Below are 230686 nucleotides of genomic sequence, written 5' to 3'. Positions count from 1 at the left end.
GGAAATATTCAGGATACAGACCTGCCGACCGCCTATGCTCGTTGGAAAGAGACGTCGATTGCCAAAGAGCTTGATTGTCATTGCCCTGCTGTCGCGTGTCTTGGGCCGAATATTTTAGTGAAAAACGCCTATTATCCTCAAGTAGATTTTTCTTTGCGGGAAACGAAAATAACAAAATAAAAGATGCCTGGGGAAACATGCTCCTCAGGCATCTTTTTTACAAGGAAGGCATTTTCGATTTGAGCTGCCTTCCTTTGATTATATAGTACGAACTAAAGCAAAGAAGCACACTGCCAATCAGACTTAACCCTAGCACCACTACCCCATCAAGCCCAAGCGAGCCTCCGGCGAATTTCCATACTTGGTAGGGGATAAAGAGAATGAGAAACAATATGCCAATCCCCCATAGCAAAATGACGGCATTATGCTTCGCTTCATTGCCAATGTCAGTTGGCGTTCCCTTCATTTCTACCTTCACCATTTTTCTCACAATAATCACCAAACAAATCAAGCCTGTTAGGAGTAATATTAGGTGCATCATGCTGCTGATGACCTCCTTTGTTTTCTTAATTATTCAGACGTTTGAGTGTGGAAAAAGTTTCAGGAAAGCCAAGCGAATTTTGAAGTATTTTTAAAAGGCTGTGTTCCAAACTTCCCCTAGTTCGTCTGCCAACCCCATAAATTAAAGAAAATAACACCAACCTTAAGGCTGATGCTATCTCTCTTTTATCTCGGACGATCAGATGCTGCAAAAATAAAACTTACATGATCCTGCACAGGAATCCATGCACCAATTCCTTGCGAGGTCACATTCTTCACCACAATCTTCATCTCTTTGCCCTTAAGGACTAAGTATACTTCCCCATAAGTGACCTTCCCTTTTTCATTTACCGCAGGAGAGTATGCGTAAAGGTAGCCTAGTTTTTTGACCGGAATGTTATAAACCTGATCCTTTTTCGTCCCTGCACCTACTATAGTTTGAAACGACAATGGCAGCTTCGTTTTATCCATTGCTTTAAGCATCATCATTTCTTTTACATCTTCAGCATCTGCAACCTTAGAGGTTAGTCCACCCTTCACACTTTTTTGCTGCTCTTGGCGGTAATGTAATTGCTGAGGAGCTTTTCCTCCACGGTTGTCCGTATAGTTGGTGTTTATTTTTTGATATTCCCAGTTCACGCTCGTTTCAGTGGACTCGTAGGATAGAGGCCATTGACCAAGATAGATAGTCGCTCGGTACCCAATTGCAACCGGGGACGGAGAGATGTTCGATTCATTCAATATTTTAATCAGCTTTGGGTTTTCAATTTTTACATTAGAAGAGTCGATTAGTTCTTGAGATAGTTCACTTGGCTGCAAATAAGGGACATCCTGTGATGGATTCGGGTACGTATTGTCCTTTGAAATATCCAAAACAGAGTTTGGCACCTCAAGCTTTTTCTTATTATCGTTCACCTTTGTTTCTTCTGCGTGAACACCGCCAAATGTGAATCCTAAGGAAACAAAGAAGACCACTAGCATTTGTAGAAGACGCATGTAAAAAAGACTCCTTTCAGTTAGCTTAAGTTTTATGTACTGTTATCTTTTTCGAAGGCTTGTAAGATTATCCATTGAAAGTGAAACTTTTTTTGTGGGAATAACGTAAGAAAGAACGGAGGGGAAATACATGAACACACCTACATGCATGCAATGTAAGAGACAGTGGAATTGGAAGATGGCGTGGAGAAAGATGTTTACGTTCAAACAAGAAATCATTTGCCCGCTTTGTGGAGGAACTCAATACTTAACGAAGAAATCAAGGAAGAAGCTTGCTATATATCCATTCATCGTTCCATTTGTTAATATACCACTAATATACTATGACGTAGATATTATTGTCTCAGCAATGGTTTATCTGGCGGTATTCTTACTACTTATTTTTTGGATGCCAAACTTGTATGAGCTAAGCAACGAAAATGAACCGCTGTGGTAAAAGTATAAAAAAACACAAGAGCCAACTTTAGCTCTCGTGTCGTAATTTTTTATAGAGATTTTCTAAACGAGGGAAGAAAATCTGGATTAGTGGACCAATTCCAAAGGTAATGATAAAGGTTCCAATTCCAATAGGCCCTTTAAAGATTAGAGCGGCAATAAGCGCACAGACTTCCCCAATTGTTTTGGCAGTCATCATTTTGACCTTCAAACGGTTTTGGATTCCAAGCATTAGATTATCAATAGGAATCACAGGGAATTTTGACTGTAAATACGCAGAGATTCCAATAGCCATAATCGTCATCCCTGCAAGAAGGATTCCTAAGCGCATAATGAAATTTTCTGGCTCCCACTGTGGAAAGACCTGAATAAGCCAAAAATCAATGAAAGCTCCAACAAGAAATATGGTAATAATTGCAAGATAGTCTGGTCTGCTTTTATGCAACCAAGCATTCACTCCGATTAATATAATCCCTACAATGAAAACCCAGCTCCCAACGGTTAGCCCAAATGTCGTAGAAAGTCCCACATTTAGTGCATCCCAGGCACCAGCTCCCATGTTGGATTTAATGGTCAAACTAATCCCAAAGGATAAGACAAAAAGTCCAATCAAGTAAAATAAAGACCGAATAAGCACGCTAATTACTCCTCTACATAATACTTTTCACCTGTCCTACTTTACCATTCTAATCGGAAAACAACAAAATATGAAAAAATAAAAAATAAATCAGAATATTTACAACATTCCGCATATATACTATAATACTCTTATAACGAAGGAGGGATTTAAAGCTCGACAACCTAGAGTGAAGGAGTGATTTTCCGACACAAGCATATAAAAGCTTTTTATTCCTGAAGTTAAGTAAATTTACCTCCTATTGCGTACTTAAATTGTTTCTGTTTGTCCTACATGTTTGGGATCCTGTGCTGCCTACCGCACAGGGTCTTTTTTTGTCTAAAAACAGCAGCAGTTTTCTTAAGTCCTAGAGCCGATTTTTTCTTAAGTTTTTAGCAACAATCTTTTAGGAAAGAGCCTTTAGAAAAGAGCTTTATTTTTTCAGCGTTATTATACCCTGAATTTTTCCTTTCAACTGTAAAACCGTTCTTAATCCTGAGTAAAATTTCGATTAAATTCACACATTAATTGGGAGGCAAATTAATAGAAAGGCGTTGATACATGATGAGCACTGATTTAAAAAGTAAAATTACTGCCATGTTCTCCGATCACCACATTGGAACTTTGGCTACCATTCGACGAGATCGCCCTTATTCCCGTTTTATGCTTTTCTTCCATGAAGAGCTTACTTTATTTTGTGCGACAAACGAACATACGCACAAGATAGAGGACATAAAGACAAATCCTCACGTACATATTCTCCTAGGAATGGAAGGTGGCAGCTGGAGCAGTCCGTATGTGGAGATTGAAGCAGAAGCAAGCTTTGAAAATAATAACGATTATAAGCAAAAATTTTGGAATGAAAAGCTTTCCGAGTGGATCAAGAGCCCAGATGATCCTAATTACCTCCTGTTAAAACTTACCCCCACAACCATCCGTTATTTCGAAAAAGCAGGTGCAGCTGCTGAGGTTTGGGAAGGGTAACATGTTTGCTACTAAACATCTGACTTTGTCAGGTGTTTTTTTATTTTGCTTAAGAAAAACTTCACCCCTGAAAGCACAACTTCTTCCTCCAAACCCACGATTGAAATGTTATACTATTCAAAAAACAATCAAATTCTGAGAGTACCTACATTATGTGAGATGCACTCATTAACAATATAGGGAGGACTTCGTGTGATCACGAAAGAGATAAAACAGAAATTCATCGAAATCGTTGGTGCTGAAAACTACCGTGATAGCATGTCAGAAAAGCTTGTCTATTCCTATGACGCAACTCCTAACTATCAAAGCATGCCTGATGCCATCATTGTTCCTAGAAATACACAAGAAGTTTCCGAGATTGTAAAAGTATGCAACATAAATAAGATCCCTCTAGTACCTAGAGGGTCTGGTACTAACCTTTGTGCAGGGACCTGTCCAACAGAAGGTGGCATTGTTCTTCTTTTTACTCATATGAACAGAATACTAGAATTAGATGAAGAAAATTTGACCATTTCCGTTCAACCTGGTCTGATTACACTAGATTTGATCCATGCAGTAGAAGCCATAGGGTTGTTTTATCCGCCAGACCCAAGCTCCATGAAAATCTCCACCATTGGCGGCAATATCAATGAAAACTCAGGTGGACTTCGCGGCCTTAAATACGGAGTAACAAGAGATTATGTACTGGGCTTGGAAGCTGTGATGCCAAATGGAGACATCATTCGGACTGGAGGGAAGCTAGCCAAAGATGTTGCCGGCTATGACCTTACCCGGCTGTTGGTAGGCTCGGAAGGAACACTTGCCATTGTCACAGAAGCTACGCTAAAGCTTGTTCCAATGCCAGAAACAAAACAAACCATGCTCGCACTCTATCAGGATCTCGAGGCTGCAGCACAAACGGTATCTACCATCATCTCCAACAAAATTATTCCAGCAACTTTGGAGTTTTTGGACCAACCGACCCTTGAAGTGGTAGAAGATTTCGCTAGGATTGGATTACCAACAGATGTGAAAGCTGTTCTTTTAATTGAGCAGGACGGGCCGCAAGAGGTCGTTTTGCGTGATATGAAAAAAATTCAGGAACTCTGCATATCATCAGGGGCAGTTTCAGTAGAAATGGCGCAAACGGAACTAGAGGCAGAAGCACTCCGTACCGCACGCCGCTCCGCCCTTTCAGCGCTCGCTCGGCTAAAACCAACCACTATCTTAGAGGACGCAACCGTTCCTCGCTCTGAAATTGCAAAAATGGTCAAAGCCATCAACGAAATTGCCGTCAAGCATGATGTGAAAATATGTACCTTTGGTCATGCAGGTGATGGAAATCTTCATCCTACAGTGGCAACGGATGCAAGAGACCAAGAGGAGATGGAAAGAGTGGAAGCGGCATTTGAAGATATTTTCGCAAAAGCAATCGAACTTGGTGGCACCATCACAGGAGAGCACGGAGTCGGTATGATGAAGGCACCATACTTAGAGTGGAAGCTTGGCACAGAAGGAGTCTCCGCCATGAAAGCCATCAAGCTTGCTTTTGACCCAAATAATATTATGAACCCTGGTAAAGTCTTTGCGAAGGAAGCAAGAAAACGGGTGGTGGTTTCAGGATGACAACCTCATCAGAAAAAACCTCCATCCAACAAAAATTTAAAGAGCGTATGGATCAAGACGAACTCCTCAATTGTATGCGTTGCGGCTTTTGTCTTCCCTCCTGTCCTACCTATGTCGAGTCAGGCTTTCAAGAGTCACATTCTCCAAGGGGACGAATTGCCCTCATGAAGGCAGTGGTCGATGGGGTGATTGAGCCCGATGAAGATGTGGAACGAACACTTGACCTTTGTCTTGGATGTCGTGCCTGTGAGCCTGTGTGTCCATCTGGAGTCAAATATGGTCACCTGCTCGAGGAAGCTCGTGATATCATCAATCAAAATAAAATCCACTCCCTGCCTATACGGTTAGTAAGAAAGGCTGCATTTGACGGTTTGTTTCCTCACCAAAACCGACTAAGATGGATGACTGGGATGCTAGGAGTCTATCAACGTTCCGGTTTACAAGCGGCCGTGCATAAAGCTGGAATTTTGAACGTGTTGCCTGATAGTCTAGCAACAATGGAAAAAGTGTTACCAAAAGTACCCACTATGAAACAGATGAAAGATCGCCCCACTCAGCTTGCTCCGTTCGCACCAAAGCAAAAGCGCGTCGCCTTTTTCTCAGGCTGTTTAATGGACACTATGTTTCTTGAAACAAACAATGCAACCATGAACCTTTTGCAGCATGCAGGCTGTGAAATTATCATTCCACCCTCCCAAAATTGCTGTGGTGCTCTCCATGGCCATAGTGGTGAGAAAAGCAAAGCAAAGGAACTTGCAAAAAGAAACATTGAAGCCTTTGAAGAACTAGATGCAGATTACATCATTACTAATGCAGGAGGCTGCGGTGCGTTTCTTGTTGATTACGATCACCTCTTAAAAGATGACCCTGTATGGGCAAATAGGGCTGTAGCGTTCAAAGCAAAAATAAAAGACATTTCCGCAGTCTTGGTGGAGCTTGATTTTCACAGAAACCAAAAACTTACTGTTGAGAAGCAGCGCGTCACCTATCAGGATTCCTGTCACCTTCGTAACGTGCAAGGAACCTTTTTACAACCGAGGCTGCTATTACAAGCTGTGAATGGTGCGGAATTCATCGAAATGAAGGATGCCGATCGATGCTGTGGATCTGCAGGAATATATAATATAGTGGAATCTGAAATGTCGATGCAAATTCTTAATCATAAAATGGAAAAAGTAGCAGAAAGTGAAGCAACCACCATTGTTACCGCCAACCCAGGCTGTCTTTTACAAATGAAGCTTGGGATTGAGCGCGAAGGACTTAGTGGTATTTTTCGCGCTGTGCATATTGTGGATTTCCTTTGGGAAGCCTTGCAAAAAGAAAAGGAGAACTCAGCTTGAATGGGCTGATTTCTCCTTTTTTAGTAAAGCACTTTTCTAAAAGATTCATTCATTATTACAAGAAAAGTTGCCACATATTACTTCCTCCACGAAAAGAGCACGGCAGCAACGTTGACTACATGTTGCTTACCTATACGCAGTAGCAACAACCTTTAATTACCTTCCTCTGCATCTATGGCATCCTGCTGGGTTTTATGCACAGTACCAAACGGATGATGTGGAGGTGCATAAATGGAATACAGCTTGAGCGGCTGGTTCCCCATGTTGACAACATTATGCCATGTTCCTGCTGGAATCAGAATGGCATAATCGTCGTAGACCTGTTGCCGGAAGTCAAGATTATTAGGACTATCTCCCATCATTACCAATCCTTGCCCTGCTTCTAATCTTAAGAACTGATCGGTATCTGGATGTATTTCAAGTCCAATATCCCCTCCAACAGGGATGCTCATCAGGGTTACCTGAAGATGCTCTCCTGTCCAAAGGGCCGTTCGAAATGTGTCATTTTGTTTGGTTGCCTCATCGATGTTTAAAACATAAGGATAAGGACCAAAATCCTGAATTGTAATTCTTGGATAATACGGTGATTGGTAAGGCGAGTAATAATGATTTTGTAAACCTCGATAATAATTTGATGCAGGATAAGCGTAGGATGCATTCCAATATTGGTATGGATTGTACATGCTGCTCAATCCCCTTTCCCGGCATGATAATCATAATGTATGCGCTTTGGGAAGGGGAGGTGCCTATATCTTCATTCCTTACCTATCGAACTAGAAAACTTCCCTACTCATTTCCTCCAACACCTAAAAGATTCAACATATCGTCTGGAATGGCATTTTGTCCACCAAGCACATATACACGTCCTTGATGTTTCTGTAAATGCTTTTTGACTTGTTCATTTACCTTCGTTGGATGAACTAATAGTATTTGCGCACCAAATCTACTAGCCAAACTAGAAGCGACTACCGCATCAGGATAATCCGCCTTAGTTGAAGAGGTAGAATTCCCTCTAACAAGAATGACTTTTGGAATTGCTGCAGTTATTTTTTCTGCTGCTTTCACACTTGTTTCATATCTATTGGCACCTGAAACCCGATTTACTTTAATTCCTTGCTTTTCTAGTTTTTTTGTTACACTTTCTGAAATAACAGCAGTTCCTCCATAAACATCCACGGTTTTAATATTTTTTGGAAGGTCAATAGGCATTGTGTCTTTCTTTGCTAGATAAATAGGTGTTCCTGTCAATGCCGCACTTGCGGAAGCAGCTAAGGCATCTGCAATAGTAAGACCATTTGCAATGATAGCATTTGTAACTGATTTAGAAACGCTCATAGATATGTCATTGATTTTTGCAGCTGTTTCATAGCGTGTGTTTCCTGCAATCCGGTGGGTATCATACCCTAGAGTTTCTAGTTTTTTTTCAATTGAACTACTTATTGCCGAGTTTCCACCTAACATATAGATTTTCTTAGGATTTAATCTTTTTATTTCATTAAGCACGGATTGATCAATGCTAGATGATTTGGTTAATAAAATTGGAGCCATTTTCACTCCTGATAAACTAGACGCTGCAAGAGCATCCGCAGGGTTATCCGATCTAGCGAGAATAATAGATTTTTCTGGATGAGGCAATCCCTCCGCAAAAGCTTGCTTTGATACTGCAAGCGCAGTATCTAAACGTGTGCTACCAGAAAGCCGAATAGCTCCCTTCACTTCTTCACCCTTTGTATCTTCGAGATAGACTGTCAATATTTCATGAATATTAGGTGAAAATGGATTGGAAATGGTAAATTGCTGCCCACTATATTCAACTACACCACTATACGCTCCGCTCAAATGGAATTCTCCTGCGCCAAAATAACCCCAAATTACTTCCTCACAATGGTTGGTAGCATTTACACTATTTTCAAAACCGACGTTTGTCATCGGAATGGTCATTTCACAATGCCCGTATGTAATTTCATTGTTTCCGTAAACCTTACCCGTTGTGCTAAAAGAAGTGACCATTAATACTAAGCTTAGCACCATAATTAGTTTTGTTTTCAATTTGTTTCCCTCCTGTTCTCCCTATGTATCGACAGAAGAACAGAAAATTTAACATAATATACAAAATACCTAGTACAAAATCACTATTTTTTTCTTTCCAAATTCTCTATAAACTCACCTGTAATCTCTCTATCCGCGAATTTAAGTCCTCCATAAACAGTCCCAAGAACAGGTTCACCCGTTGCTAGGCTAAACTTGAACGGCAAGCTTTCTTCTGTAACTTTTTGTTGCAGATAGGATATCAATACAGATGAATGCTTAATTATTCCGCCTGTTAAAACAATAGGAAATTGACTCACCATCTCTTTTTTGCTATCAGTCAACCTGTGGAAAAGTAGTTTTATATCCTTCAACAACACCTCAGCAGCATTTTCCATAATACTTGTGCACACTTTATCCCCAGTATTTGCTTTATCCACCACGATTCTCGCTACGGAAGCCACACGATCACGAGTTTTCCCCAACTCATAAACAACAGGAATTAATTCTGTAACGGAGCCTACCTGAAAATGGGCTAATACTTCATCTGAAAGCTCACAGCTATCTTTTCCTTCGTCAAAGCTAGTAAACACATATTCTAATAATCGTTTTCCCACAGTAAATCCACTGTATCCATCGTTAATTAAATATCCCCAACCACCAACTCTTGCACGCTTTAACTCCTCATTTATCCCAAATGCAATAGAGCCGGTGCCGCTAATACAGACGATTCCTGCTTCTCCCTTGGTTTCTGAATAAAGGGCGGTTATGGCATCATTGTCAATCATAATCTTTGGAGCATTTCCCAAAAGCTCCTCTAGAATTTGTTGAAACCATTCCTTCTTTCCACCACTTTCCGCTCCAGATATACCAGCAAACACAATATCTTCTTTTCCTAGCTTACTAGTAGAAAGCAGCTCCGCAAACAGAGTTGAGAGCTCCTTTTTTATCGCTAATTCATCTGCACTGTTAGGATTGGTCGGCCCCACCGTTGCAAGCCCCAACACCTTTCCATAATCATCTACTGCGATCCCCGTTGTTTTTGTACCTCCACCATCAATTCCAATAATCATGACTTACTCCCCTTCGTTGTCTTTCATTCTTTAATTGTACAGTGAAAAAGACCAATCCACTATGAAAGATCGGTCTCCTAAACATCAATTCTCGTATCCAAATCCACTTCCAAGCACTCTAAATTAGGGTTAGATAACAAAGCGGTGATTAAATTCTTACTTCCGCCTACAAGGGAATATTCTAGATCATAACCTGTAAAGACACACCAACTTTTGTCCTCTGGCCACCAAGAAGTCGGAGACCCTAAACCACCCATTTCACCGATTCTAGAAAGAGGTAGTACATCATTCAATCTACCTGAATATAGATGCTCCCCGATATCTTCTGGCTGTGCATAAATAGTTTTTAGCACTTCATAGTAAAAATAACATTCCTGATCATTTGTAAAAGCACGTAACTCTGAAACAACCTCCTTTAACTCATCCGTGTCCAATTTTCCTTCATTACCATAAATAAGGTAGCGTGGATAACCTCCAAGCTTTTTCTTAATTGCTCTTGAATTGATTTCTTTTGTGTAAGGAATTTGATACTTATCCACAACTGCTTTCAAGGTTATTTTTTCACCAGATTCAACTTTATCAACATCAGGGTCACACTCGAAGTAAAAAACATTTTCATCTGTAAAATTTTTATCCCGAAACAACGGGTTAAAAATTTTACAATAGTGTGAATATCGCTGAGGTAATAAATGTGATACATAAATTCCTTTATCCCAATCTATTTCGAGCGTTTCGTCTTTTATCCATTGATATGGTGTTAATTTTTCTAATCTTTTTACCATCTCTTCCTCCTCTATTGCTCAGTCAAAATAATCGGGCCATCCTTCGTAATCGCAATCGTGTGCTCATACTGTGCGCAAAGCTTTCCATCCATAGTCCGAGCTGTCCAGCCGTTCTTATCAACCTTAGAATGCCACGTGCCTTCGTTTACCATCGGCTCAATCGTAATGACCATCCCTTCACGCAGTCTTACTCCTCTGCCCGGATTGCCAAAATGAAGAATTTGCGGCTCCTCGTGAATGGTTCGGCCGATTCCATGTCCAGTGTAATCTCTTACTACCGAATAGCCTTCTCCTTCTACAAACGTCTGAATGGCATGGCCAATATCACCTAATCTATTTCCTGCAACTGCCTGTTCAATGCCTTTATACAAAGATTCCTTTGTCACTTTCATCAAATTTTTTGCAGCCTCACTCACTTCTCCGACGGCATAGGTCCAGGCAGAGTCCGCTAGTGCACCTTTTAAGTTGACGACAAAATCAATCGTGACAATGTCTCCATTTTTAAGAGGAGTTTTACGCGGGAAGCCATGGCAAATCTCATCATTGATAGATGCACAGGTGGCGTATTGATAGCCACGGTAACCATCTTGTTCTGGTTTTGCTCCGTGTTTTTTCAAGTACTCTGCCACAAAATCATTTATTTCCATTGTTGTTATACCAGGCTGAATCAACTTCGCCAGCTTTTTATGACAATCAGCCAATAGCTTACCAGCTTCCGCCATCATCTTAATTTCTCGTTCCGATTTTAAAATAATCATACGCTCAATCATCCTTTTAGGAAGTATTTTTGCAGTATTTTAGTTTATGCCATTAGTAAGAAGTTGGTTATATGTATTCTTTAAACGGGTCATCATTTCCTTTTTTCGTACAAAAAAAGCCACCCAAAATCAGGTGACTCACACTAATTCAAACGTTTCTTCAATTTTGATGCTGTCTTTTACAGACTGTGCCATCGGGCAATTTTTACTTGCAAGCTCAATAGCAGAGGAAATTTTACTTTCATCAAGATCCTTGCCCTTAATCGTGTAATGGATATGTATTTCTTCAATTCGGTTTGCTTCTTTTTCATTGCGGGTTACGTTTGCCTTCATCGAGATGTCTTCAATTTCCATGCGTTTTTTACTTAGAATGGTTCGTAATACACCACCACTACAAACTGCAATGGATGAAACCATTAACTGAAATGGGCGAAATCCGTGTTGTTCATCGCCTGCAACTTGCAATTCACCAAATTCTAATTCTGTGCTAAATCCTACTTCCTTCATTTTAAATTCCATGTGACTGTCAGCTCCTTTCTTCCACAATAGCAAAATCTATCCGTTTTCTGCTAGTTTTTTTTTTGAATAGGCTCTTTTCTATTATCCAGGAAGAAGTCGGAATTAGGACCTTTTCCAATAACACAATCAAGAGATATTGCCACCCTTTTAAAACTACTACCCAAGAAAAGAGCACGACAGCAACGATAATTACGGAAATTCTCATAATACGCAGAGCAACAAAGTTTGCGAAAACAGCCTTTCAATATATTATCCATTCCAAAACCCTCACATTTTATGTAGAATTAGGAGTGGAAAAAATACCGATAGGCAGGTTGCAACTTATGAATCGTTTTCGTTTTTGGATCCTAGTATCCATCGTAGCAGTATCAGGCTTTAGCCAGGGCATGCTGCTTCCGTTAATCGCCGTTATTTTTGAAAACAGTGGTGTTTCCTCCACTTTGAATGGATTGAATGCTACTGCGTTGTATATTGGAATATTATTGGCTTCTCCCTTTATGGAACAGCCTTTACGGAAATATGGCTACCGTCCAGTTATATTGATTGGAGGCTTGTTAGTCGTCGTCTCGCTTGCGTTGTTTCCTTTATGGCAAAGCTTTTGGTTTTGGTTCTTCTTACGATTACTAATAGGAATTGGAGATCACGCATTGCATTTCGCAACCCAAACCTGGATTACTTCTTTTTCCGCAGAAAATGTGCGAGGACGCAATATTTCGTTGTATGGGGTGTTCTTTGGGATTGGCTTTGCCTCAGGACCCTTGATGACTCCGCTCGTGAATGTCAATCAAGCCTTGCCATTCATACTATCTTCACTTCTATGCTTTATTGGCTGGTTATTTTTATTCTTTTTGAAAAATGAACTTCCGGAGCAGGAGGTTGGGGTGAACTCGTTCTTTGACACTATCAGACGATTTCGCAAAGCATGGAAATATGGCTGGATCGCTTTCCTTCCACCTTTGGGGTACGGGTTTTTAGAAGCGTCATTAAATGGTAGCTTTCCGATTTATGCGCTGCGTTCAGGAATAGATGTTGGAGTCGTTTCCATTTTGCTCGCCTCCTTTGCAGTTGGTGGGATCGTTTTTCAAATTCCACTTGGAATGCTTAGCGATAAGTTTGGACGCCGAAATATTTTGTTGATCATTCTTTCTCTTGGCTGCTTGAGCTTTATTGTAGCAAGCTTTTTAGAGCAAACCATCGTTGGGCTTGCTGTATGTATTTTTATTGCCGGAATGTTAGTTGGTTCTACCTTTTCACTAGGAATTAGTTATATGACCGATTTGATGCCGAAAAACCTTCTCCCGACTGGTAATTTGATGTGCGGCATTGCCTTTAGTTTAGGAAGCCTTGGAGGGCCATTTTTTGGAGGATTATTCATACAGTTCTTCAGTGGCGTGAGCTTTTTCCATATCATTAGCTTTTTGCTGTTCGTAATCTTTCTACTGACTTATACTTATGGGCAGCGTGGATTAGTGGCGGTGAAGGGGTAGTTTTTATGAAGTGCGGGGTGGAATCTCGAGAGATTGATGTGGGTGAGCTAAGGAATTTTCAGGTAGCCGTTGGAATATCAGCCAAACTTGGCATTTATCAGCCGTTTTTGCGATTTATCAGCCAATACGGCTACTTTTTCAGCCACTTTTGCGATTTATCAGCCAAAACGGCTATTTTTTCAGCCACTTTTGCGATTTATCAGCCAATACGGCTACTTTTCAGCCACTTTTGCGATTTATCAGCCAATACGGCTACTTTTTCAGCCACTTTTGCGATTTATCAGCCAAAACGGCTATTTTTCGGTTCAACCCCCTAAGTTTGGACACATACTACTATTTACTAGGGTTATCTCATTATTTTAATCTTCTACCGCGCTTGCGCTTGGTTGCCCCGAGAAGAAAGGTTAAAGTGAATCGCTTTAACCTTTCTTCTCGGGGTAAACGTTACATCGTTAGCTCTACTGGATCCATGGATTTTGCCAACCATTTGGCATAATACTCACTTGGACTGTAGTCGTTTAAACTGCCGTGATACCTTCTATTATTATAAAATTCAATATAAGCATCCACAGTATTAAACGCATGATCAAAAGTTATAAATTCGTTTTTCTGATAACATTCTCTTTCAAGCACACTATGAAAAGACTCTATATAAGCGTTCATATTTGGTGATTTTGGTGGAATTCGTTCGTGTTCGAATTTATCCTCACTAAACTGTTGGAAATGGTTGCTGATAAACTGAGGGCCATTATCTGAACGAATAATGAGTCTACTTTCCCCTTGTCCAACTTCTTCAGCTGATGTCATTTTGACACCACGTTTCATCATAGCTTTCATCAACATCTTGGTAACTTTAGTCGCTTCACACGTCTTCCCAAGATAGTACCCCACAATCTTTCGATCAAACACATCTATTGCGCTCACAAGATAGAAAAAACGGCGAGAATTCATCACATATCCATATTTAATATCTACTTGCCACAACTGATTAGGACCTGTAATCTTACGATTCTTTGCGAGTCTGCGTAGGTGTTTCTGCTTCTTTTCCCTTTGAGGCATCAAGATATCAAGCTCTTTACATAGACGATACACTTTCTTTTTGTTGATAATGAGATGATGTTTTCTTCTTAAAGCTTTTGTTAACTTCCTATATCCGTATATCTCTTCTTCCCCTTCGATAAGCTGCATGAGATACACTTTGATTGACGTATCTTTTACTTTCTTTTTCGTCTTTCTGTTCAGGGAATAGCCAGGTATAGGTCTTCCCCCTGTAGGAACCTTAGCTTTTGGTGGATTGGCCAAACGGTAATAATAAGTAGAACGAGTAATGGAAGCATACTTTAATACACGGCTGGCAGGGAATCCCTCGTCAATCCACTCTTTAGCGAAAGTTATTTGTTCCGAAAGGTTGGTAAGTTTTTTTTTACCATTTGGCGAAGCATCGCTACCTCTAGTTCTTTTTCACCTAAAAGTTTCATGGCATGGTCATACTTCTTTTGAAGTTCTTGAGTAGAAGTAGACTCTGAAAGTGGCCTAACACCGTCTTTTTCCATCTCTGCTTCTATTTCATCGCGATACTGTCTTATCCAATTACCTAGAGTAGAACTGCTCACTCCAGTTTTCCTAGCGATAAAAGCAGTATTCCCAGATTCAAGTGCCATTCTCACATATTGCTTTTTTACATCTTCCATCGGTCCATTACGTTTACTCATTTGGACTCCTCCTTTGATACTTCTATGATAATATCTTTTGAAGTAGGTGTCCAAATCAGTTAGGGGGCTAAATAGTTTTCAGCCACTTTTGCGATTTATCAGCCAAAACGGCTACTTTTTCAGCCACTTTTGCGATTTATCAGCCAAATGTCATAAACCGACAAATTTCGCCACGCGCGACACGCCACTCCCTCCTCCTTCGCTCCTCCCAACTCTTTTACTTCACTGGAACAAACGCTCTTCTGTCTGCATACGTTTTACAAAGCGAACAACAGTGTATCTTTTTGCCCTTTTCCAAGTAGGTAAAATAGGGTCTTACCTTTCTTTTGCAAAAGTAACATTTCTTTTTGAAAAACACTGTTTTAGCTCCCCTCTAATATGCTCTTTATCTTTTTCAAATCTCTTTGATTGGCTTTCTTCATCATCGTAGCCATGAAAGGAGCAAAAACTTTCGAAAACCCCTTAGGTTCACCACGATTTTGCAGCGTCATCTTCGTACTATCCGAGGTGACTTCGAACCACTCATACGTCGTTTCCATTGGAAATGGTCCTTCAGCAGTCCTCATAACTAGCTTTTCTCTTGGTATAAACTCGACAATCTCATAGGTATACTCAAGCTTTTTTCCTAAAAACTGTGCACAAAACGCAACCTGAGAGCCTAATTTCAATGGCTTTTCTGTTTTCCATTCCACACGTTGAATATTGTCATACCATTTAGGTGCATGGTCTGGATTAGATGCATAGTCTGCCACCTTCGATTTAGGGCAGTTAATCACTACTTCTGTCTTAACATCGACCAACTTCCGTTCCTCCTCATTTTCTCCATATCACAATCCTATTTTCTATTCTACCCTAAATGAACGTAAGGACAAATTACCCATTTCAAAAAAAAATTTAAAAAACAGTTCCCTTTCCGAGATTACTGTTATATAATACTATTAATAATAATCAAACTGTATTAATACAAACGAAGCAGAGGGACGGTTCTCCTGCTTCTAACCAAACGAAGGAGGAAAAAGAAATGAGCAGACAGGAACGTAAAAACATGATTCAATTTATTGAAGTAATGAGAAAAGCAGATCGTGAGACACTTGCACTAATGACGGACGCGGACATTGAGCACATGTATAACAATGTTTATGAACAAATGATGATTCAGGATAGTTTATAATACGATTGAGACTGTCACCCTCCTATTTAATGGACGGTGGCAGTTTTTTTATTTTTTTGCCCATCTCCTTTGAACATATTCTGCCCCTTATACATAATGTAAGCTTACGGTGATAAATTACTGGCAATTCTCAATTAAATAATCTATAATAAACATTAAATAATAATAAATATAATTAATTGAAAATTACTCTCAATACAAAAAAACGTATAAGTAGTGCTGCTATCAATAATTGATGGCAGCATTCGTCTTTTAATCAAGGTATTGATGTTGATTATTTTTCTCAATTAGGGGGATAAGAAAATGAGCGAAACAACAGCTGTAGTAAAAAAAGGAAGCTTTTTCACCACACATATTGAACTAATATTTGCGATCACTTCTGGAGTTTTTATTTTTGCTGGATGGTTATTGCTGAAACTGGAGATTTCAGCTGTTGCTGTTCCTGTATTCATACTGGCCTACCTTATCGGTGGTTTTTTCAAAGCAAAGGAAGGTCTAGAGGATACCATTGCAGAAAGGGAACTCAATGTAGAAATGCTGATGATTATTGCAGCAATTGGTGCAGCTATCATTGGATACTGGATGGAAGGCGCAATTCTAATATTTATTTTTGCGTTAAGTGGTGCATTAGAAACGTATACATTAAACCGCAGCCATAAGGAGATTTCTGCGCTGATGGACATCCAACCAGAGGAAGCAGTACGTCTGGTTGAAGAAAAAGAAGAAACTGTTCATATCTCCGAGCTGAAAATTGGAGACCTTGTTCTAGTAAAGCCAGGGGAGCGTATCCCAACAGATGGTGAAATTACTAGTGGAGAGACTGCCATTGATGAGGCGGCCATCACAGGAGAATCCCTCCCTCTTGAAAAGCAACCCGGTGATAGTGTTTATGCAGGTACGATGAATACCAATGGATCTATTGTGGTTGAGGTGACTAAGTTATCCACAGAAACATTATTTCAAAAAATTATAAACCTTGTACAAAACGCACAAAGTGAAAAGTCTCCTTCACAGCAATATTTAGAACGTTTTGAAGGCCCATATGTAAAAATTGTGCTCGGTGTTGTGGCATTAATGATGTTTCTGCCGCACTTCTTGCTGGATTGGAGCTGGAATGAAACTTTCTATCGCGCCATGATTTTGCTTGTTGTTGCATCCCCATGTGCACTGGTGGCTTCCATCATGCCTGCGACCTTGTCAGCAATATCAAATGGTGCCCGTAAAGGAATTCTATTTAAAGGCGGAGTTCATTTAGAAAACTTGAGCCACTTACAAGCCATCGCTTTTGACAAAACCGGTACACTTACGAAAGGAAAGCCAGAAGTAACAGATGTACATGTGCGGGATGGCATGACGAAAGAGGAGTTTTTGTTTCTTGTTGGCTCGATTGAAAGCTATTCGAACCATCCTCTCGCACAGGCTATTACAACCTATGCCAAGAAAAATACTAATAGAGCGCTCGTGCGTCCAGAGCAGTTAGATGACAAGGCAGGGTGGGGTGTGAAAGGACGCCTGCAAAACACTGAGTATTTTATTGGCAAAGCTGATTTTGTAGGAAAAGAATTAGCAGCGGATTTTGCTAACGGACTTGCCACTGATTTCACCTCCTCAGGTAAAACTGTTGTCTATGTAAAGGACAAGAAAGGAATAGTTGGGATCCTTGCACTTAAAGATGTTATTCGAAAAGAAACAGTGCAAGCCATTAACCTGCTACACTCCCTAAATGTTAAATCGATTATGATAACAGGAGACAGCGCAGAAACAGCAGAAGCAGTTGCGAAGGAAGCTACCATCGAAAAATATGTGGCGGATTGCTTACCAGAAACAAAAGTAAACACCTTAAAAAATCTGAAAGAAGAATACAAAATAGTTGGGATGGTTGGTGACGGGATCAATGACGCACCTGCGCTTGCCACAGCAAATGTTGGGATTGCCATGGGAGAAGGAACGGACGTAGCGCTTGAAACGGCAGATGTTGTCTTGATGAAAAATGATTTAGAAAAAATTGCAGAAGCCATAAAGCTTTCCAAACGAATGAACAGAATTATCAAGCAAAATGTCATCTTTTCTATTGCGGTCATCATGCTCCTAATTTGTTCTAATTTCTTTCAAGTCATCGATTTACCTTTTGGAGTAATTGGGCATGAAGGTAGCACCATACTTGTTATTCTAAACGGATTGCGACTATTACGATAAAAAGCAGCAGGTTTGAGCCTGCTGCTTTTCTTTTAATGGTAGCCGTTTTGGCCGTTCGCACTGCCTGAAGTTTTATTCTTCGGCTTATGCTTTGCGTTTTGTTTTGTACCGCCATCTTTTTTTGACTGCTTTGCCATGAAAGTTCCCTCCAGATTTGTTAGAGTGTCTTTCATGACTAGAATTCCCTTTATCCCATAAACCGTTACGCGGAAATTGGTGGGACTTACGGTCTTTTATGGGTCATTAACAACGTTGCGTTTATTTCTCCTCCAATAATAATCATCAGCCCGGAGAGGTAAAACCAGATTAACAAAACAATGATACCACCAAGGCTCCCATACATTGCCGTATAATTACCAAAGTTGCTAACGTAGTATGAAAATAATACTGATACAGTCATCCATCCGATGGTTGCAAATAGAGATCCTGCCAGCACATCTCTTAGACGTAAGTGAATGTTAGGTGCTGCAAGATAGAGACAGATAAAGACAAAAAGTAAAATGAAAAAGCTAACTCCCCACCTAATAGTGTTCCAAATGGTGATAAACTCATGGGACAAACCATAAGAAGAGAAAATAAATAATCCTATTTCCCGTCCAAAAACAGGCAATAACAAAGCAACGATTATGACAAACACCATTGCCAGAGTCAACAAAACAGCGGTGCCCCTAACAATGAAAAAGTGCCTGTTTTCATTCACATCAAATGCTCTGTTAAAAGCCCGGACAATCGCATTAATACCGTTTGATGCAAACCAAATGGTAGCGATAATCCCGAAGGACAATAGATCGCCACGTTGCTCATTCAAAATTCTCGACACATTCGTTTCAATTAATCTCATCGATTCTCCAGGAGCATATTGACGAATAACACCAAGCACGTCCTCTTGAGTGATAGGAACATAGGCAATCAACGTGAGAACAAAGATAAGAAATGGAAAAAGTGATAATAAGAAAAAATACGCCAACTCTGCTGACATTCCTAACGCTTCATTGCGGTCAAGGCGCTGAAGCAGTTGCTTTCCAAAACGTAATATTCCCATCCACCTTCCTCCAACACGAATTTATTCTCTATTCTATGGTGAGCACGTCCCTTTTACGACAGATTTTTGTTTTTTGACTCACCTGGAGAATCTAAATGCTTTGCTATCACTTCTTTTGTTTCATTAACAATTTCCAGCACTTGCGGAGTTGTTTCTTTTAGTTGATTTACTTTTGAACGCAAATAATCAATATCTTTTGTCACGTCATCAACCGTTGTTTTTAAGGTTTGAATACGTTGTTTAACGTCATCCGCTATTTCCTGTGGGTGCTGGACGGCATACTTTATTTTTCCACCAACACATCTGCCATTATGTATGACAGTTTCTCTGGTGTTCTTATCTAGTAATGTGAAGGCACCTCCAACAAGCGCACCGATAAGCATTCCGTCCAATAATTTATTTCTATTCCCCATGAAAATCTCTCCCTTTCATTTTTTATTTTCAGCTAAAATCACTTACCCTTATTATAAACAACTTTCGATTTTTCCACGACTCTTGTAGTGGCATAAACCGGACTTATTGAAAGATTGTTACTTATTTCTTACGTTTCGTGTTAAAATAGGACAAACACGGTACGAAAGGACGTTTTTACTCATGAATCTAACTGAAAAATCAACTGAAAATGTAGAATATATGATTGAAGCCATTAAAGGAAAGTTAAAAGTGTTAAATTTAGGTGCCATTAAACCTAGTCACTTTGATGAAGAAATGTATGAAGACTTAAAGGATATTTACGATCTTGTGATGAGAAAGCCATCCTTCAGTCCAAATGAAATGCAAGCTATTGCAGAAGAGCTTGGAAATCTTCGAAAAAAATAATAACCTTTACTTATGGACAAGTTTAGTACTCAACCCCTCCAGTTGTGCATATAAGTGTACAAAGGAGGGGTTTTATTATGTTATTCTTATACGCAGCCACAATTGGCTTTGTTTTATTACTTTTTCTCTTGATGGGCGTATTTCTTTACAATGTCTCTCTTGGACTAAATCGCGAGGATGCGATTGAAATTGACCCACTTCCTCCAGAGCCATCAGAAGAAGAATCCAATATTATACACTCTTAAAGAAACAGCCAGTTATGGTTGTTTCTTTTTTGTTTCCTTTCCCTTCATAAGGTAAAATACGAATAAGATAGCGTGGTGAATTAGGAGGAAAACGGAAGATGGATACCATTACTCACACTTTATTTGGGATGACTATATATGGGGCCGTTGATAAGAGCCATGACGATAAAAAAACCAAAATGGCTATGTTTGTTACTGCTGTTGCGGCAAGTCAAATTCCAGATAGTGATGTTATTTCAAAGCTTTGGGATACAGAAGGACTTTATCAAATGTGGCACAGAGGTATCACGCACTCCTTGTTCATGGTACCTATATGGGCACTGCTCTTATATCTTCTAAGCATCGTATTCTTAAAACGAAAAGACAAGCGATTTTTTTGGGTCCCTCTTATCGCTGTATTCATTCATAATACATCTGATTTGTTCAATGCATGGGGTACCGGATATCTAGAGCCGTTTTCTGACATTCGCATCACCTTTGGAACGATTCCGATTGTCGATTTTGTCATTTGGACGATTATTGCGATTGCCTTTTTCGCAAGGAAGCTTTGGTCAAAGGAGCGTCATCAGCTGTATAGGCTTGTGTGGATCTTGATTTTTGCACATGTTACCATTCAAACGAGTCAAGGCTATATGCTTCATCATCAATACGAAGATAAGTATGAACAAATCGCTTTATCAGCAAGCTTCCTTCCATGGCACTTTACTGTTATAGGAAAGAACGAGAACAAAGTAGAAATCATAGATGATGCTTTATTTACAAAGCCCACACTTAAATACACATTAACTTCCGCTGAGGAGGCAGACCTAAATACGCTATTTGCACAAGTCCCAGAAGCAAAGACACTATATGATTGGTCTCCCTTTGTTGTCATCGTGGATGATGAAGAACGCCTTGGCATCTATGACCCAAGATTCTACAGAAACGGACAATCCTTTCTATTCGAATTCATGGAAAAAAACTAGCTCCACGATATTCCAGAAACAGCAATCTTCAGCGTTTTCTAAGTTTTTTTCTCAAAAAGGTATATTTTTGGACACTATTGGGAATAACAGAATAAATAACTAAAAACGAGGTGCTGTAGAATGCTAGTTTCGAAGAGATACTTTTTAACAGACATGGAACGTGAAAGTGTAGAGCAGACCCTGACAAACAAAGGCCACCTGAGTGAAGAAGTGTTAAGCATGGATGATGAGGAAATTATCCATGTATATCAAAAGTACATGGTACAAGAATTAATATCCAAATAACATAATCAGTCATTTCCCGAGAAATTATGACAAATTCTAAATACAGGTACATGTAAAAGGCGACCGGTAAATTAACCGGTCGCCTTTTTATATTTAAAATTAGGGGGGAGTGATCTATTGTGGGCTAAGCCCTTTAATTAAATCTAGCCTTGGTTTAACGACTTCCACTTTAATTCCTTTAGCTTTATATTTCGCAACAATCTTTTTTACGTCAATGCCTTTTTTATTTTTTTCAGGGGTCTTTTGCATGTTTTTCTCGCCTCTATTCCTTAGGATTTTAAGACATTCTCACATACATATTCCTAAAACATTTGCTTTACAAGTTTCATTTCCGTTTCTTTTAACTCTCCATCACGATAATAAGTAACTTTCATGGTGTCACCAATATTTTTTTCATTGTATAAGAATTTTCGTAAGCTTAGCGCATCTTTTATATCCTGATCATCCAATTTAACAATAACATCATATTGCTTGATTCCAGCTTTGTCAGCAGGGGAGGTTGGCTCCACTCCTGTGACTACAATGCCATTTTTAACATCCTCTGGTAGCTTTAGTGTGGACCTTTGTGCTTCTAAAGGGACCTCAGCTAAAGAGGCAAGTCCTACTCCCATAAATGGACGTTGAACTTCTTTATGCTTCTCTAAATCTTCAATGATTGGTGTCACTACAGAAGTTGGAATGGCAAAACCGATCCCTTCTACTCTTGATTGCGCGATTTTCATCGAGTTTATCCCAATTACTTCACCGCGCAAGTTAACAAGTGCGCCTCCACTGTTTCCTGGGTTAATGGCTGCATCTGTTTGGATGACATCCGCCTCCCAGTCTGGTTGACCATTTTGATCTATATCAACGGGAATGACCCGTTCTTTTCCACTAATAATACCTTGTGTAACACTACCGAAAAATTCAAGTCCAAGAGGGTTACCAATCGCAATGACTGGTTCTCCTAACGTAATGACATCTGAATTCCCAAAAGTTGCAACTTGAGTAATATTGGCATCATCCACCGTTAATACAGCCAAATCAGTAAGAGTGTCACTTCCCACTACCTCTGCTTCCACCCTTGTTCCATCTGCAAGACTGACTTCTACTTTGGAAGCACCGTCGATAACATGCGCATTGGTTACGATGTAAGCTTTGCCATTTTCCTTTTTATAAACAACACCTGAACCTGTTCCTGCTTCCTGGTCCCCTTGACTACCTCGGGGATCAAAAAGGGAATTTCCACCTCTTTGAATATTTACTACCCCTACAACTGCTTCAGAAACGTTTTCCACAGCACTTGTAATATTGGTTTGTATTTTTTCGTATTCTACTTGATCTGTCCTGACAGCAGAATTAGTTTCTACAGAGTTTGGAGATTCTAGAGAAGTACTGCTATCCTTATCAAGATAGACTCCCCAATCAAGTAAAACCGGGAGCATAGCAACAATTCCTAATGCACCTACGATACCACCTGTAACAGATGCAAGAACCATCTTACCAAACGATTTTTCTTTTCTGCGCCGTTTTTGAGTTACATGATCATCATAATAACCCATATCACTCACCTCATCATATGAATCTAATATCATCTACCTTTATTAAACCCTAACAGTATGAAAGAACGCTTAAAGAAAAATGAGAAATTGATGAGAATATTAATTTTCCTCTTTACTGAAATCTCCAGGAAGCGTAAAGGTTATTTCCGTCCACTCCCCTTCATTGCTTTTTGCAGAAATAGAACCATTGTAATTTTCGATCATTCGCCTTGCAATGGAAAGTCCGAGGCCTTGTCCACCCTTTTCTCTGCTCCGAGCTTTGTCCACTCGGTAGAAGCGGTTAAATATTTTTTCTAAATCATCCTCAGGAATACCGATTCCGTAATCTTTAATCGATAACACAAAAGCATCTTCCACTCTAGATGTAGCAATTTCTATTTTTGTAGAGCCTTTTGAATACTTTACGGCATTATCTAAAAGGATGATCAGGACTTGTTCTAAATGCCTTTGTGCCATGGAAACTTGAGCTTTTTCATAAAGGCTATTGTTCAATTGAAAGGAGTAATCCGGGTGCAAGATGGTGAATTTTTTCATCACATCTTCTATCACTTGTATAGGCTCTGTCATGTCTTCCACTACTTCAAAACGATCAGATTCGAGACGTGTCAGTTCAAGCAATTCATAGACAAGCATCTTTAATCTTTCAACTTCTTGTTGGGAGGCTTTTAACGACTCTTCCAGGACGGCTGGGTCGTTTTTGCCCCAACGATTTAAGAGCTTTAGATGGCCTTCTAAAATAGAGATTGGCGTTCGAAGCTCATGGGAGGCATCCTCCACAAACTGTTTCTGCTTCTGAAAGGACAGCTCCACATCATCCATCATTTCATTAAAAACATTTGATAGCTCGGCAATTTCGTCCTTCTGATTTTTATCTTGTTGCACTCTTTCTTTAAAGCCGCGCATCTTGATGCTTTTCATGGTATGAGTAAGAGCTGCAATAGGTGAGAGTAATTGTTTGGCGATGAGCATCCCACCTACCCCACTAAGCAATATAGCTCCAGCCCCAGCTGACCAGGTTACGAGGAAAATGAGTCCGCGAAGTCTCTCATAGTTCTTTAAGTCTCTGATAATTTCTATGTACCCAATAAATCCATTCGTGATAACAGGTTCTCGATGAATTAAATAATGTTTTCCATTCACCTTTACATGCTCAAGGTTCTCGCTTTCAACTGGAGTAATTAATAACTCTCTTGGCAGGTTGGTTGCTATCGCAACGATGAGTTGTCCTTTTCGGTCAATCACTCTTATTAACTCATTGGCCTCATTCGCTTTTTCTAAGAAACTGCTGCTATTGATAATTTCCGTTCTACCAATGAAAAATGGTTGCTCAGAATAATAGGCTTGAATTTCTTTCATTTTCTCCTGAATGTTGCGTTCTTCCTGTTCAATCATCCAGGTACGCATCACATAGTACTGAACAGAATTATATGCGACAAAAAGTATGAGGATGACAATAGATGACCAGATTGTTATCTTCCATCTAATTGGAAGCTGCGAAAAATAAGTATAGAGCTTTTTCATTTTCTCATCACATAACCAGTCCCACGTACAGTTTGAATATAGCTTTCTACATTTTCCTTATCGATTTTGTTGCGCAGGTATCGCACATACACATCCACAACATTTGTTTCTGCATATGACCCGAGCTCCCATACCTTATCCAGAAGGATTTCTCGTGTCAGTACCCTGTTTATATTTGTCATAAACACAACAAGCAAGTCAAACTCTCTCTTCGTTAATTCAATCTGTTGATCATCACGTGTCACCGTTCTCGCATCAAGGTCCACCTTTAAGTCCTCGAACGTAAGGATGTTTTGCTTTACTTCCTTTTTGCTATCCATCCGACGAAAAAGTGCTCGAATTCTTGCCAGCAGTTCTTCAATTGCAAAGGGCTTAGACATATAATCATCCGCCCCGCTGTCAAGCCCGGAAACCTTGTCCATCACACTATCTCTTGCTGTTAGCATGATAATGGGCGTTTCCTTCACAGCACGAATCCTGCGGCATACTTCCATCCCACTAAGCCCCGGAAGCATAAGATCGAGAAGAATAATGTCCCAGTCTTCCTTTAATGCGGTTTCAAGTCCTTCCCTGCCATCATAGGTAGATGCCACCTGAAAACCTTCATATTGTAATTCCAGCTCTATAAATCGGGCAAGGTTCTTTTCATCTTCAATTATCAAGACTTTACACATTTTATGTACACCTCCACTTTCAAAGTGGGACTCTATCTATTTTTGCACAAATCATTTCATTTTAAGCCTTACTATAATACTACCTAAAATTAGGCTTGTTTGGGATGAGAATTTAATGAGAATTGAAAGTGTAATACGTTTGTAATCCTGCTGTAAAAGAATAAATGGGGAATATCTATCTTAACAAGACGTATCTAGTTGTTGAATGGAACAAAAGGCGTAGACTCCCACGAGGATGAAGCATGAGGAGGCTTACAAATCGCACCAGTTTGCGGAAATCAACAATCTTGTTTAACTCCACCAAAAAAAGACCTTACTTAAGGTCTTTGATTAAAGTTCTGTTCGCAATATCTGTTGCTTCAGCGTATATGGAAGCTACACCTAATCAACGGCGCTGTCATGCTCTTTTCGTGGAGGGAGTTCAAACTTATACAATTTTTATCCGTTTAAAGAATGGAAAAATCCAAATGCCGGTTTTTCCTTGTTTACATAAAAGAGCTTAATCAAATCGCTTCATCATTTGATTTTGATAATCTTTTAGGGCGGCTGAATTGGTTTGTTTCTTTTTCTTTTGAATGATTTGCTGTAGTCGTAATTGTTTTTCATTTAATCGTTGGGTTAGTCTAGCTTCATCAGCATCACTATGGGCATTCTTTATCAAGTCTTCGATATAGTCAATTTCTGACCGTACCTGCTCTTCCTCCATCATGCCGGAATTTTTCATAATTTTGTATGCCATCCGCATCTCAGGTGGGACATTTGAAAGATCTTCAAGATCTAGTGGCTTACCGTAGCCTGGCAAACTCTCGAACTCTCCGTCTTCATACGCTTTTTTAATTTTTTCATCTGTTAGTCGAAAAAAATCCATCGCGTTCACCCCTCTTCGTTACTACTATTATACCCTTTTTTTCCAGGAAGGTTTGTGTCTGTTTTCTGAACATTCTTAATAATTGTCAATGATACTGCTCCACGTTATAATACTAGATTGTGGGTCCTGTGCGACCGGGTGGGAGAGGGAAACTGAATAAGGTGTTTTTTATGCTTCAATGGATGAAGAATTCATTTGATCTTGCTGGTCATGAAACGACGCTTAAGCGCGAAATGATGGCTGGTTTGATTTCTTTCTTTACCATTGTGTACATTATTGCTGTGAATGCAACGATTCTTGCAGAAGCTGGAATTCCGTTGGAAGCTGGTATTATCGCTACCATTATCACATGTGTAGTTGGGTGCTGGTTGATGGGATTTTGGGCAAACGCTCCAATTATCCTAGTTCCAGGTATGGGGATAAACGCGATGTTTACTTATACATTGGTACATTCCATGGGATTAACCTGGCAGGAAGCTCTCGGCGTTGTCGTGGTTTCCGGAGTTATTGTAACGATTGTTTCGTTTACAAAGCTTGCTCAGGTACTTCTTGAAGCCATTCCAAGCTCCTTAAAGCATGGAATAACAGTTGGATTAGGGTTGTTTTTAACGCTGATTGGGCTAGAAAAAGGCGGCCTCATTGTTAAAGGAGACAATTCTCTTTTATCTTTAGGGGATGTCACAAGTCCATTTGTGATTACTACGATTTTAACCATTATCCTAGCTGTTATTTTATTCATGCGCAATGTCCCAGCTAATTTCCTCATTAGCATCATCGCGGGTACGGTCATTGCAGCTGCTTTTGGAGTCGTTAGCTTTTCTGATGCAGGTGGGACTGCGATTCCTTTGGATAGCTATCTTTCCTTATTCGGTGCCGTTTCTTTTGCTAAGATTGGAGAGTTTACCTTTTTAGTAGCTGTCTTTTCTTTAACGATGGTGCTGCTTTTTGAGAACATCGGGCTAATTAACGGTCACCTTGGAATGATTAATCGTCCAGAGAAATTCAAGCGTTCCTTCCAGGCTCAAGGGTTGTCCATTTTAACTAGTGGATTCTTTGGCTCAAGCCCTACCGTTTCAACGGTGGAAACGGCTGCTGGAATTACTGCTGGCGGAAGAACTGGTGTTACAGCAATAACGACAGGAAGTCTCTTTTTACTTTCCATTTTTGCGATTCCTTTCATTAAAATCATACCTGGAAGTGCGATTGCACCAATTTTAATTATTATTGGTGTCCTCATGCTTCAAGCGGTGAAGCAAATTGATTTTCAAGATTTATCGGAAGGATTTCCAGCATTCTTAGTGATTGTCATTATTCCATTCTCTTATTCCATTGCAGATGGTATTGCGTTTGGTTTTATTGCCTACCCACTAATGAAGCTCGCTCTTGGAAAGGCAAAAGAAGTGTCTGCACCACTTTATGTGATTGCTGCGCTGTTTTTCCTAACGTTTTTAACAAATGTGCATTAATTGGTATATATACAAAACACCACTTTGGCTATTTTAGCTGAGGTGGTGTTTTTTTAGTTACTCAACGAACAAAGGCTTCTCTTCTATCGGAGAATGCATCAACTAACCAGCGTGGGTGCATAGGTAACAAATCATGAGGAAGCTTGTTCGGTGCAAAATATTCTAGTTCTATTAAAGATGGGTCCTTTTTTGATGTAGAGCCCCCCGTAATCTCCGCTTCAAAGTAGGAGGTCACAAATTGAACCAGCCTCCCATCTGGATACTCAAAGGTTTGGGATTCTGGATCAGAATAAACGCCTATTAATCTATGAGGATCGACAATTAGACCTGTATCTTGATAAACCTCACGGACCGCTGCTTCTTCTACCGTTTCCCCAGGCTCTACATGCCCGGCAGGAATCGTCCACAACCCAACATCCGCTCGTTTTTGTAAAAGAATTCTTTTTTGATCGTCAAAAATTATCACTGCTACGGCAGGATACATAATGACTGGTTTTTTCTTATTCATCATAGGAATACTCCTAACACTACTTTTTTCACTAGTCTAACGTGTGTCCCCCCTATTTTTCAACGAATAGCACGAACACCCATCAAAAATAGGACTTTCCTCCAGGAAAAAACATTCCAAAATGTTCTTATTAATGGTCAGAAGCTACCAATCTATCAATCTACCCCCACAAAAAAACCAGCAGATAGCTATACCCGCTGGTTCAAACCATTCATCGTTTTGATTTCTTCTTTTGTCTGTTCTGTTCCAAGCTCGTAAACGGCAACAAAGATTTTATCAATTAGTAGTTGTTGCTTATCTCGTTCTTTTTGAGTACTCTTTTCACTTAATGGATTCTTATAAGGACCTGGTCCATACTCTGACTTATGCAGCTCTTCCATCCACCGATTGATTTCGTGGATCTCTTCTTTTGTTGCTAGCACTTCATAATATTTCACTTGAGTATCATATGGTTCTTCATGCACTTGCATCGTGTCAAGGGTTACAAAATACGTGTATTTTTCCATGGTCTCCACCTCCTATTAGGATGTGCTTTCTGCCTTGGTTGATGTTCGCTTTCTTTCTTTATAATAGCGGAATCCTTCTTTAACTAAAATTGGCAAAATAGCTACAAATACTCTTTTAAATAGTTTTCCCATTTAAAACGCCTCCTCTTCTTTTCTTATAATTACCCCTCAATGAAAACTGTAAAACAAAAAGCTCTTTTATGAAGTCGGCTTTAAGATTTTTCCAATCATTATGCTAAGAAAAATGACACATATTTAATGCTCCTCCAAAAAAAGAGCACGACAGCAACGTTGATTGCGGTGTTTTACCTAAACGTAGTAGCAACAAAGTTTACGAAAACAGCCAGAAAAAAAAATTAAAAACACATTCATCGCACATTATTAGTTTAAATTCGAGATAATTGGTGGTATACATAACTTATACAGGTTTTAAACAATTCCTGTACATAATAAAAACCAAAGGAGAGGTTAGAATTTGAAAAAGCTAAGAATGTTAGTACTAAGTATCGTGAGTATTGTTGCATTTGCCACTTTAGGAGGAATCGCTAGCGCGGATGATCACGCGATGGTTCGTATTATTCACGCATCCCCAGATGCACCTGCAGTTGATGTATATGTAAATGATGAGGCAGTAGTAGAAGGAGCTGAGTTCAAAGCAGCAACTGATTATATGAATCTACCAGCTGGGACTCACAAAGTGGAAATTTATGCAGCTGGAACAATGGGGGAAGCAGATCCTGTCATTGCAACAGATTTAACAGTGGAGGCAGGAATGTCTTATACAGTGGCTGCAATCAACAAAGTGGAAAATCTTGAATTGTCTGTAACACAAGATGATAATGCAGTAGCAGAAGGTCAAGCAAAAGTGCGTGTTGGTCATTTTTCACCTGATGCACCTGCTGTAAATGTTGGTCTCATTGATGGAGATGATGTCTTTTCAGGAGCTGAGTTCAAAGCAGTTACAGATTATATGACGCTTGATGCTGGTACGTATGATCTTGAAATTAGAACAGCCGATGGCGGAGAACAGGTACTGGATTTATCTGGTACGATGCTAGAAGAGAACAAAGTATATTCCGTTTATGCCATCAACACAGCTGATAGTTTAGAAGTACTTTTACTTGAAGACAACACCATGATGCCAAATGAAATGCCTCAAACAGGTATGGGTGGAGCAAGCAATTCTTCTAGCATCAACAGCTGGATGTTAATTGCAGGATTAATGGTGATAGGTGCAGCCGTAATTGGAGCACGCCGTTTTGCTTCACAAAAATAAGATTAGTTTATTCACGATTCTCACGTTCATCCTGATTTTCTCATCATCTTGTACACCCCTTGTACAAGATGATGAAGAAGATCGCTTACTTCCCCAGGAGTCTGTAGCAGCTCCAGAGGAAAAAATCGCTAGTAAGGAAAACACTGCTGTAAATGAGGGAGACGAGAAACCGAAGTCACCTAACCCATCACCATCTGGAATAGTTCCAACACAAATAACCATCCCTTCGATAAATGTGGATGCTAAGGTTGAGCCATTTGGTTTAGACAGTTCCGGGGCAATGGAAGTTCCTGAGGACGGGGAAACCGTTGCTTGGTTTGAGCCTGGTACAAAACCTGGTTCAAATGGAAATGCAGTGTTCGCGGCACATGTAGATGATTATACAGGACCTGCTGTCTTTTTTGACTTAAAGGAATTGAATCCAGGAGACGAAGTTCACGTAAATGACGGGGAACGCACACTCACATTCGTCGTTACTCACAAGGAAGCTTATCCTTATAATGAAGCTCCTTTGCGCAAAATCTACGGCCCTTCAAACAAGCAGAGATTAAACCTTATTACCTGCACAGGTCTTTATGATCGCAAAACAAATAACCACGAACAAAGGCTTGTTGTTTATACAGAATTAAAAGAAACCTGAATTTCTATTACTGTAGAAATTCAGGTTTCTTTTAGTATGTCTTTACGGAAAAGCGAATGTTGCCATTTTCACTCTCTTCAAAGGGTATTTCGTAACGTTCTAATCCGTCTATGAGTGCTTCTTTTTCCACTTTTTCTAACTGGTCACTTTTTTCTTGCATTACCAAAAGCGCTTCCTCATTCCAAGATACTGCACCACTATTATATTGAGTAAACATTTCATACCTTTCAGCAAGAAGTGTTTCCACAGCTAATTTATGTTCGCCCCAATGCTTCGGAGCTTGTAAAGAAGATGCTTCCCTCACTAACGCTTTCAATAGCTCGGCATCCTCATTGGAGAATACAGGTAAATTGTTATTACTATATCCATCCATTATTTTATTTTCGTACAAACCACTACCCTGAATGATTCTGTCTGTAGCCTCAATATAAGTGGCAATTTTCTGCTGTTGCTTCACTTTATACCCATCTATAAAACTCAAACAAGTAATCACACCAACAATGATAGTTAACCCTATTAACATAAAATTTATTATTTGGGATGAAAACTTCCGCTGTTCATCATGCATTTCTTCCTCTTTTTCTCGTATCTCCATCGCGCCAACTTCCCTAATATTTTTCTAAAATATAGCATAATATGTAAAATAAATCTATCATTATTCAGCTTAAAATTACCAATATATTCATCTACTTTTACCCCCACAAACCGACAAAGTTCTTTGAAGATATATAAGAGACCTAAATTAACTATAACTTTTATGATTGGGTGAATTTGACTATGTTTTCAACTACAGAAATCGGGATCGACTTAGGTACAGCTAATACGCTGGTTTATAGTAAAAGTAAGGGAATTGTCTTCAATGAACCTTCCGTTGTGGCAATTGACCTTGAAACAAAAGCGGTACTTGCCGTGGGAACAGAAGCGAAAAATATGATTGGGAAAACACCAGGAAGAATTGTTGCTGTCCGTCCATTAAAAGATGGCGTTATCGCAGATTTCGACATTACGACAAGCATGCTAAAACAAATCATGAAACAAGCAAGCAAAACAATGGGCTTCTCTATCCGTAAGCCAAGTGTGGTCGTATGTACACCATCTGGCTCCACTTCCGTAGAGCGTCGTGCTATTCAGGATGCAGTAAAGAACTGTGGTGCAAAGCACGTACATTTAATTGAAGAGCCTGTTGCAGCAGCTATTGGTGCCGACTTACCTGTTGATGAACCTGTTGCAAATGTGGTTGTTGACATCGGAGGAGGCACAACAGAGGTGGCCATCATCTCCTACGGTGGTGTGGTTTCCTGCAACTCCATTCGTGTCGGCGGAGACCAATTTGACGAGGACATCGTGCACCACGTTCGCAAAAACTATAATCTACTAATTGGTGAACGCACAGCGGAGCAAATCAAAATGGAAATCGGCTATGCATTAGTAGAACATGAAGAAAAAACGATGGAAATCCGTGGCCGTGACCTTGTTACTGGTCTACCAAAAACCATTGAACTACAATCAACTGAAATCCAAAAAGCGATCAAAGAATCTCTGCTTCATATTTTAGAAGCAATCCGCGCAACCCTTGAAGACTGCCCACCAGAACTAAGCGGAGACATCGTGGACAGAGGGGTAATCATCACAGGTGGTGGAGCCCTATTAAACGGCATGCAAGAATGGTTAAGCGAAGAAATCGTGGTACCAGTCTATGTAGCTCCGAACCCTCTAGAATCTGTTGCCATTGGTACAGGTAAATCATTATCTGTTATTCATAAATTACAAAAAGCAGCAACATAATCTCAAAAAATACCGGCCCATTTTTTTAATGGGTCGGTTTTAATTTTAGAGAGTAGTATCCTACAAGTGGTGTTTGTTGAATTTTGCTGATTATTGTCGAATGGCATTTATCTTGCCCCAGTTGGACAAATAAATGAAAAAGTGGATTAAATACTATTTAGCCCCCTAACTGATTTGGACACCTACTTCAAAAGATATTATCATAGAAGTATCAAAGGAGGAGTCCAAATGAGTAAACGTAATGGACCGATGGAAGATGTAAAAAAGCAATATGTGAGAATGGCACTTGAATCTGGGAATACTGCTTTTATCGCTAGGAAAACTGGAGTGAGCAGTTCTACTCTAGGAAATTGGATAAGACAGTATCGCGATGAAATAGAAGCAGAGATGGAAAAAGACGGTGTTAGGCCACTTTCAGAGTCTACTTCTACTCAAGAACTTCAAAAGAAGTATGACCATGCCATGAAACTTTTAGGTGAAAAAGAACTAGAGGTAGCGATGCTTCGCCAAATGGTAAAAAAAAACTTACCAACCTTTCGGAACAAATAACTTTCGCTAAAGAGTGGATTGACGAGGGATTCCCTGCCAGCCGTGTATTAAAGTATGCTTCCATTACTCGTTCTACTTATTATTACCGTTTGGCCAATCCACCAAAAGCTAAGGTTCCTACAGGGGGAAGACCTATACCTGGCTATTCCCTGAACAGAAAGACGAAAAAGAAAGTAAAAGATACGTCAATCAAAGTGTATCTCATGCAGCTTATCGAAGGGGAAGAAGAGATATACGGATATAGGAAGTTAACAAAAGCTTTAAGAAGAAAACATCATCTCATTATCAACAAAAAGAAAGTGTATCGTCTATGTAAAGAGCTTGATATCTTGATGCCTCAAAGGGAAAAGAAGCAGAAACACCTACGCAGACTCGCAAAGAATCGTAAGATTACAGGTCCTAATCAGTTGTGGCAAGTAGATATTAAATATGGATATGTGATGAATTCTCGCCGTTTTTTCTATCTTGTGAGCGCAATAGATGTGTTTGATCGAAAGATTGTGGGGTACTATCTTGGGAAGACGTGTGAAGCGACTAAAGTTACCAAGATGTTGATGAAAGCTATGATGAAACGTGGTGTCAAAATGACATCAGCTGAAGAAGTTGGACAAGGGGAAAGTAGACTCATTATTCGTTCAGATAATGGCCCTCAGTTTATCAGCAACCATTTCCAACAGTTTAGTGAGGATAAATTCGAACACGAACGAATTCCACCAAAATCACCAAATATGAACGCTTATATAGAGTCTTTTCATAGTGTGCTTGAAAGAGAATGTTATCAGAAAAACGAATTTATAACTTTTGATCATGCGTTTAATACTGTGGATGCTTATATTGAATTTTATAATAATAGAAGGTATCACGGCAGTTTAAACGACTACAGTCCAAGTGAGTATTATGCCAAATGGTTGGCAAAATCCATGGATCCAGTAGAGCTAACGATGTAACGTTTACCCCGAGAAGAAAGGTTAAAGCGATTCACTTTAACCTTTCTTCTCGGGGCAACCAAGCGCAAGCGCGGTAGAAGATTAAAATAATGAGATAACCCTAGTAAATAGTAGTATGTGTCCAAACTTAGGGGGTTGAACCGAATAATCGCTAAAGTGGATCAATTATTGAAAAGTTGGATTAATTATACAAAAAGCGGATTAATTATCTCCCAAAAACAGCCCCTGCCCCCTTTTTCCACATCTACATAAAAAAAAGAGAGCCCCCAATCAGCTCTCCTCCATTTAAATTCATTTAATTATCCAAAAACCTGTAAATTAGTATCGTTTTTCTTGATAAAAATAATTCGGCAACACTATTTTATCCTCGTAGGAGTGGTGAAATATGTGCGTCGTTGCTGGAGAAACCGGTGGAATCAACCATGCCCATTCTCCTGTCACATGCCGGCAACTCGCTGCTTCCTTTTCCTCAAAGTGTTTAAATTGCATGGCAGCTGTATGATGGTCAACGATGCTAACACCTGCTTCTTTAAAGGAATGCATCACCGCCACATTTAACTCAATCAGCGCCTTATCCTTCCACATCGTTGCATTCGTGCTCATATCCAGCCCCATTAATGAAGCAACCTTTGGCAGCATATTGTATCGGTCCGTATCGGCAAAATTTCTTGCCCCAATTTCTGTTTCCATGTACCAGCCGTTAAATGGGGCGGCCGTATAATCAATTCCACCAATCTCTAAGCGCATATCGGAAATGAGCGGAATACCATACCATTTCAAACCGAGGTCACGGAACGCTTCCAATTCTGGGTGATGAATAGGGACTTCCAACACAATGTCCTTTGGTACAGGGAAAAGCATTGGTTCCTTTCCATCAACAGATAAGACGAGCGGGAGAATATCAAAATGAGTACGCGCCCCTTCCCATCCGAGCTCCTGACACGTTTTTGTGAAGGAAATGGATGCGGGATCCCCTATGATTCCGTACTCCGTTTCATATCCGGCATAGCGAAGCAGCTGATGATTCCAAATACGGATTTCCTCATTCTCTTTTTTCTGACGGAAAATCGTAATAGTTGGTCGTATCTTTCCACCATTTGTAGCAGTTTCGATATGGTCAAACAGCGAGCTTGCCATGTCTACCTCAGCATTCAAATGTCTCTTATCCACCACATGAAGCGCATTCCAAAAAAGCCGGCCTATACAGCGATTGCTGTTGCGCCACGCCATTTTCGCTCCATGCTCGAGCTCCTCGTATGTATGTTCATAATAACCATGAAGATTTATTTGATTTTCAATGTCTTTTAGTCTATCCCCAGTTACGTCATCTGGTATCCCAAGCTCTGCATAGCATTGCTCAATAAATTCTGTCGCTTTTGCTAGGAGTGTGATTTTATCTTTTAACAAAACGTCCACCTCAACTATCTAGTTCCTTTCCTTATTTTAAGCCTTTTGACACAGGAAATGAAACGTTTAGCCTACTGGTAAATTCTCCGTTTCCTACATTGTCACAGTTTCTTCAAAAAGCTCTTTTCTAAAGGATTGTTGCATTTTCCAATATTCAAGCTAATAAAAATTGCCACATGCTTAAAACTCCTCCACGAAAAAGCACGACAGCAACGATGATTGCTCGTTTGATCTCTATACGCAGCTGCCACAAAGTTTGCGAAAATATCCTTTCAAAAAAAAATAACCAAAGTCCCATTTGACCTTGGTTATTTTGATACTAATTGTTTGAAGTTTTGTCCTAGTATTTCCTTCATATTGTGAACAGTGATGAACGCTTGCTCGTCCGTGGTTCCGATAAATTTTTTCAAACGAGAAAAGTCCTTCTTGTTCAAGATCGTCGTAATTACTTCCTTTTCGTCAGATGTGAAGGCACCGCGCGCATAATGAAGGGTTGCCCCGCGTCCGAGTTGCCCAACGATGTAGGTGCGAATTTGCTCACTCTTGCTGCTTATAATGACAACTTCGCGCATTTGATTGACCTGCTGGAGCACATAATCAATAACAAGACCGTTCAAGATCACTCCAAACACCGCGTACATACCCACTTCTGCACCAAACACCAGAATGGAAGATAACGCGATAAAGATATCGGAGAAAAGTACCCCTCTTCCCATATCGATGGAAAAATATTTATTTAAAATTAATGCAAGTATATCTGTACCTCCGGTTGACGCACGCTCATTGAAAACTAGCGCCATCCCTAGTGCTGCAATGCATTGTCCAATGATGAGTTGAATGAGAATATCTTCGCTCAGTGGTGCATTTACCGGAAAGAATTTTTCAAGCGCCCAAACCATAACCGAAAGCATAAAGCTCGCATAAATTGTTTTTGCTCCAAAACCAAATCCAAGCACTAAAAATCCTATGATAAACAGGGCAATGTTAACAAGTAACATGAACATCCCTATGGAAACACCTGAGAAAACGTCATTCAGAATAATAGACAGCCCACTGACTCCTCCAGTAGCTAGACTATTTGGTGATAAGAAAAAGTGAACATGTATTGCAACAAAAAGAGGACCAATATGCAAGAATAGTAGAGTTTTAATTAGCTTGTTCAATCCACTCATCCTCCCCCTGGTATTTATTCATCCAGTAGGGATTATAAAGACCTTTCACACACATGTAAACACATAAGAAAGAAGTTGCACAATTGAAAGCGGATTTATTTGACTACCGTCTCTTTATGCTGCCTTATGTGAATGGGTATCCCTTAGCCAAAGGGTGACTTTGATTTGGTTGCAGACGGTAAAATAGTGCATCAGCGTTAGCAAAACCATTCCCGTGTTCATCCCTAAGATGACTCCATTCATTTGCAAGCTTGGTAAGGATCCAAGCAGAAACATAAGCAAAAATGAAATGCAGGTGGACCAAATAGAATGAAGAAAGGCATCCTTAATCAGCCCAAGTCCTATTAGATAAGCCTGCAATGGGGATACAAACAGGTGAAATAGAAAAAATGGCCATAGCAGCTGTACATAGGACGCTGCATGTGAATTCTCAAAAAAGACATTAGTAAGTGGTATAGCAAAATGATAAAACACCATGACCACGGGAATACCATATAAAAATGTTAATAACATAACCTGCTTCAACAGCCGCTGAAGCTTGGAAAATTCCTGGTTTTCATAGGCTGCTGACACGGTTGGAATTAACACAATCATGAGGGAATGTGCGATAAAGCCTGGGAAAAAGCCAATCGTTAGTGCTACTCCCGCTAGCAGTCCAAACTCCTCTAAAGCAATGGTATGAGACAGCCCAGCTTTCACAAGGGCTATTTTTATTAAAACTGGCTGAATGGCGTTTGTGACCGCGTGAAACAAGCGCATGCCAGTGGTTGGAATGGAAACCTCGAGCAGCTTTTTTCTAACTGTTCTGCCGTCCATTTTCGCTCCTGGCTTTGCCTTGAGCTGAACAAATTGAAGCCTGTACATATATAGGAGATAAAGACACACGATAGCCTCCGTTCCGATTAAAGTCATAATGGCAATGAGCAGCGAGACTTCTAAGGAAAAATGAAAAAAATGATACATGACAACAAGTAGTGTTAACTGTACTGCTTTTCTTAAAAAGTTAGAAATGGCGATTTTCCCCATGTGCTGGAGTCCCATAAAGTAGCCTCTGGCAATAGACGAAAAGGAAATGACAGGAATCATAATCAAAACCAGCCATTTTACGAGTGGATGGTAGTGTTGAAACACTGGCAGAAGAGGTAACAGGCATGCTCCTATCACCAAAACCATTATCGTAAAAATAATGGTGAGTCTCATTGCATGCTGCAGCATGCTTTGGTGATATTTTTCTTCTTTGGCTGCGACAAATTTGGAGATAGAAATCGGCAGTTCCAAGCTTGAAATAACAACCACGAGGAAAACGATAGGCAATACAGACATATAAAGCCCCATTCCTTCCTCTCCCAGGTTTTTGGCAAGCACCATATTTACAATAAACTCAATGCTTTCCCCTAAGAAAGCTGCAGTTGCTAGTAGCAATGTTCCTTTGAAAAATTTATTCATTCCCTGCCTTGTCCCCTCTCCGACTCTGTTCGAAATCCATTTCCTATTTTATGAGACAAGTGATGAAAATATGGCTATTTGTACATCGAAATGGTTATGTCCCTTCTTTTAAAGGAATAGTATGAAGTATAAGAAAGGGGTGTTGCTAGTGGCGAGACTTCTATTAAATATCTTGGCTTTTGTCTTGATGATTGTAGTGAACTACCTTGCGAACGCTTTACCTTTAAACGGCTTGACAACAGGGGACATCGCAAATCGAATTACCGTACTCTTTCAACCAGCTGGCTATGTTTTTTCTATTTGGAGCTTGATTTACCTTTTGCTTGGAATTTGGATTATCCGCCAAATACCGAAATCGCGTAGAAACCTCCCAATCTATGTGAATACAAGCAGCCTCTTTGTTTTAAGCTGTTTGTTAAACAGTGCCTGGGTCGTACTATGGCATTATGGATTTTGGGTGACCACCGTTGCAGTGATGGTTGGACTTTTGTGCACCCTCATTGCGCTTTATCTAAAAATGCGCGCTTCTAACCCTGGCAAGCTGGATCTTGCAACCTTTTCAATTTACCTCGGCTGGATTAGTGTCGCGACGATTGCAAACATTAGCTATGTATTAGTGGAGCTTGGCTGGGATGGCTTCGGATTGTCAGCTGTTACTTGGACGGTAATCATGCTGGTTGTGGCAACATTATTAGCTGTTTGGTTCCGAATGTCCAATGATGATTGGCTATATCCTCTCGTATTCGTCTGGGCTTTTATTGGAATTGGAGTAAAAAATATGGCGGAGTATAGCGAGGTTTCCTATGTGGCCTATGCTCTGGCGGCGGTGATTTTAGTGATGACAGTGCTTGGTGGGTTTATTAAAAAGAAAGGGTAAATGTTAGTAAGGAAAATGGACGTTTGTAAAGTAATTAACAAAAAGCCTTCAATTAACTACCTATAGAATGTATGGGGACACTAAGCCTTAGTTTTAGGTATGGTAGTCCCCATTCGTCTTCGATGGGGGACTACCTCGCTTACAATTCTCGGTGGGTTGTTTTACCTTCTATGAAGACTTCCACCCTTGGTTTTCTCGGTGGGTTCTCCTCATTCACCCTCTATGGAGACTTCCTCTCTCGGTTTTCCCGGTGGGTTGTCCTCATTCACCTTCTATGGAGACTTCCTCTCTTGGTTTTCTCGGTCGGTTGTCCTCATTCACCCTCTATGAAGACTTCCTCTCTTGGTTTTCCCGGTGGGTTGTCCTCATTCACCTTCTATGAAGACTTCCTCTCTTGGTTTTCTCGGTGGGTTGTCCTCATTCACCTTCTATGAAGACTTCCTCTCTTGGTTTTCTCGGTGGGTTGTCCTCATTCACCCTCTATGAAGACTTCCTCTCTTGCTTTTCCCAGTGGGTTGTCCTCATTCACCTTCTATGAAGACTTCCTCTCTTGGTTTTTCCGGTGGGTTGTCTTCATTCACCCTCTATGAAGACTTCCACCCTTGGTTTTCTCGGTGGGTTGTCTTCATTCACCCTCTATAAAGACTTCCTCTCTAGCTTTTCCCGGTGGGTTGTCCTCATTCACCTTCTATGAAGACTTCCTCTCTCGGTTTTCTCGGTGGGTTGTCCTCATTCACCTTCTATGAAGACTTCCTCTCTCGGTTTTCCCGGTGGGTTGTCCTCATTCACCTTCTATGAAGACTTCCAATCATGATTTTTCTGGTGGGTTGTCCTCATTCACCCTCTATGAAGACTTCCTCTCATGATTTTTCCGGTCGGTTGTCCTCATTCACCCTCTATGAAGACTTCCTCTCTTGGTTTTCTCTGTCGGTTGTCCTCATTCACCCTCTATGAAGACTTCCTCTCTTGGTTTTCTCTGTCGGTTGTCCTCATTCACCCTCTATGGAGACTTCCTCTCTTGGTTTTTCCGGTGGGGTGTCCTCATTCACCCTCTATGAAGACTTCCTCTCTTGGTTTTCTCGGTGGGTTGTCCTCATTCACCTTCTATGAAGACTTCCTCTCATGATTTTTCCGGTGGATTGTCCTCATTCACCTTCTATGAAGACCTCCACCCTCTTCTTTATTAATCCTGATCTTTTTTATTTCAGCGGCACGTTCAAATAATGTGTAGTCTGATTGGAATTTCTCCTCAATCCAAAACCGCAGTTCTTCAGGTGACAGCGCCTCTTCCTTGATAGCTTGATTCTTAAAACGGCGAATGGCACTATCTCTCAACTGAATCGGCTCCCCTTCTATATAACCAAACATACGTAAGGATTGAAACGCAAATCCGTCTGTCCAGTTATGGGATTCTAGCAAGGGCTTTTTCATTTCCTCCCAACTAACAGGGTGCAAGCTTAATGTTTTAGTTGGTCCTGGCTCCCGTTCTACCAAGACCTCCTTACCGTCTACCTGATAGCGGAAAATTTCCATTTCCGTTACCACAGTGAATGATTCACGAAGCGGATATGCTTTGTATAGCGGAGCACAATAGCCAACATCCACATAGTATGCTTGATCTAGAGTTACTTGAAGGCATAAGTGTCCAGGCTTCATGTACAGATACTCTACATCAAAACCAAGTTCTGACAACAAAAAATGAAAGCCACGGGCAAGCGTCCAACACGTGCCTCCGGTACCAGTTGAGACAACCCGCTCTACGTAGTCGTCGATACTTGGAAGATAGAAATCTTTTTCCTCAAGCTCTTCAAAGTCCAAGAATTTTGTCCATGTTTCCCACCTAACTTTAAACTGATGGGCATAAATTAATTCATTCAGATATGTAATACTTGGTGATTTTTCAGTAACCCCAAGATAGTGTAAAAATTTCTCCTTTGCCCCCATGTAAGCTTCCCCTCCAAAAAAAGTGTAAAAAGTCCAAGCATTTCAAAACCTACCGTCATCTACTAATATATCAAAACAATTTGAAAGGACCCTACCATGAATTCCTCCCTATCAAAAAAAATAATAGATACAGGAAGAAGCTTTATAGGAACACCATACACTTTTGGTGCTCCGAGTGGTCGATCAGATACGTTTGATTGCAGCTCCTTTGTACAATATGTATATGCCCAACATGGCATTCTTCTTCCTCGGACCTCCCGCCAGCAATATCTCACTGGAAAACCGATTCCGCTCGACTCTGTCCGCAAGGGGGACCTACTCTTTTTTACAACATCAAAAAGAAAGAATCTAAAAGGCAATGCCAAAATTGGTCATGTAGCTATTTTCATCGGAAACAACACGATGCTCCATACCTCACGTGTGGAAAAAAAGGTGTCTCTTGCTCCTCTAAGCAACCAATGGAAAAAACGAATAAGTGGTGTGCGTAGAGTGATAGCTTTATAGTTTTTGGTAAAAGACTGCTTGGTTGTCGCGATTCTTCCTTTTCCGGGACAACCACAACGGACCTACTACCTCCGTTGTCGCGATTCCCCCTTTTCCGCGACAACCACAACGAGCCAGCCACCTCCATTGTCGCCATCCTTTTTTCCGCAACAACCACCCGTTGGCATAGTCGTCCATGCATTCATAAATAATGAGAGCTCAAATACTCTTTTGTAAAAAAAGAACTGTCGGGAAAGCAACAACTTTCCCGACAGTTCTCTTCTTATTCCATCGGCTCTCGCTTTTCTGAGAGAATTTTCATTTGATCGTTTTCCAAACCTAGTTCAAACGTGACCTTAAATTGCTCGTAGGAAACGCCATTTTCAGAGCGCTCCTGAGCCGTGATGACCGTAATGACCTCGACATTTTGGCCTGCTTCTCGAGACAATAAATCATCCACTTCAATCGTTAGGAAATCGAGATAGCCTGAACGGAAATCCTCATAGGCTGTCTTGGATTGCCAGCTGCTACCGAGTAAGGAATAGGCAGTTACATAGTCGCGATAGTTAATGCTCTCATAAAAGTAGTTTACAAGATATTCTGCGATGTCTGCGTTTGTTGATGCTTCCTCGCCACCACTACCAGTATTATTAGCTCCAATACGAGGCAGTGTTTCCATTGGTGACTCTGACCAGTTTTCAATGAGAGAAAGGACATTTACTAACGGAATACTAAAACCAATAATTCCTTGGTCCATGGTAGCAGAATTGATTCCTACCACTTCCCCCGTTTTCGCATCAATTAAAGGTCCTCCACTGTTACCTGGTGCAATTGGTGCAGAAATTTGGAATAGGTCCTCATATTTAAAGGCGTCAATTTCAAACGCTCTGCCTGTTCCGCTAATGATTCCAGTTGTAACGGTATTTTGGAGACCAAGTGGGCTTCCGAGTGCAATCACATCATCACCAAGCTCTGCTTTTCTAGTTTTGGCAAGCTTAAACGGCTCCGTTTCTTCAAGCTCCGGCACACGCACCACGGCGATGTCTGTGTCATTGCTTATCCCGATTACTTGTCCCTGTAATTCCTTGGAGTCTGCGGTTGTGACCTTTACATCCTTTGCATTTGCAACAACATGGGCGTTTGTAACCACATCGCCTTTTTGATTATAGAGAAACCCTGAGCCAAACGAGCCATCAGGTAGCTCTATTTTTACGACAAGCTTTTGCGATTCAAAAATAATTTCCTTTAACGCCTGCGGGACTGCTTTTGCCTCCTCCACCTGTGACTCTAAATAAAGATTAGAAGAAGCCGTAAGCTGAGCTGGCAGGTTCTTTTTTATATAAAAATATCCGAAAGTTCCTGTTCCGAGTAAAACGATTGTTAAAAGGATACTCACAAACCATCTTATATTCATTTATTCACCTTCTTTAAAAACCACAGATTAATCTTCCACAACCCAAGTGATGTTCGCGATTTCTACTGTGACATCATCTTCAAAAACGCCATAGTAATAATCTTCAAACTTCCCCTTGCTTCCTGGTTCCAATTTGAATGGATACACTGTTGTGAAGCCTTTGTCGAGAACGTTTTTATCTTTGCTTAAAATATTGTAATAAACAGTGATGGAAGAGACATTGGCAGATACGACATTTTTCACTTCTCCTTTAATCGTCAACCCACCTACTTCATCTTCCTCAGTGTGGAGTTCAACAATTTCAAGAGCGGCTTCCTCTTTAGCAGCTGCCTCCATTGCTTTTTCAATGCGTTCAAATTCTGCTTGTTCAAATGCATGACGTGATTGGTCGATTTTTTCCTTCAATGCTAAAATGCGCTTATCGTTTATCGCATATTGAAGGGCCCGATCTGCAACCGTCATGGCATTGGTGAATTGGTTATCCTCTAAATATTCTTCGGCCTCATCGATAGTCAGCTGCACAATTCGGTTTATGATTTGTTCTTTCACCGTTTTACCCTCATCTGACGGAACAGAAGATATGACATTTAGTTTTCGAGACAGCTCCTCTACCGTTTTCAATTGGTCAAGCTCATCATTTACTTTCCCAACCTTTATCATGACATCTGTCTCGGAAACTGCATCTTTTAATGGTTTAATTATAGGGCCATCAAGCCTATTAATTTTCTCATGCAATCTAGTTAAGTTTTTTTCCGCTTCAGAGAATTGCTTGTCTTTAATTTGCGCTTTAATTTCCCCAAGCTCCACGTAGACTTCCTCGGTAATCTTCACTACCTCCAGATTGTTCCGTAAAACGTGATAATTGGGCCTAATCTCCATGGCATCCTTAAGTGTAACTTTTGCTTGATCAAAATCACCTTCTAGGGCATGCTCTTCTGCTTCATTTTTCATCGTTAGAACTTCGGCATTTACTTTTTGCTCATGATTATAATAGCCTCCTATTAGACCTACTACTAATATTAGGCTTATAACTGGAGGCAGCAATGGGAGATATGTATGCTTCTTTTTGCGGGAAGCTCCTCTGCCTTCTAATCTATTATCTTCGTTATTAGAAGCATCTTCCTTCAAGCTTGCACCACAGTGGGAGCAAAAATTCGCCTCGGATGATACCTTCATTCCACAATTGTGACAAAACATCCTATTTAAAAGCCTCCATTTTTCAAAGCTACTCTACTCAACTACTATTACACCATTTTACAATAGTTTTCGAAATAAGTGTCAAATGAGGTCATAAAATTTGGAGAAAAAAGGTAGAAACTTTTTCCTATTTCATAAGTTTGACACAGGAATTCATCGATTTTTGACGAATGACTTAGGATAGATTATGAAAAATTGTAAATTCAAAGGAGTTTTTCTATGATTGAAACAGATACTGCAAAATCGTTTATCGAGAACCCATTTCCTTATTTTAAAAAGATGCATGCTTACCAAGCAGTTCAATGGGTTCAACTTTTTAACGTGGAAGGCTGGTTGGTGACAGGATATAAAGAAGCAGAAGCGGTGTTGAAGGACACTAGATTTATAAAAGAAATTAGAAACATTGTCCCCCAAGAAGATATGCCACCCATTTCACCTTCGTTAATGCCCATTGTTAACCTGAACCGGAATATGATGCTTTTTCGAGATGCTCCCCATCACACGAGATTACGATCCCTTGTGACAAAAGCCTTTACTCCTAGAATGACGGAAAAGCTGCGGCCTGCGATTACAGACATGTGTCATTATTTATTGGATCAAATGAAAGGAAAGCTAGAACATGAGTTAATTTCTGACCTAGCATATACTTTGCCGGTCATGGTAATTGCAGAGCTAATAGGTGTGCCCAAAGATGACAGAAATCAATTTAAGGTTTGGTCAGAAGCCTTTGTGAAATTTATTGATATTAATACAACAGAGGAAGATTTGGTGGAGATCGCCCCTCCTTTAGAAGAAGCAGATCATTACATGAGGAAGTTGATAAAACAAAAGCGGAATGCTCCAGCAGAAGATTTGTTAAGCGGATTGATCGATGTTTCAGATTCTGGTGACAAACTTAATGAAGACGAGTTAGTAGCGACCTGTTTACTACTACTCATTGCTGGTCATGAAACAACGGTGAATCTAATTACCAATGGATATTATTTATTATTAAAGCACCCAGAAGAGATGGCAAAAATAAAGGAAAACCCTACACTTATTCGAAATGCCGTTGAGGAAATGCTGCGCTTTGATCCACCTGTTCTTTTGACTAGTAGATGGGTTGGGGAAGATATGGAGTTTTACGGACAGCATTTGAAAAAAGCACAGCCAATCTTTGTGGCCCTTGGTGCTGCAAATAGAGACCCAGAAATAATGGAGAATCCAGATGTTTTCTCTGTAACTCGTTCTCCTATCAAACATTTGTCGTTTGCTAGCGGCGCCCACTTTTGCTTAGGCGCACCTCTTGCTAGGCTTGAAGCAGAAATTGTAATAGAAATGCTTGTGCGAAGAGTAGAGCATGTGGAGTTGTTGAAAAAACCTGAAAGACGAAACAGTGTTGTAATACGTGGATTTGAAGCTCTACATTTTCGAGGAGAAATAAATTAATACAAGAAAGCCGTCCTAAAGGAGTGAATCTCCTGGACGGCTTTCTCTTATAATCAGCATCACTTATTTCTTTTTTCCAGTTCTAGCAGTACTATTTTTTCGGTTTTTAGGAGAAGGGTGCTTTTTCTTGCCCCCGTTTATCATCCTAGTTGATTTACTTTGTCTGACCTTTGGGGAAGTATTTCTATCTTCTTCCTTCACTAACTTTCCAGCAAATACCTCGCGCTTTTCTAATTCTACCCCTAGCTCGCGGGCAAATTGCTTGAGTTTACGCTCCTCACGCTCGTTCACAATAGAGATGACGGTTCCTTCCGCTCCCTGACGGCCTGTTCTCCCGGAACGGTGTACGTAGCTTTCAAGCTCCTCTGGCAGGTCGTAGTGAATCACGTGGGATAATTCTTTAATATCCAGCCCCCTTGCAGCGACATCTGTTGCTAAAAGAACAGGGTATTCATCCTTGCGGAAATTTTTCATTGCCGCCTCCCGCTCTTGCTTGGAGGATTCCGAATGGATAAATCCGACATTCAATTGTTTATAGATCAGCTTCTCGGTTAAAACTGCTAGATTGCCGATATCCCTTACAAAAGCCAACGCTTTGATGCCTGGTTCGCGCAGCAGGTTTCCTAATACGTTTGGTTTATCGCGTTGGTCCTTTACTACTGTGTAAAGATGTTGCACCTTCACTGGCGGAAGCTCTGATTTGGATATTTTCAATACTAGCGGATTATTTAGGAAGCTTAACGCTACATCTTCTGTTTCTTTTTTTAAGGTTGCAGAGAACAGGAGTACCTGTCTATCCTGCATCGTGGATTTGATGATGCTATCGACTGTTTTTTTATGCTCTGGCACAAACAGTTGATCAGCCTCGTCCATGACGATGGTTGCAACTTCATGCATTTTTATTTTTTTCATCTGTATTAATTCCAGCAAGCGTCCAGGGGTACCAACCAATATATGCGGACGTTTTTTCAGCTTGTCAATTTGCCTTTTGACATTCGCTCCTCCAATAAAGGATGCTCCAATTACCGCGCTGCCTTCCGTCCACTTTTGAATTTCAGACAGAATTTGCATAGCAAGTTCTTTTGAGGGAGCAACGATGACAGCCTGTGGATGCTGCTTGTTTAGGTCGATTCGTTCAATTATTGGCAAAAGGTATGCTAAGGTTTTCCCTGTTCCTGTCGGGGATTCTGCTAATAAATCTTTGCCATCTAGTATTTCAGGGATGGCTTGTTCTTGTATGGGAGTTGGAGTTTCAAACGTGCTTTTACTCCATAGATCCTGTAGAAATGGTTGGAATGTATCAACAAATGATTTTGACATTTTTTTCTCCTTTATGGCCCTCTTTAGAGGTATTACGTTACATTACATTCTACCTTTTTTTATGATTAGTTTCCAATAGCATTTAAAACGAATACATGAAATCCTCTAGATTGGAAAAATTATCAACAGAAACATAACTGGAGGTTATTAAGATGAGTACAAATCAATTTCATCCACTCCCAGAAGCTCCCAAGCCTTATTGGCGACAAGCCGCATCCCTTTCCTCTTTTCCAACGTTAAAAGAGGATAAGAAAGCAGATGTATGTGTGGTTGGTGGGGGAATTACTGGCATCACTACTGCCTATCAGCTTGTGCAAGAAGGAATGAGTGTTATCTTGCTGGAGGCAGATCAAGTGCTAAACGGAACAACAGGGCATACCACAGCAAAAGTTACCGCTCAGCACGGCATCATCTATGATGAACTCATTGGGCATGTTGGAAAGGAAAAAGCAACGCTCTATTATCAGGCAAATCAAGACGCACTCCACTTTATAAAAGACATGGTCAATCGAAAGAGAATCTCCTGTGATTATAACGAGCAAGACGCCATCATTTATGCTGCGAATGAGCAGGATGACCAAAAACTGATGAAGGAATGGGAGGCCTACCAAAAGCTTGGAATAGATAGTGATCTACTTACGGAAATTCCTTTAAACCTTCCAATTCAATCCGCCATTACGATGAAAAATCAAGGACAATTTCATCCTTTGCAATATTTGAGCGTGCTTGTGAATGAATTAGTGGAAAAGGGTGCAGAGATTTTTGAACACACAGTGGCAACAGATGTGGTGGAAAGCAATGGACTTCAGGTAGTAACAAAAAATGGGTCAAAGGTTTCCTGTGATCATCTTGTTATTGCTTCTCACTTCCCTTTTTACGATGGCATGGGGTTCTTTTTTACAAGAATGTATGCCGAGAGATCTTACGTTTTGGCAGCAAAAACAGAAAAACAACCACCAGAGGGAATGTACTATAGTGCTGGTGAGCCTACCAGATCCTTGCGTTATGTGACGATAGGCGGAGAAAAAATTGCTTTAATTGGTGGAGAGGGCCATAAAACAGGGCAAGGGAAGGATACCATCAAGCATTATGAAGCATTACGTAGCTTTGGCGAGGAAATCCTCGGCATAAAAGAGATCCTTTATCGCTGGTCTGCACAGGATTTGTATACGCTTGATAAAATCCCTTATATCGGCAGAATAACGTCAGGTCATCCAAATATTTACCTCGCCACTGGATACAGAAAGTGGGGAATGACCAATGGAACAGCTGCAGCGTTACTTATTCAAGACCTCATTTTGAATCGAGATAATCCATATGAGCATTTATTCACACCATCAAGATTCGTTGCAGACCCAAGTCTGAAAAAGTTTATTTCTACCAATATGGATGTAGCTGGGCACCTTATAGAAGGAAAGCTTGATCATCCTGCTACGACCACAGATGAGTTGGGACTGGATGAAGGAGCGATTGTCACCATCAATGGCCAGCGAGCTGGGGCTTATAAGGATAATAACGGTGAACTGTTCTGTGTGGACACCACCTGTACCCACCTTGGCTGTGAGGTGGAATGGAATCATGGAGACAGAAGCTGGGACTGTCCTTGTCACGGCTCCCGCTTCTCCGTTCACGGTGATGTACTAGAAGGCCCAGCAGATAAGCCATTAAAAAAACTTTAGTATAATGATAACGGGTTAGTTTTGAAGTACAAAAGTGTTAATAGCATAATGAATGTCAGGTGTTTTAGCAACAAATTCGGAGTACAAATAACCATAAAACAGCAATAAAAATGGACCATCATTTGGTGGTCCATTTTTTACGGTTAACCAGCTCATATTAGTTAGTGGAAAAGTCGTTCAATCTTTTCCTTGTCATATTCGCTAAGCCAATATTTGTATTGATTATATAATGGTCGAATGGTTTCTTTATTATTTGCAATGACTTCACAACCTCTATCATCATAAATAAAAAAAATGATATTTTTTGAAGCGTTTATGAAAAATACATCTGGATAATACGAGCCATTTCTTCCTCCAAATTTAGGTTTCAAGGGAAAATCTTCATTACAAGCTGCTTTAATCAACAAAAGGTATCGTATATCACTTTTATTACACTTTAAAAAAAACTGAGAAGTGTAATATTCATCCGTATCTTCTTCATCATCAAAAACAAATGGTAATGTCGTTTGCCGTATATTAAATTTCAAATTTTTATTTTTTATAGAACGTTGATAGACTTTTATTGGGTTTGTCCTATCTTTCAAACATTTAAGATGATATATATTCGTAACAAGAAAAATCTCATCTTGGTCCGAAAAAAGATAATGGAAAATAGCTAACGCTTGATTATATACACGATTAAACATATCAAGATTAAGGGTATTATCGTCATTAAACTGATACATCCCTTGTGCGAACTCGAAGTGCAGACCAATATCCCATTGATTATAAAGACTTGGCTTTAAGATTAGTCCTGGAAAAGTTGTATTTAAATAATCTCTTAATTCCATAATTCACGAACCTCGTTTATTTCTAATTTTTAATATCCACCCTTTTATCTAAGATAAATAATATCATTCCATTCAAATTTCTTTGTGCTTATGCCCAGTTTTCGGGCTGATTTGAACCAAAATTTGATATGCCAATTAAGTTTTTGTACTCCTAATCCGAACCCGTTAGTATAATGAGACACTGTCTTTTTTTCTTAAAAGGGCAGTGTTTTTTTACCCAGCGTTAGATTTTTCTACAGCTTTTACAGGTGGAAAAGAGATTTTCACCTCTGTTCCTTTCTCCATCTCACTATGATAAAGAACTTTTCCGTTCATGCTGTCAATTATACGCAAGGATACTGTTGTACCAAGTCCAGTCCCTTTGTCCTTTGTGGTATAAAAAAGAGTCCCAATTCGCGATACTTGTTCCTCGGACATTCCTACACCGGTATCCTTGACAACAATCTGGATGCCCCCTGCATTAGAAATTAACTTAACATAAACCCTTCCATCTTGAGGAGTTGCTTCTATAGCATTTTTAATAATATTGACGAGTGCTTGCTTTAGTTGGTTTTTGTCCGCATCCATATAGACATTTTTCTCCAAATAGCTTTCTATATGAACTCCATTTTTTATCGCTAGAGGATTCAAAAGCAGTTTCACTTCATTTAATAAATCACCCAAATTAACTTGCTCGATTTTTTTAAATTCCGGTTTAGCGAAATTAAGATAATCATTGATTATGGATTCAGCGCGTGCAAGCTCACTAAGCACCAGACTGATATACGAATGATTTTTCCCTTTCTCATCCTTTTGCATCAGCTGTAAAAAACCTTTCACTACTGTCAATGGATTTCTTACCTCATGTGCAATGGATGCCGCGAGCTCTCCTAGCATGTTTAGCTTTTCTGCACGCCTGATTTCCTGTTTCATGATTTCTCTTTCCAAAATAGCCTCGTGAATGACGGCAGCAAATCCAACACCTATCACTTGAATCAAACTAAAGAGAATAATGTAAAAAATCATATTGGTCGTTTCTCCCAAGGAATGCTGATCCGAAAAATAATTAACAAGTTTTGAGAGAAAGACTAGATTCGGCCAAAAGCCGATGAAAATTGCCAAGGCTATCCGTTTTTTCTTCGTCGTTATGTTCGTGAAATATCTCATTGCTAAAAAAGGGATAATTGCAGCTACTATTCCGCTAATCAACCCGAATAACAACAAATCTCCTCCTACGAAGAATCTTGTTATTAGGATGGAAAACAACACAATAATTCCCGCTCGCGGACCACCATATAAAAAGGCCATCACTAAAGGTATATAACGAAGGTCCCACATAAAACCTAAATCCATAAAGGAAAAGATAAGACAAAGGCTCGCTGCAATTCCTTGTACCAAGCCGATAAATAAAGGGGAATGACCTATTTTTCTATTTTCTGATACGACATATAAAATCAACACTGGTGCAATGATTATTAAGACATGCAAAAGTAGCTTTTCAGCCAACATTTCAGTCGCCCCTTATCTAATGAAAAATATCTATATAAAATACTGTTTCGACAATGGAGCAGAAAATCCTTGTATATTCTATCGATAAATGTGCTTTATTTGTTACTTTTGTAGGAGAAATAGAAAAGAGCTCATCTACACCACGGTAGATGAGCTCCTCTTTGATTCGAACATTTACGATGCTCGGTCATCGTCTTTTTCATATTCCTTTGTCCAGAACTCGGCATTTTTGATACCTAATTTATCAGGGTTAAAGGTTGGATCTACTCCACGTTTTCGCTGTTCGTCGTAGTCCTTCAATACGGCAAGCGCTGGCTTAATAAGCAGGAGAAGTGCAATTAGGTTTAACCAAACCATGATTCCAAGTCCGACATCTCCAAGACCCCAAGCAACTTTTGTTGGTCTTACTACTCCAAAGAACGTTGCAAACAACAGCACCACTTTTAGGATGAACATCGGTATTTTATTGCTACCACCACGAACAAGGTAAGCGATGTTCGTCTCGGCAATATAGTAATATGCCATAATGGTCGTAAATGCAAAGAATAAAAGCGATATCCCTACAAATCCAGCGCCAAATCCAGGAAGAACAGATTCTACGGCAGCCTGCGTATATTCAGCGCCCGCTTCTACACTTGCTCCAAGATTATTTACAAGGAACTGTCCTTCGTTATTTGGGTCTTCTACATTATAAGAACCAGTAAATAAAATCATAAATGCGGTTGCTGAACATACTAAAATCGTATCAATATAAACGGAAAACGCTTGAACAAGACCTTGCTTTGCAGGGTGAGATACCTCAGCAGCAGCGGCAGCATGTGGGCCTGTCCCTTGACCCGCTTCATTGGAGAATATTCCACGTTTTACTCCCCATGAAATGGCTGCTCCAAGGATTCCTCCAAATGCAGAGTCCATTCCAAAAGCACTACTAAAAATCAATCTGAAAACTCCCGGTAATTCTGTGATGTTCACAGCGATGATTCCTAATGCAACTAACATATAAGCAATAGCCATGAAGGGAACAACAAGTTGAGCAACATGTGCAATACGCTTTACTCCACCAAAAATAATAAGACCAATAACAATAACTAATCCGATTGCAACAGTGTATTTTCCAATACCAAATGCATTAGTCAAACCTGTTCCGATGGCATTTGCTTGCAGTCCTGGCATCAATAAGCTCATGGCCAATAGTGCTGCGAATGCAAAAATAATTCCGTACCATCTCCAGCCAATTCCTTTTTCAATGTAGTAAGCAGGTCCGCCTCGGTACTCACCGTCCTGCTTTGATTTGTATACTTGAGCAAGTGCGGATTCAACAAAAGCACTTGAAGCACCAATAAAGGCGATGGTCCACATCCAAAAAACTGCTCCAGGACCACCCATCGCAATCGCAGTGGCAGTTCCGGCAATATTACCTGTACCTACACGTCCCGATAAAGAAATCGATAAGGCCTGAAACGGGGAAACCCCAGCACTGGAAGCTTTTCCAGTGAATATTTGCTTAATCATATCCTTGAAAAGCCTTACTTGTACAAATCTTGTTAAAATGGTAAATAGTAATCCTACTCCTAGACAGAAGACAATCATCGGTGTACTCCATAGATATCCGACTAATGTCTCTATCGATTTTTCAAATGACTCCAAATCGTAATCCCCCTTTAACTTATTTGTAATATTTAGAATTTTCTTGCTGTACAGCATTATAAAGCATTCTACTCATTAATACAACTCGAGACTTTTTACCTGTGCTATATCACCTACTCCACAACCATAAAGGAGCCAACTTTTTCCAAGTTAATCAACATTCCTTCAGAAAAGAACTACAATAAAAAGCACCCTTCACGACGGAATACGAGTCGAGAAGGTGCTTTTGTAGTTAACCAACCTCTTTTTTCAACTGACTAGTGAATAGTTCATAGTAGAATCCTTGTTCAGTTAGCAGAGTATCATGCGAACCCTTTTCAATGATTTCCCCATCTTTTAACACCAAGATTTGATCTGCATTTTGAATCGTGTTCAGGCGGTGGGCGATGACAAAGCTTGTGCGCCCTTCCATTAAGCGTTGTAAGGCTTCTTGTATTTTCATTTCTGTAATAGTATCGATGCTACTTGTAGCTTCATCTAACACCAGTATGGAGGGATTGGAAAGGACTGCGCGCGCAATGGACAATAATTGCTTTTGTCCCTGACTGATGCCGCTGCCGTCCTGCTTCAGATGAAAATGATACCCACCAGGTAATTTCTTGATAAAAGAATGTGCATTGGCAAGCTTAGCTGCTTCCTCCACCTCTTCGTCAGTAGCATCGAGTCTTCCGTATCGGATATTTTCCAGTACCGTTCCTTCAAATAAAAAAGAATCCTGCAAAACAAATGCCATATGCTTTCTCAAACTTGAACGTTTTATCCTTTTTAACGGGTGACCATCTAATAAAATTGTACCGCTATCTACGTCATAAAAGCGGGAAATCAGATTGATAACTGTCGTTTTCCCAGCACCTGTTGGCCCAACAAACGCCACTGTTTCTCCTGCTTCCACATGAAAGCTTATCTGATTGATTGTATGGTCATCGTCTTCGTAGGAAAAAGATGCATCTCTAAATTCTACTTCACCTTTAACAGCATCAAGCTCGATTGCCTCCACTTCATCGCTCTCTTCCTCTACCTCATCCATTACATCAAACACCCGCTCTGCTCCAGCAACTGCTGATAGTAACGTATTGAACTGGTTTGCTAAATCATTTAAAGGACGGGTAAACTGCCGAGAATACTCCGCAAAAATGACAATAATACCAATGGTAATCCCAGATTGAGTATTTAAGGCAAGCAAACCTCCCACTCCGGCAATTATCGCAAAGCTTAAATTATTGAGCATGTTCATTAGCTTTGGAATAAAGCCTGAATAGGTTTGGGCCCAATAAGCCGATTTCTTTAGCTTGAGACTCTTCTCGGTAAACTCTTTCATCACCTTATCCTCTTGCGAAAAGGTTTTTACAATACGTTGGCCAGAGATAGTTTCTTCGATGTACCCGTTTAGTTCTCCAAGATTTTTTTGCGTTTCCTTAAACAATGGACCTGTTCGGTTCGTAATCCATTTTAAACCAAGAAACATGACAGGAATAATAATTAAAGTAATAAGGGTCAGTAATGGACTTAAATACAGCATCACAGAAACTGTCCCCACTAAAGTTAAAATGCTTGAAAAGATTTGGATTACTGAGCTATTTAACGTGGAACTGACATTTTCCATATCGTTTGTAACCCGACTCATTAGCTCCCCATGCTGCCTTTTATCGAAATAAGGAATAGGGAGCTTGTGCAAATGCTCAAAAAGCTGCATTCTCATCTTCAGTACCGTATTTTGTGCAATCCCAACCATCCAATAGTTCTGTAGCCACATGGAAAGAGAATAAAAAATATACACAAACACCAGTCCAACAATCACTTGAAGAAGACCTTCGGAGTTTTGGTCCACAACGTAATCATCAATTGCCATTCCTACAATAAATGGACCCAATAAACCCAGGGCAGAGCTTGCGACAACCATAATCAATACTAAGCTCAATAAACTCTTCTTCTCCCCAAGGTATCGCCAAACCCTGCTAATGGTTCCCCACCAATCCTTTGCTTTTGGTTTTGGATTGGCTTTACTTGCAGCTGCAGCGCTACTACTTATACGCCTCGACATGCTGTGTCACCTCCGTTCCAAACTGTGACTGATAAATCTTTTGATAAAGGGTGGAGGATTGTAGAAGCTCTTCATGACTTCCTTCCTCTAATAACCTGCCATCTTCTACTAACAAGATTTTATCTGCTTCCATAGCGGTGCTAACTTTTTGTGTCACGATAAACATGGTACAGTCGTACGGTTTGATGGCGGAAAGGAGCTTTGCTTCTGTTTTTAAATCCAATGCACTTGTGCTGTCATCAAGCATGAGGATTTTCGGCTTTCGAACAAGGGCTCTCGCAATCGATAGACGTTGCTTTTGACCTCCAGAGAGATTGACCCCTTTTTGACCGAGAATGGTATCATATTTTTTTGGCAGCCTTTCAATTGTGTCATGAATTTGAGCATCCTTTGCAACACTAATTATCTCTTTTAGGGTGGCATCCTCTTTTCCCCAGGCGATATTATCCTTTACAGATCCAGAGAAAAGGAGAGCTTCCTGTGGTACATAGCCAATTTGCTTGCGCAGACGTTTTAAAGAGAGCTCGGTGATGTCCTGACCATCCACTTTTATTACACCGCTCTGTACATCATAAAGTCGCGGAATTAATTGAAACAAAGAAGATTTTCCTGCTCCTGTTGCTCCCATGACAGCCACTGTGGAGCCAGCTTCTGCTGTAAACGTGATATTCTCAAGCACAGGTATGTCTGTATTTGGATATCGAAAAGAAACATCCTCAAATGTTACTTCCCCATGTAAAATAACTTTTTTATCATTAGCATTTGCTCGATCAACAAGATCTATCTCTTCCTCTAACACATCGGTAATTCTGTTTGCAGATGCTTTTGCACGGGCAAACGCCATGATGATAAAGGAGAAAATCGATAATGCTCCAGTAATTCTTGTGGCATAGTTAACAATAGCAACAACCTCTCCTACCTGAGCTCCGCCATTGGTTACTCCGATACTTCCAAACCAAAGCACAGCAAGAATACTTGCGTTCATTATTAGGAGAAGTATTGGCATCGTAACCTCCATGAGTCGAAGGGCAGTCACCGTTTCGTCCTTCAACCCTTCGCTTGCATGACGGAATCGTTTGATCTCATGCTTTTTGCGGAGAAACGCTTTAATATGCCTGATGCCTCCTAGATTCTCCCTCATCACGTTATTCACACCATCTAGCTTTTCTTGAACATTTTTGAAAAGCTTTCCTCCCTTTTTCATCACCCAAACAAGGAAGAAGAACAGCACCGGCACACCAACGACAAGGAATACTGCAAGCTGCCAGTTCACAATGACCGCCATCACCACACCGCCTATCACCAGTAAAGGGGCGCGTAACATAATCCGTAAACTCATAAACACCGTGTTTTGTATTTGTGTAACATCATTTGTCATTCTGGTAATGAGGGATGACGTCGGGAATAGGTTGAAGTTGGCAAAGGAAAAGGACTGAATTTTTCCAAACAACCCTTTTCTGATATCAAAACCGAAGCTTTGACTGACATGGGCTGCGAAAAAGGAGTTGGTAATTCCAGCTGCAAAGGCAATAAAAGAAAATAACACCATGATGCCGCCCCATTTTAAGACTGCGTTAAGATCTCCTGTTAAAATCCCCTCATCAATAACTTTGGCCATTAATAAAGGATGCATCAACTCGACAACCAGTTCCGTTAGCATTAACAGCAAAGCGATGATGACTGCGAGCTTATAAGGCTTTAAAAAAGAAAAAATTCTACCCATCTAACTTATCCTCCAAACCATTCACTCTGTTTAGTCTGCGTTGAAAGACACAAATCTATTTTTCACGCCGATGATATTTCGTTTAGCGAAACGAATATCTTGAATTTTAAATTTTCTTCTCTTATCATACCTTTTTTGCTATGTTTTTTAAATAGTTTGAATTATTATTATAAGTGAAAATATGTAATTATTCTTCGAAGGAGGCAATGTTCGATGTACCATCCAAAGCTCGCAAGTATAGTGGATACATGGTTACCTGAGGCTACCATTGAAATGCTACAGGAAGCAATGGAAACAGGTGCGCTTTCGTCAAAGGATTTGGTTCTGATGTACTTGCATCGCATAAGTCAGTATGACAAGAATGCATCCACAATTAATTCCGTCCTTGAGGTGAACCCTGATGCCGTTCACATCGCAGAAGCGCTTGACCTAGAAAGAAAGCAAAACGGGGCACGTGGACCTCTTCATGGCATCCCCATCCTCTTAAAGGACAATATTGACACAGCAGATATGTTACACACAAGTGCGGGCTCTCTTGCGTTGGAAAATAATATTGCACAAGAGGACGCGAGCATTGTGACGCAACTTCGAGAAGCGGGAGCAATTATCCTAGGAAAAACGAACCTAACAGAATGGGCTAATTTTATGACACAAAACATGCCCAATGGCTACAGTTCTAGAGGTGGACAGGTACTAAACCCTTATGGTCCAGGAATTTTCGATGTTGGTGGGTCAAGCAGTGGTTCTGGTGCTGCTATTGCGTGTGGATTTGCTGCAGCAGCAATCGGGACGGAAACATCTGGGTCCATTTTAAGTCCGGCAGCTTCCAACTCGATCGTTGGAATCAAGCCAACCGTAGGACTTCTAAGCCGGCGAGGTATCATTCCTATTTCCGTTAGTCAGGATACTGCTGGTCCCATGACCCGAACAGTACAAGATGCTGCCATCCTATTGAGCGCGCTCACGAGTACAGATCAAAACGATACCGCCACCCTCTCTAACCCGAACCCTGGCATCGATTATACCTCCTTTTTACGGAAGGATGGCTTAAAAGGGAAAAGAATTGGTGTCGCAAGAGATCCGTATTTTAACGAATTAAAAGAAGAAGAAATAGCGCTAATGGAACAAGCACTACTGACAATGAAAGAGCAAGGTGCGACCATCATTGACCCGATTGATTTACCTTATGCCAAAGATAAATGGGATTATAACACCTTATTTTTTGAGTTCAAACCGGCATTAAACGCCTATTTACAGAAAACAGGTCCAAACGTACCGATTAAAAGTCTGAAGGACCTTATTTCTTTTAACAATGATGATAAAAAACGCATGCTAAAACATGAGCAAACAGTGTTAGAGGAAAGCGAAAGGTACAGTGGAACCTTGACAGAATCAGCCTATATTCATAGCAGAGAAAAGGATATCTACCGAACAAGAGAGGATGGAATCGACCGGATTATGACAGAGCATCAACTTGATGCCATTTTGACTCCTCATTACTATGGCTGTGCCATCCCAGCAAAAGCTGGCTATCCATCTATCACCGTACCAGCTGGATATACAAAAGAAAACAAACCACTTGCTGTCACTTTTACAGCAAGGGCATTTGAAGAAAGCACACTTATACAAATCGCCTTTGGTTACGAGCAAGCAACACAGCACAGAAAACGACCTGTGTTTAAAGAGGAAGGGGTACATATATGACAACAGCGACTATTTCCACCTATTTAAAAGAGCATCGAGAAAAGCATTTGGAAGAACTAAAAAGTCTATTGACGATCCCAAGCATCAGCGCATTACCTGCCCATAAGAGTGACACAAGGCAGGCTGCAGAATGGATCGCAAATAGTCTTCGAACACTTGGCATGGAACAGGTCACCTTATTCGAAACAAAGGGCCATCCGATTGTTTATGGGGAATGGTTAAAAGCTCCGGATAAACCAACCGTATTAATCTATGGCCACTATGACGTACAACCAGTTGATCCTATGCATCTATGGGAGACACCTCCTTTTGAGCCAGAAGTACGTGCTGACAGCATCTATGCTCGCGGTGCAAGTGATGACAAAGGGCAAACCTTTATGCATATCAAAGCATTAGAAGCTGTACTGGCAACAACGGGCACCCTTCCGTTCAATTTTAAATTTTGTATTGAGGGAGAAGAAGAGGTCGGCAGTCCAAACCTGCCTGCATTTATCGCAGAAAAAAAAGAGATGCTGGCCGCAGATATCATTGTCGTTTCCGATACGTCTATGGTGGAAGAGGACAAACCAACCATCTGTTATGGGCTAAGGGGAATGTGCGGCTTTCAGCTTGATGTAAAAGGACCGAAGCGCGATCTCCACTCCGGTCTTTACGGGGGAGCAATAGCAAACCCCATCCATGCTGTTGTTGAAATTTTGCAATCCTTCCACAATGGAGATGGGGTTGTCACAGTCGACGGCTTCTATGATAAGGTCGTTCCTCTTTCAGATGATGAGAGAACCGCCTTTAAGAACCTTGGCTTTAATGAACCAGCAGTCAAGCAAGAGGTTGGGGTGGAAGAGTTTTACGGCGAAAAGGATTATACTTTTTTCGAGCGAGTTTGGGTTCGTCCGACGCTTGAAGTCAATGGAGTGTATGGCGGCTTTCAAGGAGAAGGCATAAAAACGGTTCTTCCTTCAGAAGCGCATGCAAAAATCACCTGCCGATTAGTGCCTGACCAAGACCCTGATGAAATGCTCGCACTGCTACAGGAGCATGTAAATAAACACACTCCAACCGGCGTAGAAGTAACTGTCTCGCTTTTTGATAAAGGAGCACCATTTGTCACACCGTTTCATCACCCTGCCATTCAAGCAGCTGGGCGTGCATTGGAAAAGGTGTGGCACGTACCGACCTCCTTTACAAGAGGAGGAGGCTCGCTACCAATCGTATCCACACTTGACCAAGAGCTTCAAGCACCAATTGTCCTGATGGGCTTTGGCCTCCCGTCAGACAATGTGCATGCACCAAACGAAAACTTCAAGTTGAAAAACTTCGACAAAGGACTTTTAGCACTTTGTACTTACTGGGACGAACTTGCAGCCGTATATGCTTCTGAATAAAATCAACAAGGTGCCACACGTTAGACTGTGGCACCTTGTTATTTATGTCCGCATGCCTCGCGCATCAACTCTCCATCTATTCACCACATCCTCCCCTTCAATAACAATATATTCATCAAACATATTTGCCACCGTACATGCATGGTTTGGAACAATCAAAAGCTTATCATTCAACTTGATATCAGGTTTGGAGGAAAATGTAATCACCCCATGCTCTTCTGACAGCCGTTCGATGATTAATTCAGGATGACCAACCACATGGCCATAGCCTTTTACAGAATCTAACCCATGTGCACCTTTATCAAGACACAACGTTTTACTACCGGCATCAATAACAACCCTGTCCTCATGTACACCAACTACGGATGTAAGTACACTCAAAGCACACTCCTCGATGCCCGCAACACCTAAGCCAACCTGGATCGCATCAAAAAAGACGGCATTTCCCGGACGAACCTCGGTGATACCAGAAATCTTGCCTGAAAGCCGATACGTTGGTGTAGAACCAACACTTCGAACAGGGATTGAAATTCCCGCTTTTTCACACGCCTCTGCACTTTGCAGAACTGCTTCTGCTTCTTGTAAAGCGATACGCTCTTGTTCCTCATGGTTTTTTGCTCCATAAGAATGTCCAGCATGAGTGAAGATTCCGCCTAGTGTTAAGGATGATAAAAATACTATTGCTTGCGCAAGCTCGGCAGCTGAACGTCCGGGCTTTACTCCACAACGATTTAATCCGGAATCCACTTTAATCCAAACCTCGAGACGATGACCACTTTTTTCTAAGCCCTTTTGAAGCAGTTTGATTTGCTCAAGACTGTCGACGGCAATTTTTAAGTCTACACCTTTGTTCAACAATCCAAGTACCCGCCCTATTTTTTGAGAACTGGAGATTGGGTAGGCAATTAACATATCACGAATACCTGCCTCTGCCATCACTTCTGCTTCTGCTATTTTTGCAGTGGTAATCCCTGTTGCTCCATAGGCAAGCTGTAGCTTTGCAATCTCTACCGATTTATGAGTTTTGATATGGGGACGAAGTTTAACGTTATGCTCGTTGGCAAACTGACTCATCTTCTCGATATTAGTCCATAGTTTTTTCTTATCTAATAATAATGATGGGGTGTCTAATTCTTTCACTTTTTGAATCATCCTGCACCTCCGACCTAGTTGTTCCTACTATATCATGCTTTTCTTTCCCTTCTCAATGAACCATGGGCATAGGTGTAAATCAGACAATCTCTCTTGCATACATTGTTACAAGTAATCTGGGCAAAGGGTGATAAAAGTGGCAATTATTACAGGCAAACAATACCTTGATAGAATTGATTCACTTAAAGCAAATGTATGGTATAACGGGGAGAGAATTAAGGGAAAAATTTCTGAACACCCTGCTTTCTCAGGAGTGATGAAAAGCCAGGCGGCCCTGTATGATATGCAAAACGAAGAGCGGCTACGAGATTTGATGACATTTGTTTCTAAAACAACTGGGGAACTTACGGGAACCTCTTTTATGACACCTAAAACAAAGGAGGACCTTGAAAAAAGACGCAAAATGGTGCAGCTATGGGCCAAATCTACCTTTGGGATGATGGGACGCACACCTGACTACAAAAACACCACTCTCATGGCACTCGCCTCTTCCGCTCACCTTCTTGCTGAACAAGGTCCAGAGTTTCCTAAACGTTTAAAAAACTTCTATGAATATGCACAGCAACACGATCTATCTTTTACTCATACATTCATTTCCCCACAGGTTAACCGCTCCTCCATGTATTATGAGGATGATGATGACATAATCACGGCACGTATTGTCGAAAAAAAATCAGAAGGGATTGTCATTAAAGGAGCTCGCCTTCTCGCTACACAGGGCGGTATCACGGATGAAATCATTGTATCTACCTCTGGACTAAAAATGTTTGAAGAGCCCTATGCATTTGCGTTTAGCATTCCCAGCAACACGGAAGGACTCAAATTCATTTGTAGGGAATCATTTTCTTACGATACCTCCTCCTTTAACCACCCATTGGGTTCTCGTTTTGAGGAAATGGATTCTATCGTTGTAATGGATCACGTCCTAGTCCCTTGGGAAAGAGTGTTTGTTGCCGAAAATATTGAAGTAGCAAACAAGCTGTTTTCCTTCAGTAATTTCAAACCACTTGTAACGCATCAGGTTGTCTCACGGCAGATTGTAAAGACGGAGTTCATTCTTGGGGTAGCTCAGCTAATCGTAGATTCCATCGCTATTGGTGAATATGGTCATGTCAAAGAAAAAATAAGTGAAATTATTGTAGCACTTGAAAACCATAAAGCACTTCTTCTTGCCTCAGAAGCGAATGCAAAGCCTGATAAGCACGGCACAATGGTACCAGATGTCACCCCTCTGTCGGTTGCCATAGTACAGTATCCAAAGATATACCCAAGGCTGATTGAAATCCTGCAGCTGCTTGGTGCCAGTGGCCTTGTCTCTATTCCAACTGAGGCGGATTTCTCCTCTCCCGTTCGGGAAGACATAAATCTGTACTTGCAATCCGCCACCATGGAAGCTCCCTCACGGGTAAAGCTATTCCGCTTGGCTTGGGACGTGAGCATGAGTGCATTTGGCTCGAGACAAACCTTATATGAGCGCTTTTTCTTCGGATGTCCAACACGCCTTTCCATGGGACTTTATCACGAATACAAACGACAAGATCTTGTAGAAGATATCGCCAACACATTTGGAATCAAAAAATAAATTAAGACACCATGCCCGAAGATTGCATGGTGTTTTTTCTCTTCCTATTGTTTTCTGAATATTTTATACTTATTCTAAAGGCTGTTTTCTTAAACTTTGTTGCTACTGCGTATTATGAAGACACCCGTAATCAACGCTGCGGTCGTGCTCTTTTCGTGGAAGAAGATTAGAACATGTGGCAAATTTTCTTCGTATAAAGATTGGTAAAAATCTAAATCAGACTTTACCCAGGTTTATAGCAACAACCTTTTAGAAAAGAGCCCTTTTAAAAGAGAAAAATAGGGGGATCAAGAAATGGCAGAAATTTCGATTCCATCGAGAAAGAAAACACACAAAAAACGAAGCGGCTTTGCAGCATTAGGATTCATCACTTGCGGACTTGGGTTAGTGGGGTTGCTACTCACCTTTATGCCCTTAAACAAAAATACAGTGAAGCCTTTTTTTGAAAACAATGGAAAACCATTGGTGATTGCCCATCAAGGTGGAGAACTCCTCGCGCCATCTAACACCATGGCCGCTTTTGAGCAAGCAGTCGAAATGGGAGTTGACGTGCTAGAAACAGATATTCATATAACAAAGGATGGACATCTGGTTGCCATTCATGATCCGACTGTGGACCGCACAACAGACGGAACTGGCAACGTCGCCGATTTGACCCTTGCAGAGATTAAAGAGCTTGATGCTGGCTATCATTTTGTCGATTTAGAGGGAGCTACCAGCTTTCGTGGAAAAGAGGTTACCATACCAACCGTAGAAGAAATGTTTGAAGCCTTTCCTAATACGCGAATAGAAATCGAAATAAAAGATACGAATCCTCCCGAAAAATATGAAGAAATCTCTCGTAAACTTTGGGAGCTCACGCAACAATACAATCGTCAGGACTCCTTGCTTGTTGCTTCTTTTGACCAGGACATTTTGTCTACCTTTCAATCCTATGCAAAAGGACAGGTTGCCTTAGTTGGCGGAAGACAAGAGATTACTAGCTTTGTAATATTCCACAAGCTTTTTGCTAGAAGTCTCTATGCGCCAAGTGTCGATGCCTTTCAGATGCCCTTGCAAGAAAGTATACTTGATTTGACCTATAAACGGCTCATTTGGGATGCACAACGAAGCGGGATACAGGTACACTATTGGACTATTGATGACAAGCCAACGATGCGCCTTCTCCTAGAAAAAGGGGCAGACGGTATCCTCACCAATCGACCTGACCTTTTGCTAGAGACGATGGAAGAAATGGAAAAGAATAAAGAATAACCCGCAGGCATCTATTATCAAAGCTGCGGGCTTGGTGTAGAAAGGGATGTCATCAGGGGCAGGTGAATGCTAACCTCTGTTCCCTTTCCTAAATCACTAGTAAAAGCAATTTTTCCTTTATGGTTTTCAATAATGCGAAAGCTTGTCATCAACCCTAAGCCTATTCCTTTTTCCTTTGTTGAATAAAAAGGCTCTCCTAGCATCGAAAGACGGTCTTTTTCAATGCCAGACCCATTATCCCTCACTTTAATGCAAACATTTTTCTCCTGACCCTTTTCCACAATTATAGTGATAAGACCAGTTTTTGCCGAAATGGCGTCTAAAGCATTTTGAATGACATTGACAAACACCTGTTTAACCGTAGTTAGGTCACCCTGAATGAAGAATTTCTCTTTTGAATCATATATAAATTGAATCGTTTTATTTTCCAACAATGCTTCTGTTTTTAATAGCCTGATGACCTTCTTTACAGTTCCTACGATGTCAACTTCACCCACCCTCTCATGGTGAGGCTTTGACAAGGTCAAAAATTCAGAAATGATGTTTTCTACCCTTTCTAACTCCGTTAAAATAATTTTCCCATACTCCTCGTTATACTCTTTCGTTGCTTGAAAAAGCTGAATAAAGCCTTTGATCGGCGTGAGGGGATTACGAACCTCATGGGCTAGTGCTGCTGACATTCTGCCAATGATAGCGAGTTTTTTTGATTTCTCAAGAAGTTCACTTGCCTTCATTCTGCTCTCGATATTCCGCGAAATTGAAATAATTTCTGAGACTTCCCCTGTTGTTTCATTCACAATTGGCTTCACAGCAGATTCCAACCAAACATAGGCGCCATCTTTTCTTTTTAAACGGTAGGTCATCATCACGGGTCCCTTTTTCTCCAATAGCTCCATATGTTTTTCAATACAATGGGTAACATCCTCTTCATGAATAAAATCATGTGGTAGCTTATCTATCATTTCATGAGGTTCATAGCCTATGACTTCCTTCACAGCTGGGGATGTATAAATGTAAGAGCCATCCAGTCGATGAAGGTTAATAACATCCTGAGAATGGTCCGCTATTAAGTGAATAATTCTTTCTCTATGTGCTTTTTCGGTTATATCTGTAAGTTGGAGATGAAAAATTTTCGGAGAAACACTCGGTGTTATCTCTTCCTTGTGAATCAAACAAACCTTGCTCTTTCCATTTTTCGTGGGAATGGTTGCTTGTGTTTGATTTTTTACATTTAATCCATGTAGAAGCTTTTGTAAATACTCCACAGTCAATTCTCCTTGTGAATAGCCTGTAAGTGTATAAAAAGCCTCATTCGCTATCTTTTCTTCATAATCTTCTGAAAATAAAAGTTGTGCAATGCTACTTTGGTAGAACAACTGTTCAAAAAAGTCCTTTTTCAACATACGTCCCCCTGCTAAATTTGAGATTAGCTAGAATTGCATAATAAATAGCTTCACATAAAAAAATACCTAAAAATACAGAATATATCAATAATAATTTTTCAAGTGAAAAAATTGGCACTTCAATGTAAAATTCAAGAACAAAAGCGCAATGCGCCCGTTTTGCGACGTACAAACTGGACTGAGCCGTATGAGATAAAGAAAACACGAAGAGCGTTAGCGTTTCGATGTTGCCTTATCGTAAGGAGGCGAGGGAAGTTTGCTAGTCGCTGGCGCATGGAGCTGGACGCTGCAACTTTTGTTCCAGATATCCACAGACATATTTTTTATAATTTCCTAAACAACCAAAAAAAAACGTTATTTCTGGCTATACCAGAAATAACGCGTCAAGGTTATGCTCCCTCTCTCATCTCTTCTAGGAGCTCTCGTTTTCTTCGCCTGCCTTCAACCCAAGCAAACACCATCGCTGCTAAGAGAAAGATACTTGAAATTTGAAAAAGCGTCGCTGTTTGTACAAATTGTGCGAGCAGACCAAAAACAACGCCACTAAGTCCAATTCCTAGATCAATGGAAGAGAAAAACATACCGTTGGCAACACCACGACGGTTTTCCGGCGTCATCGACAAAGTCCAGGACTGTAACGTTGGAATTAAAGAACCAAAACCAACTCCAAACAATGCCCCCGCTAAAATGATGAACAGGTTAGAGTGTGCAAAGGAAAGCACCCACATCCCAACAAAGGCCAACAGCATACAAAGAAGCACAAGCCCTCTAGGACCATGATTGTCAAACCACTTCCCAGCTATTGGACGTGACAAGGAAGCCATAATAGCATTCACTAAATAAAAAAGAAAAATTTGATCAATTCCTCTTTCCTCACCGAATATGACGATAAATGTCACGATGGAACCGTACCCAAACGTCGCAACAAGAGTGATGAATGCTGGGTACCATCCGTTCTTTTCGATAAGAGAACCAAAGTAGGAAAACTTCAAATCTTCCTTTTTCACCTTCTTCACCGATTCAGGAGTTTGGTAGTTTACAATTGCCAGCAAAAATAAAGCAATTACACCTAGGACACCAGATACGATGATTAGATTGGAAAAGGTCGTTACTTGATAAAGATAAATCCCAAGGCTTGGGGCAATGATCATCCCAATTGTAATCGACAATCCATAGTAGCCCATACCCTCACCTAGGCGGGAGCGCGGAATCACATCCACTGCTGCTGTCCCATTCACCGTTGTCGACCATCCCCATGCCAACCCATGAACAAAACGGAACAACAAGAAAATGACCACGATTTGCGACAACGGATAAATAATGGTTATTAAAAGGAGGGCCACTGCACCAATGAGTACTAGTGGCTTTCTTACCTTATATTCAAGCATATAACCGATAAATGGCCGGCTTAGTACCGCACCTATAGAAAATAACGCGGTCACCAGTCCAATCTCAAAACCTGTTGCTCCTAAAGATTTGATATAAGGCGGAAGGGTAGGAATTAACATTTGAAAGGACATAAAGACAAATAAATTCCCAATCATCAGCATTATAAATGATTTTGTCCATAATATTTCTTTTTTCTGTATTGGTACCATGCTCACACGCTCCTGCTATCATGCTGCTAAAAATAAAAATCAGTAAAAAATGGTTTCCATCTGTAGATTGGAGCAAATGGCGCAGACTCCATCGGGAATAAAGCGATCGACTGGAGACCTCACAGGCGAAAGCCAAGGAAGCTTACAAATCGCCCCGCAGGACACTGTGCCATTTTGCGGAAATCCACATCGGAAATAACACCTAAAAAAAGAAAAGAATCTCCAAAACTGAAGATCCATTTCCGCTAGTAAAACAGTCCGCAACCATGTTAATATTTCGTCTGTCTAAATATTAACACAGAAAACATAGAAAGAAAACGTGCAAGACTTACTATTTCACTATATATTTTTTCCTATTACTTCATTACTCTTTTTAGTAAATTAATGCTTTTATCCGAATAAGGAGGATAGAGAAAGCTCAAATTGATTTTGGTGCTTTTTTTCATCACGCTTTTTTGATGGGAAAATGTTTCAAAGCTTTTTTTGCCATGATATGCTCCCATTCCGGAAGTTCCCACTCCACCAAAAGGGAGATAAGGATTCGTGATATGAGTAACCGTATCATTTACACATCCACCACCAAAGCTAGTCCCATTTATCACCTTCTCCTCCACCTCACTATTTTCTGTGAACAAATACAACGCTAGAGGTTTTGGTTGATCATTAATTTGGCGAATAGCATCAGGAAGTTCCTTATACTCTAATACAGGTAGTATTGGACCGAAAATCTCCTCCTGCATGACCATATCCTCCCAGTCCACTCCGTCCATTACGGTCGGCTCGATGTAGCGTTCTTCTGGTAGCAAATTACCTCCAGAGGTGATTTTTTCTGAATTTAGGAGAGAAGCCAATCTGTCAAAATGTTTTCTATTTACTATTCTTCCATAATCCTTACTCTGCTCAGGATGTTCTCCATAAAATTCCTTGATGACTTTTTTCAATGCTTGAAGAAAGGCTTCCTTTATATCCTCATGCACAAATAGATAATCTGGTGCCACACAGGTTTGTCCTGCATTCATAAATTTACCCCAGGCAATTCGCTTAGCTGCAACCTCTAAATTGGCATCCTTATGAACGATACAAGGACTTTTCCCTCCAAGCTCCAGTGTCACAGGCACAAGTCTCTTTGCTGCTGCCTGCATGATAATTTTCCCGACCTCTACACTGCCTGTAAAAAAGATGTAATCAAATGGCGCTTGAATAAGCGCAGATGTTTCTTCCCTTGCTCCTTCCATCACACTAATATAGGCTTCATCAAAATGCTCTCCTATCATTTTTGCCATCACACCTGACACAGTGGGAGTGAACTCTGAAGGCTTCAAAACTGCACAGTTTCCAGCAGCAATGGCGCCAATTAAAGGCTCCATCACTAATTGAAATGGGTAGTTGAAAGGACCAACAATAAGAACGGTTCCATATGGTTCCTGGTAAATATGGCTTTTCGACCCAGCATGAACGAACGGGGTTTTCACTTTTTTCACTTTAGCCCAGCTTTTTAAATGCTTCATAAAATGACCAATACTGTCTAATACATAACCCACTTCTGATCCATATGCTTCAAAAATTGATTTTCCTAAATCCTTTTTTAGGGCATCCATTAGTGGCTCTTCGTATTCCTTTATGGCATTCTTTAAAATACTGAGCTGTTTTAAACGAAAATTAATATCCTTTGTTTTTCCTGCAGCAAAAAATTGCTTATGCTGCTGCAATCGAACTTCTACAGCCTGCTCTGCACTTGCAGTTTCTGTATGAACCATCGTTTTTCCTCCTTCAATCCTCATCTTTTATATCGATATCCTCTGGAAGGGGTTCGTTTTTCACCTCTTCCACTAGCCTCATATATTTTTCCATTTGCTTTAAATGTGTCTCAAACTGCTCTTTATTAATCATATAATCGCTACCATCATATAGCGCGCGAATTTTCTTTTCCTGAATCATTTTTTTGACAGCACCCTCTGAACAAGAGAGATATTCTGCAGTTTCTTTTACGGTAAGGTACACAATGCTGCTCCTTCCTAGATTAATCTGATTAATTGTATTCCATCCTCTAGGCATAATCAAACAAGTACACTCCTACCTTCAAACCTTCTTATATTACGACATGAAATCGTTTTATTTGGCTTTTTTCTAAAAAATTGTTGTTAGTAACAAGAAAAAAGTCGGTTTTTGAACTTTTTAGCAAAAAGGCATAAAACTTGAACAATCATTATTTGGTTTTTATGAAAAGAGCACGACAGACACGTTGATATCGCGATGCTCCAAAATACGCGAAAGTGACATAGTTTGCGAAAACACCCGTTTATTTTACAAAAGGTTTAAATTTTTCAGAACAATCTGTTGTTTTTTCACTTAAACGTGTTAAAATGTTTGAAATTATTACTTTTACCCCACATAAACAGGAGGAGAGCAGCATGATTACTTTTTTCGGCGCCATCATTTTTCTTATTTTAGGATATATCTTTTATGCCAAATTCGTGGAGCGGGTTTTTGGCATTAATGATCAGCAACCTACTCCTGCTTATACGCAACAAGATAATTTTGACTTTGTACCAATGCCTTGGTGGAAAGGCAACTTAATACAATTATTAAACATTGCAGGCCTAGGACCCATTTACGGGGCCATCATGGGCGCCTTATATGGTCCGGTAGCCTTTATCTGGATTGTTGTGGGCTGTATTTTTGCCGGTGCTGTTCACGATTATTTTTCCGGCATGCTATCCCTTCGCCATAAAGGGGCACAGTTTCCTGCCATTGTCGGAAAATATTTAGGAAACACAGTTAAAGCATGCATTTATGTTATCTCGTTAGTGTTGATGGTGCTTGTAGCCGCTGCTTTTACAGCCGGACCAGCCCAGCTGATTGCTCAGTTGACACCCTTAAGCTTTGTTGCCGCACTAGTTGTTATTTTTGGATACTTTGTTCTTGCCACCATCTTACCAGTCAATCGCGTGATTGGAAAAATCTATCCGTTGCTTGGTGGCATTCTATTATTTATGGCATTAGCCATCGCTGTCTCGCTTTTATTTACCGGCAAGCAAATTCCCAACTTGACCTTCGCTAATTTACATCCGCAAGAGCTGCCAATTTGGCCGTTATTGATGGTTACCATCTCTTGTGGAGCAATTTCTGGCTTTCATTGTACACAAAGTCCGATTGTTGCTTGTACGATGAAAAAAGAATCCGATGGCCGCAAAATCTTTTATGGAGCGATGGTAACAGAAGGAGTCATCGCATTAATTTGGGCAGCTGCTGGCATGACCTTCTTTAATGGAACCGGCGGTCTTGGGGAAGCACTGGCAACAGGTGGACCTTCCTTTGTTGTCAATGAAATCTCTATTTCCTTGCTTGGTACCTTTGGAGGCATTCTTGCAATCTTAGGAGTTATCATCCTACCAATTACAACCGGGGACACAGCGCTTCGTTCGTCTCGCATGATTTTAACGGAGGTTTTCTCGAAGTTCTTTAATATGAAAGGAAAAGGGAAGGTATTAATGGTCACGCTTCTTCTTGCTATACCAGCGTTCTACTTAGCGACCATTGATTATACCTTCCTATGGAGATATGTTGGCTGGACCAATCAACTTGTGGCAACAGTGATGCTGTGGACAGCGACGTCCTATCTGTTGAAGGAGCATAAATTCCATTGGATAGCAGGAGCACCCGCAATCTTTATGACAGGAGTGGTGACAACCTACCTCTTCTACGCACCAGAAGGGTTCGCATTAGACTATGGAATCTCCCTTATGATTGGATCGCTTCTGACACTCATTGTACTCTCATGGTATGTTAGCCAAATTGTAAAGTATCGTAACGTACCAAACCTAAAAGAGGATAAAAAAATAGCCTAAAGCAAGGGGACGGCTCTCCCACTTCCTTAATGGAAGCAGGAGGACCGTCCCTTTATTAGTACATCAAAATAGCGAAGCTTCTTGTTTTCTTTATCAATCCAAGTGTGAGATTCCTTCCAAGTAATTTGAAGATATAGCTCTGCTTTGGCTAACTCCCTCTCCGATCCAACAGCTGCCTCCTCCAACACTACAACACTTTCAAAAATCTTCACCATCAGTTCCGCTATTTTTTTCGAATAGACGCCTTGTACATCAGAACTTGTGCTTCTAGTAAAATCACAGATTTCTTGCAGACTGATAAGCGCCTCCTCCACTGGCCTCTTCCACTCGTTTTCTACTTGTACTGCTGCCAGCCTCTTTTTCATAGAATCTATAAAAATTCGGTCCACTTTAAATCTAGCCATTAACCTCCATACTTCCATCCCAAGGATATTAGCGGTCCCTTCCCATACCGTCAGAACCTGGGCATCGCGGAGCAATCTTGGTGTGACGAAATCTTCAATGTAACCATTTCCTCCATGAAGTTCAATCGCCTCATGCGAAAAATGAACCGCCTGTTCAGCTGTTTCTTTTTTCAATAAGGCAATCAAGAGCCTATGAAGGACACTCTCTTCCTCCGTTACCTTCTCTTCCTTCCTCATCACCTTATCGAAAAGCGCAACAAGCTCAAACAACGCGCTTGTTTCCACTTCCTTTTTTACCGCTAAATCAACGAGTGACTCCCGGATCATTGGAAAATTAATAAGCTGATCACCAAATGTCACCCTTTCTTCTGCATAACGGAAGGCCTCCGAATAGGCTCGCTGCATGATACCGATGGATGCAATTGCGTTACACACACGGGAAAGATTCAGCGCCTCCATCATATAATAGATTCCCTTAGAGGGCTCTCCAACAAGATAGGCTTTCGCATTTTGAAATAATACCTCTGCAGATGGCACAGCCCTTACCCCAAGTTTATCCTTCAGTCGTCTGATTTCAATCCCATTTAAACTACCGTCCTCATTCCGCCACGGCACAGCAAAAAGGCTCAATCCTTTTGTTCCTTTTGGTGCCCCTTCCATTCTCGCAAGGACCATCGCCACTCCACATTGACCGGCATTGGAAGCAAAATATTTTTCCCCAGTAAGTAAATACGTGCTTCCTTCTAAATCAGGCACAGCCGTTGTCTCATTTGCCCCAACATCCGAACCGCCCTGTCTTTCTGTTAAAAAAGTCGCTCCTTCAAAAAGCTCTACTTCTCCCGTGGAAATCACGTGCGGCAAGAACTTTTCTTTTACCTCTTCATTAGCATAATGGTCGAGTAAGTACGCGGTTGCCATCGTAAGGGTAACTGGACAATAAAAGCCTGGCTCTGTTTGGGAAAGCAGATAGCCTTGCGCATAGGAATAAAGATAGCTTCCTTTGCTTCCAAGCTCCGGAATATCCTTGTGCACATACCCAACAATCCCCCTGTTATATGTTTCCTCCACCGTTTTCTTATACCCTTCGTTTACCCAAACCTCAGAAATATCCTCACCCATTTTGTTATATTTGATAAGACGTGGTTGACCTTCTCGATCGGTATGTAGTGCCCGTTCGTCAATCTCATTTGCACAGCTTTCTCCAAATAGCGTTAATTCCTGTTCTGCCCATTGATAAAACGCGGGATCAAGATACTTTTTTAACAGTTCTTGAAGATGGCGGTCCTCTGTGAAAAAGTTACGTTTCATATGAATTCCCTCCCATTACATTGTCCTTCTTCTAGTATACATAAAATTTATTAGAAAATTTAGATAGTTTTTCAAAAGCACAAAAAAAGCATTGTGCGTAACAGCACAATGCTAATCAGTCTCTCGTTTATTTTTCCCACGAACCTTCACAAAACGGTAGGCAAGGTACGCGATATAGAGAGGAAGGGCAAGATAGATTAAATATGGATACTGCGCATAGGTTCCTTTATAAATCATAAACAAGGACGCCCCAATAAACAGTGTTACAATGGTTCCGTACTTCGGAAGAGGAACATCCTTAAAGCTTGGAATCTTAATTTTACTAATCATCAAGAAACAGAACGCGGTAAAAATGACCGTTGTCACAATCTGTGGAATAAAGTTTCCAAATAGCGTTAACAACGCCAAAATTCCACCTGCTGCTGTAATTGGTACACCGGTAAAATACTTACCAGTGGACTTTGTTGCATTAATATTAAATCTTGCAAGCCTGTATGCTCCAAACAAAGGAAACAAGGCCGCAATGGATAGGCCAAGAAAACCAAATTGGAAAAAATAAGTATAGTAAATAAGGAAAGATGGCGCCACTCCAAACGTCACCACATCCGCAAGAGAGTCCAGCTCTTTTCCAAGCTCCCCATCAGCATTGAGCATCCGCGCAAGCCGACCATCCATACTGTCAAGCATCATTCCTATTAAAATCAAAATCGCTGCATTGCTATACTCTCCACTTGCAGCGAATCCTATAGATAAAAATCCACAAAATAAATTCCCAAGCGTAAACATGTTTGGGATGCTTTTAATTAAACGCGTCCGCATTTGCATTTGATATCATCACTCCGTCATATATGTAAAGGCTATTCACGTAAAAAATCGTCTAGTGTATATTATACCATTCATGAGTGAAGGTAGTAAAAAATAATTTATTTGTTAGATTAAGAATTGCAATTTATATAATTCTATGATTGAATGGTAGTTATAAATCGTAATGATTACTATTTGTATTTTAGAAGGAGTGTGCATCTATGGCAAAGAAATCAAAAGTGGCAAAAGAAAAAAAGCGCCAACAGTTAGTGGAACAATACGCAGAAATTCGTAGAGAGTTAAAGGCTAAGGGAGACATGGAAGGATTGCGCAAGCTGCCACGCGACTCTTCCCCAACACGTTTAAAAAATCGTTGTGAAGTAACCGGAAGACCAAGAGGCTACATCCGCAAATTCAACATGTCCCGTATCGCCTTTCGCGAGTATGCACACAAAGGGCAAATTCCAGGCGTGAAAAAAGCAAGCTGGTAATGAATCGTAGTTTGTGAATGGAGTGGTAGTATGCAAGCAAGCCTATATAACTACTTAGTGAATTGCAGCCTGGCAACCTTACCGCCAGAAAAAAAATTATTCTATAACTTTGTTCGAGATATTGAGCATTCCTACGAGCAGCAAGCCCAATCTCCAGAACAGTATTATGAATTACTTTTGCACCAGCACCCATATCACCTAGCAGCAGAGCATTTTAACATTCCTGTCGAAGCTGCACGAAAGCTGATGCTTGAAATGGAACAGGAAGTAAATGAGAATGCTGAAAGGAAAGCGAAGAACGTCGTATGGGTGGATTGCACTGATAAAATCGAACCTTCGTATTATCCTAAGAAGCTGTTTTTTCTTTCGCTGACATAATACGGTTATAGTGAGCATTTTTGTATTCTAATTGAGACAACGGTTGGTGGTTTCTAGTCTGGTTGTCGGGATTGGAACGGTTGCGCGACAACCACTTGGTGATTGCTGCCTTGGTTGTCGCGATTGAACCACAAAAAAGCTGTCCAGAAATTTTCTGGACAGCCATTTTCCTTTTCATAGCTTCACTTTAATATTTAATTCTTCTCCAATTTCTTTGTTATTTTCATCCAAAGGTGCCTTCATGATGATTTGTACCCATTCTACTTCCTCTGCCTTTGATTTTTCTAAAAGAAAGAAAATCGATCCTTGCTTCATTTCTTCTGGGGCAAATTTCCCCTCTATTTGACTACTTAGCATCGGATTTGGAGTTTCAATCGTCTCTCCAGTGCTTGTCACAATTTTAGCTGAATAAGCGTCAAAATTAATGTTTGCATCTGATTTATTTGTCACTTCAATATCTAGTTGGATATATTCAATTTCATCTTCACCAAGATACTCTTTAAATCCACCGGCAAGCTCTCCACTGATGGCAGAAACCTTGTCAAAATCCACGGTGTAAGTTGCTGTCTCAATTGGCTTTAAGCGGTTGTTCCTTGCATGATAAGTAAAGCTACCACCCTCTGTATGTGCCGTTTCTCCGACAGGTACTTGGCTTTCTTCCGCTTCGCTTTCTGGAATTTCTTCTGCAAATTCATGGTCATTTGGTTTGTTGTCTTCTGTGTTTTCTTTTTCATCTGATGTACATGCAGTCATTACCACTACTAATAATGCCATGCATAAAAGTGTCAGGTATTTCTTCATTGCTTCTGTTCCCCCTCAAATGTCTGTTGAACAATTATCTGTATAAAGTAGATTATACTGTATATTTTCATAGAATTGCTAGTTTTCCGACAATAATCTCCAGAAAACTTGTTTCCATTTGTTGGTTTTCGAATTAGAAAAGGTCGTTTTTTGGCTAATCTCTAAGTTTTCTGGGCATGGAGCAGCTTGGTCTTGGTCATTCCATTAACCACCATCTTTGTTGGGTGCTATTCCCCTGCTTTTCCGACCAACCGAACCTTCTCCCCTCACGGTAGAGAATCAAACCCCACCTTAATAAAAAAGGAGGACCTACCACAAAGGTAAGTCCTCTTTCTCAAAAATCAACCTTCTAATAAAAGGTCTTCTGGATCTTCCAATAATTGCTTCACTTTTACAAGGAATTGAACTGCGTCTTTACCGTCGACGATACGGTGATCGTAGGAAAGAGCGATGTACATCATCGGTCTTACTTCTACTGTATCGTTGTCATCTACTACAACCGGGCGGCGTTGGATAGTGTGCATTCCAAGGATACCAACCTGAGGCGTGTTCAGGATAGGAGTGGAATACAGGGAGCCGAAGATTCCGCCGTTTGTGATGGTGAAGGAGCCACCTTGTAGGTCTTTTAAGCCTAGTTTGTTATCACGAGCCTTTTTCCCAAGGTCACCGATTTCTTTTTCGATGCCTGCAAAGCTTAGCTTGTCAGCGTCGCGAACAACAGGAACGACAAGGCCTTCTTCTGTTGATACAGCTACACCGATGTCATAAAACTTTTTCAATAAGATTTCGTCACCTTGGATTTCCGCATTTAGTAATGGGAAGGATTTAAGCGCGCCGATTACTGCTTTTGTGAAGAAGGACATGAAACCAAGCTTCACGCCGTTCTTTTTGAAGAAAGCATCCTTGCGGCGGTTACGAACGTCCATTACCGCAGTCATGTCCACTTCGTTGAAGGTTGTGAGCATCGCTGCTGTGTGCTGTGCTTCCACTAAGCGTTTCGCAATGGTTTGACGTCTTCTGGACATTTTCACGCGTTCAATACGATCGTCCTCTTGTACTGCAGGTTTCGCAGCTGGTGCCGCTGGTTTAGTCGTCTCTTCTTTTTTAGCAGGTGCGCTTTGTGCTTGCTTGTGCGCTTCTACATCCTCCACACGAACGCGGCCCATTGGGTCACGGAAGGAAATTTCGTCTAAGTCGATCCCTAGCTCTCTTGCTTTTTTACGTGCTGCTGGAGAAGCGACTGTTCTTGATTTTGATTTTTCAGCTGCAGGTGCTTCTTTTGCTGGCTCTGCTTTAGGAGCTTCCTCCGCTTTTGGAGTAGCCTCTTCTGCTTTAGATGCTTCTTCAGTTTTTGGTGCAGACGCAGGTGCAGCACCTTCTTCACCAAGCTTCGCGATAACCTGACCAACGACAACGTTATCACCAGGCTCAGCTAGAAGCTCTTGTAACACACCACTATGATCGCTTTTGATTTCAATGTTTACTTTATCTGTTTCAAGTTCTGCGATTGTTTCTCCCTTTTCAACTGTGTCGCCTGTTTTTACTAACCATTCGGCAATTGTGCCTTCTGTGATGGATTCTGCTAGTTCTGGTACTTTGATTTCAATCATTCGTTTTCCCCTCCATGACCTTTGTTAACGTTCAAAGAATCTTCAACAATCCAAGCTTGTTCTTGTTTATGAATATGAGGTTCACCTGTTGCCGGGCTCGAACGTTTCGGACGTCCAATATAGTCCACAGAGACGTTAGCTTGAGCAATTTCATGCAGATTTGCTTTTACAACTGGCCATGAACCCATGTTCTTTGGCTCTTCTTGCACCCACACCATTTCCTTTAAGTTCGGGAACTGTGCTGCAAGTGCTTCTACTTCTTGTTGTGGGAAAGGATAAAGCTGCTCTACACGCGCGATGTGGATGTTTTCAACAGACTCAGCACCCATTTCCTCCACCTTTGTTGCAAGATCTACAGCCACTTTTCCTGTACATAAAATTAGGCGTTTCACCTTTTCTTTATGTTGACCTGTACGCGGTTCTTCTACTAACAGCTTGAATTGCCCATCTGTTAACTCTGATAGATCAGAAACTGTCATGGAATTACGCAGTAAGCTCTTTGGTGTCATGACAATTAGTGGTCTTGCATCCTCTTTTGTCGTGAGCTTTGCTTGTCTTCTTAAAAGATGGAAATACTGCGCAGCACTTGTTACGTTTGCCACGATCCAGTTGTTTTCCGCAGCCGAATTCAAGAAGCGCTCTACTCTTCCACTTGAGTGCTCCGGTCCTTGTCCTTCATAGCCATGAGGCAGAAGCATGACAAGGCTTGATTTTTGGCCCCATTTTGCACGGCCAGATGCAATAAATTGATCAATAATAACTTGAGCTACGTTAACGAAATCACCAAATTGCGCTTCCCAAATCACTAGGGACTCAGGAGATTGAACGCTGTATCCATAATCAAAACCAAGAACGGCTGTTTCCGATAAGGCACTGTTGTAAAGCGACAAGGACGCCTTTGCTTCTGGAAGTTCATGAAGCGGAATGAAGCGGTTTCCTGTTTTGTTGTCATGCAGTACAAGATGACGGTGCGAGAAGGTTCCACGTTCACTATCCTGTCCTGTTAGACGGATTGGCGTTCCATCAGCAAGAATCGATGCGAAAGCTAGCGTTTCGCCAAGCGACCAATCTACTTTGTTGTCATTTGCAAGCAAGCTTTCACGTTTTTTCAAAATACGGCCAAGCTTTGGATAGACGGTAAAGCCTTCTGGGTATTTTACAAGATTGCTGTTGATGGATTTTAAAAGATCTGCAGGAACGGCTGTGTCTAAGTCAGGAACCTGGTCACTGATTGGCTTTGGTACCTGCTTAATCTTCACATTGTTCTCGTCTTCTTTACGAAGCTCATCAAAAATTTCTTGTAGCTTTTGCATGAACTCCGTTTTCTTTGCTGTTACTTGTTCATCCGTTAAAATGCTGCGTGACACCAGTTCTTGTCCATATTTTTCAGCGATGGTTGGATGATTATTAATTTTTTCATATAAAAGTGGTTGCGTGACATTGGCGTCATCCATTTCGTTGTGTCCGTAACGACGGTAACCAATGAGATCAATCACGATATCTTTTTTGAATTTTTTGCGGTATTCATATGCAAATACCATGACGGATAAACAAGCTTCCGGATCATCTGCGTTTACGTGAATGACAGGGATTTCATACCCCTTTGCCAGATCACTTGCATATTTTGTGGAACGGGAATCCGTGTAGTTTGTTGTAAAGCCAAGCATGTTGTTCGCAATAATATGGATTGTTCCACCTGTTGCATATCCTTTTAGCTTGGTTAGGTTAAGCGTTTCTGCTACCACCCCTTCACCAGGGAATGCTGCATCCCCATGCACTAGCACACTAAAGGAGGATTGTTTATTTTGCTTTGGATAGCCTTTTTCAGAACGATCCTCTTGAGATGCTCGGGCAACTCCTTGAACAACAGGGTTTACAAACTCTAAGTGACTTGGGTTGTGGGCAAGGTTAATGCGAACCATTTGCTCCTTTTCCCCTGTTACTTGACGATCTGCACCCATATGGTATTTCACGTCTCCAGACCAACCGAAGTTGATGCCGCGAGAGCCTTCAGATGGAACGAGTTCTTTGTTTGGTGAATGATGGAATTCAGAGAAAATTAACTCATATGGCTTGCCAAGAACATGAGCGAGCACGTTAAGGCGGCCACGGTGAGCCATACCGATGCTGATGTTCTTTGTTCCGTCCTCACAGCCAGATTGAATGAGCTTATCAAACATCGGAACGAGCATGTCTAAGCCTTCAATAGAAAATCGTTTTTGACCAACGAATGTTTTGTGCAGGAATTTTTCAAAGCCATCAACCGCTATTAATCTCTCTAATAGATCTACACGGTTTTCCTTAGTGAGCGGACGCTCAATTCTTGTCTTTTCAATATAAGAGTTGAGCCAGTTTTGTTCCTCTTCATCATGTATATGACCAAATTCATAGGCGATGGTCGCTGTATAAATACGTTTGAGGTGCTCGTATGCCTCCCATGCGTTAGAAATTGCTTCAGGAGCATCCTCCCAAACAAGATCAACTGGAATTTGCACTAAGTCTTCCTTGTTTAAACCGTACGTTTCAATATCAAGGAAACCAATGTCTGATTGGATTTCTTTTTCCATTGGGTTAATGTTTGCAGCCAAGTGACCTAGCGTACGAATATTGCGCAAAAGCTTATTTGCAGCAATGACCTTCTTAATTGCTGCTTGTGGTGCAGTTTGCTGAGAACTACCAGCAGCAGCTCCGACATCCGTACTGGAAATGGAATCCATTCCAGGAGGCGCTCCTAACTCCTCAAAAAGCGCACGAATAGACCCGTCCACTGCTTCAGGGTCAACTTGAAATTTTTCATACATGTCATACACATAACCCATATTTGGGCCATAAAAACGCTCCCAAATTTGTTCTAATTCAACCTTACTCATTACTGCATGCCTCCATCTTAGGCTGTGACGTTAAGAAATGCCTGTTGATTATTATATAAAGGATTGGGTAGAAATTTGTGATGTTGTCGCGCTTATACGAAGCTGACAAATCTTCGCTGCATTTCCAAATTATATACTATATACCCTCCCCTATTACTCTCACACCTAAATTATACAGAAAAAACTTTCTTTTCGCTATAAAAACGTTTTCATATTTTGGACAAATTTACAACAGTATTTGAAAATAGTGGTTTTGTCAGAATATTTAAAATTAAATTCAAAGTAATTTCGGGTTCTTGTGATATTGAAAATGTTATATTAGATAGGGGAAAAACGTTGACATTATGCTATTTTTATAGAAAAAAAGACCGTTCGAACGACGGTTTGCACCTTTCATTCGAACAGTCCAATATTTACATTAACTTGCTTTTTTTATCCCATCGCCTCTTTTTTTCAGTCCTTTAAGATCCTTGTTTAATTCTTTTACCAGTCCATAGCACATAACAAGAACAATAAAGGTGAGTGGGAGCGCGCTCACTATGATAGCAGTTTGCAGGCCAGCCAATCCACCGGAGGCCATTAGTACTAGCGTAGAAGCAACAAGGATAATTCCCCAAATAACTTTTACTTTATTAGGAGGGTTTAATTTTCCACCCGTCGTTTGCATGCCAAGTACAAAGGTTGCAGAATCTGCAGATGTGACAAAAAACGTTGTGATTAAACATACCGTTAGCACCGATAAAATGATACCAAATGGTAGCTGTTGGAACACATAAAAAATCGCTGTTTCTAAACTTTGTCCGGACACATCTAAGCCCTGGATGATTTCTAGGTAGATTCCTGTTCCACCGAACACGGTGAACCAAATTGCACAAACGAAAGTCGGAACAAGTAATACTGCGATGGTAAACTCTCGAATGGTACGCCCTTTAGAGACACGAGCAATGAACATTCCGACAAACGGTGTCCAAGAAATCCACCAAGCCCAGTAAAAAACGGTCCAGCCCTGTGTCCAGGCAGCTTCGGTTTCATCAAAAGGAGAAAGCCTCAGACCCATTAACCCGACATTTTGAATATAGCTTCCGAGCGTAGTAGTAAACATATTTAATAGAAACAAAGTGGGGCCAAGAATTAACATCGTAAAAAAGAGAATAACGGCAAGTGACATATTAATATTACTTAAATATTTTATTCCTTTAGAGATTCCTGTAGTTGCTGAAACAATGAAAAGAACGGTGATGATTGCCATAATAATAAATTGCACCGTGAAATTGTTGGGCATCCCAACAAGATATTCGAGTCCTGCATTAATTTGCTGTGCACCAAGCCCTAAAGACGCGGCCACACCAAACAACGTAGCGAAGACTGCAACGATATCAACCGTTTTACCGATTGGTCCTTTCACTTTTTCACCAAGCACAGGTCGAAGCGTGGCGCTCATAAGTCCTGGCGCATTGTTCTTAAATTTTTGATAAGCAAGTGCAAGCGCGACAATTGCATAAATCGCCCATGCATGAAGGCCCCAATGCAACCATGTATACCGCATTCCGGTAATGGCAGATTGCTCGGTACTACCTTCTCCAAGCGGTGGCGTTGCAAAATGTGAAACTGGTTCAGAAACACCATAAAATAACAATCCAATTCCCATCCCAGCAGAAAATAGCATCGCAAACCATGTTGGACGAGAGTATTCTGGCTTGTCATTTTCTTTTCCAAGCTTGATTTTTCCAAACTTACTGAAGATCATAAAAGCGGCAAATAAGAGGAAGAACGTGGCGACTAGCTGATAAAACCAGCCAAACTTTTCTAGTACAAATCCTTGGGCTACTGTCATTGCGCTGCCTAATTGTTCAGGAATTAAAACACCAATTACGACAAACACAAGGGCAATCCCTACAGATATCTTAAAAACTGAATTTCCCAAAATGCATCAACTTCTTTCTATAATATCTTTTATCAATACCCCCAATGTATTTTATTAAACCACAATTAGACAGTTTTCAAAAAAGGCAGGTACGCTGAAATTTGGAGATATTTGTTGATTTACGGCGATTAGGGAACTGTGGTCTCACATACTATACAATAACAAGGTGTTGGTGGCAGATGCTCTTGAATGCTTCTACATAAGCAGGGCCAGGGGAGGTTCTACGGGTCCTTTCTTGAGTCAAGACAGCAGAACCTTCTCCATGTTACCCTCTACTTTCTAAGTCCTTGGCGGTTTTACTTGTTGATACTTGCTTTTCGTCTTTAAGGGTGCCAAAGAGGACGTCGACGAAAGGGGTGGAGACGCCGTACCAGTAATTTTCGTTTTTGAAATGGTGCAGAATATGCGTCTTTTTGACCCAGCGACCGAATCTTGTTTTTGGTTTGATGGGACGATGAGCAACGTAGTGCTTCCATTCATAGAGAAGGAACATGGTAAGAAGTCCTGTTGCAAAAGCCAATGTGAGCCACAGGTTGCCCACGATTAAATAGAAAAGTAGTGTTATAATGGATAAATTTGGTAAACTGTACCATAGCGGCAGAAACAAGAGGTGAAGATCATTTGGATTAGTATGGTGATCATAATGCAGTCTTTTAATCAATTTTAATAGAAAAGGATTTTTTGGAGCTTTTATATGAAATAAAAATCGGTGAGTGAGGTACTCACTAAACATAAAAGTAAGCATACCAAACAAAAATACCCCTGTAATAATCCAACTTACTCCATGCAAGATTTGCGCAGTAACACCCGCTCCAATTAGCAATACCAGCACCGTTATATCTGGGAAAAAGAAAAACTCTTTATAGTGTCCCTTCATGCCTTTGCTCCCCTTTCATGTATTGTTTTTTCCACATTTCAATACTCTTTTCCATCATTTCTTCTACTAGCTCTTCCGCACGATTCCCGTCCTTCTTTAAGGCAACTTCTATCAATTCCGCATAGTAAGCTCTCGATGCATCTCGATATGTTTTTTGCTCAAAGTAATAGGTAGCCATCTTTAAGTAAAGTTCTTGGAAACTATTTAAAATTAGAAGATAAATAGGGTTTGGAGCGGCTGATGCCAATCCTTTCTGAAGGTTCCAATCATATTTGGCAAACGCGGATGGCTCATCAGGTACTTGTTCGCTTTCTTTTAACAGACCAATCACTTGGAGTGGTTGATGCTGCACTGCTCCTTTTACATAGGATGGGGAAAGACTTTTACGCAATTCTAAAAGATGAATGATAAAACTATCAGGGACGGTGTCCTCTTGACTTAGAATATGAACGATGGTCATCAGGTTGCCTTCTTTCCAATAGTCGTTCACAGTCGCCCGCTGATTCTGGCGGATCGTAAGCCAGCCATCGCGTTCGAGACGCTGCAAAACTTCACGAATGACTGGTCTGCCTACTACGAACGTTGTTGCAAGCTCTCTTTCCGATGGAATTTGTGAGCCAGGTTTGTAGTCTGCTTTTAAAATGTTTTTAATGAGTTGTTTTTCAATCTTATCTGTTGCACGCATAGTGGTGAATGGAGCCTCCTTTTTGGTGGTGGTGTGATAGTGGAACTTTCATCGCCTGTGGTATTACCAGATTCACGTGTGGTAATACCAGTTTAAACTGAGACGAGTGGTAATTTCAATAATTTTCTGATATCTTTGGTGGTTTTTTGTGGGAAGTTGGTAATCTAGTGTCGCTTTTTGAGTTTACAAGAAAAATAGAGGTTACTTTATGCTTTCGATGAGGAAAAAAACATGCTAACAGCGGTTTTGTGAGGATTTTACTAGGTAATTGCGTCGCTTTGTGAGGTTATTGCATCACTTTTCGAGATTATTGCATCACTTCCTCAGATTATTGCATCACTTTTCCAAGTTATTGCATCAAAACCCGTTTTTGACCAATTCCACCACCACCACCCCACCCGACCACACACACCATCCCCACAAAAAAAGCCTGCCAGACGCTAACGCGCCAAGCAAGCTCCACCAACCCTCTATTAGGCATACCACTTATGCCACATTTTTTTGTTGTTGCCACGGACAAACGTGTCGAGACGGTATGGTCCCCATGCGACAGCCGCTGGAGATGATTGAACACCTCCGCGTGGTGCTCCGAGGTTGCTCCAATTGCCCCAACGCAGGCCGTTCCAAGATTTTTGCCACATCCGGTCATCGTCGCCTTTGACAAAAACATCAATTCGGTTGTCTGACCAAGAGGCGGCGGACGGAGCACCGGAAAATCCTCCTCTTGGAGTACTAAGGTTTTCCCACTGACTCCAACGTGAGCCGTCCCACCATTTGTGCCACATGCGCTCGTTTAGGCCACGCACAAAGCAATCAATTCGGTTAGGTCCCCAAGATACGGCACCTGGTTCACTCGTTAAGCCACCTCGTGGCGAGCCAAGATTTTCCCATTGACTCCAGCGCGAGCCGTCCCACCATTTGTGCCACATATTGTTATCTAGGCCTTGAACAAAGCAGTCCAAGCGGTTCTCTGACCAGGAGGAAACCGTTGGTGCACCTTTGAACCCACCTCGTGGCGAGCCAAGGTCCTCCCACTGACTCCAGCGAGAACCATCCCACCATTTATGCCACATGCCATCATTGGCACCGCGCGCAAAGGTGTCAATTCGATTTGACCCCCAGGACACGGCAGCTGGGGAACTACGAAGCCCACCACGAGGCGCTCCTAAGTCATTCCAACGACTCCATCGTCTGCCGTTCCAAAACTTTTGCCACATCCGGTTATCTTCCCCACGAACAAAGGTATCCAGCCGATTTTCCGACCAAGAAGAGACAGCCGGAGCCCCTTTCATTCCTAACAACGGTGCTCCAAGATCCTCCCACTCTCGCCAGCTAGCACGCAAATCCGAATCTTCTGTTGAGGAAATCGGCAGCTGCTCTACCGTCCGGTAATATGGATACGGACGGGGCCTCGGGTAGTAATATGGATAATAATATGGAGCAGGATAATATGGGTAATAGTACGGGTAGTATGGTCGTGGGCGAGGATAAAAAAAGATCAGACGTTGATCTGCTTGTGTTTGCCGGAATGGCCCGGCGTTAGGATGTGCATACATCAAAAAACCTCCCCTATCTAGACTTCTGCCTAATAGCGTATGCAGAAGAAGGATGGGGAGGTGCATGTTTCTTAGAGAATATGTTTTGCTATTAAACGATCCAGCTTTCGAATGTCGACTTTTTTGTTAATGTTAAGCTTAAAGGTCCCTGCTCTTGTCCAAAGCTCTAGCTCGGCATTGGCATCAAGCATCCCTCCATTTTCAGAGGAGTACATGACAATAGATTTGAACGGGATCGTATAAACTTCTACTTTTTTGCCCGTTAAGCCTTGCTTGTCAGCTATGATGATTCGCTTGTTCGTCACCACTGCTACATCCCTAATGGTTTTGTAGGCAACCTCTGGAATTTCATCTTCAATTAAGATGTCCTTAATTTCCTTTGTTACCTCTGTTTCTTGTAAGAAAGTCCAAGTCATTAATGTGTTTACTGCCATACTTACCACCTCTTCTTTCCAATTTTCTTTTACAAAAGGCTGTTTTCGTAAACTTTGTTGCTACTGCGTATAGATAAGACAAACGTAATCAACGTTGCGGTCGTGCTCTTTTCGTGGAAGAAGATTTAAACATGTGGCAATTTTTCTTCGGAAAAAGATAGGAAAAAGCCTTAAAGCCGACTTTTTCCAAGTTAATAGCAACAATCTTTTAGAAAAGAGCCTTACAAAAAGGAACCAAAATTAATTTTTCTTAGAAGTTATTTTATAGGTATAGTTTAGTAATATTTCATAGATAAAGACAATGAAAACACCTAAAATGAATATTTGGATGGTGGTTAGAATTTCTTTTTCAAAAAGATATTCTCCTACTAGATTCACCAATAAAAGAAATAGCAATGTGATGTATCCTACTTGCATTGCCCTATCAGAATGATTTTTTTGTTTGGAAGTCATCTTCTTAAAAAACATCATTATCCCCCTTTTATTAAAGAGTTCAACCATTTCCATCTTTTTTCCTTCTTTTACAACATGGTAAAAGCCCCTCTTTTTTGTTTGAAGGGCTTTTGTTGATTAATTTTTCAGGTATGCTTTCGCATAAGAAACCGTTATACTTCAAAAACAACTAGTCTCACATATAGATGTGTACATGTAAAAAAGAGTGATGAATATCACCACTCTTCCTCGAGATTAATTCATTACCCATTTATCCTTCATAAACAGGATTCTTCCAGCGATAAGTGAGACAACAATGAACAAAAGATTGCTTCCAATCATGATGCCCAAGTGTTCGAAGTTCACAATTCCAAAGCTTAATTCTTTTAAAATAGTAAAAATATTCATCACCGGAATGACAAAATGGTGCAAAGCAAGCTCGTTTATGCCAATACCAGAGATAATCATCGTTGGAAAAACGGCAATTAGCATAATAGGCGTGCTATAGCTTTGTGATTCCTTGACTGTTTTACCAATAATGCTTGTGATCATCTGAAGGGCTGCTATAAACATGGCGTAGACGACCGAAACTACGATGGCAGCACCGATGACAAGTGCCGCACTATCTCCAAAGGTAACCCCAGCCTTCATGTTTTCGGTTAAAAAGTTGATTTCCAACGCCACCACGATTAATGTCACCAATCCAGAGAGTGCTCCGATTGTGGAAATCGTCAACCATTTTGCAAATAATAGCGTTATACGGCTGACTGGAGTCATCAAAAGGGCCTCCATTGTCTTCTTTTCCTTTTCACCTGCAAATAAATCGGATGCCGCTGGGCCAGCGCCAATTCCAATGGAAAGAGCCAAAATTAAAGGGATGAGCATTGCTAGCATGTTGATTCCAGCGGATTCTTCTGTGAGCTCTTTTTGCTCAATCATAAAAGGCTGAATGATATCCTGAGAGGTACCTTGAGCTTCCAGTCGCTCAGAAATGACCTTCTTTTCATAGTTTCCAAGCGCAGTGGTCACTTGTTGCATAAGAATAGAAGAGTTTTGACTATAGGAGTTTCCGATAAGGGAGACATTCGCCTGTTCGCCATTTTTTACTTTTTCAAAGAAACTATCATCAAGAATTAAAGCGGCCTGCGCGTTGCCATCCTCAACAATCTCTTCTGGGCTTTCCCCTTTTACGAACTCGATATTATCCATTCCGGCAAAAAGTACTTCTTCTTCAGCTCCAAAGCTTTCTGTGACGGCAAGCGAGAAGGTTTCCCCCTCCCCATCTGATAGCATGCTTTCATAAAACAGGACCAAACCTGTCATCATGACAATTGGTAGAAATACAGTTAAAAATAAGGTCCTACGATCACGGAAGGAATCTTTTAATTCTTTTAAATAGATTTTACGAAGCATAGGTTGTGTTCCCCCTTACTAATTTACTCATGAAAATATAGTTCAAATCTCTGCTGCCTTCTTCTTTATATAGAGCTTCAAGTGAGCCGTGATGAACAAGTTCACCCTTGTGCATCATCGCAACAGAGTCACAAAGCATGCTGACTTCCTCCATGATGTGACTGGAGAAAATAATCGTTTTGCCGTCCCGCTTTAGTTGATGAACAAGCTGACGGAAAACGTTGGATGACGTAATATCAAGACCTGTTGTTGGCTCATCGAACAAAATGATGTCGGGATTGTGAATCAAAGTCCGGGCAATGGCAACCTTTTGGCGCATGCCTTTTGAAAAGCCATTCACCTTACGATTCAAGTAATCTCTCATTCCAAACATTTTGGCAAGCTCGTCAATTCGCACCTTTGTTTCGTGCTTGCTTAATCCATACAATGTTGCAAAATATTCTAGGTTTTCACGGGCGGTTAATCGTTCATACAGGCCAGTTTCCCCACCAAAAAGAACGCCGATTTTTTGTTTGATGCTATCAGGTTTTTGAGCTGTATCAAAGCCCGCTACCGTGATGGTCCCTTCCGTTGGTGTCAGTAGGGTTGCAATAGATCGCAATAAGGTCGTTTTCCCTGCCCCATTTTCTCCGAGCAGTCCGACTACCTGCCCTTTATTTACCGTAAAACTCACATGCTTCAATGCTGTCACATGAACATTTTTGTCTTGAAATTTCTTGGTCACTTGATTAATCTCAATCATTTTGTCACCTCATTTAATTAATGTCTTGCTTTCATCATACAAATTAATTGATGATGAATCTTTAGTTATGTCGTGAATAATCCTTTTGATGTCGTGAAAATGACCAAATCGTTCTTATTAATGGTAAAATAAAGATAATTCCCCTTGAACTAGGAGACCATTTGTAACAAGCTAGGCGGGTGTTTTATATGAAGGTTGGTCTTGTTGATGACCGATTCATTGATCTAGAAAAACTACGTGGCATTGCTTCAGCCATCCCACAAATAGACGTGGTGTTTGCAACGCAATCGGCAGAAGAGGCATATGAACAAATAAAGAAAGAAACGATTGACTTACTAATTGCTGATATTGAAATGCCGAATCTATCAGGCTATGAACTGGCAGATATTATCCACTCTCACGCCTTGAACATCGCTGTCATCTTTGTGACAGGTAGTAGTGGATATGCTGTTCATGCCTTTGAATTAAACGTTCATGATTACATCATGAAGCCCTACTCAAAAGAACGCTTAATCAAAAGCATCGAGCGACTACTGGAAAAAACACAGTCCGCAGAAATCACAGGCAGGCTTTATTTAAAACAAAAGAATGATATCCACATTATCCAGAAGAAGGATATTGTTTTTATAGAAAGGTCCGGTCGTTCTACTACCATTTATACAAAAAGCGAATCTATCAAAACCTACTTAACATTAAATGAATTGGAAGGTGAGCTGCGTGAACGTGATTTCCTGCGTTCCCATCGCTCCTTCATTATCAACATCCATTACGTTAAAAGCTTTTCGCTCTATGCAAAAAATTCCTACATGGTTACATTTGAAGGAATCGAAGGAAAGGCCATAATTACGAAAGATAAAGTGGAATTTCTGCAGGAAAACTACTTCTAAAGGTGGATTATCGTGAAAACTTCCTCTATTTTTTGGACAGCTGCCGGCGCGCTTGGCTTTTTACATATCCACGCTATAGCCGGAGAGTGGCTCAACATTTACTTAAGTGTTATCTTAACGGCGGCAGTGGCATACCTACTATTCAAAATAACAATAGTAAAGATGGATAGTCTTAGTTGGCAGATAAACACTGCTTTTGCTATTGTTCAAGTTTTGCTAACGATTGCAACCTTATTTAGCAATCATCTTTTTATAGCTACTGTGTTATTTTTATCTTTTCTCCTTTTAAACTATCTTCACCTCCATATGGGTTGGCTAGTGGAGAGGATGAAAAAAGAATTACATCATAATGAAGAACAACGCTCTCATATTAATGAAACCTTTCGTGTCGTCCGTGCGGAGCGTCATGACTTTTTAAAACACGTTTCTGCCCTTCATTTCATGTTAGAGAAGAATAAGGGAATGGAAGCAAAGAGTTATTTGGATGAAATCGTGGAAAATTATGAAGAGACAAACTTCAGCATCAAAGGGGAACGCGGGGTGATTGCTGGGGTATTGCACCACCAGTATAAAAGAGCAAAAGCAGCCAATATTTCTATTATTTATAATTTAGATGTCCCTCTATCCACTATCCCCATACGGGATCAAAAACTAGTAGAGTTAATCGGCAACATATTAGAAAATGCTGTGGACGCAAGCATAGAATATAAACAAAAAACAGGAAATGACGCTTTGGTTTCGCTCCAATTATTTAAAAGAAGCGGGTTATTTATGCTCATTTCCAAAAACAGCACTACCTCCGTACCCGTTCACGTGTTAGATTCTCTATTTACTTCATATGGAAATACAACAAAACGAACAGAAGACGGTCACATGGGGCTTGGAACAAAAATAATAAAAGATATTGTTAAAGAACAACAAGGATACCTTGATTTCGTATGTAAGGATCACGAGTTTATGCTCAAAATCAAAATACCTGCAATAAAATAAAAAATTGGCCGTTCACTCCTTCGTGACGGCCAATTTTCCTTTTACTCTTCCCTACACTCTCTCAGCGTGCCTCCTCCAGCATCTCTCTCACAAGTCTCACAAGCGTCTGCCTGAAAACGGTTTGGTCCTCTGCTGGAGTGAGTGGAACAAAGCTAATGCTCCTGTCTTCAAGTTCTTCGATCGCCATGTCCCCGTGCTTTTCCGGATAGAGAACAAGCACTTGGTGAACAGGACGAAGCTTTTGCCAACGCAGTCCTCCGTAAATAAACGGGGAGCGGACATTATCGGCATAGCTTGTGAGCTGGCGCATCGAATCGGTGAGGGATTGCTTTTTACGGTATTTCATGTCAATCATGATGGTGCCGATAAACACGTCTGCCCTAAATAAATCAATCCGAACATCCGGGTTGTTGTTGGTTGCAGTTGTAAACACTGGTACCGTCCACTTCTCGACGGCATCCATGCTGCTTGGTATCGTGCCATCATAGGTAATATGCGCGCGGATATCTTCATACACATATTGCAGCATATTATCCTTTGCCACAGGTGGTAAACTTGTCCGAGAATCCATCCATGCAGGTGCACTCCCCCTCACAACAGCCTCCCGCATCACCTCCACCACCTGGAGCCAGCCCCAAATTTCATACAGTTGGTCTGTTCGCTTCCATTGCTGACTCAGTCCGGTGTGGACCGGTAGTTCATCCGCTCCCAAGGCTTGGTCAATTTGGTATAGCTTACGATACCTTGCATCAACAAACATTGCTTGGGGGATGGCTAGCGATTTTTTAAACGAGACCTCCTGATACCAGCGGCTTGATTTCACCATCGTGAGTGCCCCATTCATGCGCATTGCTTTGCCACGATACTCCTTTAATTCTTCTACTAGCCTTCTTTTACGGTCTAACGGGAGTGAAATAGAAAAGCTGTACTCCTTACTTACCGTTAACCCATTAATGGTTACATCCATCGATTCCACAAACTCATGAAGCAAACGCATCCATTTTTCTAAAATATTTTTAAGTACCTGATTTTCCGGTAGGTCGTAATCAATGCGTTTATGAACAGACTTTACCTGATGGATGGTGTCAGGTCGTTTAAGCTTATGCTGAATGCTCACTACATCCACATGTGCCAGCTTTTCCGCCGACTGCAGGATATACTCCTTCGCAACAGCGGACCGCACTTTCTTTTGCAAATCAGCAACGAGGGCGTAAATGTCGGCAAAATAATGATGCAGCACCTGGTATTGTCGAAAAAGACTGGGGTTAATTCGCAAGGCTTCCAGACTTTTCGGACTGTGCTGTTTTTGAATGACATGCAGCGCCGCTCCCTTAAGAAGCTCCTCTACCTCTTTTCGCATTTTGTCCAGCTGTGCTTCAAAAAGCCGGTTGGAAATGACTTTTACAAGGGAAAAATAGGATTTTCCTTCTCCTGTTTCCACCCGAAGACTATAGAGACCAGGGATATATGGATAATAATTTTCTGAAGGAGAATGGCGGTAGAGGGTGACCTTGCTATTGCAGGCAAGATACGTATCCTCATTTTCGTGATCAATCGTAAGTCCGCCTCCCTTTAACTCATCGAACCCGTCCATATAGCATTTAGCAGCAGAATCCTCACTGCTGAAGCTCAGCTCCAAATTGACATTTTCCCGAATTTCAATGGGGGAATGCATCGAATCATCCCATTCAGAAAGGTGTTCGACAAAGCTTGTGACTTCAAGCTCCTCTTTGGTGCCATTTTGAAAAATATGGGTAAAGAGCACTCGAAATGGGTGTACATTACATGGTGTATCCATTGTACTTCAGCTCTTTCGCTTTTTGTTTGATCGTGCTGCGGCTTTGGGTAAAATGAGAAACATGCGCATAATCGTTAAACAAGCGGATAAACAAGCTCCCTTCCACTGTATCCTTCTCGCGATTATACCGACCAAGCAGCTGACGAAGCTGATCCTCTGATCCTCTCACTTTTGTCAGAATACGTTGCACCACCTGTAAGTCAAAGGCATCCTCACGTAAGATAAACTCCTGTGTTGGGAGATTGCCAAGATATTGGTCAATCTGCTTGACAATCCGAGGCCCCACCCCAACCTGCTTGTTCACATTCTGCATATATTGATGGATATCCCAGAGGATAGCAAGCTCCTGTTCATCAAGATTTAAACTTTTGTTTTTATATTGAAAGGATTCAAAGGCGTCAAAATCCACTTCATCTGCTCGCACTACCATCCCCTTCTTCTTTTCAGGTAGGTTTTTCATTTCTGAAAAAGGCACCACCTCAAGTGAAAGCACATTGGCCCGATCGAGCACTTTATCGGAAAAATGATAGGTGGATTCGTCCATATTGACTGTACCAACAAATAGCACATTTTCCCTGATCACAATCGTTGGTGGGTACTGCGCAGAGTTATACAGCCTGCTTTCTAGGTCATCATTGTATAACCTGAGCACTCGTTTCCCTGGATCCATCTCCAAAATCGATAAGAATTGGGAAAAATAATGCTCCACCCGAGCCAGATTCATCTCGTCAAAGCAGATGACATAAAGCCGATCCTTATCGTCCTCAGCCTTACGTAGCGCATTGATGAGACCGGAATCACCAGGACGGTATACCATATTTAATGTGTCCGCATAACCAATTAAATCTGAATCCGAAGTCCAAGAAGGGCTAACAGGAATAAACGTTAGCTGTTCCCCTTTTAAACCGAGGGACTGACTATACAGCTCCACTAGTTTTGTTTTTCCTGTTCCACTCATTCCAGAAAGGATCACAAGCGAGGAGGATTTCATCGCTGTGTGAAAGTTTACGAGATTTTCTTTTTTATAAAGAAGGCCAGCATCCTTTGTATAGCTGAACAAGAGCTTCATAAAGTCTTGTTCCTTTTCGTTTTCCTCTCGAGCAAAGTAACTGCCTGCTGAGTGATCAAGCACGGAAACGGCAACCTTTTCCTGAACCTGCCCTTCCTCCTGGTGAACCTCTTTTGTTTTTTCAGAACCACTAGACCTTTCGGGTATCACCGACAGGGCTTCCTCTTCTTCAAGGAGCTCTAGCATTCTCTCATACAACGAAACTGGTACAAACGCTACATGCGGGCTTTCATCACTCAAATAGCATTCATCCAGCCACTCCTCTTGAAAAGATAGATTTCGCAGACGGTCACGAAGCTCAAAGTTAAAGCCACCATGTGCATACTGGTGTTTATCAAACAGCCCAAACACCTCGTACTCCTCATCGTCCGCTGTTTCCTCTCTCCAAAAAATTACAGCTGGGGTATCACTTTGTTCATGCGAAAGCTCCGAAATTCTTCCAACGAACTTTTTGTTCACCAGCCGGTAGCAGAATTCATCTCTTGTTCCTGCAAGAATATGTTTATCAAAAACAGGCACAGGCATCAGCTTTAAATCCCGCTCATAACTTGGCAGCTTTGGCATTACCCGCACATCATACATATTAAAGACCTCTTCGTGATTGTACTTTACACGCTTTTCCACTTTAAAAATAAGCAAGCGATTATCCAACCAATCACGAAGCTTTTCTTTTCGAATAAATTCTGGTTGCCCAAAGTCATCCTCAAATCCCCATTTTTCCAGGTCTGAATAAAAGCCAGTTACTGTCCTAGCATTCGGAAAGCTTTCCGCTGTTTGCGAAAGAATCCGCACTAAAAATTGAAGACTTTCTTGTTTGTTTATCATGATGGAGTCCTTGTAACTCCAATCGTCACTATGATCACTATCCGCTAAAACCCCGACTACATCATATTCCCACACCTTTTTCATTCGCACTCAACCTCTCTCTATATACTGTTTCATCGCTTGAAAGTCATGGAATTCCCGTATTTGTTTGGTGACCCCTCTTTTAATTTTTCTTCTCGTTTGCGGTGGCACAAGATACGTCATCATCCATATCTCGTCACACTCTCCCAGCTCTTCTGCCTCCAACGCTTGTTGTGCTTCCATCCATTCCAGAATACGAAAGGTGTATTCATCTGAATTTTCTGTCACTTTATTTTTTGGGTCACCCACTAATGCGACCTGCAGTTTTCCTGCTTGCACGTTCGTTTCTTCCGCTCGGTCCGGAACTTCCTGCGCTTTTTTCAACAGCAGAGCATTTAAATGGTTTATTTCCGCTTGAAGCTTGGCTAATTCTTCTTTAAGTTTTTCGTTTTCCGTATACGTTCTCTCATTTTTTTCAATGGTTTCTTTGTGCTGATTCCGCTCCGTGCCCAGTTCCTGCTGAAGCTTTTGCTTTTCTGCCAACAAGCCCTGCTTCTCTTCCTTAGCCTGATGCTTAAATTGCGAGTACTTTGCTTCCCACTCCCCTATTCTAGCGCGCAAATCTTTATTTTTCGCTTCCGACTTTTCGAATTTCTTTTCCCATTCCGAATTCTCCTGAAGCTGCTCATCATCGTCGTTTTTTTCCTCTATTAGGCTTGCAAGTTCCTTCACCTTATTTTCTTGTAAAAGATGCTGCTCAAACTCCGCTGCCAATCGATGAAATTTTTCATCCTCGCTTGCATAAAGCCTTCCTAAAATATAATGAAGCTCCATTTCTTTTTCTCTATAATTCTCTAAAAGAAATTCCAACGTAATTTCCTCGTCAGGCTCAGACCTATCCTCTATATCTTCGTCTGAAATTCGATAAAAAGCCTTAATCATGGTCAAATTTCTCGGCTTCAACGCTTCAGTGACCACCATTGCTCGCGCTTTTTGAATATTGTCCTGATTGATTTGTCTGAACCCCCTTACCTGTAGAGACCAGACCCCCACCAGTTCCACAAGCTCCTCATCAGGTATAGTACTAAATATCCTTTTCCATGTTTCTCTGCTCAATGTTGAGCCCCCCTCTTTTTTTCTTGTTCTTTTTTTGTATTCTTTGGTACTCTTTCCATAAAGGAATATCTTAATTTTACATGAATACTTGAATTTTTGTAAGGTTTCGAAAATTTTAACATAGAGTCTTTTTTCCTAGGAGGTGTATGATGAAGCTTGCTGATAAAATAAAACAACTGCCTTTAACACCAGGCGTATACCTAATGAAGGATACACACGGGGAGGTCATCTATGTCGGAAAATCTAAGTCACTTCGCCAGCGGGTGCAGTCCTACTTTAGGGGAGGTGCCACTCACACCTCCAAAGTACGAAAACTCGTCACACATATTCGTGACTTAGACATCATCGAAACCGACACCGAGTTTGAGGCGCTTTTGTTAGAATGGCAGCTTATTCAAGAAATTCGCCCCACCTTTAACCGGCAGATGAAAACCCCGGAAGCGTTTGTCTATTTAACCGTACGAAAAGTCGGCAAGCTTCTACGAATGCGGCTTTCTACCCACCCTTTACAAGGAGAGGACGGGTGGAGCTTTGGCCCATACAGCAGCAAAAAAGGCGTAAACTTTGCTTTGCTGGGACTGCGCGAGATGTACCGCCTACAATGCTCCAACCCCGCAATCAACGGCTCCCCCTGCCTCAATTACTCCCTCGGTCTTTGCCGCGGAATCTGTCTTGGCGGCAAAGCAGTCGATGAGCATAACGAGATTGTGAGGAGGTTTGTGGCAATGCTGCAAGGAGAAAGTAATGAGTTGCTGACGGAAGTAGAACAAAAAATGCAGAAGCTTGCAGAAGACCTTGCCTTTGAAAAAGCAGCCACCTACCGAAACTACTTCCACGCCTTCCTCTCTCTTTTACAAAAAGAAGAAGTAAAAGACTTCACAGAGGGAAATCAACAATTTCTCGTGGTGGAAAAACTGGCAGACGGGAAATGGAAGGTTTTTGTGATTTGGCGGACAGACGTGTTGTTTAGTCGGGTTTATGAGGATACATCAAAAGTAGTCGCAGATGTACGGCACACCTTAGAAACAGCGCCACCCATTCGCTCACACAAAGTGAACCGCTTTGAAATCGACAAAGCGCACATTATTTATCGCTATTTAAGAAGTGGAGAATGCAAATATGCTGTGTTGGGGAAGGATGAAGCGGAGGAACTTGACGCCGTTGTGGAGAAGCTCCTCCTTTAAAATGAAAGCTTATACACTAAAAACCGCTCATTCGGATCTTTCTCATAGCCCTCAAGCTGCACCTCGAGCTTTAATGAAAACATAGCGTGCTCTTCCATAAAATAAACAAAATCCGCTGCGGGGTAATAGAAAATAATCTCCATTGGCCGGTAAGTCCGCTCCAACGAATATAAAATATTGCTAAGGACATTCCGAAAAATATCAATCGTAAACGGATTGAAAAAATAAAAGCGATTCGCGGTGTGCGGAATCTCATACCGCTCTGCCTTGGCTTGCATTAACTCAATTCCTTGCTTATTCCTTCCGCGGTAGGTTGTTAAGTTGGCGTTCGCTTGGGTAATCAGCTCCTCGTTCATCTCGATGCCAGTTGTTTGTGCACCAAACCTGTCCGCAAGATAAAAGTTCAGCCGTCCCTTGCCGCACCCGAAATCGATGACATGATCGCTTTTGGTGGGGGGCTCATATTGTTCAAAAAGCGTATCAAGCGCTTCGTATGGAGTCGGCTCATAACGATGATAAGTGAAGGAACGGTGGATGCCCATTTGTATATCTGCCGTTTTTACGTTCAGAGTGTAGTCGTAGTTGGTCATGTGGGCTTCTCCTCCATTTTTAGCCTTTCAGGGCGCAATAAATCGCCAAGATTACAGTCAAATCTAGCAAACGGTGGGGATAAAGTAAAGAAATGGGGCGCGAAGGTGTGGAATGCTGGGGAAGTGAGGTGGATTCGCGGGAAATTAAGGGTTTTTTGGGGTGTCTGGGGGGGCGTATAGTGGGGCTGCGGCAAGCGCTCCTCATAATTAAGCCACTTTGCGGGTTTTTCTGTCCAACTTTTCATTAATTAAGCCGCTTTTCAAATAATTAAGCCACTTTTTCATTTTTCTGTCCAAGTCGACTAAGATAAATGCCATTCGACACCAACGAGTATATTTCGACACACGCAAACCTGAAAGAAAGTCCCCAAAAAACCGCACAGGACACCTCTCCCCTGTGCGGTCTTCATCCACTTATAACTTTCCTCTCCCTCTCACAAATCTATGTATCCCCATTCGCAAAACCTCAGCTTAAAAATCCTCATCTGAAAGTTCCCCTAGTAAATTATGACGTATCAGTTCGGTATGCCGTTCATCTACCTGAAAACCTGAAAGCTCCAAACTTGCTTTGGCAGACCTTAACGCTTTTTCTAGATTACTATTTTTCAATAGATTCCACTCACCCTCCAACTTCCACTTCTAAATCTAGCTCTTGTTTCTGTCCCTCATCCGTTTCCGAGCTTACCTTAAATTGAATAGTTGCCTTTGTTTTTTCTTCCGGAACTCTAATATAAACAGGGACCTCTACTGTTTCTCCCGCTTCCACCTCTATAAGATTATTTACCAGCACCACTTCTAAACTACTATCCGTACTAGCTTCTAATCGAAAAATATCTGTTGCCTCGCCCTCATTCGTCACTTTTACAAAGTGAGTGGCAATGCTAGATTTCTTCGGAGTCAGCATTTTTCCTTTTTCCAAAGAAAGACCTCTTTTGTATGGTCCTGCTCCCTCTAGGTTCCGAACGGCAACTCGATAGGAAAGGACACCATCCTCTGCCACTTTTTTCTCTAAAATGTAAAAATGAAGCTGATTGTGAGGATCCACATACTCATTCACAACACCTTCAGCAGTTCCCGCTTTAAAAAGAGCGTCTGCAAGCTGTTGATAGTCACCTAGCGAAACCATGACTTCCTCTCCATTTGCATCTACATAGTCCACTTCATTGATATCTTCCGGCTGAGAATCAATGACCCAAATATTAGGCCAAGCCTCATCCGTTTTCGTTTTTGCCAAAAGAACGCCTGCATCCATTAGGAACGAGTCAAAACCAACTCGATCGACCACCTCTAATGTATAATGATTGTACCAAAGAGAGCCATTTTGCATATCGGCACGATGGTCATCAATTAAATAGTTTCTTGGTGTTCTGTCCATAATCCCTATTTTCAGCCCATAAATTCCTTCTCTACCAAACTCCGGTCCTGCTGGAACAGAGCGTGTCAGCACATCAGTAAACAATGGGCCACTTTCTTTCAGGTCATTACTATAAGCAAAGATATATTGATCCTCTTTCAGGAAACCTTGTATGATTTTATTCCTTAGCATGTGGTGGGATGGGGAGGACGAGCCGAGTGTTGCCGGGACGTGCCAACGTGAATTCTGTCCACCTGGTCCATTGAAAGAACCAGTGTCCATTAATTCCCACGGACCCGAAAAGCTTCTGGACACAGGATCAGCATGTGGGAGGTTATAATTGTCTCCTAAATCCATAATATGCCCAAATTCATGTGCGAAAGTCGCTAGCCCGCTCGCTTCAGCTTGAACTGAAATTTTTTCATTTATATATGCTTTATCCCAAATACTTGCTGCTGCACGATACGATGTCCATGGCACATACCTCGAAATAGCCCAATTAGGTACATTTTCAAGCTCAGCAGGTGGTCCAAGTTCTGCTGGGATTTCCTCTGGAGCTGCAAATCGCTTCATCCCAAATTCCCTCCAAATCCCTGACTCACTATATCCAGCATAAACAATAAAGGTAAAATCAAACTCCTTGCCTGACTTTTTCAAATCCGCTTCAGCAGCGTCCATTACGTCTTCGATAAGCTCCCTCGGTTCATACCCCTCAGGCATAGATTCCAGTTGTTCAAATTCATTAAACCCATATTGAAACTCATGATGGTCCATCCTGTACACGCCAAAAGCTTCTAAATCAACCGCCCATTTTCCAAACGAGTTTTCTCTCCAGTACTCATTTATCGTCCTGAAATTATTCAGCTCCTGCGGCTTATTTAGGAAATTAACCCACCACTCTGGCAAGTCTTCTCTCTTTATCGCATCTACTCCAACTGGATTCCCTGCAAAATCAGTTCCCTCAGGCTGGGTCAAGATAAATTCCCTGTCCGGAAAATCCACAAGAATCAATGCTCCCTTTAATTCTCTTTCTGGTTTCACATCATCCATCTCATTCCAATTGACATTCGGTATGCCGCGGTAATCCTCCCATGTCATGTCCTTTGGAAGAGTCCAAGTACTTTGATCCGGATAAGGAAAATCAGATAAAGCTTCAGAATCCACTTTACCGGATAAATTCATCCCAAAATATACAATCGAACTAATGGATACTGCAAAAATAATGAAAAAAATTACCTTTCTATTCATTTAGGCCCCCTGGATTAGCTTTTATTTCTAATAATATCAAAATTTTACAAAAATAAGTGGGTTTTGCTGTGTGAATGTTGATTTTTGAGGGATTTCTTGCTCGTTGCTGACTCTTAGTTTAGCTGTTGCACAGATTTATTTGCGGAGATTTCTTTTTATTTGCGCTGATTCTGTTTTATTTGCGCTGATTCAATTTTATTTGCGCTGTTTCTGTTTTATTTGCGACTTTTACTAATATAAAGGCCATTCGACACACTCAGACAAACTTTGCACACCAATCCACCGTTGCCAATCCACCCCCTCATCCCCCACAAACTAAAAAAAGCCCGCCTCCACCATCACTGGCAGAAGCGGACTCCATAAATCCCAAAGCATTATTTAGTTATTCTCCGCCAACTTCCCTGTCACCTTTCGCTTACCGCCAGCACTAACACTAGAAAGCTCGCCCATCGGCGCTGGTTCCTCGCCAGCTAGCGGGTCCTCAGCCTGTTTGGCACGTTTAATGAAGAACGCCAACACCAAAGCAACAGCGGCAATAAAGGTCGAAACGAAAAACGCGAAGTTAATTCCCTCTAGCATTCCCTGCATTAACACCTGCTGCTCCATAGCCGCAATTTCCGCTGCAGAAGCATTCGGGCCAAGATCTGCCATTGCTCCACCAGAAAGCTCACGACCATAGCTTGCTGCGCGAGTCGACATTACTGTCACAAGCAGCGCCGTTCCAATCGCACCGGACACCTGTTGCAGCGTGTTGTTCATAGCCGTTCCGTGCGGATAAAAGCGAGCTGGCAGCTGATTCAACCCGTTCGTGGATACTGGCATAAACACCATCGACATTCCGAACATTCGCACCGTATATAAAATTAACAGCTGTGTATACGTTGTTTCGAATGTTAATTGACTGAAAAAGTACGTTGTCACCACAGTAATCGCCAGACCGACAATCGCCAAAGCACGTCCCCCGTACTTATCAAAAAGCTTACCGGTAATAGGTGACATCAATGCCATCACGATCGCACCTGGCAGCATCAGTAATCCTGCATCAAGTGGAGAGATTCCGCGTATATTTTGCACATAGATTGGCAGCAAGATCATCCCTGAAAACATTGCCATCGTTACCACCATCGAAATGGCAGAAGACAGGGCAAACATCGGATAACGATAGATCGTAAAGTTCAACATCGGACGCTTTTGACCAAGCTGTCGTAAAATAAACCACACTAACGACACCGCGCCAAGTGTAATTGTCCCATACACTAGTGGACTGTCCCACCCACGTGAACCGGCTGAACTGAATCCGTACAGCAGTCCACCAAATCCAAGACTAGAAAGCACAACAGAGAACATATCTAGACGAATATCCTGCTTCTCTTTTTTATCCTTCAATAAAAAGATTCCTATCAAGAAAACAACAATCGCAATTGGAGCAACAAAATAGAAAAGCATTCTCCAATCATAGTGCTCAATAAGCCAGCCAGAAAGTGTCGGTCCAATGGCTGGGGCTCCCATCATGATTAATCCGAAAAAGCCCATTGCGGTTCCGCGTTTTTCAATTGGAAAGCTCACTAACATAACATTCATTAATAAGGGCATCAAGATTGCTGTTCCGCTTGCCTGAAGCATCCGGCCAGTCAATAGCACTCCGAAAACTGGTGCTACCCCCGCCATCATTGTCCCTAATGCAAAAAGTCCCATTGCCACGATAAATAGGTTTCGCACTGAATATTTTTGAATTAAAAAAGCGGTCGTTGGAATCAAGATTCCGTTGACGAGCATAAATCCTGTGGTCAGCCACTGGACGGTGGATGGCCCCACCTTAAGCTCTGCCATAATCGAAGGCAGGGCAATATTTAATAATGTATTGTTTAAAAACGCAATAAACGCACCGATCATCAAAATGGCGATAATGCCATATGGTGGACGGCTCGTTGTTTTTTCTGCTTGTTGCATACTTACTCCCCCGTTTTATACTTGTAGTTCATTTTTTATACTACTATTTCACCTTTGTTTATTTTATACCATCAGTCTAATTTTAGCAATCTTGAAATCATTGCTAATTTACCATTTGTGTAAGATGACGATATCATGTACTATTAAATTTGTACCACTAGTCTATTTTAATTAGGTGATGAAATGAAGGATCGAAAACTACATGTCATAGCGTGTGCCCATAAGCTTTTTATTGAAAAAGGATTTCAAGCGACCTCCATTCAGGACATTCTGGACGAGAGTGGCATTGCGAAGGGTACATTATATAATTATTTTTCCTCTAAAAACGAGCTTTTAATTGAGCTTTTTAAAACCTTATATCAAAAAATGGAGAAAGAACGGGATGAGCTATTGCTTGGCGAAAATCCTGCTGATATTGATATATTCATGAGGCAGTTTGAGCTGCAGATGGAAACAAATCGGGACAACAAACTGATCTCTCTCTTTGAAGAAGTCATATTCATTAATGACCCGGAGTTAAAGGAGTTCATCCGTTTCAGTCAGCTTCGGATGCTTTCCTGGGTACATCAGCGGTTTGTGGAAATATTCGGCCAGGATAAAAGAGATTATCTCTGGGATTGCGCCATCATGTTCCTCGGAATTCTCAATCACAATATTAAATACTACACAATGACGCATGACAAAAAACTCGACATTCACCGGGTTGTGCAATTTAGTGTGAACCGTCTTGTGAATATGGTGGAGGATGTTTCGAAAACAAAGGAAGTCCTGCTTGAAGCAGACGTTATGGACAGGCTGTTTCCGGGAGAGCATCCTACAAACAAGGAGACGATTTGCCACATTATCCATCGTATAAAACAAAGCATTCAAGCGCACCCAGAGGCTCACAAATTAACAGAACTACTGAGCTTTCTACATGACGAGCTTGCACCAACGAATACAAATGAGCCTCGATGGTTTTTACTTGAGAGCACACTCCACTCGCTATCTAAGTTTGACTTGATTTGCCAACTGGAGGACTGGGACAAGCTTAAAGATGCTGTGAAACAAAAAGAAGCCACCACTACTTGAGGAGTAGAGGTGGATTTTTTGATGTGGAGGTCTCGTCTGGGGATTTTTTTTGCGGGAGTGCGGTTTTTATTTGCGGAGATTTTGATTTATTTGCGATGTTTCATTTTTATTTGCGCTATTTTGGTTTTATTTGCGCTAAATCTATTTTATTTGCGCTATCTCCGTTTTATTTGCGCTACAACAATCATCCCCAATTTCCACACAAAAAAAAAGGGCAAGCTCCCCGCCTGCCCGTAGTTCTTATCACTTCGCAGCCTTCCGAAACCCTTGATAAACATCCGCAGCCGAAGAGATGACAGTAATGACAATTGCTAGCCAGAGCATCTTATCGATCGCAAGCGTCACGCCTAATTTCTCGGTTACGAACACAAGGAATTCGGGGTTAAAAATCGAGTGATTGCTAAAGATTAGGATAAATACGCTGACTGAAACTAACTGTACAACTGTATTTGCGAAAGCAAGCTTTTTTGTCCACTGCCCTAGCTTCCATTTATACGCAAAAAATACGAGGCCGGTCAGGATAACGAGAATCACCAATGGCCAATACGAGAGCAGGACATCTTGATCAAAGATTGGCGTTTTCAGTACTAATCCATCTGGACTATTTTCATAGATTCCTATTATTCGGTTGGCGTTAAAATAAAACGCAGCCCAAATGACGGACCAGATGAAGCTTCCGAAGAACTCTAGCTTCGAAATGGCTTTTTCCTTTGGAATGTAGGGAACTTCCTTTAAATCATTAGGAGTCCATTCTTTCCAATTGGTTGTTAACGGATTGGTTTTACCTGAGTTGTCAACACGCTCTACTAGCGCAAAGGTAAGCGTAATCCAAAAGAATGTTTGCATTCCAGCACCAATGCTAACCCAAATTCCTTCCCCAATCATTCCAAGAACACCATTTATCGTTAATCCTCCTGTGTGTGAGAGGATACCACCTACCACTACTACTGCAAAGGAGATGACCATCGCTAGCGGAATGATAAGGTTTAATAGTTTTACGTACACATCAAAGTATCTTGGGCCAATCAAATACATCGGTTTGTCGTGGTAACCTGCAGCAAGCTTTGCTGGATGTCCAAGCTCTGCTAGCACGTCTTTTACATCTTCCTCCGTAAAATTTTCTGGCAGCATATCCTCAATGGTGGATCGCAGCTCAAGCCCGATGTCACTTCGCTGCTTTTCAGGAAGCCGTCTCACAACCTCCTGTACATATATTTCAATCAATTTCACGTTGCTCCTCCCCCTTTAATAATACCGATAATTCTTGGGACATTTTTTCCCATTCCTTTGTTAGTTTTTCTAGAGTTTTGATTCCGTCATCGCTCAGTACGTAGTACCGTCTTGGCCGGCTCTCTGTTTTGTCCCAGCTGCTTGTGACGAGTTCCTGTTTTTCTAGGCGGCGAAGCAAAGGATATAAGGTGCTCTGCTCCATCGTAATTCCACTCTTTTCTAGCAATTGCACAAGCGAATAGCCATATTGTGGCGTTCGCAATTGACTTAATACCGCGAGAGTCAGTGTTCCGCGCCTCAGCTCCACTGTCAAGGATTGTAGTAGTGAGTCATTCATCTTCTGTTCACCTCGTATCATACACTATGCGTCATACAGTATATCTTATACTATGTATCATACAGTATGATGGTGAAATATGTAAAGGTATATTTCACCAACTCAAAATGAACAAGATGCTGAAAACAATCCGTCTAAAAATAGACACAAATTACCCGGAACTTTTATTGAGCATAACTAGTAAATAGAAAGAGGCTGTATTTTCGAGGAGGACTATCATGAAGCAAGGGTCAAATATGAATAGATTTCTATCGCTTATTCTTTCAACAAAAATTCCTAAACTCGCGCTAACGCTAGGATTATTGGGAAGTTTAATTACGACTATGGTCGGACTGTCCATTCCATTATTAACACGTGAAATGGTAGACGGCTTTTCAATGGAAGCCATTAGTATCACACTAGTGATTATAATCGCAACGGTGTTTATCTTGCAGGCAGTAATTGACGGGCTATCCACCTATTCCCTTGCCTACGTTGGGCAGCGCATTGTCGCAGGACTTCGCGAGAAAATGTGGAACAAGCTACTTCGCTTACCGGTAAGTTATTATGATAAAAAAACAAGTGGGGAATCGGTCAGCCGCGTGGTTAATGACACCGGAATTGTAAAGGATTTAATCTCGCAGCATTTCCCTCAGTTCATTACGGGAATCATCACGATTATCGGTGCCATCATTATTTTACTGGTGATGGACTGGAAAATGACGCTGTTAATGCTCATTTCGGTGCCTATCACCACGTTAGTAATGATTCCACTTGGGACAAAAATGTCCAAAATTTCGCGGGGGATGCAGGATGAAACGGCCACTTTTACAGGCAGCATTCAGCAAACGATCAGTGAAATTCGACTGATGAAAGCTTCGAATGCCGAGGCCGCCGAAGAAGGCAAAGGACGCAAAGGTATTCGCACGCTTTTGACTTTCGGTCTAAAAGAAGCACGCATTTTCGCTGTCATCGGTCCACTAATGTACATGGTTGTCATGCTAGTGATTGTGATCATAATTGGGTACGGAGGCATCCGGGTTGCAGAAGGTACGATGACCACCGGCTCACTTGTAGCGTTCTTACTCTACTTGTTCCAAATCATTTTCCCGATTACTTCCTTTACGATGTTCTTTACGCAATTACAAAAAGCAAAGGGTGCAACAGAACGGATCATTGACATCTTGGATTTAGAAGAAGAGCCCGGCCAAGAGGGAAAGACATTGGATATCTCCAACAAACCAATTGCAGTAAGAGATGTGTCATTTGGGTATAACGAGGGCGAACCCATCATTCAAGGTGTTTCGTTTGATGTGGAGCCTGGTACGATGGTGGCTTTTGCCGGTCCAAGTGGCGGAGGAAAGTCGACGTTGTTTGGGTTGCTGGAGCGATTTTATGAGCCAAGCACTGGCGAGATATTGGTTGGCAGCGTCCCTATTTCGGTGTTATCCATGAAATCATGGCGTCAACAAATAGGCTATGTATCACAGGACAGCCCAATGATGGCCGGCACCATCCGTGATAATTTGTGTTATGGATTAGAAAATAAAGATAGCATTTCGGATGAACGTTTGTGGGAAGTTGCCCGCATGGCAAACGCCGATCAGTTTATTGCAGAGTTTGGGCGCGGACTAGATACCGAGGTTGGCGAGCGTGGCGTCATGCTTTCTGGCGGACAACGGCAACGAATTGCAATTGCCAGAGCCTTTTTACGCGACCCGAAAATGCTCATGATGGACGAAGCAACCGCGAGCTTGGACAGCCAGTCAGAGGGGATTGTCCAGCAAGCGCTGAGCCGCCTGATGGAAGGCCGCACCACCTTTGTAATTGCTCACCGACTGTCCACAATTGTCAATGCGGACAAAATTATTTTTATTGAAAAGGGGAAGATTACTGGTGAAGGTACCCATCAGGAGCTTGTGGCGTCGCATCAGTTGTATCGTGAGTTTGCGGAGCAACAATTGACGTGAGTCGGGTTGGAATTAGAGTACGGATGTATTATGGGAGAAATCGGATTACTTAACGGGTGTTCCGGATTTATTTTGATGAGCAAATCCGGATTTATTCCCCCAAAGTCCGCTTAATAATGAACCCTTTCTCCCCACTCCCCCACAACACACAAAAAATCCCGCGTTCCAAGGAAAATGGCGCGGGATTTTTCTATTTTTCATGTTTATGTTCCACAATATGTTCGGTAACCTAACGCTTCTGTGCCAGGTGCCACACAATAATCTTCCTGTTCAGTGGAATAGGCATAAGGGTTTTTCAATACCTTCACTAAGTTTTCCATTACTCGGTAGTTTCCATGTTCCACCGCTGCTTCAAGAGCTGCCTCTACCCGATGGTTGCGCGGGATGATGGCAGGATTGGATTGCTGCATGAGCGCTTGGACTTCAGCATCCGACTTAGCCTGTCTCTTTAATCGAGCACGCCAAGTTTCCAGCCATGCACCAAAACCAGGTTTGTCACGCAAGTCTGTCTCATCCAACTTACCCATCGACAGCGCTCTAAACGTATTCGTAAAATCTGCTTTATGCTCCTGCATAATTTGAAGGAGTTTCTTTACTAATTCCTCATCCTTCTCCTCTTCACCAAACAATCCTAGCTTTGCACGTATGCCGCTTAGCCAGTAACCCTTGTGCATAGCCTCAAATTGGTATAGCTCCTCCTGTACTAGCTCCACAGCTTGCTTTTGATCCTCGTGAAAAAGTGGTAACAGGCTTTCAGCAAAACGAGCGAGATTCCAACCACCGATTCGAGGTTGATTTTTATAAGCATAACGACCTTGAGCATCAATGGAACTAAAGACTGTTGACGGGTCGAACGTATCCATAAACGCACACGGCCCATAATCAATGCTTTCCCCGCTTATCGTCATGTTATCGGTGTTCATCACGCCATGAATAAACCCGACAAGCTGCCATTTAGCAATAAGTGCGGCATGACGCTCCATTACTTGTCGGAAAAAGCCAAGGTAATCCCCTTCCGCTAGCTCAGGGTAATGACGTTTCATGGCGTAATCTGCTAATGCACGCAATGTTTCGAGGTCTCCCCAGTTAGCAACATATTGAAAAGTACCAAAGCGCAAGTGGCTCGATGCAACTCGTGTCAGGATTGCACCAGGTAGCACCCGTTCACGGAGAATCTTCTCTCCTGTTGTCACCACGGCAAGGCTGCGGGTAGTGGGAATCCCAAGACCATGCATTGCCTCACTTATGATGTATTCCCGGAGCATTGGACCAAGCGCCGCGCGACCATCGCCACCACGAGAGTAGGGAGTACGTCCAGAGCCTTTTAACTGCAAATCAAAACGCTCACCATTCGGTGTGAGCTGCTCTCCAATTAATAAGGCACGTCCATCACCAAGCATCGTGAACCCACCAAACTGATGCCCTGCATAGGCTTGTGCAATACCAGAACCACCCTCTGGGAGTGTGTTACCCGCCAGCACTTCAACGCCTGATTGTTTTTGTAGTGCTTGTGCATCTAATCCTAGCTTTTTTGCAACCTCGTCGTTCAGCACGATCAATTCCGGTAACTCCACTTTATTTGGCTCTATTTTTGAAAAAAGCAACGAAGGAAGCTTCTCGTAACTATTATCGAAATTCCAACCGATTGCAGCATGTTTATTGTTATCCGTCATGGTATCTCCTTCTTCTAAGAGTATTTATTCCTTCTATTATACCCTTTCCCTTCTTCAATAAAAAAGAAGCAGGGGGACGGTTCTCCTGCTTCACTCGTTTTGCCAATCGAATGAAAGCTAAAACTGTTCCCTTGCCTCCCATTATTCAACATCATTAACAACGAGATGCTCTATTTGCAGTGCTTGTGAAAGTACATGGATAAAGGTTTCTTGGATAGAGGAGTGTTTAGAATGTTGGTTGAGGTGGTACTTGACTTGCCTTACGATATGCTCTCGGGCTTGATAGTCAAAGTGGTAGAAATCAATGATAGGAAAGTAGAGGCCGTCGCCAATAGGTAATAGTGTACCCATTACAATTTCCCCGTTTTTCGGGAGAGTGGCGGCAGGATCAAAAATCACAACATCATGGGTTTCTTCAGTTAACATATCAACAACAACAATGTTTCGGTCATTATATACATGGCCGACATAATAAAATTTAGAGGTAGCTTTTTCCCATTCTTTGAGCCAGGAAATGACCAATGGTTTATCCTTATAATAGGATAAGTTTTGAGCAATAAATTCGTCTACAAATACAATGTCCATTCGATTGGCTACCATATAAAGGGTTCTCCACCAGAACATATTGTGTAACAGTCCTTGCTGTTTCTCCTCTTGGAGATGATGTTCTTGTATAAATTCCTCTAACAATTCTTTTGCTTGTGCAAAGTGATGATGAAAGACCCAAGCAGAAAATTCAATGAACACTTTACTGAGCATGATTTCCTTTGCTTGATCCGAAATCGGTAAATCGTGTCGAAAGGTTTTGGTGGTTGATTCGGTCTGCTCAAAGGTAACGACTTTTTCAGTAGGCTCTTTGTTTAACATAAGCCCTCCTCCTTCTTTGGATAATTTTTCTAACACTACATCATTTCGACAACAACCTACAAATTCCCTCTACAAAATTCCAAACAAAACATGAAATGGAACAATGAGCGACTGAAGTGCGCTTCTAAGGTGTTCAAATGAAAAGCAGGGCGAATTTTTTTTCATTTCTTTCTCATCTTAAAAAACTCCCCTAACAAAGAGTTTAACTTTTTCAGATGTGGATTATAATGCTAAACTTTAGACATCAGCAATCATTATTTAAAGGAGATACCAATATGAAAATTACCTGCAATGACACTCGCGTGATTAGGACAAGCCGTGTATTCCCCAATGATATTAACAACCATCATACCTTGTTTGGAGGAAAGCTATTATCAGATGTTGATATGCTTGCATCAATTTCTGCGTCCCGTTTATGCCGTTGTGAATGTGTAACTGCTTCTATGGATTCCGTGGATTTTCTTTCTCCTATTCGGCAAACAGATGCAGTCATTTTTGAATCCTTTGTCACTTGGACAGGGAAATCATCAATGGAAATTTTCGTGAAAGTTATTGCAGAAGGGCTTACAACAGGTACCAGAACGATTGCCGCTACTGCATTTTTAACCTTCGTCGCTCTAGACGATCAAGGCAAACCAGCAACCGTTCCAGCCGTCCATCCAGAAACAGAAGAAGAAAAATTCCTGCACAGCAGCGCGGAAAAACGTGCAATTGCTCGTAAACAAAGAAGAACCGCGAGCAAAGAATTCGCGGAAAAATTAAAGGAAGCGGAAGGACGATTCTAGCGCTTTCTTCGCTCTGCGAAAGAAGAAACAAGACCGACCCCACGCTTCCTATCCTTGCCTTATTTTCTTGATGTGATTATCCCTCATAAAGGGAAGTGCAATGGCTGCCACGATGATTCCCCATGGGATGCCACCTTCGCCGATGAAAAATAACAGGGCAGACAATGGGAGAATCACCGCATAAATAACGATCATGATAATTTTGTAAAACAATCGCCACTTCTTTTCTTTCTTCCTCAAGTAGAATCTCTCCTTTTCATTTAGGCCAGCAGAATCATCCCCCTGCCTCAGCCTGCAAACATCTCCTTGTACCAACCGTTAAATTTAAGGGTTAGGATGATGACGCCGAGTGGGTAGACGACACTAGCGATGATGAGCTTGGATAGTAGGACACCGAAGTAGCTTTCGGTGAAGTTGGTAGCTAGCATGGTGACCGCGCCGCTAAGAGCGGTATCGACAATTCCAATTAACAAAAGAAGGAAAAGGATAGCAAAAAAGTGTTTTTTCGCTAGTTTAGCGGAACGAGAAAATCCTTTTTTCCAGCCAAACCCGCTTTTGGTCCAGACGTAAGGGACATAATAAAAGAAAACTAAAAGAATGATTCCAGGGAGGACAAATAGTGCGCTTCCTACTATCACCATCAAGGTAAATACTGCACCAAACAGAAAATAAAGTGCTGCATGGTTCAAAAACGTATGAAAGGATCTCCTTACTAGATGCTCCTCCCCTTCTTCTTCCAAAAGGACAAATTTGATGTAAGGCACCTGAATAATGGTTAAGACTAATAAACTCATAAATGCGTTGGCAAAGTCACCAACCAACATAGAGCCTTCCATGTTGGTTGTGGAATAAATATAATTAACAAAGAAGGTTTGAAGCAGCATTAAAGGGAGCATAATCGTAAATGCGAAAACAAGAAATTTATCAAAGTATTGAGTATAAATGCCTAAGCTATGCTTTATGGTGTTCATTTTTAATTCCTCATGGCAGGAATGATATATTGTTCGGTACTTTTGGCAACAATCTCGCGATAAACGGTTAAATATTTTTCTACTCCTTCGTCTCCAGATGGATACTCCACAACGTTTTTGTGGTAATCTTTTGTCTGTTCAGCAAAAGCTTTTCGTAAAATCGCTTGTGACTTTTCTGATAAGCTATCTTCTAAAAGCCCAATAAGCTTTTGATGGTTACCATTTTTGTGCTTTAACCACTCGATAGTCTGCTCAATTTCCTTTACACTTTCTAGCTGAACTTTTCCAATCGTGAACTGCCCTACATTAAAGCCTTCACAATTCTCTCTCATTACCGTCAGATCTTCTTCTGTAAAATAACCAACTTTATCGTAAACCATATTTTGAATATCTCTTATTTTGTAGATAATTTGATTTTGTTCTTCTCTGATATCCACGACCTTTTGAAAGCATTCAAAGGTAGTCTGTACATAGTCAGGAACCTCTGAATCTAGTAAAGGTCCAAGGAGAAAAACTACCTCCTCGTAGGGTTTAATAGATTTTCTAGTTTCAGGAATCATGGTATTAATGACGGCGTGGATATAATTATTAAAATGACTGTGAAGAATTGCAGGTTGAAGTGCTTGGTCCTTTGGAACAATTTCTCCTTGCTCATCTAATAAAAGGGTACCTTTACTTTTACCAAATTGCAGAAAGTCTACATTTAAGTAAAGTTCATTTTGATATTTTAGGGCATATTCATAAAGGTCTGCCTTTTCGAGAAATTTCTTCTTTTTACTAATCGATTTATTAATCTTTGGTGAAGGTTGAACTTTGAACATGATTTATTACTCCCTTCAATCTTCCACACTTTTAATCGTTTCACTTGATGTATCTTTCACTCTTTTTTTAAAAAAGCTCTTTTCTAAAAGATTGTTGCTATTAACCTGGAAAAAGTCGGTTTTAAGACTTTTTCCATCCATTACTCGAAGTTAAGTTGCCACATTTTTAAAACTTCCTCCACTAAAAAAGCACGACAGCAACGTTAGTTACGTGTTGCTTACGCAGTAGCAACAAAGTTTGCGAAAGCAGCCTTTTATAAAAGGGACTTTATGAGAACCAAGATTTTATCGTGCTTCCAATTTTCTTGACTCCTTCGCCTACACTTTTCACTGTGTCAACTGCTGTGTCTTTGATTTTCCTCCAGTTTCTTGCAGCCTTATAAACGACGCTTCCTAATGTTAAGACAGTACCGACCGCAAGCAAACCTGCAGCTGCTACCTGACCTACTACCGGAATGAAGGAAACAGGCGCTGCTAAACCAGCCATTACGCCTCCTGCACTACCAATCGTTTCGACAATAGCATCTGCACGGTCCCATCCAGAGGTTCCATCTATTTTCTGGTAGTTTTGATAGGTATCTGCAATGGAAAACGGTAAAAGGGCAGAAGCAACGATGGCATTTGTAGCAGAATACGTTTTAACTTGACCAGCCATTTGTAAAGCGTCATCGATTCGTCCAGCCCTTGAAAGGTCTCTCATTTCATTGATGAGCTTTAGGTTTTTGACAGCTTCAAATGATTTTTTAGATTCCTCGGCAATATCTGTCACCATAAACGTACTATCAAAAAAATTATTCCCTTTCGTAAACGTCTTTACACCAGACAGGAACATCCCTTTTTGAAAGTCGGAAAAATTCTTCATCGCTTCAGCGTCAGTTCCGCTAACCATCTTATCGGCAAAATTCACGGTCGAACCAACAACATCTTTGGAAATAAATTTTATGGCATCATATTGAGACGGCCCAGTTTTATCCTTAGAGTCAGAAGCTTTAGAATCTGTCTCTCCATCCCCTTTTGCGTCATCATCAGAGGTTCCCCCATCATTTGATGGATCCGAATTTTCCCCACCGTTCACATCTCCAGGTGGCAGAGGAATTGGTCCTTGCACGGGGGGTGAGTTTATCGAGGTGTTGCCATCCAAGCCGCCAGAAGGATTTCCTCCTTGCGCAAGCTCGAGACTCCACTGCTCTAACTCCCAAGCAATCATTTGATAGTTTCTTACTTCCCAAGGCGTTAAGTCGGGGTTGTTGTTAAGCTCCCAGGATACCATTTCATGTTGGACAAGTACCCATTGCTGGAGCTCCCATGTTTTCATTTCTGTAGAATTTGGTTTCCATTCTTTTAGCTCAGCTGGTGGCTCCGGCTTCCATTCTTTTAGTTCCCATGGTTTTGGAGTCCAGGGCCGTGGACTCCAAGCATCCGCTGTATGTACGAAGGGAACGACACTTGTCATGAAAAAGACGGTGACGGCAGCAAGGGCTATCAAGATTCTTTTCATTTTCTTTCCTCCCATTACTAATTGGGCACCCTAAAAGCAAAGGTGAATTTCTATCGTTGTAGCCCGTAGCAATCTATTAAAATTCTTTTTTCCAGTAGCGCCATTGACTGTCATTCATGTTTCTTAAAAAAACAAACGAGGGACTTTCGCTTTTTTGCTTCACATAACGGTTTCGTTCGGGGATGTAATCATCGAACAGGAGCGCTGTGAATCGCACCGAGGTGGTCACTTCTATTCGGAAGTCATTTGTGAACTCAATTTCGGTTCCGTCTAAGTGCCCATCGTTGTTAAGAATGGTCCGCTCCACTGCATCTGGAATTTCCGCCTTTGCATTATTTAATGCGCGATCCATGTAATCTTTTAGAAAAGGATTATTCGATTCTAGCTCTTCTTTGAGGACTTCGTTGATGGCTTTGAGTTCAAGCTCTAATTCTAGCCAATCCGAAGTGCCGCGAAGCTCTTGCTTTCGCCTCTCAATTTTGTCCTGCAGACTTTCAGCATCTACTAGTTCATCAATAAAGCCTGGCAGCGACCGATCATAATTTTCAATTTCCTCAACCAGCTTTTCGTGCAGGACAGACGCAGCTGCAAGACTCGCCTGATCAGAGTAGTTAGAAGCGGACTCTTTTACCACAAACACCTTAGCAAAATGGAAAACCAGAACAAACAGAAGCCCCATCACGGCAAACGTTCCAAGAGTCAGGAGGATGATGTTGCCCTTTTCATCTTTGAGTTTTTTCATCTTAATCCAAAACCCTTCCACTTACCGTACGGGAGATGTTAACAGAAGGTGTGTTAGAGACCCACATTTTCGGAATAAAGACAAGCTCTAGATCTGCATTAACCGTGACCTCGAATTCTTGAGAGCCTGATGATTTGCTTACAGACACACTGTCATAGCGTAAATTACTCCCGGCCTGCAGTGTCTCACTTGCCGCAGCCCTTGCTTCACTTTCATTAGCAGAAAGAGAATACGCTTTGGCTGCATCATTGGCTGCAGATTGGGTGACAATCACTCCATACGCACTAATCATAAACTGCCACAAAATAAGGATCATAAGGAGCATTAACGGCAGCATCCCCAGAAACTCTATCGTTAATGATCCTTTTTCATCGTCCTTCCACTTATTCATCCACTGCATCGGCTTCCATCCTCCTGGTTTCCCTTTAAAAATACTAGAATAGAAGGTAGTAAAACCTTCTATTCTATTTTGAGGCAGGAGAACCGTCCCCCTGTCTCACTGGCTGTTCTTTTTATAGATTTTGTAAATTTCGTCCATTTTGTTGTTGTAGTTTTCTTTGTTGAGTTCGAAAAGTTTGTTGTATAGGTTTTTTACTAGTTTTTCTTGTTTTTTGAATTTTTCTTTGAGTAAGTCATCCATCCAGTACTTTTGATCGTAGGTGATTAAGTTTTCATTTGATAAAATGGTTATTGCTGTGCTTGCTGATAAAGAAAAATGAATATTTTTACTCATCCATTTGTTCTCCCAGGCATTCAAACCGAAAAAGTTTTCATGGTAATTATTCGCTACTTCGCTTTGAGATTTGGTGTGCCATGCTTGCCATTTTAAAACCTCATCAACGGATTTGCTAAATTGCTCGTTTAGTTGGGATTGATTATGAACATCCGCATAATTTCCACCTGCTGCATCTGCAATTTCCTTTAATTTTTTGCTATCTTCGTTATTAACTCCAAAGCCAATAATATTTACAATTGGGTCCATACCGGAAGCTTTGGCTGCTTTTGCCGCTTCAACCGGATTACCATCACACGTTTCAATCCCATCACTTACAAAATAAATAACATTACGACTGTTTTCAGAACTGAATTTTTTCAAGTCCTCTGCTGATTGCTCAAGAGCACTAGCTAATGGTGTCCATCCAGCTGGTTTAATCGGGTTTAACGCAGTTTCAAAACTACTTTTGTCAAATGATCCTAACTCATAAATTAACTCATTAGCGTCACATGACAACTGTTTGTCTGCATCAGATCCTGTTCCTTCATGTCCATATACTCGGAGACCAACATTAGCATTCTCCGGCAAAGAGCCTACATACTCATTTATAGCCTCTTTTGCGATGTCCATCATCGTTTTATCGCCTATGTAATTAGCCATACTTCCACTGGCATCTAGGGCGATAATCACATTGTATTGGTCTTTTTGAAGTTCCTTATTTGTTACTTCATCAGGATTATCCGCATTCATAATTTCCATTGATTCTAATAAGGAGTCAGGGGATTCATAGTCCACTTTGAATAGAGCATAGATATAATTTACGTATTGTGTCATTTCTTCTTCTGATGCATCCTCAGATAAAGGTGGAATTTCTTTCAGATACTCTCCTGCTTCCTCCGTGGTGCTTTTTATATGCGCTAATTCCCCAATAGGATAATTTACGACTCCCTCTATCGTTTCAGGAATAGGCGGGGTGTTTATTATGGTGTCTAAAAGTTGTTCATCATTCCCACTATTATCTGTTTCTTCTTGTGACTTTTGCTCTTCCTCATCTTTTTCATTTGGCTTTTCCTCAGAAGGAGTTTCCTGCTCCGGCGGGTTTGTTTCAGTGTTCCCCGCGGAATCCTCTTGGCAGCCAGCAAGCACTAAAATTAGAGAAAGTAGTAAAAACAAGATGAGTTTCTTCTCTAAGTGGATTCTCATATTCGATTACTCGCTTCCCACTCGTTTAATTAACTCAGAAATTTTATTAACCATACTGCTAGCAATATCCCCTCCGTTACCCTTCATCGCAGTAGAAACTGCCGCCATCAAGAAAAGAATAACTAACGCTAATGCTACCCACTCAATTGTTTGTGCTCCACGTTCGTTGTTAACTGCGTTTCTTGCTTGAACCATTAATCCCTGTGCTTTTGCTGCCAACCCTTGCATCATTTTTTTCATTTTATATTCCTCCTAAAATTTTTTTGGTTAATAAATTTTGAAAATACGAGCTTAGTAGAATCTCTACATCACTCCTTTCAAAAGCGGAATTTTTTTAGAGCATATCTAAAATATTGTTATCTCCGTAAATCAGGTTAAGCACTACTAGTCCTAGGATAAAGAGCATAATTGTCGGTGCGATGACAAAGGAGGTGATGAGCGTAACCTTTGGAGAGGCTTTTGCTGCTTTTTCTTTTACCTGTTCAATGCTAACCTTTCGAATCTCTTCTGATTGAATTCGGAATGTCGTGGCAACCGGCACTCCTAGCTTTGTTCCTTGAAGTAGCGCTTTAATAAAGTTTTGAAAATCCGGATTGTCGTTGCGCTCCAGCATATCCTTGTATGCTTTTTCCCGCGGAACACCGATGCTAATTTCACTCATGAGCCTTGAAAACTCCTGGCGAATTGGACCTTCAAAGTGGTTAATTGTTTCCCGAATTGCCTGATCCAGCCCAGCCCCTGCCTGAAGACTGATGGTAACGGTGTCTAGAAAATCTGGCAGATCACGACGTAGCCTGTTTTGCCGTTCCTTTGCTTTGGAACGAATCCACAAAATCGGAACAAAAAAGCCAGCAAAAGGAAGAGCTACAAATAGTATATTGGAAAAAGGAAGCCCGAGAATGACCGAAGTGGCCCCTGCCAAAAAGCCTAAAATAAAGAAAACAATTTTCGCTCCCTGTAGCCTTCCGACAGTTAACTCGTACGGATAGCCCGCTTTTTTCAAAAGTACAGCAAGGTCAGAGGATTCACTAAAAAAATTGATTCGCTCCCCTAAAGCCGAAAAATCATCTGCGTATTTAGAAAGCTTTGCAATTAGCTTACTTATGCGCGTGGTTTTTTCTGGCTTTCCTAAAAAGGATCTTTCGACAATAACCTCGTTCAGGTGACCTGTCAGCACCTTCTTTTTTGTTTTATATTGGTAGATGTTCACAAGTCCTAAAAATACACATAACCAGAACAGTATGACCACTACTAAAATCAATGAGTCCATAGCTTTACACCCTTATATTTGTAACCGCGCGAACGAGTACAAATGAGATTAATAGTCCGATAGCGAAAATAATGGTTAGAATAGCACCCGGTAAGGTGAATATAGGATCTATAAACCCATCCATCACCGTGTTCATCATGAAAATCATGAAAATTGGCATCGCAGGCAGAATGTAGGAGATAAAACGTTGCTCCGCCGTCATGGTTTTGACCGTTTGCTTCAAAATTTTCCTATCGTCTAAGGTTCTTGCCATCTCTTCTAATACTGCGGAGAGATTCCCACCTGACTTTCGCTGGATAAGGATGGTGGCTACAAACAGCTTAAATTCCTTTGTTGGGATTTTTCGCTCTAATTGCTTGAGCACCCGTTCCATATCGACTCCAAGACGAAGATTATGGGCCATGTTTTTAAATTCTTCCCCAGCTGGGCCTCCCATTTCACCTGCCACGACTTCGATGGCTTGGGTAATCGTCAGGCCTGCTTTTGTACTGTTTGCCATCATCCGGCAAACCTCAGAAAGCTGGTCACTTATTCTGTCCATGTACTTATTTTTACGAATGATGAAAAAGAAGAAGTTGGCACTGACGCTTAAAATCGCGCCAACGAAAAAGCTTGCGAAAAAGCTCAGATTAAAGACAGAAAACAAGAAAATACCTGCAGCAAACCCTACCAGGATTAAAATCGCATAAAACTCAGATGGCAAGAGGGTAACATTGGCTTGAAGCAGCTTTTCCCTAACCGCCCCAGCGTAAGTTGATTTATCAAAACGGTCTCCCAGTGAAGAAATAAAGCTCGTTCGTTCCTGGTTTTTCTGAAAATGAGCACCGTATACTTGTTTGATTTCCTTTTTTTCTTTTCGATAGCCAAGGTAAGCATACATACCCCAAACAAACAGTAGAGCAGCAAGTCCAGCTATCGCGGCTTCTAGCATGAGCGTGTTGTTCATAATGCCTTCACCTTCGCTTCCTGAAACAACTCTTCACCAATATCAAGGCCATACATTTTCAGCTTTTTTAGGCACACTGGAATTTTCCCAGTTGGTGCATAATACCCGTCCGCTTTGCCATCCTCTTTTATCCCAGTACGGTAAAAGCGGAAGATCTCGACAATTTCCATATCTCCTGTCGAGGTTCTATGTACCTCAGAGATACTGGTTATCCGACGGGTTCCATCTGTTAAACGTTCACCCTGGACGATAAAATCAAGTGCGCCAAGGATGTACTCCCTTATGACAGCTGTTGGTAGGTCCATTCCTGCCATGATGACCATTCCCTCTACTCTTCGCAGTGCGTCAAATGGGGAGTTAGCATGAATGGTGGTGATCGAACCTTCATGTCCAGTGTTCATTGCTTGTAGCATATCAAAGGCTTCTGCTCCACGAACCTCTCCGACGATGATTCTGTCGGGGCGCATCCGGAGGGCATTTTTCACAAGGTGGCGAATCGTAATTTCCCCTTTGCCTTCGACGTTTTGCGGACGTGCCTCTAATCCAACGACATTCGGCTTATCTAGTCGAAGCTCTGCAGAGTCCTCAATCGTAATTACCCGCTCATTAAGTGGAATGGAGCTACCAAGAACATTTAGTAGAGTCGTTTTCCCACTACCCGTACCACCACTGATGAGAATATTGTGTTTGGCTTTTACAATCGCATCTAAGAAAATGGCCATGTCATCACTCAAGGAATCAAACTGCAGAAGATCCTGCATTTTGAAGGGATCCTGTCTGAATTTACGGATACAAACGAGAGGGCCATTTAAGCTGATTGGCGGAATAACCGCATTCACACGACTTCCATCCGGGAGTCTTGCATCCACCATTGGCGAGCTTTCATCTATTCTTCGGCCGATTGGCGCAACGATCCGATCAATGACATGTCGAATATGCTGATCATCCTTAAAGGTAATAGAAGATAATTCCAGCTTTCCTTCCCGCTCAACATATACTTCCTTATGTCCGTTGATGAGAATCTCTGTGATGCTTGGATCATTCAGGACAGACTCAAGCGGCCCGTAGCCTACCGACTCATCTATAATCCTCGTCAGCAGCATTTCTTTATCATGGCGAGAAATAATCACCTTTTCCTCACTCATAAACTGGGAAATTAACTGCTCAATCCTCAGCCTCATTTCCCCTTGCGACAAGCTTGTCAGCACCTCAAGATTCGATTCTTTAAGAATACGAGTTTTATAGTGCTCCACAAGCTCATTAATATATGGATTTTCGTATAAAGTTCTTTCATGCGATTGTCTGTCAGAACTTTTCCCTTTTCGATTAAAAATTGACATCCATATTCATTCCTTCATCATCCATTTTTCTTACTCAATCATCCCACTGACCCATTTTCGAATATCCTTTGCAAACGGGATGATCTTTTTCTCATCTGCTTCTTTTCGTAGTGGCTCACTTTTATTTACAAAAGATTGGACGCCTTTAATATCACGTTTCAGCTCGACAGCTGTTGGATATTCGAGCATTTCTTTTACATCCTTTGGGCTAATCTCATTTTCTCTGCCTACCTCATTAAACACGAGCTGCACTCGCTCCTTCATGTCGAGACCAAGTCTAGCAAAAAGCAATTCCACCTGTTTTAGCATGCTGATTGATGGGGTATCAAGATTTAATATATAAAAGATTTTGTCCGACTCCTCTAGAGCCGTGTAGGTCTGTTCATTCATGGAAACCGGAAGATCAATCAAGACAAAATCATAGCTTCTTCGGCATGTTCGAATTAATTTTGAGACAAATAGATCTGTTAAGCTTTCGGCCACTTCTGCATCCCTTGGACTTAAGAGTACCTCTAGCTTTGAGTACTCCTCGCGCTCGGAAACATTGCGAATATGTCCTTCATTAAGCTCATCTAAAACTGGCAAAAGGTCTGCAATCGAGCGATTCGATTCGATGGAAAGAAACGTCTCCACTCCTCCATATTGGAGGTTTAAATCAATTAACAATACCTGTGCTGTGGATTCGAACTTTAACGTTTGCGCAAAGGTAGAGGCGATTAACGTCCTGCCACTGCCACCCTTACCACTGTAAAAAGAAAACACCTGACCACGACCGCGTTTAAACGTTTGTTGAGAGCTTGCCACTTCCTCATACTGGGACTTTCTTTCTTTTGCCATATGCAGGATACTCTCAAGCTTCCCGTTAAACAATGTCCACTCATCTGGGAACACAAAGAAGTCAGTTGCACCGGCTCTTGTTACCGTCCGCAGCAGCTGAAAGTTTTGCGATGCAGCAATAAACACGACCATCACAAGCGGATTTTCCTGATGAATATAATCAATGGCATCGATGCAAGTCGACTCATCCTCCGTTTGGACGATAAAAATCAAATCAGGTGCTAAGCGATCAAACTCTCCTCGTAGCTCCTGGTATTGCAGCCCTTCCACCTGACCTTCTTCCGATAAGACCCGCTGAAGCTGATCTGCAATTACCTCTTCCTCACTAACGATTAACACTTTCGGATTATCTTTCATCTCTTACATCCTCCATCTAGTTGTTGCCGTCCTTGTCTTTGTCTTTTTTCTCTTCTTTTGGCTTTTCTTCCTTTGGAGCTTCTTTCTTAGGCTCTTCCTTTGGCTCTTCCTTTGCTTCTTCCTTCTCCTCTTCAGCTGGCGGTTCTTCTGAAGGAGCTTCCTCTACATCATTAATGGTGTTGCCTTTTCCAACATTCGCTTTTAAGATTCGGATGCTGTCTGCGTAATTTTGCATATGTATAAGCTGTGGCGCATCCTCAGTAGGAATTTCAACCGCGATACCTGAAAAATCTCCGCCGCTTTTCACGACCCCAGCAACTAGGACATCTGTCATAAAAATTTCCGTCTTGGATTCTCCGTCAAACTTATGAGAAACAATAATATCGACCCGATCGAGCGCTTCTAATTGTTCATCAAAACGGACCCTTTCAGATTGAGTTAACGTAACAATCCGGTTATTTTCTTCTCTTACACTAGCAACAGGCTTAATCATACTGGAGGTAATTAGTTCTCCTTTTGAAAGTGGGACGACGGACACCCTGTTCGCAAGTTCTGATACATCTGTGATGTGGGATTCATTTACAAATCGATTGGGGATTTCCATGGTGGTGACTTGATTGGGCTGAATAACAGCACGTGAGGCAATATCCTCAGAAGCGATAAAGACCCTCGTCATACCACCCAGCTCAGCGTTAATCGCACTTACCTTTTGCAAAAATAAAAACCCAGCTGCAATGGCTAACAATAAGGATAATGATAAAAAAATTACGGCTCTTCTCTTAGACTCCAGCATACGTACTCCCTACCTCTTTCCGGAAAAATTTATCAGGTCTTAACAAAATTCATTATTTCTGGATATAAATACCACAATTTCCAAACTTGAAAACTACTTTTTGAAACTTTTGTTACAAATTTCGCTTCTTATTTAGTACCATGTGTTCAAACATTGGTCAAACCCACAGGACTATTGTCGAATTTTGTCTGGTAAAAACCTCCTAAATGATGTCGAATCCTCCTGTGACTCGACTCCCGGTATTATCTCTATTTCAAAATAGTTTTCCTCCTCCTCCCCCTCACAATGTAAAATGTGTCCTCCATTATGACAAAACCATTACAAAATAACGTTAAACATTAAATTTAATAGGAAAAAAGATGTGTTTTTGGGACATGAGACGAGGAGGACGGTTCTGGTAGTTCGGATAGTGGATAACGGGAGCGGGTTAGTGATTGGGGTGCTAACAAAGTCGGGGGGTGCGGAATTTGTCGAATTTAGACTTTTGGCTGAAAAGTGCCCTGTTTTGGCTGGAAAAATGACAAACCGGCTGAATTCCGATACCCCATCCACAACCCCAAACCACAAAAAAACGACCCTCCGCACACGATCAAACACTCGCACACGAAAGGTCGTTCAACTAACTAAACAACTCTTTTAACAACGTCCAGAACCCTTTCTTTTTCTCAGGCTCTGCTTCCTTTGCTTTCTTTTCTTCCATCTTGATGCCTTCTGTCTTTATGACAAACTGAACAGAAGAAACCTTCTTGTTGTCCTTTGAAACAAACGACACCGGCACAAAATCGGACTTATCGTACTCTTGAATCATGCTATCTATTTCCGCTTGCATCTTTCTTGGAAGATCCTTCGTTTCCTCGTGCAAGTCTTTCGTTCCATCTGACAGCTCACTAACAGCACTCGCCAGTTCACCAGTTACTTCTGTCACCCCAACAAACCCGGTATGCACTTGTGAATAAGAAGTGGACAACTCACTAACACCACCGGTATACCTCACAAGTCCAGAATGAAACTGATCGTAATTAGCCGCCAATGCCGACAACCCTTTTGTCAGCTCATTCAACCCGCTCAAATCTGTTTCGTCTAAGGAGGAGGAAAGCTCGTCAGCAATTGAAGTCAATGCACCGCTCATCTCTCGAACCGCTCCGTCAACCTGTGTCAAAGCTGGCTCCACTGCCGCAAACGCCTCGCGAACCTGCGCATACGTTCCACTCACCTTCTGAGCTGCTCCATAGTTAGCTACTAACGTATCCACCACCGCAGGATCCGCCCCACTCTCATACAGCGCTGCAATCTCTTGCTCAGTAAGTGCCCCAACAGGAATTTCCCCAATTGCACCATCTAACGCACCATACGCCTTCGCATAATTCTCCTTTAACGTCTTGACCCCATTCGCCGTCTCCGTCAGACCGCCAGCCAACTCATTCAGCACCGCCGGTAGCTCCTGCAGGCTGCTTAAATCCACTTCTGTTGCGCCACCAGAAAGCTCACGATTGATGGTTCCTAGTGCCTCTTGAATAGAACGAGAAGCATCAACAAGCTCAGATGAGGAGGCACTTACCTCGTTAAGTCCCCCCTTGAATGTTGCAGAACCGCCTTGAACCTTCACAGCCCCGTCATTCAGCTGACGAGCTCCATCCTTAAGTTCACCAACGCCGTCATTCAATTCCTCAATGGCTTCGGAGAGCTCTGACATGCTTTCCGTCATCCCATCTGTACCAGAAGTATCTATCGGCAGACTCGATGGTACCGCGGCAATCTCGACACCACTAAATTCAAATCGCTCAACATCTGCTTCAACACTTACCACTTCCTCTTTTCCAGGCATGACCGTAAACGTAATTTGCTTATTTTTTCCGACATTTGCCTGCATGCCACCAGAAGATGCTTTGATGTTTTGATAGGTATTTGGAAGCATAAGGGATACCTGTAACAAGTAATTTTCATAAAAAACCGCGTCCACATTCGCATTCTTGGCAGTTTCAATCTTGATTTCCACATGCCCAGATTTTCCCCCAAGTTCTCCAGGCTCTATTTTTTTCCCATCTAACAGATAGGTCACCGTAACCTCCCACGGCAGGTTTGTTCCCTCTTCCATGTCACCCTGATAGTAGAACTTCCCGTCCTCCTCCACATCCACAAGAACACGTTCACCCTCTTGATCGAGCTCAGACAAGTCAGTTAGATTTTTGACAGAACGGTATTTTCCATAATCGATGATCTCTCCCCGCTTTACAACCTCCAATGTATTCACGACAAAAACCGGTCCAAGATCGCCGTTCGCTTTTAAGGTGGCGTACACCACCTCTTCTTTCGCACGCACTTTTCCGTTCTCCGCTCCTTCTACCACAGCAGCATTCGCAAGGAAAGAAGGCATGACTAGCATGGAAGCAAGCGTAACATATAGTAGTTTGTGTCTCATCATCACTTCTCCTCGTAAAAATTAGATTTCATCGTTGTTTTTTTAATCAATTTATCGCACACCAACAACATTGCTGGTAGGAAAAACAACACCATAATAAAGGCTAGCAACGCCCCTCTTCCAAGCAGCAAGCCGATAGCGCCCACAATGGGATTGGAGGATGTGAGCCATAAAATATAGCCCACACTTGATAGAATCGCGGCTGAAATGGAAATCGAGAACGTCTTTTCATCCAAGGTCTTCACAATCGCCTGTCGGGCAGGCATTTCCTTGCGATAATGGGTATAGGCCTCTGTAAACAAAATTCCATAATCCACAGTTGCCGCAAGCTGTACCGTACTGATTATCAGATAACCAACAAACACTAAGGATGTTTCTGCAAAATAAGGAATGGAAAGGTTGATCCATACCGCCGATTGAATGGTTAACAGCAGCACAACCGGTATGGAAATCGATCGGAATCCAATCAAAAGCACCGCAGCAATCGTTACTACCGTGAGCACATTGACGAGAATATTATCCTTTGTAACAGTGTTTTTAATATCATGAAGTGTCACGCTTTCTCCAAGGCTGAGCGTTTCTTCCCCATAATAACTCGCTGCAGCTTTTTCTACTTTTTCCACAATCGAAAAAGGAATGTCGCCCTCTGTTCCCTGGTTGGTGCTTATTACTATCCTGCTATAATTTTCAGAGTAGAATTCACTGCGAACCTCTTCTTCTAAATACTCCGGCGGAATGACAGGATCAACCATGTTCACATACGCCACCACCCCAGTGACGTAATCCAGCTCCTCAAGCTCTGCCACAAGTTCTTCTTCCTTTGCCACATCGCCCTTTGGCACCAAAAGAACAATCGGCGTAATCTCCCCAAAGGACTCATTAATTTGCTTATAGTCCGAACCTGCACGGGTATGCTCCGGCAACTCGCCAAATCCATACGTAAACGAGGTGTTCGTTTGAGCAAGAAACGCCGGTACAATCAGTGCGAGGACTATCAGTAAGCTTGGAACTCGAAATTTCACCACAAAGTTGCCAATCCCCTCGAAGCTCGGAATAAAGCTTCGATGCTTCGTTTTATCCATCCATTTATAAAAATAAAGCGTCAATGCTGGCAAAAATACCATCACACTAATAAAGCTGAGAACAATTCCTTTTACTAGGTTTAAGCCAAGATCGGAACCAATCTCAAAATCCATGAAGGTAAGTGCGATAAAACCAAAGAACGTTGTCGCCGCACTGGCTGTAATCGCTGGAAACGACTTCTTCATCGCAAGCTCCATCGCCTCTTCGGGATTGCTGGTTTTTTTCCGATAATCAGAAAAGCTGTGCAGCAAAAACACTGCATAATCAAGGGAAACAGCGAGCTGCAAAATCGGCGCCACCGACTGCGTGACAAACGAAACCTCACCAATGAAAATATTCGTACCAAGGTTAATTAGTACCGAAACGCCAATCGCCGTTAGGAAAAAGATTGGCTCCACCCAAGACGTTGTGGAAATAACCAAGATAAAAATAATGATTGGCACAAGCAGCATCGCGGCATACATCGACTCATTGCCAGCCATCTTTTGTGAGGTTGCCGTATTGATCGCTTCACCGGCAATTGCTCCCTCCTCACCAATGATTTCATACACTTGATCGGTGATTCGTACCTCATCCCCACTTTGAACACTGATGGAAAATAGCGCGTTGCCATCCCTATAGTAGCTCTCGACCATTTCCACATCAGCAATCTCCAGTGGCGTTTTTAAGTCCACCACATCATCCAGCCAAATGATATCTGATACCCCATCAATGGCGGATAGCTTTTCTTTATAGGTGAGCGCTTCCTGAACCGTCACATCTGAGACCATGACCCTTGTATCGGGCACAGCTCCTGTAAATTCCTTCTCCATGACGTCCATCGCTTTTGTGGACTGGGCATCATCTGGCAGGTAGTCGACCATATTATAGTTGACGGAAACAAAAAACTGCGCCACAGTCGAAAGAATCGTAACAAATACAAACGTCAACAGCACCGCTTTTTTATGTCTAATGATTTGTGAAGCTATATTTTTCATGTTTGATCCTCTCTTGTATCTTTCGGATTTTCACCTTATCATTATATAAGACACAGTGTTGGATAGACAACAAACAGTTGCTTTAAGAACGTTGTTTACACAACAGATATTTTCGGAATGTTGCTTAACGTGAAAAGAAATTTTAGGAAGGATAGTGAAGGGAAAATGACGGAAAAGATAGATCGCAGAAAAAAATATACGAGGATGGTGTTAAAGGAGAGCTTAATGGAGTTATTAAAGGAAAAGACCATTGGCGCGATAACGATAAAAGAAATTTGCGAGCACGCCGATATTAACCGCTCTACCTTTTATGCGCATTACGCAAGTCAATACGACTTACTCGATGCCATTGACGAGGAATTCACAGCAGATATGGTGAAAACACTCAACCAATATAATTTCTCCAAAGAAGAAGAAGCATTCCAAATGACCGAAAAAATCTTTGAATATATCGCTGCAAAATACCACATTTGTCAGCTCTTACTTAGCGAAAACACCGAGGTTCAATTTCAGAAAAAAGGCATGATGATCGCCAAACAATATATCTTGAAAAACTGGATCACTGACAAAAACATTGACCCAGAAACCTACGAATACTTGAACGTCTTTTTCGTTAGCGGCAGCCTCTACGTTATTAAAAGCTGGCTCGAAAACAACATGAACAAAACTCCAAAACAAATGGCCGAGCTCCTCCATCAATTCATCAACCGCGGCCTGCGGTAGGAGGATCTTTAGGACGATTTTATTGATTGAAGCTATGTTTCAATCCTTTCCCCCTCTTGCCATTTATGGTAGATGTAAATGACAACGGATAAAAACACAAAAAGGCCGTATCTTTCCCACGGAGAGATATTAATCAACTTATAGATCTTAAACTTCTCTTGAAATAGATAATGGATAGGAAAAACAGCAAACATAAAATCAACAATGATATTGGTCAAAAGGTACACAAAAAATTTCCCGTAAGTAAAGTGAAAAATCCAGATGGTTATAACAAGGAATGCTCCTAGTACTCCTGAGGAAAATAAAGGCTTTAAAGTAGGAATAATAGAAACAAGCAGCTCCCAGTGTTTTTGGTTAAAAGCCACCATATTGTATAAGGTCATTAAAAATGATGCAAAGATAGCAACAGGCATAAATCTTTTTACTACCTTCTTGTCTAAAAAAAATAAAGAACACCATGGTAAAATAAGTACCGACCAAAGAACGATTTTAGCTACATCCAAAATAATCCCTCCTATGCATAATAGGATTCCAAAATATTACATAGTTATTCTTTAGGATTAAGTTGAAATAACCAAAGGGAACGGTTCTCTTGCCACATCGCTATGTAGCGAGGTGCATGTGATTCATCCCCTTTTTAGAAAACAATCTAAAGCCTTGTTACTCAGCGCTTAAGGACCCCAGAAATAAGAACCAAATGCCATAAGAATAAAAAAGCTAAAGGTCATCAGTAGATTTAAGACTACTAAGAGATAGTTTTTACCAAGTATTCCAAGCAACACACCAATTGGCCCAACAATAAACGTCAGCAGCCACCATGAAGAAGCAATGTCAAGCGCCACATTCGGCACCCATACTAACACGCCAATAATAAAACAAATCAGCGACCACAAAACCATTTTATTCTTCATGCTTCATCCATCCTTTCATTTTTGGAGCCTGTAAGAGTCGTGGGAAGGCTTTTTGATGTAAAACGGTGGGGGTTGAGTGAGTTTAGGAAGAGTTGCTGGAATAGAAAACTTTAAGCGGAGAATCTGTGAGCTTTTCCTTATACCCCACCAAGGTATATTTGTGAGTGTAAGAGCGAAAATACAAATTTACGAGCGAAATTCTAAAAATAAGAGCGAAAAATGAAATTTGCGAGCGAAATTCTGAATTTACGAGCGAAAATAAAAAAATACGAGCGATTCCCAAAAAACACCCTAAATATATCGGCCTATACCCCTTCCCCAACATGCCCATCACCCTTCGTAAGTATATGCGCAAGAAACCTAAAGATGGTTATGTCCACGAAATTTTTCCTAAAAAGTATAGCAAAAGGAATCTCCCCTTGTTCTCACATTTCCACCTTAAGAGAATCCTCCTGATAAAAAGGAAATTTTTAGAATAATGTCGAATGGTATATGTATTATATCCCGTGTAAAAAGGAGGGGAACGTGGTTAATAACAATTGCTGTGAATAATGGCAGATGTTCATGACCAGTGAAAGATGAAAAATGTGAAAGAATATGCGGACAAACATACTATTACTTCATTTTTTAGAGAATTACAGGATTCGATTACTCAAAATATCGAACATTGCGATGGGAAAAGTTTTAAAGAAGATTTTTGGGTTAGGAATGGTGGCGGTGGCGGGAGAACGAGGGTGTTGACTGATGGTAATATCATCGAAAAAGGCGGTGTTAATTTTTCTGAGGTTTTTGGCATGCTGTCCCCTACAGCATCAGAAGCATTACAGGTAGAAAAGAATCAACAATTCTTTGCTTCAGGTGTTTCCGTTGTTTTACATCCTAAAAGTCCCATGATACCAATCATCCATATGAATGTCCGTTACTTTGAGCTATCAGGTGGGACTAAATGGTTTGGAGGTGGAATTGACCTAACGCCTATTTATATTAATACGTCAGATGCAGCCTTTTTTCATCAAGAGTTAAAGACCGTATGTGATCGCCATCACCCCTCCTATTATCCAGAGTTTAAAAAACTCGCCGATAATTACTTTTATATTAAACATCGAAATGAAACGCGCGGAGTGGGCGGGATATTTTTTGATAAAGTGATGCCTTCAAGTGAGGTTTCCTCTGACCAACTCTTTGCTTTTTCAAAAGATATTGGACTAGCATTCTCACCTATCTACTTACAGCTCATCAACAATAATAAAGAAATTCCTTATGGCGAAAAACAAAGGCAATGGCAGCTTGTCCGCCGCGGCCGATACGTAGAATTCAATCTGATTTATGACAGAGGAACCAAATTTGGGCTCGACACAAACGGTAGAATCGAATCCATCTTTATGAGCCTGCCACCTGAAGTCAACTGGCCTTACAACTTTCAAATTGAACCAAACAGCCAGGAAGAATACACTCAAAGCCTACTTCAAAAGGGTATCGACTGGGTGAAGTGATTCAAAAACGAACGGCTCTCTTGCTTCCTTCATCATTCAAAGGAAGCGTGAGAGCCGTCTCTATGCTTCTAAAATTCCGTATTTCCGTTTAAACCTGCTCAGAATCCGAATCCAGGTGGTACTAAATAACGCTAGAAAAAAGACGTTGGATAGGGCATGAGCAAGATCAAAGTAGAAGCTTGCGATGTATGCCGAAAGAAAGGTTGGCCAGGTCATGTCCTTTAAAAACCCCATGATGAACCATAAATTCATAAACCAACCGAAAAGAAAGCCAACGAAAAATCCATAGGCCAACAATCCAGATTTATTTTTCATAAAGCCTGTATTCCGGAGTAAGCCAGCCACTAAACCGATCATTCCCCACGCGAACATTTGCCAGGGTGTCCATGGTCCTTGACCTAGAAAAATATTTGATACAATCGCAGCAGCTGCACCAATCATAAATCCAGCTTGTGGCCCCAGCACTAAGGCGCTCACGATAATAATAAACGTTGTCGGCTGCACACTCGGCAATGGGGCAAACGGAACACGTCCGATTGCAGCAATAGCAGCGAGGACCGCCAGAAAGACTATTTCCTTGCTCTGGATTTGCTTCAGTTCAAAGCTCGCAAACATAGGCAGGATGGTTAATGCAATGATTGCAAACGATATTGTCAGATAAGGCTTATCATCAAAAACAAGAACAGATATCAATAACAGACCGACCATCATTAATGCAGAAAATATTAAAGGAGAATGGGATTTTTCCAAGCCGCACTCGCCTCCTCGAGGGTTAAAGCTTCTAGATAACCCGTATCCCTTGTCACTCGATTAATGGTCGTTGTGTAAAAGTAATTCCCCTTTAACACATCCTCTGTCCTTCCAATGGAGGAAATCTCTCCGTCGAAAAGCCACGCACATCGTGTTGCATGCTCAGCAACAAATTCTATGTCATGTGTCACCATGATAATCGTGATTCCGCTTTTTTGGAGCTGCTTGATTACACCAGCAAAATTTTGCTTAGAAATCGGGTCCATGCCCTTTGTCGGTTCATCAATTAGCATAATTCTCGGGCGATGTAATAGAATTGTCGCTAGGGCCGCCTTTTGTTGCTCTCCTCCACTACAGTCATGAAGATGCCTCTTTTGCATATCCTGTAATGCTAGCTCTTCTAGGATGCTATTAATTCTTTCTTCCGCCCGCTCTAGATGCAACCGACTTGCTATCGTCGCAAGCTCTTCCTCTAGAGTTTCAGTCATAAAACATAGCAAGGGGTTTTGAGGCAAGTACCCAATATGCTGTTCCATACCTTGTTTTTGAAAGGAACCGATTTTCTTTTTATCCAATTCCACCCTTCCCTTTAAGGGCTTTAGCATGTTAACACAGCACTTTAACAAGGTTGTTTTACCCGAGCCATTTCCACCTACAATCGCCAACAGTTCTCCCTCCCTCACATCTAAGGTGAGGTTTTTCAAAATATATGGGGTGTTGTTGGAATACTTAAAATGTAAGTTCCGAATTTGCAAAATAACCTTTTCCTCTTTTTCCAAGGCAGTCTCTATCCCTTTCTCTTTCTGGTCTGCAATCCCTGACAAAGAATGATTTAGCCAGTTTTGTGCTTCTTTTACCGTTACCGGTATATCGTTGGCCTCATAACCATTTTTATGATGCAGAAAAAACAACTTCGATAACGAGGGTAAATAAGGGAGAAAGCGTTGATCTTGGTTTTTCCAAATCTCATCAATGACGTCCTTCATCATGTCATGATAGACAAGCTTTCCGGAAGCCATCAGCATCAGCTTGTCTGCAAGAGCATACACATCCTCAAGTCTGTGCTCAACAAGAATAATCGTAATCCCAAACTCTTCATTTAATCTTCTTAAAAATTGGAGAAATTCCTTGGCTTGTACCGGATCAAGCTGGGAGGTTGGTTCATCAAGCAGTAATACCTTAGGCTTAAGGAGAAGGATGCTTGCAAGATTAATAAGCTGCTTTTGTCCACCAGAAAGCGTGATGGTGTCTTCATGCAATAATTCCTCTAGACCAAAAAAATCCACCATTTCGGCGACTCGCTGTCTCATCTCACTCGTCTTCACACCGTGGTTTTCCAGCCCAAAGACCAATTCGCTCAATACATTATCCATCACCATTTGATTTTCAGGGTTTTGAAAGACATAGCCTATTTCACTGGAGAGTCCTTCATCAAGCTCTTGATTTTTATAGTGAATGCTGCCGGTAAGCTTCCCTACAGGCGTTAGTTCTTTTTTTAATAGCTTCAATAACGTTGTTTTGCCGCAGCCAGATGGCCCGCCAATTGCCACGAACTCCCCTTGATTTATATGGAGAGAAACGCATTGAACGGCGTTTTCTTTTTCATCTGGATAACCAAAGCTCACATTCCTCATTTCAATAAGCGCCATTTTAATCGTTCCGCTCCTTCCATCATAAATGGGATGCTAACCAAACTTGTAAAAACTAGATAGTAAAACAGGTCGCCTCTTGTGAACATAAACGAGCCTAATTCAGGATAGATAGGTAGAATTCCGTAATTTTTCTTCGCACCAACCATTCCGATGATCGTCACTAGAACGAATATCGCAGCAAGTCCCCAATCGCTCTTCCTCATGCGGTAGATTTGATACAGGGACCTTGTTGTTTTTCCATATCCTCTTGCTTTCATCGATTCAGCCGACTGCAATGCCTCTTCTAGTGACCAGGTTAGAAGCTTTTGCATAAAATACATGCCGGTTTTGGCACGCTGCTTTAAGGATCCCTTCGTCATAGAGAACTGGCGACTTTTTTGAATAGCATAGATTTCACGCCACCTGCGAGTTAGCAATGGAACAAAACGAATCGTAACCATCAGCAGTAAACCAAGCTGTGGCCAGATTTTACTAAATAGAAAAATGAACTTCCTTCCATGTAAGACATGAGTAAACGAAAGAAACAAAATCAAGATATTTACTAATAACAGAGCCATTACCACCCCGTACACAATGGCCTCAAGTGTGACAGGATTGTTTCGAAAATAAAATAAGATATGTGAACCTCTTCGAACAAAAATGGGATTCATTAAAACAACGATAAGACCCATCACGAGATAATATGGCATGAATTTTCGCCACACAGCTTGATTTCCTTGCAGGATAGTAAGGAATGAAAGCAAGATAATGGACGTGAGTAGAAAGATTGGGTGTAAAAAAAGCATGAATAAAATTCCGACGCAAATATAATAAAGCAAATTGATAAACGGGTGAGTAGAATGGATAACCGCATTCAACTTATTTCTCTCCTCTCAAAAAAGCAAGCCACCATCTTAGAGAAAATGGTGGCTTCCTTGTTAATCTCGAAAAGGCTGAAGCTCAGCACCTAAATCTTTTCCTAAATCAATGGTATAGAGCCATTCAATTCGGTCTCCGTCTAACAGGGGAACCACACCGGCTCCTCTATTTGGGAAAATACCGTTCACGCGGTACATCCACCCACTCCCTGAGCCACGGTCAAATTCGTATAGATTATTGATTCCCTCGATATACGCCGTTGCTCCGGTACCTCCTCGGAAAGACATTTGAATTCGATGACTCTTTGTTACCTTGATTAAAACATCAAGAACCGTATCGCCATCCTTCATTTCTACGGAGGTAGGAGGTAAAATCGTACCCATTGCTTCATCCGCGACAATGGAATAAGTTACAGTAGAAACCTCTGTCTTTTGCTCCTCTTCCTTTTTTTCTGGAGGCTTTTCGCTCGAATTTTCTTCCTTTTTCTTTGGAGGTGTGGATTCGGTTTGCTGTTTCTTCTCCGTGACTGTTTTATTGCTTTTTGCTGAAGCTAGTTCAGACTTCTTGTTTGTCTGTTGTGTATCAGTATTTGCGACATTGGATGACTGTGATTTTTGTTCTTCTTGTCCTTTTTCAGCGACTTCTTCTTCTTTAGCATCTTCTTCTTTTTCTGCTGTCTCTGTATCAGATTCTGTTGTGGAAGAAGCGTCAGTGGTGTCTTTGGTGCTTCCAATATTCTTGGCTGAGTCTTGTTCGGTTGTAGGAGAAGATGTTTTCTCTGAATTCGTACCATCATCAGAACTATCTTTTTCCTGTCCTTGAGTTGTTGTTGCTGGTAAAGGTTGTTCATTTGCACCGGTGAATACATGTTGAAAAGCTAATAACCCTAAGGTAAGAACAAATACAGCCGCAATCGCAATGAATATTTTGTTATTTCGCTTCATCGTATCCCCCTGTTTGCTTTATTAGTGGACGAGCTGTTTTTTTCGATAATAGAAAAACACCCCTGTTCCTAGTAAAACCATAAGCAACCCAATCCAAATAAATTGGAAGACGGTTGTCGCTGTTAATGGCAATTTATTGCCAGTCTTATTATTTTCTTGCTTGTTTCCAGCGTTTTGCTCTTCCTCTTTCTCATTGCTTGCTGGAGGTTTCTCTTCTTTTTCTTCCTCAGTCTCTTCACTTGAAGGAGGTGTTGTTGGATTTTCCTCTTCCTGATCGTTCTCTTCTGTCCATTCGTCCTCAGCATATACAGCAAACGCACTAAAATGCTCCGTTTTGCCTGTAAAATAAGCGCCTTGTTGCTCTCCACCTAATTTCATCCATTGCTCCGCTTCTTCGTCTTGATAGAAAATCGCTAAACGCTCATCATCTTGAGCCTTCGTTAGCTTGAAAGACATCGTCACAGGGTTTTCTTTGAAGCTCTCCATTTTTTTGTCAAATTGAACAAGGGAAAAATCATACACATTACTGTAGGACTTTTCATCATCCGCAAGCTTATTAATCACGATGCTTCCATCTGCATCTTTTGCAAAAACGGGTACCGGAACTACGAGCTTAACCTCGTCCGCCACAAGTTCAATCGATGCATTTTTTTCAAGGAGTACATTTAATAATGCTGTTGGAATTTGGACTTTCACCGTGTCTGTGCTTAGCTGAACAACAATCTTCCCCTGATCTGCTAGTTGCGTCACATTCTCCACATTCAAGGTCGTAGTTCCATTTTCGATAACCGGAGTAACTTCGATCGTTTCTTGTATCTCTTTTTTAAACTGATATAATCTGCCTTCATCCTTTAAGAAAAGCTTGTAAGCTATTAAGGCTTGCAACGCTTGTTCTGTAGCCATCCCATTTGCGTATGTATCTTTAACAAGGTGTTTAAATCCTCCATCTTCATGCTGGAATGTCATCAAATTGGTGATAAGATTGTTTGCTTTCTTTGTAAACCCTTCAGAGGTTGGATCCATTCCAAGACTGGAAAGAGCGATGATCATTTGAGAGGTTGTTTCACTAGATACACCACCATTCCATGGGTCATCATATCCTCCGCTTTCACCTTGTTTCTCTGATAAAAATGTTCCTGCAAGCTCAATCGCTGCTTGTACCTTCTCCCCTTCTTGGTGTGGTGCAAGTGCGATTAGGGCCATCGCTGTTAAATCATAGCTCGGAGAAGTCCCGAATAATGACCAGCTGCCATCAGGATTTTGCTTTTGCAGAATATAGTCTACTAGCTTTTCTCTTGTCCATCTTGCATCACCTGGGACCTCATAATCGTGGCTATCCAAAGCGATCAGGGCAAATATAGGACCATTAATCCCTTGAGCAGTCATGGAATCCGCACCACTTGGCCAATCCGCACTGCTGTAAATCTGCTCTACTAAATTGATTCCATCTACGTCAGTTGCTTCTATTCCTAACGCACTTGAGGCAATCGTTAATCGTTCAATGTCGGTAATTTTTTTTCTACTAGCAGATTTTATTTGATTTTCAATATTGGTTAAAAAGTAATCCTCATAATAACTAATAGGAACCTTTTCACCAGATCGAGCAATGCCAATAGCCTCCCATTCACTGTTAACGCCAGATGAAAGAATTTGAGCTACCGCTTTGTTTATCGCAGCTTCGATGTCAGCAAGCGTAAATGTGTTAGCTTCAGCTTTTGTTCCACTCTTTTTTGCTGTATTAAAGGTGTTGGTTGCAGTAGTTAATGCTTGTAACGTAGAGTTTACTTCTGGCTGAAAGGCCTGCTGATTCTCCTCAACAGCCTTTGCTACCTCTATCGTCTGAGCATACGCTGAGTGTGCTGCTTGCGTAACCCAATGATCCGATGGATGCACTTGTGCTCCGTCTTCACTAACTTTCACACTCTTAATGTTTTCGTTTGCAGTCGTAAGCGCGGAGTTTAACTCCGACTTATCGACAGCGGACAAAACCAGCGCGGTATGAAGGTCTTCAAGCGCTTGATTTACACTTGTCTGGCTACTTTCCATATCCTCCAAGACATCATAGGCATGCTGATACGCCTTTGAAACCATCGTATTTGATAATAATGCCGCCTTATCAGGATGACTGTTAACTTCTGCTACTTTTGCAGTTAAAGCGTCTTTATCTGCTGCATCGATATAGGATCCATCCCAGCCAAACCCTATATCTGCACCCCATCCATGAACACTAAATTGCAGGCGGATAACATCTCCGTCTTCTGGATCATACTGAGACATACCAACTGGAGCCATTTCATTGTCCACAAGATACATCCAGCCTGACATCCACGTATAGTCAAACTCTCCTAACCATTCTGGATCCTGTTTTGGCTCAATCGTACCAGCCTCATCTAAAATGTATTGCGGAATGGTAACGGGACTTGAATCATTATCTCTAATGTTTGCAAGGTAAACGATACTCTCTGAATCCTTGCCCTTATTGTAATTGCCACTTCCTAGTACTCTTGCAACGATGTGACCAACTGTTTCTCCTTCGTATAAAGGTATAGTTATAGGCTCTGTAAAATACCCCTGACCCAAGGTGAATTTTTCTACAGAAATGGTAACAGACCCCTCCGTGTTACTATTTTCTTGAGCTGCAATATTGCTTGGTAAAATTAATGTAAAAGCAAGTAAAATACTTAAAACGAACGCAAAATATTTATTCCACCTTTTGTTTTTCATTTTGTATTCTCCCTTTTAGACAAATTGATGATTCTCTCTTTCTGACAACAAACAATAATTTTTAACTACCACCTACCTTCAATGTTCTCGGTGAAAGGTGGTTGATGAACAAACAAAAAACACCTTTCTCATAGAATGAAAGAAAGATGTTCTTAATAACGCATTTATCAATAATTCCCCATACAAAAAAAATTATGTAAAAATGCCAGCCCATCTCCTATCCCATGCTCCGTGAGATTTTTAGAGTAATTCATGGCAGGTCTCCTGGCTTAGCTTCATCGCATCCTATCTCCTTCCCATTTTTTAAAAAAACAGTGGATATGATAGGGTACTCAGCAATACAGTGGCGGGACCGCGTTGGACTTACACCAACTTCCCTCTTAGTTACCAAAAGCAAACGCTTTCAGCAAAACCATAAATTAGCTTTCTATTAAATTACTTCCATATTATTTCATATATCTTCATAAATCAACATAAATTGGTGAAACAGAGAAACTAGGGAACGGTTCTTGATGTTCCACACTATCTACCTCCATAAACCAGCAGAACCGTATTTTCAAAATTTTTCTATACTAAATTTTGTAAACATATTATAGTGGAGATATAGGAAAAATATAACAAAGGGGAGAGTTAAATGCCTGATAGCAATGAAAGTCTAGTAGTAAATGCAGACGAGAAAAAGATAAAGCTAAAGGAAGAAAGAAAAGAAGGAGAGCCTACTGCGGCCTATAAAGGAGCTAGCTGGGCGGCATTTACAGTCGGGGTATCCGCGTATCTCATTGGACTGTTCAATGCACAAATGGAGCTGAATGAAAAAGGCTATTATTTTGCTGTATTAGTATTCGGTCTGTATGCAGCTGTGTCTCTGCAAAAAGCAGTACGTGACAAAGAGGAAGGCATCGCAGTAACTGCACTCTACTATGGAATCAGCTGGTTAGCACTCATCATCGCTATCTCGCTCATGGCAATTGGTCTATACAATGCCGGCAGTATCATCCTAAGCGAAAAAGGCTTCTACGCGATGGCGTTCGTACTAAGCATCTTTTCCGCCATCACCATCCAAAAGAACATCCGCGACACACAAAACGCTAGAGAAAAATAAGACAAGGGGACGGTTCTTGCGGTTCATCGCCATCAAGCGAATGAACCAAGAGAATCGTCCCCTTGGTGTCTTAACTATACGATGTAGCAACAAAGTTTTGCGAAAACAGCCTTAACTATAAACCTCTACTTTCTCCTCTTCAAAACACATCAACCAATAATCCATCTGGTCTTTCATGCAAACTGCTTTTCTCACACACTCGACATTATTTGGTTGAATATGATATGCCCAAACGTTTTCCAGTCCATTTTCATCGTCTAGAAATCTATAAATCATCAAAACATTAGATTGTTGCTGCTCATTTTTCTCTCTCACTAAACGATTTAAGTAAGGTATACGTTCTTTGGACTCCACAAATTGAATTGCAATTACATGATGAGGAACATATCCTTCCTCGGTTTCAGAAAAGAGCTTTTCAATCGTACCTTCGTCCTTTTTCCATAAGCTTTCTCTTTCTAAATGTAAGGATAAATAGTGATAATTTTCTTTATCTATTCGTTGGTCCCACTTCCACCACGAAAGATCCATTGGTCGCGATCTGTTTTTCCCTTTATCAAACTTGGAATCTTCTACGAAACAGTCAAAACCTAGCAATTCCCCAAGCTTTGCAAAATAATCTATCTCACGCTGAGTAAACATCGATTTATTATGCCCGCCATGTAAATTTAACCTTCTATAATTGCGAACATATCCTTCAAAAAACTGCATGAGATTCATATGATGATTTGTATACTGCAAATAAAACAACCCCTTTTAAAATAAGGGAACAAAGGGGACGGTTCTTGCGGTTCATCGATATTAAACGATGGAACCAGCAGAACCGCCCCCTGCCCTTCTGTCTTTATTTATATACTAACATCCCGCTTCTGGAAGAACAGAAACGACAGGACCATAAAGATGATGTAGTAAACGAGCAAGATGGTTAGAGACGTGGAAATTGTGACATCTTGCAGAATCGTGTCTTGTATGGTGTAAATGGACAGGTCTAAGTGTGGGAAGATAAGGAACTTTACCCACGTGAATTTTTCTGCCAAGAATACGATTACGCTTCCAAGCACAGTGGATCCAAATAGCACCGCAATACCAATTCCGACTGCAAGCGCTTGACTTTTAAAAAGAGTGGAGAGCGCAAACGAAATCGTCATAATCATAAACAAGCTCGGCAAAAACAAGAGAATCCCTTTGAAAAACTGACTTCCAATGGCTACTTCCTTTTGTCCTTCAAATGTAAAGACAAAGGATTTCATGTCAAAATCCCCAGCTCCAATAAAGAGCATTCCGAATAAGTATCCTGCGCCTAAGAGGACAAATAGCATGAAAAACGAATACAAGAGAACGGAAATATATTTTGATAATAAAATACTCCAACGTCTATGAGGACGAATCAACAACTGCTTGATGGTACCATCTGAAAATTCAGCAGACACGTTCGCACTACAAACAATTACCGTAAATAAAGTGACAAGCGATGTTAACCCATACACCACTTCATTCAAATAGTGCCAGTTCGTTTTTACCGTTGGATTAATACCCGCATCCACATATTTTTGTTGTTCATCAATTTGGATTTGAATATATTCCTTTTCATCCTCTTCAGCTCCCTCCAATTGCCCTTTCAGCTGTGCAATCTCGGCTTCTGTTTCAGCTAGAAAATTTTCATTTGGCTCATCATACACATTTTGATAGATGATCGCGCCTGCCAATACACCCACCACAAGGACCGCTATGTAGACCCAACTGGAAATCCTTGAAAATATCTTCATTAATTCATTTCTGATTAATCCAATCATACCATTTGCTCCTTTTTCTCCTTGTTTGTTAATTCTAAGAAACGATCCTCAAGCGTGGCTTTTACCGTGTGAATACCATAAACGTTAATGCTATTCTCGACGAAAAGCTTATTAATCTCCGCTGCGGCTTCTCTTACAATAGTCAACGTGATGATGTTTTCTTCGTTTTTCAACACGTTTTCCCCAAAGTTATGCTTTTCAAGTAGTGCCATCGCTTCTTTTCCATCACTTACCTCAAAAACAAACTCTCTTGGCGCTTCTTCATTTGTTTCAACCGATTCATTCATGTTGGAGATATGAATGAGCTCGCCCTTTTCAATAATCGCAAATCGATCGCACATTAGCTGCATCTCAGACAGTAGATGCGAGGACACTAAGACCGAAATTCCATTGTTAGCAAGCACGCGTAAATATTCTCTGAACTCGCGAATTCCTTGTGGATCTAACCCGTTGGTCGGCTCATCCAAGATTAATAATGACGGTTCATGCAACAGTGCCTGAGCAACACCTAATCGTTGACGCATCCCTAAGGAATAGGTTTTAACTTTGTTTTTTATTGCATCCTCAAGACCAACCAGTTGGATCATTTCTTGAATTCGTTCTTCTGTTATTTTTTTCGTGGCCATATTGGCGTAATGCTTGATGTTTTTATATCCAGACATATATTTATAGAACTCTGGATTTTCTACAATAGCCCCAATTTCACTCATCGTTGCTTTAAAGGAATCGTCAAGATTTTGCCCATTGACGATGACACTTCCACCTGTACGATTAATCAAGCTTACAATCATTCGAATAATCGTTGTTTTCCCGGCACCATTGGGACCAAGAAGGCCAAAGATCTCCCCCTTTTCCACCTCAAAGCTTACCTTATTGACAATCGTCTTGCTGCCAATCTTCTTCGTCAAATCTTTCACTTCTAACGCATAACGAGACATTCTCTTCTTCCCCTCACTTTTGTAATAGCTTTTAGCTTTTAATTTTCTAGATACCTACTATACGAAATTACCCCTAAAAACGTTTCAAAATTTGGCAATTTTTTTGCGAAAGGGGGACGATTCTGCTGGCTCCACACCATTTGGATACCTGATTCTGCGGCAAGAGCACCGTCCCTCCGCTTCAAAAAAAAAACAGGACAACGGTTCCTGCTTCCTCCGTCCATTGGCGGGGAGATGCAAAAAACCGTCATCCTGTTTCACTTTATTCTTTTATTTTGCATTCTCATCTGGTTGATGTACACCGATTACATTGCCTTCGGTATCTAGATAATACCCCTGCCACGCCATTCCAGGCAGTGCGTGTTTCGGGAGTGCTACCACTCCACCAAGCTCAAGAATACGCTTTTCAGTTGCATCATAATCCTCTACTTGCATCGTGCAGGAGTACCCATTCATTGGTTGGCCACTTTCTGGACGAGGTCCTCTTCGCTGCATTAACGCCCCATTTACACCTGGCTGCGACTCATCCCCAGTCACCGCGCCAAAATACGGCGTTCCAGCAAACTCACTCCAGTCCTCAAACTTCCAACCAAAAACCTCACCATAAAACTGCTTTGCGCGGTCCATATCATCTACATGAACCTCAAAATGTACTAATCTACCCATCCTTAAACTCCATCCCCTTTCTCCCATTTCTAGCAAATCCAATACTACTCTATTTTATTATATTTTAGATTTGAAAGGAAGCGGGGGACAGAGGGACAGGTCCCTCGTCCCACCAAATATTTACAATGGATATTACTAGGACGGTTTTTGCGGCTCTCCACCACTTAGCGGATGAGGCAGCAGAACCGTCCCCCTGTTTCACTGATTGTGCCTAACACTATATTCTTCGGTCCTGCTTTTCTTTCACCTTCAAATGATCAATCCAGATCCCCTTCTTTTGGAGCATTTTTATCACAGCGTATATGACTGCGGAACCGTCTGCAGTAAATGGGAGAAGATTAACGAGATTGAGGAAACAGATAAATGCCAATATGGTCCCGTAAATACCAAAATCAAGTTGATATAAGAGAATGCCGATTAATGGAAGAATGATATTTGGTGCAATGGATATGATTAATATATCAAAATGCTTCTTGTCATTTACATAGGATATTTTTCCACCTAACAGATTTATTTTGATCGATTTTATCTTTTTCTTAAATAATTTTATAAAAAAGAGATGAATCGCTTCGTGCACAACCATTACACAAAATACCATCAAATATACAATCAAAAACTCTTTTAAAAAAACAATCAAATTTTCCATTACCTTTTAATTAGATACACTTCTTGATCTAAATGTTTTAATTCCAAAATAGCATAGGCAAATAATTAATAGCCAAACTCCATATGTCACAAGGATTTGTGGAGTTAAAGAAAATGTCGTAAAAAGCTCTTCCTCATTCATAATCATATCGATCTTCAAACCTAGTTTTGACATATAGACTCCCGTTTCATCAATGGCAAACAGAGTAATAAAATAATCAAACAAAAATAGAAAAAGATAAAGTATCGTTCCAAGAAAGATAAACTTAGATAGCTTCATCTAAAAAACTCCTTTTTATCAAATAATATTTTATAAGAGTAAGAACCAATAATATGCTTAAGAATATTAATAAGCTCTTGGAAATGAGATATAACGAAACTGCTATGATGACACAGAGAACGGATGCAGAAAACTCATTAACAGAGCTTTTATTTTTCGGAAAAATAATGCTCATAATAAGCGCTGCCTCAAAAATAATAAAACCATAATAGGCAGTTTTTTCATAATCCCCTTGAAGCCCTATCGCTAAGATTAGCAATGGAAGATTTATAAGCAAACTTACGATCGTAGTTATAGCTGTCTCTAGAACAGGAGTAAGTCCGTAAAATGGATTCATTTTTCGATAAGATGCTGTGGTGCTATAATATCGAATAGCCGAAAATGCAATCACTGGGTAGACAAACACAAGTGTCGTGACAGCAACGGTAAAGTCCTTTGTATCAATGAAGGATAAGGTGAAAAAAAGTGCTACAATCCCAACTAATCTCATCGTAAGTTTATTTCTAAATGTCCCTAACAGTAATAGAGTCAGATTATTCATCGATATGCTAATCCGTGTGGAAAAAAAATCTGAAGTGGAATAGATTTCTTCACTATTCTTTGATTGAAGAAAATAAATGCCCCATGCTAAAAGGGCAGTAAGAACAATTAACAGACCAATCATGATGAAGACAAAGAAATGATTAATTTCTAGGTTAATAGATTGGACATGCAAATCAATTTTAAATCTGAAAATAAAAAAGTAAAAGAAAAGAAATACAACTAATAACATATTACTCACATTGTAATAAGTGAGTCTCATAACCCTACTTAAAGAGGTAAACACAAAGTAATAAAAGCAAACGCTAACAAAAAATAATAGCTGGCAATACACCAAAATTAATAAATTTAAGGATAGTGAATAGTGAAATAGTTTCATTAAAGGGATAATGATAGCAAAAATTAATAAAAATGAGCTATATCCCAAAAACAATTTAAAGAGTATACTACCAAGCCAGATACTCCCTCTCTCAAACGGCAGAATTTTCAGCTGATACTGCATTCTATCGGTAATAGTAAAAGAAATTGTCACAATAAGATAAATAAAACCTGAAATGATCACAATAACATTGGTGAGACTGGAAAATAGGATATTGCGCATTTCTATTGTTGTCTCTGCTTCACTGACAAAAATCTTATTCAGTTCCGACACATTTAAAATAAAGTACAAGATGTACGCCACAACCAAACATGCCAGTAAAATATACCTGTTTCTTTTCTTTTTAAAGATATTATTGGACAAGATGTTATTAAAAACTTCATTTAGTAGGATTTTGGTTATCGTTAAGGAATCGGTCAATTTTGTCATAGTGATTTTTTAATTCTCCATTATTAATTACTATTTCCTCAATTTTGCTTATATCCTTCATTAATTCCATTTTTCCAAAGCTTAATAAATACACATCTGCCTGTGGATTACGTGTTATATAATCCATATTGTGAGTAATTAAAATGAACTTACGATTTCCAGAAAGCTTATGAAAGAGATACTCTGTTAACAGGTAACTCTCATAATCCAATCCATTGAAAACTTCATCAGCGAAAATGTATTGCACGTTTAAGGATAAAGACACGGCAATCTGCAACTTCTTTTTCATACCGTATGAATAGTCACTTATCTTTTTATGCAAAGCTTCCTTCAAATGATATAGTTCAATGACAAACTGGAAAAATTTATCATCAGCTTCTTTATATCGGTTAAATACAAAATCCACATACTCCTTGCCCGATAAATACTCAGGTAGATAGAAATCTGAAGGAATATAATACATCTTTAACTTTGCTTCCTTCTCTTTGTGGTCTATAGAATGAATCTTAATGTTTCCATCCTGGAAAGGTGTTATATCACATATACAGTTCAACATAGTAGTCTTACCAGATCCGTTAACACCGACTATAATATCGATCCCTTCTGTACCAAACATGATATTAAGCTTATCTAAGACTTTATTTTTCCCATACGACTTTTCTAAATCAGATATAATAATCATCGTTTCAGCCCTATATTTTTTTTGTAGTAAGTAGCATTAATACTTTAGAGAATGGCTATTTTAATTTATTTAGACTGGTTTACACCCTATACCTATATCCCAAACTCTTGGCCAATTCCATTTAAGCTTACCAGAAAATGCATAGCCTTTGGATGTACAATAGTAGGCATATCCAATTCCAGCCAATAGTGCGATTAAAATAACAACCCAAATAATCCATTTGTTTTCAATGATTTCCTTATGTTGTTCTTCGAGGTGATTGATAAAAGAATAAATAGAACTCCAAAGCATGATTTGAACTTTGTTAATAGCTACCATAATATTATTCTCCTCTCCCTCGCCATTCTCTAAAATACTAACTCCCTACATTTTCAGAATATTGAATTATTTTCCACATTACAAGAAATAGTTTCCAATATAGTAAAAGATAAGGAATAGTACCTATTTTAACTAGCTGTATTTTGGGTAATGAAGGTAGATATTAGTTAAAAAGTAATGGGACAGAGGGACAGGTTCCTCGTCCCACCAAATATTAACAATTAATAATAGTAGGAAGGTTTTTGCGGCTCTCCACCACCTAGCGGATGAGGCAGCAGAACCGTCCCCCTGTTTCATCTACATCCTTGCTCGTTTCACTTCCATATTTCTCTTCACGCCGCTCTTTTTCCCAACTCTAGAGGTTCGGAAGCTGTTTGCTGTCAGCTCTCCCACACGAATACCAGTCACAGAGGCCAACGTCTTTGCATCCTCAATCCTACCAAGCTCGGTTAATTGAATAAAAATTTCCGCACATGCTCTAGCATCATCCAGTGCATGGTGATGCTGATCAAGCTGAATTCCAAAATAACGGCTCATCGTCTTCAATGAATGCGACGGCAAATCTGGAAGCAGCTTTTTCGACAGCTGACATGAACACATCAACTGCTTAGACACCGGCGTTAAGCCATATCGCGTAAGACTATCACGCAATACATACCCGTCAAACGGAAGAAAATGAGCCACCATCAATTGATTGTCAAGCTTGTCCTTCACACCCTCATAAAACACATCAAACGTCGGCGCATTCACCACATCCTCCTCCGTAATACCATGAATCGCTGTATTACGTGGATCAAAATACCCCTCCGGATTAATCAGCTCATACACCGTCTCTTTTACCTTATTATTCTCCACAAACACCATCCCAATCGAACAAACACTCGTACGACTAATATTCGCGGTCTCAAAATCAAACGCAACGAAATTCTTCATATGCGAAGCACTCCTTTCAGGAATAAGGGGGACAGTTCTCCCATCCCAGCACCTTCCCCTATTAAATTATCCGAAACGTAGTATGTAGTACTGCATCATTCTTTTCTACATAATATCAAATTCACTTCCAATCTCCTATCTTAAGAATTTACTAATTGTAAAAATTATGAATTTTTGAAATAATTATCTTATTATACAGCAAGGAGGAATAGTAGTATGGGAGTCTCAACCTGCGATACCTGTCGCCAGCCATTTAGTTGGGGGAAAATATTCACCTCACTCTGCGCAGGCTACAAACCCATCCATTGCAGTCAATGCAGTACCACCCATAAAATAACCATGGGCTCTAGGTTTCTCACCTCTATTTCTATCGTTTTGCCAATTGTGATTCTTGGAAACCTCTTCCTACATAAGTGGTCATTTTCCATCTTATACGCTACATTTACTCTTTTATTCGTCGGAATAATCTCCTCACTGCCACTTCCTTTTTTAGTAAAATACAGGGCTAAATGAACTATGGGGAAGGTTTTAATGTTGAACCCAGAAAACCGTCCCCCTCATCCCTACGCTCTCTTTAACGAAAAAGCAACAGACGTGAGAAGTGTGCAGGCTAGTACTGTAAGAAATCCAGGTAATATGAGTGGTTGTGGGAGGAATACGCATAGCATCATAGCTAATCCTCCAATGAATAATGGTCTGGAAAATAAACGTAATCCCTTGTTCCAGGATTGATGAATGGTTTTTGTTAGATCTGAAGATGATAGAGGAATTTCTAGTTGAAATCTAGGTAAGGTATTTGCTGTAGCAATAAGTACAAGCCCTACACATATAGGAAGAAGCATGATGATAGGAAATTTACTGTCCATGTGATAGAAAACTAAGCCAATATGTACAATTTCTAGCACTAACATCAAGGTTAAAAAGATGTTTTCTATTCCTTTTTTATACCGATTAAACGAATCCTGCTTTGGTAGAAAAATAAAAGTAACAAGGACAATAATCATGGAAAATGGAACACTAAACAAGGTGACCCACTCTAATTTTTCGCCTGCTAAATAATTCACAGAAACAAAAATACTAATACCAAATGAAAGAATTACGAACAAAAACATCCACATCTTTTTCATGTTTCTTTTTCCCCCTTTGATTGAAATTGAATGATCCATTGTAATACTTCTTGAAAGACTGTTGCATTTAACGAATAATACACGTATTGTCCCCTTTTGATAGCAAAGACCAAATCTGCATTTTTCAACACAGATAAATGCTGGGATACGCCGGCTTTGCTCATGTCAAAATGTTCCGCAATGTCTCCCGCTGTCAAATCTCCATTCTTTAAAAGATCCAACATCTTTCTCCGATTTTCATCAGAAAGTGCCTTAAACAATCCATTAATCCCCAACACTTACCCTCCATTCTTCATTTAAGTAATTACTTAACTACTTAAATTATACCTTCCTGGATTTAATTGTCAATAATCAATTTTCCTAATGGCAACTCACGGGATAGGGAGAGGTTCTCCTAGTTCATTGAACTTCAAATGTGTCATGCTACCATTGACGACAAGAAAAGCTTGGGCAACTGTGAGACAATCTTCCCTCACTCTCCCCAGGTTAAAGGTATAATAGTTTCATAAAACACCACAAAAGTGAGGTACACATAATGATAGAATCAGTAATTTTTGATATGGACGGGACGTTGTTTCAGACAGAAAAAATATTAGAAGTTTCCCTTGATGATACGTTTGACCTTTTACGTTCTCAAAATCTATGGCAAGGTACAACCCCTATTCAAGAATACCGAAGAATAATGGGAGTTCCGTTACCCAAAGTGTGGGAAACCCTGCTTCCACACCATTCTATTGAAATAAGAAAACAAACAGATACTATTTTTCTAGAAAAGCTATTGCAAAACATCCATAACGGAAAAGGTGCGCTTTACCCCAATGTAAGGGAAATTCTAACCTACTTAAAAGAAAACAACTACTCCATCTTCATTGCGAGTAATGGTCTAATAGACTACCTGCAGGCAATTGTCAGCTACTACGAGCTAGAGCAATGGGTGACAGAAACCTTTAGCATTCAACAAATCAGCACGCTCAACAAAGGAGACCTCGTGAAAGAAATCCTGCAAAAACACCAGATTCAACAAGCAGTCGTGGTTGGTGATCGCCTCTCTGACATTCAAGCAGCAAAGGATAATGGACTAACCGCCATTGGCTGTCACTTTGATTTTGCACAGCCAGAGGAACTCGCGCAAGCTGATATCGTCATCAACGACCTAACGGAATTAAAAAACATCCTACCAACCTACAAGGAGAAACGTGAACATGAAATCTTCACGAAATAAACGCCTATGAAGTCCAAAAGAAAGAAATGGATAGCAGCAATTGTTATCCTATTGTCCTTAGCATTCTTTTTTTATTATCAAAATAATGCCATAATCACTACAAAAATAACGATAGACTCGGAAAAAATGACAAACGAGTTTTCTGGATTTAAGATTGTTCAATTGTCGGACCTTCACAGTAAGGCGTTTGGAGACGATCAACAAACCTTAGTAAAAAAAGTAATGAAGGAAAAGCCTGACCTCATCGTGTTTACCGGAGATTTAGTCGATTCCAAGAAATACGATGAAAAAACGAGCTTAACCTTAATGGAGAAATTAACGGATATGGCACCCGTGTATTATGTCACTGGAAATCACGAATGGTGGTCGGGAAAATACGACTCACTTGAAGAAAAGCTCAGCGATATCGGAGTCGAAGTTATGAGCAACACTACGGAAGAAATCGTCATCGGGAATGAAAGAATCCTACTAACAGGAATCGATGACCCTGCTGAAGAAAACACCCTGGAAACAGAAGCATCTATTGCTGAAGCTTCCATAAAAGAAGCACTAACGGATATCGAAACAGGCGATTTCCATATCTTATTGTCGCACAGGCCGGAGCTATTTTCTCTCTATGCCGAGTACCAATTCGACTTAGTTCTATCCGGTCATGCACACGGCGGTCAGGTCCGAATCCCCTTCATCGGTGGACTAATTGCACCAAACCAAGGCCTATTCCCAGCCTATACCGCAGGAACGTACAAAATCAACAACACCACCATGATCGTCAACAGAGGCCTGGGCAACAGCATCATCCCTCAAAGAATTTTCAACCGCCCGGAGATTGTTGTCGTAACGTTAAAATGACCAAGAGGGGCGGTTCTCCTTGTTCATTCGAGCTTCGAATGAGCCGGTTGAACCGCCCCCGTGTTTTCAAGAAAACAAATGCACCGTCTTTTTTATTTCGTCATAGGAACAGGGTGCTGCTATCCTTTGAAGCGAAGCTAATGAAATGGTTTTTTGATGTGGAAAATGGGAATCAAGTTCTTCCGTTCGTATCAGATAAAACTCCCAGTGAGTCGCATTTAGTGGATTAATTTCATTTATATTTTTTTCTTTCAATAAACAAAAGACATATAAATCTGCCCACCTTTTAGCGGTTGGACTATACTTATTCGTTTCATAATCATATTCTTTTGTTGCACCAATGGAAAAACTAATATTGGAATACCTATCCTTATGCCAAGCTTGAATATAGGCAGAGGATTTTACTTCAATTTTCATCTCCTCATAAACTAAATCAAAAGGATCCCACTCAACACGAGGTTGATCCAAGCATCCTAAAGCAGAACCCACCAGAAACTCCGCAAATACCCCTCTAAGATTATTCGTTAATATATTGGAAAATCCCCACTGCCAAAAATCCAAAGCTGTTTGGTCTGTGCCAATAATCTTCCTATCTGGTTCCAGTGTCCCCTTACTCATCATTTACTTCACTTCCTTAGGGGTATTTAGGAGAGGTGCGTGCATGTCCTATAATCTTCTAGTTCCCTATTGCTTCTTATCGAAACGAAGGAAACAAAGAAAGCAAAATGATCATTATCTCAATCTAGTAAAATATTACAAATTTCCCTTTTATATTGCAGAATTGTTACAAAGATATTACACTGTGTAAGGACTTTTTATTACTAGGGGGAATTATTTTGAAAAAACTTTGGATGATGTTGTTAATCGCTGGAGTGCTTGCGCTCACTGCATGCTCTTCTGATAACGATACAGAAACAGTTGCGTCTGAAAAGCCTGCAGAAACAGAAGCTCAAGAAACAACAGAAAACGAGGATGCCGCAAGTGTAGATAAAGGATTATTCAATGTGGAAGTAACGATCCCAGCTTCCATGTTTGAAGGCGAGGATGTTAGTTCAGCTATAACGGAAGCAGAAGCGGAAGGAATAAAAGCGACCAAGAACGATGATGGATCTGTCACTTACAAGATGAGCAAGGCAAAGCATAAAGAAATGATGGCAGAAATGAAACAATCGATCACGGACTCCATAGAAGAAATTAAAGCAAGCGGTGACTTTGTTTCCATAAAGGACATCACATTTAATGATTCTTTTACTGAATTCACGATGATTGTGGAGAAAGCTGCTTATGAAAACAGCATGGATGGGTTTGCGACTTTTGCAATCGGCATTGGGGGCATGATGTATCAGCTTTATGATGGTGTGGATCCAGATGAAAATAGAGTTAAAATTAATATCAAAGACGAAGAAACGAACGAAGTGTTTGATGAAATTGTCTTCCCAGATGACATGAATGAGTAAGATAAACGAAAAAAGAGCATGTGTTCATGGCATGCCTTTTTTCATGACTATACACTCACTTCAATTCCAGCAAAACTTAGGAGGAAACATCATGAAGAAAACCTTATCATTAATGTTATTATTACTAGTTTTAGGAATAACAACAGCCTGTGGCGATAAAGAAGTACAAGAAAAAGAGGTGAAGGATGTCGTTTCAGCTAACGAAGAGGCTAGTAATGCTTCTGAAGAACAAATGGCGGAAGAAACGAAGGAAACAGATACCTTTAAAAAAGAAATCAACACAGTGATTGTTGACAACGAGACCATAAAAGCAACCCTAATTAGCGTGGAAAAAATCGTGGACACAGATTGGGACGAAGAAAAAGTAGAAGTGAAATTTGAAGTTGAAAACAAACGCGAAGACACAATTGAAGTTCAAGCAAGAGAAGTTTCAGCAGATGACAAAATGATTGATGACATGATGCTATCCATGAGCACCGAGATTTCCAGTGGCAAAAGAGCCGACGCCATCCTAACCATTCAAAACTATGAAGGCGACCTCCCAGTAATAGAAGAGAACATCGAAATGCTCCTTCACGTATTCTCATGGGATGACATGGACTTTGAAGAACAACACCCAGTACTAATTGAATTTAAATAAGGTGGAATAAGGGGACGGTACTCCTGGTTCTTTCGATATTCGATTGAACCAAGAGAATCGCCCCCCTCTTCATTGTGCAAACAAATTTACCTACTTTCAGAAAAACAAACCGTACCATCTGGCTCCACTGAAACATCATTATCTTTACTCAAGATGTTCCATTTCTGCCTTGAGGTATTCGTGAAAATGATGGTATATTCCTCCTGTTTACTATCCACAGAGATGAACACATCCTCTCCCGTCACCTTCACTCCAACCTGCCACTTGTCTTTCAAATGATCTCTTCCTTCGTAAAAGAAGGAGCCATCACAAGTAATATGAATGCAGGCATGCTGGTAGTCGGTAGTAGAATTCCCTACAAAAGAGCCTAATTTTTTGTTTTCTTTCGCGACATTGGTGATCACACAGCTATTATTTCGCTGGTACACTGGAATCTCGAGGAGTGCGGCTTTTTGATGGATAGTTTGCGCTCCCTCGTAGACCTTTTTATCGAACAATCCAACCCACTTTCCGTGAGGCAAATAGACAGATCGCTCATTACCTCCTTCTTCAATAACTGGGGCAACCAACAAGTTGTCACCAAAGAAATATTGATCATAAAGCTTTGTAATGTTAGGGTCATGTGGATACTCAAGCAGCATCGCTCTCATAAGAGGAATTCCTTGCTCTGAAGACATTCTTGCCTGCTCGACAATATAAGGAAGAAGATTCATTCTTATATTGGCATAAAAACGATATCCGGAGATGGCTCTTTCGTCTCCGGTTCTTTCTGCAATATTCCAAGGCGTTCTGTCTTGATTGAACTCCGCCTTACTTTCGGCATGGTATTGCATAATTGGGCAGAATGCGGCCATTTGGGCGGAGCGGATAAACAATTCTGCAGTAGGAATTTCCCCATTAAAGCCTGCAAGATCCCACCCCCACATAAAGATTCCACTCATGCCAGAAGAAAGACCTGCAATGAGAGAGCGTTTAAAGGCGTCAAAAGTGGAACGCTCATCTCCCGCCCAATGCGAAGGGAATTTTTGCGCACCAGTATAGCCAGCTCGGCTAAATGTCATCGCGTCATTTGGTCTGTGAGCTTGTGCAAATTCATAATATGCTTGAATATAGTCGTTCGGATATTCGTTTCGCATTTCGCTTCCTGTTCTTCCATCTGCAAATTGGATGCTGTCTCCAAAAACCATTTCTCCTCCATCTGTTTTGAAACCAGCGACTCCGATATCCAGCAAGTATTGTCTTTTCTTAAACCACCATTCTGCTGCTTTTTTATTTGAAAAGTCCATCAGAAGACTTTCCTTAAACCACCCTTCTGGCATACGGTATGGCAGATTTTCGCCGTCTTTTATAAAATATTTCTCCTTTAACATAAAATCTTCGTCTAAATCTTTTTGTGGGTGAAAACGACGATTCAAGTATTTCATGATGGGAATCTGCCAAAGGATAAGTTCCATGCCATGCTCATTGATGTGTTGTACTAAGCCTTTAGGATCTGGCCATCGTCCCCACTCTGGAAATACGTAATCTTCATATTTTAAAGCACCCTCTCCATCTGTTGGCTCATAAATGGCATCATTAAAAATATAATAGGTGGTTTCATCGCTCCATTGCTCTAGCACAAAAACAGTAGATGGGATCTTGAGGTCCGTTGTTCTTTTAATTTGTTCTCGAACAACCTCGTCTCTGTCCCAATTGTTACTCGACATCCACGGTCCAAATGCCCAAACAGGAAGCATTTCTGCAGGACCGGTTTCTTGTGTGAACTGTGAGACAACCTCTTTCGGTGACCCAGTATAGAACTGAAGGGGAACCTCTTGATCCTTTAGCATGCCTATAGATACGCTTAAAACATCCTTTTCCGTCCTTGCAAAATCATACCTGGTATACGTACTTGTGTCGACATGGAGACCATATTCTAGTGAGCTAATGAAAAACGGGATAGGCATATAGGTTCTAGCACCTTGGTCTCTGTATTGGTTGTAAACATAACAATCGAGGATTTCTCCGCGGTACTCAAGCGTATGATAACGTTCCCCCATGCCAAAAAACTGCTCCAACTCTAGACTATGAAAATGTAAAGAAAGTTCCTGAACCGTTCCTTCCTTATCCATTTTCACCACGATTGGCGCAAGGCGTGAATTCAAAGTAAAAGAAGGAATCCCGCTATCTGCAAAGACATCATTTACCGCTACAGTCACCCTATCTCCTGATACGGATGGTGCTTCCTGTGTGAAAATCAGCTGCTTTTTATCCTTGTCAAAAAGAAATGAAAAACCTTTTAGGCTCTCCGCTTCCCAGCGATACAGGTTTTCCTTTATTTGCACCCCATGGAAGCTCCTTAAGCTTTTTTCTTCTAGAGGGAAAAAACGATAGGTCTCAGACGTGAGTCTCTTATCTCCGTTTATCCAATGAATGGTATAGGACACCTCTTCATGGGACGGAAAGCTACCAATGTTCGCTTCCCAATAAGGCTTGTTTCCCGGTACAAAGCTAGCGTTGACTTTTTTCAGTTCAACTAAGCTTTCCACTTCTATGTAGGCCATAGCATCTTGATGGTAAGGAGCTGTGAAATGAATCATTACCTCCTCTAGACTCGTTGGAAAACGTGGACTTCGCTCAAATTCTTGTGGCTCGTACTTATTTTCATTCCCAAGCGGATGATGGTTAAGCTCGGTTTCTTGCACTAATGCTGCATAATACGAAAGCACGTCCAATACAGCAGCTTGTTCCTTGTTCTTTCGTAGGTAGTTCTTAAATTTTGCATGGTCTCCTTTTTCGAGAAAATACCAGGCTAGAAGATTGCTAGCCAAATCTGAATGCTTACCTGATTGCGAAAATGACTCGACACCAGTTCCACTAACAAGCATTTCCTCCATTTCCTTTACCGCTTCTACCATGACGAGATCCTCTGGAGAAAACAACCCAAACGGAAGAACCGATAATAATAAGTCAGTAGAAGCAAAAGGATGCTTTGGAGAACAGAGCACCATGCCACCTCTTAAATGATTTTCAAAAATATGATCTCGAATGGCGGTTGCTGTTTGTTGAATGATAGGTTGGATTCCAAGATTTCTTAGATTCATTAAAGCTGCGTAGTAAATAGCAAGGTGGGAGGTGAAGATATCTTTAGAAATAGACAAGTAGAAATGATCTTGGGGTATGTTCCAGTTGCTTTTAATTAATTCCATCGTATGAGAGAGAAATGCCTCGCACTCCTTAAGAATCGTATCATCTCGAAAGCGAAGTGCATGCTCTGTCACTAGCCATGCCCATACAGCGCATTCCAATGTGTCACGTTTCTCTGCAGCGTTGACTAACTCTTTCACTCTCGCAAAGGATTCCTGTTGCTTGTTTTGAAGCTGCAAAAAATGAGTTTGAAAGAGGCCATCCAGCAAACGATTTTCTGTCATTCTAATCATTCCTTTTCTATATTTTCAGGCTCATAGAATAGGAGAAAAACACGTATCTTTCTCCTATTTTTCAGCCTAAAACAGGTTAATCCACTAACGCCTGAATTTGGTCCTGCAAATCGTTCAATGCTTCCTCAGGTGTTTTTTCGCCTAGTTTTACTAGATCTAATTCCTTGGTAAATGCATCAGTAAGCTTATTCCAGTCTTCAATTACTGGCGGCACTACTAACGTATCTAGCGCTTCAAATACTGCTTCTCTGTTTTCTGGAGGAGATTGCTGTAAATAAGCATCGACAAGCTCTGTATTGCTAACCGCTGGTAATTCCCAAGAGCTTTCCACACGGATTTTTGCTGCTTCTTCACTTGCACTCATGAATTTCAACCATTTCCACGCCGCTTCTGGATGCTTCGTATCCTTAGATGCGGCAAGACCATTGGCAAAGAAGTGATGGGCTTTTTGTGTGTTCCCTGGCTCAACAGAGATATCCCAATTGAAAGATGCATCCTGGAAGGAGCCCATCATCCAAATTCCTGTACGCAGCATCGCAATTTTACCAGCCTTGAATAGATCACCATCGGATTGACCAGACATTTCTTCATCAGAAGGAGTAACCTTATGTTTATTTACTTTATCAACCATCCATTGTAATGCTTCAATATTCTCTGTACTATTGACCGTTGCTACTGTCTTGTCATCATTAAAAATAGAACCGCCATTCTGTGCAATGGTTTTATAAAATTCCCAGAACTGAATCGGTGCATACGTACCATAAACGCCACTGCCTTTATCTGTTAGCTTCTTGGCAGCTGCTAGTTCATCCTCCCACGTCCAATCGGCAGTTGGATACTCCACTCCGGCCGCATCGAACAAATCCTTGTTATAATAAAGCACCACATTGGAGAAAGACTCCACCATCCCATATTGCTTCCCTTCATATTGGAAGGCTTCAAATGCTGCTTTGTTTATCTCAGAGGAATCAAAGTCACTATCCTCTTTCATTAAGCTATCAAGCTCTAACAATGTCCCTTTTGCAGCATAGTTAACAAAGTTCTCATAGTTCAGCTCAAACGTATCCGGTGCTGATCCTCCTGCAAGCCTTGTTTGAAGCTTTGTGAAATAATCCTCAAAGGACGCCATTTCATAGTTGATTTTGATGTTTGGGTTCTCTTTTTCAAAAGCAGCAATCATGTCCTTTAAATCTTCTTCATGTGCTTCACCTGGAGAAAACGTAAAATAGTCGATCTCTACTTTGTCATCCGAACCGCCTGTTTGCCCACTGCATCCACTTAAAATAAGAACGAATGATAATAAAAACAACCCTGCCCATTTCCAAGTTTTCTTCATTTTCTTACCCCCTGATTTTCATTTTTAGTAGATTGTCTGACCACCTAAACTATAGTTCCCAGCTTATAATGAAGAGAAGGGAACCACCTCCTTACCAGAATTTCCATCTACTATTCTTTCATTCCGCTTAAGGTAATCCCCTGGATGAAATATCGCTGAGCAAAGCTATACACAGCCAGCACCGGAATAACACTAATCACTACGCCAGCCATCATCAAATTCCAATCCGTTTCCCACCTGCCTTGTAAGAGAGAAAGCCCAAGTGGCAAGGTCATCATATCCGGACTGTTCACGACAATTAGCGGCCATAAAAAGTTATTCCACGATTGCATAAACGAGAAAATCATCAGCGTTGCTAAAGCTGGCATCGATAACGGTAAAATAATCTGCGCAAAAATCCGAAAATGATTCGCACCATCCATAAACGCTGCCTCTTCCAGCTCTTTTGGTATGCCTAAAAAGAACTGTCGCAACAAAAACGTGCCAAACGCATTAAACATACCTGGTAAAATTAAGCCTTGGTACGTATCTAGCCACCCCATGTACTTCATCAGAATGAACTGCGGCGTCATCGTCACCTGGCTTGGCACCATTAAGGTTGCAAGATAGATGACAAAAATAACATCCCTTCCTTTAAACTCCAGGCGGGCAAAAGCATAAGCTGCCATCGAACATAAAAGGAGCTGCCCTATTGTCGATGTGACCGCAACCAACAAGGAATTCCACAAAAATTTGAAAACAGGAAATGTATCTGCAACCCGTTGATAGTTTTCTAGGTTAAATTCTTCTGGTATGAATTGTGGCGGCAGGACCATTGTTGCACCTGATGTTTTTAAGGAGGTGGAAATCATCCAAATAAACGGAACAAGCATAATCGCTGCACCAAGAATAAGAATGAGATAAAACAGCACATTTTTTATTTTTTTTCTAAAAGAACGTTCTTTCTTTACTGGCACAGATAGCGAAGATGGTTCCAGCCTTACTTCCTGCTTAGTTTCCATGACCCACCATCCTTTTCTGAATCCGAATTTGTAGCAATGTAATCGCAAAAATAATGAAGAACAGCACCCAAGAAATGGCGGATGCATAGCCCATTTCAAAATAGCGGAAGGCGTGATTGTAGATTCGCTCCACAATGACACTTGTTGAGCCAGCCGGTCCTCCCTCTGTCATAATCATGACCTGATCGAACACCTGAAACGAGTTAATCAAAGAAATGACCGTGACGAAAAAGGTCGTAGGTGCTAATAGTGGTAAGGTAATATGCCAAAACTTTCGCCACGAGGAGGCACCATCCATATCAGCTGCCTCATAATAGCTTTTGGATATCCCTTGCAATCCCGCAAGATAAATCACCATAACAAACCCTAAATCCTTCCAAACACTTGTTAAAATAATGGCTGGCATCGCCCAATTGGGATCATGCAGCCACGCAGGTCCCGTTATTCCTATTAACGACAAGGCATAGTTGACTAACCCGTAGCTTGGGTTAAACAACCATTTCCAAATTAACGAAACAGCTACCCAGGATGAAACCACCGGTATAAAATAAGCGGCGCGGAAAAAAGTAATGCCTTTTACCTTTTGATTTAGAATTAGTGCTATCCCCAACGCTCCCACCATCACAAGTGGGATGTAGCCGATAATAAAGTAAAAGGTGTGCCAAAGTGCTGCCCAGAATGCCGGGTCCTCCCACAAGGATTGATAATTTTCAAACCCTACCCACTCTGGTTCGGACAACAAGTCCCACTCTGTAAAGCTGATGCCAAGGGAAGCGATAATGGGTATCCCAATAAAAATGAGAAAACCAATCAGGTTTGGCAATAAGAAAACGCTTACAACTAGAAATTTTTTAAACCCTTTATCTCCTACCACTACTTGCCCCTCCTAGCCTTCTATGTGTTTAAGAGTGTGTTACTTTCTTCGTAAATTGGCGGCTGAAAAAGCTGATTGATTGCTTGCAGTGCCGCTCCTTGCACCCAAGCATCATCACCAAGCTGGGAAATCACAATCTGACTTTCAAAGGTTCCTTTAAAAAAATTCTCTTTTGCCCTTTCCGTTGCTTGGCTAATGAAAAACTCTTTTCCCACCAAGGCTTCCCCAATAAGCACAATTGATTTTGGGTTAAAGCTGTTTATTGCATTGATTAGGCCAATACTTAAATACTTGCTAGCCTGCTCAAATAAAATGAGGGCAAGCGAATCATTCTCTCTGGCAGCTTCTGTTAAGGTTTCATAGTTAATCTCTTTGTTGATTAACCTACTGTTCGGATAACGAGACGCAAATTCCTGCGCATTTATCTTCAATGCACTATTGGACAAATACGTCTCAATACAGCCATTCTGACCACAATAACAAGGCCTGCCATCCACATTGATGATGGTATGCCCATACTCACCGGCCCCGCCATACTCCCCTTTATACACTTTCCGGTCGATAACAAAGCTCGCTCCCATTCCGTCCCCAAGAGAAATACAAATAAACTGATCACTCGTATGCCCATGGCCAAATTCAAGCTCCGCATTTATGTATGCGTTTACATCATTGTCAATAAAAACAGGGAGCTGAAATTCTTCCATTAACGGCTCTGAAAGATTAACATTTTCCCATTTTAATAGAGGAGATTTTAACACCACGCCGGTAACACTGTTAACCAGACCCGAAACTGCAATGCCAATTCCAATTAAGCTATTTAATTCTAGTTGGTTTTCTTGTAAAAGTTGATGAATAGTGTTTTTCATGAGGTGAAGGATATGCTGTGTATCTGAAGAGGTAGCGAAATAGATATCTCGCTTATCAATGATGGTTGCTTGAAGATCTGTAAGGGCAAAAACAAGGTGATCTTGCATAACTTTAATGCCAATTGCAAAAGCATAAAGATGATTAAATTCCAGTAGAATCGCCTTTCTTCCACCAGTGGAATGGGCTTCTCCTTTTTCATAAACCAGATCCAGATTCTTTAACTCCTCTGTAATCTTCGTCAAGGTAGACTGCCCCAAATTGGTAATACTCGAAATTTCCGTCCTACTTATCGGCCCCTTTCTCCTAATCGTATTAATAACTGCAGAACGGTTCATGTCCTTAATAAGGCTCTTATCAGCCTTCCTGAGTTTAGACATCGCAAATACTCCTTATTCAATTTTCTAAATATTCTTACACTAATCATAACTTTCTTTCTTCACTGAAGCAAGTATTTTTTTAAAAGAAAAAGGGGCACGGTTCTTCTGGTTCATTCGACTCCAAATAAACCGCAAAAACCGTCCCCCGCCTCACTAAAACCCTTCCATCTCCCGCACTACTTCTCGCAATACCTCAACAGACCCCAACACATCTCCCTCATATTCCAAGCTGTGATCAACATTCGGTATTAGCTTTGCCGTGATATTTTCGTTCGCCACTACTTTCAAATAAGGCTCTTCGCTGTAGCAAAAATCATGGTCGCCAATGATGCACAACCCTTTTTGTTCACTACTCACCATGGCATGTAACACATCCTCCCGTTGAATTAACGGAGTCAACCAAATGGCTTTTGCATTTTTAAAAGCTTCTCTATGTAACTCAGAGCTCATGGCGATGGTGCCAAGCGATTTTCCTATCAAACAGAAATCCTCATAGACTTTTGCCTCCAAAAAATTATCAAGCACGGCTTTCACATCAAGCTTTATGGCTGTCGCTATTTCACTAAAATCAGCATACGCCAGGTTGTTATTGTACTGATAATTCACCTGCAACACATCAAAACCCTTACCAAGAAAAACATTCATAGCATAATGCAAAAGAGGAGCTTGTGCCGTATACCCTACTCCTGGAAGAATGATGGCTAATCGCTTTGTACCTTCTTCTTTTCTTATGAGCATATAAGGAATCTCAATATCCTTGTACCCAACTACTGAATTTCTCTCAAACTGCACCATAAAAACTTCCTCCTTATCCGTGGCGGCGGATCAAACTTGAATGAACCACCAGAACCGTTCCCTTGCTTCAATAACACTGCAGTGTAAACTTCACCTTATCAAATTGCTTGTTCACCAAATCCTCTTTTTCCATACAAAAGTACAGCATGCCACAGTCGCCCCACGTCATTTCTGAGAGTTCTTCATCAGAATCGATTTGGAACAATAGGACAGGGTCTTTTCCATCTTCAAAGAGGTCTTCAAACACATCATTTTGGATACTAAGCGGTGCACCGAGCATATAATGTGCTGTCTCCACGTTTCCTTCTTCATCCTCAGGCTGCATCAACTCCCCACGCAAATTCCAAAAGTCTTCCTCTTCGTTTTCGTCTGAAAAATCAAGGTCCTCGGGATCTTCCGAAAGAGTGACGATATATTCAAATGAAAGTTTAAACGCTGGAAAAGCTACGAATTCTGCTCTAATACTCGGACTTTCCTTTCTAACCAGCTCCTCCATGTCACCCTCAAAATACATCACTTTAAAACATCCCTCATCCTCTTCAAATCCCCAAGGCTGCTCCAGTGCTTCATAAAATAAATACAGCATCCCTTGCTCTGGCAGCAGGTTATCCTTATCATATTCCTTTACTTCCGTCAGATTAATTTGGACAAGAAAAGTCAAATAGTTCTCTTTATAGCTAGGAAACTCCCAACCTTCAGGCAAATCGGGGGAGCCGCCCATTTTAGAGACTCCAAGAGGAATATCCTCTTCATCCATTTTCACCTTATTTAGTTTAATTGAATTTTCTAATGCTTCCATGATGGCGGTTTTTTTGTGGGTTAGATCATGGTCTCGTAGTAATTGGTCAATTTGTTGCATGGGTGGATCCTCCTATTTTTTAGATGCCAATGCTAGGCTTGGAAAATAAAACTTAATTATCAGCACATTGAATGCTATTATTAATCTATAAAACCAATAAATGGAATTACAGTATAGCCGAAATGGGGTGTAAAACAATCAATAGATTAATAAAAATGCTTCTCGCAGTTTGTTCCTCGGTGGCTGTCTGGTACATAATCGATTATGCTAGGCATGGAGTTGCTGATATGAGATTAAAAGTTGAAAATACAACGGAAAATACAATATTTCTGACTCCGTTTATCATAAAAGGTGATGCAGTATATAACTTAGAAGAAATAATGATTTCCGATGATACCACCATAACAGGGATCGGATTCAAAGCCTTTCAAATTCAAAATAAAAAGGACCTAAAAAAAAGGCAGTGGGTTAGAATTTGGTTCACTAAGGATGATAACCAAGAAAAACATGCTGAAAAAATTGTCGTGTTTAACTTATTTTGAGAGCAGAGTGATTGCTTTTTCCCCCGATCACTTTTTTGCCAAAATAATATTAATTACCTTCTTTCGACAAAAGCAGATTAAATCCTTTTGAGATAGAAAAAATAAGAGACTTATCTGCATTATTCAATTCCATTGTTCTACCCTAACTGGGACAAGGGACCTGTCCCTCAGTCTCATGGGACAAGGGACCTGTCCCTCCGTCTCAAAAAAATTAAATAGAGGTGTTATCAATGAATCTTCCAACAGGACTTGTAATTTTTCTCATAGTACTATTTCTATTCTTACAATATGTGGTGATTGAAACTGCGGTACGGCGCGGAATTGACACCTCGAAGACATCCAAAATGATAAAAGAGTTTATGGAGAAAAATAATCAAAATAATTGAGGATGAGTGAATTAGGGATTCACCTACCCAGCTACCTAAATAAGAGACATGCCTTTGAGACATGTCTCTTTAAAAAGGGCAATCATTCCCCTACCTCATTCCTTCAGCATACGTACAACTGCTGCACCTATAACACAACTAATACAACCAACAACAAAAAGCACCCAATCTATTTCTTTTCCCATAAATAAACTATAGGCTAATTGCCCCAGAAATACCCCAACAATAACACACAAGAAAAATTTACCTTTTTTCAAACTCTCCCTCCCTTTCACAACCCCTAACTAACATATCAACCCCCAGACTGCCTCTCATAATTCCTCGATAACATCCCATTAGAGCGTATCATTCCAAGCTTCTCATAATAAGAAACTAACTCATCATCACAACACAAATCAATCATATAAATATGCTCGAGCTCTTTTAACATCCGCCTCACCAGCTCCTTGCCGATGCCTTGATGTTGATAATCAGGCAGCACTTCAAGAAACGGGATATAAGCAGATAACACGTCATCGCTAATCGCTGTGATAAAACCAATGACTTGATTGGCATCCTCATCTAGAGCAAAAATTACTTTACTACTGTTCTTCAAAAGCTTTAAATGCATCTCGGCATTTGGAGACTTCGGCCATCCCACAAAAAAACCATCCAGCATTTCAGCCGTAATCTCGTCAACATTATTTGTATATCTCATTCTCTATCAACCCCTAAACTTATATCCCAAATATCTAATCAACTACACCTACACCTGCTAAAACCTGAGCTTAGATTGTAAGGAACACCACACGACGGGCACGCTTTGGCAGATTTATCTACTTCCGTGTATGTAACTACTAATTTCTTTCTATTCTTCCTCCTTTCTAAGTCTTCTTTTATAAGCATTTGACGGTATTCCTCTTCTTTCTTTTTTATTTGCTCTTCCTTAAATTTATCATCGGCCCCACCTCTATTCCTTTTTTGCTTTTCATAAACCTTTCTTTTAATATTAGGCAGACTTTGTTGAAGCTTTTCTACCTCCTTTTTTAACCGCTTTCTTTTTAATTTATCTTTCTCGTTTTTTGCTTTTATTTTTAGTTGGCTTATTTTTTTATATACTGCAATAACCTTCTCAGATTCATCTCTTTTTCTCAATTCCATTACCCCTACCTATCCGCTAACAAAATATAAAAGGAGCAAACCACAATCGGCTAGCCCCAAAAATCAATGATTATATAAAAATACTACGACCAAACAATCTTCATAAACTTCGGATACACTTCTTCTACACAATTCAGTGCAAGAACAAGTTGTCTCATTAGAACATTAGGATTAAAGTTATCCTCAAACATCATGCAATAGCTACTACTAACTCTTCCACTATCGTCGAGGGTAAACTTCGAGTATCTTAAATCTCTATTAATCTCATTTATTAACTTTAGCGTGGACTCTCTTTTGTAGGCATCCACAACATCCGCAATATCAAACACATAAATATCAATAATTTCTTCACTTTCATCAAAACCTAGGGCCAGTACAACAGATCCACCATTCTTAAGTCTCTGCTCTACTCTAAAGAAAGAAGTACCATCTTCGTTTGTACCTTCTTCCATGTACACATCTTTCTCTTGTAAAAACCTTCTAAAAATAGAAACATTGTTTGTCATTTTTACATTTATCCCCTTTGAAGTAAATATAATACTATAAACCTATTTTACTCCAACTTTTTACACATTTAAAGACAAAATAGTGACTATTTCGTCATGGCACCAAGCTTATTCCTTTGTGAAAACCATGCCCATGTTATTTCAGGTTGTTTTTTTCTTCAAGTTCCCCCCAGGTTATGTAACCAATTCCAGCAATCAAACTAGCAAAACGAAATATATTTAATGTATAGCCAGCTCCACTTAGCAGATAATCTTTAAATTCCATTTGTGTTTACCCCCTCTTTCTCCTCCTCTTCCCTCCAAACAAATTCGATCCACTTCCAGCTAATACTTCTCTAGAACTTCGATTACTATCTGCGTTTTGCGCATGGTTATAACGAAATTCATCTGCTGTGCAAAAATCCCTTTTATATAGGTTTGCTTGTGAAGGTTGGACTCTTTTTTTGCTATCTCTATGTATTTTTTCTGAGGCTTCTGTACTGCCCTGCTTACCGCCATGAATAAGGCGTTGAACTATCTCATGCTTCCCCTGTAACATGAGATTCGTTAAAGTCTGCGCCTGTTTCTTTGGAGTCATCTTTTTGAATGCATCGTAATCAATCGATTTAGACAAATGGCTTCCCCCTTGTTGCCAAAATAAGTTATCTTCCCTTATTTTTCGACAGCAACAAATAAAATCCTTTATATTCCACTTTTTATATTAGTTTACAAATGTTCGTGCTAAAATACAGACAAGAAACGTTGGATTGTACAATGAAATGGGGGTAATATTATAGACTTTCACAAGTTATTGGCCATGTTCGTCCTTATATTATTAGTAGCAGGGTGTGGCTCTACTACATCAGGAAATCCAACAGCAAAAGACATCCTAGAAGGCAATAGTGACGCCGACATTATAAAGTTAGATGAATTAATATATAGTAGAAGCACGAATCCTGATCCAGTGAATGGCTATTCCAAAGGGGCAAAAATAGGGGGAATTAAGAAGCAAACAACCAACAGTTGGGGGTTCCGAAATCTCTATGCGAGCAAATTACCGAAAGGAACAGAAGTTTATTCCACAGAAGAGGAGTACAATAGCGGGGACGCACCAGCTGTTATTTTGGTGGAAATAGACGGAGAGTTGATGGAGTATTTTGCTTTGATTGAGGGATGATTGTAGGTTTCCTGCAATCCCATTTCATAAAAAAAGACATGCCACCTCGACATGTCTTTTTTCTGTACTATTTTTGGCGAAATAAGGACTAATATCCTTACCGAAGTTTACGATATTTTTTCCTGTTTATGATCGTTCACATCTACCAGCTTTGCTGTTGGCTTGCTTGTATAAATAGATACAAAATAGAAGGCAAGTGCACTTACTATTAAAGCTGGATAGATTGGGTCTAAACCAAAGAAGTTGATAATGCCTCTTTCTGCTAGAACCACCGTGATGCTTCCCAACACTAGGGAGGCCATACTTCCTGCAGCTGTTGCGCGTTCCCACAGATGGCCAAGTAAATAAGGGATAAATGCCCCACCTGCTCTTAACGTAAAGGAGAACATTAAGAGGGTAATGATATCAGCAAAATTAAAGATAGCGATAGCAAGGCTGAGTGCACAGACAACAGCCATGGTTAGGCGAATCATCTTTAGTAGCTCCGCATCTGTTGCATTCTTTTTAATGTAAGGCTTATATAGGTCGTTTGTGAAGATGGATCCAGCTGCTAGTAGGTTACTTGATGCACTGGATAGAGTTGCGGAGATCAGTGCTGCAAATAAGATTCCTACCACAAACGATGGGAGAACTTCTACAGCCATTAATGGCAAGGCATAGTTTGCGCCATATTCTGTCATGATTGATTCATTAATTATCCCGTTTTGGACCATTCCATACATAAGAATTCCGATAAAGGCAGGAATAAATGCGAATAGGGCATAGACTATGGAAGTGATAATGGATGCTTTTTTCGCTGCTTTTTCATCCTTGGCAGCATAGTAGCGTTGCACCGCTTCTTGTCCAACTGTGAATGAAGCGATATACATGACGATTAACGCTAAAATAGTACCAAACCCTGCGCCATCAAACATGCTCCATTTTTCTGTTGGAACATTGGCAGTAAGCTCTGTAAATCCTCCTCCAGCGTTTAACGCAAATGGGATGATTAAGGCCATTCCGATTAGAATAAATGCCCATTGCACGACATCTGTATAAACCACGCTATACATGCCACCCATTACACTATAGGCTGCAACTACTCCAGTAATCACGATCACTGAGATGGTATATTCCCAGCCCGTCATCACGGAGAGAATGGTGGCAGATGCTATAATTTGAACGGCTGTTAAGCCTACCATCGGTAATAACATAATAATGGAGGTTAATAGTCCATTCTTTTTTCCATACCTTTTTGTAAAATATTCAGGAACTGTTTTAACTAAAGAACGTCTAAGAAGAGGTGCGATAAATGCTAGAATGATAAAGGCTACTGCCATAGTCGTTACATACCAAAATGCGGAAAATCCCCAATCTCCATAAGCCTTGGAAACGACGCCAAGTGTAGAACCTCCCCCTACTTCTGTTGCGGCTAAACTACCTGCAAGCAGCCAAGGCCCCATCTTTCTTCCTGCTACCAGAAAGTCGTCATTGTTTTCTATCTTCTTAGATGACACATACCCAATGTAAACCATTACACCCAGATAAACGATAACAATTCCTATAACCACTATACTGACACCCATTTGATTCCCTCCCCTTTATTGTTCATCCATAATGAAGCTGCTTTACACCTGCACTTTTAGAGGCTGTTCATGATACTGGCGCCGCAATACTTTTCCTGCAGGCTTCACTCTAGTTTCCTCTCCTTGAATAATAATTTCTCCATTTACGACCACCAATTCTATTCCTGTGCTAAATTGTCGAGGTTTTTCATATGTCGCATGGTCTATAATCGTATCTGAATCAAAAATGACAAGATCCGCCACTAATCCTTCCCTAATAATGCCTCGATCCTGCAAACCAATGATTCTTGCAGGTTGGGAGGTCATTCGCCGAATCATTTCTTCTAAAGGTAGAACCTTCTCTTCTCTCACATATTTTCCAAGGATTCTAGGAAAAGAACCATATGCACGTGGATGTGGTTCCCCACCAAGTAATCCGTCGCTTCCGATTGTTCCTGATGGATGTGCGAGAATCATTTTTACCGATTCTTCATTCATCACAAAGTCAATCATCCCCACTCCATTCTTCTCATGAAGAATTAAGTCCAATGCGACCTCTGCACAATCTTCTTTCTTCTCTATCTGTGCAATTTGTGTAATGGTTTTGCCTACACAATATTGCTTCTCCGTTGTTTCCACAGATGTGATGATAATGCCATCCCACCCTGCCCACTTCGACATACTGTCCCATCCTTTAAGGGCTGTTGCCATCTCACTTATCATTCGTTTTCGAAGATCCTCATCAGCTAATCTCTCTAGCATCATGTCACTTCCCCCATCATGCGCCCATGGGGGAAGAATAGCGCTTAACATTGTGCTTCCAGCAGTGTACGGATATTGATCAAACGTCACTTCAAGGCCGTCCGTTCTCGCTTGATCGATAAGACGGAGGAGGTCAGGTGTTTTATGCCAATTTTCCTTGCCGCAATTTTTCAAGTGAGAAAAATGAAGATGCGCACCACAGCGTTTCATCATATCGATCAGCTCTTGCATGGACTCTAAAATTTCGTCTCCTTCACTTCGTTGATGAATCACAAGAGGAACTCCGTATTCGGCAATAACTTGGCATAAAGCTTCAAGCTCCTCCATCTCAGCAAAACAGCAAGGCGGATAAATTAAACCTGTAGAAAGACCCACTGCCCCTTCCTCTAAAGACCTGCGAAGGACGACCTGCATTTGTTTTATTTCTTCCGGGGTTGCAGGGCGGTTTTCTAGACCCATTACTTCCATTCGAATATTCCCATGCGGGGCTAAAACAGCAACATTATAGCTTGGTTTATTTTCCTCTATTTTTGTTAGGTACTCATCTACCGTTCTCCAATCCCATGTTATTGGAGGCGTACCGTCCAGACCAGCCAAATTCTTTCTCCAAGCGGAAACATATTGATCCGGAAGAGGCGCAGCTGCTATCCCATCCTGCCCAAGCAAATCGGTCGTTATTCCCTGCCTCACCTTTGCTTCTATCATTGGTTGATCTAAGATGACCAAATCAGAATGGGTGTGCATATCAATAAAGCCTGGACTCACTACTTTGTTTTTAGCATCATATTCTTCTCGTGCTTGAAACGCTGTTAACTTGCCAATTTTCACGATTTTCCCTTCTGTTACCGCAATATCAGCGTAATACCACGGGGAACCAGTTCCATCGATAACCTTTCCATTTCGAATGATTAAATCATACATAATTCTCGGCCTCCTTCCCTGATACTTTTTGTTTCGTTAATGCATGTAGGATAGCTTTGTAACCCACAGTTGCTTTTAACAATTGATCAATTTCAATATACTCGTCATCAATGTGCGCCAAGAATTCTGGAGATGGACCAAATCCAAGAGTAGGGATATTTTTCTCACCTGCAAAATGACTGCCATTTGTACAGAAGGAATAATGAGAAAGTTGAGCAGGTATTCCCGTATCATTTAGTTCTGCTAAGGTTTCTTGTAAAAACTTCTCTTCCTTCTCAATCAACCAAGCAGGAAAATATCTCTCGTCACGAATAAAAGCTCCTGTATAGCATCGCTCTTCTCCCGTTGCATAATAAACATTTGCTTTAAAAGTAGAATCCTCTTTCTGAAGCTGATTAATTAATTCTTGAATGGGACGTAATACCGATTCTTTTGTTTCACCCACTAACAGACGACGGTCAAACGTGGCAGTACAAAGGGAGGGAACAACAGATGCACCAGGATATGGAGAGGATTTAATATCAGTTAACTCCAATATGCCTTCCCCAAGCACATCATGTTGGGCAACTGGCAGTTCGTTTATTTCTGCAACAAGCTTCATCATTTGATAAACAGCATTTATTCCTTTACGTGGATTGGAGGAATGGGATGGCTTTCCTATCGTTTCGACCACAATCTCCGCCCGCCCTCTCTGACCACGATTTACGTTTAGATTGGTGGCTTCTCCTATTACGACAAAGTCTGGCTTCATCAATTCGCTGACCCGTCTTGTTGCAACTCCTTCAAAGCATTCCTCATGCACGCTGCACGAGACGACGACTTTTCCTGGAAACTCTTTTTTCGTCTCCTCTGCGTACTGAATTGCAGCGGAAATCATCGCACTGACTGCTCCCTTCATATCGGAGGTGCCACGACCATATATTTTGCCTTCTATTATTTCTCCAGAAAATGGTCCCACTGTCCAATGCTCGGATTGAACGGGTACCGTATCGATATGTCCATCAAACAATACAGTTGGCCCTGAGACGTTTCCATTGATAATGAGCAAGACATTGCCGTATTCATCTACCACTACTTCATCAAACCCGTTCAGCTTTGCATAATCTTGAATGTATTTCGCCACCTTGTCTTCGTTTCCTGAATAACTACTGATTTGTACTAAGGATTGGCATAATTCAATTACATTTTGTTCATTATGAATGGACATTGAAACTCCTCCTCTTAATTTGAGAATCATTGATGGTTTTTAATTGGGATATAAACCTTTCCAGACAACCTCCTGATAATGAGCAGGGTCTGTATCCCCTTCTGTGCTGATAAGCAGAATACGAGATTGGGAATTTAGGTTTAACTCTTTTTGTATCGTTTGATAGGCATTATTCTTATACAAATGATAGACTAATCCAAGCGTCACTGCCCCCGATTCACCTGATATGATTCGTGGATCATCCTTTAATGGATTGCCATATAATCGCATACCAAGAGCAGCCACATTATCGGAACATGAAAAACCTGCTTTTGCATATTGTCCCAGTATCCGAAACGCCCGGGTATTGGGTTCGCCGCAAGCCAATCCCGCCATAATGGTGAACATATCTCCAGTCACTATTTCGCGCTTTCCTTCTTTGTTGGAAAATGAACGATAATAGCAATCCGCTTTGTCTGGCTCTACCACGATAACTATTGGTGGATCCTCTCGATAAAATTGCGCCATAAATGCAGTAATGGCTCCTGCAAAAGAACCAACTCCCGCTTGCAAAAACAGGTGGGTTGGAGGCTTTGCCCCTTTCTCCTCGAGTTGTTCTACAATCTCTTTTGCCATGGAAGCATAGCCCTGCATAATCCAAAGCGGGATTTCATCATAGCCGTCCCATGCTGTATCTTGAACAATGACCCAGTCTTTTTCTACGGATATTTCTGCACAAAGTCGTACCGTGTCATCATAATTCATATCTGTTATTTCTGCTTCCGCTCCTTCTGCTCGAATAGCTGCCAGCCTTTTTTCAGAAGAACCTTTAGGCAGAAGAATAACCGATCGATGCCCAAGCTCTCTTGCAGCCCACGCAACTCCGCGACCATGATTACCGTCTGTAGCGGAGATAAACGTGAATGTCCCCAGCTGCCTTTTTACTTTTTTAGACTTTAGAATCTCAAAGGATAAATTCTCTACCTTATCGCCCAACCTATCCGCTAAAAACTTTGCCATCGCATAAATTCCTCCCAAGACCTTAAAGGCATTTAGTCCAAATCGGAAGGATTCGTCCTTTACTTGAATATCCTCCACCTTTAAATGCTTTGCCAAATGCTTCAGCTGATAAAGTGGGGTTCTAGTAAAAGACTGATGGGATTGTTGTAAACGATGAACCTTTTCTATTTCCTCATTTTGAAAAAAAACAAGCTCATCCGGGTTATATAAAGGAGCATAAAGTTCATTCTTTGCCCAATGTATTTCTGTTTGCAACGTTCTTTGCATGTGAGTACCTCCTAAGGTAATTTTGCAATGACTTCGATTTCTACCAGTGCTCCTTTTGGAATAGCGGCTACTTCAACACAGCTTCTTGCTGGCTTATGTTCAGAAAAATAGGTTCCATAAATTTCATTAACAGTTTGAAAAGAATCCATGGAATCTAGAAAAATAGTGGTTTTCACAACATCCTGTAATGATAAATGCAAGTCCAACAGCAGATTCTCAATATTTCTCATCACCTGTTCGGTTTGCTCTCCTACACTTTCTCCTACCATCGTTCCACTTTCAGGACACAACGGCAACATACCGGATAAATAAACAAATTCATGTGCTTGTACTGCTTGTGAATACGGCCCAACAGCTGCGGGAGCCTTGGTTGATTGAAGTAAATGAATCAAGTTCTTCCACTCCTTTACTTGTTTGCTAGTATATATGCAAAAAGCGTGCCAACTTTTTCACTCCTACTCTATTACATTTTAAAAAAGGCTGTTTTCGCAAACTTTGTTTCTTTTGCGTATAGTGAAGACACCCGTCATCAACGTTGCTGTCGCGTTCTTTTCGTGGAGGTAGATTTATTTACATACTCATTCAAAATGTCCGTCTTTTTCTTAGATTTTTAGTAACAATCTTTGAGAAATGAGCTTTTAAAAAAGAAAGTAACTAGCATAGTATCGTTTTGATACTATGCTAGTTACTAAAAATTCAGAAAATACAAATTAGATATATTGTATCATTAAGTCTTAAAATGAGACTAGGTCTTAATTTGATACTTGTTCATTTTTCTAAATAATGTAGCCCTGCCTATTCCTAACAATCTACTAGCATCTTCTATATTTAAACTTTGGCTTTTTACATGGGTAACAGCCTTTATAATCATTTCTTTCTCCATCTCCTCTAAAGAAAAAGAAATTTCCTTTTTATCGAAGTCACCCTTTTGTAGCTTTAGTTTTTTGCTAATTAGTGCTTCTGCTCTATCCATTGTTATCCAACCAGTAGACAAGAAGTTAAAAAGGTATTCTATGAAGTTTTTCAGCTCCCGAACATTTCCTTTCCATGAATAATTAATCATTAATTCCTTCACATCTTTTCCGAGACCTAATATATTGCTATTAAATTCTTTATTAAAGGAAGAGATAAAATGCTCACTGAGGGCGATAATATCCTCCTTTCGTCCTCTGAGGGGAGGAAGAATCATAGGAATAACATTCAGACGATAATAGAGATCTTCCCGAAAGGTTCCTTGCATCACCATCTCCTGTAAATCTCTATTTGTCGCCGTAATCACTCTTACATCAACTGGGATTGGCGTCACTCCCCCTACTCTCTCCACTTCTCGTTGCTGCAACACTCGTAGCAGCTTTACTTGGAGAAGCGCTGGCATTTCACCGATCTCATCCAAAAAAATGGTCCCTTTATTGGCAAGTTCAAATTTCCCAGGCTTTCCTTTCTTCGTTGCTCCTGTAAAAGCCCCCGCATCATACCCAAACAATTCGCTTTCTAGTAAATGCTCCGGAATAGCTCCACAATTGACAGTTACTAAGGGTTGATCTTTTCGTTTACTGGAAAAATGAATCGCTTTTGCAAACTCTTCTTTCCCTGTCCCACTTTCCCCTTGAATTAATATAGTGGATGGGGATTGCGACACATTATAAGCGTATTCCTTCACCTCTTTTATTTGGGCACTTGTCCCAACAATTTTATCAAACGCACGCTTTTGATTCTTTGTCACCTTTTCTGCTAAATACTGAATCTCATGGATATCTTGAAGAATTAAGAGAAATTCTGTGTACCTTCCGATGGAAGAAAGCTTTTGCTTTACTATAAAAAAGGATTTACTCCTTCCGTTAATCTCAACGGTGAACGGTTGATGTTCAACTGCAGTATCCTGAACAATTTCCTTGAATAGACTTCTGACATTAGGAGGGAGTTCACATGCCTCTTCCTCTATTTCTAGTAATATCCTTGCCTTCACATTCGTCTCTTGAATAATTCCATTCCCGTCTAAGACAACAATACCTTCATTTACGAGATTAATCAGACGAGCCATTTTCTCAGAGCTTCTAGTGAGCTGTTCCACCATTTCATGTTCATGAAGCTTACTGGATAAAAGCTCTGCCATTTTATAAAGAAAAGATAAAATATCTTCTTTATTCTCAAACAACCGTCTCCGCTGCTCCTCATTAAAAGCCAACAATCCAATCACACCAATGGGTTGACCCTTATAGGTAATAGGGGTACAGATTTCGCCTGTCTCCGAACAATTCTGATAAAACTTACACCGCTCGCAAACCTCCTCGTATCCAGGATTCTCTATAATTACTGGTCCTCCTGTTCGAAGAGCTGATTGATACACCAAGTCCCCCTCCATCTTGTGAAGGACACTCGATTTTTGCTCCCCAGTCCCAGCTACCCGTATAAAATGCTTATTCGCTATCTCCACTTCAATTTTCAAAACAGCAGCAATGGCATCCGCAATCCTTTGAACTGCCGGCTGAATCTCCATCAAATCCACTAACATCACTCCCATACCTAAGGATTTCATCTTTACTGGTTGGAAATATTACGTAGTACATACTACATCATTCGACATCCATGGCAGGATTCCTGTTTGGAAGATCGATGGGCGAGACTGCGACAGATCTTGTGATTCATACAATAAAAAATGGGACCATGTATCTGTCCCTTCAACCTTTCACATGCTAAACCACCAAAAGATAAGATAAACACTGTGATACAAAGCAATCCCTAATGGAATGAGTGAAATCAACTTCAGCCAATTCTTCTTAGTCAAAATACCAATAACCAACAGCACAATACCAAAAATTAAGGCAGCACCAAGTCCCAAAATAGTCATTAAAATTCCTCTTAATAATTATTGGTATAATTTTACACTAAGAGAATAAAAAACCGTAAAACCTAAATATTAAAATTTCTTCACGCAAAAAAGAAGCTTACCTTGTTATAGATAAGCTCCAACGAGTTAGTTTTTTCTCTTAAGAAATATTAATATCAATTCCATTAAGAACCAAGAACACACCGATTTTTCTCAAAATTTACACCTTCTAGTAAAAATACTTTTTTTGATATTTAAGAGATTTTCATTCTTAATTTTGTAAAATTATATATTCCCAACATTAAAGAAAGCATGCCAATAGCCCAAACAACACCTGCTATTCCTAAATGTAGGGATATTTCTTCTGAAGCCATTAGGTGGGTATAGTCAAATGAGGTAACTTTCATGATGAAATAAAACACAATCGAGGAAAAAACCAAATGCATAAGAGTGAATCCAAATCCAAAGATGTTGCTTTTCTTTTTAATCATAAGGAATAAAGTAGTTAATATTGTAACTCCCATAATTATTGAAAAACCACAGATTAACATCCAAGATACTTCTTGTTCTAACGGCATATTCACCCTCCATATCTATATTATTTACTATAAAAAATCAATCAAAACTATCCTTTGTAATTTTTATTTTTTTCGCAATGTACTGATCATCCACTACTTCTACCCATACCTTAACCACTTGATTCTCTTCCAAATCTTTAACACTGCTTTTTTTTCCTGACACTCTAGTATTATTCGAAAAATAAATAACTGGAGAAAAGGTTTCTGCTTCTGGATTTACTTTTGTAGGATAAAGGATGAATGTATTCTCTTCTAAATCGCCTACAATGCCACGATGATCCGATTTTATAAAGAAAAACCAACCTGATAGTAAAGACATCGTAACAACTAAAAAAACCAAAATTGAAATTATTTCTTTTCGGACTCTATCTGTCACCGATTTCCCCTTCCCGTTAAGTGGGACGAGGTGTCTGTCCCACAAACCTTAGTAAAAAGTTAATTTATTGTCTAAACAAAGTGTTTCATTTAAGCCTTTTATTAAAGTCATATTTTGAAGTCTCTTCTATTAATTAGGATGCGTTTTATTCTAATAATAATCTTTTACTTTGTTATCCATTTCTTCTATTAACTCTCCAATATGATTGGAAGGATAGCCAAATATTTTTTGATGAATTTTTTTAGGAAACATTTCTTTTATACTTTTTTCGTAAAAGGACCCATCACTGGGTAATGAATGACTTTTAATTTCCATGGAATCATCATTCTCACTTAGAGTTAATACAACTGGAACAGACATCCCGCTACCTTGACCTATGAATTCCCCTTTTTTATAATATTCTTCTATTAACGCCCACAAATAAATTTCGCCTTCGTTTTTATCTGTTGCTAATATTTCATATGCGACAAATATTTTTCCCCCGGAGTTTGGATTCATCATTTCCTCAGAAAGATACTTTTCAATAACTTGTTCATCCAATACAGGAGTTGGATTACTTGATTGAACACCATTATTAGTTAAGAAATAAATTCCTGTCAGCGTAACCATAATAAATAAGATACTCAGCAATAGTTTTTTCAAAATAAAACTTTCCCCCTATAATTACCCTTTATTTTTTAAATGGAAGTCGTGGCTTTTCTTCTTCATACCTAGAATAAGTCCATCCTTCGTTTTCCATTTCCAAACATTGCTCATTATTGCAAGAAAATATATAGGTCTGCTTATCAGTACGAACTCCAACCGTAAGATAGTAAGGGAATACGCCACCCTTGTTTTTATCAATACTTGTATCAATAGCAATAATATTCTCTTGCTCAGCTAACTTTTTATAATCTTCACTGATGACTGTTTTATGAACCATCTCACTTAAAATTATCTTTTCTTCTGTGGTAGCTTCATACGATCGTTCGATTAATAGCCATTTGCCGAAAATATATAAATTTACTCCTAAGCTAATCATTAATAGTAACCATATAAACCTACTCTTTTTCACAAATCTACACCTCTATTTTTATCAAGGAAACAAAAAACGATCCTTCCTCACCCTTCATTCTTTACTCTCATTATTGGATCTTGATCATGAAAGGCAATACAGATCGGAATGTTCGTTTCTATTTTTTGACACACACTGGAAAACAAAACTACTGTTCTTGCAATTAAATATAATGTATTCCCTAGAGCTTTATTGGTGGAATTGAACCCATTTTCTAAATAAATCTCAGAGAATTCTTCAAGAGAGCCTCCATTAACCTCCTCAAACCAGTCACATGCCCACTCGTCATCTTCTTCAAAAAGTTCCTTGTAATCATCACAAATAAAAAAGTTACTGTTCCACCCATTATCCATATCATATTCAAAATAAATTACTTTAGCTGACCCTTTTGCAGCTAACTTTAAGGCTTGGGAAATTCCATCTTTCATGGATTCTCTATACTCATCCATATTTACTTTTTGAATTTTTATCGCTTCATTTTTTCCTGATTTTTCAACACAGACTGCATAGTATTTTTTCTCGAAGGCAGCTAAACTACACTCTAATATGTCCTTCTGCATTTCTTCAAGATAATCAAAAATATCCAAATTGAAACCCCTCTCTTTATTACTATGCTGCAATTAATAGGACATCATAAAGTTAAACGTTCCTATATTTAGTCCTCCAACACCAACGCATTCAACTTCCCACCTTCAAACACACAGCCCCCATCAATACAAATGCGATCTTGTTGGGGATGGTACCAGATGTCGTTGGATTTCACGCCCGTTCCATGGGTTGGATGCTCATGTAAAAAGGGAGTAGGTGTATGGCCGAATACGATTGTTTTGCCAGTCTCGTTCTTCTGATTCCAAAAGGCCTCGCGAAGCCAGCGGAAATCATTTTTGCTCGTATTTTTCCAGTTCTGCAAGTCGAGATCCACGCCTGCATGAACATAGATATAGTCGCCATCCTCATAGTAATCAGGTAAACTCTTCAAAAATTCGATATGCTTTTGATAGTTTTCTAAAATCACTTGCTTCGCCGCTGGATTAACTTCATAAACCTGATACGGTTTACAAAAGCTCTCCACCGTTTTCTTTCCACCATTTCTAAAGAAACGGTTTTCTTCATTAAATTCTGGTTCCTCCAGAAAAGAAATGAACATATCCTCATGATTACCACCAAGCACCACCACATTCTCGTGCTCGGAAAGCTCCATCACATACTCCACCACTTCTAGGGATTGTGGACCGCGATCGATGTAATCGCCTAATAGGATGAGCTTGTCCTGACCTGGTTGGTATTCTAGATTTTCAAGAGTGGTTTTGAACTCTTTGAAGCAGCCATGAATATCAGAAATTACGATTGTGCGTGTAGGCAAAGTCGCTTCCCCCTTTCGACGTTAAGTCATTATTTCTTATTTTTTCGTTCTAAAAATATTGGAGTTATATTTAGTAAGATAGAAGCAATGGTCAAAAACCACAATGCCCTCTCCATACCAGGGACTACATCCATTAAAGCTGACCAATCTTTCACCTCTACCCAATCTGATACAAGGCTGTATTCTGCACAAAGTGTTAATGCTGTAAATGATAATCCCATCGCCATCGCAAGCTTATAATCCTTTCCAGCTGAATACAGATATAAATTTATACACGTTACGATTATTGCTATTACCCCTAAAATTATCCACATAACTATTTCTCCCAAAAATTAATATTTGTTTCTTACCAATTCATCACTAAAATCCAAGCTAGTCGAACTCCGCCATCAACGGCACATGATCACTATAAGCAATCCACTCATCAAAACTTCCCACTTCAAAATGCCTCATTCTATCCAAAAGGCTTTTAGAGGCGAAGAGATAATCCAAATGAAATGGTCGCTCATGCTTTCGCCAGAAATAGTGAGTTGGCTTGGTTTCATGCCCATGCTCCTCGTTAAAATAACGGTGATACCCGCTTTCTATTCCTTTTTCTTTCAAATGCTCTACCACCGTCGTGTGATTACCGACTCTTTTAATGGAATCGAATACTTTATTGCTGTTCCAATCACCCACGATGATGCAGGGTTTTTCTAACAGCGCCTCATAGTGTTTGATTGCATGATAGATTTGCCCTATGTAACTCTCAAACTTTGTGTTGGCCTTCTGCGACCAAACTGCTAGTAAGATAAATTCCTCTTTCCCGGTAACCTCAATTGGAACGATGTAACGGAAGTATTCACTATAAGAGGGATGAACCTTTAGTTGATAGGAATCATTCATACTGAATACTCCAAGACCTTTATTTCGGTTTTTCCCAAACCAAAGTAACGGTTCAATTCCAAGCTCCTTATCGAGCCCCTTCCACTTCTCCTCCGCTTCACACTCCGGAATAACCAGAATATCCGCTTTCATAGGCAGCACGTGATGAATCTTTTTTCTAAAAGCCATCCCGCAGTTCCAAGTAACGATTTTCATGATGGTTCCTCCTCCGCAAGACACCTTATTGGCTCAATACTATGTCATGTCCTATCTATTTTTTCTGAAACTTAGCAAATTGACCCGTGATCACACCCCAAGAGTAACCCATATCTTATTCTTCTCGATCCTTAGTTTCTGAACTTTACCTACGGGAATGGACTTGATTTTCTCAAAGCCGTCTAAATTTAATTGAATTATTTTATTCTCATATTGGACATAAGGAGGCTTATTGAAAATTCTATGTTTTATCCAATTTAGGTTAAGCGGAGTCATATTAGTCACTTCAAAATATATGGACCTATTTTCTGTTTTATTTGGTACTAGTTTCAGGGTGAAGGGAATGGTAAAAAAGAGCTTTTTCACTTTCCCTGTTATGCTAATAAAATTGTCTTCAATGATAACTTCCATGTCATGTATCCCTCTGGCTTCTATTGTTGACTCATTAAACTGCAAGATTTTCGCAATCATTTTAGAAGTGATGGGTATAGGGATACCAATGTTCTTAACCGACTCTACAGCATGACTAACCTTGTTAAATATGTTAATCCTCATCTCTCCCCTTCTAAATTGCAGGTTTGATAAAACTCTACGATTAATAGTTCTACAAAAACCTACATCATCCTTTATTTTCCACTATAAAAAGACATGTCCCATGATAAGTATGTATCTCATGGGTAGATTTATAGTCTATGAGCTGATTTAACAGAACTGTCCTCCTCTAATCTTTTTTGAAAAGTCAAAATAATCATTCTGCATTATGGAAATTTTTGTTATACTACTTAAGAAAATCCATTTATCCGTTTAGGAGGAAAAGTAACATGGTTACAACTACATATCGGGATATTTTTGATAAGTGCCAAACCAATGAAGGGTATTTTGGTGATTTCAGGGCTTCCGGAGATGATTATTTTATTTCTCCAGTCATTGATTCTGTACCAGGACCAACGATTCAATATGATGGAAAAGAAAAAGTGATGTGGGCAACAAATGACTATTTGGGAATAGCTAATCACCCTGAAATTCGAAATGTTTCGGTTGAAACAGCTGTTGAATGGGGAGTTAGCGGTCCGATGGGTTGTCGAATGGTCAGTGGCAATACCAATGAGCATGAAGCATTGGAAAGAGAGCTTGCTGATTTTTCGGATAAAGAAGCGTCTATTCTCTTTAATTTTGGTTATCTAGGTATTATTGGAACGATATGCTCTCTTGTTGGAAAAGATGACGTCATCATCATGGACAAACTATGCCATGCTTCCATTGTCGATGCAGCGAAACTAGCCGTATCCAATCCTAGAAACATCCGAGTGTTTCGACATAATGACATGAATAGCTTGGAGAAACTATTAAAAACAGTCAACAAAACACGCAAAGGCGGCATTTTAATTTTGACAGAAGGCGTATTCAGTATGACTGGTGATATCGCTAAGCTTGATCAAATTTGCAAGCTTAAAGAACAATATGGGGCGAGATTGTTTGTTGATGATGCACACGGCTTTGGTGTGATGGGTGCAACAGGAAAAGGGGCTGCTGAACATTTTGGTGTTCAAGATCAAGTGGATATTTATTTAGCCACTTTCGCAAAGGCTTTTACAGCAATAGGCGGGTTTGCATCGGCCAGTCAAGAAGTAATCGATTGGATTCGGTACAATGCGAGAACTCAAATTTTTGCCAAAAGTCTTCCGATGATCTATGTAAAAAGTCTTCGAAAAACATTAGAAATCGTCAAAGCTGCAGACGAAAATCGAAATAGGTTATTTGACGTATCCACAAAATTAGCAGACGGGCTTAAAGATCTTGGTTATTTTGTAGCAGATACAGAATCGCCTATTCTTTCTGTTTATGTTCCTGGTGGCGACCTTGAAATCGGTCTTCCTTGGATAAAATTTTTAAGAGACAATGGGGTATTTTTGCAGGCTGTTATGTATCCTGTAATTCCAAAAGGAATGTTGATGTTTAGAATTATCCCAACTGCTGCTCACACCGATGACCACATTAACTTTACCTTAGAAGTATTCCGTGAACTCCGGGATCAGCAAAAGATGCAATTGGATATTAATTTAAAAGAGGTGGACCGTATTTACTCTACTTCTTAAAGGGTCTTAGGGACAGGTTTACGAACCTTCTACGTGTTCAAGCACATGGTGAGTTTTGAGCTTACTTTAATTTTGGAGGAGAAATTTTATGGGGTTTTGGAATAAGGTCGGTAAGATTGCTGGTAACGTTATAGAAAATGCTCCTGCCATTATCGAGGCACTACAGAAAGAAGGGGCTAAAAAACAAGCAGAATTGCATAAAAGAGCAGAAAATCGAATCTCAGATTACGAAAAGAAGGTTACCCTTGCTGCAAAATCAAACAAAATGAATGATCCAGCCTACGCGAGAAAAGTTCATGAAGAAAAAGAAAAAATAAAAAAAGCTAGGATAAATCTATATACAGGCAACTCAAATATTAAAACAGTAGAAATTAAGGAAAATGGTGACGTCACTTTTGGAGGTTTGACATTATCACAATGGGATAGCCGGTGGATTTATCTTGGAACTCTAAGTTCACTTTCTTTAGAGAATCTACAAACCTACAACAAATCTATTGGATTATATAAAGCCGAAATGAATGGTGAGATTACATACCTCGGCAGGGCAATAGAGTACAATAATGGAGGTTTCCGAAAACGGCTAAGGGACTACGTTAGGAATAGTGATAGTGCTCGCACACACGGTTCAGGAAAAAAAATGCATGAAAGCTCTCATCTCCTGAAAATTTCTGTTTTGGTAGTTGGGGATGGTGCAGAAGACGTCGATACAGTTAAAGCACTAGAAAAAGCCATGATTGCCAAACATAAAGTGAAATGGAATATACAACATAATTTATGACGATAAGAAACAAAAGGACGGTACTCGAGCTTTCTTACTGAAAGCACGAAAACCGTCTTTTCGTTTATTAGATTGAAAAACCTTGAAGTGCAAGCGGAGGAACAGGCTTTTGCCCCCTTCTATGTATGAAAGTATAAATGAGTCAGATATCCTGTCCCCTCAACTCCCCTCCCCCATGCTAAAAGACTCATTTATCGCCATTTACAAAATTTTTACACCATTCTCAATCCTCCTGATATACGCTAAATAGGTAATGAAGCAACCATGAGGAGGAGAAACGGTTTGAATCGATTAAACAAAAGAGTTAGAGGTTTATTTATTATCCTATTTGTTTTTACCCTTGCATGCTCGCACGCCGTACCTGATAAGATGAGTGCTGCAGGTTCCGGTACTTGGAGCTCTCCGTTTACTGTCAGTCAAGCAAACTCCAATCAAGACGGTTCTACTAAATCTGTCGAAGGGTATGTTGTCGGTCAGCCAACTGCAACCAATACCGTAGTTACGAGCAATTTCCCGAACGACTACGCATTAGCGTTAGCCGACAGCCCGTCTGAAACAAACACAGCGAACATGACCTATGTTCAAATTCCATCTTCCTTCCGTTCAGGCTATGGATTGAAGAGCAACCCTGACTTAATGGGGAAAAAACTGAAGGTAACTGGTTCTTTAGCAGCCTACTTCTCTCATTCTGGTGTGAAAAATACTTCTGCATTTGAGGTAGTGGATGGAGGGACCACAGATCCTACTGACCCACCACCAAGCTATGGTGAGTATTACAGCTCTGCAGAAGGGAAAACAGGAGCGGCATTAAAAACAGCGCTACATAACATCATCGACGATCACCAAAAGCTATCCTATGATGCCGTATGGGATGCGTTGCGCAATACAGACGAAGACCCAGCAAACTCTAACAATGTTCTTTTACTGTATACCGGCCGTTCGCAATCCAAATTCACAAACGGAGGCGGAGTAGACGACTGGAACCGCGAGCATGTGTGGGCAAAATCCCACGGTGACTTTGGTACCGCACAAGGCCCTGGAACAGACCTTCACCACCTGCGCCCAACCGATGTGACTGTAAACTCCTCCAGAGGAAACCTGGACTTTGATAACGGTGGAAGCCAGAGCTCTGAAGCACCAGGAAACTATTATGACAGTGACTCCTGGGAACCACGTGACGAAGTAAAAGGCGACGTGGCACGCATGATTTTCTATATGGCGGTACGCTATGAAGGAGACAGCGGGGAGCTAGATTTAGAGATAAATAACTTAGTAAACAACGGCAGTGCCCCTTTCCACGGTAAACTGTCCGTCCTATTGCAATGGCACGCACAAGACCCAGTGGATGCAAGAGAAATCCGCCGCAACAATATCATTTTCGAAACCTACCAAGGAAACCGCAATCCATTCATCGACCACCCGGAATTTGCGGAGATGATTTGGTAGAATGTTATATTTGGACAGAACTCTGTATGAGTTCTGTCCTTTTAGCATAAAAAGTCCCCCATTTCGTTGTACAGAAATGGGGGACTTTTCACTAGCATCGTTCATTTTATCTCTTTGCTTCTCTCAACTACTTTATTCTCCATCCAACGTGGAAATGTATTCTTTCACCACTTCATACACATATCCTTGGTTGGCTGCTGCTGTTTCGGGGTTGTATGTGCCTCCGTTCACTTTATTATTGGATAGTATTCTTATCCCTAGAAATGCGATATCATAGGCGTCTGCGATTTGAGCAGCTGCAGCCCCTTCCATTTCTTCTACGGATGTGCCGTATTTTTCATGGAACCATTTAATTCGATCGACTTCATTATTCCACACATCTGCAGAGCCGATAGTCCCCTGAACAATTTTCCCTTCCGTATAGGTATCTATCACGGCATTGGCAGCTGCGAGAAGCTCTTTGTCTCCCTCATAATAACGAATCTTTTCGGCATTAGGATCTTCACCTGCACTACCTTCCGAAGCCATCAGGTCCATCGGTATCCATTCCGTTGGATCAGTCCCTTGATTTTCATCCTTATTCGCTGTCTTTAAAGAACCAAGGTTGGTTGTTCTTTCCCCTAAGACAATATCGAATACGTTTAAGTCTGCATCATGCCCACCTGATGTTCCTTGGTTGATGATGGCTATCGGATTGTATCTCTCAATGGCAACGGCAGTAGCTGCTGCCGTATTTTCCATTCCTTTACCGGTTTTTGCAACGATGACCGGGTAATTATCTAACGTCCCTATGTAAAATACAAACGATCCTGATTTTTCTTCCTTCACGTTCTCCAGTCTATCTGCAAATTTCTCCGCTTCAATCGGCATAGGCCCTTGAACCATGATTGGTCTTTGCGTCTCCTTTTCCTTACCTGCTGCTGATTGAGTCGAAGAACTGCAACCTGCAAATACCGACACTAACAGTACCGCAACCATTGTTAACAAAGTCCACTTTCTTACCATAATGTTTTTCATACGTGATCTCTCCTAAGTAGTATTTTCTTGCTGCTCTGACCAAAAGAAAAAGGCCTAGAAAATAGAATAATTTCTACCCTCTACACCTACGAGTTCAAGTATAAACAACGACGCAGACATGCAACCCTGCATCAAAAGTTGGAATCAACAAACAAGCTGATTCTCCATACACTTTAAATCGTAGTCCAGTTCTTTAACGGGAACCGGGTAGAGACACTCAGACCATATTACCGAGTATATACGAGTAAATATTTCATTTTACTACTTTTCTAATATAACAAACAGATATGGGATTATCAATAAAAATACGAATATTAATACTAAATACCTACTATAATGTTCGGTTTTAATTATATCGCAACTAGATTAATGCATAGAAGTTACTACTCAAATGATGAAAAATTCAATCCTTCAGGAGTGAAAAATGTCATTATCCACACGAAAAATAACGAAAAAGCCAAATTTCCTTATAAAGAAATTTGGCTCTTTGGATAGCTAGTTTACAACTCCTGTGCTACTGGCTGCATATGTTGGCTAACCGTCGTATTTCATCACTTAATTTTTGATTAACAGGATACACTTCTTCTATGAAATGTAAAATACAAAGAGCTGATTCAGGTACATATTCATATCCCTGTACCATGTCTGCAATAATCTCCGCGAAACGAGGGAATCTTTTTTCCAGACGCCTCTCGTTTCCGAAAGGATCGGGAAAGTAATCCACCTCTTGCTCGATCAAATGAAGGACGGATAAAATTCTGTCCACAGCATAACCTTGCACAAACCTCGTCGCTGATAGTCGCTCTCCCCTTGCATAGCGGCAGAGTCCTACATAGAGATTCGTTAAAGCTTCGTTCAAAGGATGGTCTAGGGAGTTTTTTCTGAGGCTAGGTATCGGGTTCGAAGGCTTTGAAATTCCTGTATTGTTGTAGGAGGGATCCTTCCAAACGATTCTTCCTTCCGTATAAGAACCATTAAGCAGTTCAGATTCCTCAAATATTGCATATTCTCCAAACATTCCGTCCTCGAACATAATCTTATAGCCAATCTCCGAATTCTTAAAAGAATACGCTAATGGGTGAACTTCTTCTAGCCAATCCAAATGGTCGATATATCTGCTTTTCTGATCCTGCCTTACAATGACAAAGAAATCCAAATCTGAATAATCGTCCATCCGAGCAGTCTCGATTCCAACAGAACCGACACCTAACAATAAGAGTGCACCACCTTTTCTTTCCAGTGATTTTCCGATTTCTTCAAGGCGGTGTAGCAGCATTTCTGTTCTCAACATCAAAATCCCTCCTTTAACAATGCAAAAAGGGTCCAACCTACTTTTCAGCGAGGTTGAACCCAAAGGTTACATTGCCTTTATTTTCCTAATTTGATTTTATCATAATTTTTAATTTCTTTCTACGGGAATTATTTATTGTAATGTTTAAAGTGCTGGGAAGTACTGGTAAATAAATAATATTCGTTAAAGACAATTACTCTATTAGGATGATTATTTTGGCGTATTTGTCTTTATACTGTGCAAGACATATTTACGGTAAAATGAGAACTTTGTAGGGAAAAGTATTGTTAATAAAAATTTCAGTTGATAAAATTATAAAAAAATATTTTATATATGAGGTGTAATTTTGACCCAGACAAAATCCTTTCGAGTTGTTGCTGACGAAATACCTTTTGAACATGTACAAAAAGATAAGATTTACAAGACATTTTTTGCAATATCTGATTATTACAAGAAAAAACCTAATCCAGGAGCATGCCATTTAATCTCTAGTGTTTTTCATGTTTTATTGAAGGAACAGGATATAGAAAATGACTTGTGTATAGGTGAAGTTTTAACTGAAAACGCCTTGTTTTTTGACCATTCTTGGATTGAGATAGATGGAAGAGTCTTTGACATTGCAATTCAGCTTACTTTGCAAAATGAAACAAATCCCCCGGTTTATGCAGGATATGATTTATATACTAAACGAATAGCATATAGAGTATATGGAGTAGATTCTCCGTCTGGATTTGATTTGGATGCGAAAAAAGTTTTTGAAACCCCATTTTTAAAGTATATGAATGGTTATGGAAATTTTAAAGAAAGTGCTTGGCAGCTCGTTAAAGTAATCGGAAAAGACCTTCGGTTGAATTTTGATTTGAAAGAACTTCCGAAGCGATATGCTAATACGCAGAGAAAATTTATATCAAGATGACGAGGGGAAGATGTTATTTTAAATTGTAAAGATAACACTTTTTAAAAAAGCAGACATGTCTTTTCAACGTTTTATATTGGTAGCAATTATGTCTCTTATAGAAGTCGATGACAACTTTCTAATATTATAAGAAAGAAAAACAGAGCAGAGTTAAACATTATTGCTCTGTTTTTTTTACACCTAAAAGTTCGCTTGATTCGAACTTTTTCCTGTCCTTGAAATATTTTCTATTGTCCTGACAAAACTATTTATTGCTACTGCTGTAATGGAAATGCGTCAGGAATCATATTGGTCGTCTCGTTCCTTTTGTTTGGAATTGGAATAATCCATGAATTAACGATATTTCAATCTTTTCATGTAATAAATGACTTGCTGTATAGCTGTTTTTTTTGCTTTTTAGAATAGCTCATTGAAACTTAAATTAATAAGATATCAATAACATTGTGAAATTTGCTTTATTACATATCAATTATGCAATTCACTAACCAATTGTCTTATAATTACCGTTCCTCTATAAACACATCTTCTTATTCGAACACAAAGTTTCTGTTTGTTCAACCCTTAAGAGAACATCCCTTAATAAAATTGATGAATTCAAAAGTGCACACCTATCTAATAGGTGTGCACCTCATATAATTTCATTAAAATACGTTTAGTATACTGTATCCATACATAAGCCTTCCAGGAAAACCGAATAACGCAGGATCGCTTATCAAGCTTCTTTATCCGCATTGTTATCCAAGACACTAATGTTATTTAAGAACTTCCGGTAATTCTTAAATAATTTCTTAGTTAAGACCTTCTTGCCTTCCTTCACTTGAATACTCATATTATGAACGGTATGGAATTTAGCGGTTATCTGGACATTTGTGATTGGTGGAGCTACCACTAGCCATTGAATATTAAGTAAATCAAGCAAACTAAACGTTGCTTCAACCAATTCATTTGCCGACATGGTACCAAAAGGGTTATCCGTCACAAGAAATAAGGAGCTGTTTTCATCTACGCGTTGCCTCATTAGCATCGCTATAACGATGAATTGTGCCATTAGGGTTTGTCCTCCACTCTTCGTCGCCGAGTCAACGCTGCCATTGTTGATTACTTCCCATTCTTTGTATTTGGCATGTTTCGCACTTCCTCGCAGGAGCGCACCTTCTATTCCTGGTATGTGTATCAACAGTCGCGGATACTGACCTAACGCCTTCAATACTACATTGGAGACATTAACAGTTTTTGCAACATCCCAAACCGTTAAATCATCCACGTCTTTTTTTCCTTTCTTTACATACCAATCAATTTCATTCATACAAAACTCATGTACAAGAACCTTTATATCCTCCAGGTTAGTCGGGAAAGGAAAATGCTTATTGTATTTGATAAGCGGAAAACGTTCCCCTGTCCAGTTTACAATAGTCATTTTTGATACAAGATTCTCCAGTTCCCTTACAATTTGTAAGACTCTTCTTGAGCTTCTGTCGACCCACAACCCAACCGCTTTATCAGCTTTTTCCTTTTGCTCCAGCTCATTCTGCAAGTTATGTTTCGCCCAATCCAGATAGTTATTCAAGTTGTTGATGGCTTCGTCGTATTCGATATCCCGTATAGCTGATAGGAAGTAAACCAATTCGTTCTTGTAGTGTTCCGGCAGATGTTGAAATGCTTCAACCTTGTCCTTCAATTTATTGACCTTTCCCCTAATAAAGTCACGGCACTCTTCGCTTTGCTTTCGGAACTTAGTGAAAATACTGTTCCACTCAAAATAAAACTCTCCAGGATTGTTCATTCCTTTTATTATTTCTTTTTCTGATAATGGAACAGCCTTTTTGCTTAAATGGAAATTATTCGACCTTATGAAGCGAGCAGTGTTTTCAATTTCGTTCATAGTTCTCTGTAATGAAGCAATGAGAACATCAGCTTCTTTAATCTCTCTTTTTAATAATCTACGCTGATATCGATATTGCTCTTTAGCTTCCTTGCAATCCACTTTGTCAATGTACTGAGCTCCTTCTTCCGGGAAATCCTTTTCCATTTCTAGTTCTTTGTCTTCTATGCTACTCTTAACTGATGCCATTTCTTTGTTATTCAAGCTCATATCTTCATGAATCTTGTCCAGTTTCTTCTGAACCTCTACCATATTTTTTTCATTCTTTTTAACATCGTTGGCAAGATGAAGAATGTCTTCCGCAGGAACATTTATTTCTTTCCACTTATTATCTCCGCATATGGTCTGGAGCTCTGTTTCAATGTCCACCAATTTCTCATTCAATACTTTTGCTTCTGCCCTAATATCAGCAATTCTCGCATTCTTGCTGCTAACATCTGCTTCAAATTCCTGGTACTCCACTAGTTTTCTATATGCTTCAGGAGATAAACTGTGTGGATAAGATTGTGGGCGCAGATCATCACCGGTATAGGACGCAACCTCATCTGCAACTGTCATGTGAACATCTTTCAGCATCCTTTTAAGAATCCTAAAATGCTTATTCACATATTCAAACCAAGCTTTATAACTGAGTTCGTTATTGATTTTTTGAGTTGTAAGATGGTCATAAGATTGTGTTAGTTGGTTGATTAGGTTTACCTTATAACTCCTTTGTTCTTCCAGTCTGGACTTCTCTTTCTTATTTTTCTTATCTTCCTCGATAGCTTTATTTAGAGCTGCAAGTTCCTTCATTTGCTCGTCCAGATTCCTTACAGCGGCTTCAGTATGGCTTATATCACTTTCTAACTGTTGCTTATCTTGTAGCGTGTCATCCAGCTTTTTGTGAAGCAGTATTAAGTTATCTTGTACCGCCTTTTCACCTTTCACTAATTGAAGATAGCTGTTGTCTAACTCCACTTTTATCGGCTCATCCAGAATGCGGATGATTTGCCCAATGACTTTTTCAGCTTTTTTAATTACATTATTTATAGTTTCCAGTTCAAAATCAATATCATCAGCTTGCTTCTCTAAAGTTGCTTTCCATTGTTGATACTCAACATCGTCTTCTATAAATAGGAAGCTTAAGTCCTTTAACACATAATTCACTTCATCCAATTTATTTAGGTGCGGATTGGTTGTTATATGTTTTGTTTTTTTACTTGCTTGTGTTCGGTCAATTAATACAACATGGTTTCGAAGCAATTCTTCCTCAATAAATGAAAGATTTAACCCTTCGAATTTATCCTCCAATACCACAATGCTATATCGAATTGCCGGGTTTCGTTCTAGTTCAAACTTTGCTTCATCCCTGGTTAACTTACTCAAAAACTCTGTACCAAACATAGTATTTATTTTTTGAGCATCCAACAAGCTTTTAACCTTGAGTAAATCCTTATTAGGAATGTAGCATCCTTTGCTTTCACCTTCCTCGATTAGAAATACATCTTCATCCAAGTTCCATTTCTTCCTGAGCTCGATTTGGTATTTATCCCTATACGATTGAAGATGAGATTCAAGACGCGTTCTTAATTCCGCATATTCGTGTCTTTCTAATTCAGCGGTGATTGGCTCTTTTAGAAGAGAGGAAGCGCCATCTACAATCATATTTTCTTTCTCTTTTGACGCCCTCACATTCTCTGCTGTTTTTGCAATATCTAATTTAAGAGTCTCAATTTCCACTTCTTTCTTTCCGATGTCTACGTTAAGATTAAGGATAGTCTGTTCTTTTTCAACCTTCTTCTCAAGTTTGTCTTGTAAAGCTGACGACTCCTTTTCATGCTCCTGTTCAACTGACACCAATATGTCATAAATCAGATATGTTAATTCATCACCATATCGACTGTTTGCTTCTCGTATTTTTTCTTCATGATGTTTTATTGCCTTCTCTACATCCCTTAACTGATATGTAATCTCGCTGCACTCTTCTCTCTCAGTTTGGAGTTCACTTTGTAGTGACATCAATTTTTCTTCGTGAGCCTTCATTGAAGACGCATTTCTGTTCATTTCTTTTTTCCATTGATTTGAAATTTCATTCCAATTCGCCAAAAAGTATTGCTTTATTTCTTCCATCTTTTTGTTGGAAGCTGAAGTGTCTTCTGACTCAATCAGCGCAGCAATGCTATGATTTTTTTCATCAATAGATTTGACCAGGTCTTCTCTCCTTTTTAACTCCAATCGCACTTTGGATTCCGTTAAATCCTTCTTAACCGATTTTAATGTTAAATCTTCTTTCTTCTGCTTATGCTCCAATTCAAAGTATTCCCCATCTAAGGCATCCTTCTTTTGGCGCAATGAAATGTAGTCTACATTGTGAAATTTCCATTCCGTCATATACAATTCTTTCTTGCGTTGAGCTTGTTCTTGTTCCTTTTCCGACAGGTCTTTCATCTTCTCGGCAGATACCGCCTCTAGAAGCTCTAGTAACGATATTCCTTTTCCTATACAATCCTCCAATGACATTTCCAGTACCTTCCCCATTTCAAAATTTTCTTTTAAAGGTAGGATTAAATCATTGATTTGCTCGATGTTATCGACCATCGCAAGCAAGTCAGGTAACTCCTTAGATATTTTCAGAGTATCCAAGAACGTTACACTGATAGACGAGACATCACCTTTGTTCCTTGAATCAATTCCTTCAATCTTATCGTTAATGGTTGGAATTAGTAATTTATAAAAGAGACCTAAATTATCAGTAGCCCCTTTAAAGAAATCCCCAAAATCCCCCTCGGAAGTATTGATTTGCTTGATAATAGAGATGGTTGCCTCCGTCACTCCGTATTCCTCAATTTTTTCCCTGTACCCCTCAACATCTTGCATAGGAAAAAACATATAATCGTTTTCATCTTTTAAGTTTGCTTTCAGTTCATCGAGACTCAGGCTTTCTTCCTCTTTTTCATCCCACAAGTTATCAAATGGATAATCTTTGAAAATATCAACCTTTTCAAGGGGACCCACTTCTTTGACATAGGTAAAATAATCAAGACCCACAGAGGAGGCATCTGTATCCCTTCCCAATGAGGTAAATTTCGGTGCAATAGATATGCCCAATATCACGCTTTTCATATCCGACAAATACCATTCCTGAATAATATGGACAGTATAATATACGGGCTTCCCTTCGTTATTATAAAAAAAGTGACTTACTTTATTTTTCTCATTTTTCCACGGTGAGCCAGGTTCAAGAGTTTGTATCAAGGTTTGTAGAAAGACACCTTTACCTCCACCATTACGAAGACTGTACATAGCATGACCAGGATGATGTTCCGGAAGCGTAAAATCAAGTTCAAGATTTTCCGTGTGTATCTCCATTGAATCGTATTGCAATCCGACAATCCGCATTTTCGCCAATCTTGCTTCCATTATGCTCTCACCTCTCCACTTTCTCTTACATCCTTAATTGATGCCTTCGATAAACCACATCGGTCTCGTTTTTTAATCATATTGCCAATACGGGTTTTAATGCGTTCATAAAAGTACGTTTTTGAGGTAATCATACCCGGATGGTGTTCAGGAAAAGTAAAATTTAGCTCAAAATTTTCCGAAAGTACCTCCATGAAATCGTACTTCAATATGACAACCCTCAATTTCTCAAATTTTGTTTTCATTACGCCCCCATCTCTCCACTTTCTCTTACATCCTCAATCAATACCTTCAATAAATCATATCGGTCTTGGAACTTATCCATGTTGCCAAATCTTGCCTTTAAACGTTCATAAAAGACTGGCTTGGGTGTTACCTTACTCATTTGAGCCGTTTGCTCAATGAAAACCATTTTATCCTTTTCCAACTCCCTAGCAGCGCAATCAATCAACCCTAGTCGGGTATCTTTTGTATAAGATACCCTTCCCTTCACCATCTTGTTGAAGCTTAATACTTTCCACTTGGCATACATTCTTGTCACTGCAAGCGACCATTCTTTAGCGAAGATACCTTCCGAACTTTCATTCAGCTCCTGCCAATGGTTCAATGTTTTCGTTACTAAATCTTCAATTTCACCATAAGAAAAACCGTCATTTTCCCATTTGATTGTGCCTGCTAATTCATTATCCGCTTCTGAAAATATGACCATCCAGATAACACCCATCAGGTAAAGGTCTGTTTGTGTTTCATAACTTTTTACACTTTTTCGCAACTCATTTATTGGGTTGGTTAAAAACGACTTCCCCGGCTGTGCCATGATGTGCATATTTTTTTCTGTACGAACAATCTTGAACCCAAATTGTTCAGTCATCCTTCTCAAACAGTTCCGCACATCTTGAGATTCCACATAGGCATGAACATACGCATGGTCATTCGGGAGATATTTGTGTTGCCACAACTCAGCAAATAATCTAGCTGCGTTTTCCTGGACCTGAGCTTGGTTCATCTGTCTTTTCCTCCTTTAGTATCAGAATAAATTTTGATACATCTACTTTATTTCTTAGAATCGTGGTTTCAGTGACTGGAATACTTTCAATCTCCTTGCCCCAAAGAATGTCCAGTTCTGGATAAACTGCCATTAATTTTGATAGCAAAATAGCTTTATCATCATTCTCGTCTTCTAGATTTTCCTTGCTGATTAAAAATGGTTCCTCAGAGGATGAAAATGCTAACCAGAAATCAAATGCTTCTCGATTTTCTACCCATCTGGCTAATGTGAACTCGTCTAACTCTTTCAAGAAACCCAAAGAAACTTTCCCATTTTTAATCAGTTCGTCAATTACTGGTTTCCACAATAGAAGTATGGACTCCCAATCCATCGTAACGGGTTCAAGTTGTTCTAGAGGACTTCTATTGCGCCCCGCGAATGTATTAACCGGTAATTCTGTCTGATTATCGATTCCCCACTCTAAAGGCAGTATCGAAGGCTTACTAGGTGAAATCATAGACTCGACTAAATCGAGCATGTCGTCCGGTCTTGAAAAACCCACTACCTTTGCCTGTTGCTCCCATATCGTTTTGCGGAAGGAGGTAGTATTGCTTAACCAAATACTCCTGAAATACTTATTAAGTATTTCTAATTCAATCCTGATATTTTCAATAACCATTTTCGCTAGATTATCATGCAAATTTCTTGTCTTAATCAATCTTTTAGTGATTTGCAGATACGTTGAATGGTGTTCAGGAGCAATAGCAATTTTCTTGAGGATTCTGTCTAATTTCGCATATTTTTCTGCTTCTTCTCGGAATTGGTTTTCTACCTCAACTAATTGATGGCTCCACCGTTTGTTTTGTTTATATATGGTTTCCTTAGGGTTCCGAAGAAGCTCGTCCTTGTGGATTTTTTCTTCTTTCAACAATGTTAAAACACGATGATTAAGCGACTCCAACATCCTTAATGCGGATTTTAAATCTCCCTTTTCTATCAGCAGCTCAACTAATAATTGTTGAATGGATATCGGAAGTTGCTTTTGTATTTCATTCGTATTCAAGAAGAGTTCCTTCGCCTCAGAAGTTAAAGTGTAAATGATATTTCCTTCGTCTAAATCACTTACATCTCTATCAACTTCCAAATATTGAAATCTAAATGTTTCCCACTTACCGGTCACTTCGTCATAATATTGTTCCTGGAATGAGAAGGTATGCTTTTTACTATGAGCATTAACCATTATGGCATCTACAACTTTTTCGGCTTCTTCCTCTGTGCATTCAAGTCCCATACAGCGAGCTAACTGTTTTACAGATTGAATTAAGTCATGTCGTGTGCGTTTTAAATCATCCAATAATTCCTGATAAAAAACGATGGTCAACAACCCAAAAGAAAGATGCCTGGCGTATGGGTTTAACTCTCCGAAATCCGCTCCAGTTCCAAGTAACCAAACCGGTATGAGTGTCCTGTAACGTGCTCCAATATCTTCAAGCGATAACTGCATGACTCTATCCATTAATAGAATCCCCCTTTCTGGTAGATTGTCTCAAAATTAAGACACTCTTGGGCGATTCGTTTGTTGTTTCTCCATAACTCCTCAATGGCTAAGTAAACTTCTTCATAGCCTTCAAACTCAGCCTTCAGTACCGGCAAGTAGCTTTCTACTATTCGCTGTTTAGTGAAAACACTGGTCGAGAATTCTTCCGCTTGAAATGCTAAGAAAGAGTAGAAGGCATGTGCTAATGAGATGTTTAAGTCCCAGTTCTTTTGTTTTAAATTGACAAAGATGTTATAGCCCTCATAGTCCATGTCACCGACATAACGAATTATCAGGTCTTTTGGATTGTCCGCAATTTCATTAAGGTAATCAATGGTTCGTTCAATTCTATAACCTTCCCCCCATATTAGGTATCGCGGTATAGGTCCAAAATTCCAAGGCAGCTCTAATGTCAGGATTTCTTTCAACGTGTTATAAGTGGCAAGACCCTCAACAATTATCACTTCTTGATTGTGAGTCTCAGGAGCCTTTTTATTCTCCCAATAATGGAAGGGCTCTCTCACGATTTTATATTTTAGCTCTTTTTCTGTTAGCTTTAGACGATTCAGCAGACGACTTCCTTCTGGAGATGACAGAAATTTCTCGGCTTCAATGTCATTAGGGCACTTTTCATTCCGAAATAGCATTTGCGAACGCTCCTCTCGATTAATAACCAAACTTTCTTCGTTGCTACTTATAAGAAATTGATAGATTCTATTTATAAATCGCCAATCTTCTTCAGTTTGGTGTTTTTTATTGTTTAGATAGAAACTTAAATCCAAGCACCCCATCATTTTGGCTATTTCTTCTTTCTTCCATTGGTTCTCTGCATATTTAGGAAGAAGCCAATAACGTTGGTGCAATGGAGGATTCTTTCCATTGGTCTTAGATTCGGATAGCTTCATAAGTTTTCCGTTCTCTATTAACTCTGAAATGCATTGCCAAAAAACTGGATAACCGCCAAGTTGATGATAGGTTCTTGCATTTCCAATTTCCGAGATAACTTGTGTCTCAAAATCATCCACTTTTAATAATTTTCTTCTTGCTGCTTGCCTCTCTTGGATAGCTTCTAGTAAGTCATTAATCTTGTTATGCAAATCCATGCCTTCAATATCCTTTTTTCCTTATTATCGCCGCTGATTAAAGTTAATAAACGGGTATAAGTGTGCTAAGGCATATTTTTATTTATGCTGTTTTCGTATAGGTTGTTGCTTGCTTGACCACAATAATAGTTTGATATAATGCGGTCTGGTGCGTTCGAAAATGTGGTTAGACAACTATGAAGAATTCAACGAATTATCAAATCAGAACAATTAGCATTGTTTGAAGCAATGAAACAAGACTTGTTTCCTAATGAACCCGACAAAATCACGAAGTTGCTAAAGAGTATTCGATAAAGTCGTTTTAACAGTAGGCTTGCTTGTGTTCGCTGCGGAAGCAAAGATGTGTAGAGGAACGGTAAATACCGTCCACGCCAACGCTATCTCTGTAAATACTGTGGAAAATCTTTCAACGATATTTAAAATACGCCTTTTTAAGGTTCTCGCTAACCTGAAAAATGGATAAAGTATATTGCTTAGATATTCATATCTCTACCTCATTTTTTTTGAGACATAAAATCCTGATTGCAATAGGAACCCACGGTTTTTCATCCATTAGAAGGTAAAATCCTGCAATACACCAGTTGAAATGTTTAAAAGAGCAAAAAAACCTCTCACAATCAGATGTAAGAGGATTTGAATTTTATTTTGTTTGAATGTAAATACTCATCCAGCTTTCTGAAGCTATCTCTACAGGGTAGCTGACATCCAGATTATAAGACAAGTTTGATATTAGTAGCAATAAAGTCCCTTTTAGCATTCGTTTACAGTATTATCCAATTCCAAAAAAAAAAAAAAAAACCTGAGCATTAAACACTGTTGCGCTATTTTTTGATGAATACTATTTCTCAGTATACTTGCGTTATTACTCTGGTACTGCTCGCGTTAACATCACAAAGCCTTGTCCCACAATAGTCACATTGTAATGGAATAAATTGATTTGGATTTGTAGCGAGAGGAGCTTCATATATAAAACAATATTCACAAGTCCTACATCTAATTATGTAACTATTAGTATATCTGTGTGCCTTTTCAAAGAATCCTTGCCCAGACGTACTTCTATTTCTAATACGCTGCATTTACATAACCTCCATCATAATTAATGTATTCCTGTCCCTGGATAAGGTAATAACTCCTTATAATCATACCAGTATTTTCCATTACCTGGATATAACTGTCTATCACCAACCATTTTACCTACACGATAAACATTTTGGTCTTTAACTAATCCAAACATGTCCCTTATTCTTTGTTTATACAAACTTTCAGTAATCTTACTGTAGGCTCCCCAAGCAGCAATTATATGATATTCCTCCTTAAGTTTTGATAGTTCTAGCAAGTAGTTTCTAATAAATTTATCATTCTTCTGAATAAACTGCTTTCCTATCTTAGTTTTAATGTTATCTTTAATATTTTTTGTTTCCCCACCAATTTGAGGAAATAAATTTAATATTGTCACTTTACTATAGTTATTTTCGTTCTTGAACAAATAATCCAAAACACGATAAACAGTGTCATCTGAAATATACTTGCCATTCTCATCTTGCTTACCAGCATTACTGGGATTTTTCATTATTACAACAGCATGTTTTGAGTTATCCCTTCCTTTAAAGGGAACTGTTAGCAAGTACCTATACTCACCTGTTTCATTAAATTTAGCTTTTATCTCGGCCTCAATACAATACTTTGAAAAATAAACTTCTGTCAATTCTACATTCTCCTTTACTTGATAAATACTATATATACTTTATCCATTAACAGGTGAGTATCGTTCTTAAAAAATCCTACTCTTCCTTTTAGTTCAACGGGAAGGATCTTAAGAAATCTACTAACAGCTACTTTAAATCCTGCCCTGGTTGCTCATATGGTAATAACCTAGGATCCCCTTCTGCAAACGTCCCAAAGCATACAATAACAATAAAGGCTTATGTGGCGCTCTTTAATTCCCTTTTTTGCCTAAACGTCAGGTTGCTAATGGAATTCTTTAATTCATCTATCTTCACATGGGTATCCTCATTTATGATGGAGTATCAATCTTCTACCTCTACCAGCAATATTTTGTCTTGAAATGCTCCACGTTTCTCCATTTTTTCCTGACGAACCCTCTCTACTTCTTCTATAGAGGAGCCGTGATAGCTTCCTAGAGCATGGATAATTTCAAGTAGGTCAGCAAGCTCTTCTACTGCTTCCTCATTTGACTGAGCTTCACAATACTCATCCAGTTCTTCGTAGCTTTTTAGTTTGAGATGTTTTATGTAGTCTTGGTCGTTTAGAATTTTAGTGGTGTACTCTTTTCCTGTTGCTTCTATTATTTGTGGTATTTTGTCACGAACTAGTTTGTTGTATGTTGGCATGGTTCCTCCTGAGAGCATTAAATCCAACTAGTGGATATATTTTACTAATAAGTATACATTATCTATTTTTTTCGTTACACTAAAAATATTAAACTACAGAATCTAAAGCTACAAGGAGAAATTCTATGAAGTATGAAACGATAGACGAATTGATGGATAGAGCCTATCAGGCAGAAGGAAAAACATTTGGAGAAATTGATACTACTGGGAGAATAAAAAATATTAAATCCAAAGGAACTCTAGGAAATATTATTGAAGAAAGTTTCTTTAGTTATGCTGTTAATTCAATTGCAGAACCAGACTTTGACAACCTAGGTGTAGAGCTAAAAGTTACTCCTGTTAAGAAGAATAAGAACGGAACTCTTTCTTCAAAAGAACGATTAGTTCTAAATATTATTGATTATATGAAAGAATTTGAGTTAACCTTTGAGAGCTCTTCCTTTTATACAAAAGCTAATAAAATGCTAATAATGCTATATCAATATGAAAAGGAACAAAGTCTAGGTGATTACCGAATATTAAAAGTGTTTTTAAATGAGTTCTCTGAAGAAGACTTAGCTGTAATTCAAAGAGATTGGGAGATTATCATATCTAAAATAAAAAATGGAGAAGCTCATTTGATTTCTGAAGCTGATACCATGTACCTCTCTGCATGTACAAAAGGTGCAAACAAGGAATCCGTTCGAAAACAACCTTTCTCCCCATTAAGAGCAAAGCAACGTGCTTTTTCTTTGAAGGCATCTTATATGACGGGGATTATTCGTAAACACTTAACTCCTGAGCATCTAGAAAGTTTGTCTGCCCACAATGAGTTAAAAGAAAAAACGTTAGAACAAATTTTAGAAGAACGATTCAAGCCACACTATGGCAAGAAAATAGATCAACTATGTACGGAGGTAGGTATACGATATAACCCTAGAAACAAATCGATGATACCTCACATTATGACAAAATTACTTGGGGTTAAGAAAAATAACCTTTCTGATATTGAAGAATTTGCAAAGGCAAACATCACATTTAAAACCATCAGCCTTGAGCCAAATGGTAGTTTAAGAGAACATATGTCCTTTAAAAATATTAATTTTAAGACATTTTTAAATGAGGAATGGGAAGAAAGTGAACTTTACGAGTTGTTTGCAGAGCAAAAGTTTCTTTTTCTAGTGTTTCGCTATACAGAAGATCACGAGCCAAAAGTAAAAAGAATACCTTATTTTGAAGGAATAAAATTGTGGAATATGCCACAACAATCAATTGAAGAAGAGTTATATTCACTGTGGAGTGAAATTGGTGACGTTTTAAAAGCAGGGGTTGAGTTAACCACTAAAGGAAGTAAAACGTATAATAACCTTCCAGGGCCAAAATTTAACAATCTTTGTCATGTTAGACCAAAAGCAAAAGATAGTAAAGATAAAGTTGTACTACCTGATGGTCAATATATTACGAAGCAGTGTTATTGGTTGGATAAACAATATGTACTAAGTATTTTAGATAAATAAAAAAATCTGGGAGCACAAAAGATGCTCTCAGATTTTTTAATCTTTAAATACCAAATCCAACTCTTCTTGACGACCACGAATATTTTCGTTTTCAATCTCCATGATCCTTTTCCCCATTCGTTCTATTAGACCAACTACTAATGCATTCCCCATACAGAAATATCTCATTCTATCTGTCATACCTTCAGTCCAATTATCTGGGAAACCATTTAGTCGCTCACATTCAACGGGTGTTAGAATTCTCAACCTTTTCGTTTGAGGGTCTTCTACAACATGCGTGCTTCTATTCACTGTTCCTTCACTAGTTAGCATGGTTCTACCAGGTTTATCTAATGGTTCTGGAAAAGACATCCCACCCTCAGAAAAGAAATATTTATGACCTGTGGCAGATGTTCTCTCTATTCTTTTTGGTCCTTTTAGGTATTCAAACTTTTCTATAGCTGCTTCTGATAGATAGTATTTTTCATCCACATTGGACTCTAAGATTTCTCCAAGTATCACGGGTTTCTCTTCTATTGGAGTTACTTCCTCTGTATAAACCAATCCATCACGCATAATTCCTGCGTTATAGTAGTTATATGAAACTTCATCTGATATTTCAACCAGATCTTGTTTCATAATAATAGATTGTGGTTTTTTCTTAGCGTTTATTTCACTTTTCACAGGAAAAGCTTTTGCAAAGAAGCCTTGATCATGTAACATCTCACTGTCAGTATAGCTTCTATTATTGATAACGTACGGAGTTTGATTTTTCGTTGCAAATATGAAAACCCTTCTTCTTCGTTGAGCCTGTCCATATTCTGCAGCATTTAGCACTCGCCATTCTACTGTATAATCAAGGTCTCTTAGGCTGGCTAACATAATTGAAAAATCTCTTCCACGTTGTTTAGAAGGGGACTTCAATAAACGGTCTACATTTTCCAATAAAATGTGCTTTGGACTTGTTTCTTTTACAAACCGAACTATCTCCCAAAAGAGTACACCTTTCTTTCCTTGTATCCCCTTTTCACCGTTCAGGCTTCTTGCAACTGAATAATCCTGACAAGGAAAGCCCCCAACAATTAAATCAATATCTTGATTCTCAAATATTTCTGTATCCACTGTTGAAATATCTTCGTTAGAATGTATCCCGTTGTTGTGGAATTGACGAGCATAACAATCAAATGCATGTTGTATTTTCTTAGAGGGTTCCCATTGATTACCCCAAACTATATTAAATCCACCTGCGGCCTCTAACCCAATGCGAAAACCACCTACACCGGCAAATAATTCAATTACGTTCATAAAGACCGAACATCCTTTCGGCTATTATCAATTTTGACATGTAAAATTTAATCTAAATTTTTTAATACTAATTAAGTCATAAAGCCTTATTATAACAGATAAGGTGAACTTAAGAGAAGTGCAAAAAAGAACCAAATAGAACATACGTTCTTATTTTATTATAGCTCATACATATAAATTTGTATAATAATTCACTATAATTTTATGAAAGTCAGTTGGAGGGGAATTACAAACATTAAAAATCTACCAAATATGTTCATTGCTACAAAGACAATTTATATTTCAACTCCAGCTCTAACTGTTTAAAGTCCTTTTAAAGATTTATTACGGTTTCTAAGTTTTGGTTAAATTATTATAGTATCCGTCCATAAAATGGTATAGCTTTATTTTATATCTATACCAATTAACCAAATAGGCATACTTAAAACATTTTTATACTCTTCAAAAACATCCTTGCTCTTTTTAAAATTAACAGTCCCGTCACTTATAGCATCAGCAAGCACTCCAGTTGCAGTTACATATATAAACAAATCTACTTCTTCATCACGTTCAATCTGAATTACTTTTAAAATATCTCGGTAAACCAGACCCCAATTTCCAAATTGAATTTCACCAAGGATTGTTGGAGTTTGCTTTTTAAAGTCAACATCAATACCAATACCGACAGGTTCATTTTTTAAATTCATCTTATTTGATATTTGTTTCCATAGCGGTCGTTTACCAAGTTCTGTTTTCCAAAGTTCAGACCCATTATGAAGAGCTCTTCTTCCAAAGCACAAATTTCTGAAATTGACCAAATTATATTGATTATCAATATGACCAAAGTCAAATCCAGCTGTTTTTAAAGAATCATAAAAAACACCTTCTTCAAATGTAACTTCGTACTTAAACTTCAGGGGAGAGTTCTTAAACCTTTTCCTTATACCGAAATTTAATGGTTTCGCTTCAACCCTTCTTTTAAAAGATTTATTCTTTTTAGGTTCTGAATTTAAAATTTGCTTTGTTATCTTTCCATTAAGAATAAAAGTAATTGCGTCTTTTACCTCAGTGTGATTTTGTAAAAATAAGTCACTATGTCTATAATGTTCTTCATCAGCAACGTATAGCTCTACAGTGCTCTTTCTGTTCCATGCATTAGCTTGTAATTGATTCATTTCGTTTTTCATTATTAACCTCATCTTCTCTTTTGCAGTAAACTACAAAAGATGTCCTATTTCTAAGACATCTTTTCAGCATATGTTGAATAAATTAAAAACCTCAATAAAATGTTTGGTATTTCCTCTTTCTCTATTTTACCATTATTTAAAATTTGAATGTGTAGGGTACCCAAAGAATTCAATTACAAATTCAGTTGTTGCAATAACTATTTAAGGAGAATGGTTTCATCCCTTCCTCCCAAAATCCGCCTTAATCTCGCCCCAAACCTTTGTCTCCCACTTAATGATTTTATTTGGGTACTCATTTGTTTGAAGCCAGATTTCTGCCCTTCTGATAAGTAACCATAACCGTTTGGTGGAGGCATTTTGTTCAATATTTGTATTAGCTTTTTTGTTTCGAACCCAGCTTATTGCAGTTAAAGAATCTGAATAGATTGGAAGATTACTTTGTTTTTGTTTAAGCAGTGCTAGAGCATGAACAATTGCTAGGAATTCCCCAATATTATTAGTTGCATGATCGATCGGTCCAAAGTGAAAGATTTGTTTTCCATTCTTGGTATAAACACCTTGATATTCCATGATTCCAGGGTTTCCACTACATGCAGCGTCTACGCTGATACTTTCTTCCTCAAAATTTATTGATTGAACATCATTAGAAAAAATATCAAGTTGAGCTTTATGTTTAGGAATAGCTTTTGTATCCCGTATCCTACTATTTGGCCCACCAGATTCATAAGCTTGTTTAGCCTCTTCCTCTGTTGGATAAGATCTAAATCTGGATCCTGGTACACCATGCACCTGCCTTTTGCAATCCTCCCAGGTAGAAAAGACTCCAGGTTGTTTTCCAGACCATACTACATAGTATTTCTTTTTCGGTTTTTTTGGCAAAATATCACCTCATTGCAACTTGTGTATTGTGTTGAAGTAATCCTTACATTCTATTGATTTACTTGTCTCTCTTTATTCTGTATCTTAGCCATCAAGTCTCTCTTCCAACCTTCAAAATAACTCGTAAACTCCGACTTCCCAGAATAAGAGATGCACAAATATTCTTTGGCCCTCGTCATTCCGATATACATTAATGACACTTCCCGTTCCTTATCTTTCTCAAGTGGAAAAGGCATGGTATCGGCTTTTACGATAAATACTGCTTGGAAGTCCAAACCTTTGCTGCTGTCAATTGTGCTTATTTTTACCGTTTCTTCTTCTCGATTAAATGCTCTTTTACTAGCTTCATTTTCTGTGATCCATGTTGCTGGAATGCCTTCTTTTTTGAGTGCTCTTTGGATTGTGCCAATTATGTCTACTTGATGTGTTCGTTTTACACGATATAGGATAAGCATTTCTGAGAAAGGGACCTTCCTAACTTGGTGAAGCTGTTGTATTTGCCTTGCAATGATCTGCATTTCTTTTGTAAAACTCTCCGTTTTCAAGATTGCAGGTTCTGGTCCTTTGCGCTTCGTACTTTTTGGAGAGATTATCTCTACTCCATCAGTCTCTCCAACAACTACCTTGTTTTGTAGGGAAGAATTCTTTTGGAAAAAATCCCAAGCACAATTCACAATCTGAGTAGTGTTACGGTAGTTGATATTTAATATTTTGGATCTACCGCGGAAATCTAGTCCTGTGTCTTTGATGTAGCTTCTTTTTCTTGGATATATAGTTTGCGCCCGATCTTCCACAAGAAGTAGTGCTTTCGTTTCAGGGTTAAGGCATAAGCTAACGAGATGCAGCCAGTTTGCTTCAAAATCCTGACCTTCGTCAATAAGGATAGCATCATATTTTGGAGCAATTGCTTCTCCCTTCTCCAACTTTTCAATATAAGTATCAACAATTCCCTCATTCATTTTCAGGTCATTTTTTAACCATTGATGAAAGTTCCTCACTTCAGTGTTCGTTGGAACTTTTGTTACCTGATCTTCTCCATCACCAAAATGAAAATCGAATAGATTATCAGGCTCTGAAGCCATGGCTCTTACAATTTGAGTGATGTTTTGAGAGAGTGATATGTTGTAGCAAAGAATCAGTATTCTCCAATCTGGATTTTCTTTAGCCAACATTTTTGCTCTACTAGCAAGAATGATAGTCTTCCCGCTACCAGCAACTCCACGGATTAGTCTGTTCTTATCCCCAATTTGTTTAGCCATATTCTCCTGATGAAAATCCATCGTTTTGATATCTCTTAATGATAGAAGCAGTTGATCCTGATATGGTACGGGCTCTTTAAATTCCGCGCCAATCCGAACTTCAGGAAAAAGATAGTATCTTATCGTACTAATATCCTCATATGTAAGCGGCTCTCTTAATCTAAACGGAACTTGGAACATATTAATTAGCTTTTCGACAAGTACTTCCTCTGAGAACCCCTCATAATCCGGGTCTATCTCTTCCCTAGTAAGCATGCTCTCTGGGTCAATAATGGAATAGACTCCATCTTCTAATACCTGTTTTTGGTTTAGTCTAGTAAAAACAACGCCATATCCATATGGGAATTTCAGTTTAAACTGATGCTTGCCCTCAGTTTGGATCAAATTCTTATCCCTTTTCAACACTTCATTTATCTTAAACACATAATCTCTTGCCTGTTTAAGTGGACTTTTCACACTATGTAGATTTCCACTAGTATCTCTTATTGTCCACTCATCCTTATTCAACTGATACAACGTATTCCTTGTGTAATCTTTGACCTCAAGAACAATCAACCCCAAATCAGGGCCAATAATAACAAAGTCTGGCCTAGTCCCCTGAATCTCCGGTTCATAATAAACTATATAATCATCTGGCAAATATTCCTTCAAAGTACGAAACAAAATTCTCTCCCCAGAAGTAGCACTGCTCCTAATCGTTTCCGGAACCGTAATGGCCATCCTTTTCACCTACCGACAAAATATTACTTTTATTATAGCAAAAGGACTAGGATATTTACATAAAGTTACAAAAAATACAAAAAAGGTGCAGTATTGTATTACTGAGCACCTTTTAATCAATATAATCTTTTTGATAGCTTTTTCATAAATCAAAGTAAAGATATAAATCTAGTTTAAGTTGTGGTAATTTTCACCTGTATTTGGCAAAACTTTTGTAGGTAATGGCATCTAACAAAGTACAGAAATCTGTATTTATATCCATACTCTATGAGCTTGACACGGAGCCTCTATGGTCATGAATTCGGCAATATGGCAAACTCATAACTTGCCTAGGCATATGGAGCCTATCATAACCATTTCTCCGTGTAAAGATGTTGATATTCATTTTACAGTGCATACTCTTAGCTGCCAAAAGATACATTTTTAAAATGCCAGCAACAAAAGGTACTGTTTACTGATATCTGTGGCGATACTAACTTCCGCTGCAATGAATCCTAAAAACTTGCTAGTTGGGCCTATTTAGCCCTAGCCCTTCCAAGCAAAATGCCTTAAAACAACGAAACCCCCATTTCAGCTGTGAACTGAAATGGGAGTTTGTCTACGGTCTGAAACGCTCGGTTAAAGTAAATCGAAGTTTTAGAGATTCCATTTTTTCCTTTTTCTGTGCACTTCAAAAAGTCAAAAAATATTATCCCTTACTTTTTTGAAAAATGTTTTGGATGGGCTCGTACTTATTCCTCAGTTCCGAAATGACATTAATCTATATTATTTAATCAATAATCATTTTAAAGAGTCTTTTTGTTTCGATAATAGTTTTTCCAGGTTATTATAAATGATTTCCTCAAATTGTTCTAAATCTAATTTCTTTGAGAACTGATAATAAATTTCAGACAAATTGTATGGATTGCCTTTTATATTTGTTTTACCAAAAGGAGCGTCTGTCTCTATCAGAAGTCTATCAATTGGTATGGATTTTATTATGTCGAAACCCTTCTTTGAATCTAACATAGAATAGTTGACTGATAAGTAATACCCTTGTTCTATGATTTTATACACAATTTCCTTATTGCCCGAAAACCAATGGAATACTGCATAATCCACTTTGTTGTCTCTTAACATTGCCAATACATCTGCTTCAGCTCCACGAGAATGGATTGACATTATTCTCTTAGTTTTTGCAGACTGAGAACAAATATAATCAAATGCTTTTTGTTGTTCTCTCTTCGTGTGAACGAATTCTTTTGAATAGTCTAACCCTACTTCTCCAATGTATTTAGTAAAAGGAAGCATCACTTCAAACAGCTTCTGATTAAACTTGTACATTTCAACTAATTGGGGATTATACCCAAGACCTAATTTAACGTACTTGCTATCTGGAAATTCCCTTATACATTTCTGAAAAATCTCTGGCAAGTTAGTGACAAATAAAGCGTATATTTTATTTCTTTCAAAAGAATTGTACATCTGATTATAGTTCTTAAAATAGTCGATATGGATGTGCATATCTGATAAGTTACTCATTAATTCCAACTTCCTCTATACCAGCGTATTCTTTTAAACCGTTACCATTACTGGTTACCATATCCAGTAACTCTTCCATCGATTGGCGATATACTCTCTCATAACTATCTAATTCTTCACTGTCTAGTGGACCTTGTTTTACCAAAAGACTTCTAATGTATTCACTATCCCCTTTATGCTTGATATACCGCCTCAAACTAAAAAGTACAGCTTTCAAATCACTTGATCTTCCTTGAATGTTATTGTAATTTAATATAAAGTCTTTACTTAATCCATATAGAGGATTATAGCAAGTGTGATCCTCCCCAATTTTTGCAAAAGATGCTCTTCTAATTAAACATGGATAACAATAACCGCAATTACAAGGTGTCACTACTTTATCGCTTTTCTTTTTATCATATCGAGATAGACATGGATGTGAACATGACAAAGTTCTATGAGCATATTGTTTGAAAACAATATTGTTTTGATGCTCCTCTAATATTTCTCCTTTTGACTTAATCCAATAAAAATTTGAGACTTGATTTTCAATACCAATTTTTTTAAGAATTTTATTCAATGAATTAATAAAAATCGGATGTGTAGTCCTTGTACTACAACTTCCTCCTCTGCTATCAGTTAGAGGAACGTTTACACCTATAAATCCATTTTCAGGTATATAAACTGGTGTTTTCTTTCCTAAAATTGAAGCTACGGATATTGCACCTGCTATGAATAGTAATGACCTGCTTCGGCTGGTGCTTTCAACAATAAGTTTTTTCGAGTCTCTCCCCCTTTGGATAGGAGCCAAAGGATTTACATTAAACAAAAGCAATTCGTTTTCTAACTTTGAGTAGGAATTACTTATAGCATCAAACAATTCCCTTTGTCGATTCGTCAAAAGACTGTATTCTCTAAAACCGATGTAAAGAGTATTCTTTTTATTCTCCGAAAGTGTCAATGCGCCACAGAAGGAATCTAACCCTCCTGAAAACAAACTAACTGAATCATACCTTTCAGTTGGGAGAATATTTTTTGTGTTCATTTTATCAGCCCTAAATCTTGAAGCTGTCTGCCGAAACTCGAATGTCCATTTATCGCCACTTAAAAACCCTATTGTATATTCGAGTTCTGTTTTCACTGAATTCCATTTTTCAATTTCTAATACAGGTATTGATAGTTTCATTGTTCTTGTCCAATTATCGGAGTAGTTTTTGCGTGGAATTCGCTTATCAGCACAGAATATGCTTGAAGCAATAATGAGAAAGTCTTCACTTACAGTTGAGAGACTCTCTTTACCAAACCTTCTCCATAGCTGTTCCATATCGGTTTTGACATTGGATTTATTCTTTTTATCAAATAAATTGAACAAAAGGAATTGTTCTTCTGACGATTTACTTGGACTAAAATCATCATTATTCTTATTAATCCATATATTAGTCATTCATTTCACTCCAAGCAGAAAGGATTTCAAGAGCTCTTTTATATGTGTTGTTGATGATTCTATTTCCTTCTTGACCGTTCCAATCTATATCTTGAAGCTTCTTTGATGAATATTTTTTTTCAATTGAATTTCTAATATGTGTCTTTACGTTCTTCTCTGCAACCTGGTATTTATCTAAATTGTCAAATAAACTCAAGAGCTTTTCTGTGAAATTGGCAAAGAAACAATTCTGTATAAACTTTATTATAAACTCTCTAATGAAATCGCCTGTATCTAATGTGTTCAACACCTCTTCATACTCTCTGACATCATTTATTCCTTTAAAGAGCTCTCTCATCAACTCATTCATGCTTTGGTTAGAAATGCTGTCATAAAATTCATTTCCACTATCACTAAAGTAGTTCAGAAGCCCTGAACGAACATTTTCAGGTGTTTCGTTTTTTAAATGTGATAAACCAAATCGCTCTAATGTTTCAGTGAATCCATATTTTCTTACAGAATCAATAAAACTAAGTGCTCTCCCACTTGATTGGATTGCTTTTCCTGCATTTGACCCAGAACCACCAGAGCTATTCAATACTTTTGCAAAACTCGAAACAGCCTTATCTACTGATGAAGAAGAGAAATTATCTCTTACCATTTTTGTAACGTCTCTTTTCACGTCTGGCCATAAATATCCTGTTGGTGGTAAGTAACCTTTAGAAGTTCCCATCTTTATTAACCCGCCAAATCCCAAAGTTTTTTATCTGCTTTTTTCTCTTCTACATAATATTTTTTTAACGCTTGGAACGATTCAGTGTCTAGTTGCTGAAAAAGTAGAATTTCAGTAAGGGTAACGTTTTCTACTCTAATTTTTTTAAATTCTTCAAAAACTTTAGACTTATATTGAGGAATAATATTATGGAATTCAATTAACGTTTCTAATTGAGTAAGATCTTGATGGTATTTTTCTAATACACCTTTAAATATTTCATTTCTTGTAACATCGTCCATCTCAAGCATCTGTTCTATTTTCTTTCTCCGCAAAGCTTTGTTTGTTTCAAGATTACAAATCTGGTTGATGTACTTTCTTTCCTCTTGATTCAAGTTTGTCGAGAATAGCCTTCTCTCTGAAACTGAATCCCTCGCTAAGTAAAAGTAAGGTGATAGGTCTACACCAGCTAACCTCGGCTCTGTAGCAAACCATCTTTTCAGCTTTTCACCTGACCAAGCAGTGTTTTTAGTTATCTCTTCGAGCTTAAGAAATTTATCTTCTTCCTCGCTTTCGTTGAGGAATCTTTCTTCAAGTGTTTTTAGCTGTAATGGAGTTCCACTATGTTCAAATTGCCATTGAAACAACTCTTTGAATAAATCACTATCAAAATATTCTAATACCATCAATTTAGCTAATATAGCTAAATTGAAGTCTAATTTTTGGATTTCTGCGAGCCTTTTACGTATGTAAAACGTATTTAAAAACCTCTTAGTTTGACGTGGATTTCCTTTTAAAGAAGAAGCAACAATACCGCCTATACTATTAAATATCTGTATTTGTTGTTCAAATTGCTCTTGGGTTGTACTTCCTCTGTATTTGGGCCCATCAACTCTTATTTCATTTTGAACTATATCTAATATTTCTGTACCTGAAATTATTTCTCCCTTAATAAAAATTCCTTTCTCTCTTAACTTTTCAATTAGTTGATTTATTGAATCTCCTTCTAATAACATTTCTGATATAAGCAACAACATATAATTCTTAACATCACTTTCAGCTAATTCTGCAATTCTAATAGGAAGCTGAACAATTTTCTCTATATAGTCAACAGAGACATCTATTCCCTCACTATCTAATTGAGGATATTTTCTTTTAATAGAATATGAGATTATATTTTCATCCATTGCAATGATAAAAGTCGTTCTTGAAACAGATAGAAATAATTTTATTGCCTCAAGTGTCTCTACTATTCGGTCAGGGTTGCACCTGTCTAAATCGTCAATTAGAATTATGAGATTATCTACAGACGATTTCTCTATCAGAGTGGCAAACTCCTCACGAAATGCTCGTATATTTTCAACAACATTTTCTTGCGGATTTGCTTTCATGTATTCTTCTGTGAATTTCTGTGTCTTTTCAATTTGTTCCTGAACTTTTTCTGTATTCTCAAAGTCAGAGGCGTTCGGCATCATTATTAGTGGAGGTAACCCTGTCATTCCACTAATAGCCCATGGAACACCCTGCTTTAATACCGTTTTTCCTACTCCCATCCAATTAACTCTTCTCATTAAACCTTTAATATTATCTGTAGAGGTTTCAAAAAAGGTTTGATTTTCTTTCATACTTTGTAAAATCGTTTCCATTAGAGCAGTTTTTGCATCCTCATAGCCTTCAAACATCCATGCATTTACTTTAACCACAGCAATTTTTTTATCTGCATTAGAAGATGTTTGTTCTTCTATTAAATTTAGTAAGGTTGATTTTCCACTTCCCCAATTACCAAATAAGCCTATGGTTAATGGGTTCATTCTTTTACTTACAGCGATTTCAGTAATTAAATCAGCATATGGTCGATAGGCAAGCATATCAATTTTCGAAGCATCATCAGCCCACATATATTATTCCACTCCAATTTGTTAAAGGATTTAGTTATAAACTCTTATACTACCATTGTCCATTTATACCCATTTAATTTCAAGTTTTTTCTAATAAGACACCCATTAAAAAATAAAGGATGATTCTTTTTGGGAATAATAAAAGTAAAATGACATTGAATAAGAATGTTCACAGTGACACCCCGAAACTTGTCGAAGAAACTAAAAAACATTTCAACATTGACTCAAATCATCGCATTTTTCCCAACTTCTTCTCACTTCGAATCCGTAACCACAACCTTCTCTCCCTTCAACATCTCAGATAAGGTGTAGTACCATCCTCCAGCATTATTCTTTTCCGGACGAGGCCTATGTGATAATTCAATGTTGTTGTGTTCGGAGAGTATATAAAATCTGTATGTATCGTGACTCTTAAAGCCATGGCTTTTTTTACGGTCTTCAATATACTTTAAAAGCCTTTCCTTGTATGGAAGGTTGCTTTTGGAAATGTCGTTTAGAACAGACAAGTTTCCTGGTGGTATTATTCTAATTTCTTCTATTTTATAAAGCTTGTCCATTTCGCCTCCCTTTTTACGAAATGTAATGAAGATAGGATCGCGGTAGTTATACTTTGTGGTATTTGGACAAGCGTGAATATGATGGTTGGTAATTTCTTGGAACGTCTTGGCCGCTGAAACGGATAGGATTTCTCTTTCATAGTATTTCATCCCTTTATCCACTCCTGTTATGAATTTATAGTAATCGTTTATTAAATCTATTTTTGTTGGGTCTAATTTTTGCTGGAGAGTCTTATGAAGTATGTGAATTATTTCGATCCATGTGAGAGAAAGGAATGTCTCGGTTATAAAAGGTTGTTCATACTTTGTTAGTGCAGCAGCAAGCGTTGGTACCTCTTTATCCTGTGGAAAGCATTGCGGGTCAACATAGCGCTGCATTTGTTCTTCGAGGCTTTTGTTTCTCTCTAGCTTTATATTTTTTGCCTCGAGAATTAACACAAGCACCTTTTTACTTTTACTATAAAACGTCAGGGTAATATCTCTTCTGACTCTCTCCATCCCCGAGCTAGTCATTTCCGCATCTACTGTTATATAGTCACAAGCCAAATATTTCTGGTACTGTATGGATGTTAAGCCACCCCTGATCTTCCTGCTCATTTTACCGATGGCTAAGAAATTCTTCAGAAACTCTGGCGATAGCTTGAACAAGTAAGCCAATCCTTTCGTCTGTTTCGTCTCTCGGTCCCCATCCATCAAATCAAAAAGCGAGGACTGAAACCTACTATTTTCCGTTTGATAGACTCTGAATGAAGTAGTTACCATAATAAGACCTCCTACGTCTCTCCTTTTGGGCTGAGGGGTCAGCGTTTTTAGACCGTCTGCGCTTTAAAGTGCAACCAGTTCAGTTAACCTGCCCCCTCAAACCTACTAAAATCAAAAAAAGCTTATTCAGATTTCAATAGTATTTAATCGTCATATCTTCTCCTTCCCCAACAACTTCGCCTCTTTCAAATCGATCTTCGCTTTGTGTCCATGTTTGTGTAGTAAATGTAAAAGGTTACTGCCATTTAACAAAGTCAATGGTTTATCTTTTGCAAAGTTATATGCATCTGGGCCATAATCTGCTGTTGAGACTAATATTCCCTTTGTTGCACCCTCATTCATAACTGTTCCATATAAGTCTCGAACAGCTGAAACACCAACAACATTTGTATATCTTTTGGCTTGAATAACAATTTTACCGCCTCTAATAGGGTCTGGATCAAAAGCAACTGCATCCACACCGCCATCTTTACTAGCTCGAGTAATTTTCACTTCTCCACCTGAAGCATTAAATTCTTTTTCAAACAACTCCCGAATTAAGTGCTCAAAATCTTGCCAATCCATGGCAGCTAAATTTGTATCTTCATCAACGTTGCCAGTGACATTGTATGAAGCTACAAAGCGACTATCTTCCCTTTGAATTTTAAGTATCGGAGCTATAGGAGTAAGACTAAACAATTTACTACTTCCTATACCTTTTAAATTCTTAAAACAAGTTTTTGATTCTACCATTTTCAAGTTAATATCCATAAATTCTTCTTTTGAAGTTTGGACTGAAAGAATACAAATGTTCTCTTCTTTACCATTTGCTTTGTTTATTGTATTTACCCATCCATTAAATACTATAGAGTCTATTGCGTTTATGGCATCCGCTTCGAATAGTTCATGTAGAGTTCTTAAAGTGATGTCATAAAGGAGTTTGTCATACATTTTTCTTACCACAGCATCAGTAATAAACGATTCTTTATACTCGTCTTTTGATACAATATATTTTACCTCTTTTAAGGTTGGCATATAGGAAATATCAGGTAATACATACTCAACGATAAGAGTTTTGTTAATAGAATTATAGTCAATTTCAAACTCTTGAGGAAAATAATCTGGATATTCTGAGTTAGATAGAACCATGTCACAGTATTCAATTATCGACTCACTTTCAGCTGCTAAATATAGCTGCTTCTGCATTTCTATCGCATCGTTTTTCTCTTTCTTTATCAAATCAAAAGCTTCTTTCGATTTCTTCCATTTATCCAACTTGTTATTGAATGCATCCATATCTTGATCATATTTTGTTTTTACATCATCAGTATCCCTCTTCCACTTAAGTAAAGCCTCTTCATACAATTTATTTGATAAATCAATTTTTTTCTGCTTGCTGGAAGAAAAGATTTTATCCAACAGACCAAATTTAGGTTCATAGGAAATCTTATCAGGTTCTTTAGCATACGACGGTTCACTAGGTTCTAAAGGTTTTGACCTGGTAAATTTAGAGACATCTTTTAAAGAATCCCAATCAATCTTGTCATCTACCTCTAAAGTATGAAGTAGTGTTTGATTAATTAGCTCAAGCTCTTCCAAAGCTTCTTTTGTTTGTTGTTCAGCATCAGCTTTTTTCTGAGCTTTTTCTAGAGCCACGTTCTTTCGTTCTCTATTTTTCCTTTCAACTTCTTGTTTCTTGTCCCACATTTCATCCCATTGTTTCATTTGCACATAAGCTTTTTGTTCAACTACATACTTTTCCTTTCCCTTTATTACTCGATACTTATGTAAACCATCATGCTTTATCTCTACAAAATACATTTAGAATCCCTCACTTCAATAAATTTATTATTCAGAAAATTAACTTATTTATATTATATAATAATTCTCTTTGTTTTTTCGACAATTTTTGGAATAAATAACATATAAGTTTTGCACCAAAGTAATCACTCTTTTAACAAACCCCTCCCACTTCCAGTCATACCCTCTACCCCAGAACTTGTGGAATGATGGTTAAAAAACCATAAATTTAACTTTTATGCGCTATATTCGTATTTCTTTCTACACCCTTTTCATTTCCATAGATTATTTAGAATATACATTTACATCCATTTTCGATATCCATATCTGCTATAATAAAATTACATAAAGTTACAAAACTACCATTGCAAAACAAATACTACTAGCGAGGTAAACTATGTCCTTTTTTAAAAATGTCATTGACGCTTTCAAAGATAATAGAGAAATAAAACAACCTGTCGTACATAAAGATATTAACGAAAATTCGATTCTATTAGAAAACTTGAAAAGTCTTGCAGAAAGCAGCAATCCTTTTGTGGACTATAAAAAAGTAGATAACCACCTCAAGCTATTTTCCATCGGACACACAGGAGAAAAAAGTGTGATGTTTGAGTTGAAGAACTCCTCCGTTCCCATGATGATACTGCATGATGTATATCTTGAGTTTGATGATTATCAAGCGCAGATGGATTTTGTTATCGTAACTTCAAAGTTCATTCTTGTACTTGAAGTAAAGAAGCTGTTTGGCGATATTCTTGTCACGGATAAGGGTGAATTTCAACGTGTTATCAGGAAGAATAATAGAGTCGTAAATAAAGAGGGTATGTATAGTCCGATCAATCAAGTGGAAAGACATGTAACGATATTGGAGAGGTTCCTAAAGTCCAAAGGAATAATCAAAAAGTGTCCTATTAGATATGCGGTGACGTTTGCCAATCCTAAGACCATCCTAGAGATTTCTAAAAATGCTCCTTCCCACATTCAGGACTGTGTCATCCGCCATGACCAAATAAGTGCCTTTTTAAAAGACGAAATGAAGAAAAGTTCCCCCGTAGAAATGCATGCTTCACTCACTTATAAAATTGCTGATGGCATCCTGGAAGGTAGTAAAGAGAAGCCCTTTAATGAACAGGACTATCTGATAGAAAATGAAGATGTAGATGTATCCACGTTAGTCGCTGCCACTATAGAGAAGGCAAAAACAGTTGCACCACCTAATGCAAACAGCGAATTAAAGAGGCTGCTAACAGATTATCGCACCAAAAAAGCCAAACAATCTGAAGTAAAGCCCTATCATATCTTTAGCAACAAAACCTTAGATGAACTTCTAGAAAAAATGCCACAGACTATTGAGCAGTTACTAGCAATTGAGGGCATAGGACAGAAAAAAGCAGCTGACTATGGTCAAGAGATTCTTGCCATTTTACAAGTTAATAAGGTTGATCAATCCCAAAAACCCCTCAAAATAACAGAGCCTGCACCCATACAAAACGAAGATTTCCGAACTCTCTTAACGGATTATCGCAGGACTCGTGCCAAGGAACTTAATGTAAAACCATACTATATTTACACCAACAAAACTCTAGAAGTCATTCTGGAGCAGAAGCCTAAAACGATAAAAGCATTATTGGAAATTGAGGGGATTGGAGCGAAGAAGGCGGAGGAGTTTGGGGAAGGGATTATTGGAATTTTTAATACGCATTCTTAACTACAGTCTAAAAAGGGATCTCTAATTAGAGACCCTCTTTTTTTTAAAAAGTTTCTGAAATTACTGACGTATTTTAAAATGCTTTATCTCTTTTTCATTTACCTTAAGATCTCAAATCCAGAAATTTTACTGAAAACTTGTCCAACTGCCTTATGAAATCGTCCACCTAGAGCTGAGGGGACTGAGTTTCCGATTCATTTTCTCATTTAAGTACAAATGGGTCAGTAATCTGTCCCTCAAAACATTGTTTAAAATTGTTGTTAGTAGAAAATCAAAAAACATCTATAATTGCCGGTTTTTATATAAATTGTAATATTTTACTATTTTTAAAGGGTTTATTCTTTTTATGTAGAATATTGTAAAAGAAAGCGAGGTGATTATATGGCTGAACAAATTAAAGTAAAAGTTGATCCGAATCCCATCCAACGTAATAAACATGATGTGGCTATGGAGTTGCTAAATCTACACTTAAAATTCGAAAGACCGAAAAAGGTATCTGATTTAGAAACTATCTATACCAAATACTATGCACTTGCCATTTACTGCGAATCTTCTGATGTGGTAAAGTTACAAAATTTATTATCTGATTCATTAAAGGACAAAGCAGGTCGTCTTAAAGAAGTAGATTTAAGTGAACTAACATTTTAACTAAAACTAACAATGACCTATCGATGGTTAATATTAGTTTGGCTTAGGGGACAGGTTTCAATTCATCTGCGCTTGAAAATACAAACGGTTTAGTTAAACTGTCCCTCAAGCCTGCTTGAGTTAACTTAAACTCTCAAAATCAAAAATATCACCTCTAATAAACCTATCCAACTGCCATATAAAATCGTCCACCTGGTTTATTTCAGCCATCATGTAGAAATGAGCTTTCATCCTATCCGGAGGGTCTAATTTGTTATCTGCTGTAAACTCGATACCTACCATTCCTCTTTTATCATTGAGGTAGAACCTCATGGATAAGAAGTGGGTGGTATCCTCTGTGTCACTGCCTGTTACCCACGTAAATTCACTTTTTCCAAGTGTATTCGCAAAATCACGAACTCCATCCCGCAGCTCCTCTAAATGGCTATTATCTATATAAAAATCCATATCGACTGTGCAACCAGTTCCACTCAGTGATAGATTCACTTCAAAAAAATCAACATCTGTCCAAATTTTCTTCATTTTAAATCTCGGTTCTGGCATGGAGATCACTTCCTTATCCTTTAGTGAAACGAAAAAAATATATGATGCCTTACCGCTTATTTCTCGTACCTAGTCCCTAGAGCTGCCCTATATATTTAATAGAAGAAACTTATTCCCCTAAGTAACTCTCCCAATCGTAATCCTCTATTTTATAAAACTTGCCTTCTTCATCCCTTTCGTAAGCACATAAAGGGGGCTCGTAGAAAAAATCCAGAATAGAGTTGTCGATATTTAAAACCACTCCAACAGCGATAATTTGATAGTTATTAGGGTCGTTTAAAAAGTCCGTTTCTTCATAGCCGCTTAAGATTGTCCATCCGGAATCACCGTCCTCATGGGGATCATCTTTTAGCATAAAGTGAAATTCCTCTTTTTCAAGCACATCATCACTAACGGTGACCAAGGTATCAAAGTAGAAATCCCACTTTGAGGAATGTGGATCATCGTGCTGTGTCGCACATATATGTTCGTTTTCAAATGTGATTACATCTCCCAATTTTAATGGCAATTGATGAGGCTCATTTGCCAATTGTCCTAAATAGTTCTTACCATTAATCTCGGAGATTTCCACCCACATTCTCTCTCCTCTAAACCCATCATCCTCTTCCTTCACTGGCACGAAAATCAACTTTACCAAATCCCCAACCTCTAGTTTTTCCAACACTTCCAAACTAGGAATATAAAACGTATATGGTGATTCTTTGTTTAGCTCGTAAACGCTATCCAAATACCAGGACATCCTTTTGTCTCCTTTTCCTACTAAACTTTTACCAGAAATAAGTTCGTAAAACCTTTCTCCATTATCTTCATTAAATCTTGTTATTGAAAGTAAACAATAATCTGAAACGTCGCTAGCAATACTACACTTTGAATAAACGTAACAGATATATCTTTTTTCCAAGTATTGTTGTGAGTATAATTACTAGGAAACCTTTTAAAAGCAAGCAGTATGCCCCACCAAAACAACAATGCATAAATTGCAACTTCAAAACTTTCATAAAGCATAGCGACTCCCCCTCTATCACCCTAGATTGAAAACTACCCTAACCATATTTTAACATATACATTCATACTTAGCGGGACGGTTCTTGTGACTCTATTTTGATAAAGCGCGCGAAAATAGTTAAGAAATCTCGAATGCTTATAAACCGCTCTACAACAACTCCGAAACCCGTTTTGAACAATCGTTTGTATAAAAATAGCTTTCTTAAGAAAATGAAAAATGGGAAGAGGAAACTTACCCTCAGAACCAAAGAAAATTATGATATAATTTACTTAATTTCAATATTATGGTTTTAAGGAGAGGGAGGGATCAATAGATGAATAGAACAAAAGCAATTAGTATTATCTTCATTGCTATTCTAATTTTCATAGTAGGTTATGCGACTGGGCGTTTGATGCAACATGACGTTTCCATGGAATTTAGAATTGGCTATCCACATAGCGAATTCCCAAACCGAGTTGATTATCCTCATACCTTCAAAAATACGGATAACCAACATATTATTAATAACTTGCTAATGATACATATGCAGAAAGAAAGAATAGATGATATGGATTTGGAGATAGACAGTCCCGATATATATATGAATCTTTTGAGCCCCACTGAATCTGTTGGTTTACTTGAGTCTAGATTGTGGTTTAAGGAAGATGGCGCAATTATTGCGGAGCGTAATGGTATTAGCTGGGACGAGGTGGAATTTTATAAAATCCCCGAAAGTGACGCTAGCTATATTAAGGGATTAACAGGGTATGAATGACAAAATTACAAGATGAGCTTGGGAGCAGGTTTTACTAGACATTCACTTTCCCTCTCCCTTAAATATTTCTCATACGCCTCTTCTACAACATCAGATTTCGGATGATCTTTTAGATTAGTACCACGTTAAGAATCGTGTATTCAAGTAGTGATACCAATAAATATCATTGCATCTACAACATCCCCCACCCTAAATGAAAAGGTGCAGTAAGGAAGTAGAAGAACAAACCTATAGCAACCACTTTAATTAGTTGCTTGGGAGATTGGTATAAAACAATGATTGTAGCTATCCAGAGTAGGAATTCCAGAATATTTCTAATGTCCAAATACCAAAAGCCAAATGCAAAGGCTTGTCTGGACATGAACAATAATAGAAACGATGAAATGAGTATAGACAGGATTCCCTTCCCTTTTGCGTACCAACAAACAAAAGCCATGAATGGAGAGATAACCGTCATGGTGACCCAAATCATCATATACGATCTCGGAAAAAAGCCAGCTACCATAACCGTGTAAAAGTAATAACTACCTACCATGCCGACAAAAAACACAAAAACATTGAAGGCAGCCCTTAAAGGTGATTTGCTATAGAAAGCAACTAGCATTGCTAGGAATAACCAAACACCCATTCGAGAAAAGAAGTTTCGTAAGTCCATTACTTGAAGAAAGTAAGGCAATTGGTTACTGGCCGTTTCATCGAGCATTTTAGAAAACACACCTAGCATAACCCCTGCAATGAATAGGAAGGACGAAGATACAACTTTCTTAGAGAACGATATATCTACTGGCCTTCTGATATTATTTAACCAATCATTCATGTATTCGTCCCCCAACTCCTAGCCCTTTCGACAAGCTCATTCACAAACTCCTGCTTCCCCTCTTGATTCTTATAGTGGTTATCAAGAAATTGTTTTGCTAATTTCAGCTTTAACTCTCCGTATTCTTTTGCATCTTCCGGGTGTGTCATTAGATACCTTTTGAAATCCAGATGAGTTTGAATGGTTTCATTTCCGACCTCAAAGATATGTACATGGTGTGTTCTGTTTTGCTTACCTTTTGGGAAGTATCTTCTCCCTGCTATCCCGTTCTCGCCTTTCGGTTCATACCCCATTTTTTGTAATGCTTCATTGTACCAATCAACCTTTTCAATATCTTTTACCACAATCAAAATATCAATGATTGGTTTGGCATAACCGATTGCCGGTACAGATGTACTTCCGATGTGAAATATATCTATTAATTCATCCTTTAGTATTTCTTTTAACAGTTCCTGCTCTTGATCATATGCCTCTTCCCATTCTTTGGTCCATGGTTGAATGTTGGTTTTCCTCATAGGATTGTACTCCTTTATCAACTAATAAAAATGCAGCAATTCCTTATAATCCTCTAAACACGCCAATTAACTTATCTTTTCTGTTTGAATGGTTTTTTGGAGTTATCCCACATCCAGTGTATGGAGGTGATAATTATAGATAAGATGAAAACATGGCTACCTTTTGTGAAAGTTTCCCCTACTCCAAAAACAACTAACATTATGTACCCCGCAACGAAGAATGTAATAAAGTACAAACCGTATTTTTTCATAGACACCTCCATGGGGACAGGCACCGTGACCCATTTTTGCGGTGCATCCCCTTCTACCATTTAGCATTGGCTTCTTTCTCTTTCAAATAGTTTTCATAAGCTTCTTTGACTGGATCGTATTTAGGTTCATCCTTTGTTAACCTTTTGTGTATTTCTTTTTGAAGGAACAGAACTTTAAGTAAAATGCCCGCAATAATTCCGAATGCCAGTAAACCGCCTGTCATTGGCCCCATCATGAGTGAAACAAAGCCTAAAAGAATGGTCAGAAGAATGGATATTACTATGTACAACTTAAAGCCCCCTTTTATTCTATGTATCTGTAAATATTATGTATTAATCGTATATTAAAAAGGAAATTTATGCTAATGTATTTTTAAGAAATGGGCTGAGGGGTCAGGCCCGCCGACCCACGTTAAGAGGGGGAGTTTTTATTAGACATTTGTGGATTGTTATTTCGTTAATTCCTATGCCGTTTCTGTTTCATTACTACGAAATTTCGCAGCATCCAGAGCGTGCTGATTTCTTGTTCGTAGGTACCTTTTTATTTGCTGGGTTGGTTGGTTTCTTATCTATGAAAGTTAAGGTTGGGCTTATAATCCTAGTAAACTTGATCACTATTATTGTTTCCGTTTGGTTGGGGACAGCGTTTATCACTCCTCCTAATGGATCTTGGTTTAACCCTATTGGGATGAATTCTGCGATTGCATTTACCGGAGTTGCGATATTAGTGGTGGTGTTAGTGCTTCGGTCTGTTTTTAAGGATGTGTTTTCGAGGGAGTATAGGAGACAGGCACGGTGACCCGTTGAATAAGACTTAGACAGTGACGGAGTTCCGAGTGGGATTGCGCACCAAATGTTATCGTCTGGGGAAATCCAGTTGGGCGGTGTAATATTTCTCATACGCCTCTTCTACAGCATCAGATTTCGGATGAACTTTTAGCAACTTTGAATGGAGACTACTAGAGGCACATGGAGCAGTTATTGTTCCTCAAAAAAATGGAAGAGGAGAAACCACATGAAATTTGTACATATATTCGGCCCCCAAGCGGTTGGGAAAATGACGGTTGGACAAGAGTTAGCGAAAGTAACAGATTTGAAGCTTTTTCATAATCATATGACTATTGACTTGGTTGGTCATTTTTTTGACTACAGCACAAAGGAAGCCAAACGGTTAGTGAAATTGTTCCGTCAGGAGATTTTTGAAGAGGTTTCTAAAAGCGACCTGTATGGCATGATGTTCACGTATGTCTGGATGTTTGATATGGAGTCCGATTGGGAGTATGTGAGGAACCTAACGCAGCTATTCGAATCCAGAGGGGCAACGGTCTACTACGTGGAATTAGAGGCAGATTTAAGAGAACGCCTAGAGCGAAACAAAACGCCAAACCGACTGGAACACAAACCGAAAAAGCGCGATTTGGAATGGTCGGAAAATGACTTGATGGAAACTCTCGAGAAGCATCGGTTAAATTCTTTTGATGGGGAGATCACATTTGAGAACTATATTAAGATAGATAATACAGATATGAGTGCGGCGGAAGTGGCTCAGATGATTAAAGAGCGATTTAGCTTGTGAGTCAGGCGGGGGACTTTCCTCCTGACTCTATTCTGATATATCGCGCGAAAATAGTTGAAAAATCTCGAACACTTTTAAACCCCTCTTCAACAACACCAAAATTAAATTTGAACAAACGTTTATTTGAAAATAGCTATTTTACAAAATAAAAAACGGGACGAGGAATCCGTCCCTCTGTCCCAGATTGGATAACTTTTCTTAAGCTTTGTATAATTAACTTAAGATAAATTTGGGAGGTTACGTTCTTATGAAACCACTTATCACAGTAATCACTCTAGGTGTAGATGATTTAGAAAAATCGTTAACGTTTTATCGGGACGGTCTTGGTCTTCCTACAGAAGGAATAGTTGGGAAGGAATTTGAACATGGTGCAGTTGCCTTTTTCGACCTGCAATCAGGATTAAAGCTTGCGATTTGGAATCGAAAAGACCTCGCACATGAGACAAAGGTTCCTTTATGTGCACCAAGTCCTACCGAATTTACTCTTGGCCATAATGTTAGCAGTAAAGAGGAAGTGGATAAAGTAATGGAGCAGGCTAAACATGCCGGCGCAACGATCACCGATCCTGCCCACGACACTTTTTGGGGCGGATACTCCGGTCACTTCCAAGATCCAGATGGTCATCTATGGGAAGTAGTCTGGAATCCACACTGGTGAGTTAGGGGGACGTTACTCCTGACTCTATTCTGGTATAGCGCGTGAAAATAGTTGAAAAATCTCGAACGCTTACAAACGTTTATTTAAGAATAGCTTTTTTAATAAAACAAAAAACGGGACGAGGAACCCGCCCCTCAGTGCCGCTTAAAGAAAAGAACAGCAATAGCCACAATAATAATTCCCACAATAAAAAAGGAACCTATTCCCGAGCTATACACCACATAAACTCGCACGTGTTGAAAAATGTTAACAATTAGGATGACTACTAACAACATGGACAAGAACATAATTAAGTGTAAATTCTTATTCCTCTGCAAAACAATCAGCCCCTTTTGAGAAGCTTTTACTACTGTTTAAGAGTAAGAAATCCTTATCATACACTATGTGAATTTGATCTTGTATTATGCTGGAGTTAGAGTGACAGGGTAGTGTGGAATCAATTACCCTGTCTTTTCAAATCGCTTTTATTGATTCACACAAACCTCGCACTTATATTCTTTTTCCATCAGTGCCTTGGTCTCGAATGCATGTGGAGCCGCGTTAAATTTCGCGTCTAGCTTTTTCCCACAAAGCATACAAGTCGGCGCATCCCCCAAAGTGCTATTCCTAAAAACCAAGTATAGGCCAAGTCCAACTGCTGCTATCGTTCCAAAATATAAGATAAATACCATCTTAATCCACCCCTTTATACTACTTACGAACTCGGTATAATTAGGTTTCACATGGACTAGATGATTTTTTTATCCTTTTTTTGAAACAGCCTTCACAATAAGAAAATGCGGATTCTTCATTAAATAGTCATATGTCTTTTCTTTTACTTCCTTCATCTTTTCCTGCGGTTTTGGCTCAATCAGCTGCTCAAGATGGAAGTGTTTTGTTGTTTCATTTATGATGCTTTCTAGTGGTTTTCTATAAAAGCTAACATCAATGGTGATGGTAGGCTTGTACCACGTTTCTGTAATGAGCTGGGTTTGATAGTAATCCTCGCAGTCGAATCTTATATAAGCCATAAATGGGTGATGGACCGAAAACAAAAAGGTCCCGCCCTCTTTTAGAACGCGGTTGAATTCCTGAAAGGTAGCCGCCCAGTCCTTCAAATAATGGAGCGTAAGCGAGCTGACAATTACATCATAGGAATGATCGTTAAAGGGAAGAGCTTCTTGGAGATCGAGACAAAGAAATGTCGCTTCTCCCGCTAGACGCTCTTTGGCTGCCTTCACCATTTCAGGACTCACGTCAATTCCCGTAACCTCCGCACCCCGCTTCACTAATTGCTCCGCATACCACCCCGCCGAACAACCCGCATCCAGCACCTTTTTCCCCTTCAAATCCTGAGGCAAAGCCGCCATCATCGCCGGCCGCTCATAGAAAGCATTATAAGGACTCCCCTCATCCGTATCATGTTGGTAGGTACTTGCTAATTTGTCATAAACATTACTCGTAGGATTATTCAATACGTTCCCTCCTTATCCCTATTTTGATATACCACGCGATAATAGTGGAAAAATCTCGAACTTTTTTAAACCTCTCTGGGACGAGGGACCTGTCCCTCCGTACCACTCATTCCTCGCAGCTATCACGTTCAAAGTGCTTCCCTTCACTCAGTAAATGCCCCTCTTCTGTCATCCAAGCAACTTGGCAAATATTCTTTTCATCTACCACCGAGTATGTATAAATCCTGTTCTTTTCGTTTTCAAACTCCACATTTAAGTGATAAGGGTTGTATTGTCTCCCTATCTGACGGCTAATTTTCCATTCTTGATCGGGATATTTTTCCTCGAGAAAGAGCTCGAGGTATTCTGTTTTTTTGGATACTTGATAATCAACCCAAAAGGGACGAACTGCAAAAAATAAAAGCAATGCAATCGTGATGGAGGATGCGACCATTACACTCCTTTTTCTAAACCTTCTCGGCAGTAAAAATGCCGTTACAAAAATAATAATCACAAAAACAACAGACACTGCGATTTCGATTGCTGTGATTGGATGCACTAGTACCCTCCTCCTCTAGTAATTTTTGTACTCTTGCGTAATATCCTCCCCGCTATCGTCAAATGCCTTTATTTGAAGAATACCATTTTCAGTGTACTCCCCTGGTAATCTTTCAAAGTGAATAAAGTATTCTACCTCGGAGATATCCCATTTTACTGGATCATAAAGGGAAGGAATGTCTGCTTTCACTTCATCCACCCTCATTGAAGGATTTTCTCCAACTATCAGGGCGTAGTAACCAGAATCGGTCCTAATATACCTTCCTTCGATGCTTTGTGAGATGTCACTTATGAAATCTACCTTATAGGCATTATTGAATAATCCTTGTTTAAGTACCGCGAAATGTAATGTTTCATCCGCATAATATAATACGACTTTTTTATCCGTTTCTTCTATCCTCTCTTCCTTTACAATTTTCACTTCCGGCGTTTTCAAATTTTCTCTTCTATTTAAATACCATTCATGTAAAAACTGTTTTGTACTCCCAGAAGAATAATGGTAGATTGCCCTTTCTGAGAACAAAAACACCACAACAGGAAGGATTAACATTACTAACATAAACAAAACTATTTTTCTAGATTTCAAACCAACACTCTCCTGAACCAGAGGGACGATTCTCTTTATTTTGATATACCACGTGAAAAAAGTTGAAAAATATCGAACTCTTTTAAACCTCTCTACAACAATACCAAAATGGGACGAGGGACCTGTCCCTCCGTACCAACTGTCCCTCCGTACCAACAAAATAAAAACGGGGTGAGGTGTCTGGCCCTCACTCCCCCTTAACGCTTATTTTAGAAGTGTTTAACTTTAGTCTTTCTTTCAGTTCATCTGAAATGGTAAATGTTATCGTTGATCCAGCACTTAGGTTGTTAAATTTGAAGTGCGTTCCAGTTACAACCGTTCCGTCCGTTCCATAGGTCTCATTTGGTTCTTCGCTAAAACCTGAGATATGCTCATTGTACCTTCCACTGATTTTGCCTTTTACAAACTCATCATTAGGTAATATCGGATAGGCTGATTGTTCTTGTATGATGGATATTTCAATAGTTTTATCTTTTGTATGTACTTCTCCATCCTCTGAAACCGCTACGCCATTCACTTTCAATTCATATTCCCACAAATCTTTTGCTAGTTCCTGTTTCTGCTCATCCGAATAATCCTTTATAAGACTGTTTAGGAATTGCTTGTAGTATTCTGCTTCTTCCTTTGAATATTTTAGATCCAATTCACTACTCTCTAATGACTGTTGCAGCTCTTCTTTTTCATTTAGAAGTGTACTAATCTGTGTGTCTTTTTCTTCTAAAAGTTGACTCATTTCATCTTCATTAGTAATCTTCGCTCCCGCTTCCCTAGTATTCTCTGCTTCATCTTTACTAGTAGTTTGATTGCAGCCCATAAGCAGGAGAAGCGCACAACAAAGTACCGCCGATAACCAAGTAATCTTTTTCATCCTAATCCCCCTATTATCTCAAAATCTCTAATTATAATTTAACATATAATTCCATAAACAAGTATGTTATTTTCAGAAAATTTTCACTAACAAGGGTACGGCTCTTTTAACCCTATCCTGATATACCAAGCAAAAAAAATTAAAAAATCTCGAACACTAATCAAACTCTCTCGAACAACATCAAATTCTAAATGGAACAAACGACTGTTTAAAAATAGCTTTCTTAAGAAAATAAAATTGGGACGAGGGACCTGTCCCCCAATCTCCTTAATCTCCATCACCCTTTTCTTGACAACTTTCAGTACTATGTATTACTATATAGTAGTACTAAGTATTACAGACTACCTGAACAGGGGGATAGATTTGGAAAACATAACAGAAATGCTGAAGGGAGTACTGGAAGGTTGCGTGCTGGAGATTATCAGTCGTGGAGAAACATACGGATATGAAATCACTCAACAATTACGGGCACTCGGCTTCACAGATGTAGTAGAAGGTACTGTTTATACCATTACGATGCGTCTAGAAAAAAACAACCTAGTGAATATCGAGAAAAAAGCATCCACTATGGGGCCACCGAGAAAATTTTATACACTTAACTCATCCGGTCAAGAGCAACTTAAAGCATTTTGGGGGAAATGGGAATTCGTTTCAAGTAAAATCAACGAACTCAAAACAAAAGACTTATTTAAAGGGGAGATAATATGAGCTTTTTGGAAAAGATCATCGGAAGTTTACATGAAAAAAGGGAATGGCAGGCAATGGAAGCAAGAGCAAAATCACTTCCTAACGAGTACCGCACCGCTTATTATGCTATTCAAAATTATATCTGGACCTCTGGCGGACCAACTGACTGGAAAGAATACAAACGTATTTTTGAAGGAATACTGGACCTTTTCGAACAAGGTGCAGCTGAAGGCAAACAAGTAACAGATCTTACAGGGGAAGACGTGGCAGCTTTTTGCGATGAACTTATGAAAGATACGGAAACCTACAATGACAAGTACCGAAAGAAACTGAATGATACCATCGGTCAAGGATAACAAAGCTTTAAGGGGCAGGAACAACGACCACATTTACAAGTCATCTCGCCCTTCCTTCCACATGAATCAGGGACGGCTCTCTTAAAAAATCTCGAACACTAATCAACCTCTCGCTAACAACACCAAATTCTAAATTAAACAAACGATTGTTTAAAAATAACTTTCTTAAGAAAATAAAACTGGGACGAGGGACCTGTCCCCCCGTCCCTGTCCCCCCGTCCCAAAAACATCAATAATAAGGATAGTATGGATAAGGCGGATAGTATGGATACGGATATGGTCTAGGAGTTAAAATTGCTCCTGTTGCCAATCCTGCGACAAACGGAAAACCAAATCCAAATCCAGGTCGACCAAATCCTGGACGGCCAAACCCCGGACGGCCAAATCCTGGACGACCACCAAAACCACCTATCCCAACACCTGGAATTCTTCGCTCCATATTAAAATTCTCTTGAATATTCATTGTTCAAAACACCCCCTCATGTTCTTCCATATCATCCTATTCAGTAGACATCCGTCTATAAACTTGTACCCAGCAAAGATGTGCGTTTGCCTAAGGTTTTACAATAATCCAGAGCCAATTACCTTTCCCCATGGTCCCCTCGAATTGTTATGAGTAATTTGAAATAAAATCCAAAAGTTGATTGACATGTTTTTCACACGAGAGTATAGTGTGTATATACACTATACACACTTTTATCGAGAGGGGCCTTTAAATGTTAGCGTTGGATATCAAAAATCTGAGTAAGAAATATGAGCATTTTCACTTAAAAGATGTTTCTTTTCAGTTAAAAAAGGGATATATTATGGGATTTATCGGAGCCAATGGGGCTGGAAAGACAACCACCATCAAATCCATTTTGAATTTGATTCAAACAGATAGTGGGGAAGTTAGTATTTTGGGTAAGAACTATATTGAACATGAACTGGAGATGAAACAAATCATTGGATTTACCTTTGGTGGTGTCAATTATTATACAAAAAGCAAGATTAAAAAAGTCACGAATGTGATTAAGCGGTTTTATGATAACTGGGAGGAAGAAACCTATCAAAACTATCTCAACAGGTTTAATTTGGATGAAAATAAAAAAATAGAAGAATTGTCAGAGGGAATGAAAGTTAAATATAACTTGGCCCTTGCTTTATCCCACGGCTCAAAGCTACTCATTCTGGATGAACCAACCAGTGGCCTTGATCCAATCGCAAGAGACAATCTGTTGGATCTATTTCAAAGCCTGGTAGAAGAAGGCGAAGTTAGTATTCTTTTCTCCACGCATATTACCTCTGATCTTGAAAAATGTGCCGATTACATTACCTATATCCATAACGGTCAAATCATTAATAGCTCGGAAAAAGAAGAATTCATTCACACCTATCGATTGTTAAATGGAAGTGATAGCCAACTTGAACAGGTGAAACATCATTTAATTTCCTACAAGAAAAATTCGTTTGGCTTTACAGGGTTGATCCATCATAGCGACTTTGATCCCTCGCTAGAAATTAACGCCAAACTCCCGAATATCGAAGAAATCATGATCTATTTTTCAAAAAGGGAGGATCTGTATGTATAACTTACTTTTGAAGGAATTAAAACTTGGGGTCAGTCCTATCTTTTATCTATTGCCCATTTTGACAGGAGCATTAATGTTAATCCCCGGCTGGCTTTACTTTATTGTCCTCCTCTATTTCTGCTGGATAACAATACCTAATGTATGTGCAACTTATAAAGCTCAGAATGATCTACTGTTTTCATTTATGCTACCTGTCACGAGAAAAGACATTGTAAAAGCGAAAATAGCGGTGATTGTTATTCTGGAATTATTGCATATTGTGACTGCGGTCATCTTTGGCATCATCCATACGCAACTCTATCCTGTTTTCAACTACTTTTTCTTTGCACCAACAATAGGATTTTGGGGTCTTAGTTTTATCATGCTGGCTATCTTCAATTTATTTTTCATTTCTATGTATTTCAAGACCGCCTATAAATATGGCCTTCCAACTATAGTAGCTGTTACAGCTGCCATGCTTTTTGCGACAGGTGCTGAATGGTTAGGAATACAAAACGCAAAGGTGTTTGACCTTTTTAAAGGGAGCGGTGCGGAAAACCTAGCAATACAATTACCCATCCTGTTTACTGGAATGCTAATATTTGTCGTATTTACCTTTATAGCGTATGTTATAGCTATAAAACAATTTAAGAAAGTGACGATCTAATGAATATCGCTATTTCAAATACATCCGAAAAACCAATCTACCAACAGCTTTATGAACAAATCAGCGCACAAATTCTCAAGGGTGAAATTGAAAAAGGCTATAGTTTACCATCCATACGACAAGCAGCCAAGGAACTTCGTGTGAGCATCATCACCATCAAAAAAGCATGGGAAGAGTTGGAACGACGAGGATTGATTTACACTGTCACTGGAAAAGGATGCTTTGTGGCCGAACTTTCATCACAAGATATCCTCCAAAAGCGCAACGAAATGATTGAAAAGCAAATGGCTGTTGACACATCCTATTACAAATCCTTTGGCCTAACATTAGAAGAGGTTATGGAAATCTTGAAGAAGGTATATTAACCATGGGGACGGTTCTACTGTCCCTATTCTGATATACCACGCGAAAAAAGTTGAAAATTCTTGAAGACTAAAAACACTCTCCATAACAACCCCAAAATAAATTTTTAACCAACGTTTGTTTAAAAATTGCTATCTAAGAATAATAACCTTGACCCTAAAAAATGCTAGAATGATAGGAACAAAAGCGCAATGGGCCCGTTTTGCGACGTACAAACTGGACTGAGCCGTATGAGATAAAGAAAACACGAAGAGCGTAAGCTTTTTCGTGTTGCCTTATCGTAAGGAGGCGAGGGAAGTTTGCTAGTCGCTGGCGCATGGAGCTGGACGCTGCTACTTTTGTTTCAGAGATCCACAGACATATTTTTTATAATTTCCTAAACAGCAGCCATTCACCATTTCATTAAAACAAAGAGAGGTCATCATTATATGAACAACCCATCAAATGAAGAGCAATTACAATCCATCACCGCCTTTCAATCCACCATCCGCAAATGTGAAAATGCTTTAGCCAAAATGACGCAGCAAGGCTCAAGCACCACCCTATTGAACAAGCGGCTAAAGGCTTTGCAAATCGGCTTGTCCATGCTAGAACATCAACAACCCCACTCTTTCTCAGGCCAAGAAATTGCAGAAGCTCGCAACGTGTTGACTGGTTTATTTCCATCCCTTGAAAAGAGCTACAACAACTCAAAGCCAGGCAGCCCACAACGAACACTTTTAGAAAGAAGAATAAAAGCAATCAAGCAAGCTGTTGAAGCGATGGAATAGCTTTAAGCATTTCCGATTATGAAGAGGCATGCTTCCTAGTCTAATTCGTCATAATATTTTTTGACTAATTCCTCCGCCTTTTTAATCCCTACTTCTGTTAAGTAAACAGATTTGTCGCGGGCACTGCCACCAAGAAATTCTTTTTCCCTTAATTCGTTCAACAAACCAAAGTAATAGCCCTTCCAACTTTGTCTCATATTTTCTGGAATGTCCCTTTTCCTTCCAAGAGGTTAAGTATATTAGCAGCAACTTCTCAGCTTAAAATCGTGGAACCATTATCCCGTCCCTATTCTAATATACCTCGCGAAAATAGTTGAAAAATCTCGAGGGCTTACAAACCTATCTATGACTACTCCAATTTTAAATTCCAACAAACGTTTGTTTAAAAAAAGCTCTCTCGGAATAGTTAGTGATTTTATTCTACCAAGCTCACAAAAAAGCTTCCTACTTTATCAAAAAAGTAGGAAGCTTTCATTCTATCTGTAGGAATCATGAGTTGGCTGGAATAGATTTTCGTTTGATTTTCGTACAACAGAAAAATGCTCCACATTATAGTGACCATGTAGCGTTTCGTTGTGATGCTTGATGATTTGCTCTGCACTTAAGGCATCTCCATCCGTTGTGGAATGTCCGTCCGCAACTAGGGTAACATCAAAACCACTAATGGTCGCTGTTCTCACAGCACTATCGATACAATGCTGCGTTATACAGCCCATTATCACCACATGCTCTATTTTTTGTGAGTTTAGGTGATTTAGTAGTCCTGTTCCATGAAACGAGTTTGTTGCTTTTTTATTGAAAAATACACTGTCGATGGGGACATTAATTCCTTCGTGAACCTGAAATCCTCTACCTTCACCTTCCGCAACATCTAAATCCCTAACAAAGATAATCGGAATATCCCCTTTTTTCGCTTCTTCTATCACGATATTGATATTATTTATCAGCTGTTCTTTGTTAAAAACGGCACTTTCCTCTTGGTTCCCCTCGATTAACTCTTGCTGCGCATCAATGATTAACAATGCTTGATTCAAATGTTTTTCCCCTTTCCCATTTAGGATACCGCTCTATTTTTCAAACGTATTCCTTTTCGCATTTTCACGTCCAAACAATTTTTATTCAACATGATATCTACCCCCTAAATAACAACGCCTTCAAATATTTAAATTTTCCGACAGTAAAATGATACAATACCTTTTGGTGGGATGGCAATCTTGAGGATGGACTAAGAGAACCGTTCCCACCCCTCAGCTTAACTTTTACCCAATTGGAAAAGCTACCTGTATATATTTATAGGGAGGTTGTGGAGTATTGTTTTTCAAGATCATTTTTTTAGTTCTGATTTTATCCATGCCATTTACAGCTCAAATAACGTATAACCATGATAGTATTACGGTTTCAGAAGTTAAGCAGAAGGTTGATTTTCATGTTTTGGTACCTGAAGACATACCTGATGATTGGACATTAGAAATTAAGACATACCCCTGGGAAGCTGACACGAATTTTACTCATTTCCGATTACACTTTATGGATAAGAGCGACACTATTTTCAAGGTAGGTATTGAACAAAAGAAAAGCACTACTCACAAAGAGGACCATCTATATGCGAATGCAGAGGAAGTTGCCATTAATGACCATATAGGTTTGTTTATTTCATGGGGTAACACAGGAGAAAGAGATGACAAAGGCGAAATTATTACAGGGGGATTATTGCGATGGACACAGGACGGGACTTTTATTGAAATGAATAGTACTAGGATTTCCAAAAAAGAGATGCTAACAATCGCAAGATCTATGAAGGTCGCGAATGAATAAGGGGGACATGGACATGGAAAAGAACTATACAGAATTAAATTCCACTACCATTGATAAATGGGTGGAGGAAGGCTGGGAATGGGGGCAACCAATCAGCTCAGAGGTTTTCCAAAAGGCAAAGAATGGGGAGTGGTTTGTGTTATTAACTCCTACAAAACCAGTACCTAAAGAATGGTTTTGTGACATGAAGAATGCTGAAATTCTTGGTTTAGCTTCTGGCGGCGGCCAGCAAATGCCCATCTTTTCTGCGTTAGGTGCAAAATGCACTGTTTTAGATTATTCGGAAAAGCAATTGGCAAGTGAGAAAGAAATCGCAAAAAGAGAAAATTACGAGATTGAAACGGTTAGAGCCGATATGACGAAACCACTGCCTTTTGAGGATGAATCCTTCGATTTAATTTTTCACCCTGTTTCCAATTGCTATGTGGAGGATGTGCTTCCAATTTGGAAAGAATGCTACCGGGTGCTGAAAAAAGGCGGAATCCTTTTAGCTGGGCTCGATAATGGAGTAAATTATATTTTTGATGAAGACGAAACCACGGTAACCAATAAGCTTCCTTTTAACCCATTAAAGGACAAGGAGCTGTATGAGGTTTGTATGAAAAATGACTGGGGCATTCAATTTTCCCACTCCATTGAAGAACAGATTGGTGGGCAATTACAGGCTGGCTTCATGCTCACTGATATTTTTCAAGATACGAACGGCGCAGGCAAGCTTCACGAGCACAATATTCCAACGTTTTATGCTACAAGAGCTGTGAAGAAATGAGTTTGTGGAAAAATTGGAGTGCTTAATCGTAAAGGTTATAGCACTTTTTTTTGCCGTTATATTCTACTCAACAATTAATCTTATCTGGTTCATTCAATAAGGAAATAAAAATAGGGATTTTATAAGAAAAAATAGTATAATGAAAAAGTTAATTGATATAATTTTTAGACAATAGTTGTATTAGAGGAGGCGATCATTATGATAAATAAAAGTTTTCTTATTAATGATTACAAGGGGATACAAACTAATTAACACCGTTGTTTAGTGGCTCCCCGACTTTTGAAAGGGGAAAGTATGAGTATAGAAAATGTGAAAATTGTAGAGTTAAATGCAGAAAATTGGTATGACTGTTGTAAATTAGAAGTATCAACAGAACAACAAGAATTCATGGAGTCCAATGCTATATCAATAGCTCAGTCAAAGTTTGAGCCTACATTAAAACCATATGCAATTTATGCTGAAGAAAAAGTAGTAGGCTTTTTAATGTACAATACTGTTCAAGAAGAACTTGATGGGTATTGGGTATATAGAATAATGGTTGATAAGGAATTCCAAGGCCAAGGTATCGGCAAAGTTGCAACTAAGTTAATGATTTCGGAGATGGAGAAACTACCCTATGCGAAAAAAATTGTGGTAGGTTATCATCCTGAAAATTTGGGAGCACATCATTTATACTCAAGTTTGGGATTTATTGATCATGGTGATAGATTCGGTAAAGAAATGGCAGTCATAAAAAATATAAACGAGTGATAAGTCAGTAGGTTATCACAATAAAAAAGGACCATTTTTTGGTCCTTTTTTGTGTAGCTGAGGTTTTCATTACCTAATCAATCAGATTTCGGTCTTTTTCTTCCTGTATTTTCACAATTTTCCTTTTTACTGTGTTATTCCCTTTAAACCTTCATGCTCTCCTTCACATATCCACTCAGCAAATCCTGACCTAGAAAAGGCAGCACCGGCATAATTTCTTTAAATCCTTTTTCTGTTATAGCTTTTGTTGCAAGCTCGTTTAGTACTTCTTTTTCAATAAAAGGACAAAGCGCAACGATAGATTTAATTCCATCCTTTTCAAAGCTCTTTCTGGCAAGTGAGTGGAGAAGGTCTTTTTTTAGAAATGGAGCAATCGCAGTTATTCCTTCTACTCCTTCGCGCTCATATTCCTTTTCGGCCAGGCTAGCAAGCATGTCCTTACTCACAAAAGGTGCAATCGAGGTGATGGATTTGAGGCCGTTTTTTTCAAGAGATTTCGCGGCACATTCGTCAATGATTTCTCCACTGATAAATGGAGCGATAGGAACCATTGCTTTGGTGCCTTCTTGCTCAAACTTTTCCCTCGCACATTCATTAAGTACTTCCTGGCTGATAAAAGGGGCAAATGCCGCTAAGTCATGGCTGGTCATATTCTCTGGCAGTCCTTTGAAAACTTCATCTGCTTTATCAGGATCCAATAGTGGAGCAACGTTGGTAAACTCCTCTACTGTAGCTACGATTTCCGTTTGTTCGCCGTTGATAATCTGCTGAATCAGCGCACTTCCCTTTTCATGGTTGAGCAGTTCATCAATACTTATCTCTAGAATGTTCGCAAGCTCCGGTAGCTTCGCGATATCTGGCATCGTCTCGCCACGTTCCCAATTACTAACCGCCTGATAGCTAACCCCAAGCTGATCCGCCAAATTCATCTGCGTCAACTTCTTGGCCTTGCGCCAGCCTGCAATCTTGACTCCAATATTCTTCATATTAAACACTTCCATCACCTCTTTGCTTTTGATAGGTTTATTGTAAAATTTTTCTTAAGATATGTATATCAAGTGGTGCTTGAGTTGAGTGGGGTGGGTTATTCAATCCTCAAATAATCTATCATAATACACACTAAAATCACTTTTTAACTCTTCAATCCTAGCTTCACTAGAGACGATATCAAGTACATCTGAATTTAAATATAAAAGGTACGTGTTTTTATAAGGCTCTTTTCGTAGAGATTGTTGCTTTTCAATACGATAAGGAATAATTTACTTTTTATGGTATTATATAAACAGAGATTTTTGAAGTGAAAAGTTATATGAAATTTTTTGGTTTAATGGTTTGTATTGAACATTATTACAAAACGAAACGATTCAACTAGAAACTTAATTTGGAAGAGAGGAACTGTGGGGTGTTACCATTAAAAATAAAAATATTGTATTGGGAGATGTAATTTTTTATCTGATTTTCCCAATTGTAATTTGGAATGTTAGTAGAGATTTTTTAGGCGATTACTATGCGATGTTGATTTCATCAATACCTGGAATCATATACAGTTTAATTAGGTTTATTCTCTTAAAAAAGATTAATCTATTTGGGATTTTTATAATTAGTAACCTGTTTCTAGGCACCTTAATCGATGTCCTCTCAGGTTCTGCTATCAATTTACTTTGGAATAATATTTATTATTCATATTTTCTAGGAATACTCTTTTTATTTACCATTTTCTTAAACAAACCTATTGCACTATACTTCGCCTTAGATTTTGTTGAATTACAGGGGCAGAATCGTATAAAAATGAAAGAGATTTTCTACCAAAAAAGAATTTTGAACATATTTAAACTCATCACTTTCGTTTTCGCTTTCAGAGATATACTACTAGCATCAATAAAATGGTGGTTGATATCTACTTACGGAATAGAATCCTTTGACAAAGGTTTAGTACTTCGGCAAATATTCAGTTGGGTTCTCACCGGGTTATCAATTTATGGCTTTATATACGTTTCGAACATAATTAATGAGAATTCAAGCCAGCATGCTAGTAATAAAATTTCAAAGTAACACACTAAATTCATAAACTATATTCAGAGGGAGAAATTTAGCTCAAGGTAGGCAAGATAAAAACAAATGAAGGTTAGCCAGTTCCCTTGCTAAGTGCAACGATATACATGTACAAGCTAAATGTGGGTAAATTAGTTACGGTTGTATAAATAGCAAAGCACTCTAGATCTTCATTCAACCTACCCCGCGTAAATTCTCCCTTTGTATCACTCCATTTGTTTCGTAAGCTGAAAGAAAGGTACAATCCACGCTACTATCACCCTTAAAAACTTCTGAAAAAATCCTCTTTAATAGTCCATGGTTATCTTCCAAACTAGATAATAGAAAGCGAGCTCTCCGACTATTATCAACCTGAAAGTATGGTGTTTCTCCTATATTTAAATCAATGTCCACATGCTTAATTTGCATTTTTTATCACCTTATTTTCCTAATTCAATGAACTCTACGGTTCCAATTCTTCTGTAACTTTCTTGATAGGTTCCGTTTTTCCACCTCATAGAGATATTCGATCTTTTTCTTTTATATCCTTTTATGATTTAGAACGTTGCTTGGTAGCACGATTCCCCCTTTTTCTCGACAACCACCCTGCGTTTCCTCTTCTCGTTTTCATCCAACACATCAAAAAAAACACCCTTCCATCTCATTCAGAAAGGTGTTGTCGCATTTTACATATTTTCTTCTTTGTAAGGGGAACCCTGCCCAGTCACAACAAGGCTTTCCAAACTTGATAAGTAGGAAGTCCAGCCTCGTTGGCAGGCTTCAAAGCATTCTAGCTCTTCATTTAGTCCGATATGGGTAAACTGTAACACGGTTTCTTTTTCTGATAGGGGTTGTATGTCAAAGCGAATGGTGGTTCCTTCCCAGTCACGTAAGTTTTGGAATCCACTGCTCTCGGGATGCAGCGAGTCAATGATCTTCCATTCCACTAATTTGTTTGGGACAAGCTCGGTGATTTCTGCTTTAACATAGAAGCCTG

At 39.8% G+C, this 230686-nt stretch carries 233 protein-coding genes, 3 pseudogenes and 2 riboswitches (2 of these 238 cut by a window edge); of the genes and pseudogenes, 69 read left to right on the top strand and 167 right to left on the bottom strand.

What is annotated here, in order from left to right:
- On the top strand, nt 1–180 hold the 3' portion of the coding sequence (gene yfkAB, locus FIU87_RS04175) for a radical SAM/CxCxxxxC motif protein YfkAB (RefSeq protein ID WP_152443428.1). It extends 945 nt beyond the left edge of the window; the window shows 180 of its 1125 coding nt (coding positions 946–1125); the start codon falls outside the window, past its left edge; it ends in the stop codon at nt 178–180.
- A gap of 37 nt (nt 181–217) precedes the next feature.
- On the opposite strand, the gene FIU87_RS04170 is transcribed toward yfkAB, so the two are convergent.
- Both FIU87_RS04170 and FIU87_RS04165 read right to left on the bottom strand, forming a co-directional pair.
- Nucleotides 218–541, bottom strand: a complete 324-nt coding sequence (locus tag FIU87_RS04170; protein WP_152443427.1) for a hypothetical protein — start codon at nt 539–541, stop codon at nt 218–220.
- Between the two features lie 185 nt (nt 542–726).
- Complete coding sequence (locus FIU87_RS04165; RefSeq protein WP_152443426.1) at nt 727–1536, bottom strand: YfkD famly protein; 810 nt, start codon at nt 1534–1536, stop codon at nt 727–729.
- Between the two features lie 130 nt (nt 1537–1666).
- Here FIU87_RS04165 and FIU87_RS04160 point away from each other — a divergent pair, with 130 nt between their 5' ends.
- Complete coding sequence (locus tag FIU87_RS04160) at nt 1667–1972, top strand: TIGR04104 family putative zinc finger protein (RefSeq protein ID WP_152443425.1); 306 nt, start codon at nt 1667–1669, stop codon at nt 1970–1972.
- Nucleotides 1973–1999: 27 nt separating this feature from the next.
- Here FIU87_RS04160 and FIU87_RS04155 read toward each other — a convergent pair whose 3' ends face one another.
- Nucleotides 2000–2608 carry a YczE/YyaS/YitT family protein gene (locus tag FIU87_RS04155; RefSeq protein ID WP_152443424.1) on the bottom strand — a complete coding sequence of 203 codons (609 nt, stop codon included), beginning with the start codon at nt 2606–2608 and terminating at the stop codon, nt 2000–2002.
- A 540-nt stretch (nt 2609–3148) separates the two neighbouring features.
- Between FIU87_RS04155 and FIU87_RS04150 the strand changes: the two genes are divergently transcribed.
- From FIU87_RS04150 to FIU87_RS04140, 3 genes are all read left to right on the top strand, one after another.
- On the top strand, nt 3149–3571 hold the full coding sequence (locus tag FIU87_RS04150; RefSeq protein WP_152443423.1) for a pyridoxamine 5'-phosphate oxidase family protein: 423 nt from the start codon (nt 3149–3151) through the stop codon (nt 3569–3571).
- Nucleotides 3572–3763: 192 nt separating this feature from the next.
- On the top strand, nt 3764–5176 hold the full coding sequence (glcD, locus tag FIU87_RS04145; protein ID WP_152443422.1) for a glycolate oxidase subunit GlcD: 1413 nt from the start codon (nt 3764–3766) through the stop codon (nt 5174–5176).
- Nucleotides 5173–6516, top strand: coding sequence for a (Fe-S)-binding protein (locus FIU87_RS04140; protein ID WP_152443421.1), 1344 nt, complete (start codon nt 5173–5175; stop codon nt 6514–6516). The genes glcD and FIU87_RS04140 overlap by 4 nt, the downstream gene beginning before the upstream one ends.
- Before the next feature lie 152 nt (nt 6517–6668).
- Here FIU87_RS04140 and FIU87_RS04135 read toward each other — a convergent pair whose 3' ends face one another.
- The 6 genes from FIU87_RS04135 to FIU87_RS04110 form a co-directional block, all read right to left on the bottom strand.
- Nucleotides 6669–7199 (bottom strand): cupin domain-containing protein, encoded by a 531-nt coding sequence (locus FIU87_RS04135; protein ID WP_152443420.1) that lies wholly within the window; start codon nt 7197–7199, stop codon nt 6669–6671.
- 103 nt (nt 7200–7302) lie between these two features.
- Nucleotides 7303–8565, bottom strand: a complete 1263-nt coding sequence (locus tag FIU87_RS04130; RefSeq protein WP_152443419.1) for a cell wall-binding repeat-containing protein — start codon at nt 8563–8565, stop codon at nt 7303–7305.
- A gap of 83 nt (nt 8566–8648) precedes the next feature.
- Nucleotides 8649–9617 (bottom strand): N-acetylglucosamine kinase, encoded by a 969-nt coding sequence (locus tag FIU87_RS04125; RefSeq protein ID WP_152443418.1) that lies wholly within the window; start codon nt 9615–9617, stop codon nt 8649–8651.
- Nucleotides 9618–9694: 77 nt separating this feature from the next.
- Entirely contained in the window at nt 9695–10399 is a 705-nt protein-coding gene (locus FIU87_RS04120) for a hypothetical protein (RefSeq protein WP_152443417.1), read from the bottom strand.
- A gap of 11 nt (nt 10400–10410) precedes the next feature.
- Nucleotides 10411–11157, bottom strand: a complete 747-nt coding sequence (map, locus tag FIU87_RS04115; RefSeq protein WP_152443416.1) for a type I methionyl aminopeptidase — start codon at nt 11155–11157, stop codon at nt 10411–10413.
- A gap of 138 nt (nt 11158–11295) precedes the next feature.
- Entirely contained in the window at nt 11296–11676 is a 381-nt protein-coding gene (locus tag FIU87_RS04110; protein ID WP_152443415.1) for an OsmC family protein, read from the bottom strand.
- Nucleotides 11677–11981: 305 nt separating this feature from the next.
- Here FIU87_RS04110 and FIU87_RS04105 point away from each other — a divergent pair, with 305 nt between their 5' ends.
- A complete protein-coding gene (locus FIU87_RS04105; protein ID WP_367643909.1) occupies nt 11982–13163 on the top strand; it encodes an MFS transporter in 1182 nt (393 codons plus the stop codon).
- A gap of 5 nt (nt 13164–13168) precedes the next feature.
- Nucleotides 13169–13480, top strand: coding sequence for a hypothetical protein (locus FIU87_RS04100; RefSeq protein ID WP_152443414.1), 312 nt, complete (start codon nt 13169–13171; stop codon nt 13478–13480).
- A 127-nt stretch (nt 13481–13607) separates the two neighbouring features.
- Here the strand turns inward: FIU87_RS04100 and FIU87_RS04095 are convergent, their stop codons facing one another.
- The 3 genes from FIU87_RS04095 to FIU87_RS04085 all read right to left on the bottom strand — a co-directional run bounded on the left by FIU87_RS04095 (nt 13608) and on the right by FIU87_RS04085 (nt 15675).
- Nucleotides 13608–14537 carry an IS3 family transposase gene (locus FIU87_RS04095; protein WP_253905560.1) on the bottom strand — a complete coding sequence of 310 codons (930 nt, stop codon included), beginning with the start codon at nt 14535–14537 and terminating at the stop codon, nt 13608–13610.
- Nucleotides 14538–14554: 17 nt separating this feature from the next.
- Entirely contained in the window at nt 14555–14875 is a 321-nt protein-coding gene (locus tag FIU87_RS04090; protein ID WP_152443397.1) for a transposase, read from the bottom strand.
- Nucleotides 14876–15237: 362 nt separating this feature from the next.
- Nucleotides 15238–15675, bottom strand: coding sequence for an SRPBCC family protein (locus FIU87_RS04085; RefSeq protein WP_152443413.1), 438 nt, complete (start codon nt 15673–15675; stop codon nt 15238–15240).
- A 221-nt stretch (nt 15676–15896) separates the two neighbouring features.
- Here FIU87_RS04085 and FIU87_RS04080 point away from each other — a divergent pair, with 221 nt between their 5' ends.
- Complete coding sequence (locus FIU87_RS04080) at nt 15897–16046, top strand: BH0509 family protein (protein ID WP_152443412.1); 150 nt, start codon at nt 15897–15899, stop codon at nt 16044–16046.
- A gap of 351 nt (nt 16047–16397) precedes the next feature.
- A pseudogene (locus tag FIU87_RS04075) lies at nt 16398–18242 on the top strand (heavy metal translocating P-type ATPase); the annotation flags it as partial.
- A 223-nt stretch (nt 18243–18465) separates the two neighbouring features.
- On the opposite strand, the gene FIU87_RS04070 reads toward FIU87_RS04075, so the two are convergent.
- Nucleotides 18466–19284 carry a YihY/virulence factor BrkB family protein gene (locus FIU87_RS04070; RefSeq protein ID WP_152443410.1) on the bottom strand — a complete coding sequence of 273 codons (819 nt, stop codon included), beginning with the start codon at nt 19282–19284 and terminating at the stop codon, nt 18466–18468.
- 53 nt (nt 19285–19337) lie between these two features.
- Nucleotides 19338–19697, bottom strand: a complete 360-nt coding sequence (locus FIU87_RS04065) for a YtxH domain-containing protein (protein ID WP_152443409.1) — start codon at nt 19695–19697, stop codon at nt 19338–19340.
- Nucleotides 19698–19878: 181 nt separating this feature from the next.
- Here FIU87_RS04065 and FIU87_RS04060 point away from each other — a divergent pair, with 181 nt between their 5' ends.
- The 4 genes from FIU87_RS04060 (at nt 19879) to FIU87_RS20905 (ending at nt 21598) form a co-directional block, all read left to right on the top strand.
- Nucleotides 19879–20103, top strand: coding sequence for a DUF1128 domain-containing protein (locus tag FIU87_RS04060; protein ID WP_152443408.1), 225 nt, complete (start codon nt 19879–19881; stop codon nt 20101–20103).
- A 77-nt stretch (nt 20104–20180) separates the two neighbouring features.
- The gene (locus tag FIU87_RS20910; RefSeq protein ID WP_172970944.1) at nt 20181–20348 is read left to right on the top strand and encodes a hypothetical protein; all 168 of its coding nucleotides are present in this window, start codon (nt 20181–20183) and stop codon (nt 20346–20348) included.
- 98 nt (nt 20349–20446) lie between these two features.
- Entirely contained in the window at nt 20447–21313 is an 867-nt protein-coding gene (locus FIU87_RS04055) for a metal-dependent hydrolase (RefSeq protein WP_152443407.1), read from the top strand.
- A gap of 120 nt (nt 21314–21433) precedes the next feature.
- Nucleotides 21434–21598, top strand: coding sequence for a hypothetical protein (locus FIU87_RS20905; RefSeq protein ID WP_172970943.1), 165 nt, complete (start codon nt 21434–21436; stop codon nt 21596–21598).
- A gap of 114 nt (nt 21599–21712) precedes the next feature.
- Here the strand turns inward: FIU87_RS20905 and FIU87_RS21530 are convergent, their stop codons facing one another.
- The 5 genes from FIU87_RS21530 to FIU87_RS04035 form a co-directional block, all read right to left on the bottom strand.
- Entirely contained in the window at nt 21713–21847 is a 135-nt protein-coding gene (locus FIU87_RS21530; protein ID WP_301538654.1) for a hypothetical protein, read from the bottom strand.
- A gap of 53 nt (nt 21848–21900) precedes the next feature.
- Nucleotides 21901–23139 carry a S1C family serine protease gene (locus tag FIU87_RS04050; protein WP_152446404.1) on the bottom strand — a complete coding sequence of 413 codons (1239 nt, stop codon included), beginning with the start codon at nt 23137–23139 and terminating at the stop codon, nt 21901–21903.
- A 99-nt stretch (nt 23140–23238) separates the two neighbouring features.
- Nucleotides 23239–24660 (bottom strand): sensor histidine kinase, encoded by a 1422-nt coding sequence (locus FIU87_RS04045; protein ID WP_152443406.1) that lies wholly within the window; start codon nt 24658–24660, stop codon nt 23239–23241.
- Nucleotides 24657–25334 carry a response regulator transcription factor gene (locus tag FIU87_RS04040; protein WP_152443405.1) on the bottom strand — a complete coding sequence of 226 codons (678 nt, stop codon included), beginning with the start codon at nt 25332–25334 and terminating at the stop codon, nt 24657–24659. Before FIU87_RS04040 ends, FIU87_RS04045 begins: the two co-directional genes overlap by 4 nt.
- Before the next feature lie 499 nt (nt 25335–25833).
- Nucleotides 25834–26202, bottom strand: a complete 369-nt coding sequence (locus FIU87_RS04035) for a DnaJ family domain-containing protein (RefSeq protein WP_152443404.1) — start codon at nt 26200–26202, stop codon at nt 25834–25836.
- A gap of 182 nt (nt 26203–26384) precedes the next feature.
- Here FIU87_RS04035 and FIU87_RS04030 point away from each other — a divergent pair, with 182 nt between their 5' ends.
- Entirely contained in the window at nt 26385–27668 is a 1284-nt protein-coding gene (locus FIU87_RS04030; protein WP_253905506.1) for an NCS2 family permease, read from the top strand.
- A 61-nt stretch (nt 27669–27729) separates the two neighbouring features.
- Here the strand turns inward: FIU87_RS04030 and FIU87_RS04025 are convergent, their stop codons facing one another.
- The gene (locus FIU87_RS04025) at nt 27730–28179 is read right to left on the bottom strand and encodes an NUDIX domain-containing protein (protein ID WP_253905505.1); all 450 of its coding nucleotides are present in this window, start codon (nt 28177–28179) and stop codon (nt 27730–27732) included.
- Between the two features lie 185 nt (nt 28180–28364).
- The gene (locus FIU87_RS04020; RefSeq protein ID WP_152443402.1) at nt 28365–28682 is read right to left on the bottom strand and encodes a hypothetical protein; all 318 of its coding nucleotides are present in this window, start codon (nt 28680–28682) and stop codon (nt 28365–28367) included.
- Nucleotides 28683–29157: 475 nt separating this feature from the next.
- Between FIU87_RS04020 and FIU87_RS04015 the strand changes: the two genes are divergently transcribed.
- Together FIU87_RS04015 and FIU87_RS04010 are read left to right on the top strand one after the other, a co-directional pair.
- Nucleotides 29158–29958, top strand: a complete 801-nt coding sequence (locus FIU87_RS04015) for a DUF4397 domain-containing protein (RefSeq protein WP_152443401.1) — start codon at nt 29158–29160, stop codon at nt 29956–29958.
- Nucleotides 29942–30598, top strand: a complete 657-nt coding sequence (locus tag FIU87_RS04010) for a class F sortase (protein WP_172970942.1) — start codon at nt 29942–29944, stop codon at nt 30596–30598. The genes FIU87_RS04015 and FIU87_RS04010 overlap by 17 nt, the downstream gene beginning before the upstream one ends.
- Nucleotides 30599–30629: 31 nt before the next feature.
- Here the strand turns inward: FIU87_RS04010 and FIU87_RS04005 are convergent, their stop codons facing one another.
- The gene (locus FIU87_RS04005; protein ID WP_152443399.1) at nt 30630–31193 is read right to left on the bottom strand and encodes a hypothetical protein; all 564 of its coding nucleotides are present in this window, start codon (nt 31191–31193) and stop codon (nt 30630–30632) included.
- A gap of 182 nt (nt 31194–31375) precedes the next feature.
- On the opposite strand from FIU87_RS04005, the gene mreBH reads away from it, so the two are divergent.
- From mreBH to FIU87_RS03990, 3 genes are all read left to right on the top strand, one after another.
- Nucleotides 31376–32383, top strand: coding sequence for a rod-share determining protein MreBH (mreBH, locus tag FIU87_RS04000; RefSeq protein WP_152443398.1), 1008 nt, complete (start codon nt 31376–31378; stop codon nt 32381–32383).
- Nucleotides 32384–32611: 228 nt separating this feature from the next.
- Nucleotides 32612–32932: a transposase gene (locus FIU87_RS03995; protein ID WP_152443397.1), complete on the top strand. Its 321-nt coding sequence runs from the start codon at nt 32612–32614 to the stop codon at nt 32930–32932.
- The gene (locus tag FIU87_RS03990) at nt 32929–33879 is read left to right on the top strand and encodes an IS3 family transposase (RefSeq protein WP_152442963.1); all 951 of its coding nucleotides are present in this window, start codon (nt 32929–32931) and stop codon (nt 33877–33879) included. Before FIU87_RS03995 ends, FIU87_RS03990 begins: the two co-directional genes overlap by 4 nt.
- 318 nt (nt 33880–34197) lie before the next feature.
- Here FIU87_RS03990 and FIU87_RS03985 read toward each other — a convergent pair whose 3' ends face one another.
- The 3 genes from FIU87_RS03985 to FIU87_RS03975 all read right to left on the bottom strand — a co-directional run bounded on the left by FIU87_RS03985 (nt 34198) and on the right by FIU87_RS03975 (nt 37904).
- A complete protein-coding gene (locus FIU87_RS03985) occupies nt 34198–35286 on the bottom strand; it encodes a nitric oxide synthase oxygenase (RefSeq protein WP_152443396.1) in 1089 nt (362 codons plus the stop codon).
- Between the two features lie 308 nt (nt 35287–35594).
- Nucleotides 35595–36449, bottom strand: coding sequence for a YitT family protein (locus tag FIU87_RS03980; protein WP_152443395.1), 855 nt, complete (start codon nt 36447–36449; stop codon nt 35595–35597).
- A 123-nt stretch (nt 36450–36572) separates the two neighbouring features.
- On the bottom strand, nt 36573–37904 hold the full coding sequence (locus FIU87_RS03975) for a polysaccharide biosynthesis protein (RefSeq protein ID WP_152443394.1): 1332 nt from the start codon (nt 37902–37904) through the stop codon (nt 36573–36575).
- 148 nt (nt 37905–38052) lie between these two features.
- Here FIU87_RS03975 and FIU87_RS03970 point away from each other — a divergent pair, with 148 nt between their 5' ends.
- Nucleotides 38053–38781, top strand: coding sequence for a TspO/MBR family protein (locus FIU87_RS03970; RefSeq protein WP_152443393.1), 729 nt, complete (start codon nt 38053–38055; stop codon nt 38779–38781).
- A gap of 1149 nt (nt 38782–39930) precedes the next feature.
- On the opposite strand, the gene FIU87_RS03965 is transcribed toward FIU87_RS03970, so the two are convergent.
- Nucleotides 39931–40725, bottom strand: coding sequence for an arylamine N-acetyltransferase (locus FIU87_RS03965; protein ID WP_152443392.1), 795 nt, complete (start codon nt 40723–40725; stop codon nt 39931–39933).
- Nucleotides 40726–40821: 96 nt separating this feature from the next.
- On the opposite strand from FIU87_RS03965, the gene FIU87_RS03960 reads away from it, so the two are divergent.
- Nucleotides 40822–41229, top strand: a complete 408-nt coding sequence (locus FIU87_RS03960; RefSeq protein WP_152443391.1) for a C40 family peptidase — start codon at nt 40822–40824, stop codon at nt 41227–41229.
- 262 nt (nt 41230–41491) lie between these two features.
- Here FIU87_RS03960 and FIU87_RS03955 read toward each other — a convergent pair whose 3' ends face one another.
- Nucleotides 41492–42622: a S1C family serine protease gene (locus FIU87_RS03955; RefSeq protein ID WP_152443390.1), complete on the bottom strand. Its 1131-nt coding sequence runs from the start codon at nt 42620–42622 to the stop codon at nt 41492–41494.
- A 27-nt stretch (nt 42623–42649) separates the two neighbouring features.
- Nucleotides 42650–43819 (bottom strand): zinc-ribbon domain-containing protein, encoded by a 1170-nt coding sequence (locus FIU87_RS03950; protein WP_152443389.1) that lies wholly within the window; start codon nt 43817–43819, stop codon nt 42650–42652.
- A gap of 219 nt (nt 43820–44038) precedes the next feature.
- Between FIU87_RS03950 and FIU87_RS03945 the strand changes: the two genes are divergently transcribed.
- Entirely contained in the window at nt 44039–45247 is a 1209-nt protein-coding gene (locus FIU87_RS03945; RefSeq protein WP_152443388.1) for a cytochrome P450, read from the top strand.
- A gap of 63 nt (nt 45248–45310) precedes the next feature.
- Here the strand turns inward: FIU87_RS03945 and FIU87_RS03940 are convergent, their stop codons facing one another.
- Nucleotides 45311–46567, bottom strand: coding sequence for a DEAD/DEAH box helicase (locus FIU87_RS03940; RefSeq protein ID WP_152443387.1), 1257 nt, complete (start codon nt 46565–46567; stop codon nt 45311–45313).
- A gap of 152 nt (nt 46568–46719) precedes the next feature.
- Here FIU87_RS03940 and FIU87_RS03935 point away from each other — a divergent pair, with 152 nt between their 5' ends.
- Nucleotides 46720–48246 (top strand): FAD-dependent oxidoreductase, encoded by a 1527-nt coding sequence (locus FIU87_RS03935; protein ID WP_152443386.1) that lies wholly within the window; start codon nt 46720–46722, stop codon nt 48244–48246.
- A 15-nt stretch (nt 48247–48261) separates the two neighbouring features.
- On the opposite strand, the gene FIU87_RS21205 is transcribed toward FIU87_RS03935, so the two are convergent.
- The 6 genes from FIU87_RS21205 to FIU87_RS03910 form a co-directional block, all read right to left on the bottom strand.
- Entirely contained in the window at nt 48262–48402 is a 141-nt protein-coding gene (locus FIU87_RS21205) for a hypothetical protein (RefSeq protein WP_216647546.1), read from the bottom strand.
- Nucleotides 48403–48407: 5 nt separating this feature from the next.
- Nucleotides 48408–49076, bottom strand: a complete 669-nt coding sequence (locus tag FIU87_RS03930; protein ID WP_152443385.1) for a DUF3885 domain-containing protein — start codon at nt 49074–49076, stop codon at nt 48408–48410.
- A 213-nt stretch (nt 49077–49289) separates the two neighbouring features.
- A complete protein-coding gene (locus FIU87_RS03925) occupies nt 49290–50564 on the bottom strand; it encodes an ATP-binding protein (RefSeq protein ID WP_152443384.1) in 1275 nt (424 codons plus the stop codon).
- Between the two features lie 174 nt (nt 50565–50738).
- Nucleotides 50739–52154 (bottom strand): alanine/glycine:cation symporter family protein, encoded by a 1416-nt coding sequence (locus FIU87_RS03920; RefSeq protein WP_253905568.1) that lies wholly within the window; start codon nt 52152–52154, stop codon nt 50739–50741.
- Between the two features lie 289 nt (nt 52155–52443).
- Nucleotides 52444–54252, bottom strand: coding sequence for an ABC transporter ATP-binding protein (locus FIU87_RS03915; protein WP_152443382.1), 1809 nt, complete (start codon nt 54250–54252; stop codon nt 52444–52446).
- Complete coding sequence (locus tag FIU87_RS03910) at nt 54233–55975, bottom strand: ABC transporter ATP-binding protein (protein WP_152443381.1); 1743 nt, start codon at nt 55973–55975, stop codon at nt 54233–54235. Before FIU87_RS03910 ends, FIU87_RS03915 begins: the two co-directional genes overlap by 20 nt.
- A 213-nt stretch (nt 55976–56188) precedes the next feature.
- Between FIU87_RS03910 and FIU87_RS03905 the strand changes: the two genes are divergently transcribed.
- Both FIU87_RS03905 and FIU87_RS03900 read left to right on the top strand, forming a co-directional pair.
- On the top strand, nt 56189–57679 hold the full coding sequence (locus tag FIU87_RS03905) for an amidase family protein (RefSeq protein WP_152443380.1): 1491 nt from the start codon (nt 56189–56191) through the stop codon (nt 57677–57679).
- Nucleotides 57676–59061, top strand: coding sequence for a dipeptidase (locus FIU87_RS03900; protein WP_152443379.1), 1386 nt, complete (start codon nt 57676–57678; stop codon nt 59059–59061). The genes FIU87_RS03905 and FIU87_RS03900 overlap by 4 nt, the downstream gene beginning before the upstream one ends.
- Nucleotides 59062–59103: 42 nt before the next feature.
- Here FIU87_RS03900 and FIU87_RS03895 read toward each other — a convergent pair whose 3' ends face one another.
- Nucleotides 59104–60213 (bottom strand): D-TA family PLP-dependent enzyme, encoded by a 1110-nt coding sequence (locus FIU87_RS03895; RefSeq protein WP_152443378.1) that lies wholly within the window; start codon nt 60211–60213, stop codon nt 59104–59106.
- Nucleotides 60214–60349: 136 nt separating this feature from the next.
- Here FIU87_RS03895 and hpaB point away from each other — a divergent pair, with 136 nt between their 5' ends.
- Both hpaB and FIU87_RS03885 read left to right on the top strand, forming a co-directional pair.
- Nucleotides 60350–61795, top strand: coding sequence for a 4-hydroxyphenylacetate 3-monooxygenase, oxygenase component (gene hpaB / locus FIU87_RS03890; RefSeq protein WP_152443377.1), 1446 nt, complete (start codon nt 60350–60352; stop codon nt 61793–61795).
- Nucleotides 61796–62089: 294 nt separating this feature from the next.
- Nucleotides 62090–63049: a glycerophosphodiester phosphodiesterase family protein gene (locus FIU87_RS03885; protein ID WP_152443376.1), complete on the top strand. Its 960-nt coding sequence runs from the start codon at nt 62090–62092 to the stop codon at nt 63047–63049.
- Nucleotides 63050–63066: 17 nt separating this feature from the next.
- Here FIU87_RS03885 and FIU87_RS03880 read toward each other — a convergent pair whose 3' ends face one another.
- From FIU87_RS03880 to FIU87_RS03865, 4 genes are all read right to left on the bottom strand, one after another.
- Nucleotides 63067–64452: a PAS domain S-box protein gene (locus FIU87_RS03880; RefSeq protein ID WP_152443375.1), complete on the bottom strand. Its 1386-nt coding sequence runs from the start codon at nt 64450–64452 to the stop codon at nt 63067–63069.
- 389 nt (nt 64453–64841) lie between these two features.
- A complete protein-coding gene (locus FIU87_RS03875) occupies nt 64842–66050 on the bottom strand; it encodes an MFS transporter (RefSeq protein WP_152443374.1) in 1209 nt (402 codons plus the stop codon).
- A gap of 356 nt (nt 66051–66406) precedes the next feature.
- On the bottom strand, nt 66407–67807 hold the full coding sequence (locus FIU87_RS03870; protein WP_152443373.1) for an aldehyde dehydrogenase: 1401 nt from the start codon (nt 67805–67807) through the stop codon (nt 66407–66409).
- Between the two features lie 13 nt (nt 67808–67820).
- Nucleotides 67821–68051, bottom strand: a complete 231-nt coding sequence (locus tag FIU87_RS03865; RefSeq protein WP_152446402.1) for an excisionase family DNA-binding protein — start codon at nt 68049–68051, stop codon at nt 67821–67823.
- Nucleotides 68052–68461: 410 nt separating this feature from the next.
- Here FIU87_RS03865 and FIU87_RS03860 point away from each other — a divergent pair, with 410 nt between their 5' ends.
- Nucleotides 68462–69898: a carbon starvation CstA family protein gene (locus tag FIU87_RS03860; RefSeq protein WP_152443372.1), complete on the top strand. Its 1437-nt coding sequence runs from the start codon at nt 68462–68464 to the stop codon at nt 69896–69898.
- A gap of 26 nt (nt 69899–69924) precedes the next feature.
- Here the strand turns inward: FIU87_RS03860 and FIU87_RS03855 are convergent, their stop codons facing one another.
- Together FIU87_RS03855 and pssA are read right to left on the bottom strand one after the other, a co-directional pair.
- Nucleotides 69925–71610 carry an acyl-CoA dehydrogenase family protein gene (locus FIU87_RS03855; protein ID WP_152443371.1) on the bottom strand — a complete coding sequence of 562 codons (1686 nt, stop codon included), beginning with the start codon at nt 71608–71610 and terminating at the stop codon, nt 69925–69927.
- A 111-nt stretch (nt 71611–71721) separates the two neighbouring features.
- On the bottom strand, nt 71722–72435 hold the full coding sequence (pssA, locus tag FIU87_RS03850) for a CDP-diacylglycerol--serine O-phosphatidyltransferase (protein ID WP_152443370.1): 714 nt from the start codon (nt 72433–72435) through the stop codon (nt 71722–71724).
- A 200-nt stretch (nt 72436–72635) separates the two neighbouring features.
- Here pssA and rpsN point away from each other — a divergent pair, with 200 nt between their 5' ends.
- Nucleotides 72636–72905 carry a 30S ribosomal protein S14 gene (gene rpsN, locus FIU87_RS03845; RefSeq protein ID WP_152443369.1) on the top strand — a complete coding sequence of 90 codons (270 nt, stop codon included), beginning with the start codon at nt 72636–72638 and terminating at the stop codon, nt 72903–72905.
- Nucleotides 72906–72935: 30 nt separating this feature from the next.
- Complete coding sequence (locus FIU87_RS03840; RefSeq protein ID WP_152443368.1) at nt 72936–73283, top strand: hypothetical protein; 348 nt, start codon at nt 72936–72938, stop codon at nt 73281–73283.
- A gap of 174 nt (nt 73284–73457) precedes the next feature.
- Here FIU87_RS03840 and FIU87_RS03835 read toward each other — a convergent pair whose 3' ends face one another.
- From FIU87_RS03835 to FIU87_RS03785, 12 genes are all read right to left on the bottom strand, one after another.
- The gene (locus FIU87_RS03835) at nt 73458–74084 is read right to left on the bottom strand and encodes a hypothetical protein (RefSeq protein ID WP_152443367.1); all 627 of its coding nucleotides are present in this window, start codon (nt 74082–74084) and stop codon (nt 73458–73460) included.
- 341 nt (nt 74085–74425) lie between these two features.
- Complete coding sequence (gene odhB, locus FIU87_RS03830) at nt 74426–75694, bottom strand: 2-oxoglutarate dehydrogenase complex dihydrolipoyllysine-residue succinyltransferase (protein WP_152443366.1); 1269 nt, start codon at nt 75692–75694, stop codon at nt 74426–74428.
- Nucleotides 75691–78564, bottom strand: coding sequence for a 2-oxoglutarate dehydrogenase E1 component (locus tag FIU87_RS03825; RefSeq protein ID WP_152443365.1), 2874 nt, complete (start codon nt 78562–78564; stop codon nt 75691–75693). The genes odhB and FIU87_RS03825 overlap by 4 nt, the downstream gene beginning before the upstream one ends.
- A gap of 418 nt (nt 78565–78982) precedes the next feature.
- Nucleotides 78983–80488 carry a glycine betaine uptake BCCT transporter gene (locus FIU87_RS03820; RefSeq protein ID WP_152443364.1) on the bottom strand — a complete coding sequence of 502 codons (1506 nt, stop codon included), beginning with the start codon at nt 80486–80488 and terminating at the stop codon, nt 78983–78985.
- Nucleotides 80489–80753: 265 nt separating this feature from the next.
- Complete coding sequence (locus FIU87_RS03815; protein ID WP_152443363.1) at nt 80754–81365, bottom strand: sterol desaturase family protein; 612 nt, start codon at nt 81363–81365, stop codon at nt 80754–80756.
- Nucleotides 81349–82050, bottom strand: a complete 702-nt coding sequence (locus FIU87_RS03810) for a GntR family transcriptional regulator (protein ID WP_152443362.1) — start codon at nt 82048–82050, stop codon at nt 81349–81351. The genes FIU87_RS03815 and FIU87_RS03810 overlap by 17 nt, the downstream gene beginning before the upstream one ends.
- A gap of 349 nt (nt 82051–82399) precedes the next feature.
- A complete protein-coding gene (locus FIU87_RS21525) occupies nt 82400–82531 on the bottom strand; it encodes a hypothetical protein (protein WP_301538653.1) in 132 nt (43 codons plus the stop codon).
- Complete coding sequence (locus FIU87_RS21200) at nt 82524–83606, bottom strand: PLL family lectin (RefSeq protein ID WP_216647545.1); 1083 nt, start codon at nt 83604–83606, stop codon at nt 82524–82526. Before FIU87_RS21200 ends, FIU87_RS21525 begins: the two co-directional genes overlap by 8 nt.
- A gap of 71 nt (nt 83607–83677) precedes the next feature.
- Nucleotides 83678–84040, bottom strand: a complete 363-nt coding sequence (locus tag FIU87_RS03800; protein WP_152443361.1) for a PH domain-containing protein — start codon at nt 84038–84040, stop codon at nt 83678–83680.
- 240 nt (nt 84041–84280) lie between these two features.
- The gene (locus FIU87_RS03795; protein WP_152443360.1) at nt 84281–84511 is read right to left on the bottom strand and encodes a hypothetical protein; all 231 of its coding nucleotides are present in this window, start codon (nt 84509–84511) and stop codon (nt 84281–84283) included.
- A 216-nt stretch (nt 84512–84727) separates the two neighbouring features.
- Nucleotides 84728–85885: an ABC transporter permease gene (locus FIU87_RS03790; RefSeq protein WP_152443359.1), complete on the bottom strand. Its 1158-nt coding sequence runs from the start codon at nt 85883–85885 to the stop codon at nt 84728–84730.
- Complete coding sequence (locus tag FIU87_RS03785; protein ID WP_152443358.1) at nt 85875–86627, bottom strand: ABC transporter ATP-binding protein; 753 nt, start codon at nt 86625–86627, stop codon at nt 85875–85877. The genes FIU87_RS03790 and FIU87_RS03785 overlap by 11 nt, the downstream gene beginning before the upstream one ends.
- Before the next feature lie 188 nt (nt 86628–86815).
- Between FIU87_RS03785 and FIU87_RS03780 the strand changes: the two genes are divergently transcribed.
- Both FIU87_RS03780 and FIU87_RS03775 read left to right on the top strand, forming a co-directional pair.
- A complete protein-coding gene (locus FIU87_RS03780; RefSeq protein WP_152443357.1) occupies nt 86816–87514 on the top strand; it encodes a LytR/AlgR family response regulator transcription factor in 699 nt (232 codons plus the stop codon).
- Between the two features lie 12 nt (nt 87515–87526).
- A complete protein-coding gene (locus tag FIU87_RS03775; protein ID WP_253905504.1) occupies nt 87527–88504 on the top strand; it encodes a sensor histidine kinase in 978 nt (325 codons plus the stop codon).
- A 61-nt stretch (nt 88505–88565) separates the two neighbouring features.
- Here FIU87_RS03775 and FIU87_RS03770 read toward each other — a convergent pair whose 3' ends face one another.
- Genes FIU87_RS03770 through FIU87_RS03760 form a run of 3 tightly spaced genes read right to left on the bottom strand, consistent with a single transcriptional unit; the run spans nt 88566 to nt 93333 of the window.
- Nucleotides 88566–90302 (bottom strand): DUF2357 domain-containing protein, encoded by a 1737-nt coding sequence (locus tag FIU87_RS03770; protein ID WP_152443356.1) that lies wholly within the window; start codon nt 90300–90302, stop codon nt 88566–88568.
- Entirely contained in the window at nt 90286–92280 is a 1995-nt protein-coding gene (locus tag FIU87_RS03765) for an McrB family protein (RefSeq protein WP_152443355.1), read from the bottom strand. Before FIU87_RS03765 ends, FIU87_RS03770 begins: the two co-directional genes overlap by 17 nt.
- Nucleotides 92281–92286: 6 nt before the next feature.
- Nucleotides 92287–93333, bottom strand: coding sequence for a hypothetical protein (locus tag FIU87_RS03760; RefSeq protein ID WP_152443354.1), 1047 nt, complete (start codon nt 93331–93333; stop codon nt 92287–92289).
- A 146-nt stretch (nt 93334–93479) separates the two neighbouring features.
- Here FIU87_RS03760 and FIU87_RS03755 point away from each other — a divergent pair, with 146 nt between their 5' ends.
- A complete protein-coding gene (locus FIU87_RS03755; protein ID WP_152443353.1) occupies nt 93480–94517 on the top strand; it encodes a GIY-YIG nuclease family protein in 1038 nt (345 codons plus the stop codon).
- Here FIU87_RS03755 and FIU87_RS03750 read toward each other — a convergent pair.
- From FIU87_RS03750 to FIU87_RS03740, 4 genes are all read right to left on the bottom strand, one after another.
- Entirely contained in the window at nt 94514–95107 is a 594-nt protein-coding gene (locus tag FIU87_RS03750; RefSeq protein WP_152443352.1) for a class I SAM-dependent methyltransferase, read from the bottom strand. The genes FIU87_RS03755 and FIU87_RS03750 overlap by 4 nt on opposite strands.
- A 471-nt stretch (nt 95108–95578) precedes the next feature.
- Nucleotides 95579–95716, bottom strand: a complete 138-nt coding sequence (locus FIU87_RS20900; protein ID WP_172970941.1) for a hypothetical protein — start codon at nt 95714–95716, stop codon at nt 95579–95581.
- Nucleotides 95717–95726: 10 nt separating this feature from the next.
- Nucleotides 95727–97709, bottom strand: coding sequence for a FixG Ig-like domain-containing protein (locus tag FIU87_RS03745; protein WP_152443351.1), 1983 nt, complete (start codon nt 97707–97709; stop codon nt 95727–95729).
- A 378-nt stretch (nt 97710–98087) separates the two neighbouring features.
- Nucleotides 98088–99659 carry a DHA2 family efflux MFS transporter permease subunit gene (locus FIU87_RS03740; protein ID WP_152443350.1) on the bottom strand — a complete coding sequence of 524 codons (1572 nt, stop codon included), beginning with the start codon at nt 99657–99659 and terminating at the stop codon, nt 98088–98090.
- 183 nt (nt 99660–99842) lie between these two features.
- Between FIU87_RS03740 and FIU87_RS03735 the strand changes: the two genes are divergently transcribed.
- A complete protein-coding gene (locus tag FIU87_RS03735) occupies nt 99843–100730 on the top strand; it encodes a TetR/AcrR family transcriptional regulator (RefSeq protein ID WP_152443349.1) in 888 nt (295 codons plus the stop codon).
- A 243-nt stretch (nt 100731–100973) separates the two neighbouring features.
- Here the strand turns inward: FIU87_RS03735 and FIU87_RS03730 are convergent, their stop codons facing one another.
- Nucleotides 100974–101960: an HAAS signaling domain-containing protein gene (locus FIU87_RS03730; protein ID WP_152443348.1), complete on the bottom strand. Its 987-nt coding sequence runs from the start codon at nt 101958–101960 to the stop codon at nt 100974–100976.
- Complete coding sequence (locus FIU87_RS03725) at nt 101947–102297, bottom strand: PadR family transcriptional regulator (protein WP_152443347.1); 351 nt, start codon at nt 102295–102297, stop codon at nt 101947–101949. Before FIU87_RS03725 ends, FIU87_RS03730 begins: the two co-directional genes overlap by 14 nt.
- Before the next feature lie 218 nt (nt 102298–102515).
- Between FIU87_RS03725 and FIU87_RS03720 the strand changes: the two genes are divergently transcribed.
- Nucleotides 102516–104246 (top strand): ABC transporter ATP-binding protein, encoded by a 1731-nt coding sequence (locus FIU87_RS03720; RefSeq protein ID WP_152443346.1) that lies wholly within the window; start codon nt 102516–102518, stop codon nt 104244–104246.
- 203 nt (nt 104247–104449) lie between these two features.
- Here FIU87_RS03720 and FIU87_RS03715 read toward each other — a convergent pair whose 3' ends face one another.
- Both FIU87_RS03715 and FIU87_RS03710 read right to left on the bottom strand, forming a co-directional pair.
- Entirely contained in the window at nt 104450–105919 is a 1470-nt protein-coding gene (locus tag FIU87_RS03715) for a protein adenylyltransferase SelO (RefSeq protein ID WP_152443345.1), read from the bottom strand.
- A gap of 141 nt (nt 105920–106060) precedes the next feature.
- Entirely contained in the window at nt 106061–106786 is a 726-nt protein-coding gene (locus FIU87_RS03710; RefSeq protein WP_152443344.1) for a hypothetical protein, read from the bottom strand.
- Nucleotides 106787–107061: 275 nt separating this feature from the next.
- Between FIU87_RS03710 and FIU87_RS03705 the strand changes: the two genes are divergently transcribed.
- The gene (locus FIU87_RS03705) at nt 107062–107571 is read left to right on the top strand and encodes an acyl-CoA thioesterase (RefSeq protein ID WP_152443343.1); all 510 of its coding nucleotides are present in this window, start codon (nt 107062–107064) and stop codon (nt 107569–107571) included.
- Nucleotides 107572–107619: 48 nt separating this feature from the next.
- Here the strand turns inward: FIU87_RS03705 and FIU87_RS03700 are convergent, their stop codons facing one another.
- The 16 genes from FIU87_RS03700 to FIU87_RS03630 form a co-directional block, all read right to left on the bottom strand.
- Complete coding sequence (locus FIU87_RS03700) at nt 107620–107811, bottom strand: hypothetical protein (protein ID WP_152443342.1); 192 nt, start codon at nt 107809–107811, stop codon at nt 107620–107622.
- A 47-nt stretch (nt 107812–107858) separates the two neighbouring features.
- On the bottom strand, nt 107859–108542 hold the full coding sequence (locus FIU87_RS03695) for a hypothetical protein (protein ID WP_152443341.1): 684 nt from the start codon (nt 108540–108542) through the stop codon (nt 107859–107861).
- Between the two features lie 2 nt (nt 108543–108544).
- Complete coding sequence (locus FIU87_RS03690; protein WP_152443340.1) at nt 108545–109363, bottom strand: hypothetical protein; 819 nt, start codon at nt 109361–109363, stop codon at nt 108545–108547.
- Between the two features lie 15 nt (nt 109364–109378).
- Entirely contained in the window at nt 109379–109504 is a 126-nt protein-coding gene (locus FIU87_RS21520; protein ID WP_301538652.1) for a hypothetical protein, read from the bottom strand.
- Nucleotides 109505–109631: 127 nt separating this feature from the next.
- Nucleotides 109632–110861 (bottom strand): hypothetical protein, encoded by a 1230-nt coding sequence (locus FIU87_RS03685; RefSeq protein ID WP_152443339.1) that lies wholly within the window; start codon nt 110859–110861, stop codon nt 109632–109634.
- Nucleotides 110862–110937: 76 nt separating this feature from the next.
- Nucleotides 110938–111603 (bottom strand): Tad domain-containing protein, encoded by a 666-nt coding sequence (locus FIU87_RS03680; protein WP_152443338.1) that lies wholly within the window; start codon nt 111601–111603, stop codon nt 110938–110940.
- 1 nt (nt 111604) lies between these two features.
- Nucleotides 111605–112003, bottom strand: coding sequence for a TadE/TadG family type IV pilus assembly protein (locus FIU87_RS03675; protein ID WP_152443337.1), 399 nt, complete (start codon nt 112001–112003; stop codon nt 111605–111607).
- A 96-nt stretch (nt 112004–112099) separates the two neighbouring features.
- Nucleotides 112100–113521: a vWA domain-containing protein gene (locus FIU87_RS03670; protein ID WP_152443336.1), complete on the bottom strand. Its 1422-nt coding sequence runs from the start codon at nt 113519–113521 to the stop codon at nt 112100–112102.
- Nucleotides 113522–113527: 6 nt separating this feature from the next.
- Nucleotides 113528–113761 carry a hypothetical protein gene (locus FIU87_RS03665; RefSeq protein WP_152443335.1) on the bottom strand — a complete coding sequence of 78 codons (234 nt, stop codon included), beginning with the start codon at nt 113759–113761 and terminating at the stop codon, nt 113528–113530.
- Between the two features lie 94 nt (nt 113762–113855).
- Nucleotides 113856–114791 (bottom strand): type II secretion system F family protein, encoded by a 936-nt coding sequence (locus FIU87_RS03660; RefSeq protein ID WP_152443334.1) that lies wholly within the window; start codon nt 114789–114791, stop codon nt 113856–113858.
- A gap of 4 nt (nt 114792–114795) precedes the next feature.
- The gene (locus tag FIU87_RS03655; RefSeq protein WP_253905503.1) at nt 114796–115737 is read right to left on the bottom strand and encodes a type II secretion system F family protein; all 942 of its coding nucleotides are present in this window, start codon (nt 115735–115737) and stop codon (nt 114796–114798) included.
- The gene (locus FIU87_RS03650) at nt 115734–117077 is read right to left on the bottom strand and encodes a TadA family conjugal transfer-associated ATPase (protein WP_152443333.1); all 1344 of its coding nucleotides are present in this window, start codon (nt 117075–117077) and stop codon (nt 115734–115736) included. The genes FIU87_RS03655 and FIU87_RS03650 overlap by 4 nt, the downstream gene beginning before the upstream one ends.
- A gap of 30 nt (nt 117078–117107) precedes the next feature.
- On the bottom strand, nt 117108–118271 hold the full coding sequence (locus tag FIU87_RS03645; RefSeq protein WP_152443332.1) for a CpaE/TadZ family protein: 1164 nt from the start codon (nt 118269–118271) through the stop codon (nt 117108–117110).
- A 16-nt stretch (nt 118272–118287) separates the two neighbouring features.
- Nucleotides 118288–119064, bottom strand: a complete 777-nt coding sequence (locus tag FIU87_RS03640) for an SAF domain-containing protein (protein ID WP_152443331.1) — start codon at nt 119062–119064, stop codon at nt 118288–118290.
- Between the two features lie 619 nt (nt 119065–119683).
- On the bottom strand, nt 119684–121486 hold the full coding sequence (locus FIU87_RS03635) for a YhgE/Pip domain-containing protein (RefSeq protein ID WP_253905502.1): 1803 nt from the start codon (nt 121484–121486) through the stop codon (nt 119684–119686).
- Complete coding sequence (locus tag FIU87_RS03630; protein ID WP_152443329.1) at nt 121486–123543, bottom strand: efflux RND transporter permease subunit; 2058 nt, start codon at nt 123541–123543, stop codon at nt 121486–121488. Before FIU87_RS03630 ends, FIU87_RS03635 begins: the two co-directional genes overlap by 1 nt.
- A 129-nt stretch (nt 123544–123672) precedes the next feature.
- Between FIU87_RS03630 and FIU87_RS03625 the strand changes: the two genes are divergently transcribed.
- On the top strand, nt 123673–124266 hold the full coding sequence (locus tag FIU87_RS03625; RefSeq protein ID WP_367643904.1) for a TetR/AcrR family transcriptional regulator: 594 nt from the start codon (nt 123673–123675) through the stop codon (nt 124264–124266).
- A gap of 32 nt (nt 124267–124298) precedes the next feature.
- On the opposite strand, the gene FIU87_RS03620 is transcribed toward FIU87_RS03625, so the two are convergent.
- Nucleotides 124299–124769 carry a hypothetical protein gene (locus FIU87_RS03620; RefSeq protein WP_152443328.1) on the bottom strand — a complete coding sequence of 157 codons (471 nt, stop codon included), beginning with the start codon at nt 124767–124769 and terminating at the stop codon, nt 124299–124301.
- 168 nt (nt 124770–124937) lie between these two features.
- A complete protein-coding gene (locus FIU87_RS03615; RefSeq protein WP_152443327.1) occupies nt 124938–125177 on the bottom strand; it encodes a hypothetical protein in 240 nt (79 codons plus the stop codon).
- 578 nt (nt 125178–125755) lie between these two features.
- On the opposite strand from FIU87_RS03615, the gene hemF reads away from it, so the two are divergent.
- The gene (hemF, locus tag FIU87_RS03610) at nt 125756–126670 is read left to right on the top strand and encodes an oxygen-dependent coproporphyrinogen oxidase (protein ID WP_152443326.1); all 915 of its coding nucleotides are present in this window, start codon (nt 125756–125758) and stop codon (nt 126668–126670) included.
- Nucleotides 126671–126730: 60 nt separating this feature from the next.
- On the opposite strand, the gene FIU87_RS03605 is transcribed toward hemF, so the two are convergent.
- From FIU87_RS03605 to FIU87_RS03585, 5 genes are read right to left on the bottom strand one after another with little or no spacing between them, the layout of a single operon-like run.
- Complete coding sequence (locus tag FIU87_RS03605) at nt 126731–127381, bottom strand: ECF transporter S component (protein ID WP_152446398.1); 651 nt, start codon at nt 127379–127381, stop codon at nt 126731–126733.
- Nucleotides 127382–127395: 14 nt separating this feature from the next.
- Nucleotides 127396–129054, bottom strand: coding sequence for an ABC transporter ATP-binding protein (locus FIU87_RS03600; protein WP_216647544.1), 1659 nt, complete (start codon nt 129052–129054; stop codon nt 127396–127398).
- Nucleotides 129051–129929, bottom strand: a complete 879-nt coding sequence (locus FIU87_RS03595; protein ID WP_152443324.1) for an energy-coupling factor transporter transmembrane component T — start codon at nt 129927–129929, stop codon at nt 129051–129053. The genes FIU87_RS03600 and FIU87_RS03595 overlap by 4 nt, the downstream gene beginning before the upstream one ends.
- A 60-nt stretch (nt 129930–129989) precedes the next feature.
- Entirely contained in the window at nt 129990–130874 is an 885-nt protein-coding gene (locus FIU87_RS03590; RefSeq protein WP_152443323.1) for a DUF4430 domain-containing protein, read from the bottom strand.
- A 21-nt stretch (nt 130875–130895) separates the two neighbouring features.
- Nucleotides 130896–133598: a DUF4430 domain-containing protein gene (locus FIU87_RS03585; protein WP_152443322.1), complete on the bottom strand. Its 2703-nt coding sequence runs from the start codon at nt 133596–133598 to the stop codon at nt 130896–130898.
- Between the two features lie 236 nt (nt 133599–133834).
- A riboswitch (cobalamin riboswitch) is annotated at nt 133835–134030 on the bottom strand.
- Nucleotides 134031–134232: 202 nt separating this feature from the next.
- Between FIU87_RS03585 and yiaA the strand changes: the two genes are divergently transcribed.
- A complete protein-coding gene (yiaA, locus tag FIU87_RS03580; protein WP_152443321.1) occupies nt 134233–134700 on the top strand; it encodes an inner membrane protein YiaA in 468 nt (155 codons plus the stop codon).
- A gap of 111 nt (nt 134701–134811) precedes the next feature.
- Here yiaA and FIU87_RS03575 read toward each other — a convergent pair whose 3' ends face one another.
- From FIU87_RS03575 to FIU87_RS03530, 10 genes are all read right to left on the bottom strand, one after another.
- The gene (locus FIU87_RS03575) at nt 134812–135438 is read right to left on the bottom strand and encodes a hypothetical protein (RefSeq protein ID WP_253905501.1); all 627 of its coding nucleotides are present in this window, start codon (nt 135436–135438) and stop codon (nt 134812–134814) included.
- A 107-nt stretch (nt 135439–135545) separates the two neighbouring features.
- Nucleotides 135546–136490 (bottom strand): ABC transporter permease, encoded by a 945-nt coding sequence (locus tag FIU87_RS03570; protein WP_152443320.1) that lies wholly within the window; start codon nt 136488–136490, stop codon nt 135546–135548.
- Entirely contained in the window at nt 136487–137428 is a 942-nt protein-coding gene (locus FIU87_RS03565) for an ABC transporter ATP-binding protein (RefSeq protein ID WP_152443319.1), read from the bottom strand. The genes FIU87_RS03570 and FIU87_RS03565 overlap by 4 nt, the downstream gene beginning before the upstream one ends.
- 270 nt (nt 137429–137698) lie before the next feature.
- Nucleotides 137699–138094, bottom strand: a complete 396-nt coding sequence (locus FIU87_RS03560; RefSeq protein ID WP_152443318.1) for a VOC family protein — start codon at nt 138092–138094, stop codon at nt 137699–137701.
- A gap of 217 nt (nt 138095–138311) precedes the next feature.
- Complete coding sequence (locus FIU87_RS03555; protein WP_152443317.1) at nt 138312–138740, bottom strand: metalloprotease family protein; 429 nt, start codon at nt 138738–138740, stop codon at nt 138312–138314.
- Between the two features lie 6 nt (nt 138741–138746).
- The gene (locus FIU87_RS03550) at nt 138747–139019 is read right to left on the bottom strand and encodes a hypothetical protein (RefSeq protein WP_152443316.1); all 273 of its coding nucleotides are present in this window, start codon (nt 139017–139019) and stop codon (nt 138747–138749) included.
- Nucleotides 139006–140367 (bottom strand): hypothetical protein, encoded by a 1362-nt coding sequence (locus FIU87_RS03545; protein WP_152443315.1) that lies wholly within the window; start codon nt 140365–140367, stop codon nt 139006–139008. The genes FIU87_RS03550 and FIU87_RS03545 overlap by 14 nt, the downstream gene beginning before the upstream one ends.
- On the bottom strand, nt 140318–140983 hold the full coding sequence (locus FIU87_RS03540; RefSeq protein ID WP_216647543.1) for an ATP-binding cassette domain-containing protein: 666 nt from the start codon (nt 140981–140983) through the stop codon (nt 140318–140320). Before FIU87_RS03540 ends, FIU87_RS03545 begins: the two co-directional genes overlap by 50 nt.
- Nucleotides 140984–141118: 135 nt before the next feature.
- Nucleotides 141119–141367, bottom strand: coding sequence for a hypothetical protein (locus FIU87_RS03535; protein WP_152443313.1), 249 nt, complete (start codon nt 141365–141367; stop codon nt 141119–141121).
- A 297-nt stretch (nt 141368–141664) separates the two neighbouring features.
- Nucleotides 141665–142300: a 3'-5' exonuclease gene (locus tag FIU87_RS03530; RefSeq protein ID WP_152443312.1), complete on the bottom strand. Its 636-nt coding sequence runs from the start codon at nt 142298–142300 to the stop codon at nt 141665–141667.
- Nucleotides 142301–142516: 216 nt separating this feature from the next.
- On the opposite strand from FIU87_RS03530, the gene FIU87_RS21655 reads away from it, so the two are divergent.
- Nucleotides 142517–142813 carry a TIGR04104 family putative zinc finger protein gene (locus FIU87_RS21655; RefSeq protein ID WP_152443311.1) on the top strand — a complete coding sequence of 99 codons (297 nt, stop codon included), beginning with the start codon at nt 142517–142519 and terminating at the stop codon, nt 142811–142813.
- A 50-nt stretch (nt 142814–142863) separates the two neighbouring features.
- On the opposite strand, the gene FIU87_RS03520 is transcribed toward FIU87_RS21655, so the two are convergent.
- Both FIU87_RS03520 and FIU87_RS03515 read right to left on the bottom strand, forming a co-directional pair.
- On the bottom strand, nt 142864–143427 hold the full coding sequence (locus FIU87_RS03520) for an SdpI family protein (protein ID WP_152443310.1): 564 nt from the start codon (nt 143425–143427) through the stop codon (nt 142864–142866).
- Nucleotides 143424–143696 carry an autorepressor SdpR family transcription factor gene (locus FIU87_RS03515; protein ID WP_152446396.1) on the bottom strand — a complete coding sequence of 91 codons (273 nt, stop codon included), beginning with the start codon at nt 143694–143696 and terminating at the stop codon, nt 143424–143426. Before FIU87_RS03515 ends, FIU87_RS03520 begins: the two co-directional genes overlap by 4 nt.
- A gap of 266 nt (nt 143697–143962) precedes the next feature.
- On the opposite strand from FIU87_RS03515, the gene FIU87_RS03510 reads away from it, so the two are divergent.
- Together FIU87_RS03510 and FIU87_RS03505 are read left to right on the top strand one after the other, a co-directional pair.
- Nucleotides 143963–144649: an NIF family HAD-type phosphatase gene (locus tag FIU87_RS03510; RefSeq protein WP_152443309.1), complete on the top strand. Its 687-nt coding sequence runs from the start codon at nt 143963–143965 to the stop codon at nt 144647–144649.
- A gap of 6 nt (nt 144650–144655) precedes the next feature.
- On the top strand, nt 144656–145498 hold the full coding sequence (locus tag FIU87_RS03505) for a metallophosphoesterase (protein ID WP_152443308.1): 843 nt from the start codon (nt 144656–144658) through the stop codon (nt 145496–145498).
- Between the two features lie 66 nt (nt 145499–145564).
- Here the strand turns inward: FIU87_RS03505 and FIU87_RS03500 are convergent, their stop codons facing one another.
- Nucleotides 145565–146119, bottom strand: a complete 555-nt coding sequence (locus tag FIU87_RS03500) for a hypothetical protein (RefSeq protein WP_253905500.1) — start codon at nt 146117–146119, stop codon at nt 145565–145567.
- 215 nt (nt 146120–146334) lie between these two features.
- On the opposite strand from FIU87_RS03500, the gene FIU87_RS03495 reads away from it, so the two are divergent.
- Entirely contained in the window at nt 146335–146955 is a 621-nt protein-coding gene (locus FIU87_RS03495) for a hypothetical protein (protein ID WP_152443307.1), read from the top strand.
- 91 nt (nt 146956–147046) lie between these two features.
- Nucleotides 147047–147595, top strand: a complete 549-nt coding sequence (locus FIU87_RS03490; RefSeq protein WP_152443306.1) for a hypothetical protein — start codon at nt 147047–147049, stop codon at nt 147593–147595.
- An 86-nt stretch (nt 147596–147681) separates the two neighbouring features.
- Here the strand turns inward: FIU87_RS03490 and FIU87_RS03485 are convergent, their stop codons facing one another.
- From FIU87_RS03485 to FIU87_RS03455, 7 genes are all read right to left on the bottom strand, one after another.
- The gene (locus FIU87_RS03485) at nt 147682–151005 is read right to left on the bottom strand and encodes a glycoside hydrolase family 31 protein (protein WP_172970939.1); all 3324 of its coding nucleotides are present in this window, start codon (nt 151003–151005) and stop codon (nt 147682–147684) included.
- Between the two features lie 85 nt (nt 151006–151090).
- Complete coding sequence (locus tag FIU87_RS03480) at nt 151091–152350, bottom strand: ABC transporter substrate-binding protein (protein WP_152443304.1); 1260 nt, start codon at nt 152348–152350, stop codon at nt 151091–151093.
- Between the two features lie 110 nt (nt 152351–152460).
- The gene (locus tag FIU87_RS03475) at nt 152461–153222 is read right to left on the bottom strand and encodes a carbohydrate ABC transporter permease (RefSeq protein WP_253905567.1); all 762 of its coding nucleotides are present in this window, start codon (nt 153220–153222) and stop codon (nt 152461–152463) included.
- Between the two features lie 118 nt (nt 153223–153340).
- Nucleotides 153341–154225 (bottom strand): carbohydrate ABC transporter permease, encoded by an 885-nt coding sequence (locus tag FIU87_RS03470; RefSeq protein ID WP_152443302.1) that lies wholly within the window; start codon nt 154223–154225, stop codon nt 153341–153343.
- 20 nt (nt 154226–154245) lie between these two features.
- Entirely contained in the window at nt 154246–155469 is a 1224-nt protein-coding gene (locus FIU87_RS03465) for an ROK family protein (protein ID WP_152443301.1), read from the bottom strand.
- Nucleotides 155470–155622: 153 nt separating this feature from the next.
- Nucleotides 155623–156264 carry an alpha/beta hydrolase gene (locus FIU87_RS03460; protein ID WP_152443300.1) on the bottom strand — a complete coding sequence of 214 codons (642 nt, stop codon included), beginning with the start codon at nt 156262–156264 and terminating at the stop codon, nt 155623–155625.
- Between the two features lie 67 nt (nt 156265–156331).
- The gene (locus FIU87_RS03455; protein WP_152443299.1) at nt 156332–157123 is read right to left on the bottom strand and encodes a YwqG family protein; all 792 of its coding nucleotides are present in this window, start codon (nt 157121–157123) and stop codon (nt 156332–156334) included.
- Between the two features lie 227 nt (nt 157124–157350).
- On the opposite strand from FIU87_RS03455, the gene FIU87_RS20895 reads away from it, so the two are divergent.
- Nucleotides 157351–157605 carry a hypothetical protein gene (locus FIU87_RS20895; protein ID WP_172970938.1) on the top strand — a complete coding sequence of 85 codons (255 nt, stop codon included), beginning with the start codon at nt 157351–157353 and terminating at the stop codon, nt 157603–157605.
- A gap of 230 nt (nt 157606–157835) precedes the next feature.
- Nucleotides 157836–157991: a hypothetical protein gene (locus tag FIU87_RS20890; protein WP_172970937.1), complete on the top strand. Its 156-nt coding sequence runs from the start codon at nt 157836–157838 to the stop codon at nt 157989–157991.
- Between the two features lie 95 nt (nt 157992–158086).
- Here FIU87_RS20890 and FIU87_RS20885 read toward each other — a convergent pair whose 3' ends face one another.
- The 6 genes from FIU87_RS20885 to FIU87_RS03430 form a co-directional block, all read right to left on the bottom strand.
- Nucleotides 158087–158248 (bottom strand): hypothetical protein, encoded by a 162-nt coding sequence (locus FIU87_RS20885; protein ID WP_172970936.1) that lies wholly within the window; start codon nt 158246–158248, stop codon nt 158087–158089.
- Nucleotides 158249–158283: 35 nt separating this feature from the next.
- Nucleotides 158284–158688: a GNAT family N-acetyltransferase gene (locus FIU87_RS03445; protein ID WP_152443297.1), complete on the bottom strand. Its 405-nt coding sequence runs from the start codon at nt 158686–158688 to the stop codon at nt 158284–158286.
- A 38-nt stretch (nt 158689–158726) separates the two neighbouring features.
- The gene (locus tag FIU87_RS03440; RefSeq protein ID WP_152443296.1) at nt 158727–159125 is read right to left on the bottom strand and encodes a hypothetical protein; all 399 of its coding nucleotides are present in this window, start codon (nt 159123–159125) and stop codon (nt 158727–158729) included.
- Nucleotides 159126–159214: 89 nt separating this feature from the next.
- On the bottom strand, nt 159215–159637 hold the full coding sequence (locus FIU87_RS03435; protein WP_152443295.1) for a YbjN domain-containing protein: 423 nt from the start codon (nt 159635–159637) through the stop codon (nt 159215–159217).
- 136 nt (nt 159638–159773) lie between these two features.
- The gene (locus FIU87_RS21515; protein ID WP_301538651.1) at nt 159774–159902 is read right to left on the bottom strand and encodes a hypothetical protein; all 129 of its coding nucleotides are present in this window, start codon (nt 159900–159902) and stop codon (nt 159774–159776) included.
- Nucleotides 159903–159908: 6 nt separating this feature from the next.
- Nucleotides 159909–160250, bottom strand: coding sequence for a hypothetical protein (locus FIU87_RS03430; RefSeq protein WP_152443294.1), 342 nt, complete (start codon nt 160248–160250; stop codon nt 159909–159911).
- 183 nt (nt 160251–160433) lie between these two features.
- Between FIU87_RS03430 and FIU87_RS03425 the strand changes: the two genes are divergently transcribed.
- Complete coding sequence (locus tag FIU87_RS03425) at nt 160434–160793, top strand: hypothetical protein (protein ID WP_152443293.1); 360 nt, start codon at nt 160434–160436, stop codon at nt 160791–160793.
- Nucleotides 160794–160900: 107 nt separating this feature from the next.
- Here FIU87_RS03425 and FIU87_RS03420 read toward each other — a convergent pair whose 3' ends face one another.
- From FIU87_RS03420 to FIU87_RS03350, 16 genes are all read right to left on the bottom strand, one after another.
- Nucleotides 160901–162358: a sodium:solute symporter family protein gene (locus FIU87_RS03420; protein WP_152443292.1), complete on the bottom strand. Its 1458-nt coding sequence runs from the start codon at nt 162356–162358 to the stop codon at nt 160901–160903.
- A 42-nt stretch (nt 162359–162400) separates the two neighbouring features.
- A complete protein-coding gene (locus tag FIU87_RS03415) occupies nt 162401–164020 on the bottom strand; it encodes an N-acyl-D-amino-acid deacylase family protein (RefSeq protein WP_152443291.1) in 1620 nt (539 codons plus the stop codon).
- Nucleotides 164013–165227, bottom strand: coding sequence for a YgeY family selenium metabolism-linked hydrolase (locus tag FIU87_RS03410; RefSeq protein WP_152443290.1), 1215 nt, complete (start codon nt 165225–165227; stop codon nt 164013–164015). Before FIU87_RS03410 ends, FIU87_RS03415 begins: the two co-directional genes overlap by 8 nt.
- 39 nt (nt 165228–165266) lie before the next feature.
- The gene (gene dpaL, locus FIU87_RS03405; protein ID WP_152443289.1) at nt 165267–166493 is read right to left on the bottom strand and encodes a diaminopropionate ammonia-lyase; all 1227 of its coding nucleotides are present in this window, start codon (nt 166491–166493) and stop codon (nt 165267–165269) included.
- Nucleotides 166494–166504: 11 nt separating this feature from the next.
- Nucleotides 166505–166885, bottom strand: coding sequence for a Rid family detoxifying hydrolase (locus FIU87_RS03400; RefSeq protein WP_367643903.1), 381 nt, complete (start codon nt 166883–166885; stop codon nt 166505–166507).
- 353 nt (nt 166886–167238) lie between these two features.
- The gene (locus FIU87_RS03395) at nt 167239–169029 is read right to left on the bottom strand and encodes a sigma-54-dependent Fis family transcriptional regulator (RefSeq protein WP_152443288.1); all 1791 of its coding nucleotides are present in this window, start codon (nt 169027–169029) and stop codon (nt 167239–167241) included.
- A 150-nt stretch (nt 169030–169179) separates the two neighbouring features.
- Nucleotides 169180–169341 (bottom strand): hypothetical protein, encoded by a 162-nt coding sequence (locus FIU87_RS20880; RefSeq protein ID WP_172970934.1) that lies wholly within the window; start codon nt 169339–169341, stop codon nt 169180–169182.
- Between the two features lie 233 nt (nt 169342–169574).
- Nucleotides 169575–169898 (bottom strand): hypothetical protein, encoded by a 324-nt coding sequence (locus FIU87_RS03390; RefSeq protein ID WP_152443287.1) that lies wholly within the window; start codon nt 169896–169898, stop codon nt 169575–169577.
- Nucleotides 169899–169935: 37 nt separating this feature from the next.
- Entirely contained in the window at nt 169936–170217 is a 282-nt protein-coding gene (locus FIU87_RS03385) for a hypothetical protein (protein ID WP_216647542.1), read from the bottom strand.
- 207 nt (nt 170218–170424) lie between these two features.
- Nucleotides 170425–170916: a hypothetical protein gene (locus FIU87_RS03380; RefSeq protein ID WP_152443285.1), complete on the bottom strand. Its 492-nt coding sequence runs from the start codon at nt 170914–170916 to the stop codon at nt 170425–170427.
- A gap of 28 nt (nt 170917–170944) precedes the next feature.
- Nucleotides 170945–171295: a hypothetical protein gene (locus FIU87_RS03375; protein WP_152446393.1), complete on the bottom strand. Its 351-nt coding sequence runs from the start codon at nt 171293–171295 to the stop codon at nt 170945–170947.
- A gap of 80 nt (nt 171296–171375) precedes the next feature.
- Entirely contained in the window at nt 171376–171915 is a 540-nt protein-coding gene (locus tag FIU87_RS03370; protein WP_152443284.1) for a hypothetical protein, read from the bottom strand.
- Nucleotides 171916–171983: 68 nt separating this feature from the next.
- Complete coding sequence (locus FIU87_RS03365) at nt 171984–172691, bottom strand: metallophosphoesterase family protein (RefSeq protein ID WP_152443283.1); 708 nt, start codon at nt 172689–172691, stop codon at nt 171984–171986.
- A gap of 29 nt (nt 172692–172720) precedes the next feature.
- Complete coding sequence (locus tag FIU87_RS03360; protein WP_152443282.1) at nt 172721–173005, bottom strand: hypothetical protein; 285 nt, start codon at nt 173003–173005, stop codon at nt 172721–172723.
- Between the two features lie 58 nt (nt 173006–173063).
- Nucleotides 173064–173771 (bottom strand): endonuclease/exonuclease/phosphatase family protein, encoded by a 708-nt coding sequence (locus FIU87_RS03355; RefSeq protein ID WP_152443281.1) that lies wholly within the window; start codon nt 173769–173771, stop codon nt 173064–173066.
- A 90-nt stretch (nt 173772–173861) separates the two neighbouring features.
- Nucleotides 173862–174326, bottom strand: a complete 465-nt coding sequence (locus FIU87_RS03350; protein WP_152443280.1) for a hypothetical protein — start codon at nt 174324–174326, stop codon at nt 173862–173864.
- A 266-nt stretch (nt 174327–174592) separates the two neighbouring features.
- Here FIU87_RS03350 and FIU87_RS03345 point away from each other — a divergent pair, with 266 nt between their 5' ends.
- The 3 genes from FIU87_RS03345 (at nt 174593) to FIU87_RS03335 (ending at nt 178091) form a co-directional block, all read left to right on the top strand.
- Complete coding sequence (locus tag FIU87_RS03345) at nt 174593–175867, top strand: aminotransferase class I/II-fold pyridoxal phosphate-dependent enzyme (protein ID WP_152443279.1); 1275 nt, start codon at nt 174593–174595, stop codon at nt 175865–175867.
- 88 nt (nt 175868–175955) lie between these two features.
- Complete coding sequence (locus tag FIU87_RS03340) at nt 175956–176645, top strand: hypothetical protein (protein WP_152443278.1); 690 nt, start codon at nt 175956–175958, stop codon at nt 176643–176645.
- Nucleotides 176646–177014: 369 nt separating this feature from the next.
- Nucleotides 177015–178091, top strand: a complete 1077-nt coding sequence (locus FIU87_RS03335; RefSeq protein WP_253905566.1) for an endonuclease — start codon at nt 177015–177017, stop codon at nt 178089–178091.
- Between the two features lie 132 nt (nt 178092–178223).
- Here FIU87_RS03335 and FIU87_RS03330 read toward each other — a convergent pair whose 3' ends face one another.
- On the bottom strand, nt 178224–179108 hold the full coding sequence (locus FIU87_RS03330; protein ID WP_152443276.1) for a 5'-methylthioadenosine/S-adenosylhomocysteine nucleosidase: 885 nt from the start codon (nt 179106–179108) through the stop codon (nt 178224–178226).
- A 161-nt stretch (nt 179109–179269) separates the two neighbouring features.
- Nucleotides 179270–179372, bottom strand: a riboswitch (purine riboswitch).
- Between the two features lie 250 nt (nt 179373–179622).
- Complete coding sequence (locus FIU87_RS03325) at nt 179623–180399, bottom strand: hypothetical protein (protein WP_152443275.1); 777 nt, start codon at nt 180397–180399, stop codon at nt 179623–179625.
- Between the two features lie 346 nt (nt 180400–180745).
- Between FIU87_RS03325 and FIU87_RS03320 the strand changes: the two genes are divergently transcribed.
- Nucleotides 180746–181315 carry a transglutaminase-like domain-containing protein gene (locus FIU87_RS03320; protein WP_172970933.1) on the top strand — a complete coding sequence of 190 codons (570 nt, stop codon included), beginning with the start codon at nt 180746–180748 and terminating at the stop codon, nt 181313–181315.
- A 712-nt stretch (nt 181316–182027) separates the two neighbouring features.
- On the opposite strand, the gene FIU87_RS03315 is transcribed toward FIU87_RS03320, so the two are convergent.
- Genes FIU87_RS03315 through FIU87_RS03295 form a run of 5 tightly spaced genes read right to left on the bottom strand, consistent with a single transcriptional unit; the run spans nt 182028 to nt 190224 of the window.
- Nucleotides 182028–186596, bottom strand: a complete 4569-nt coding sequence (locus tag FIU87_RS03315) for a coiled-coil domain-containing protein (protein ID WP_152443273.1) — start codon at nt 186594–186596, stop codon at nt 182028–182030.
- Complete coding sequence (locus tag FIU87_RS03310) at nt 186596–186841, bottom strand: hypothetical protein (protein ID WP_152443272.1); 246 nt, start codon at nt 186839–186841, stop codon at nt 186596–186598. The genes FIU87_RS03315 and FIU87_RS03310 overlap by 1 nt, the downstream gene beginning before the upstream one ends.
- Nucleotides 186841–187602, bottom strand: a complete 762-nt coding sequence (locus FIU87_RS03305; RefSeq protein WP_152443271.1) for a DUF6063 family protein — start codon at nt 187600–187602, stop codon at nt 186841–186843. The genes FIU87_RS03310 and FIU87_RS03305 overlap by 1 nt, the downstream gene beginning before the upstream one ends.
- A complete protein-coding gene (locus tag FIU87_RS03300) occupies nt 187568–189100 on the bottom strand; it encodes a hypothetical protein (RefSeq protein ID WP_152443270.1) in 1533 nt (510 codons plus the stop codon). The genes FIU87_RS03305 and FIU87_RS03300 overlap by 35 nt, the downstream gene beginning before the upstream one ends.
- Nucleotides 189100–190224 carry a Wadjet anti-phage system protein JetD domain-containing protein gene (locus FIU87_RS03295; protein WP_152443269.1) on the bottom strand — a complete coding sequence of 375 codons (1125 nt, stop codon included), beginning with the start codon at nt 190222–190224 and terminating at the stop codon, nt 189100–189102. Before FIU87_RS03295 ends, FIU87_RS03300 begins: the two co-directional genes overlap by 1 nt.
- Before the next feature lie 160 nt (nt 190225–190384).
- Here FIU87_RS03295 and FIU87_RS03290 point away from each other — a divergent pair.
- Nucleotides 190385–190781 (top strand): annotated as a pseudogene (locus FIU87_RS03290) (IS1595 family transposase); the annotation flags it as partial.
- A gap of 539 nt (nt 190782–191320) precedes the next feature.
- On the opposite strand, the gene FIU87_RS03285 reads toward FIU87_RS03290, so the two are convergent.
- The 3 genes and pseudogenes from FIU87_RS03285 to FIU87_RS03280 all read right to left on the bottom strand — a co-directional run bounded on the left by FIU87_RS03285 (nt 191321) and on the right by FIU87_RS03280 (nt 192575).
- The gene (locus tag FIU87_RS03285) at nt 191321–191929 is read right to left on the bottom strand and encodes a DUF1643 domain-containing protein (RefSeq protein WP_172970932.1); all 609 of its coding nucleotides are present in this window, start codon (nt 191927–191929) and stop codon (nt 191321–191323) included.
- A 130-nt stretch (nt 191930–192059) separates the two neighbouring features.
- Nucleotides 192060–192224 (bottom strand): annotated as a pseudogene (locus FIU87_RS21650) (restriction endonuclease); the annotation flags it as partial.
- A 27-nt stretch (nt 192225–192251) separates the two neighbouring features.
- Nucleotides 192252–192575, bottom strand: coding sequence for a nucleoside triphosphate pyrophosphohydrolase (locus FIU87_RS03280; RefSeq protein WP_152443267.1), 324 nt, complete (start codon nt 192573–192575; stop codon nt 192252–192254).
- Nucleotides 192576–192700: 125 nt separating this feature from the next.
- Here FIU87_RS03280 and FIU87_RS03275 point away from each other — a divergent pair, with 125 nt between their 5' ends.
- Nucleotides 192701–194071 (top strand): Sau3AI family type II restriction endonuclease, encoded by a 1371-nt coding sequence (locus FIU87_RS03275; protein ID WP_152443266.1) that lies wholly within the window; start codon nt 192701–192703, stop codon nt 194069–194071.
- Between the two features lie 36 nt (nt 194072–194107).
- Here FIU87_RS03275 and dcm read toward each other — a convergent pair whose 3' ends face one another.
- The 10 genes from dcm to FIU87_RS03225 form a co-directional block, all read right to left on the bottom strand.
- The gene (gene dcm, locus FIU87_RS03270) at nt 194108–195355 is read right to left on the bottom strand and encodes a DNA (cytosine-5-)-methyltransferase (protein WP_152443265.1); all 1248 of its coding nucleotides are present in this window, start codon (nt 195353–195355) and stop codon (nt 194108–194110) included.
- 383 nt (nt 195356–195738) lie between these two features.
- On the bottom strand, nt 195739–196521 hold the full coding sequence (locus tag FIU87_RS03265; RefSeq protein ID WP_172970931.1) for a BglII/BstYI family type II restriction endonuclease: 783 nt from the start codon (nt 196519–196521) through the stop codon (nt 195739–195741).
- A gap of 216 nt (nt 196522–196737) precedes the next feature.
- Nucleotides 196738–197400, bottom strand: coding sequence for a ribonuclease H1 domain-containing protein (locus tag FIU87_RS03260; RefSeq protein ID WP_152443263.1), 663 nt, complete (start codon nt 197398–197400; stop codon nt 196738–196740).
- A 50-nt stretch (nt 197401–197450) separates the two neighbouring features.
- On the bottom strand, nt 197451–199379 hold the full coding sequence (locus FIU87_RS03255) for a 3'-5' exonuclease (RefSeq protein WP_152443262.1): 1929 nt from the start codon (nt 199377–199379) through the stop codon (nt 197451–197453).
- Between the two features lie 780 nt (nt 199380–200159).
- Nucleotides 200160–200900 carry a TatD family hydrolase gene (locus tag FIU87_RS03250; RefSeq protein WP_152443261.1) on the bottom strand — a complete coding sequence of 247 codons (741 nt, stop codon included), beginning with the start codon at nt 200898–200900 and terminating at the stop codon, nt 200160–200162.
- A complete protein-coding gene (gene qatC, locus FIU87_RS03245) occupies nt 200893–202323 on the bottom strand; it encodes a Qat anti-phage system QueC-like protein QatC (RefSeq protein ID WP_152443260.1) in 1431 nt (476 codons plus the stop codon). The genes FIU87_RS03250 and qatC overlap by 8 nt, the downstream gene beginning before the upstream one ends.
- The gene (locus FIU87_RS03240; RefSeq protein WP_152443259.1) at nt 202316–203035 is read right to left on the bottom strand and encodes a hypothetical protein; all 720 of its coding nucleotides are present in this window, start codon (nt 203033–203035) and stop codon (nt 202316–202318) included. Before FIU87_RS03240 ends, qatC begins: the two co-directional genes overlap by 8 nt.
- A 5-nt stretch (nt 203036–203040) precedes the next feature.
- Nucleotides 203041–204912, bottom strand: coding sequence for a KAP family P-loop NTPase fold protein (locus FIU87_RS03235; RefSeq protein ID WP_152443258.1), 1872 nt, complete (start codon nt 204910–204912; stop codon nt 203041–203043).
- A gap of 254 nt (nt 204913–205166) precedes the next feature.
- Complete coding sequence (locus FIU87_RS03230) at nt 205167–206231, bottom strand: hypothetical protein (RefSeq protein ID WP_152443257.1); 1065 nt, start codon at nt 206229–206231, stop codon at nt 205167–205169.
- Between the two features lie 150 nt (nt 206232–206381).
- A complete protein-coding gene (locus tag FIU87_RS03225) occupies nt 206382–208031 on the bottom strand; it encodes a restriction endonuclease (protein WP_152443256.1) in 1650 nt (549 codons plus the stop codon).
- 376 nt (nt 208032–208407) lie between these two features.
- Here FIU87_RS03225 and FIU87_RS03220 point away from each other — a divergent pair, with 376 nt between their 5' ends.
- Both FIU87_RS03220 and FIU87_RS03215 read left to right on the top strand, forming a co-directional pair.
- Nucleotides 208408–209718 carry an HRDC domain-containing protein gene (locus FIU87_RS03220; protein WP_152443255.1) on the top strand — a complete coding sequence of 437 codons (1311 nt, stop codon included), beginning with the start codon at nt 208408–208410 and terminating at the stop codon, nt 209716–209718.
- 381 nt (nt 209719–210099) lie between these two features.
- Nucleotides 210100–210366 carry a hypothetical protein gene (locus FIU87_RS03215; protein WP_152443254.1) on the top strand — a complete coding sequence of 89 codons (267 nt, stop codon included), beginning with the start codon at nt 210100–210102 and terminating at the stop codon, nt 210364–210366.
- 120 nt (nt 210367–210486) lie between these two features.
- On the opposite strand, the gene FIU87_RS03210 is transcribed toward FIU87_RS03215, so the two are convergent.
- The 3 genes from FIU87_RS03210 to FIU87_RS03200 all read right to left on the bottom strand — a co-directional run bounded on the left by FIU87_RS03210 (nt 210487) and on the right by FIU87_RS03200 (nt 211914).
- Nucleotides 210487–210909, bottom strand: a complete 423-nt coding sequence (locus FIU87_RS03210; protein ID WP_152443253.1) for a hypothetical protein — start codon at nt 210907–210909, stop codon at nt 210487–210489.
- Between the two features lie 109 nt (nt 210910–211018).
- Nucleotides 211019–211648 (bottom strand): immunity protein Imm33 domain-containing protein, encoded by a 630-nt coding sequence (locus tag FIU87_RS03205; RefSeq protein ID WP_152443252.1) that lies wholly within the window; start codon nt 211646–211648, stop codon nt 211019–211021.
- 80 nt (nt 211649–211728) lie between these two features.
- Complete coding sequence (locus tag FIU87_RS03200; protein ID WP_152443251.1) at nt 211729–211914, bottom strand: hypothetical protein; 186 nt, start codon at nt 211912–211914, stop codon at nt 211729–211731.
- A gap of 314 nt (nt 211915–212228) precedes the next feature.
- Here FIU87_RS03200 and FIU87_RS03195 point away from each other — a divergent pair, with 314 nt between their 5' ends.
- The gene (locus tag FIU87_RS03195; RefSeq protein WP_152443250.1) at nt 212229–212669 is read left to right on the top strand and encodes a hypothetical protein; all 441 of its coding nucleotides are present in this window, start codon (nt 212229–212231) and stop codon (nt 212667–212669) included.
- Nucleotides 212670–212841: 172 nt separating this feature from the next.
- Here the strand turns inward: FIU87_RS03195 and FIU87_RS03190 are convergent, their stop codons facing one another.
- The 3 genes from FIU87_RS03190 to FIU87_RS03180 all read right to left on the bottom strand — a co-directional run bounded on the left by FIU87_RS03190 (nt 212842) and on the right by FIU87_RS03180 (nt 214542).
- Nucleotides 212842–213486, bottom strand: a complete 645-nt coding sequence (locus FIU87_RS03190; RefSeq protein ID WP_152443249.1) for a hypothetical protein — start codon at nt 213484–213486, stop codon at nt 212842–212844.
- Nucleotides 213483–214001 (bottom strand): GrpB family protein, encoded by a 519-nt coding sequence (locus tag FIU87_RS03185; RefSeq protein WP_152443248.1) that lies wholly within the window; start codon nt 213999–214001, stop codon nt 213483–213485. The genes FIU87_RS03190 and FIU87_RS03185 overlap by 4 nt, the downstream gene beginning before the upstream one ends.
- A 304-nt stretch (nt 214002–214305) precedes the next feature.
- A complete protein-coding gene (locus tag FIU87_RS03180; RefSeq protein WP_152443247.1) occupies nt 214306–214542 on the bottom strand; it encodes a hypothetical protein in 237 nt (78 codons plus the stop codon).
- Nucleotides 214543–214691: 149 nt separating this feature from the next.
- Here FIU87_RS03180 and FIU87_RS03175 point away from each other — a divergent pair, with 149 nt between their 5' ends.
- From FIU87_RS03175 to FIU87_RS03165, 3 genes are all read left to right on the top strand, one after another.
- Entirely contained in the window at nt 214692–215051 is a 360-nt protein-coding gene (locus FIU87_RS03175; RefSeq protein WP_152443246.1) for a hypothetical protein, read from the top strand.
- A gap of 216 nt (nt 215052–215267) precedes the next feature.
- A complete protein-coding gene (locus FIU87_RS03170) occupies nt 215268–215828 on the top strand; it encodes an AAA family ATPase (RefSeq protein ID WP_152443245.1) in 561 nt (186 codons plus the stop codon).
- A 247-nt stretch (nt 215829–216075) separates the two neighbouring features.
- Nucleotides 216076–216486, top strand: coding sequence for a VOC family protein (locus FIU87_RS03165; protein WP_152443244.1), 411 nt, complete (start codon nt 216076–216078; stop codon nt 216484–216486).
- A gap of 464 nt (nt 216487–216950) precedes the next feature.
- Here the strand turns inward: FIU87_RS03165 and FIU87_RS03160 are convergent, their stop codons facing one another.
- From FIU87_RS03160 to FIU87_RS03140, 5 genes are all read right to left on the bottom strand, one after another.
- On the bottom strand, nt 216951–217157 hold the full coding sequence (locus tag FIU87_RS03160; RefSeq protein ID WP_152443243.1) for a hypothetical protein: 207 nt from the start codon (nt 217155–217157) through the stop codon (nt 216951–216953).
- A gap of 69 nt (nt 217158–217226) precedes the next feature.
- Entirely contained in the window at nt 217227–217940 is a 714-nt protein-coding gene (locus tag FIU87_RS03155; protein WP_253905499.1) for a class I SAM-dependent methyltransferase, read from the bottom strand.
- 106 nt (nt 217941–218046) lie between these two features.
- Nucleotides 218047–218478, bottom strand: a complete 432-nt coding sequence (locus tag FIU87_RS03150) for a G protein-coupled receptor family protein (protein ID WP_152443242.1) — start codon at nt 218476–218478, stop codon at nt 218047–218049.
- Between the two features lie 15 nt (nt 218479–218493).
- Complete coding sequence (locus FIU87_RS03145) at nt 218494–219036, bottom strand: hypothetical protein (protein WP_216647541.1); 543 nt, start codon at nt 219034–219036, stop codon at nt 218494–218496.
- Between the two features lie 214 nt (nt 219037–219250).
- Entirely contained in the window at nt 219251–219931 is a 681-nt protein-coding gene (locus tag FIU87_RS03140) for a hypothetical protein (RefSeq protein ID WP_152443240.1), read from the bottom strand.
- Nucleotides 219932–220294: 363 nt separating this feature from the next.
- On the opposite strand from FIU87_RS03140, the gene FIU87_RS03135 reads away from it, so the two are divergent.
- Both FIU87_RS03135 and FIU87_RS03130 read left to right on the top strand, forming a co-directional pair.
- On the top strand, nt 220295–220639 hold the full coding sequence (locus FIU87_RS03135; protein WP_152443239.1) for a PadR family transcriptional regulator: 345 nt from the start codon (nt 220295–220297) through the stop codon (nt 220637–220639).
- Nucleotides 220636–220974 (top strand): DUF1048 domain-containing protein, encoded by a 339-nt coding sequence (locus FIU87_RS03130; RefSeq protein ID WP_152443238.1) that lies wholly within the window; start codon nt 220636–220638, stop codon nt 220972–220974. Before FIU87_RS03135 ends, FIU87_RS03130 begins: the two co-directional genes overlap by 4 nt.
- Before the next feature lie 229 nt (nt 220975–221203).
- Here FIU87_RS03130 and FIU87_RS03125 read toward each other — a convergent pair whose 3' ends face one another.
- Nucleotides 221204–221437, bottom strand: a complete 234-nt coding sequence (locus tag FIU87_RS03125) for a spore coat protein (protein ID WP_152443237.1) — start codon at nt 221435–221437, stop codon at nt 221204–221206.
- A gap of 253 nt (nt 221438–221690) precedes the next feature.
- On the opposite strand from FIU87_RS03125, the gene FIU87_RS03120 reads away from it, so the two are divergent.
- From FIU87_RS03120 to FIU87_RS03105, 4 genes are all read left to right on the top strand, one after another.
- A complete protein-coding gene (locus FIU87_RS03120; protein ID WP_152443236.1) occupies nt 221691–222545 on the top strand; it encodes an ABC transporter ATP-binding protein in 855 nt (284 codons plus the stop codon).
- Nucleotides 222538–223191, top strand: a complete 654-nt coding sequence (locus FIU87_RS03115) for an ABC-2 transporter permease (RefSeq protein ID WP_152443235.1) — start codon at nt 222538–222540, stop codon at nt 223189–223191. Before FIU87_RS03120 ends, FIU87_RS03115 begins: the two co-directional genes overlap by 8 nt.
- Nucleotides 223191–223556 (top strand): GntR family transcriptional regulator, encoded by a 366-nt coding sequence (locus tag FIU87_RS03110; RefSeq protein ID WP_152443234.1) that lies wholly within the window; start codon nt 223191–223193, stop codon nt 223554–223556. The genes FIU87_RS03115 and FIU87_RS03110 overlap by 1 nt, the downstream gene beginning before the upstream one ends.
- Before the next feature lie 426 nt (nt 223557–223982).
- Entirely contained in the window at nt 223983–224324 is a 342-nt protein-coding gene (locus tag FIU87_RS03105) for a hypothetical protein (RefSeq protein ID WP_152443233.1), read from the top strand.
- A gap of 35 nt (nt 224325–224359) precedes the next feature.
- Here the strand turns inward: FIU87_RS03105 and FIU87_RS03100 are convergent, their stop codons facing one another.
- The gene (locus tag FIU87_RS03100) at nt 224360–224521 is read right to left on the bottom strand and encodes a DUF6429 family protein (RefSeq protein ID WP_216647540.1); all 162 of its coding nucleotides are present in this window, start codon (nt 224519–224521) and stop codon (nt 224360–224362) included.
- A gap of 279 nt (nt 224522–224800) precedes the next feature.
- On the bottom strand, nt 224801–225358 hold the full coding sequence (locus tag FIU87_RS03095; RefSeq protein ID WP_152443232.1) for a cysteine hydrolase family protein: 558 nt from the start codon (nt 225356–225358) through the stop codon (nt 224801–224803).
- 277 nt (nt 225359–225635) lie between these two features.
- On the opposite strand from FIU87_RS03095, the gene FIU87_RS03090 reads away from it, so the two are divergent.
- The 3 genes from FIU87_RS03090 to FIU87_RS03080 all read left to right on the top strand — a co-directional run bounded on the left by FIU87_RS03090 (nt 225636) and on the right by FIU87_RS03080 (nt 227658).
- Nucleotides 225636–226139 (top strand): DUF4367 domain-containing protein, encoded by a 504-nt coding sequence (locus FIU87_RS03090; RefSeq protein WP_253905498.1) that lies wholly within the window; start codon nt 225636–225638, stop codon nt 226137–226139.
- A gap of 13 nt (nt 226140–226152) precedes the next feature.
- Nucleotides 226153–226908, top strand: a complete 756-nt coding sequence (locus tag FIU87_RS03085) for a class I SAM-dependent methyltransferase (protein WP_152443231.1) — start codon at nt 226153–226155, stop codon at nt 226906–226908.
- Nucleotides 226909–227202: 294 nt separating this feature from the next.
- On the top strand, nt 227203–227658 hold the full coding sequence (locus FIU87_RS03080; protein ID WP_152443230.1) for a GNAT family N-acetyltransferase: 456 nt from the start codon (nt 227203–227205) through the stop codon (nt 227656–227658).
- A 143-nt stretch (nt 227659–227801) separates the two neighbouring features.
- Here the strand turns inward: FIU87_RS03080 and FIU87_RS03075 are convergent, their stop codons facing one another.
- Nucleotides 227802–228644 (bottom strand): helix-turn-helix domain-containing protein, encoded by an 843-nt coding sequence (locus FIU87_RS03075; protein ID WP_253905565.1) that lies wholly within the window; start codon nt 228642–228644, stop codon nt 227802–227804.
- A 445-nt stretch (nt 228645–229089) separates the two neighbouring features.
- Here FIU87_RS03075 and FIU87_RS21510 point away from each other — a divergent pair, with 445 nt between their 5' ends.
- Nucleotides 229090–229710, top strand: coding sequence for a VC0807 family protein (locus tag FIU87_RS21510; RefSeq protein ID WP_301538650.1), 621 nt, complete (start codon nt 229090–229092; stop codon nt 229708–229710).
- A gap of 174 nt (nt 229711–229884) precedes the next feature.
- Here FIU87_RS21510 and FIU87_RS03065 read toward each other — a convergent pair whose 3' ends face one another.
- Nucleotides 229885–230118: a hypothetical protein gene (locus tag FIU87_RS03065; protein WP_152443228.1), complete on the bottom strand. Its 234-nt coding sequence runs from the start codon at nt 230116–230118 to the stop codon at nt 229885–229887.
- Between the two features lie 257 nt (nt 230119–230375).
- Nucleotides 230376–230686, bottom strand: partial view of an SRPBCC family protein gene (locus FIU87_RS03060; RefSeq protein WP_172970929.1) — the 3' portion only. Its footprint extends 157 nt past the window's final position; the window shows 311 of its 468 coding nt (coding positions 158–468); its start codon lies off the right edge, out of view; its stop codon occupies nt 230376–230378.

The organism is Bacillus sp. THAF10 (assembly GCF_009363695.1).
Lineage (GTDB): Bacteria > Bacillota > Bacilli > Bacillales > Bacillaceae_I > Sutcliffiella_A.
This window is presented reverse-complemented; position numbering and strand designations above follow the sequence as displayed.

Excerpts from the sequence above, each read along its gene's own strand:
- FIU87_RS03105 (WP_152443233.1), top strand. The coding sequence starts at position 223,983 with ATGAACAACCCATCAAATGAAGAGCAATTACAATCCATCACCGCCTTT.
- FIU87_RS03685 (WP_152443339.1), bottom strand. The coding sequence starts at position 110,861 with ATGAAAAGAATCTTGATAGCCCTTGCTGCCGTCACCGTCTTTTTCATG.
- FIU87_RS03630 (WP_152443329.1), bottom strand. The coding sequence starts at position 123,543 with ATGAAAAATATAGCTTCACAAATCATTAGACATAAAAAAGCGGTGCTG.
- FIU87_RS04060 (WP_152443408.1), top strand. The coding sequence starts at position 19,879 with ATGAATCTAACTGAAAAATCAACTGAAAATGTAGAATATATGATTGAA.
- FIU87_RS03645 (WP_152443332.1), bottom strand. The coding sequence starts at position 118,271 with ATGAAAGATAATCCGAAAGTGTTAATCGTTAGTGAGGAAGAGGTAATT.
- FIU87_RS03240 (WP_152443259.1), bottom strand. The coding sequence starts at position 203,035 with ATGGGAACTTCTAAAGGTTACTTACCACCAACAGGATATTTATGGCCA.
- FIU87_RS03350 (WP_152443280.1), bottom strand. The coding sequence starts at position 174,326 with ATGAGGATTAACATATTTAACAAGGTTAGTCATGCTGTAGAGTCGGTT.
- FIU87_RS03755 (WP_152443353.1), top strand. The coding sequence starts at position 93,480 with ATGATGAAGCTTGCTGATAAAATAAAACAACTGCCTTTAACACCAGGC.
- FIU87_RS03490 (WP_152443306.1), top strand. The coding sequence starts at position 147,047 with ATGAAGAAAACCTTATCATTAATGTTATTATTACTAGTTTTAGGAATA.
- FIU87_RS03395 (WP_152443288.1), bottom strand. The coding sequence starts at position 169,029 with ATGAAATCCTTAGGTATGGGAGTGATGTTAGTGGATTTGATGGAGATT.
- FIU87_RS03295 (WP_152443269.1), bottom strand. The coding sequence starts at position 190,224 with ATGGATTTGCATAACAAGATTAATGACTTACTAGAAGCTATCCAAGAG.
- FIU87_RS03840 (WP_152443368.1), top strand. The coding sequence starts at position 72,936 with ATGCAAGCAAGCCTATATAACTACTTAGTGAATTGCAGCCTGGCAACC.
- FIU87_RS03445 (WP_152443297.1), bottom strand. The coding sequence starts at position 158,688 with ATGAGATATACAAATAATGTTGACGAGATTACGGCTGAAATGCTGGAT.
- FIU87_RS03910 (WP_152443381.1), bottom strand. The coding sequence starts at position 55,975 with ATGGGTAGAATTTTTTCTTTTTTAAAGCCTTATAAGCTCGCAGTCATC.
- FIU87_RS03170 (WP_152443245.1), top strand. The coding sequence starts at position 215,268 with ATGAAATTTGTACATATATTCGGCCCCCAAGCGGTTGGGAAAATGACG.
- FIU87_RS03735 (WP_152443349.1), top strand. The coding sequence starts at position 99,843 with ATGAAGGATCGAAAACTACATGTCATAGCGTGTGCCCATAAGCTTTTT.
- FIU87_RS03565 (WP_152443319.1), bottom strand. The coding sequence starts at position 137,428 with ATGTCTCGTTATGCGTTAGAAGTGAAAGATTTGACGAAGAAGATTGGC.
- FIU87_RS04050 (WP_152446404.1), bottom strand. The coding sequence starts at position 23,139 with ATGGGTTATTATGATGATCATGTAACTCAAAAACGGCGCAGAAAAGAA.
- FIU87_RS03520 (WP_152443310.1), bottom strand. The coding sequence starts at position 143,427 with ATGAAAAAGATGTGGATGTTTTTGTTCGTAATTCTTTCATTTGGTATT.
- FIU87_RS03600 (WP_216647544.1), bottom strand. The coding sequence starts at position 129,054 with ATGAGGAATGTGAGCTTTGGTTATCCAGATGAAAAAGAAAACGCCGTT.
- FIU87_RS21525 (WP_301538653.1), bottom strand. The coding sequence starts at position 82,531 with ATGCCTAATAGAGGGTTGGTGGAGCTTGCTTGGCGCGTTAGCGTCTGG.
- FIU87_RS03325 (WP_152443275.1), bottom strand. The coding sequence starts at position 180,399 with ATGTTGAGAACAGAAATGCTGCTACACCGCCTTGAAGAAATCGGAAAA.
- FIU87_RS03795 (WP_152443360.1), bottom strand. The coding sequence starts at position 84,511 with ATGATGTTTTTTAAGAAGATGACTTCCAAACAAAAAAATCATTCTGAT.
- dcm (WP_152443265.1), bottom strand. The coding sequence starts at position 195,355 with ATGAACGTAATTGAATTATTTGCCGGTGTAGGTGGTTTTCGCATTGGG.
- FIU87_RS03665 (WP_152443335.1), bottom strand. The coding sequence starts at position 113,761 with ATGAAAAAAATGATGCAAGGGTTGGCAGCAAAAGCACAGGGATTAATG.
- FIU87_RS03800 (WP_152443361.1), bottom strand. The coding sequence starts at position 84,040 with ATGGCAGTAAACACATTAATGACTTGGACTTTCTTACAAGAAACAGAG.
- FIU87_RS03740 (WP_152443350.1), bottom strand. The coding sequence starts at position 99,659 with ATGCAACAAGCAGAAAAAACAACGAGCCGTCCACCATATGGCATTATC.
- FIU87_RS03195 (WP_152443250.1), top strand. The coding sequence starts at position 212,229 with ATGAATAGAACAAAAGCAATTAGTATTATCTTCATTGCTATTCTAATT.
- FIU87_RS03660 (WP_152443334.1), bottom strand. The coding sequence starts at position 114,791 with ATGGACTCATTGATTTTAGTAGTGGTCATACTGTTCTGGTTATGTGTA.
- FIU87_RS03880 (WP_152443375.1), bottom strand. The coding sequence starts at position 64,452 with ATGTTGAAAAAGGACTTTTTTGAACAGTTGTTCTACCAAAGTAGCATT.
- FIU87_RS20895 (WP_172970938.1), top strand. The coding sequence starts at position 157,351 with ATGAGATTAAAAGTTGAAAATACAACGGAAAATACAATATTTCTGACT.
- FIU87_RS03945 (WP_152443388.1), top strand. The coding sequence starts at position 44,039 with ATGATTGAAACAGATACTGCAAAATCGTTTATCGAGAACCCATTTCCT.
- FIU87_RS03875 (WP_152443374.1), bottom strand. The coding sequence starts at position 66,050 with ATGGTACCAATACAGAAAAAAGAAATATTATGGACAAAATCATTTATA.
- yiaA (WP_152443321.1), top strand. The coding sequence starts at position 134,233 with ATGCCTGATAGCAATGAAAGTCTAGTAGTAAATGCAGACGAGAAAAAG.
- FIU87_RS03750 (WP_152443352.1), bottom strand. The coding sequence starts at position 95,107 with ATGACCAACTACGACTACACTCTGAACGTAAAAACGGCAGATATACAA.
- FIU87_RS03615 (WP_152443327.1), bottom strand. The coding sequence starts at position 125,177 with ATGAAGAATAAAATGGTTTTGTGGTCGCTGATTTGTTTTATTATTGGC.
- map (WP_152443416.1), bottom strand. The coding sequence starts at position 11,157 with ATGATTATTTTAAAATCGGAACGAGAAATTAAGATGATGGCGGAAGCT.
- FIU87_RS03955 (WP_152443390.1), bottom strand. The coding sequence starts at position 42,622 with ATGAATATAAGATGGTTTGTGAGTATCCTTTTAACAATCGTTTTACTC.
- FIU87_RS03905 (WP_152443380.1), top strand. The coding sequence starts at position 56,189 with ATGTACCATCCAAAGCTCGCAAGTATAGTGGATACATGGTTACCTGAG.
- FIU87_RS21515 (WP_301538651.1), bottom strand. The coding sequence starts at position 159,902 with ATGGAATTTAAAGATTATCTGCTAAGTGGAGCTGGCTATACATTAAAT.
- FIU87_RS03815 (WP_152443363.1), bottom strand. The coding sequence starts at position 81,365 with ATGAAGGGACACTATAAAGAGTTTTTCTTTTTCCCAGATATAACGGTG.
- FIU87_RS03140 (WP_152443240.1), bottom strand. The coding sequence starts at position 219,931 with ATGAAAAAGATTACTTGGTTATCGGCGGTACTTTGTTGTGCGCTTCTC.
- FIU87_RS20910 (WP_172970944.1), top strand. The coding sequence starts at position 20,181 with ATGTTATTCTTATACGCAGCCACAATTGGCTTTGTTTTATTACTTTTT.
- FIU87_RS03870 (WP_152443373.1), bottom strand. The coding sequence starts at position 67,807 with ATGGTTCATACAGAAACTGCAAGTGCAGAGCAGGCTGTAGAAGTTCGA.
- FIU87_RS04110 (WP_152443415.1), bottom strand. The coding sequence starts at position 11,676 with ATGGAATTTAAAATGAAGGAAGTAGGATTTAGCACAGAATTAGAATTT.
- FIU87_RS03695 (WP_152443341.1), bottom strand. The coding sequence starts at position 108,542 with ATGAACACCATAAAGCATAGCTTAGGCATTTATACTCAATACTTTGAT.
- FIU87_RS03425 (WP_152443293.1), top strand. The coding sequence starts at position 160,434 with ATGTTCGTCCTTATATTATTAGTAGCAGGGTGTGGCTCTACTACATCA.
- FIU87_RS03230 (WP_152443257.1), bottom strand. The coding sequence starts at position 206,231 with ATGGTAACTACTTCATTCAGAGTCTATCAAACGGAAAATAGTAGGTTT.
- FIU87_RS03225 (WP_152443256.1), bottom strand. The coding sequence starts at position 208,031 with ATGTATTTTGTAGAGATAAAGCATGATGGTTTACATAAGTATCGAGTA.
- FIU87_RS03605 (WP_152446398.1), bottom strand. The coding sequence starts at position 127,381 with ATGATGGTCGGTCTGTTATTGATATCTGTTCTTGTTTTTGATGATAAG.
- FIU87_RS03220 (WP_152443255.1), top strand. The coding sequence starts at position 208,408 with ATGTCCTTTTTTAAAAATGTCATTGACGCTTTCAAAGATAATAGAGAA.
- FIU87_RS03410 (WP_152443290.1), bottom strand. The coding sequence starts at position 165,227 with ATGTCCATTCATAATGAACAAAATGTAATTGAATTATGCCAATCCTTA.
- FIU87_RS03895 (WP_152443378.1), bottom strand. The coding sequence starts at position 60,213 with ATGATTCAAAAAGTGAAAGAATTAGACACCCCATCATTATTATTAGAT.
- FIU87_RS03950 (WP_152443389.1), bottom strand. The coding sequence starts at position 43,819 with ATGTTTTGTCACAATTGTGGAATGAAGGTATCATCCGAGGCGAATTTT.
- FIU87_RS03210 (WP_152443253.1), bottom strand. The coding sequence starts at position 210,909 with ATGCCAGAACCGAGATTTAAAATGAAGAAAATTTGGACAGATGTTGAT.
- FIU87_RS21530 (WP_301538654.1), bottom strand. The coding sequence starts at position 21,847 with ATGCAAAAGACCCCTGAAAAAAATAAAAAAGGCATTGACGTAAAAAAG.
- FIU87_RS03110 (WP_152443234.1), top strand. The coding sequence starts at position 223,191 with ATGAATATCGCTATTTCAAATACATCCGAAAAACCAATCTACCAACAG.
- pssA (WP_152443370.1), bottom strand. The coding sequence starts at position 72,435 with ATGCAAATGCGGACGCGTTTAATTAAAAGCATCCCAAACATGTTTACG.
- FIU87_RS03255 (WP_152443262.1), bottom strand. The coding sequence starts at position 199,379 with ATGGCCATTACGGTTCCGGAAACGATTAGGAGCAGTGCTACTTCTGGG.
- FIU87_RS03165 (WP_152443244.1), top strand. The coding sequence starts at position 216,076 with ATGAAACCACTTATCACAGTAATCACTCTAGGTGTAGATGATTTAGAA.
- FIU87_RS03475 (WP_253905567.1), bottom strand. The coding sequence starts at position 153,222 with ATGCTTGTTCCGTTTATTTGGATGATTTCCACCTCCTTAAAAACATCA.
- FIU87_RS03555 (WP_152443317.1), bottom strand. The coding sequence starts at position 138,740 with ATGGAAAATTTGATTGTTTTTTTAAAAGAGTTTTTGATTGTATATTTG.
- rpsN (WP_152443369.1), top strand. The coding sequence starts at position 72,636 with ATGGCAAAGAAATCAAAAGTGGCAAAAGAAAAAAAGCGCCAACAGTTA.
- FIU87_RS03560 (WP_152443318.1), bottom strand. The coding sequence starts at position 138,094 with ATGGGTAGATTAGTACATTTTGAGGTTCATGTAGATGATATGGACCGC.
- FIU87_RS03965 (WP_152443392.1), bottom strand. The coding sequence starts at position 40,725 with ATGGGGGCAAAGGAGAAATTTTTACACTATCTTGGGGTTACTGAAAAA.
- FIU87_RS03435 (WP_152443295.1), bottom strand. The coding sequence starts at position 159,637 with ATGACAAACAATGTTTCTATTTTTAGAAGGTTTTTACAAGAGAAAGAT.
- FIU87_RS03125 (WP_152443237.1), bottom strand. The coding sequence starts at position 221,437 with ATGAATATTCAAGAGAATTTTAATATGGAGCGAAGAATTCCAGGTGTT.
- FIU87_RS03505 (WP_152443308.1), top strand. The coding sequence starts at position 144,656 with ATGAAGTCCAAAAGAAAGAAATGGATAGCAGCAATTGTTATCCTATTG.
- FIU87_RS03835 (WP_152443367.1), bottom strand. The coding sequence starts at position 74,084 with ATGAAGAAATACCTGACACTTTTATGCATGGCATTATTAGTAGTGGTA.
- FIU87_RS04055 (WP_152443407.1), top strand. The coding sequence starts at position 20,447 with ATGGATACCATTACTCACACTTTATTTGGGATGACTATATATGGGGCC.
- FIU87_RS04150 (WP_152443423.1), top strand. The coding sequence starts at position 3,149 with ATGATGAGCACTGATTTAAAAAGTAAAATTACTGCCATGTTCTCCGAT.
- FIU87_RS03335 (WP_253905566.1), top strand. The coding sequence starts at position 177,015 with ATGAGTGCTGCAGGTTCCGGTACTTGGAGCTCTCCGTTTACTGTCAGT.
- FIU87_RS03205 (WP_152443252.1), bottom strand. The coding sequence starts at position 211,648 with ATGTCCTGGTATTTGGATAGCGTTTACGAGCTAAACAAAGAATCACCA.
- FIU87_RS03300 (WP_152443270.1), bottom strand. The coding sequence starts at position 189,100 with ATGGATAGAGTCATGCAGTTATCGCTTGAAGATATTGGAGCACGTTAC.
- FIU87_RS03115 (WP_152443235.1), top strand. The coding sequence starts at position 222,538 with ATGTATAACTTACTTTTGAAGGAATTAAAACTTGGGGTCAGTCCTATC.
- FIU87_RS03120 (WP_152443236.1), top strand. The coding sequence starts at position 221,691 with ATGTTAGCGTTGGATATCAAAAATCTGAGTAAGAAATATGAGCATTTT.
- FIU87_RS03535 (WP_152443313.1), bottom strand. The coding sequence starts at position 141,367 with ATGGTAGCTATTAACAAAGTTCAAATCATGCTTTGGAGTTCTATTTAT.
- FIU87_RS03570 (WP_152443320.1), bottom strand. The coding sequence starts at position 136,490 with ATGATTGGATTAATCAGAAATGAATTAATGAAGATATTTTCAAGGATT.
- FIU87_RS03235 (WP_152443258.1), bottom strand. The coding sequence starts at position 204,912 with ATGTGGGCTGATGATGCTTCGAAAATTGATATGCTTGCCTATCGACCA.
- FIU87_RS03355 (WP_152443281.1), bottom strand. The coding sequence starts at position 173,771 with ATGAAAATCGTTACTTGGAACTGCGGGATGGCTTTTAGAAAAAAGATT.
- FIU87_RS03130 (WP_152443238.1), top strand. The coding sequence starts at position 220,636 with ATGAGCTTTTTGGAAAAGATCATCGGAAGTTTACATGAAAAAAGGGAA.
- FIU87_RS03715 (WP_152443345.1), bottom strand. The coding sequence starts at position 105,919 with ATGACGGATAACAATAAACATGCTGCAATCGGTTGGAATTTCGATAAT.
- FIU87_RS03315 (WP_152443273.1), bottom strand. The coding sequence starts at position 186,596 with ATGGAAGCAAGATTGGCGAAAATGCGGATTGTCGGATTGCAATACGAT.
- FIU87_RS03185 (WP_152443248.1), bottom strand. The coding sequence starts at position 214,001 with ATGAGGAAAACCAACATTCAACCATGGACCAAAGAATGGGAAGAGGCA.
- FIU87_RS03415 (WP_152443291.1), bottom strand. The coding sequence starts at position 164,020 with ATGTATGATTTAATCATTCGAAATGGAAAGGTTATCGATGGAACTGGT.
- FIU87_RS03345 (WP_152443279.1), top strand. The coding sequence starts at position 174,593 with ATGGTTACAACTACATATCGGGATATTTTTGATAAGTGCCAAACCAAT.
- FIU87_RS03250 (WP_152443261.1), bottom strand. The coding sequence starts at position 200,900 with ATGAGTAACTTATCAGATATGCACATCCATATCGACTATTTTAAGAAC.
- FIU87_RS03275 (WP_152443266.1), top strand. The coding sequence starts at position 192,701 with ATGAAGTATGAAACGATAGACGAATTGATGGATAGAGCCTATCAGGCA.
- FIU87_RS03720 (WP_152443346.1), top strand. The coding sequence starts at position 102,516 with ATGAAGCAAGGGTCAAATATGAATAGATTTCTATCGCTTATTCTTTCA.
- FIU87_RS03280 (WP_152443267.1), bottom strand. The coding sequence starts at position 192,575 with ATGCCAACATACAACAAACTAGTTCGTGACAAAATACCACAAATAATA.
- FIU87_RS03200 (WP_152443251.1), bottom strand. The coding sequence starts at position 211,914 with ATGCTTTATGAAAGTTTTGAAGTTGCAATTTATGCATTGTTGTTTTGG.
- FIU87_RS03860 (WP_152443372.1), top strand. The coding sequence starts at position 68,462 with ATGATTACTTTTTTCGGCGCCATCATTTTTCTTATTTTAGGATATATC.
- FIU87_RS03705 (WP_152443343.1), top strand. The coding sequence starts at position 107,062 with ATGAAAATTACCTGCAATGACACTCGCGTGATTAGGACAAGCCGTGTA.
- FIU87_RS03995 (WP_152443397.1), top strand. The coding sequence starts at position 32,612 with ATGAGTAAACGTAATGGACCGATGGAAGATGTAAAAAAGCAATATGTG.
- FIU87_RS03975 (WP_152443394.1), bottom strand. The coding sequence starts at position 37,904 with ATGAATAAATTTTTCAAAGGAACATTGCTACTAGCAACTGCAGCTTTC.
- FIU87_RS04100 (WP_152443414.1), top strand. The coding sequence starts at position 13,169 with ATGAAGTGCGGGGTGGAATCTCGAGAGATTGATGTGGGTGAGCTAAGG.
- FIU87_RS03375 (WP_152446393.1), bottom strand. The coding sequence starts at position 171,295 with ATGATTAGCTTAGGAGTAAATTTATATATTTTCGGCAAATGGCTATTA.
- FIU87_RS20880 (WP_172970934.1), bottom strand. The coding sequence starts at position 169,341 with ATGACTATTTTGGGACTTGGTGCTGCCTTAATTTTTGGTATTGTGCTG.
- FIU87_RS20890 (WP_172970937.1), top strand. The coding sequence starts at position 157,836 with ATGAATCTTCCAACAGGACTTGTAATTTTTCTCATAGTACTATTTCTA.
- FIU87_RS03900 (WP_152443379.1), top strand. The coding sequence starts at position 57,676 with ATGACAACAGCGACTATTTCCACCTATTTAAAAGAGCATCGAGAAAAG.
- FIU87_RS04065 (WP_152443409.1), bottom strand. The coding sequence starts at position 19,697 with ATGGGGAATAGAAATAAATTATTGGACGGAATGCTTATCGGTGCGCTT.
- hemF (WP_152443326.1), top strand. The coding sequence starts at position 125,756 with ATGAAAAATGTGAAAGAATATGCGGACAAACATACTATTACTTCATTT.
- FIU87_RS03420 (WP_152443292.1), bottom strand. The coding sequence starts at position 162,358 with ATGGGTGTCAGTATAGTGGTTATAGGAATTGTTATCGTTTATCTGGGT.
- FIU87_RS03080 (WP_152443230.1), top strand. The coding sequence starts at position 227,203 with ATGAGTATAGAAAATGTGAAAATTGTAGAGTTAAATGCAGAAAATTGG.
- FIU87_RS03770 (WP_152443356.1), bottom strand. The coding sequence starts at position 90,302 with ATGGATACACCATGTAATGTACACCCATTTCGAGTGCTCTTTACCCAT.
- FIU87_RS03670 (WP_152443336.1), bottom strand. The coding sequence starts at position 113,521 with ATGAGAATCCACTTAGAGAAGAAACTCATCTTGTTTTTACTACTTTCT.
- FIU87_RS03725 (WP_152443347.1), bottom strand. The coding sequence starts at position 102,297 with ATGAATGACTCACTACTACAATCCTTGACAGTGGAGCTGAGGCGCGGA.
- FIU87_RS03960 (WP_152443391.1), top strand. The coding sequence starts at position 40,822 with ATGAATTCCTCCCTATCAAAAAAAATAATAGATACAGGAAGAAGCTTT.
- FIU87_RS04030 (WP_253905506.1), top strand. The coding sequence starts at position 26,385 with ATGAAGAATTCATTTGATCTTGCTGGTCATGAAACGACGCTTAAGCGC.
- FIU87_RS03530 (WP_152443312.1), bottom strand. The coding sequence starts at position 142,300 with ATGAAGAATTTCGTTGCGTTTGATTTTGAGACCGCGAATATTAGTCGT.
- FIU87_RS04070 (WP_152443410.1), bottom strand. The coding sequence starts at position 19,284 with ATGGGAATATTACGTTTTGGAAAGCAACTGCTTCAGCGCCTTGACCGC.
- FIU87_RS03360 (WP_152443282.1), bottom strand. The coding sequence starts at position 173,005 with ATGTGGATAATTTTAGGGGTAATAGCAATAATCGTAACGTGTATAAAT.
- FIU87_RS03810 (WP_152443362.1), bottom strand. The coding sequence starts at position 82,050 with ATGCGTGCAACAGATAAGATTGAAAAACAACTCATTAAAAACATTTTA.
- FIU87_RS03585 (WP_152443322.1), bottom strand. The coding sequence starts at position 133,598 with ATGAAAAACAAAAGGTGGAATAAATATTTTGCGTTCGTTTTAAGTATT.
- FIU87_RS21655 (WP_152443311.1), top strand. The coding sequence starts at position 142,517 with ATGGGAGTCTCAACCTGCGATACCTGTCGCCAGCCATTTAGTTGGGGG.
- FIU87_RS04120 (WP_152443417.1), bottom strand. The coding sequence starts at position 10,399 with ATGGTAAAAAGATTAGAAAAATTAACACCATATCAATGGATAAAAGAC.
- FIU87_RS03765 (WP_152443355.1), bottom strand. The coding sequence starts at position 92,280 with ATGAAAAAGGTGTGGGAATATGATGTAGTCGGGGTTTTAGCGGATAGT.
- FIU87_RS03690 (WP_152443340.1), bottom strand. The coding sequence starts at position 109,363 with ATGTTCAAAGTTCAACCTTCACCAAAGATTAATAAATCGATTAGTAAA.
- FIU87_RS03455 (WP_152443299.1), bottom strand. The coding sequence starts at position 157,123 with ATGCAACAAATTGACCAATTACTACGAGACCATGATCTAACCCACAAA.
- FIU87_RS03390 (WP_152443287.1), bottom strand. The coding sequence starts at position 169,898 with ATGCCGTTAGAACAAGAAGTATCTTGGATGTTAATCTGTGGTTTTTCA.
- FIU87_RS03340 (WP_152443278.1), top strand. The coding sequence starts at position 175,956 with ATGGGGTTTTGGAATAAGGTCGGTAAGATTGCTGGTAACGTTATAGAA.
- FIU87_RS03385 (WP_216647542.1), bottom strand. The coding sequence starts at position 170,217 with ATGTCTTTACTATCAGGTTGGTTTTTCTTTATAAAATCGGATCATCGT.
- FIU87_RS03745 (WP_152443351.1), bottom strand. The coding sequence starts at position 97,709 with ATGAATAGAAAGGTAATTTTTTTCATTATTTTTGCAGTATCCATTAGT.
- FIU87_RS04045 (WP_152443406.1), bottom strand. The coding sequence starts at position 24,660 with ATGAAAAAGCTCTATACTTATTTTTCGCAGCTTCCAATTAGATGGAAG.
- FIU87_RS04035 (WP_152443404.1), bottom strand. The coding sequence starts at position 26,202 with ATGGATTTTTTTCGACTAACAGATGAAAAAATTAAAAAAGCGTATGAA.
- FIU87_RS03915 (WP_152443382.1), bottom strand. The coding sequence starts at position 54,252 with ATGTCGAGGCGTATAAGTAGTAGCGCTGCAGCTGCAAGTAAAGCCAAT.
- FIU87_RS03675 (WP_152443337.1), bottom strand. The coding sequence starts at position 112,003 with ATGCAGTGGATGAATAAGTGGAAGGACGATGAAAAAGGATCATTAACG.
- FIU87_RS03160 (WP_152443243.1), bottom strand. The coding sequence starts at position 217,157 with ATGGTATTTATCTTATATTTTGGAACGATAGCAGCAGTTGGACTTGGC.
- FIU87_RS03885 (WP_152443376.1), top strand. The coding sequence starts at position 62,090 with ATGGCAGAAATTTCGATTCCATCGAGAAAGAAAACACACAAAAAACGA.
- FIU87_RS03640 (WP_152443331.1), bottom strand. The coding sequence starts at position 119,064 with ATGCTGGAGTCTAAGAGAAGAGCCGTAATTTTTTTATCATTATCCTTA.
- FIU87_RS03930 (WP_152443385.1), bottom strand. The coding sequence starts at position 49,076 with ATGGAATTAAGAGATTATTTAAATACAACTTTTCCAGGACTAATCTTA.
- FIU87_RS04020 (WP_152443402.1), bottom strand. The coding sequence starts at position 28,682 with ATGGAAAAATACACGTATTTTGTAACCCTTGACACGATGCAAGTGCAT.
- FIU87_RS03925 (WP_152443384.1), bottom strand. The coding sequence starts at position 50,564 with ATGTTGGCTGAAAAGCTACTTTTGCATGTCTTAATAATCATTGCACCA.
- FIU87_RS03710 (WP_152443344.1), bottom strand. The coding sequence starts at position 106,786 with ATGTTAAACAAAGAGCCTACTGAAAAAGTCGTTACCTTTGAGCAGACC.
- FIU87_RS04160 (WP_152443425.1), top strand. The coding sequence starts at position 1,667 with ATGAACACACCTACATGCATGCAATGTAAGAGACAGTGGAATTGGAAG.
- FIU87_RS03305 (WP_152443271.1), bottom strand. The coding sequence starts at position 187,602 with ATGAACCAAGCTCAGGTCCAGGAAAACGCAGCTAGATTATTTGCTGAG.
- FIU87_RS21200 (WP_216647545.1), bottom strand. The coding sequence starts at position 83,606 with ATGTATGCACATCCTAACGCCGGGCCATTCCGGCAAACACAAGCAGAT.
- FIU87_RS03635 (WP_253905502.1), bottom strand. The coding sequence starts at position 121,486 with ATGATGAGACACAAACTACTATATGTTACGCTTGCTTCCATGCTAGTC.
- FIU87_RS04080 (WP_152443412.1), top strand. The coding sequence starts at position 15,897 with ATGAGCAGACAGGAACGTAAAAACATGATTCAATTTATTGAAGTAATG.
- FIU87_RS03680 (WP_152443338.1), bottom strand. The coding sequence starts at position 111,603 with ATGAAAAAACTCAAAGATGAAAAGGGCAACATCATCCTCCTGACTCTT.
- FIU87_RS21520 (WP_301538652.1), bottom strand. The coding sequence starts at position 109,504 with ATGGATGGAAAAAGTCTTAAAACCGACTTTTTCCAGGTTAATAGCAAC.
- FIU87_RS03540 (WP_216647543.1), bottom strand. The coding sequence starts at position 140,983 with ATGTTTGGTACAGAAGGGATCGATATTATAGTCGGTGTTAACGGATCT.
- FIU87_RS03935 (WP_152443386.1), top strand. The coding sequence starts at position 46,720 with ATGAGTACAAATCAATTTCATCCACTCCCAGAAGCTCCCAAGCCTTAT.
- FIU87_RS03940 (WP_152443387.1), bottom strand. The coding sequence starts at position 46,567 with ATGTCAAAATCATTTGTTGATACATTCCAACCATTTCTACAGGATCTA.
- FIU87_RS03330 (WP_152443276.1), bottom strand. The coding sequence starts at position 179,108 with ATGAAAAACATTATGGTAAGAAAGTGGACTTTGTTAACAATGGTTGCG.
- FIU87_RS03510 (WP_152443309.1), top strand. The coding sequence starts at position 143,963 with ATGATAGAATCAGTAATTTTTGATATGGACGGGACGTTGTTTCAGACA.
- FIU87_RS04090 (WP_152443397.1), bottom strand. The coding sequence starts at position 14,875 with ATGAGTAAACGTAATGGACCGATGGAAGATGTAAAAAAGCAATATGTG.
- FIU87_RS03500 (WP_253905500.1), bottom strand. The coding sequence starts at position 146,119 with ATGATGAGTAAGGGGACACTGGAACCAGATAGGAAGATTATTGGCACA.
- FIU87_RS03075 (WP_253905565.1), bottom strand. The coding sequence starts at position 228,644 with ATGAAGAATATTGGAGTCAAGATTGCAGGCTGGCGCAAGGCCAAGAAG.
- FIU87_RS04165 (WP_152443426.1), bottom strand. The coding sequence starts at position 1,536 with ATGCGTCTTCTACAAATGCTAGTGGTCTTCTTTGTTTCCTTAGGATTC.
- FIU87_RS21205 (WP_216647546.1), bottom strand. The coding sequence starts at position 48,402 with ATGAGCTGGTTAACCGTAAAAAATGGACCACCAAATGATGGTCCATTT.
- FIU87_RS03460 (WP_152443300.1), bottom strand. The coding sequence starts at position 156,264 with ATGGTGCAGTTTGAGAGAAATTCAGTAGTTGGGTACAAGGATATTGAG.
- FIU87_RS03855 (WP_152443371.1), bottom strand. The coding sequence starts at position 71,610 with ATGAAACGTAACTTTTTCACAGAGGACCGCCATCTTCAAGAACTGTTA.
- FIU87_RS03655 (WP_253905503.1), bottom strand. The coding sequence starts at position 115,737 with ATGAACAACACGCTCATGCTAGAAGCCGCGATAGCTGGACTTGCTGCT.
- FIU87_RS03785 (WP_152443358.1), bottom strand. The coding sequence starts at position 86,627 with ATGATTGAGATTAATCAAGTGACCAAGAAATTTCAAGACAAAAATGTT.
- FIU87_RS03480 (WP_152443304.1), bottom strand. The coding sequence starts at position 152,350 with ATGAAGAAAACTTGGAAATGGGCAGGGTTGTTTTTATTATCATTCGTT.
- FIU87_RS03310 (WP_152443272.1), bottom strand. The coding sequence starts at position 186,841 with ATGAAAACAAAATTTGAGAAATTGAGGGTTGTCATATTGAAGTACGAT.
- FIU87_RS04170 (WP_152443427.1), bottom strand. The coding sequence starts at position 541 with ATGATGCACCTAATATTACTCCTAACAGGCTTGATTTGTTTGGTGATT.
- FIU87_RS03920 (WP_253905568.1), bottom strand. The coding sequence starts at position 52,154 with ATGATTGTCTTCTGTCTAGGAGTAGGATTACTATTTACCATTTTAACA.
- FIU87_RS04125 (WP_152443418.1), bottom strand. The coding sequence starts at position 9,617 with ATGATTATTGGAATTGATGGTGGAGGTACAAAAACAACGGGGATCGCA.
- FIU87_RS04140 (WP_152443421.1), top strand. The coding sequence starts at position 5,173 with ATGACAACCTCATCAGAAAAAACCTCCATCCAACAAAAATTTAAAGAG.
- FIU87_RS04025 (WP_253905505.1), bottom strand. The coding sequence starts at position 28,179 with ATGATGAATAAGAAAAAACCAGTCATTATGTATCCTGCCGTAGCAGTG.
- FIU87_RS20905 (WP_172970943.1), top strand. The coding sequence starts at position 21,434 with ATGCTAGTTTCGAAGAGATACTTTTTAACAGACATGGAACGTGAAAGT.
- FIU87_RS04005 (WP_152443399.1), bottom strand. The coding sequence starts at position 31,193 with ATGGAGATACGAGAAAAAGAGGAAGAAATGCATGATGAACAGCGGAAG.
- odhB (WP_152443366.1), bottom strand. The coding sequence starts at position 75,694 with ATGATTGAAATCAAAGTACCAGAACTAGCAGAATCCATCACAGAAGGC.
- qatC (WP_152443260.1), bottom strand. The coding sequence starts at position 202,323 with ATGACTAATATATGGATTAATAAGAATAATGATGATTTTAGTCCAAGT.
- FIU87_RS03780 (WP_152443357.1), top strand. The coding sequence starts at position 86,816 with ATGAAGGTTGGTCTTGTTGATGACCGATTCATTGATCTAGAAAAACTA.
- FIU87_RS03265 (WP_172970931.1), bottom strand. The coding sequence starts at position 196,521 with ATGAAAAACGAAATGAATCAATTACAAGCTAATGCATGGAACAGAAAG.
- FIU87_RS03650 (WP_152443333.1), bottom strand. The coding sequence starts at position 117,077 with ATGTCAATTTTTAATCGAAAAGGGAAAAGTTCTGACAGACAATCGCAT.
- FIU87_RS03545 (WP_152443315.1), bottom strand. The coding sequence starts at position 140,367 with ATGACAAAATTGACCGATTCCTTAACGATAACCAAAATCCTACTAAAT.
- FIU87_RS03145 (WP_216647541.1), bottom strand. The coding sequence starts at position 219,036 with ATGTTAGTAATGTTAATCCTTCCTGTTGTGGTGTTTTTGTTCTCAGAA.
- FIU87_RS03465 (WP_152443301.1), bottom strand. The coding sequence starts at position 155,469 with ATGTCTAAACTCAGGAAGGCTGATAAGAGCCTTATTAAGGACATGAAC.
- FIU87_RS03590 (WP_152443323.1), bottom strand. The coding sequence starts at position 130,874 with ATGAAGCGAAATAACAAAATATTCATTGCGATTGCGGCTGTATTTGTT.
- FIU87_RS03790 (WP_152443359.1), bottom strand. The coding sequence starts at position 85,885 with ATGCTTCGTAAAATCTATTTAAAAGAATTAAAAGATTCCTTCCGTGAT.
- FIU87_RS03190 (WP_152443249.1), bottom strand. The coding sequence starts at position 213,486 with ATGAATGATTGGTTAAATAATATCAGAAGGCCAGTAGATATATCGTTC.
- FIU87_RS03100 (WP_216647540.1), bottom strand. The coding sequence starts at position 224,521 with ATGAGACAAAGTTGGAAGGGCTATTACTTTGGTTTGTTGAACGAATTA.
- FIU87_RS03085 (WP_152443231.1), top strand. The coding sequence starts at position 226,153 with ATGGAAAAGAACTATACAGAATTAAATTCCACTACCATTGATAAATGG.
- dpaL (WP_152443289.1), bottom strand. The coding sequence starts at position 166,493 with ATGCAAAGAACGTTGCAAACAGAAATACATTGGGCAAAGAATGAACTT.
- FIU87_RS03485 (WP_172970939.1), bottom strand. The coding sequence starts at position 151,005 with ATGACAGAAAATCGTTTGCTGGATGGCCTCTTTCAAACTCATTTTTTG.
- FIU87_RS04040 (WP_152443405.1), bottom strand. The coding sequence starts at position 25,334 with ATGTGTAAAGTCTTGATAATTGAAGATGAAAAGAACCTTGCCCGATTT.
- FIU87_RS04135 (WP_152443420.1), bottom strand. The coding sequence starts at position 7,199 with ATGTACAATCCATACCAATATTGGAATGCATCCTACGCTTATCCTGCA.
- FIU87_RS03825 (WP_152443365.1), bottom strand. The coding sequence starts at position 78,564 with ATGAGTAAGGTTGAATTAGAACAAATTTGGGAGCGTTTTTATGGCCCA.
- FIU87_RS03065 (WP_152443228.1), bottom strand. The coding sequence starts at position 230,118 with ATGCAAATTAAGCATGTGGACATTGATTTAAATATAGGAGAAACACCA.
- FIU87_RS03215 (WP_152443254.1), top strand. The coding sequence starts at position 210,100 with ATGGCTGAACAAATTAAAGTAAAAGTTGATCCGAATCCCATCCAACGT.
- mreBH (WP_152443398.1), top strand. The coding sequence starts at position 31,376 with ATGTTTTCAACTACAGAAATCGGGATCGACTTAGGTACAGCTAATACG.
- FIU87_RS03550 (WP_152443316.1), bottom strand. The coding sequence starts at position 139,019 with ATGAAGCTATCTAAGTTTATCTTTCTTGGAACGATACTTTATCTTTTT.